The following is a 214652-nucleotide window of genomic DNA, read 5'->3' on the forward strand; positions in this document are numbered from 1 at the left end:
ATCCCGTACCATTCGTTTACCTCGGCGGCCAGCTCGGTCGGCAGCTCCGGCATACGCCACGCCGGGAGACCATACGATCCTCCACGGCTCCGCTCGACGATTCCCTCAATGTGTTTCTGCAATGACTCCATTTTCATCATCCATTCTGCGCTCGCTTGGCGCCTGTATTTTGACCACATTGACCACATGATGACCACAATGGCAAAGAAGAGGAAAGAGAGATAAGAGAAGAACGAGAATGCTTGTTCCTGTTTCTTGCGGTAATAAGGCTAAAAAGAGATAAAAGAATTATTAATTTCCCCGATCGGTCCCGTTGAGATATACTGGGTGTAACAGGGTTTCATGTGGTGAAACGGAGGTGGACCCGTTGGAAGAGGAAAAGAAAACCGTGCGCGCCGTCGAACGCGCGCTCGACATCCTGCTCGTCTTCACGACAGGGAGCGAGTGGAGCCTGACGGAGCTGGCGGCGAAGTGCGGGCTGCACAAGAGCACCGTGCATCGGCTGCTCGCGACGCTCGAGGAGAAGGGCTTCGTCATTCGGGACGACGCGACGGAAAAATACAGGCTCGGGCTGCGCGTCCTGGAGTTGTCCGCGCATTACGCGCGTTCGGACGATCCGACGGTCATGCTTATCGGCGAGATGGAGAAGCTGCGGGATCAGATGGGAGAGACGGTGAGCCTCTATATTCGCGACCGTCTCGAGCGGGTGCGGATCCAGGCGGTGCAGAGCAGGCAGGCAATCCGCCGGGTCGCGCAGGTCGGCATCCGTCTGCCGCTGTCCGTAGGCGCCTCCAGCAAGGTGCTGCTTGCGTTCGAGGAGAGCAATACGCGCGAGGCGTTGCTCGGCGATCCGGCTTGGCCCGCGGGGCTGCGTGGGCCGTCCTACGCGAAGCAGCTGGACGAGGTCATGGCCGCCGGCTACGCGACCAGCTTCGAGGAGCGGGAGCCGGGCGCTGCCGCCTTGGCGGCTCCGATCTTCAGCCGTACGGGCAAGCTGTTCGCTGCGCTCTCCGTCTCGGGCCCTTCCAACAGGCTGACGCCGGACGTCATGGAGGAGCGCGCACCCGCGATCATTGGCGCAGCTACGCGTATGGGAGCGCTGCTCGACTAGCGGCTGCTCGCGCTCACCGCTGAGTTTGCGGCTCGATTGGCCGTCTATCGCGATTGTCAGTCCGCGCCGCATACGGGAACGCTGCCGCTCAGCCGCTCCGCTCGGATTCTGCTAGTTGGAGGTACGAAGCGGCGGCAGACACAGAAGACGCTATTTTGCGAAAAGGCGACCCATCGACGATGGTTTCGGACCGGAGGACGCTATTTGGCGGAGTCGGGACCGAAGCTGTCGGAAATTCGGCTAATTACGGACGCTGTGTCCGTAAGCGAGGCAAAAAGCGATCCAAGCATAAATAGCGGATCTCGTGTTCACGCATAAGAAAGAGCCTTGCTCGCCGCTTCAACCGGCAATCAAGGCTCTTTTTTAACTTCATGAAGCTTTGGCGCTAGGCGACGGGCTCGCTGCGCTCTCGTCTTTTTTCGGCTCGAGGCTGTTCAGGAAATCCAGCGCGTCCTGCAGCGAGGCGACGGGCACGAGCTTCGGCTTCAGCTTGAGGTCGGCGACCGTTTGCTGCGCGAGACTCCAGTTGCCGAAGCCGTTAAGCACGGCGTTGATCGCGTCCTTCGGCGCGATTTTTTCGTTGTCCTGCCAATGGTCGGCGGCTACGCGGGTGTACGGGACGAGGAAGTAGTCCACTTTTTCCCGGTCAGCCGCCATGAGCTTGTACTGAATGCCGCCGATCAGTCCGACGCTGCCGTCGGCCGCGATCGTCCCCGTGCCGGCAATGCGATAGCCCTTGGTCAGGTCCTTGTCCTGCAGCTGGGAGATGATCTCCAGGGTCATCATCAGACCGGCGGAAGGGCCGCCCGTATCCTCGAAGTCGAACTTGACCTTGTCCGGCGGGGTTACCTTGAGCACGGTCTGGTTGGTGAAGCCGACGCCAGGCTTGCCCGTGCCCGGCATCTCGATGAGCGGCACGTTCGCGGTAAAAGCCTTCCCTCCGCGGGTACCCGTCAGCTTGACCGTATCCCCCGCCTTTTTGGAAGAGAGGTATTTGCTGAGCTCCTCCGCGTTGTTCGCTTTGACGCCGTCCACCGAGGTGATGATATCCCCCTCCTGCAGACCGTGCTCCCGCGCCTTGGTTTCCTTGATGAACGAATTGACGATGATGCCTTGCTCCTTCACATCGATCTTCTTGTCCATCGCCGTATAGGCCGCGAGCAGGGCATTGGCCTCGGAGCTGTCTCTCATCCAGGCCATCAGGTTGCGGTAGGCGCTAAGGCTGACCGTGCCGCCCGTTGCCGTTGCTTGTGACTGAATGTCCATTTTCGGATTCAGCCAGGCGTATATGATGGAGAAAACGTTCGGTTTGGAGTAGGACGATACGGTCGTGAAAAGCAGCTCGCCTTTCTGAACGACCTTGTGGTCCGTCTCGACGCGCGGATGTACGGGCTCTGCCGAACCCGGTCCGTACAGCACATACGGCAGGGACCAGTTGCTGGCGACGATCACGACGACGATGAGCGCCGCGAGGATGATCGCCGGTCTGTAACGCCGGATAAAACCTTTATTCTCGGTTGTCAATGCGATCGTCACCTCCGTCCCTCATTATAGCGCATCCCTATCCCGTTTCCCAAACCTAACAAAGCTTGCCCGCCGTTGCTGCATAAAAAAGCCGCATCGCCGGGAGCGACCCCGGGATACGGCTGGGTAGGATACGAATTATTGGTTCGCGATCATCTGCCGCAGAACGGTCTGCAGGATGCCGCTGTTGCGGTAGTAGTCGACGTCGACCATCGAGTCGAGACGGACGATGGCAGGGAAAGAGAACGTGGTGCCGTCTTCGCGCGTCGCGGTAACGGTAACCGTCTGGCCCGGCTGTACGTCGTTCGAAAGGCCCTCGATGTCGAACTTCTCGTGGCCGCTGATGCCGAGCGTTTTCCAGCCGTTACCCGGTTGGAACTGCAGCGGCAGCACGCCCATGCCTACAAGGTTCGAACGATGAATACGCTCGAAGCTCTCGGCGATGACCGCCTTGACGCCCAGCAGGAACGTGCCCTTGGCCGCCCAGTCGCGCGAGGAGCCTGTGCCGTATTCCTTGCCGGCGATGACGACGAGGTTTGTCTTGTTCTTCTGGTACTTCATCGATGCGTCGTAGATCGACATGACTTCGCCGGTCGGCAGATACGTCGTAACGCCGCCTTCGGTGCCCGGAGCGACTTGGTTGCGGATCCGGATGTTGGCGAACGTGCCGCGCATCATGACCTCGTGGTTGCCGCGACGGGAGCCGTACGAGTTGAAGTCCTTCTTGTCGACGCCGTGCTTGATCAGATACTCGCCGGCAGGGCTGTCGACCTTAATGTTGCCCGCAGGAGAGATATGGTCCGTCGTGACCGAATCGCTGAGCAGCGCCAGGACGTTGGCGCGCTTGATGTCGCCGATGTCGCCCGGTTGGTCGCCCAGGTCGGTGAAGAACGGCGGGTTGGCGATGTAGGTCGACTTGTCGTCCCACTCGTACAGCTCGCCTTCCGGCACAGGGATCTTGTTCCACTGCTCATTTTGCGTAAAGACGTTCTCGAACTTCTTGCGGAACATCTCCGGATCGAGCGACGCGGAGACAGCTTGCTGGATCTCTTCGTTGGTCGGCCAGATATCCTTCAGGTAGACCGGCACGTTGTTCGGGTCGTAGCCGATCGGATCGTTCGCAAGGTCGATGTTGACCGTGCCGGCCAGCGCGTATGCGATAACGAGCGGCGGCGAAGCGAGATAGTTCGCCTTGACCTGCGCGTGCACGCGGCCTTCGAAGTTCCGGTTGCCCGAGAGGACTGCGGCGACGGTCATGTCGTTGTCCGCGATCGCTTGGCTGACTTCGTCAGGCAGCGGACCGGAGTTGCCGATACAGGTTGCGCAGCCGTAGCCGGCGACGTAGAAGCCGAGCTTCTCCAGGTAAGGAAGCACGCCGGCCTTCACCAGGTAGTCGGTAACGACGAGCGAACCCGGGGTCAGCGAGCTCTTGACGTAAGCAGGCTTCGTCAAGCCGCGCTCGACGGCTTTCTTTGCGACGAGACCGGCGCCGATCATAACGCTCGGGTTGGACGTGTTCGTGCAGCTCGTGATCGCCGCGATGACGACGGCGCCCGTCGTAAGCGTGCTCGCCTGGCCGTTGCGGTGCTTGACCGGTGCGGTCTGCGCGATCTTCTCGTCGGAGAGGCCGTAGCCGCCCTTGTCGATCGGCGTGCGGATGATGTTGTTGAACTCTTCCTTCATCGCCGTCAGCTCGACGCGGTCTTGCGGACGCTTCGGACCTGCAAGGCTTGGCACGATGGTGGAAAGGTCAAGCTCGATGACGTCCGTGAACGTCGGATCCGGCGTGTCGTTGGTACGGAACATGCCTTGCGCTTTGTAGTAGGCTTCGACAAGCTCGATTTGCTTCTCGTCGCGGCCGGTGAGGCGCAGGTAGTTCAGCGTCTCGCTGTCGACCGGGAAGATGCCGATCGTCGCGCCGTATTCCGGCGCCATGTTGGCGACCGTCGCGCGGTCGGCCAGGCTGATGTTGGACAGGCCCGGACCGAAGAACTCGACGAACTTGCCGACGACGCCCTTCTTCCGCAGGATCTGAGTGACGGTCAGCGCGAGGTCGGTCGCCGTAGCGCCTTCGGCCAGGCTGCCGGTCAGGCGGAACCCGATGACTTCAGGCATGACGAAGTACAGCGGCTGGCCGAGCATGCCGGCTTCGGCTTCGATGCCGCCGACGCCCCAGCCCACAACGCCGAGACCGTTGATCATCGTCGTGTGGGAGTCCGTGCCCACGAGCGAATCCGGATACACTTCGATGACGCCGTCTTTGGTCTTGGTAGCTGCAACGGATGCCAGGTACTCCAGGTTGACCTGGTGGACGATGCCGGTAGCCGGAGGAACGGCTCTGAAGTTGTCGAATGCGGTCTGTGCCCAACGCAGGAAGCGATAACGCTCTTCGTTGCGCTCGAATTCGAGGTCCATGTTGGTCTGCAGCGCGTCCGCGGTGCCGAATGCGTCGACCATGACGGAGTGGTCGATGACCAGATCGACGGGCACGAGCGGGTTGATGCGCTTCGGGTCGCCGCCTGCTTGCTTCACGGTCTCGCGCATCGCGGCGAGATCGACGACGACCGGTACGCCGGTGAAGTCTTGCAGCACGATGCGGGCGGGGATAAATGGAACTTCCTTATCTTCGCGGCCGTTCGCCCAGTTGGCGATTTGCTTGACGTGCTCCAGCGTGATGGCGCGTCCGTCGAATTGGCGGATGGCGGCTTCAAGCAGGACTTTCATCGAGAAAGGCAGCTTGGACACGGGGCCCAGACCTTGCTCTTCCAAACCTTGCAGGTTGTAGTAGCGATACGAGTTGCCCGCTGCCTGCAGGTCGGCCTGTACGTTGTACGGAAGGGTAGACAAAATAATCGGCCTCCTAGATAAGATTGCACGGATTCCAGATAAAGCGGCGCGAGGATGAGAAGCATTCTCGTTTACGTTTCATTCTGTGAAACCCGATTTCAAAATTGAACCTTCCTCATTATTATAGCGTTATCCCGGCGCGCAGTAAAGAGAGATTGTGTCTACTTTGTTACCAATGAGGGGAAAAACGGCCGATGTTTGCATGAGGTTTAGCATGCCGCAAACGAAGGGGATCATCCGCGGAGGAAGCGTGCAAAGAAGAGGTGCGGGAGTGCGTTGGCCGGCATCGCATCGGTCATCCGCAAGCATGGAAACGCCGCGGCCGGCATACATTTGAACGGATGCAATCTGTGCCGTACGGGAGGGATGTCCGGTGCCGGAATTGGACGAACGGATAAAGAAGGCGCTGGTTGAATATGTGAATGCGGTGAACGAGGCGGATCTGAACCGTTCGCCAGAGGCGCTGGCGCAGGTCGGCGACGAGGCACACCGTTGGCGGCTGCAGCGCCGGACGCGCGCGCTTCGGCGGCGGGACGCCGCATCGGCGGCCCGGCCCCGGAGAGGCGAGATCCGCGCTCGCGTCCTGCGTTGGAGCGCCGGGGAAAAAGAAGCCTATGTCGATCTGCAGCTGCAGATCGCAAGAGCTTGCGGCACCGGTGCGGCAGCCTATGCCGAAGAGCGGATCGAGCGCGAGCGCATCCGGCTCGTGCCCTTCGGCGGCGAGTGGCGGCTGGACCGCGCGGAGCCGCTGGGCGACGAGCGGTCGTCCGCCGCGCTGCTGGGATCCGGCGCAGAGGGGGCGTTTGGCGCGGCCAGCGAATGGCCGGTGGCTCCGTCCGTTCCTTTTATCCCGGCACGGGACGGTTATGGCGCCTGGCAAGGGATCGCGAGCGGCGGCGTTCAGGCCGCACCTTGGGCCAATCCCTACGGGGGAACGCCTGCGCGCAGCGGGCCTTACGACCGGGAAGCTGTGGTCGCGTATGCCGAGGCATGGTGGGATAAGGCGAATCCGGCGTACGAGCTTTTCGAGGTAAATTGCACCAATTACGTCTCCCAGTGTCTCTTTGCAGGGGGCGCGCCCATGAACTATACTGGGAAAAGAGAATCGGGCTGGTGGTACCACGGGTTGTCGGGCGGCCAGGAACGCTGGAGCTACAGCTGGGCGGTCGCGAACAGCCTGCAGCATTTTTTGAGTCAGCCGAGGCCGGCCGGGCTGCGGGCTTTGCGCGTCGAGCGACCCGAGCAGTTGTCGCCGGGCGACGTCATTTGCTACGATTGGGACGGCAACGGCCAATTCAGGCACAATACGATCGTGACGGCGGCCGACGGCGACGGCATGCCGCTGGTCAACGCCAACACCGTGCCCAGCAGGCACAGATACTGGGACTATCGCGATTCCTACGCCTGGACGGAGAACACCCGGTATCGTTTTTATCATATCGAGGCGATTTTTTGATCTGCAGGGCGATTATACAAGGCAGTCGAACAAGGCGGAGGTCAAGCTGACAATGGGAACTGGACAGAAGATTCGCGTCGGGCTCGTCTACGGCGGCCGCTCGGGCGAGCATGAAGTATCGCTTCAGACCGCGCTGGCGGTTCTGAAGGCATTCGATTACGACAAATACGAACTTATTCCTTACTATATAACGAAGGAAGGCATATGGCGTTCGGGTTCGCTGCTTGCTGCGCCGCCCGCGGCCGTTGCGGAGCTGCAATTCGAGCGTACCGGCGAAGCGGGAGAGAGCGGTTCGTCGCTCATTCCTCTGATGCAAGGCATGGCGGAAACGGCTGTAGCCGAAGCCGGCAGCCACGAGGGCATCGGCTCGGTGGACGTCGTGTTCCCGCTGCTGCACGGCACCTTCGGCGAGGACGGGACGATCCAAGGCTTGTTCGAGATGGCGAACCTGCCCTATGTCGGTGCGGGCGTGCTCGCATCTTCGGTCGGCATGGACAAAGCGGCGATGAAAACGATGTTTGCCGCGGCGGGATTGCCGCAGGTCGGGTATCGAGCGTTTACGCGGTTTCACTGGAATAAAGAGCGGGAGGCGCTCCTCGACGGCATCGGGCAGGATATCGGCTATCCGAGTTTCGTGAAGCCCGCGAACCTCGGCTCCAGCGTCGGCGTATCCAAAGCGCGCAATCGCGAGGAGCTGGCCGCTGCCGTCGAAGAAGCGTTGCGATACGATCGCAAGGTGATCGTGGAGGAGTTCGTCGACGCGCGGGAGATCGAGGTCGCCGTCCTCGGCAACGACGAGCCGCGGGCATCGGTCGCCGGCGAGATCGTCAGCTCCAATGAATTCTACGATTATAAAGCCAAATATATCGACGGCAAATCCGCGATGATCATTCCGGCGGAGATCCCTGACGAGTCCGCGCAGGCGGTCCGCGAGATGGCGGTCCGCGCTTTTCTGGCGATTGACGGCTCGGGGCTGTGCCGCGCCGACTTTTTCCTGCGCAAGAGCGACGGCGCGCTGTTGATTAACGAGGTTAACACGCTGCCGGGCTTCACGCCTTTCAGCATGTATCCCCTTCTCTGGCAGGAGACGGGCGTCTCCTACCGCGAGCTGTTGGACACGCTGATCGAGCTGGCGCTCGCCCGTCATGCCGAGAAGCAGCTGATCGATTACGGCGGCTGATCGGGAAGCTCCTGTCATACAGGCCATCGGAGCGAGTTAGCGGGAAAAACCGTGCAATTACGGCGACGGCCAGTGCCCTAATCGAGAAGAGTGGCCTGCCGCGAACGAACAGCACAAGCCCCCAAACCAAAAAGCACCGCCGTCATCGTTGACGGCGGTGCTTTTTGGGTCTAAGTCTCAGTCCAGGAAATCCTTCAGCCTGCGGCTGCGGCTCGGATGGCGCAGCTTGCGCAGCGCCTTGGCTTCGATCTGCCGGATCCGTTCGCGGGTGACGCCGAACGCCTTGCCGACTTCTTCAAGCGTCCGCGTATGGCCGTCGTCGAGGCCGAACCGGAGGCGCAGCACGCTCTCTTCGCGCTCGGTGAGCGTATCGAGCACGTCCTCGAGCTGCTCGCGCATCAGCTCGAACGCCGCGGCGTCCGCGGGCTCCGGCGCATCCTGATCTTCGATGAACTCGCCGAGCCGGGAATCGTTCTCCTCGCCGATCGGCATCTCGAGCGACACGGGCTCCTGCGAGATCTTCATGATCTCGCGGACCTTGTCGACCGTAATGTCCATCGCCTGTGCGATCTCTTCGGGGGCCGGCTCGCGGCCGAGCTCCTGCAGAAGCTGCCGGGAGATGCGCACCAGCTTGTTGATCGTCTCGACCATATGAACGGGGATCCGGATCGTGCGGGCGTGGTCCGCGATGCTGCGGGTGATCGCCTGGCGGATCCACCACGTGGCGTACGTGCTGAAACGGAAGCCTTTGCGGTAATCGAACTTCTCGACGGCCTTAATCAGGCCCATGTTGCCCTCCTGAATCAAGTCCAGGAACAGCATGCCGCGTCCGACATACCGTCGTGCTATGCTGACGACCAGCCGAAGATTGGCTTCGGCCAGACGCTGCTTGGCTGTCTCGTCGCCTTCCTCGATCCGATGAGCGAGCGCGATTTCTTCATCGGCCGTGAGCAGAGGCACGCGGCCGATCTCCTTCAGATACATGCGGACCGGGTCGTCCATCCGAATGCCCGCGGGCACCTTCAGATCGTCGTCCATAAAGTCGACAACGGGAGAATCGGTATCCATCGTCAAAGCGCATCCCTCCATCCGGTAAAAGTGCTGGGGCGGAACGGTATAGAATAACGGGAATTGACATCCGATGAAGTATGTGCTATCCTGAAGTAGGAAGTTTATGCTTTGGATGTCTGATAAGTACCATTTCTCATTATATCACCAAGTAGGCATTTATACAACAAGTACTTTAAATAAATTTGGACCGGACCTTGCGCTTCGTTTTCGGACGAGCCGGGTGCCGGTCCTTTTTGGTTGGTTTCGGGCGCCGTTACTTTCATTGCAAGCGGTCTACGGTTTATAATAGCAGCAAGAGTCCAAGGGTCGGAGGGATGCAGATGGGATTCCAGACGGAATTCAATTCGGTGTGCAAATTCAAGTCCGAGCAAGAGCTGTACGAGCTGCTCGAATACGGACGGGGCAAGATGGTCAAGAAGCAGTTCCGCGTCTTCCCTACGGGACAGAAGGTTATCGCGTACGCGCCGGACAACCGGGCGGTCGCCATCGTCCGCATCGTCGCTTCGATCGCCGAGATCAACTTCCAGGGCGAAGAAGTGACGCAGGTCGAGATGGAGCTGATCCGCAAGCTCACGGATGAGGAGTCGCGCGTGCAGACCGCGCTCGCGCACGAGATGTTTTTCGGGGAGCAGCAAGCCTAGGCGCAGACCGGGAGGAGAATCGCGATGGGGCCGAAGTGGGAATACTGCACGTTGAAATACAAGACCGGCGGCTGGCTAGGCGGCAAGGTGGACGAGCAGGAGTTCCAGGATGAGCTTAACCGCTACGGCTACGAAGGCTGGGAGCTGGTGTCCTGCTTCGACACGAGCCAGGGTCAAGGCGCATCCCGGGACATTATCGTCGTCTTCAAGCGCCAATTATAGAAGCGAACATAGAGCGGCAGTCCCGCTCGACTTACATACGCATGCTGCCCTCGGCTAAGGCCGGGGGCTTTTTGTATCCTTAAAAAATGTAAAAATCCTTCGCAAAATACGTCAACTTCTTTCCGGACGAAGTTGCTATAGTAGAGGAAGAAAGCGTCAAGCGAAGGGAGCGGAGCGAGTGTTCACAAGCAGATTGGGCGTGCTGACGGATGAAGTGTCCGACCGCTACGAGGAAGCGCTGGACTGGGCGGCGGAGCAGGGGCTGTCGCACGTGGAGGTGCGCGTCGTCGATGGGCGGAATGCCGCGAGCCTGAGCGACGCGGAGGCAACGGAGGTTCGCCGTCAGGCGGAAACGAGGGGATTGTACATCTCCGCGATCGCCTCGCCGGTGTTCAAGTGCGCGCTGGATCCGGAGAGGCCGGTCGCATCGGGAGATACGTTCGGTCAGGACGAAGAGAGCGTGGACGCCCACTTCGCGAAGCTGGCGCGCGTCATCGAGCTGGCGAAGCTGATGGGGACGAAGCGGATCCGGATTTTCTCCTTCTGGCGCGAGCGGGAACCCGAGCGGTATGCGGAGGAGATCGCCGGACATTTGCGTCGAGCGGCAGATATTGCGCGGAGCGAGGGCGTCGAGCTGCTGTTGGAAAACGAGGCCTCGTGCAACGGCGGTTCGGCGCGAGAAGTCGCGGAGCTTGTGCGTACGGTGGATTCTCCGGCACTGCGCGCGTTATGGGATCCCGGCAACGAAGCGCATGCGGGCAAGGAGGCGTACCCGCTTGGCTACGAGACCATCAAGCCTTATGCGGCCCATGTTCATCTCAAGGACGCATGCTTCGGACCGGACGGCAAGGCGCGGTGCGTGCCGCTCGGCTCCGGAGACGTGCCGGTCATCGCGCAGTTGAGAGCGCTTGCGGCAGATGGTTATGAGGGGCTTTTTACCATCGAGACGCATTATGTGCCCAGAGACGGCAGCCTTATGACCGGGACCCGGATGACGCTGGATGCGCTGCGCGCGCTCGCAAAGGAGGTATAGGCGGATGGCGCAATGGAGATTCGGCCTTATCGGATGCGGCGACGTCGCGGAGCGGCACGCCGAGGCGATCGGTCAGATCGAGGAAGCAAGGCTTGTCGCCGTCTCCAGCCGGACCGAGAGCCGGGCGAGAACGTTCGCGGAGCGGGAAGGCTGCGACTGGGTCGCCGACTACCGGGACCTGCTGAGGCGCGAGGATATCGATATCGTCTGCGTGACGACCTCAAGCGGCAGCCATGCGTCCGTCGGGCTCGACGTACTTAACGCGGGCAAGCACCTCATCGTAGAAAAGCCGATGGCCATGAACGCGCGGGACGCGCGGCGAATGGCGGATACGGCCAGAGCGCGGGGGCTCGTCCTCTCGTCGATCGCCCAGCGCAGATTCGAGGCGAACAACCAGCTCATCAAGCGGGTGCTGGACGAAGGCGCGCTCGGCCGGCTGCTGCTTGCGGAGATGGCGCTCCCCTTTTACCGCAGCCAGACTTATTACGACAGCGCCGAATGGCGCGGGACGATCGCGGAGGATGGCGGGGCGCTCATGAATCAGGGCATACACGGGCTGGACCTGCTGCTGTGGTTCGCGGGGGATGCGCGCACGGTGTTCGGCAAAACGGCCACGCTTACGCACCGCATGGAGGCCGAGGATCTGGGACTGGCCATTGTGCAGTTCGAGAGCGGCGCCTACGGCACGGTCATGGCTTCGACCAGCGTCCAGCCCGGTTATCCCGCGACGATCACGCTCTATGGCGAGCAGGGAACGATCAAGCTCGAGGGCAGTTCGATCGTGCGCTGGAGCGTGCCAGGCTGGGAGCAGCCGAACTGGGCGCAGGAGCAAGCGTACGGCGGCGTGACCGATCCGAAGAGCATCGTCGCCGAATTTCACCAGAGTCAATTCCTCGACGTGATCGCGGCCATCGAGACGGGCATCGAACCGCTTAGCTCGGGCGAGGACGGCTGGAGGGCGGTCAGGCTGGTCGAAGCGATCTACGAGAGCGCGAGCCGCCGGGCGGAGATTGCGATCGGGAACCAACAAGAGGAGGAACGTTCCGAATGACGAATTTGCAGCAGCCGGTCAAAACATTGAAGGCCGACGCTTTGAAAGTGCGGGTGTATGGGAACCGCGGCGAACTGGGCGCGGCAGCGGGGGCGGACGCCGCGGCGAAGATCAAAGAGCTGCTCCGCGATAAGGGAAGCATTCGCATGATTTTCGCGGCGGCCCCTTCGCAGAACGAAATGCTGGATGCGCTGGCAGACGATCCGGAGATCGACTGGTCGCGGATCGTCGCTTTTCATATGGACGAATATCTGGGACTGCCTCCGGGCGCTCCACAAGCCTTCGGACGTTACCTGCAGAGCAGGCTGTTCGATCGGGTAAAGCCGGGCACGGTCCACCTGATCGACAGCGCGAACGGCGAGGCGGAGTGCAGCCGGTACGCGGCGCTGCTGGCGGAGGCGCCGATCGATATCGTCTGTCTCGGCATCGGCGAGAATGGGCATATCGCGTTCAACGATCCGCCGGTCGCCGACTTCGACGATTCGCTGCTGGTCAAGCCGGTCGAGCTCGACGAGGCTTGCAGGCGGCAGCAGGTGAACGACGGCTGCTTTCCGGAGATGGACGTCGTGCCGACCCATGCGCTGACGCTGACGGTGCCGGCGCTGTTCTCCGGCGCTCATTTGTTCTGCGTCGTGCCTGGCCCCACCAAGCGGGAGGCCGTCGGCCGGACGCTCGGCGAACGAATCGCGACGGCTTGTCCATCCACGATTCTGAGAAGGCATCCGGATTGCACGCTGTATGCCGATCTCGATTCGTACGGAGTCGAAGAACGATGATTCTCAAAGCGCTTCACTATCGCACGGGAGAGCCTGTCGAGATCGAAGTCCAAGCGGGCAGAATCGCCCGGATCGCGCCCGCAGAGGCCGACCCGGCCGAGCGGGATGCGCTGCCGTACGCAGCGCCGGGCTTGGTCGATCTGCAGATCAACGGATTCGCGGGGCATGACTTCAACCGGCCGACGCTATCCCCGGAACTGCCGGGCACGGTCGCGCGGGAGCTGCGGCGAGAGGGCGTGACCGCGTTCTATCCGACCGTCATCACGAACGGGCCGGAGACGATCGCTTCCCAGGTCGCGGCCATCGCCGCGGCTTGCGAGCGGGATACGGACGCAGCCGCTTGCATTGCGGGCATCCATCTGGAAGGGCCGTTCATCTCGCCCGAAGACGGCGCGAGGGGCGCCCATGCGCTGGAATACGTCAGGGCGCCGGATTGGGAGTTGTTCTGCAGATGGCAGGAGGCGGCGGGCGGACGGATCTCGATCGTTACGCTGTCGCCCGAATGGAAGGGCAGCAGCGCGTTTATCCGCCGCTGCACGGATAACGGCGTCACGGTCTCCGTCGGCCATACGGCCGCGACGGCGGACCAGATCAAGGAAGCGGTGGCGGCCGGCGCGCGCATGTCGACGCACTTCGGCAACGGCGCCCATCTGATGCTTCCCCGCCATCCGAACTATCTCTGGGAGCAGTTGGCCCAGGACGAATTGTGGAGCTGCCTGATCGCCGACGGGTTTCATCTGCCGGACCAGGTGCTGAAGGTCGTCCTCAAGGTGAAGGGGCCGAAGGCGATACTGGTCAGCGACGCCGTATACCTGAGCGGTATGCCGCCGGGCGAATACGAGACGCACATCGGGGGCCGCGTCGTTCTGACGCCGCAAGGCCGGCTTCATCTGGCCGAGCAGGAGCGGCTGCTGGCCGGATCCGCGCAAATGCTGCTCTGGGGCATCCGGCAGATGACGGAGCGCGGCATCGCGAGCCTGGCGGACGCTTGGGAGATGGCGTCGGTCAGGCCGGCGGGATTCATGAAGTTGCCTGCTGCGGCGGGGTTGTCAGTAGGCGCTCCGGCGGATATCGTGCTGTTCCGGCACGACGGCGGCAAGCTCCGCATCGAACAGACCTGCAAGGCCGGCGAGATCGTATATCGGGACGAGGACGAGGCAAGAGCGAATGGACGATAAGCCCTTCATTCGAGAACTGGGGGAACGCAAATGAAATTCGCGGCATTCAGCGGGGTGTTCATCGATCATAGCATTCAGGAAGCGATGCAGCTGGCGAAGCGGCTGGGCCTTGACGGCATCGAGATCGCGGCACGGGAGCCTCATATCTCCCCATCCAGCAGCATGACGAGGGTCAAAGAGGTCAAGGCGCTTTCCGACAGTCTGGCGCTCCCGATCCCCGTGCTGGCCAGCTATATCGGCGGCTTTTCCGATGCCGACGACAGCCAGGCGGAGAGTTACTTCGAGGAATTCAAGCGGCTGCTCGAGATCGCCGGCGTGCTGGGCACGCGCATGATCCGCGTTTTCCCCGGCGGTCCCAACGCCTTCAAGGCGCAGGACTATCACTATGCCAAAGCCGCCTACTGGATGAACCTGTGCGCCGAGGAAGCGCAGAAGCACCAAGTGAACGTCCTCATGGAGATTCACAACGACTCGCTGGTGGAAACGGTGGACAGCAGCCTGCGTCTGCTCGGCATGATCGAACGCGACAACGTCGGGATGATTCACGATGCGGGCAATATGTATATTACCGATACGGATTATGGACGCGATTCCGTCCTTCAGCTGGGGCGCTATTTGATGCACGTGCATGTGAAGGATGAGCTTCGCATCGCGGAGCTCGGCGCGCCGGGGACGTTCGCCAGTACGACGCGCCACGGCCGGGAGCTGTTTCTGCAGAGCCGGCTAGGCGAGGGCGGGGCCGACCACAAGCCCTTGTTCGACGCGCTGCGCGAGACGGGCTACTCGGATTGGGTGACGCTGGAGTGCCATGCGCCGTTTCCGGCGTACGAACGTTTGGAGCATGACCTAGAAGCGGTTCGCAGGCTGATCGCAACAGCGTAAAGACAGGCGGTGTCGTATGAACGAAGACTTGGATATGCCGCTTTTTCAAGGCCGGGATGAGCTGAACAGGGATTTTCCTTTCAAAATATTCAGTTACGACAGTCCGCATCTCAAGCAGAACCTCCACATGCACGATTATGTCCAGATTGCCTACGTCCGCCATGGCATGTGCAACCACCAGATGCTCGGCAAGTCGCTGACCGTCAGCCAGGGAGACCTGTTCATCATTACGCCCGGTACCGGACACAGCATCAGCGCGGTTGAGGATCGGACGTTCGAGCTGATCATGGCCGATTTTTTGCCTGAGCTGCTGGAGGGTCATCTGGGACCGATGGAGGATACGCTTAAGCGATATCTGACGCCTGGCCTTGCCTCCGCGCCATATTCCTGGCTGCATGTCGGCAAGCAAAGGCAGCCGCTCGTCCTGCAGCTGCTCCAGGACATGCAGGACGAGTACGATCACAAGGAGGTCGGCTACCAGTTCGCCATCCGGCTGAGCCTCTTGAAGCTGCTGATGGCAGCGGATCGCGAATACCGCGCCGTCCGGCGCAAACCGGGTCGGCAGACCGCCGCTGCCGAACGGGAACCGATCGAAGAGGCCCGGCGGTACGTCCACGACAACTACAGCCAGGATATTCCGCTTGAGCACGGCGCTTATATTGCGAATATGGCGCCGGCTTATTTCAGCCATATGTTCAAGCAGGTGACCGGGCAGTCGTTCATCGACTACGTGAACGAGATTCGGATCGAGCGGGCCAAGGAGCTGATCCGGCGCCAGTCGCTCACCGTTACACAGATCGGGTTCCAGGTCGGCTACCACCATCTGAGCCATTTCATTCGCACCTTTAAGAAGCGCACCGGCATCACGCCTACGGAATACAAAAAAACGTTCGGCGGCACCGCCGAGCCCATTGGAGAAAGAGGGACGAACAAATGACGGGAACCCCTTTGAAGGTCGGCATCATCGGACAAGGCCGCAGCGGCCGCGATATTCACGGCAAATTGCTCGTACAGCTTCCCGCGCAGTACCGCATTGCGGCGATCGCCGATTCGATACCGGAGCGCAGGTCGCTTGCCGAAGAAGAGTTCGGCTGCCGCGCTTACGGCACTTGGGAAGAAATGATTGCCCACGAGCAGCTCGATCTGATCGTCAACGCGTCGCCCAGCCATCAACATTTTCCGATCACGCTCGAGCTGCTGAACAAGGGCTTTAACGTCTTGTGCGAAAAACCGCTGGCGAAATCCCCCGAGGAGGTCGATCGGCTGATCGAGGCATCCAAGCGTTCGGGCAAGCTGCTCGCCGTTTTCCAGCAGTCGAGGTACCATCCCGCCTTCCAGCAAATCCGGCAGGTGATCGACTCCGGCGTGCTCGGCCGCATCGTGCAGGTAAGCATCGACATGAACGGCTTTGCGCGCCGCTGGGACTGGCAGACGCTTCAGAGCAACAACGGCGGCAACCTGATGAACACCGGTCCGCATCCGGTCGACCAGGCGCTGCAGTTGTTCGGCACCGACGCACTGCCGCAGATCACGTGCATCATGGACCGGGCGAATACGTTCGGCGATGCGGAAGACTACGTCAAGCTGATCATGCGTGGACCGGGTCGCCCGACGATCGATATCGAGATCTCGTCCTGCTGCGCTTATCCGCAGGATTCCTTCAATATACAGGGCACGAGCGGGGGCCTGCGCGGCAGCCCGGAACATCTGGAGTGGCAGTACTTCAAGCCCGAGGAAGCGCCGGTGCAACAGCTCGTGAAGGAACCGCTGTTCAATGCGGCGGGGCTGCCCGCTTACTGCAACGAGGAGCTGACCTGGTACAGCGACGACTGGTCCATGTCGCTGCCAGAGGGGCAGAGCCTGTTCGGCTACATGACCGAAAAGCTGTACCTGATGCTGCACCGCTCGCTGACGGAAGGCGTGCCGCTGGAGATCACGCCGGAGCAGGTGCGTCAGCAGATGTGGGTCATGGAGGAGTGCAGGCGGCAGAATCCGCTGATTTACAGCGCGTAGTTTGAGACATGGCGGCAGGCAAAAAACCGTCCTCGGGAAAATGGAAGCAGTACGCGACCATTTGCTCGGAGGGCGGTTTTTTTCGCGTTTACGGAAGCGGGGCAATATTCGCAAGAGACTCCCGTTGGAGCTACATGGCTCCGTCCGCCCGTCGCGTTGCCGCAAGAAGCTCCCGATAGAGCTACTTTGGTGCGGTGGGCAGGCGGAAGGGGCGAAGAAGCTCCGGAATCAAGAGCCGGCATATCTCAAAGCTCGACCCACGCCACCAGGCCGTCCGGCCGATCGGGGTCGACGCCCTTGCGCTCCGCGCGGGAGAGCGCGGCGATCTGCGGCAGAAAAAGAAAGGGGATGCCCTGCGCAGCAGGATCCAGCGCGAAGCCGGTGAACGCGGCGAAATCCGCGATCGCTTCGATCTCTGCGTCCGCCGCGTCGGCGTACGCGATCACGGTCGCGCCCCGGCGCTTCAGGTCGCGGAGCAGATTGAGCCGGTGCCGCTTGCCGCCGTCGTCGCCGGATACCGCGGCGATGACGATCGTGCCCGGCCCGACGACGACCATGGGCCCGTGGCGGACATCGAGCAGGTGATACGACTGGGCTTGCACGGCCGCGATCTCGGTCAAGGCAATCGCGCCCTCCGCCGCCAGGCCCTTCAACTCGCCGTCGGCCAGCACGACCGCCTGGGTCCAGTCGAATCCCGCCGCCTTGCGGATGCCCGTCTCGGTCCGCGCCATGAACGCTTCGCCGTCCCGGATTGCAGCGTCGATCGATGCGACGAGCGCTTCGTCGCCGCCGAGAAAGGCCGCGATCAGCAGGTTGGCCGCATACAGATTGATTACCGTGCGGGTCTGGCAGACGCTGGCGTCGAATGCCCAAGGAAGCTCCAGCGCCAAGTCGGCTTCGGCGGATAGTGGGGAGCCTGCGACGCAGGAGACGGCCAGCAGCGGGTCGCGCGACGCACTGCGCAGCAGCCGGACGGCCTCCACGATTTCCGTTGTGCTGCCCGACCGGGATGGCGCGACCAGCAGCGTACCCGACAATGCGGGGCGGTAGCGCTCCCCGCCAAGCAGCATATCGCCGCCGGCGAACGCCTGCGCCGCCATGCCCGCCCGCAGTCGGACGGAGAACGCGGCCGACTCGCAGAGGCAATAGCTGGAGCCGCAGCCGAGAAAGGTTAACGAAGAAGGCGCGACGCTTTTTACGAACGCTTCAATCCGTTCTCTCTCGCTCAGCATGTATTCATAGGTTTGACGCAATGCCGCGTATTGCTGCTGGGTCTCCCGGTAAGTCAGACTCATGGGACGGAACCTCCATAAAGTGATTTATACGATCATAATAATTTAATAAAATGATAAATACAATCATATAATGATTGAAATAATCAAAATAGTCCTCTATATTATAAACATAACGTCAGGGAGAAACTTTCCCGCGAATAATAATTAACCACTCAAGCAGGCCGGGAGGAACCAGTCATGCCTCTAACTTCGACGACGGCGGTGCTGCGGCACGCGAGAAAAAACGGCTACGCCGTAGCCGCATTTAATGTTCACACGCTTGAAATGATGCAGGCGGTCGTGGATGCGGCCATCGAGAGCGACGCCCCGCTCATACTTCAGACGACCGTAGGCACCGTCCAGCATCTGGGCGCCGACTACATCGCCGCCGCCGCGCAGGTGGCCGCGAGCCGCACGCGCCTGCCGATCGGTCTCCACCTCGATCACTGCACCGATTACAACATGATCGTCAGATGCATCCGGGCGGGTTATACCTCCGTTATGATCGATGCGTCCATGCACCCGTACGAGGAAAACGTGGAACGCACGGCCCGCGTCATTGCGGTAGCCGCGGCGGTTGGCGTCAATGTTGAAGCGGAGCTCGGCAAGGTGGGCGGGGTGGAGGACGACATCGTGGTCGATGCGCGCGACGCACTGCTGGCGGACCCGGAGGAGTGCGTGTCGTTCGTCGCGCGCACGGGCGTCGACACGCTGGCGCCGGCCATCGGCACCGCGCACGGCATTTACAAGGGAGACCCGGATATCGACTTCGACCGGATCGCGAGCATCGCCGGCCGCGTCGACGTCCCGCTGGTGCTGCACGGCGGCTCCGGCATTCCGGCCGGGCAGGTCAGGCGGGCCGTCGCACTCGGCATGGCCAAGATGAATATCGCCACCGAGCTGCGCATCGCGTTCTCGAATGCCATTAAGCAAGTGTTCGAGGAGCGGCCGGGGGAGAACGATCCCCGCAAGTACATGGTGCCGGCGAAGGAAGCCGTCAAGCGTCTGGCGCTGGAAAAAATCGCATTGTGCGGCTGCGCCGGGCGGGGCGGTGAGGCGGTGTGATCGCGACGGTCACCTTGAACGCCGCCGTCGACAAGACCTACTACGTGTCCGGGTTCGCGGCGGGCGCCGTGCAGCGGGTCAGGCGGCAGATCGCCGAGCCCGGAGGGAAGGGGAACAACGTCGCCAAGATCGTGCGGCTGCTCGGCGGCGATGCGACGGCGACCGGGTTCCTGGCAGGGAGTGCAGGCGCCTTCATCGAGGAGCGTCTCGCTGTCAAGGGCATCCGGACCTCCTTCGTGCGCATATCAGGCGAGTCCCGCACCTGCCTCAACATCGTCGACGAAGCAAGCGGCGCGTCGACGGAGCTGCTGGAGGAAGGGCCGACCGTCGGGGAAGCGGAGCTCGCGGAGATCAAGGACGCCGTCGGAAGGATCGGCGCCCAAGCGAGCGTCGTTGTCCTGTCGGGCAGCTTGCCCGCCGGTGCGCCGGCGGACCTCTACGCGGAGCTCGTCGGCATCGCGAGTTCCGCAGGCGCCCGCGTCTATCTGGACGCGAGCGGCGAAGCGCTGGCGCTCGGCATCGGCGCGGGGCCGGATTTGATCAAGCCGAACGAGGAGGAGCTCGCGAGGTTGGCCGGTCGCAGGCGTATGGATGCGTCGCAATTGGCCCAGACCGTGGCGAAGCTGCACAGTCAGGGCGTGCGTCAGGTGTGCGCGACGCTGGGGAGACAGGGCGCCGTCGCCTGTGTGGACGGCCGGTTGTATCGCGTCATCGCGCCGAGCGTCAGCGCGGTCAGTGCCGTCGGCTGCGGCGACGCGTTCGTGGCGGGCATGGCTTATGCCGACGAGCTGGGCCTGCCGGCAGCGGATCGGCTTCGCATGGCTGCGGCGGCTGCCGGGGCGGCGGCCATGACGGACAGGGCGGGCGAGCTGGACCCCGTCGTCTACGAACGGCTGCTGGTCCGGGTGGCCGTGTTGTCGCTGTAGCGCCGTGAGGCCGTCGCCAAGCGGCACCTTCCTTGCAATCCGGACGACTTCTCCTGCACAATGTAGAAAATAAGCGGTTGACGGGCGGAGGAGACGGGATATGGAAGCGACGTCGAAGGGCGAAGCGCGCAGGGCGAAGATGCTGGAGCTCATCAAGGCGAGCGGGAGATTGTCGATTCAGGAGATTACGAGCGCCCTGCAATGCTCGGAGGCGACGGCGAGGCGCGATCTCGACCTGCTGGAGCGGTCGGGGCCGATCATACGGACGATCGGCGGTGCCGTCTATGAGGGCGCGCAGGCGCAGCCGGCAGCGGAGCTGCCCTTTGCGGATAAGAGGCAGGCTCAGCTGCAGGAGAAGGAACGGATCGCGGAGGCGGCGGCAGGGCTCGTGTCCGAGGGAGACGTCATCTGCCTGACGGGCGGGACGACGACGTTCCTTATCGCGCGCGCACTCAAAGCCCGGCGCAACATCACGGTCGTGACCAACGCGGTGAATATCGCCTGCGAGCTGGCGGACGCGGAGGACGTTCAGGTTGTCGTAGTCGGCGGCGTCATGCGGGCCAAGAGCTACGAGCTGATCGGGCCGCTTGCCGAGATTGTTGCGGACCGCATCAATATAACTAAAATGTTCCTCGGCGTCGACGGTGTCTCGGAGACGCACGGCTGGACGATGCATGCGGAAATGGAAGTGCGCATCGCTCAAATTCTGATCCGGCGCTCGAGCGAGGTGTTCCCGGTATTCGACGACAGCAAGCTGGAGAAAACGGCCCTCTTCACGATCATGCCGCTGGCCGGCGCCGCCGGCATCATCACCAACCGTCAGCCGTCCGGCTGGCTGGCCCGCGCCTGCAAGGACAATCGGATCGCCGTTCACGTGCCTGAACAGCTTCCGTAGATCCTGTCAAAATTCAAGCAAGTCGATATTCGCGAGGGGGAAGGGGAAGCGACATGCCGTTACGCAGAGCAATGTTGATCGGCACCGGCGGCTTCGGCCGCATTCATCTCAATGAACTCGTCCGTCTAGCGGACGCAGGCTCCCTTGAGCTGGCTGCGGTCAGCGACGTGCGCCTGACGGAGAGCGCGGCAGCCCTGGTCGCGGAGCGGGGGATCCGGCACTATGCCGACTACCGCGACATGCTCTCGGCGGCGTCCGGCGCCGACTTCGTCGTCATCTCCACGCCGATCCCGCTCCATGCGCCGATGAGCATCGGCGCGATGGAGGCCGGCTACCACGTCCTCCTGGAGAAGCCGCCCGGCGCCCTGCTTCAGGATGTCGACCGGATCGCGGAGACCGCCGCCCGGACGGGCAGGCTGTGCGCCGTCAACTTCTACGCGCCGTCGCGCAAGGCGCAGTCGCTGATCGCGCATGCGATCGCTTCCGGGGAGATCGGCCGCGTCAAGTGCATCAAGGCGATCGCCCTGCTTCGGCGCACGGCCGCTTATTTCGGCCGTACGCCCTGGGCCGGCAAGCTGTCCGCCGCGGGCAGCGTCGTTCTCGACGGCGCGTTCCACAACCCGGCCGCGCATCTGCTGTACAGCGCGCTGAAGCTGGCGGAGACGGCGGCGGGCGCCGTCGGCCGCGAGTCGCAGCCGGTCAGCGTGGCGGCCGAGATGTATCGCGCCAATCCGATCGAGAGCGACGACACGACCGCGATGCGCATCGAGATGAGCGACGGCACGGCGCTTTTCTATTACGTGACGCTATGCGCCAGGGAGACCGAGACGCAGCGGATCCGAATCGAGGGCGCCGAAGGCGCGATCGAATGGAACTATGACGACCAGGTGAGAATCTGGCGATACGGTCTGGGGAAGTCGTATGACTGCGCGGAAGGCGGCTTCGTCGAGCGGCGGTACCTGAACCTGATCCGGACGCTCGACGGGCAGGACGCAGGTCTCGACGTCTCGCTGGCTTCCGCGCGGCGCTTCACGCTCGTGGCCAACGGCGCGTTCGAATCGGCCGGAGAGATCCGCAGAATTCCTTCCTCCTTCGTCCGCCTGTCGGATGCAGAGGATCTGCCCGGCGCTTATATCGCAGGGATCGAGACCGCCATGAAGAAGGCGTTCGCGGCGGGCAAGCTGCTGGCGGATACGGGCGTGCCGTGGGCCGTGCAGCCCGAAGCGTTCGACCTGCGCGCTTATCGCCGATTTCCCCAGCGCTTCCGTATGAGTCAAGCCTAGCAGAGGGAGGCCGCAGGCGTGAACAACCGGCGGCCGATTTGCAAATCAAGCGGCGCGGCTCCGGCCTGTCTCGGCGACGAGGCGGGCTTATTTGCGTTTCATACTTCCAAGGTGCAGAAAACGGCGCAAAACCGGCGTTTACAGGCTTCTGTTTATGCGAGACGGCAGTACGATCCGGGCCAACGATCCGCTGCGGCCGGCCTCCAAAACGTTCAATTCGATTGTAGATAAAAAATGACCAAGTATAAGACAATTTACCCTAATGGCGATTCTATCGGGACTATGGCAGGCTTAAGGAGAAGCGCTTTCAAGAAGGAAGGAGGGAAGACGGCCGACGTGCGCTTCGGACAGTCAATCAATCGGAAGAAAGGCGGAGGAATTAACGAACGCACTACACGATGTAAGATAAGCACGCTCTGTCGCAATGGAAATGCCATCCAACGGAGGGAGTGTAACAATGCTTACGATTGTCAAAAAATCAGGGGTGTCGCTCCTCATTGCCAGCTTCATGTCCACCTCGTTCCTGTATCCGTCCGACTCCAAAGTTTACGCGGATCCGACGGAGGCCAACGTCGCGCTCGGCCAGGCGACCGTGTCGACCAACGGAGTCGTCTCCAATGCCGCGTCTTTGAAGCTGCTTGTCGACGGCGACCGCACGACGAGCAATTACGCGATGATCGACGCCTCGGCCGGACCCAAGTGGGTGCAGTTGGATCTGGGCGAATCGTTTCCTGTCACGAAGGTGAACGTGTTGAACGATTACAACCCGGCGGCCACCAGAACCGGACGGGATATCATCATTCAGCTGTCCAACGACCCTACGTTCGCGAGCGGCGTATCCACCATTTTCAACAACGATTCGGACAATACGGCAGGTCAAGGAGCCGGGACCGACGCCGCTTATCTGGAACCGACGGACGGCAGCGGCAAAACGATCGCGCTTAGCACGCCGGTCTCCGCCCGCTACGTCCGCTCGTGGGCGAATGGCCATATACGCACGGCCGACGCTTCGATTCAGAAGGTCAATACGCCGGTCGAACTTGAAGTCTACACCGCGATCCCCGCAACAAACGCATCTCTCCCGATCAATGTCAATTTAACCGCAAGCAACGCTACCGTGAACAGCGCGACGCTCGGCTGGACCAGTCCGGGACCGTCGGCGGTGACCGGCTATGACATCCGCTATTCGACTGCTCCGATCACGAGCGCCAACTGGGACGACGGGGCGGTCGTGAAACGCGTCGTCGGCGAGCCGGCTCCGGCCGCGGCATCTTCCGCTCAGACCCTGACGGTGAAAGGCCTGCCGTCCGGGGCGACCGTGTATTTCGCGATGAAAACGATCGGATCCGGCGGGCAAGTATCCAATCTGTCGTCCGTCGCGAGCATCGCGATCAAGCCGGTCGTGAATGTCGCGATCGGCAAGTCGGTGTCGACGAACGCCGTTTCGCCCAGCGGTCAGCCAATCTCCGCGCTGACGGACGGCGTGAAGACGACGGACAAATACGTGCTCTATGGCGTATCGGACGGCCCCAAGTATGCGCAAGTCGATCTGGGTCAGGCGTACGACGTCGCCCGGGTCAACATCCGCAACGACTGGGGCGCCGCCGGGACGTACCGGACCGGCAAGGATCTGATCGTGCAGCTCTCGAACGATCCGACCTTCGCCAGCGGCGTGACCACCGTCTTCAACAATGACGGCGACAACAGCGCCGGACTTGGCGCCGGCACCGATGCGGAGTACGTCGAGCCGGGCGACGGCAGCGGCAAGGACATCCTGCTGGCCGACACGGTCAGCGCCCGTTATGTCCGCTACTGGGCGAACGGTCACGTACGGGTCAACGGCACGGTCAACTTGGTCGACACGCCGGTCGAGATCGAGGTGTACGCGGACCCGCAGGACAATGTGCCGCCGGCGGCCGTCGCGAACCTCGCGGTCACGAGGACGACCTGGAAAACCGTAGATCTCAGCTGGACGGCGCCGGGCGACAACGGCAACGTCGGCAAGGCGAGCGCCTATGAGTTCCGCCGGTCGACTTCGCCCATTACGGCGGCGAACTGGGCAAGCGCGACCGTCGTGACCGGAGCGCCTGCTCCGCTGACGGCCGGTACGGCACAATCGTTTACGGTCGGCGGGTTGAACCCCTCCACGACTTATTATTTCGCGATGAAGTCGAAGGACGTCATCAACGACTCGCCCTTGTCGAACGTCGTCAGCAGCACGACGCTCGCTGCCGATACGGAGGCGCCTGCCGCCATTGCCGACCTTCAGGTGTCGCAGGCGATCATCCATTCCGCGAAGCTAAGCTGGACGGCGCCGGGCGATGACGGCACGATCGGGACCGCAGCGGGCTTCGAGGTGCGCTACTCCACCTCCCCGATCACGGCCGCGAATTGGTCTTCGGCATCGCTTGTGGAAGACAAAATGCCGCAGAAGGCTTCCGGTTCGGCTATGGCCATGAAGGTGAAGGAGCTGACCGCAGGGACGACCTATTATTTTGCCGTAAGGACCAAGGACTCGGTCGGCAACTTGTCGGCATTGTCCAACGTGGTGAGCGCCACGATCGCCACGCCGACGGCGGACGCGGTTACAGTCAACTCCCTGAGCGCCCTCCAGCAGGCGATCAACAACGCGCCGGCGGGAGGCCGGGTCATCACGCTTGCGGCCGGCACGTATAACCAGACGACGACCATCCAGATCACCGGCAAAAACAACATCACGATCCAGGGCGCTACGTCGAACAGAGGCGATACGATCATTAAAGGGCCGGGCATGTCCAATTCTTCCATGGACATCAACATCAAGGTCAACAATTCGGATTACGCCACCATCAAGAACATGACCATTCAGGACAGCTACTACCACGCCATCCAGATTAACGACGGCTCCAACTATTTCCATGCCGACAATCTGAAGACATGGGACAACGGAGAAGGCGGCTTCAAAACGACCTTTGACGTGAACGGGATCAACGGCTACACCGATTACGGCTTGATCGAGAACTCTTTGATCGGTTATACCACCAACGGCATCCAGAGCGTCGTTGAAGGCATCGATATTATCGCCGGCAAAAGCTGGGTCGTTCGCGGCAATAAGTTCGAGAACGCCCAAGGGTGGAGCGGCGGCGTCGCCTATGCCGTCTTCGCCAAAGCGAACTCGCTGGACACGATTATCGAGAACAACGTGCTCACGAACAGCTTTATCGCCATTTCGTTCGGCGGCGGGGGCTCGGGTCCGGCGTTTTTCCGCAACCAGGACACCACGTACGAGCATCGCGGCGGCATCATTCGCAACAACGTGGTCTACGGCACGCTGGACACGGGCGTCTATCTGAATAAAGCGACCGGGTTCAAGGTGTATAACAACACGATTCTGAATACGCCCGGCAGCGTAGGTTCGATCGAGCCGCGCTTTGCCGAGACGAGCGGCGAGATTCGCAACAATCTGCTCAGCGTCGCAGTCAAGCTGCGCAACAGCGCGACAGCGGTCCAGAGCGACAACCTGATCGGCGCGAACGGAACCTGGCTTGCGAATCCGGCGCAAGGGGATTATCACCTCCATCCGTTCTTCGGCGCGGGCGCTCGCGATATCGGCGTTGCGCTGCCCGAGGTGCCTACCGATATGGATGGCCAGACCCGTCCTTACGGCAGCGCGCCGGATGTGGGCGCGGATGAATTCGTTCCGAACGAAACGACCCCGCCGGCGGCGATCGCAAACGTCGCGGCAAGCGCAGCGACCGCGCGCACGTTCAAGCTGACGTGGAGCGCGCCGGGTGACGACGGCAATACGGGCACGGCTTATCTGTACGATATCCGATATGCCAATGCGCCGATTACCGAGGCGAACTGGAGCAGCGCGCAGAAAGTCGAGACTTCCTTGCTTCCCGCGGCGTCCGGCACTTCGCAGTCGGTCACCGTGACCGGGCCGACCGCCGGGACGACTGTCTATGCGGCGATCAAAACGGTCGACGATCAAGGCAACGTCTCCGCGTTGTCGAACGTCGCGTCGATCGCGATGGCGGCTTCCTCCGCCACCGAGTTCAGCCCGAATGACGACGTACAGGATGCGGCAGGCGCCATTTACCCCAATCAGCAGACGCTTGGCATTCAGAACAACGGATTCAGCATCTACTGGGCCTATTTGCAGGGCAATTTCAGCGGCTACGCGGGAAGCTCGGCCGAGCGCGCAACGCTGAGACTATATACAGCCTATAATAAGCCCATTACGATGAAGCTTACGATTACCGGCCTTCAGGACAATTCCTGGACAGAAGGTTCCGTTACAAGCTCGAACTTGCCGAGCGAGACCGGAGCGGTCAATCTGGGTTTGCTTCCCGTCAGCGGGCCGGGCTGGCAAGATTTCGACATCACGGACTTCGTGAACAGCCACATGGGCGACAAGAAGGTTTCGTTCAAATTGAGCGATCCTCTCGTACAATCAAACCCTGTGTCGTTTAACAGTTCGGAGAACCCCTACAACAGACCGATTATCGTCATTGAGAATACGGATACGTTGGCGCCCGACGCGATCGCCGATCTGGCAGCCGGCGAACGCACGCTTAGCAGCGTGGCGCTGAAGTGGACGGCGCCGGGCGACGACGGCAACGTGCGTACGGCTAGCGAGTACGACGTGCGTTATTCGTCATCGCCGATAACGGCGGCAAACTGGAGCTCGGCTACGCCTGTCATCGGGGAGCCTACCCCGCAGGTTGCCGGCACGAAGCAGCAGTTCAGCGTCCTGGGGCTGACCCCGGGAGCGACCTACTACTTCGCCATGAAGACGCGCGACAACGCGAATAACTACTCGGGCCTCTCCAACGTGATCCAGGTCGTCATGGAGTCGACGATCAACGTGGCCAAGAACAAGTCGGTCACCTCGAACGGAACCGCATCGAACAACGTGCCGCTGTCGATTCTGACCGACGGCGTGACGGCTCGCGACCAATACGCGCTGATCGGCGTATCGACCGGTCCGAAGTGGGTTCAAGTCGACCTGGGTCAGGCCTTCGGCATCAAAAAGATCAACATCCGCAACGACTGGGGCGCAAGCGCCGATACGTACCGGACCGGGCGCGACCATGTCGTCCAAGTGTCGAACGATCCGAACTTCGCGACAGGCGTGACGACGGTGTTCAACAACGACCAGGACAACAGCTCCGGGCTCGGGGTCGGCACCGATGCGGAATATCAGGAGCCGGCGGACGGGTCGGGCAAGACGATCACGCTTTCTTCCGCCATCAATGCCCGCTACGTCCGCTTCTCGGCCAACGGGCACGTGCGGGTCAATCAGACTTACAATGCGGTCAATACGCCGGTCGAAATCGAAGTCTACGCCGATCCGGGCGATAGCGTCGCGCCTGCCGCGGTCACGAATCTGTCCGGCAGCCAGACGACCTGGAAGACGACGAAGCTGAGCTGGACCGCGCCGGGCGACGACGGGTCCACGGGAACGGCGGATGCCTACGATATCCGCTATCATACGGCGCCGATAACCGAAAACAACTGGAACGATGCGGTGAAGCTGACGAACGCGCCGGCCCCGCAAGTCGCAGGCACCGCTCAGTCGGTCGCGGTTACCGGACTGACGCCTGCGACCACTTACTATTTCGCCATGCGCGCCATCGACGAAGCGACCAACGTATCTGCCCTTTCGAACGTATGGTCGGTCACGACGCCGGCATCCGATCCGACGCCGCCTGCCGCGATTGCCGATCTGCAGGCCGTCGCGCCGAACATTCGCAGCGTCCAGCTGACCTGGACCGCGCCGGGCAATGACGGTACGGTGGGCAAGGCTGCGGGTTACGACGTTCGCTATTCGACGTCCCCGATCACCGAAGCCAACTGGGCGTCGGCAACGCAAGCCGAGGATGAGCTCGCGCAGAAGGATGCGGGCTCGGCGATGAAGTTCCAGGTCAATCAGCTGTCGACCGGGGTCTCGTACTACATCGCCGTCAAAACGTTCGATGATGCAGGCAACTATTCGGCGCTGTCGAACGTCGTGACGGCCACGACCAATACGCCTGTATCCGATGCGGTGACCGTCACCTCGCTCGCCCAGCTTCAGCAGGCGATCGACGGCGCGCCGGCCGGCGGACGGGTCATTACCCTCGCTGCAGGCACGTACAATCAGACGGCTACGATCTCGATCAACGGCAAAAACAACATTACGATTCAAGGGGCGACGACGAATTACAACGATACGGTCGTCGTCGGCATGGGCATCGACAACTCGTCGCTCGACATCAACTTCAAGGTGAACGATGCGGACTACGTCACCATCAAGAACATGACGATTCGCGATTCGTACTTCCACTCGGTTCAGGTGAACAGCGGCTCGGACTACTTCCGCGCCGACCATCTGAAGACGTGGGACAACGGCGAAGGCGGCTTCAAGTCGACTTCGGGCGGCAGTCCGGATCTGCCTTACGCGGATTTCGGGGTCATCGAGAATTCGGTGATCGGCTACACGACCTCCGGCAAACGAAGCGTCGTGGAAGGGATCGACCTGGTCGCATCGAAGGGGTGGATCATTCGCGGCAATACGTTCCAGAACGCCAAAGGCGTGGGCGACGGCGTAGCCTATGCGTTCTTCGCCAAGGGCAACTCGATGGACACGATCGTGGAGAACAACGTGTTCCTGAACAGCTTTATCGCCATGTCGTTCGGCGGCGGCGGCACCGGGGCGAACTTGTTCCGGAACGGCGACACGACTTACGAACACCGCGGCGGCATCATGCGCAACAACGTCGTGTACGGCACGTTGGACGCGGCTGTCTACATGAACAAGGCGAACGGGTTCAAGGTGTACAACAACACGATGCTTAACATCGCGCCGACCGCCAGCGTAGGCGGCGTCGAGTCGCGCTACGCAGGAAGCAGCGGCGACATCCGCAACAACCTGATGGACAAAAACGTCAAGCTTCGCGACGGCGGCGCGGCGACATCGGGCAACAACATTATTGACGGTACAGCAAGCATGCTGGTCAACGCGGCGGCAGGCGACTATCATCTCAATCCGGCCACCGCGCAGCGTGCGATCGATGCAGGCGCAACGCTTTCGACGGACGTCCCGACCGACATGGACGGCCAGCAGCGTCCGACCGGCTCCGCTTACGATATCGGGGCGGACGAAGTGAGCGCGGCGCCGCTAGCGCCGACGAGCGTCACGGGCAGCGTCTACGGCGGCGCCGTCCAGCTGAGCTGGAGCGTCTCGTCCGGCGCGACGAGCTACAACGTGAAGCGCGCGACGGTCAGCGGCGGCCCGTACACGTCCCTGGCGACGGGAGTCACCACGAACGCCTACACGGATAGCACCGTTGCGGCGGGCACGACTTATTATTATGTCGTCGCGGCGGTTAGCGCCGGCGGCACGAGCCCGGATTCGGCGACAGCGACCGTCATCGTGCCCAATCCCGTACCGACGGGCGTCACGGCGACAGGGGGCGGCGGCTCCGTGACCGTCAACTGGACGGCAGTGAGCGGCGCAACCGGCTACAACGTGAAGCGAGGCACGGTCAGCGGCGGTCCGTACACGACGATCGCGACGAGCGTCACGGCGGTCACGTACACGGATCAGACCGTAACGAACGGGACGACGTACTATTACGTGGTCAGCTCCCTTTATAACGGAGGCGAGAGCGCGAACTCCTCTCAAGCGTCCGCAGCGCCTCTTGCCAATCTGGCGCTAGGGAAGACCGTGACGGCAAGCAGCACTTACAACACGACCAATTGGGGCGTAGGGAAAGCGGTTGACGGCGAACGCAATTCCATAGCCGGTAAATTCGGGTGGACCAGCAACGACTCGCTTACTGCCGATCATACCGAATGGATCATGGTGGACTTGGGGGCGGCAGCGACGATTGGCCAAGTCGGCTTATACCCCCGCAATGATACGGGGACCGTGGGGTATGGCTTCCCTGTGGATTTTACGATACAAGTTTCCACCGACGGGACGACTTGGAGTACGGTCGTGAGCCGTACCGCCTATGCGTTGCCTGGCAACGCCGTGCAGTCCTTCAGCTTCGCTTCGGCCCAGGCCCGTTATGTCAAGGTGACGGGGACCAGCTTGCGCAAAAATCCGAGCGATTCCAATTATTACAGAATGCAGCTTGCAGAGCTGGAAGTGTACTGAGCGATTAGTGCTCGCCTTCTAAGACGATAGGAAAAAGAACCGCGGGAATCAGCCTCTACAGCTGATTTCGCGGTTCTTTCTTTTTCCCGACAGGAGCGATCGGACGGACGCGATCAGGCGAGGTGACGCCTCCAACGGTGCAAGCTCCAGGCCATCAGGCCGACCGTCACGCCGGCGAATAGGCAGATAGCGGGCAAGAGTCCAAGCCGCTGCGCGACAATGCCAAGACCGAGGATCGGGAGGCTGACGCCCAGATAAGTCACCCCGTAATAGATCGATACGGCCTGCGCGCGATATTCGTCCGGTACGGATTCGTTGACGTAGCGAAGGCTTCGGGCGTAGCAGGGACCATGGCCCAGGCCAAGCATGACGGCGGACAGCGCGAGCAGTGCCGGAGAGTGGGAAGCCGCGGCGCCGATCAGCCCGGCCAGCCCCGACGCAAGCAGCAGGTAGCCGACGGTCAGATTGACGAGCAGCGGGAAGCGATTGCTCCGGATCTGGGCCCATGCGGACAGTCCGAGAACAAGGGCGAGCCCGACGCCGGAAGCGATCAGGCTCGATTCGCCGACGATATCGGGGAGGTAAGCCGGGAGGATCGCGGTGACCAAGCTCATGATCGACCAGGAGATGAACGATGTCCCCGCGGCCATATACAGCGCGGGGCGAATCGCGCGCGGCACGGCCGGCAAGCGGATCCGCATCTTGCCGCTAGCGCGTACGCCTTTATTTCCGATCAGCCAGAGACCTACGATGCTCGGAAAGACCAGTATCGCGTGAAGCGCAAAGGGAAGGCGCGTCGGATGAGCGGAGAGTTCGCCCAGGAAGCCGGACACGACCGGACCGAGCGCATTGCCCGCGGTCACGGCCGCGGAGCCCGCGAGCGCGGCCCGGGTCCGCGCCTGCACGCCGCCGAGCTCCGTCATGGACGCAACCGCGACCCCGTTCATGATGCCGACCGACACCCCCTGCAGCATGCGGGACAGCGCCAGCATGACCGGCCCGTCGGCGATGAGGAAACAGACCGATCCGAGCAGGGCGAACAGGATGCCGGAGAGCAGCAGCTTGCCCCGTCCGATTCGATCCGACAACGGCCCGGCGACGAGAATGACGGGAATCACGACGAGGGCGTAGGCGGCGAACAGGAGCGTCATGACCGCCGGCGGCAGATGCCACTGCGCCCGGTACAGCGCGTAGAGCGGGGCCGGCAGATTCGTGCCGAACAGCGTAATAAACAAGCTGTAGGCGACAATCCAGAAGGCCGATGTCCGGCCGATCGCGACCGGCTCGCGCCAATGGCGCCTCGCCCTGGTCTTGACCTGGAGCACGTCGAGCAGCCCGGCCAGACGCGCGGTCACGCCGTCCAGGCTGCCGGCTTCGATCGAGACCGCCACCTTCATCCGCGCGATGGCCGGCGTCCTGGACGAACGGACCGACAGCCTCTCGATATTGCAGCCGATGCGACCGAACAGCTCCGAGACGCTCGCCAGCACGCCGGGCCGATTTTTTACCGTTAACGAAACGATATGGGTAGCCATTGATGACATGCGCTCCTTTCCCGCTTTGGCCGAAAACCTAAAAACGTCCATGCCAAAAATGCCATTCCGAAAATGCCCGTTTATTGTAGCATCCGCACCGGAAGGCTTCCTATAGGGCAGCTTTAATATTTAGGGGGTCAGATTAGACCCTCCTTTTCCCCCCTCGGAAGGATAGTTTCCGAAGTTTAAAAATCACCTAGTAAACAACAATTTTAAGAGATACTAAGCGGTTCGGGACGGGTGATAAAATAGGTCCAACAGAATGGAGGAATGGGAATGAGCATGAAGGCAGTTACGGATTTGAAAACGATTCCAATAAAACGCGAAAGGACTTTACGCGCTTCTCTGTTTTGGAAGAAAATCAAAAAACAGCATGTCCTCTTATGGATGTCCGTCCCGATCATGCTGCATCTGGCGCTGTTCCAGTTCGTGCCGCTGTGGGGCTGGCTCATGGCATTCAAGGATTATCATATCGGGCAAAGCTTGTGGGACGCCAAATGGGTCGGGTTTACGCATTTCAAAACGCTGCTCACGCACAGCGGCTTTCTCCAGGACTTGCGAAACAACATCGTCATGAATTCGATGCAGCTGATATTGGGCACGGTTTGCGCCATCGCGCTCGCCATCGTGCTCAGCGAGCTCCGAAGCAGAGGGTTCGTCCGCGTCGTTCAGACGATGACCTACCTGCCGCACTTTGTCTCCATGGTCGTCGTCGCGAATATCTTCGTCATGCTGCTCTCTCCGGACGGTGGACTGGTCAATGAGCTGATGATCAAGCTGGGCTGGATCGACGAAGGGATCTTTTTCTTCGGCAAAGCCAAATGGTTCTGGGTCCTGCACACGATCATCATGACGTGGAAAGGATTCGGGTGGGGCGCGATTATCTACCTGGCATCGATCTCCGGTATCGATCCGGGGCTTTACGATGCGGCGCAGGTGGACGGAGCGAGCCGCTGGCAGCGCGTGAAGTATATCGTCATCCCGTCTATCGTGCCTACGCTGGTGCTGTTGACCATCCTGGACATCGGCTACTTGATGACCGGAGGCTTCGAATCGCAGTTCCTGCTAGGAAACGTGATCAATGCCGAATATTCGGAAGTCATCTCGATTCTGGCACTCAGGATCGGTCTTAACGAAGGAGACTTCTCGTTCGGAACGGCTGTCGGCATCTTCAATTCCGTCGTCAGCATGACGCTCGTCCTGATCGTGAATGCCATTGCCAGAAGGTACAAATCCAACCTCTTTTAAATTCAAGGCTTGAATCTTTTAAAGATTGGAGAGAATCCGACCATGCTTCTTCATCGGACTACGGGCGAGCGAATCTTCGATGTCGTTCTCTACGCGCTGTTGGCGGTGGCTGCCCTATCGACCGTATACCCCTTCATTTATTTACTCATTATTTCGCTTAATGAGACCTCGGATGCCTTGAAGGGCGGCCTGTATCTGTTTCCCCGCAAGTTTACGCTCGATAACTACGCTTATGTCTTTCAGAACGGCAAGCTTGCGAGGGCGGCAGTCAATTCCGTGCTTCGTACGGTAATTCATACGGTCTTGACCGTTTTCTGCTGCGGGATGCTCGCATACGTGCTGAGCCGGCGAACGTTCGTATTCCGCAGGCTGTTCAGCTTCACCCTCATCATCACCATGTACGTCAGCGGAGGGCTCATTCCCACCTACCTGCTGATGAGGAACCTGGGGCTGATGAATACCTTTCTCGTTTATATCGTTCCGGGACTTGTGAGCGCTTTTTACGTCTTCGTCATGAGAACGTTTTTCGAGCAGCTGCCCGACGGACTCGTCGAGTCGGCGCATATCGACGGCGCGAACGATTTTCGGGTCTATACGCAGATCATTCTGTGGATCAGTCTTCCGGTCGTGGCCACGGTCGCGCTCTATGCCGCCGTCGGCGCATGGAATTCGTGGTTCGACAACTACCTGTACAACAGCCGCAACGAGAAGCTCGCCGTCCTGCAGTACGAGCTGCAAAAAATGATTCAGACCGTTGAAACCAGTAACTCGGAAGCTGGAGATGGCTTGGGAAGACGTATTATTTCGCCGCTCACCATCAAATCGACGTTAACCATACTCGTTACCGTACCGATCCTGCTCGTCTATCCGTTCCTGCAAAAATATTTCGTCAAAGGCATGACGCTCGGGGCGATGAAGGACTGATTTCACTGCCGTCTCCCGCAAGCAAGGAAGAGACGGTATGAAATAATAAATCGATTAAAAAATCGGAGGTCGCAACAATGTGGAAAAAGAGCAAGCTTAAATGGTTAAGCGTCGTATTGATGACCGCCAGCATGCTGGTGACCGCATGTTCCAAAAACAATACGGAATCGTCGCCGAGCCCAAGTCCAAGCCCGAGCGTCTCTGGAGCCGCTTCCGCGTCTGCGTCCGCCGACCCGTCGCCGTCTGCCCCGGCCGAGAAGAAACCGTTCACGTTCACGATGAACACCGACAATCCGAACATGAACTGGACCAGCGACGTGGCGAAGGAAATTACGAAGCGCACGGGCGCAACCATCAAGTGGGACATCATCACCGGCGACTTCCGGACGAAGATGAACGTGTGGCTCGCGGCAGGCGATTACCCCGAAGTCATCAACATTCACGACAACACGCTGCAGTCCTATATTCAAGCGAAGGCCGTAATCGATCTGACCGATCTCATCAAGGAACATGCGCCCAACATTATGAAAGCCTATAACAACGACTTATCCTTGCTTCAAGATCGTAATGACGGGAAAATTTACGGTCTGCTGCAGCCCCCGACCCAGAAGGTGAACGATCTGACGCAGAAGGGTTGGCTCGCCATTCAGTCGGCCGTCCTGAAGGACGCCGGATACCCGCAGATCAAGACGCTGGACGACGTCCATGCCATCGTCACGAACTATATCAAGAAAAATCCGGAGATCGGAGGCGGCAAAACGATCGGCTTCTCCAACTTCGGCGAGGCGAATCAGCTGTTCAACAACTTCGATAGCGCCGCACGCCAGTACGCCGGCTTCGCGAATACTTCGACCGTTTACGTTGACGAACAACTGAACGCAAGGGAGCGCTTCTTCGAGCCGGGCTATACCGATTTCTTTAAATTCCTGAACCAAATCAACAAGGAAGGGCTGTTCGACCCCGAGTCGCTGGTACAGACGCAAGACCAGTTCACGACGAAGTGCAATCAGGGCCGCGTACTTGTCATCTTCGGAGGCAATATGGACTGTAACGCTTCGCTGGAGAGCAACAACATGGCCGACCACGCCTATGTCTGGTTTGACGTCGTGGCGCCGGGGCGGACGAAAACGATCGCAACGCCAAGAAAAGAAGCGAACCGCGGTGGCGAAATGTGGCTGTCGATTACGAAAAACGCCAAGGATCCGGTTCGCATCATCGAGTTCTACGACGATATGTTCAAGCTTGAAAACCAACTGCTTGTCGGCTGGGGATTTGAAGGCAAATACTATACCGTCGAGAACGGGAAGCGGGTCGTGACGGATTGGCTCGTCGATCAATACAAGACGCACCCGGATACGTTCTGGGAAGACGTGGGCCTGGGCTATGCCCGTCAAATGTCGGCCAACTATGGTGCCGGATTTACGCTGTCGGACGGCGACTTTGCGATGTGGCAATCGTCGGAAAGCTGGATTTCAAAGACAACGAGCCCGGTCGTGGTTGAGACGCTGGCGAAATACGGGGCAAAAACGCAAGCAGATCTGCTCGTCAAAGGCGTAGAAATAGATTATGGACGTACGGCTGGCAAGGGTACGGACGAGATGAAAAAGTTTAATACGGAAGCCCTTGCCGAGTGGGGCAAAACCCTTCCGAAGTTTATTCTCGAGAAGGACCCGTCGAAGCTCGACGGCATCTGGCAAGGACTCGAGAAGACGCTTAAGGAAAAAGGACTCGACGCGTACAACCAAGCCGCAACGAAAATTTTCCAAGACGCTGCGAATGAAATCAAGAAGAAGTAAAGAAGAAGTAAGTTTATAGGGGACAGGGTCGTTCCGGGCAGCGCATCGCGCTGGCGGCACGGCCCTTTCGTCTGGGGGTGCGGAGGCGGATTCGTATGGAGATGACCAAGACGTGGCGGGCGAAATGGATTCAGGATGCCGATTTCTACGGTTTGGCGCCGCTGAACGTGCTGCATAAGGAGCTCGAGCCGGCCGATCTGCCGGATCATCCGGTCGAGCTGATGAACCGGCACATGCTGGTGCGCCGGGTTTTTACGCTCGGGGCAGATGAATGCGAAGGCCAACGGATGTGGCTCGACATTACGGCGGACGATTATTTCAAGCTGTACCTGAACGGCGCGTTCGTCGCGCAGGGCCCCGCGCAGGGGTATGCGTTTCATTACCCGTACATGCGTCTGGACGTCACGCAGTGGCTGCGTCCGGGCGACAACGCGATCGCCGTGCATGTGTATTACCAGGGCTTAATCAATCGCGCTTACAACAGCGGCGATCTCAGGCAGGGCATGATCGCCGAGCTGTTCGCGGAAGACCGGCTGCTGCTGGCGAGCGACCATACCTGGAAATATACGGTCGCCCGCCAGTACGGCGACGGCGCCGCGGAGACGGTCGGTTACCTGACGCAGTATCTCGAGCATATCGACAGCCGGCTGGAAGAGCGCGGCTGGCGGGAGCTCGCATACGACGACAGCGCCTGGACGGCTTGCCGTCCGGCGGACGAGGACGACCATCGTTTGACGCTGCAAACGACGCCACCGCTTGCCGTGTACCGGCGTCCTCCCGCCTCGGTGACCAACCCGGAGCCCGGGCGCTACGTGATCGATTTCGGCACGGAGCTGACCGGCCAGTTCGTCATGGAAGCGCGCGGTGCGCCCGGCGAGCGACTGGAGATCCGCTGCGGGGAGGAAATGGACGATACCGGCGAGCGCGTGCGGTACGACATGCGCTGCAACTGCAAGTACCGCGAATGGTGGACGCTGTCGGGCGGGCTTGACGTGCTGGAGCCTTTTGAATACAAGGCGTTCCGCTATGTCGAGGTGATCGGCTCGCCGGCAGCGATTCGCACCGACTCGTTCGCGGCAATCGTGCGTCACTATCCGTTCGACGGCGACGCCTGCCGGTTCGACGCGTCGGACGAGATGCTGCGTCGGGTGTTGACGATCTGCCGCAACGGCCTCGTCTACGGCACGCAGGAGCAGTACGTCGATTGCCCGAGCCGCGAGAAAGGCCAATACCTGGGCGACAACACGGTCATTATGCACGCCCATATGTATGCGACGGGCGATTTGCGGATGGTCAAGAAGGCGCTCTCCGATTTTGCGCTCGCCGCGAAGCATATTTGTCCGGGCGGCATGGCGGTGGCGCCGGGCAGCTTTATGCAGGAAATCGCCGATTTTTCCTTTCAATGGCCGCTGCAGCTGCTCGAATATTACCGCCACAGCGGGGACATCGATTTCCTGCGCGAGATGGAGCCGGTCGCAAGCGCGATGATTCGGCATTTCGATCGCTATCGCTTGGCGAACGGGCTGCTCGAGCGCGTCAGCGACAAGTGGAACCTCGTCGATTGGCCGGACGGGCTGCGCGACGGCTATGACTTCCCGCTCTCGCGCCCGGTCGGTCCCGGGTGCCACAACGTGGTCAACGCCTTCTATTACGGCGCGCGCAAAGCGCTTGCCGACATCCGCGCGGCATTAGGGATGGACCCGGATTCGGATGAATTAACGTCCGGGCTGGAGCGGTTTCGCGACGAATTTGCGCGGGCGTTCTACGACGCGGAAAATCGGCGATTCGTCGACGCGATCGGCTCGAAGCACGCTTCTTTGCACGCGAACGCGCTTCCGCTGCTGTTCGGGCTCGTGCCTGACGACGGGGTTTCGTCCGTCGTCTCCTGGCTCAAGGGCAGGAACATGAACTGCGGCGTTTATTTCGCCTACTTTCTGCTCAAGGCGCTGGCGGCGGCCGGCGAGACGGATTACGTATACGCCAGGTTGACGGCCGAGGACGCGCATTCTTGGGGGAATATGGTGAAGGAAGGCGCGACGACTTGCTTCGAGGCGTGGGGCAAGGAGCAGAAGTGGAACACCAGTCTGTGCCATCCGTGGGCCAGTGCGCCGATCCCGCTTTTTATAGAAGAAATCATCGGGCTAAAGCCTGCGGCTCCGGGGTGGGAAGCCATCAGGCTGGCGCCGCGGATCCCGGATGCGCTGGCGCGCTTCGACTTTGCGTGCCGCGTGCGTACGGGCACGATCCGTATCGCTTACGCGCATGGGGAACTGGAGATCGAGGCGCCGGAAGGCGTGCCGGTCGTCAGCGCATAAAAGCTGTCGCGAGTCATGGGAGGTAGAGCGTGACATGGAAATTTCAACCGCAATCGAACATTTGAACCGAATGGTACAACAAACGTTGTCGCTGAGCCAAAAATACGGCCAGGACGAGCACGACGATATCGAATGGCGCTGGGCGCGATGGGATTGGAGCATCGGCGTCGCCTTCTACGGCATCGCGGAGGCGTACGACATCGCCCCTCATGCCGGCTGGTACGAAGAAATGCGGCAATGGATCGACGCCAAGATCGACAGCGGGATGAATAACGTCTGCGTCAATTCGACGATGCCGCTAAATGCGGTGCTATCGCTGCGCGAACGCAAGAACGACCCCAAATACGAGGGAATTTGCGACCGGTACGACCGCTACCTCATGCGGGAACAAAAAAGAACGCCCAGCGGCGCGATCCCGCACTTTATGAGCAGCGGAGGCGCCGCTGCGGAGATATGGGCGGACACCCTGTTCGTGAGCGTCATCTATCTGGCCAGACGGGGCGCCGAGCTTGGCGAGAAAAACTACGTACGCGAAGCGGTGAAGCAGCTCGTCCTCCACATGACCAAATTAAAAGACGAGTCGAGCAAGCTGTATTTTCATGGATGGGACGATGTCGCTTCCAAGCCCCTCGGATTTCTCTGGGGCAGAGGCAACGCCTGGGTCACGGCCAGCGCGGTCGATATTTTGCAGTACGAGCCGGAGGACACGCAGGAGAAGAGACTGGCTGTCGGGATGTTGAACGATCAGTTGGAAGCTCTCGCAAAATGGCAGGATCCATCGGGCATGTGGCGAACCGTGCTGGATCGGCCGGACAGCTATCTGGAAACCTCGGTCACGGCAGGCGTCGCCTACGGCATCTTGAAAGGCATTCGTCTGCGTCTCGTAGACGAGAATTTCAAGCCGGCGGCGGAGCGGGCGATGGCGGCCGTCATGGCGAGCATCGACGGGGAAGGAAACGTCCGGGGCGGGTCTACGGGGACGGCGGTGCAAGCCGATCTCGAAGGTTACCGGTCAATTCCGCTCGCGGTAACCCCGTTCACGCAAGGGCTAGGGCTGTTGGCCGTCGGCGAATGGATACGCTCTCAGCGGACAAAAGCTTCTCAGTAAAAGCCAGCAATGTCTCGTTTATAAAGAACGGCGTCCTCTCTAACATGATAGATAGCTGCAAAACACAAGGCGGTTCGAGGCGAAGGCCGGGAAGGAATGGACGATGATACCGATCAAGACGAACGCTGTAGCGCTGGACCGCGATTGGAAAATACAAGGCTTCGACGGCAGGGAGAACATTCCGGAAGCCGTGCACGGTACGAGCTTCGACGATGCGGAATGGCTGGCTGCCGCGGTGCCGGGGGACGTGCATTCAACGCTGCTGGCGCACGGGCGCATCGAGGACCCGTACTACTCGACCAACGACCAGGCTTGCCTGTGGATCGAACGGAAAACGTGGGTGTACCGCACGGTATTCGACCGTCCGAACGCCGCGGAGACGGCCGGCTTGGTACTGGAGCTCGACGGCCTGGACACGCTCGCGGAGGTGTTCGTGAACGGCGAGTCCGTCGCCGTATCCGACAACATGTTCGTGCCCGTCGCGGCGGAGCTCGCCGGCAAGCTGAAGGCGCGGGACAACGTGCTCGTCGTCCGCTTCGATCCGGTCGTCGAATACGCGGCCAAGCAGGACGTCTCCCGCTTCTGGTCCAAGGTCAATTACGAACGGATCTGGCTGCGCAAGTGCGCATGCCATTTCTCTTGGGACTGGAGCCCGCGCATCGTGACCGTTGGCATATGGAAGGAAGCCCGCCTGAAGGTGATCCATGCGGCGCGGCTCGCGCACCTGAACTTCAAGACGCTGTCGATCGGTCCGGACCGCGCGGAGGTCGAGGTCGAGGCCGAAGTCAGGCGCCGCGGCGCAGACGCGCGACTGACGGCCGAGACGATCCTGCGCGGACGCGACGGCGAAGTCCGGTACGAGACGGATGTGACGGACGGCAAGATCGGCGTCCGGTTCGCGGTGGAGCAGCCTTCGCTCTGGTGGACGTTCGATCACGGCGAGCCCTTCCTGTACGACCTGACCGTCAATCTGAAGGCGGACGGCGAGCTCGTCGATACGCTGTCCGAGGAAGTCGGCATCCGCACGATCGAGGTCCAACTTCGTTCGGAGAACGGCAGCCCCCGTTTCCATTTCGTGCTGAACGGCAGGCCGATCTACGCGAAGGGCGCGAACTGGATTCCCGCCCACAATCTCATCGGCGCGATTCCCGACGAGCGCTACGAGGACCTCGTGACGCTCTCCCGCGAAGCGAATATGAACATGCTGCGCGTCTGGGGGGGCGGCGTCTATGAAAAGGCAGCTTTTTACCGGGCTTGCTCCCGCCAAGGCCTGCTGGTATGGCAGGACTTCATGTTCTCCTGCAGCGAGGTGCCCGACTATGACGCGGCGTTCATGGCCAGCGTACGCGCGGAGATCGTGGCGAACGTCAAGGCGCTGCGCAGCTATCCGTGCATCGCGATCTGGGCGGGCAACAACGAGAGCCAGGCGATCCACAGCGAAAAGATGCACTACCGGAGCGACACGCGCTTCTACGGCGCGAAAATTTTCCACGAGCTGATGCCCGAGCTGCTCGAGCGGCTCGATCCGACGCGGCTGTATTGGCCCAGCTCGCCTTGGGGCGGCAACGATCCGAACAGCTTCGACGAAGGGGATACGCACAACTGGGCCGTATGGGCAGGGGACGTCTACCCGCGGCATTACGGCGAAGCCTCCAAGATGGACGTCTCGCCGTACGGCATCTCCTACCGGAGATTCGCGGAGGACACCTCCAAATTCAGCAGCGAGTTCGGCATTCACGGAAGCACGGTGAAGGAGACGCTGCGGCGCAACATCCCGGAAGGCGAGCTGTATTACGGCAGCTACGAGGTCGATTACCGCAACAAGGACTATGAGCCGGAAAAGGCGTCCATCACGATGGCGGGGTATTCAGGACTGCCGCGCGATCTGGACGAGTATATCGACTTTTCGATGCTGTGCCAGGCAGAGGGGCTCAAGTTCGGCGTCGAGCACTTCCGCAGGCGCATGCCGGAGAACGGCGGCGCCCTGATCTGGCAGCTCAACGACTGCTGGCCGGGCATCAGCTGGAGCCTCATCGACTATTATTTGTTTCCGAAGGCCTCTTACTACTATGCCCGACGCTTCTATCACCCGCTGCTGCTGTCGTTCAAGGAAGACGAGGGACGGATCTCCGTCTGGATGACCAACGACGGCAGCGAGACGTACGACGATACGATCACGGTCGGCGTACGCAGCTGCTTCGGCCAGCCGATCTACGAGCAGTCTTTCGAGGTTCGCGTCGCAGCGGGTGCCTCCATGCGGATCGTCGAGTATACACCCGCCGAGGTCGAGTGGCGCCTGGGCGTCATCGACAAGCGTTCCCGGTTCATGTTCGCGCGCAGCGCCCGGGAAGACGTCTACGACAATCACTTCTTTTTCGCCGAGCACAAGGATCTTCGGTTCAGCCCCTGCCGGCTGCAGGTGACCATGGAAGAAGGACCGGATGGCGTGCGAATCGCGATCGAGACCGATACGTTCGCCCGGTTCGTCAAGCTGACGTGTCCGATCGATCATACGATGTTCTCGGACAACTACTTCAACCTGCTGCCCGGCGAGCGCAGGACGGTGCTGGCGACGAACCGCAAGGGAAAGCGCGTCCTCGAGTCGGACATCGTCGTCTCGGCGCTCAACGCCAAAAAAACGGAGCTGCAGGAGGTCAGGACATGAGACGGAGCTACCTGATCCACGATATGGTCCGCGTCTGTCCGCAGACCGGAGAGATACTGGAGGAGCAGGCCCGCACCCGGTCGCTGGAGGAGTTGGCCGAAGCTTCGCGCGATCTGACCGCTCCGCGCAATGCGTACTTATCGTTTCAGTTGATCGCGAGGCTCGATGCGGCGGGACCGTCCGCGATCCGCTTCGAGGCCGAGGCGCTGCGAAGCGAACAGGGCGCGATCGGCGCGGACGAATTCGTCTTTTACGCACAGTGGTATCATCGCCTGCAAGGGCGTTATTATCCCGACGCCTTGGTGCCGCTGGACGGCGGAGACAACGGGCTGCGCACCTTGGCTGCAATTTCGGCCGAGAACGAGATAGAGAAACAAGCGTATGCGGCCGTCTGGGTGGACCTGTTCGTCCCGGCCGGCGTTCCGGCGGGTGACTACCGCGGCGAGGTCCGTGTGACCGCGGGCGGGGAGTCCGATACGCACGAGATTCGGCTCCGCGTGCTGGATACGGCCGTGCCGGACGAATCGTTGATCATCGCCGACCTGAACAGCTACGCCGACAATCTGTCGCGCCGGATGGACAGCCTGAGGCGCAATCCGGACCGCTACGAAGACGGAACGTATTTCAGGACGGAGCAGGCCTTTTTCCGCATGGCCCACGAGCACCGCTGCTTGCTGCATTATTTGCCCTACGAGCACTCGGGCCGCATCCCCGCCGCTTTTATTCCGGAGCTGGAGGGCCGGGGCAAGGAGATGCATGTGAAGGACTGGTCGACGTTCGACGAGCACTACGGTCCCTATCTGGACGGCTCCGCCTTCGAAGGCACGAAGCGCGGCGCGATCCCGATTCCGTACATGTATTTGCCGTTCAACTTTCACTGGCCGGCCGATTACGCCAAGTTCGGAACGAAGGGCTATCGCACGGAGTTCGCCGGGATCATGGAGGAATTCCACCGCCACTTCACCGAGCGCGGCTGGCTGCGGACGAAGTTCGAGCTTTTCCTGAACCACAAAAAGCGGTATAAGCTGTTCCCTTACGACGGAGACGAGACGCGGTTCGTCTGGGACGAGAAGGTCAACGACATTTATTACGACCTGGCGAAGGCTGTGCTGGAAAAAGAGAGCGGCGCGCGGTTCATTTTCCGTACCGATGCCAGCTGGAGCTACGGGCTGCACTTCGAGAAGTACGCCAATCTCATCAAGCTGTGGGTGGTCAATCACCAGATGTTCTCCTGGTTTCCGGAGAGCCTGGACGTCCTGCGCGATGCCGGCTGCGAGGTGTGGACCTACGGCGCCGCGGAGCGCATCCCGCAGTCCCTGCTTGCCACCGCAATCTCGCCGCTGGCCGCAGTGGCGCGGGGCGTCGACGGCTTCGTGTATTGGGAAAACACGAAGTGGGGGAACGGCTGGCAAGCGTCCCCGGATGCGGAAGGCAGCGAAACGATGTTCTACCCCGGAGACGAGCTGTTCGGCCTCAAGGGACCGATCCCGTCCATTCGGCTCAAGGCGCTTCGCAATGCGATGCAGGTCGCGGACTGCATGGAGCGGTGGATCGCCGAGCAGCCTGCGGGGCGAGGCCGGGCGCGGATGGCCGAGGCGATCGCCGGGGCGTTTGATCTGTTACCGGGAGCCTGGTGGCCCGGCAAGCCGAATTTTCTCGACAAGCCGCCCTACGAGTGGGAAAACGCCATGTTTAGCGAGGCGCCCCAGGCGTCGCTGCATGAGGGCCGGCCGCCGGAAACGTTTAACGACCTGAAGCAAAGCTTGTGGGCGATGCTGGGATAAGGAGGGCGAAAGCCGCGATGAAGCCGAAATCGTACAGCTTGATGGAAATTGCAAGGCTGGGCGCGTTGTTTCTGCCGGGCGATTGTCTCGAAGACGTCATGCCGCCCGAGCGGCGCGAATACCCGCTGCGGGTCGCCGGCACCGACAGCGAGTTCGCGCTCGGCGACGAGATCGACTTCGTGGAAGACCACTTCAACGCATTGAAGCGGGTGCTTCTGCTGACGGAGCGGATCGATCCGCTCCGACGTCCGTATACGGCGCTGTGGATCCGGCGTCCGGAAAATCCCGCGCTCGGCGAGATCATGATCGCGGGCGGCGCGCTGCCGTCCGAGGGCAGCGGTATCATGCCGCTCTGGCCGGAGATCCTGCGCGCGTTTTCCGGGCGCCCTACGCGCCGGGACCGGGGGGCCGGACATACAATTTACTACCCGGTCCGCAATTCCGACGAGGACATCGTAGGCGTGCTGGAGCTGACCGAAAACGTCCCGCCACTATTTGTCTAAGGCGATGCCGGTATAACCGTTGCCGTCGCAAGCACCGATTCCGAACGAGTCCGCATCGTGTCGTGCGGATTTTGCCGGAATCGGTGTTTTTCTCTTATTTGGGAAGGAATGGATGCCGTCGGAGGAGAAATATTGAGCCGGGAGACCAAGCGGCGGCTTGGTCCCGCATCAGAGATAAAAATGCCCTGCATTCGTCTAAAATGGCTTATAGCGGCACCGGCAGCCCGTGCGCAAAATGGAGATCAAAGCCTCATTCGTTTATCGACGCCATTATAACAGTGAAAACTCGAGGAGGCGGCGCAATGGTCCGGATCTTGATAGTCGACGATGAAAGGGAAATTCGCAACGGTCTCGTTAAACAGATTCCCTGGTCGGCCTGGGGCGTGGACGAGGTGCTGGACGCCGACGACGGCGATACGGCGCTGGAGCTGGCGCTCGCGTGCCGGCCGGACCTGATCGTCACGGATATTCGCATGCCCCGCATGTCCGGCCTGAAGCTGATCGAGTCGCTTGCCCGGGAAAGATACGACGGAGATACGATCGTCGTTAGCGGCTTCGACGATTTTCATTATGCCAAGGAAGCCTTCAAGCTCGGCGTATCCGATTACCTGCTCAAGCCGCTGGACAAGAACGATCTGTTCAAGGCGGTAACGGTGGCGCTCCGGCGCCGGCGCGAGAAAAATGAAAGCGAGCTGAGCAGCAGCCTCATCCGGCAGGGCTATGAGTCTGCCGTCCCCAAGATCAGGGAAGAGCTCCTGCGCCAGCTGATCGGTCGTCCGTACCGCGAGGAGCCTGGCGCACGCACCGAGCACAAGCTGGGCCAGCTGGACCTCGCATGGCTGCTCGACGGGCAGCTTCAGTTCGCGGTATTTGGAGTTGACAGCTTGAAGGCGCTTACACTTGAACCGTCCGCGCCTGGCAAGGACGCGCTGCTAGCGGAGGTCGGCGGAGCGCTTGCGCAGACGATCGCCGCGCAGCATCCGGGCCGTCATGTGTTGTTCAGGTCCGAGCAGGACGAATGGATCGCGATCCTCGAGCAGGCGCGAGCGGATGGGGCTGAGTCGTGCGATGACTTGCTCGAAGCGGTTCGCGAGCGAGTCGGCAACGTGCTGCAGATCCGGCTTGACTTGGGCGAGGCTGCCGGGGAAGGCGGCTTGCATGAGCTATCCGATCTGTACCGCAGAGCGACGGACTCGCTCGTGAGCCGGAGAATTCAGGGGATCGAGGCGGCGGAGGAGACGTCCGGGCACGGTCTTGGCGAGCAGCCGGAATATCAGCTGGCCAACGCCAGGGAACTTGTGGAGATCATGAAGTACGGTACGGAGAAGGATATCCGCGAGACGATGGCCGCGTTCCCGAAGCTGGCCAAGTCCTGGGAGGTCAGGCACCCGAAGGACCTCCAGCAGCGCACGTTCGAATGGCTGCTCGACGTATTTCGGACGGCGCAGAAAACGGCGGGCTGGAAGGAAACGTCCTGGGAAAAGCATCCGATCGCGCTCTGGGAGCACCTCGAACGCTTTGACACGCTGGAGTCGCTCAGGCAGCAGGCGACGGAGCAGCTGCTGAAGGCGGCGGAGAGCATCAAGGCGCAATCCGGCTCGCGCAGCCAGATCGTCGATGAAGCGCAGCGCATTATTCACGAGCGATACCAGGAAAACCTGACGCTCCAGATGGTCGCCGAGCGCGTGCACGTGACGCCGGTATGGCTCAGCAAGCTGTTCAAGAAGGAAACGGACATGAATTTTCTGGAGTATCTGACCGACGTGCGCCTGAAGAACGCTGCGGACCGGCTCGGCGATCTCAGGTACAAGGTATATCAGATCAGCTACATGGTCGGTTACCAGGATCCGGTCCACTTCGCCAAGCTGTTCAAGCGGGCGTACGGCTGCACGCCGCAGGAGTACCGCAACAGCCGGAGTCTTCGGCATGAGTAGACCGGTCCGGGCGCAATTGGGGCGATTCTCGATCCGCCGCCAGGTGATTCTCCTGTTTTTTCTGATCGTCGTGCTCCCCTTCTTGTTCATCGGGTACTTTGCCTACTCCAAATCCGTCAAGGCCATTCAGGACGTAAGTTCGTTCGTGTCCATGGAGATGATGGTCAAGAACGCGAAGGTGCTGGACAATTATCTCGACCTGGTGGACAACGCCCAGAGCGAGATCATGTATTCCAGAGAGATGCAGGAGCTGCTCAGCCTGAGGCCGTCCGGGGAGCTGGAGGAGCTCGAGATCACGTCCAGGCTCGTGCAGTATACCAGCTTGCTGAACAGAAACACGCATGCGTACACGATCCGAATCTTCCCGATCGAGCCGTCGCGTTATCCGACTTTTACGCACACGATCTACCAGGACGAAGACATCGAGAGCCAGGCCTGGTTCCGTCTGGCCAGGGAGATGAAGTCGCCTTACTGGCAGCTGTTCCTGCCGAAGGACAACCCGATCCTTTACAAAGAGCCGATCCTGTCGAAAATCAAGCAATTGTACGGACTGAATCAATCCAAGCCTTTGGGCTTCGTCATCGCCGACATCAAGGCGAGCACGCTGAGCGAATATCTGGCGCCGGTCAAAATGGTAGACCGTCAGCAGGTCATGCTGCTGAACGAAAATAATACGATCGTTTACCATCAGGAAGCGGAACGGATCGGTACCCGACTCGATTCGCCCGAGCTGGATGCTTTCTTAAGGCAGTCCGCGGAGGCGGCGAGCCCGCTTACGATCGGGGGCGTGAAATATATGGCGACGTATGCGTCGCTAACCCACAACGATTGGAAGGTGCTCAGCCTTATTCCCGTATCGGTGCTGACAAGGCCGGTATCGGGCATCGAGCGGATCAGCTTTTTCTTTCTGCTGTTCTATCTCGCGATTTCCGTCTTTACGGTCGCCTTCTTCACTTACAGGTTCACCAATCCGATCCAGAAGCTGGTCAAAGCGATGCGCAAGGTGGAGCACGGGGAGACGGTGCATAACTGGCCGCAGCTGACGCGTTCGGACGAGATCGGCTGGCTCTATATGGGCTTCGACAATATGGTGCGGAAAATCGACGAGCTGGTCAGAAGCGCGGAGAAAGAAGCGAAGGATAAAAAAGAACTGGAATTTCAGGTGCTGACGCACCAGATCAATCCGCACTTTCTCTACAACACGCTCGAAGCGATACGCTGGAAGGCCGAAAGCAGGCAAGCGTCCGATATCAGCGAATTGGTACGGTCGCTTGGCAACCTGCTGCGGCTGAGCCTGAACGACGGACGGGAGCTGACGACGGTCGAGCGTGAGATCGAGCACGTCAAGGCGTATGTCGCCATCCAGTCCGCGCGCCAGGATACATCGATACGGGTCGTCTATATGATCGACGAGGACATCCTGCCGCTGCCCTGCATGCGGCTGATGCTCCAGCCGCTCGTGGAGAACGCGATCAAGCACGGCACGCGGCATGCCGGAGACGGGGAGGCCGTCAAGATTCTGATCCGGGGCAGCCTGGAGCCGAACCGGCTGCAGTTCGAGATCGTGGACAACGGCCCCGGTATTCCGGAGGTGCTCTTGGGGGGGCTGCTCACCGCAGATACGGACGTCCCCCATCAGCGGAAAGGGGTGGGCCTCCGCAACGTCCACGAACGGCTGGCGCTCTATTTTGGAGAAAGGTACGGACTTCGTATCGAGAACAGGGTAGAAGGGGGGACGGTCATCGGGATCTCGCACCCGGTCCTGGAAGGCGAGCCGGCGCAGCGGGACGCGATCTGAAGCGAACGTATGGCTGAGCAAAGATTGGCGGCGATTCGCGGACCGGTAAGCGCGCTTTCTGCGTGCCGAAGCTTATCGGATACAGGGTGGGCCCCAAGAAATGCATTGGCACATGTATTTTCGGCCGGCTTGCGACACTGATAAAATGCCTGCAAATAGGCAGGTAAATTCCAGGCGCGACCCGGAAATCCGGCTGACGATGGAAAATAAATGCGTTTTGGCATCTATTCTTTACAAAAGAGTCGATATCGTCAAAAAAAGATGTAAATTTACAGCCGTTCCGTGCGACTTAAGTTACGGATATCCGCTAACCTAAATGGACCGTCAGGATGATCTTCCCCTGACGGTTTTCTTCACTAACCATGCCGGCCGCCCGGCTCCCAGTAGTCGTGCGTCCGCAGCGCGCAGCCCGCGAATTTATTGTCTCCGAGCGTGATCCCCGACGTATGCGGCTCCAGGCAGATGCCGATCGTCCGCTCTTGCGGCGCTTTGGTAAAGGAAATCCGGTTCGAGACGAGCTCGACGTCGTGCGTGTACCCGCGCATGCGAATGCCGATATAGCCCATGTCGTCCGAGCCGTTGTCCTCCAGCGTGTTCCCTTCGACCCGGTTGTAGCTGGCCGACATCGGTTCGTTTTCGTTGCGGAAAAAAATGCCGTAATAGCGGTTGTCCGAAAAACGGTTGAAGCGGATGACGTTGCGAATATCCTTGTGGCCGATGGACAGGCCGCTCATCCCGTTGCCGATGGCGGCGCAGCCCTCAACGACGCTGTCCTGCACGCGCCAGCAGAGGAAGATGCCGTCGAGGGCGTTGCCGTTGAAGCGGCTGTTCACGATTCGCGTGCGCACCGTGCCGCTGCCGGGATGGACGCCTTTGCCGCGGTTGCCGACGGAATCGCAATCTTCGACGACGATGTCCGAGCAGTGCTGATAGCTGATACCGTCTCCGTTGTAGGCATGCACGGCGCAGCGGTCGATCCGGGCGTCCGCGACGCCGTACAGGTAGATGCCCGAGCTGCGGCAGCCCTCGGCTAAAGTAACCGTCGCTTCGCTGCCCCGGACGGTCAGGCCGTACAGCTCGATCCGTTCGCAGTCGTAGGCGGCGACGACAGGGGACTGCGTCGTTACGATGCCCTCCTCGTCCATCAGCACGGTAGCGTGCAGCTCGCGGTCGAGGTGCAGAATCTGTCCCTCCTTGCCGACGATGACCGCGACCGTGTCCCCGAACAGCATGCTCGTCGCGGCTTTGCGGATCGTAACGGTCTGTCCGACCTCGAAGCGGCCGGGATCCGCGACCGCGGCTTGACGCTCGTGCCGGTCGGCGTCGCAGGCGAGCGGGGAGAGCCGCTCTTCGCCCTGCTGCAGCACCGTCCGGCCGGGAATGCCCGCCAGCCGCACGCCCGATCGCAGGTGAACCGTGCCGTCCAGCGCGTAGACGCCTTCGGCGAGCTTGACCGTGCCGCCCCCGAGATTGGCCGCGTAATCGATCGCCGACTGTATGGCACGGGTGGCCCCGCCTGCCGCTGACGCGGGCTCGGGTGCGGGCGGGGGGCCGACTTCGATGACGATTTTCTCCATCTTTCACAGCTCCTTGTAGAGAATTCCTCATGGTCCAGTCCAGTCTACTCCAGGCGCAGCGTCGCAGCGATGGGGCGATCGCGCTTTTTACTGAGTTGATATTAATCACTCTGAGGCACGCAGGCCTTACGAGGCTGCTGCAGCTGCTCGGGGATTGAAGATAAAAGTTCCGCAGTATAAATTAAGATCGGCCCGTTTGCCCGAAGTCCGATTCGGTCTACGATGGAAGCTATACTAGGCGTTCGCGCGTCGGGGGTGGAAGGCATGGCGGAGGAGGGCATGGCGGGCAAAGCCTTTATCGGCGCGGATATCGGCGGGACCAACACGGTGATCGGCCTCTTCGACGAGCGAGGCCTGCCGCTTGGCGAGCGGCGGCTAGCGACGATGCGCGGGGATCCGCGGCGTCCGACATCCGATCCGGCCGAATTCATCGACCGGCTGGGCCTGGAGATCGAAGCGCTCGCGCTGACGCACGGGTACCGGGATATCGCCGCAGCCGGATTCGGCGTGCCCGGATGGGTCGATACCGCGAGCGGGATGGCGCTGGACGCCTCCAACATGGGCTGGAAAAACGTGCGCTTCGCGCAAGCAATGAGCCGCCGCCTGGGAGCGCCGGTCTATATTGACAACGACGTAAGGCTCTATACTTTGGGAGAAGCCGCGACGGGGGCGGGCGAAGGCTGCGCCGACCTGGTGTGCATCACGGTGGGGACGGGGCTGTCGGCGGGCATTATGATGCAGGGCATCTTGGTGCGGGGGAGCCGCCTGTTGGCAGGCGAGATCGGACATGACCGCGTGGACGGCCTGGATGCGATGTGCAACTGCGGCAAGCGGGGCTGCCTCGAGACGATCGCTTCGGCGCCGGGCATTGCGCGGCTGGCTACAGAGGCCGTGCGCGCTGGCAAGACTACGACGTTGGCGGCGTCCAAGCGTCCGATCACCGCGCTCGACGTTTTCCTGGCATGTCAGTCGGGGGACGCGGCTGCTGCGGATATTTTCCGGTTCGTGGGCCGCGCGCTTGGCCGCAAGCTGGCCGCGCTCGCCTTTGCCGTCGATCCGCAGCGGATCATCGTCGGGGGAGGCGTGGCCGCGGCGGGCGATTACCTGCTGCAGCCGATCCGCGACGAGCTGGCCGTGCACATCCCCGAAGCGGAGTGGAGGCCGGAAGTGGTGGCGGGCAAGCTGCGGGACAAAGCCGGCCTTGTCGGTGCCGTCCGGTTGGCCATCGAGAATTGGTCAAAGGAGAGGAGCGGCGTTCATGAAGAATAGCACGGGCCGCCGCCTGCTGGTAACGAACGGAACGATCTACGCAGGCGGCCGGAGAATCGACGACGGGCGCATGCTGATCGGCGCCGACGGACGGATCGAAGCCCTCGGCGGCGCGGAATCGGGCGCTCCGGGATCGGTGGCAGCGGGGGGAGTGGCTGCCGAGCTAGAGGACGCGGAGGCGCTGATCCTCGATTTGGGCGGGGGCATCGTAATCCCAGGGTTAATCGACCAGCATGTCCACGGCGGCGGCGGCTGGCAGGCGATGGATGCTACATGCGAGGGCTTGAACGGAATGAGTTTGTATCATGCGGCGCACGGCACGACTTCTTTTCTCGCGACGACGGAATCGGCTGCCAAGGCGGAGATCCTGGCTGCGCTTCGGAATGTCGCGCGGGGTGCCGCGGGACGGGGACTCGAGGGCGCGGAGCTGCTCGGCGTCCATCTGGAGGGACCGTTCCTGAACCCGATTCGCTGCGGAGCGCAGGACAAAGAGAATATTCGTCCGGCGGATCCGGACGAGCTGCACCGCTATCTGGAGGCGGCGGGCGGACTTATCCGCATCGTCACGCTCGCGCCCGAGATCGAAGGCGGCATGGAGGCGGCCGAGCGCTTGTCCCGGGCGGGCGTCGCCGTGTCCGTGGGCCATTCCGACGCGACGCTCGCGCAGGTGCGGGAGGCGATCCGGCGCGGGGCGACGCAGACGACGCATCACTTCAACGGCATGAGCCCGTTCCATCATCGCGAGCCGGGCGTGGCCGGGGCCGGACTGATCTGCCCGGCACTGACGACGGAGCTGATCGCCGACGGTATCCACGTTCATCCGGATGCGGTCAAGCTTTTGTACGACGTGAAGGGCGCGCGCGGCGTATGCGTCATCACCGACGCCGTCTCCTGTGCCGGCCTGCCCGACGGAGAATACGGGAATGCGATCATGAAGGACGGGCAGGTATGGCTGAAGGACGGCTCGAGCCTTGCGGGAAGCAGTCTCACGATGCTTCAGGCGCTGCGAAACGTCCTTCGGTTCACCGGCCGTCCGCTGGAGGAGGTGCTGCCTTCGCTGACGGAGGTTCCGGCCCGGCAGATCGGCGCATCGGGGCGCAAGGGGAAGCTGGAGGCGGGGATGGACGCCGATTTTCTCGTGCTGGACGGCGCACTGGAGCTGCAGGCGACCTATGTCCGTGGCCGCCAAGTCTATGCGAAGACGGCGGCGGACAGTCCGATCGAATGAGATCCCCGCGTTACAAGTTGCGGCATTCCTCTTCGGTTCGCGTCACCTCGTTCGAGCAGCGATGCTTGGCGATGTGACGTTTTTTTTGCATATAAAAGGGGCTTTTTGCGGAGGCATGGGTGGGCGGCGCCCGGACGGGGTACACTTCATGTAAAAAGGAGGCGGTCCCGTGCTCGTCAGGTTCGGCTTTGTCGCGATGTCCGTGCTGCTGGAGAACGCATCCCCGTCGCGCACGATGACCTATACGAACTTCAGCAAGCTGCCGGACCGCGAAGGCGCGCTGCTCCGGCTTGCCCGCATTGCGCAGGAGAATCTGCAGCATACGCAGCGCCTGCTCAGCCATTGCAAATACTCGGACATCCACCTCTACCGGCTGACGTCCAAGCTCATTCCGCTCGCGACGCACGATGCGCTCGCGGACTGGGACCCTTATACGATTCTAGCGGACGATTTCGCCGCGGTCGGCGCCTATATCCGCGAGACGGGCATCCGCGTTTCGTTTCACCCGGACCACTTCACCGTCTTCAGCACGCCGCGGCCGGAGGTGCTGCGCAATTCGGTCAAGGACCTGCACCATCACGTACGGATGTTTGAACGGATGGGACTGGACGAGCGGGCGACCTGCAACATCCACGTCGGCGGAACCTACGGCGACAAGGAGGCGGCCGGCAGGCGGTTTCTGGATCAGTTCGGCGCGCTCGAGCCCCGCATCGTCCGGCGGATGACGCTCGAGAACGACGACAAGACGTTTACGGCGTCCGAGACGCTCGCGATCAGCGAGCAGGCCGGCGTCCCGATGGTTCTCGACATCCATCATCATGCGGTCAACAACCCGGAGAGCATTGAGCCCGAGTCGCTCTGGGACCGGATTCAGCGCACGTGGCGCGACTACGGATGGAACGGACTTCAACGGGAAAGGGGCGCGGCAGCTGAGGAGACGCCGTCGTATGCGCCGCTTCCGCCCAAAATCCACGTTTCCACCCCGAAAAGCGCCGCCGATCCGCGGGGACATGCCGATCATGTGTCTTTGGAGCCGCTGCTCTCGTTCCTCCGCGCGATCTCCGGCTCGACCCCGGCCGTCGACGTGATGATCGAGGCGAAGCGCAAGGACGAGGCGCTGTTCAAGCTGATGGACGAGTTTCGCGCTGCCGCCGAAGCCGGGGCCGGGGATATCCGGATCGTGGACGGCGCCAGCGTGGAGATTGGTTGAGCGGCGTGCCTGACGCGGAGGGCGCGATGAGCGAGGCGAGAAGCCTCGGATTGCAGCGCCCTTATTTCATTCCGTTAAGCGTATATCCGCTATGCAGCGGACACCGGTTCCGTTAGTCCGCTTAAAAGCCGGAGAGTCGCCGTATTTACGTTAATAGCATCCTCTCTGTACGTAACCCGCCGCTTTTCCCCGTAAACGCGCCAATAGCGGCTGCTGTGTCCGAAGACGCAGGCCGCACCAACATCCATTTTCTGCGCGTCGCGAGCTGCGTCCGCCGCATGTAACGGACGTTTCGCTTCCCGCGCGGGATACAGGTATAATAAAGTGAATCCAACCACCATGACTCAGTAGGGAGAATCTCAGTTGTCTACGGCTATACTTGTACTGATCGGCGTCGTCGCGGCTTTATTCGGCAGCATCGTCGGACTCGGAGGCGGTATTATCATCGTGCCCTCGCTCGTGCTGCTGGGGCCGAGCCTGCTCGGCGAAGAAGTGTCGTCACAAACGGCTGTCGGCACCTCGCTCGCCGTGCTCATTTTCACGGCTTTGACGTCTACCTGGACGTACCGCAAGCAGGGCAAAGTCGACTTTCGCAGCGGATGGCTCTTCTTCGCTACGAGCGGACCTGCCGCCATGATCGGGGCGCTGGTGACGGACTACATCCCGCAGGGGCCGTTTCAGCTGGCATTCGGCTTGTTCATGCTCGCGATGTTCGGCTTAATGCTGGCCCGCGAGCGGATGAAGCCGCTGCGCATCGACTGGCCGATCAAGCGCGTGTTCACCGACGGCTCCGGTGCCGTCCACGAATACGGCTACAACCTGCCGCTGGCGCTGACGATCGGCTTCGCCGTCGGGCTCTGCTCGGGCTTGTTCGGGATCGGCGGCGGTTCGCTGTTCGTGCCGATCATGGTCATCTTGTTCAGGTTTCCGCCGCATGTGGCCACGGCAAGCTCGATGTTCGTCATTTTTCTGTCCTCGATATTGGGCAGCACCGTGCATCTGTGGAACGGGAACATCGATTGGCCGCTATTTCTGGCGCTCGCGCCGGGTGCGCTGATCGGCGGCCGTGCCGGCGCGATCATCGCTTCGAGGCTGTCGGGTCCGCAGTTGATGTGGCTGTTGCGGGTGACCTTGCTGATTATGGCCGGTTATCTCATCTTCAAGGGTGCGAGCGAGATATAGCGTTCGGCCCTTCCTGCGAAGGGCGCGGACATGCGCCGGAACGCTCTGCCGATCCGCCGCGTATAACTAGAGAGATTAACGGTAGACAAGCGGTCGAAGTCATACGAATTCATAATGTGTAATGAGGGATGAGGATATGAGCGATAATCCGAATACGATCGGGGGCAAGAGCTTTACAGCCGTCGCGATCAACTGCGCTTCCAAAGCGGGCGAGTGGATCAAGAGCAGGATCGGGCAGTTTGCGGCACCCGATCTTAAATTTTCAAAGCACGATCTCGTCACCGAAGTGGACAAAGGCTCCGAGCGCCTGATTCGCAATTTGCTGGCAACGCATTATCCGACGCACTCATTTCTGGGCGAAGAAGGCGTGGAGCCGGGGCCGGAGGCTTCCGCGCAGTCGATCGCCAAAATGGGCGGCAGCGAGTACCTGTGGATCGTGGACCCGGTGGACGGTACCACAAATTACGTGCACGGGTTTCCGTTCTACTCGGTCTCGATTGCGCTTGCCTATCGCGGAGAAGTGATCGTCGGCGTCATCTACGATCCGTCGCGAGACGAGCTGTTCGTCGCCGAAAAGGGCAAGGGCGCCTATGTTCACGGCAAACGCATGCAGGTGTCGGCCGAGCCCGGTCTCGCGCAGAGCCTGCTGGCCACCGGCTTCCCGGCGGACCATATCTCCGCGCTGCCGCGCAATCTCAAGCAGACGCTGGCGCTCGCGCCGCAGGTGCGCAACATCCGCAGCTCAGGCTCCGCCGCGCTTCACATGGCGTACGTTGCGGCGGGACGGCTCACCGGGTTCTGGGAGGTCGGCCTGAACGCCTGGGATTTGGCGGCCGGCGCGCTCATGATCGCGGAGTCCGGCGGCGTCGTCACCGACCAGAACGGCCAGCCTTACTCGCTGGGCGTTCGCGATATCGCCGCCAGCAACGGCGCGATTCACGACGAATTGTTGAAGGCGCTTGCGGAGGCTTAAGCGTCTTGGCGCGCTAACGATTCGACACTTAAGCATTTGTTCCCGCTTGGGGTACATGAGAGTATGGTTTACGGATCATGCTACCTATGAAAGGAGAGCGACTACGATGCGCGACGAACGAATGGACGGAAGATTCGACCAATCGCAGCCGCTGCCGGAGCGTCCGGAGGGACTGGCCGCGCGGGCGGCCGAGGAATACGTGGATGACGAAGCGGCCTTTATGTCCGGCGCGGAGGCCGAGCTCGTGAGGCAGTTGACCGAAGGGGAGCCGGCTGCCGGTGATCCGAACGAGGAAGCGCTTGCGCGTCTGTCCCCCCGCTGGGAGATCCGGATCCAGACGGAGCGGGATCCCGTCTCGGAAGAGACGGCGGCGTACCGCAAGCTGGCGAAGGAAGCGGACGGACGGTATGACGATCGTGTCAAGTCCGATTAAGCAGGCAAAGAAAAAGACGGCCCCGCGGGTCGTCTTTTTTTCTTTGCGCTTTGCGTTTTGTTGGGTTGGCGCACGGCGCGGAGCGGTACAAGACTTTCCGCACGACTGGCAGAGCTCGAGCGCGGGATTAGCACCAGCAGCCCCATGCTCTCCTGCCGCCAACTACCGAATCGCCTTAAAGCTCTCGTCCGCCGCTTCGAGCGTCCTGTCGATGTCCGCGTCCGTATGCGCGGTCGTCAGGAACCACGCCTCGTACTTGGACGGCGCCAGGTAAATGCCGCGCGACAGCATCTCGCGGAAAAACGTCGCGAAGCGTTCGCCGTCGGTATCCTGCGCCTCGTCGTAGTTCGTGACGGGATGGTCGCAGAAGTGGGTCGAGATTGCGCCTGCGATGCGGTTGACCGTCAGCGGCACGCCATTGCGTGCCGCGGATTCGCGCAAGCCGTCAGCGAGGCGCGAGCCGAGCGCCTCCATACGCGCGTAGACGCCCGGCTCGCGCAGCACCTCGAGGCAGGCGATGCCCGCTGCGATGGAGGCGGGGTTGCCTGCCATCGTGCCCGCCTGGTAGGCGGGGCCGAGCGGCGCGACCTGCGCCATGATCTCGGCGCGGCCGCCGTAGGCGCCGATCGGCAGTCCGCCGCCGATGATCTTGCCGAGCGCCGTCAGGTCCGGCTCGATGGCGGCAAGATCCGGGAACGCCGTCGCATACGTCTGCGTCGTGCCGTAGTGGAACCGGAACGCCGTGATGACTTCGTCGTAAATGACGAGCGCGCCGGCCGCGCGAGCCATGCGGCACACGTCCTCGAGGAAGCCTGGCTTCGGCATGACCATGCCGAAGTTGCCGACGATCGGCTCGATCATGACGGCCGCAACGTCTTCTCCCCAAGCCTCAAGCGCGAGCCGCAGCCCCTCGGTGTCGTTGAACGGCACCGTGATTACTTCGCTCGCGATGCTGACCGGGATGCCTGCGCTGTCGGGGATGCCGAGCGTCGAGGGACCCGAACCCGCGGCGACGAGCACGAGGTCGGAGTGGCCGTGATAACAGCCGGCGAACTTGACGATCTTGTTGCGTCCGGTGGCCGCGCGGGCGACGCGGATCGTCGTCATGACGGCTTCGGTGCCCGAGTTGACGAAGCGGACTTTGTCCAGCGACGGGATCGTTTCCTTCAGCATGCGGGCGAGCGTAACTTCGCCTTCGGTCGGCGTGCCGTACAGCGTGCCGTTCTGCGCGGCGCGCACGATGGCCGCGGTGATGTGCGGGTGTGCGTGGCCGGTTATAATCGGGCCGAAGGCGGCCAGGTAGTCGAGGTAGCGGTTGCCGTCCACGTCCCAGAAATAGGCGCCTTCAGCGCGCTGCATGAACACGGGCGCGCCGCCGCCGACGGCCTTGAAGGAACGGGAGGGGCTGTTGACGCCGCCGACGATATGGCGCTGCGCTTCCTCGTAGAGGCGCGCGGATTCGGGTCTTGGGTTCGAGGGTTGATTAAAATCGGACATCGAGGTGACCTCCTGAGCGAATGGGATAATGGGATAAGGGGCGGTTGCGGACGAACGTGAAGGGACCGCCGAATCGGCGGTCCCGGTAGGACGGTTATGGCGTAACGCTCGCGGACGCGGAGCCCGACGGCGACGGCGAAGCGACGGAAGAATCCGAGGCGAGCACTTCCTGAATGTACTCGCGCAGCTTATCCTCGTCGCGAATGCCGATCGTCGAGCCTCCGATATTCTGCTCAACCAGGTTATCCATCGGCGGCAGCTGCGCGGAGCCGGCCTGATGCGATTTGTAGCCGAGGCTGGCGAGCTTCCACATGTCGTTGACCGACATGTTGGTCTCGATATAAGGCACGACCTGGTTCAAAATGGTCGGCAGCTTGATCAGATTCCAGCCGGACTGCAGCTTGTCGGCGACCGCGCCGAGGAAGGCGCGCTGGCGCTCGGTGCGCGTATAGTCGCTGAGCTTGTCGTGGCGGAACCGGACGTACTGCAGCGCATGGTTGCCGTCGAGATGCTGCTGCCCTTTTTTAAGGTGAATGTCGAACAAATGCTTATCCGCGGCCGACTCGTAGTCCATGTCCTTCTCCACGTAGAAGTCCACGCCGCCGATCGCGTCCACCAGCTTAATGAAGCCCTGGAAGTCCGCGTACACATAATATTGGATATCAAGCCCGGTCAATTCGGAGATCGTCTTCATCGACAGGTTGGGGCCGCCGATCGAGAGCGCCGCGTTGAGCCGATCCGATCCGTGTCCCGGAATCTTTACATACGTATCGCGCAGGATCGAGAAGAGATGCACATTCTTCGTCGTCGGATCGAACGAGGCGATGAGCATCGAGTCCGATCGGGGCGTTTCCCCCTTGGACAGTCCCCGGTTGTCCCCGCCCATCAGCAGGACGTTGACGCGCTCGGAGCCGGTCCACTCAGGCGGCTTCTCCTCGGGCTTGTCAGGCACGTTGCTGAATATCGAGTCTTCCTTCGGTTTGTCGAGCTGCTCGAGCGCGTGGTAAGTATTGTAGAAGTACCAGGCAGCAAAGGCAATGACGACCACTAATATGGAGAGACCCGTGTACAGGGGCCATCTTCTTTTTTTTCGCGGCTGACTGCGCATTCTCATGTTCCCTTCGTTTTACGTTAAGATCAATCTCCTGTAAGATATCATATTGAATTATATAGTTCCCGCACGACTCGAATCAAGTTAAGTCGAATCACGGAGGAATATGGAATGTTAGCCATCGACGTACGCGATCTGCGCAAGCAGTTCAACGTTCAGAAAAACCGCGAAGGCATCGGCGGTGCGCTTCGCGACCTTTTTAAGCGCGAATATACGGAAGTGACCGCGGTCAAGGACATCAGCTTCCAGATCCCGCAGGGCGAGATATGCGGCTATATCGGGGAGAACGGCGCCGGCAAGTCGACGACAATCAAGATGCTGACCGGCATCCTCGTCCCGACGTCCGGGCATATCAAGGTCAATGGCTTCGTGCCGCATAAGGAAAGGGAAAAATTCGTCCAGGGCATCGGCGTCGTGTTCGGGCAGCGAAGCCAGCTGTGGTGGGACATCGGCGTCATCGAGTCGTTTCGGCTGCTGCGCAAGGTGTACGGCGTCGGCGAAAACGACTTCAAGCGTCTGCTCGACGAGCTCGTCGAGACGCTGTCGCTCGGCGAGCTGCTGAACCGTCCGGTGCGCAAGCTGAGTCTCGGGCAGCGGATGCGCTGCGAGCTGGCGGCGGCGCTGCTGCACAATCCGTCGATTTTGTTCCTGGACGAGCCGACGATCGGTCTGGACATTGTGGTCAAGACGGAGATCCGCGAGTTTCTGAAACGAATCAATCGCGAGCGCGGCACGACGATCCTGCTCACGACCCACGATCTGCAGGATATCGAAGCGCTCTGTTCGCGCGTCATCATGCTGGACGACGGCAGGATCATCTATGACGGCGGGCTGGAGGAGCTCAAGACGCGTTGGGGCAAAGGCCGCGAAGTCGTCTTCACGTTCGGCGACGCCGTGCGGGCCGATCGGCTGGCCGCGTTGACCGAGGGCATGGACGTTAGATGGAGCCTTGGCGACGCATATACCGCGACCGTGTGGATTCCGCTCGAGATCAACGTGTCGGAAGTGCTGTCGCGCGTCGTCGGCACGATGGAGATCAGCGACATCAAGATCATCGAGACGAACACCGAGGAGATCGTGCGCGAGATCTATCGGACGGGCAGCGCGCAGACGCCGGCAGAGGCGCTCGCGGCCGGCGGACCCGGCGGTCGGGACGATGGAACTGACGGCGCAGGGGAGAGGAACGGCGCTGAAGATGGTGAAGACAACGGTGCTGGGAGCAGCGCAGAGATAAGCGCGGACAACGGCACATCGGACGGCAGCGCAGGCACCGACAGTTCGCGGCCCACCGCACGGGCGGAGGCGACCAAGCCGTGAATGCCGCTTACTTCGAATTTATCCGCATCCGCTTTTTGACGATGCTCGCTTACCGCGTTAATTATTATAGCGGTATCATCGTTTATGCCATTAACATCGGCGCGTACTACTTCCTCTGGAAGGCGATCTACGGCGACGCAGAGACGTTGGCGGGGTTTACCGTCGAGCAGATGACGACCTATGTCGCCGTGTCCTGGATGGCGCGCGCGTTTTACTTCAACAACCTGGACCGCGAGATTTCGAACGAGATCCGCGACGGCAGCGTAGCGGTGCAGATGACGAGACCGATCAACTATTTAATGGTGAAAATGATGCAGGGCTTCGGCGAGGGCGTTTTTCGCCTGCTGCTGTTCATGGTGCCGGGCATGATTCTGGCGACACTGCTGTTCCACGTGACGCTCCCGTCGGACCCGATGCGCTGGATCGTGTTTTTCATCATGATTTGGTTCAGCTTCCTGATCAACACCCAGCTCAACATTTTGACCGGCTTGTTCGCCTTCTTCGTCGAAAACAACGAGGGGCTTATGCGCATGAAACGCGTACTCGTCGACCTGCTGTCCGGCGTCGTCGTGCCGATCGCCTTTTTCCCGGCTTGGGGACGGGCGGTTATGGATTGGCTGCCGTTTCAGGCGATTACGTATTTGCCGAGCTCGGTGTTCACGGGCAGGACAAGCGACGCGGAGACTTGGCACGCGCTGCTCATTCAGATCGGCTGGTTCGCAGTCCTCGTCGTCCCGATCTTGCTCATGTGGCGGTCGGCGCGTCGTCGTCTTTTCGTGCAAGGGGGCTAAAGTAAAGTGAGACTGTCTAGATTGGGCTACACGTTCGGCCTATTCAAGGAATATATCGCCAACTATGCCAAGGTGAAGCTGACCTACCGCGCCGACTTTTGGGTGGAGGTCGTGAGCGACCTGTTATTTTCGCTGACAAACCTGGTATTTATCTTTATCGTGTTCCAGCACACCCCGACGCTCGGGGACTGGAGCGAATCCGAGGTCATATTCGTCTACGGCTACTTCATGATCGCGCAAGGCGTGTTCAGCGCCTTCACGAATCTGTGGAACTTCGGCGACCGGTACATTATCAAAGGCGAGATGGACCGCGTGTTGACGCGGCCCGCCCACTCCCTGGCCCAGGTCATGCTGGAAAACGTAGATCCGCCGTCGCTCGTATCCTCGCTCGTAGGGCTCGCGATCATGGGCACGGCGTGGGGGAAACTCGGACTCGCGTTCAACTGGTACGACCCTTTCGTGCTCATCGTCATGGTGCTGGGCTCGGTGCTCATCTATACGGGAATCTACGTGACGCTGGCGGCGATCTCCTTCTACTCCGACGCGCCGACGGGTATCATTCCGCTCATGTACAACATTCAGAGCTACGGCCGCTATCCGGTCCAAATTTACAACCGGGGCATCCGCTTTCTGCTCACCTGGGTGCTGCCGTTCGCCTTCGTTGGCGTGTACCCTGCGATGTTCTTCCTCGAGGCGCACCGCGACGTGTTCATGGCGTGGATGACGCCCGTCGTCGGCCTCATCGCCGCCGGCATCGGCCTCGCGGTCTGGAACCGCGGCGTGAAGCGGTACCGGGGAGCAGGGAGTTGAGGGGGAGCTCCGCTATGGCACGCGAGTAAGCAACTCTGCTGGCCGATAGCGGAAGAAAGTTCCGCTGAGGCTCGTATGCACACCACTCTCCGGGCCAATAGCGGAAGAAAGTTCCGCTAAGGCTCGTATGCACACTACTCTCCGGGCCAATAGCGGAAGAAAGTTCCTCTAAGGCTCGTATGCACACTACTCTCTGGGCCAATAGCGGAAATATATTCCGCTAAGGCTCGTATGCACGCCACTCTCCGGGCCAATAGAGGAAATATATTCCGCTAAGGCAAGCAGACACACTACTCTCCAAGCCTTTAGCGGAAAAAAGCTCCGCTAAGGCGTGCACCATTCAAACCTCGTTGCCGCAAAGCGCTTGCTTCCGGTTCTCAAATCGACTTTCCTTTTTCTCCAAGCCGATACGTTCTTATCCGCTGGAGCCCGCCGGCTCGCTCGAGCCAGCCTTGCTCGGCCATCCCGTGCAGAATCGTTCGCGCATGCCGAGTGCTGATACCCAGCATATCGCTAGCCTCGACAGGCGAGAACGGCCGCTGCAGCTTGTTCGCGAATCGGACGAGCTCCCGCTGCTTAAGCGGAAGGGAGGTCTCCTTTTTCTCTCCGAAGTCGCCGTACAGTTTCCCAAGCGTGAGCAGGACGAACCGCCGACACTTGTTAGGCTGGTCGCGGATCATGTCCAGGGGGATGCGGAATACGATCCAGCCGTTCAGCACGAGGTGATTTTGCCGCTCGCGCTCGTATTCGAACGTGCGCCGGCTCGTGTGCTGTCCATGTGTCCTAAAATCGTCGATCTCCCAACCAATCATATACGGCGGCCGGAGATAAGCGTTGTCAATGTAGAACGATCCCTCTCCAAAACCGGGCACTTCATATTCGGCTTGTAGATAATTCAAATTCCCTACGCCTTTTAGCCATATTTCTTTCGTAAAAAGCGCTTCGTTAAAGGCATGTCCTTCAAGCAGTCTGCGTAAGGATTCGCCCATCCGACCTTGACGCTGTTGCTCAAGCCACTTCGCATTATGACTCGTCCATCCAGCACACCCCCTCCTTAAAAGCGGCAACAAAAAACACCGCCAGCTCCGGTAGGAGAGGCGGTGTTCTTCACGCGCTAAATGCTCACATCGCAAGTATACGCTTGCGGGGGCGCTGCAAGCAATAAAAATTTTGTCCAAGGCTTTCGGCATGAGAGGTGGGCATTGGAGCCGGAGGGGGAACAGAGACTCCGCGGTCCGCACACTGTCTAAATAAGGCCGATCAGAGCGGATAACGGATGCGGTGTCCTGGCTGTTGGCGAGCAGAGACGCACCTAAAACCACCAAAAAACAAAATCGACGCAAAGCGACAAAACTTGAAGAAAGTTCAAGTTTCGGGTTGACACGGACAAACGGTTTGTGATAATTTGATTAAGCAACAACTTAAACGATTAAGTCAACGAGAAGGAGTGGGATCGCTTGTCCAAAAACAAAATAAAAAAATCGCTCGTGCTGGCGTTGGCCCTTGTTGCGGCCGCGGGATGCGCGAATGCGAAGACGGAGCCCAACCGTCAGGAAAACGGCGGGACGGACGGGAGCAACGGCACTTCGCCTACTCAAACTGTAAGCGCTGACATCGCGCCGGAAAAGGGAGCCTCCTTGCTTGTCTGGGAGTCCGACGGCAACGAGCGCGCCTTTCTGCAGGAGGTAGGGAAGCAATTCGAAAGCGTCTACGGCGTCAAGGTGAAGGTGGAGGTCGTCCCATCCATCGATACGGTCGGCAAGCTGATGACGGACGGTCCAGCGGGCCTTGGCGCGGACGTCTTCTCGTCGCCGCACGATGCCATCGGCAAGGCGGTCAGCGCCGGCCTGCTCCTGCCGAACGACCGCACGCAAAAAGACATGGCGGACAATGTCATGCCCTCGGTCGCGCAGGCCATCACGTACAAGGATGTGCTCTACGGCTACCCGATGTCTGCAGATACTTACGCGCTCTACTACAACAGGAAGCTGATGCCCAAAGAGCCGACGACGTTCGACGAGCTGCTTGCATTCGGCCGCGAGTTCACCGACCCCGCCGCCAAGAAGTACGGTCTCGCATGGGATGTCGCCCAGATCTATCAGGCGCACGCATTCATCGCCGGCTATGGCGGCTACATATTCGGCGACGGCGGCACGAATCCGGACGATATCGGCCTGAACGGCGAAGGCGCGGTCGAGGGAATAAAGTTTGCGCGGAGCTTGAAGGCGCTGTTCCCGCTGAACACCGCGGACATTAATAACAACGTTATCTCCGGTCTGTTCCAGGAAGGACGCGCCGCGATGATGATCGACGGCACATGGCAGATGGCCAACCTGCGAAAAGCGGGCGTCGACTTCGGCGTCGTCCAGCTGCCGCTGCTGCCGAACGGCAAGCATCCGCAGAGCCTGATCAGCGTGCGGTCGCTGTTCGTCAATTCCTACACCAAGTATCCCAACGCCGCCAAGCTGTTCGCAGAGCTCGCGACGAGCCGTGACAACGCCAAGCTCCGCTATGAAATGACCGCGCAGCTGCCGACGCGGCGGGATCTGGTAAGCGATCCGTCGATCATGGCTGACCCGAACGTCTCTTCGTTCCTGGCCCAGCTGCAAAATGCGACCCCGCTGCCGGTCATCCCCGAGACCTCGACGCTGTGGGTGCCATCTTTCGCGGCATTGTCCGTGATCTGGAACGATGACCGCGCCGACATCAAGAAGACGCTGGACAACATGGTGAGTCAGATGCGCACCGCCATGAAGACAAGCGGATGAGCCGGGGAGATCGCGCGATCGCGTATCGTGCCGGTACGGCAAGCCCTGCCACGGCGGGGCTGCTGTCCGCGGTCTGCGCGGGGGGCGGGCAGCTGCTGAACCGCCAATATGCCAAAGGCGCGCTGTTCATGGGCACGTACGCTGCCGCGTTAATCGTTGCCTTACCGCGCATCGCCCTCGCACTTGAGGGGCTGGTCACGCTCGGCGAGACGCCGACGCGGATCGTGGACGGCGTGCTCGTGCGGGGAGATCACTCGATTTTTCTGCTGATCAACGGTCTGCTCGCTTTGTTCGCAGGCGTGGCGCTCCTGCTGCTCCATGCGCTGAACGTATCCGACGCCTACCGGAACCGCGCCGCCGCGATCGCTGACGGAGGGACCGTTCATCGGTCACGCCAGTCCGGCGGCGTGGCGGCGGCGACCCCGGCCCAGACCAAGCTGAGACATTCAGTCTTGATCAACCGCCGCTCCCGCGAAGGGCGGGTGGCGCTGCTGCTGCTCACGCCGGCGCTGCTTTTCGTCCTTTTCGTATCCGTCGTACCCATGCTCTTCAACGTGCTGATCGCCTTCACGAACTATTCATCGCCGAACCATATTCCCGACCGCTCGCTCGTGAGCTGGACCGGCTTGCAGACGTTCTCGCGCCTGCTGTCCGACCGTGCGTGGACGTCCACCTTCGGCGGCATCTTCGCCTGGAATGTCGTCTGGGCATTGCTGTCGACGCTTGTCGCCTACTTCGGCGGCCTCGCGGTCGCGCTGCTGATCGAGCATCGCAAAGTCCGGTTCAAAAAGCTGTGGCGGACGGCGTTCGTGCTGCCTTGGGCATTCCCTTCGTTCATCGCGATTCTCGTCTTCCGCGTGCTGTTCAACGGTGCGCTCGGGCCGGTCAACGGCCTGCTGGAGCGCATGGGACTGCCGGGCGTGCCCTGGCTATCCGATCCGACGGTCGCCAAGCTGACGGTGCTGCTCGTGCATTTCTGGATGTCGATGCCGTTCTTGATGGCATTGCTATCCGGCATCCTGACGACAATCCCGCGCGACCTGTACGAGGCGGCCGAGGTCGACGGCGCGGGCGGCGCTGCGAAGTTCAGGCGGATCACGATTCCGCACGTGCTGATGGCGACGTCGCCGATCCTGATCATGCAGTTCGCTTCGAACTTCAACAATTTCAACCTGATTTATCTGCTGACGGACGGCGGACCGCCGAACCCCAATTACTACTTCGCGGGTTCGACCGACATTCTGCTCTCCTGGATCTACAAGATAACGCTCGAGCAGAACCAGTTCAACATGGCTTCCGCCGTGTCCATCGTCATGTTCGTCGTCATCGCGCTCGTCTCCGTGCTGAATTACAGCCGCACCCATTCGTTTCGAGAAAAGGACTGAGCGACCATGAACCGTATCCGAGACCATCTCGTCGCTGCGGGGCTCTACGCGCTGCTGGCCGCCATCTTCGCCGCGACGGTCTATCCGCTCGTCTGGGTTGCAGGGACGGCGCTGAATCCGGGCGACACGCTGCTGATCAGCAGCATGCTGCCCGAGCATCCGACGCTTCGCCACTTCGGGCGCCTGCTGCGGGAGACGGACTTCGCGCTGTGGTACCGCAACACGATGTTTATTTCCGTTTCCAACATGCTGCTGTCTACGCTGCTCGTGACCGTGACGGCTTACGCATTTTCCCGCCTCCGCTTCAAGGGCCGGCAAGTCGGGCTTATGACGCTGCTGGTGCTGCAGATGTTTCCCGGCTTCCTGTCGATTATGGCAATTTTCGTGCTGCTGCTCCAGACGGGGCTGCTGAACACGCATCTGGGGCTGATCCTGATCTACGCGGGCGGCTCCGTCTCGTTCGGCGTGTGGGTGATGAAAGGGTATTTCGACACGATTCCCCGCAGTCTTGAAGAAGCGGCAATTATCGACGGCGCGGGACGGGCGGACGTTTTCTTCCGCATCCTGCTGCCGCTGTCCGTGCCCGCGCTCACCTTCGTCATGCTGACGGCGTTCATCGGTCCGGTCATGGACTTCATCCTGCCGCAGATCGTGCTTCGCTCCTCCGACAAGATGACCTTGGCGCAGGGACTGTACGGGATGGTGTCCGACAAAATGAACTCCAGCTTCAGCCTGTTCGCCGCCGGCTCCGTGCTGACCGCGCTGCCGATTACGGTGCTGTACATGTTTTTCCAGAAATACCTGATTCACGGCCTGGCCGCGGGAGCGGATAAAGGCTGAAAATTATGAGCGCCCCTGGCGCGAAGGAGGGCGTCATGCCGTCGAAGATCGTCACGTTGGCCGGTTTCCGGTCCGAATTTTTGAATAATGAGAGAGAGCTGTACGTCTACTTGCCCGACGGCTACGGGGATTCGGCGAACAAAGACGTCCGCTACCCGGTGCTGTACATGCAGGACGGACAGCATGTATTTGCCGCAGACAATCGCGGGGGCTCCTGGGAGGCCCACAAGATCGCGGACCGCCTGATCGCCGAAGGCCGGATCCGCCCGATCATCATCGTCGGCGTGGCTCATGTGACCGGCGCGCGGGTGGCCGAGTACATGCACCCGGTGCCTTGGCTCGAGGAGGTGTTCGGCCAAGGCGCGCAAGGCGACCTGTACGAGCGCTTCCTGGCGGAGGAGGTCAAGCCTTATGTCGACCATAAATATCGGACGCTGCCGGATGCCGCCCATACCGGTGTGCTCGGATCGTCGGCCGGCGGTCTGCTGGCTTACAATCTGGGATTCCGCCGTCCGGAGACGTTCGGACTTGTCGGGGCGCTGTGCCCGTTTTTTGTGCGGCCGGATCAGAGCCAGGAGCAGGAGCTGTGGTTAAGCGAAATTCACCGCTTCAAGCCTCCGATCCGCATCTGGATGGATGTGGGCGGCGCAGAAGGCTTCACCGTGATGGAAAGACATGTGCGGACCGTAATTCGCGCCATGATCGAAGCGGGCTTCCGCCCCGGAGTCGATCTGATGTACCACTTCATCCAGGAGTCGGGCCATTACCAAAAGGACTGGGCGGCCCGGCTTCACGAGCCGCTGATCTTCCTGTTCGGGCAGCCGGGACGCGTGATCCGCTCGCAGCTGCAAGGACCGGATGCGGTCGGACTGGTAGGGACGCCTGCATACTTTAATGCCGTCGACGTGTATGACAGCGGCTTCGCCGCAACCAATCTGGACGGGGCGTATGGCGTATCCGAACCGTCGGTGCTCTCGGTGCTGCCGGACGGGACGATCGAGCCCCGACAGGAAGGCATCGCGGAGGTGACGTACATGAATGCGGAGCAACAGACGTTCACGAAGGCGGTGGCAGTCGTTGCCGATCTTCCGCAGACGGTGCAGGTCAGCTTCCGCGTCGAGGTTCCTGCGGATACGCCGCATACTGACCGGATCTATGCGGGCATCGAGCTGCCGAAGATCGGTCCGCGGTTGTACGGCGGCACGTTTGCGCTGCCCCGCGGGTTCGCCGTCGAATTCCGCATCTCCCGCGGCATGGGCTGCGAGGAGGCCGACGAGCGCGGGCGGAAGGCGCCTTATCGGCTGCTCCGGGCCGAGGAGGGGCTACTCGTCGAGTACCAAGTGAAGGGCTGGATCGACATGCTGCCGCGCGGCAGCGACGAGGCCGCAGAAGAGGGGGAGACCGCATGACGCTGCTCCGCATCGACAAGTTCCGTTCCGAGCTGCTGGACAACGAACGCGACATCTACATTTATCTGCCGCCAAGCTATGGACGAAGCGGCGACCGGCGCTATCCCGTACTTTACTTGCACGACGGTCAAAATGTGTTCCACCCCGCATACAACGGGCAATCCTGGAACCTCCACCGGGCCGCCGACCGGCTGATAGAGGAGGGCCGGATCGAGGAGATCGTCATGGTCGGAGCTGCCAATATGGAAATGGCGCGCGCCGACGAGTATACGCATGCGCTCGACGGCGTCGATTACGCCCGCGACAAAATGGACATCACGCCGAAAGGCGAGCTATACGAGCGCTTCCTCATCGAGGAGCTCAAGCCTTATATCGACGCGGTGCTGCGGACGAAGACCGATCCGGCGCATACCGGTCTGCTCGGATCGTCGCGCGGCGGTCAGGTCACCTACCATATCGGAATGCGTCGGCCTGACGTATACGGCATGATCGGCATCATGTCGCCTTACCTGTACTACGTCAATCCCGAAAATCTCGCGGAGACGCGCGTGTACGCCAGGTTTGCCGGCAGGCCGCCGCTCCATAAGATTTGGATCGATACGGGGGGCCGGGAGGGGACGCTGATCCTCGAAAAGCATGTGCAGGGTCTCGTCGACGAGCTGCTCGCGGCCGGCTACGAGCCGAACCGGCAGCTGGCGTATTACTTCGATCCGGAGGCCGCGCATACGGAAGCGGATTGGGAGGCGCGCGTCGCGCTGCCGCTGCTGCACTTCTTCGGGCAGCCGGGCGAGCTCGCGGGCGTCAGCCTCAAGCCCGCGCCGGCGACCGCTCTGCACGGAACGGATGCGATCGGGCGTTTCGTGCCGGCGGCGTCGTACGCCGGCGGGCTGCGCCTGACGCCGCTCGGCGGGGGCTTTGCGGCTTGCGGCTCGGCGGGGAGCGTCACGCGCGTCGATGCCGGCGGCATCGTTCGGGGCGCCGGAGCGGATTCGGTCCAGGCGGCCTATTCTTTTGAAGGCCTAACGGCACAGGCGGTCTGGCCGCCGATAGATTGAGGCTGTCGCATAGCGGCGGCGGTGGGGAGCGAAGCGCTTCTGCACCGCCGCCGTTTTTTTAACATTATAGAAATAATAAGGAAACCGGTTTTCTTGCGTGGGTGATGTGAATTGTCCAAGACGGTTGAGATCCCTTCATGGATCAAACTTTAGATTCCAATAACTTTCAATTAATGGAAGTGAATTTGAATCGCCAGATCAGTGAGTGTTCGACAGTTTGCAGCTAGGACTTCCGGACGATTGGACTCCGAAATCCGCTTTGCAGCGCGCCTTGCAGCTTTTGTCGTATTTTTCCGAATGGCGAATGATGACAAAATAGGATATTGAAAAAGCAAAAATATAGTGCTACAATCTGGAAAAATTGAAGGCCATGTTACCGAAAGGTACAACCTCGAACGCTCGTCGGGGTTGTGCCTTTTTTCGTTTTCGGCCCGGGAGGGATCGCGCTCAGCAGGATGGCATGCATGCCTGGTATTCGATGCCCATGAATCAAGGAGGAGGACGGAGATGAACCGAGGAGCGCTCTATCATCGCCACAAGCAGAATTGGGCTTTTATGTACGACGACGCACATGTGCGAGTAAGGCTGCGGACGGCCCGCGGCGATATCGACGAAGCCGCCGTCTGCTATGGAGACAAATACGACTGGCACGGCAGTGAATGCCGCACGCCCATGACCATAAGACTTTCCGATGCGCTGTACGACTATTGGGAGGCCGATGTCGCGGTCGGTACGCGCAGGCTCAGCTATCGTTTTCTGCTGGCATCCGGTCGGGAACGGATCTACTTTGGCGAACGCTGGTTGGGAGAGCAGCCGCCGGAGGAGTCGTTCGGCAATTTCGAATACCCTTATATGAACCCGGACGACGCCATTCGCCCGCCTGAATGGGTGAGGGATGCCGTGTTCTATCAGATTTTCCCGGACCGCTTTGCCAAAGTCGGCGAGACGGCAGCGGTCGGGACATTCGAGCCTTGGGGAGCGATGCCGACCAAACAGAACGCGTTCGGCGGCAATCTCCCCGGCGTGCTGGACAAGCTCGATCATCTGACGGCGCTCGGCGTGAACGCGATTTACTTTACGCCGTTGTTCCAGGCGCCGTCGAGCCACAAGTACGATACGGAAAACTTCTATGCGGTCGACCCGCAGTTTGGGACGGTTGAGACGCTCAAAACGCTGGTGGAGGCCTGCCATGCGCGAGGCATCCGCGTGCTGCTCGACTTCGTGTTCAACCATACAGGCAGCCGGTTCCCGCCTTTCCTGGACGTGCTGGAGCATGGCGAGTCATCGCAGTATGCCGGCTGGTTCCGTGTGCTGCGCTGGCCGGATTCCGGGACGGGCGATAACCTCGTCTACGAGACGTTCGGCTATGAGGCCGATCTGCCCAAGCTGAACGTGTCCTATCCGGCGACGGCCGACTATCTGCTGCAAGTGGCGGCTTACTGGCTGCGCGAGGCCGATATCGACGGTTTCCGGCTCGACGTGGCCAACGAGGTCGACCATCGCTTCTGGCGCAGGCTGCGCGAGACGGTCAAGGCGGTGAAGCCCGACGCCTATCTGCTCGGCGAGATTTTCCACGACGCCATGGCTTGGCTCGGGGGCGACCAGCTCGACGCGGTGATGGATTATCCGGTGCGGGATCTGGCGATCAAGTTTTTCGCATCCCGCACGATCGACGCGGAGACGTTCGCGAACATCGTCTCGCAGCAGCTCGCCCTGTATCCGCAGCAGGTGTGCGAGGCTTCTTTTCAACTGCTCGGGAGCCACGATACGGCGCGTCTGCTGACGCTGTGCGGCGGGGACGAGGCGCGGATGAAGCTTGCGGCGCTGTTCCAGTTCACCTACATCGGCGCGCCCTGCATTTACTACGGGGACGAGATCGGCATGAGCGGGGAAAACGATCCCGACAACCGGCGCTGCATGGTCTGGGAGCCGGAGGCGCAAAACCGGGAGCTGTTCGCGTTCTACAGGGACATGATCGCGCTGCGCCGGACGCACGGTGCGCTCCGCGGAGGCGGCATCCGCTTCCTGCATGCGCCGGCCGGCGGCAGCACCCTGGCCTACGAGCGTTATGCCGAAGACGAGCGGATCATCGTGGCCTTCAACGTGGGCGACGGGCCGCAGACGATTCGTGTCGCCACGGGGCAGCCTGTCGCGTGCGATGAAGCCGGCTTCGAAGCCTGGGAGGAGCTTCGCACTGGCGAAGTCAGCCTTCCCCTCGATGGCGGGCTTGAGCTGCCGCTCGGACCCTGCGGCTGCGCGGTGCTAAGGCACCGTGTCAGGAAGGGGGCGCCGGTATGAACGCGCTCCAGTGGACGTCCGCAGGCAGGCTGGAGTTGACGACGGTCGCGGAGCCTGCCGTCACCGCGCCGACGCAGGTCAAAGTCCGTATTGAGTTGACTGGTATATGCGGCACGGACCTGGCCGTCATCGCCGGCAGGGAAGAAGGCGTGCCGAATGTGACACGCGGTCATGAGGCGGTCGGCACGATCGTCGACGCCGGGGGATCGGTCAGCCGGCTGCGGATCGGCGACCGCGTCGTCATCGACCCGAACTGGAGCTGCGGGAGCTGCAAATATTGCAAGCGGGAGATGCCGCATCTTTGCGTCGGCCATGGCGGCGGCATGGCGATTGCCGGGCTCAACGCGCCCGGGACGTTCGCCCGCTACTATGTGTCCGAGGAGCAGTTCGTACATCGCTTGCCTCACAGCATGTCCTGGGAGCGCGGCGTGCTCGTGGAGCCGCTCGCTTGCGTGCTCCACAATCTCCAGGAGGCGCAGGTCAAGCGCGACGACGCGGTGCTGGTCATCGGCTCGGGGCCGATGGGGCTGCTCTGCCAGATGGCGAGCAGGGCGACCGCTCGCCTGACGGTCGCGACCGAGCTGAACCCGGCGCGGCTGCAGGCAGCTCGGCGGATCGCGGATGCGGCCTGCCGTCCGGACGAGCTCGAAGCCGTTGTCGAGCGGATCGCCGGAGGCCGGCGGTTCGACGTCGTCATCGACGCGGTCGGCAACCAGCTGGAGACCGCGGAGCGTTGGATCGGGCGGGGCGGGCGCATCGTGCCCTTCGGCATCGACGCCACGTACCGCTACGCGATCTCGCCGGTCCGGCTCGTTCAGAACGGCATCAGCATCGTGGGCGCGGGCGAGTATCGATGCACGTTTCCGCTGGCTCTGCAGCTCGCCGAGACGATGCCGGAGCTCGATCGGCTGGTGACCGGCCGTTACGGCCTCGAGCAGCACGAGCAGGCCGTGCGCGAGCTGCTCGGCTACGATCCGGCAACGGGGGAGCGGGTCGCGTCGGAGGCGATCAAGACGGTGTTCGCGCCGTGGGGCGGAGGGGCAGCGGAAGAGGCGGGATGAGGCTCGGGCGGGAGATGGGGGGAAGGTTATCGGGCGCAGCAGGGCAAAACGCACATATCTTTCGCTTTGCAGTAACGGTGCGTATCGGAAATGCGAGGCATCGGGCATAGGGTCCGCAATGCGAGCCAACAAGGGGGACGAGGCGCATGAGCGCAGGCAGAACGGTTGACGAGCTGGTCATTTGGCACGAATTCGACGGACCCGGAGACACCTCGGTCGAGGTGCTGGAGGAGATCGGGCGGATGTACGAGGAACGGTACGGGATACGGGTGCGCGCAGAGGCGATGAGTATCGCGGATCTCGGCCGGCGGCTGACGCGGCTGCCGGAGGACGGTACGGGACCGGACATGGCGATGGTCCCTTCGGATATGGCGAATTACTGGGAAGCGGCGCGCTTGTCCGAGGTGGACGGCGCCATGCTGCAAGACTTCGTCGCGCCGTCCTCGCTCGACACGATGCGGATCGGCGGGCGACTGTACGGCGTCCCCGTGCTGACGGGCAATCATCTCGTCCTCTACGTCAACAAGACGCATTATCCCGAAGCGCCGCAGACGTGGGAGGAGCTAGAGGATGGCGCAGTCCGACTGCGGGAAGCCGGGATCATTCCGCTGGGGATCGATCTCGGACAAGCCTACAGCTTCATCCCGTTCCTCACCGCCTTCGGCGGCTGGCCGATCGCGGACGGCCGGATCTCGCTGAATACGGATGCCGCAGAGCAGGCGCTGGCTTTTTTGAGGCGCGGATTGGCATCGGGCAAAATCGCCAGCATGGACGGCGCGACGACGCTGCTCGAGCGGTTCGCCGAGGGCCGGATCGGGGCGATCGTGACGGGAGAGTGGATCTATAACTATTTGAGTCGTCGACTGGGGGACGAGCTGGAGGTAGTCGCCATTCCGGCCATCGGGGGACGGCCCGCCGTCTCGATGTGTTCTTCGATCGGACTCATTTTTCCGTGCAGATCGCTGTCGTCTCCGCGCGGTGCGGCTCTGCGCGCTTATGCCGCCTTTATGCTGAGCGACGAATGCCAGCGGCTGTGGGTCGAGCGCGTACAGCGGATTCCCGCCGCGAGCGCCGCGCTGGCACGGATTGAGTCAAGGGGCTCCGCGAACAAGCGGCAGCTGATCGCTCAGCTCAGGAGCAGCCGGCCGATGCCGGTCAGTCCTTATATGATCGCCGGCTGGGTCGGCATGGAGGAGGGGCTTCGGCGGCTGCCGGAGGACGGGGCGTCCCGGGCGCGCACCGCCATGCACGACCGGGCGAACGCCGTCATGGCTGAAGTGGACGATTATCTGGAGCAACTCAAAAAAGGAGCGAGTATCGGATGAGAGTGACCGTGTTCAGCCAAATCTCCATCGACGGCAAGCTGACGTTCGGCGAAGGGCAGTCGAGCAAGGAGCTGTTCCAGCTGTTCGACGAGGACGACATGACCTACATCCACCGGTTCCGCGGGCAAGTCGACGGGATTATGGTCGGCAAAAATACGATTTGTACGGACAATCCGTTTCTGACCAACCGCTATGAGAAAAACCGCAATCCCGTCCGGATCGTGCCCACCCGCACGCTCGACATTCCGCCCGCGAGCAACATTTTGTCGGACGGCGAACGCACGCTGATCGTCACGACCGAGCGCGGCATGAACGAGGATAAGCGACGGCAGATCGAGGATAAGGGCAAGGAAGTCATCGTGTGCGGCGACGAGCTGGTCGACTTTGCCGCGCTGTTCGAACGGCTCGAGACCGAGTACGGCTTCAAGCGGCTGATGGTCGAGGGCGGCGGCATGCTCAATTGGCACGTGTTCGACCGCAATCTGGTGGACGAGATCATCCTGATGCAGCTCCCGATCATCATCGGTGGCGGCACCAACATCACGCTGGTGGACGGGCAGGGCTACGACCGGATGTCGTTTACTAAACGATTCAGCGTCGTCGACGTCCAGCCCCGCAAAAATTACACGTTGATGCGTTACGCCAAATACCGCGATGTCGGGGAGGATGCGCTGCTTCATGGATGACCCCAAGGCCGGCTTCTACAAAAGCCTGTACAAAATCGCCGTGCCTATCGCGCTGCAAAGCCTGATCATGGCAGCCCTGTATATGACCGATCAGCTGATGGTGGGCCAGCTCGGCGACGTGGCGATCGCTTCGGTGGGCATGGCGAGCAAGATCTACAGCATTATCTCCGTCGTGCTCGCGGGTCTCGCGACCGGACTGTCGGTGTACGCCGCCCAGTATTGGGGCAGCAGAGACGTGCGCAGCATCACGGATTTGCTCGGCATGACGCTGCTTATCGGACTAATCTTGTCCGTGGCGTTCTCGGCGTTTGTCTTTTTCGAGCCGCAGTTCTGTCTGGGGTTGTTCACGACCGACGCGCGGGTGACCGGAGAAGGCTATGTTTTCCTGAAAATCGTGGCGCTCAGCTACGTGCCGACGATGCTGACAATGGTTTACTCCGCCATTATGCGCAGCACGGGCCACGTCAAGTATCCGATGTACGTCAGCCTGGCGGTCGTTATTGTGAACATCGCGCTGAATTACCTGCTCATCTTCGGCAACTGGGGATTCCCCGAGCTGGGATTGGCCGGCGCAGCGTACGCGACACTCACGGCGCGCATCGTCGAGTGCCTGCTGATTATCGGGGCGGTGTACCGGTTCAAGCTGCCCGGCGCTGCCGGATTCCGGCATCTTCTACGGTTTCGTGGGGATCTGGCGCGCAAGTTTTTGCTCACGACGTACCCGATCGTGCTGACCGAGCTGATCTGGGTGCTCGGCGAGGCGGCCTATGCCATCATTTACAGCCGGATGGGCACGACCGAGATGACGGCGATGACGGTCACGTTCCCTCTGCAGGGACTCAGCATCGGGCTGCTGTCGGGACTTGCTGGCGCGGCGGGCGTGCTGGTGGGCAACAGGCTCGGCGCCGACGAGCACGTGCTCGCGCTCGACTATGCCCGCCGGCTGATCCGCGCGGGCATCGGCTTGTCGCTGGCGCTGGGCGCGGGCATCGCGGCGCTGGCGCCGCTGTACGCGTCGGCGTTCTCGATCACAGGGGAGGCGCGCGACTTGTCCGTACATGTCCTGTGGGTGTTCGCGGCGTTCATGTGGGTCAAAGTGGCGAACATGATCATCGCGGGCGGCATCCTCCAGAGCGGCGGGGACAGTAAGTTCGTTTTCAAAATGGAGTCGGCAGCCACCTGGCTGATCGGCGTCCCGCTCGGGCTGCTGCTCTCGTTCGTCTGGAAGCAGCCGCTGTTCTGGGTGTATTTTTTTCTGTCGCTCGAGGAGCTCGTCCGCCTGGGAGCTGGGCTGCTCCGGTTCCGTTCGCGCAAATGGATTAAAAATCTGACCGGCCAAATCTCGGCTTGAGGAGGAAGAGGAAGGATGCGAGATACCGAGACCGGGCGCGGAGCCGATGTTTACGGGGCGGCGGATGTTCCCCTGTCGCACCCGCAAAAGCGGATCGGCTACGTCGAACAGCGCTACCCTAACACGTCCCTTCATGTCGTCGGCTGTACCTCCGTCATTCGCGGCAATGTCGACTTCGACCGGCTCGCGCGCGCGATACGCCGATTCTTGGACGAGCGCGATGCGTTCCGGCTCGCGTTTGTGGAGACGCCGGACGGTTTGATGCAAGGGCTGCGGACAGCTGTGCCGCCGTTCGAAATTCCGCTCGTCGACCTGTCGGGCGAATCGGATCCGGACGCCGAGCTGGAACGACTCGTTCGCCGGGGGGCCGCCGAGCCGATGCAGTTCACGGACGAGGCGCTGTTTCGATTCGCGATGTTCCGGCTGGACGGCGGGCGTACGGGGTACACGTACAGGTTTCATCACGCCATTGCGGACGGCTGGTCGGTGCAGCTGCTGTCGGAGCGAATTGCGGACCTGTATGAGGCGGACGGGACCGACAGGTCGGGAAGCGCTGAGGAGGCGGAAACCACAGGCTATTTCGCGCTGCTGGAGCGCGAGCGGCAGTATGCCGCTTCGCCGCGCTTCGAGCGGGACCGGCGCTTCTGGCAGGCACAATTCGCCGCCCTGCCCGAGCCGCCGTACCCGCTCGCCGAAGGCAGCCTGGCCGGAGAGCGGCATTCGTTTCGCATCGATCCGGAGCTGGGCGCAGCAGTCCGCAGTCACGTCGAAGCGCATGGACTTTCCGTCCACGCGATGTTTACGTCGCTGGTGCTGATGCTGCTGCATCGCGATACGGGCGCCGGCGACCTCGTTGTCGGCATGCCCGTCTACAACCGGACGACCCGGGAGGAGAAGCGGCTGTTCGGTATGTTCGCCAGCACGATGCCGCTCCGGATTCGAGTCCAAGGGGACGAACCGGCAAACGACTTTGTCATGCGGGTTCAAGACCGGCTGCGGGCCTGTTTGCCGCATCAGAAATACCCGTACGACCTGCTTGCGCAAGACTTGGAGCTGCGCAGGCAAGGGCTGGACGGACTGTTCCAGGTGACGGTCAATGTCTATAATACAAGGCCGCGCGATACGCTGGACGGTTACGTCGTGGAGACGAGGGAGCTGTACGCCGGCTGCCAAGCGAACCCGCTGGACGTCGTCGTTCACGAATGGGCGCCGGACGGCGGGTTTACGGTGGATCTCAAGTACCGCAAGTCCTGCTTTGACGCGCAGCGCATCGAGGCGATGGCGGAGTCGCTGCAGGCGCTGCTTGGCGGAATGCTCGCGGACGGCGGGCGCTGGCTGGCCGATCTGCCGATGGCGGCCGGCCGGACGCTTCGCTTGCTGGAGGCGTTTAACGATACGTATCGGCCGTATCCGGAGGATCGTACGCTGCACGGGTTGTTCGAGCTGCAGGCGGCGTTGACCCCCAAGCGGATTGCCGTCGAGTGCGGCGGCCGTACAGTGAGCTATGAGCAGTTGAACGAAAGCGCGGACCGGATCGCGGCGCAGTTGCGGGAGGCCGGCGCGGGGAAGGGCGCGGTCGTCGGGATTGTGTCGGAGCGGTCGCCGGCGCTGCTCGCGGGCATCTACGGCATTCTCAAGGCAGGTGCCGCCTATTTGCCGCTCGATCCGTCGCATCCGGAAGAGCGAATTGCGTACAGTTTGGCGGACAGCGGGGCCCGCTTGCTGCTGGTGTCGCCAGGCATGCGGGAACGGGCGGTTGGGTGGAAGATTACGACGGAAGGCGGGCTTGCGTTCGTCGAGCTTGAAGCGTGGCCGATAGCAGGGCATGACATTGACCGGGAGGCGGCATCGGCTGCAGCGGAACTAGCCTTATCTCCCGCTGTCAGGGCGGGATCGTCTGTCAGAAAAAGGGGAGCGGGGCCCGAAGACCTTGCCTATCTCATCTACACCTCGGGCTCCACCGGCAGGCCGAAGGGCGTTATGATTGAGCATAGCGCGGCAGTCAACTTCGTCGAAGCGATGGCCGAGGCGCTGCCCCTGCCCGACGCGCCGGTGGTGCTTGGCGTGACGACGGTGTCCTTCGACATCTTCGTCACCGAATCGCTGCTGCCGCTGTCCAAAGGGATGCGAGTCGTGCTCGCCACGGAGGCCGAGCTTCGGGACGGGGACGAGCTGCGCTCGCTAATCGCGCGCAGCGGGGCGAACGTCGTGCAGATGACGCCTTCCCGCATGCAGCTGCTGCTTGATGGCGACGATCCTGAAGCGCCGTTCCTTAGCGGCGTGCAGGTCGCGATGCTGGGCGGGGAGCCGCTGCCGCTCTTGCTGCTGTCGCAGCTCCGCCAGCGGACTGAAGCCCGGATTTTTAATATGTACGGGCCTACGGAGACGACCGTATGGTCGACGCTGCAAGAAGTGACCGCCGGACGGCGCATCACGATAGGCGGGCCGATCGCCAATACGCAGGTGCTTATTCTGGATAGGCGGGGCGAGCTGCTTCCGGTCGGCATGGCGGGCGAGCTGTGCATCGCCGGCGCGGGGCTCGCGCGGGGCTATCATGACCGGGACGAGCTGACGGATCGGGCGTTCGCGGCCCATCCGCTCGCTGGGGGCAAACTCTACCGGACCGGCGACCTTGCCCGCTGGCTGCCCGATGGCGAGCTCGAGCATCTGGGAAGGATCGACCGCCAGGTCAAGATCCGCGGCTACCGGATCGAGCCGGGCGAGATCGAGAGCTGCTTGCTCTCGCATGATGCGGTCCGGATGGCAGCGGTCGTCGACCGCGAGGACGCGCATGGCATCCGCGAGCTGTATGCGTACTATACGGCTTCGCGGCCGGTGACGCCGGCGGAGCTGAGAGCCTTTGCCGCGCGCTGGCTGCCGGCGTATATGATTCCGGCGGCGTTCGCGGCGCTCGCCGAGCTGCCGCTCACGCCAAGCGGCAAGATCGACCGGCGCGCGCTGGCTGATCTGCAGCCGAGCGCAGCGGACCCGTCTGCCGTCGCCGCTTCTGCCGCGGCCGCTTCAACAGTCGCCTCCGCCGCTTCTGCCATTTCTGCGGCAGCCGCAGCGCTCGCTCCCGCGGACCATGGGGCCCGATCGCCCGGCATCGTCCGCGCACCCGACGCCGCGTCCGAGGCCGCAGCCGCATCCGCGCGGCCAGCCCCGGACGCGACCGAATCGGACAACGCCGGCCCGCTTCTGTTCAGCGACGCCGAGGACGACCGCGCGCTGCCGCATACGATCGCAGCCTGCTTGTCGTCTCTGCTGCCCGGCGAACCGCTTGCGCCCGCCGATGATTTTTTCGCTTGCGGCGGCCATTCGCTCCATGTGCTTCGCGCCGTCGCGCTGCTTAAGGCACGCGGCATTCCCGCCAAAGCATCGGACTTATACGCCGAGCCTACGCCGGCCGGACTCGCTTCGCTGCTGCGGCTGCGCGAAGGACGATTCGCTTACCATGCCGTCACCACAACGAGCGCTTCGCGGATGCATGCGCCATCGCCGATCCGCGTGCTCGGCGGCGTCGTGCCGAACCGGGACGCTTTTACCTGGGAACAGATCAACTGCTTCACCAAACCGATGGCCATCCTGTTCGATTCGCTCGCGCCGGGGAGTTTCGAACCGTTTTTGTTTCATGTACAATTCGGTCTTACCTTTTTCCCGGACGGCTGGAAGGAGGATCTGTTCGAACGCGGCAGCGAGCCGCATGCCGACTTCTTCGAGCTGTATGAGAAGACGCTGAAACCGGTCTTCGGCATCGACCTCGCCCGTCGTTCTTACGCTAGCGAAGCGGAGATGCGTGAGATTCTGATCGAAGCGCTGGATCGGGGACAGCCGGCGCTCGTGCCGGGCGACCTGTACGGCCTGTATTATTCGCATCATTATCGCAGTGAACCGCATACGCACTATTTTATCGTCAAAGGTTACGACGCCAAGCGCGACTTGCTGTTCGTACTCGACAACATGCATATCGACGACGGCTCGCGCCCTGTCTATCGGGACTTCGTCGTTCCCTTCGCCGATCTGTTCGAGATGAACAGGCTTTACGCCGCCAATTGGTGCGCGGACGGGACCGCGCCTCATCTGTGGTCGCTCAGCCGTCCGACGGACGAGCCGGTCTCTGCGGCGGCGTCACTCGCCTATCATCGGGAGCAATTGGAGCGTTGGCGGCGCGGGGAATCGGCGCTGCGCTTCCTGGAGCGCGAGATCGCGATCGAGGTGGAGACGCGGCAGGATGCGGGGAGGTTCGCCAAGGCGATCCCGCTCGCGAACTACAAATCCGTCTACTACGAACTGCTGTTCAAGCTGCTCGAGGCGTCCGGGGGCGAGATGGACTCCGTCGGGGCGCTGCGGGCGCGCAGCGGGAATATTGCCGCGGCTTGGGAGCCGCTCCGGCTCGCGCTGTTCGACCGGATCGGCGAGCGGACGTACCGCTTTGCGGACCTGATGCCGGAGATTGATCGGATCGTGGCGCAGGAGCATGTTTTTTTCGAGGGGGCGCTGATGCTGTTGAATCAGGCCGCATTCGACGCTGCCGGAAGGCACGAATACGTAGATGCGCTCGAGCTTGATGGAGCCGGACGGCTGCAGGTCTTTAATCCGAATGGCACCGCGATCGAGCAGACTGGCGAACAGGTGCGCATCATGCATACGTCTGGCCGTATCGACGATACGTGGATCGTGAAGGACGAAGCGCCGCAGTTGCTGTTGGTCCCCGCTAAGTCCGGCTTCGTCTTCGAGGCGGCTACGATTAACGACGTGAAGTTCGGCGGCTGCTTCCATAACGGCATCGTCGTGAAATTCAAGAGCAAGGGGAAAATCATGTTCGGCTGCGCGCGGCGCAAGCTGCTGGGCGTGTTCTACCCGGAGCACACGGATAACTATGAGCTGTACGCGAGACCGGAGGTGGATGCCGTTCACGGACTCCGGGTCGAGGCGGAGGAAGCGGGTAAATTGCGCTTTTTGGCCCGGCACGCGGCAGGAGGAGCGTGGGAGTTGTTGCTTGAGCTGGACGCGCCGGACGAGATCGCCCGGATCGGACTGTTTTCGAAAACTTGGGAGCCGACCGACCATACGACGGTATTTTCAAACGTGAAATACACCGCAGGCGCGCGGGCCATTCGTTCCGCGGACACAGGGAGAGGGGACGGCTATGATGCGAATTGAGGCGCCGCTGAAGCGGATTGCGGAGTTTTTGACGGAACAGGGGGAAGGCAGGGCAAGAATCTGGGTGCCGGAAAAATGGAATACGTGCGGATACGGCAATATCGCGGAGCGCCGGGAGGGTGAGATTTTAGTCGATGCCTACCCGTTTTTGTCGGCGCATCTGAATAGGTTAACGGAGGTCGGTCGCCTCGGCGCTGCCGCCGAGGCCGCTTCTGCGCGCGAGGCGGCGGGAGACGGGGCGACTGCATTAGCAACCGCAGCCACAGCCGCGACAGCGCCCGAGGCCGATCTCAATAACAGCATCATCTACAGCACGCTTGTCCGTTACTCGACGGCTTGGGACTACGATCGCGACGGCAGGATCGAGTCGGGCACATTTCTGCGATTCATGCTCCTGCTCCCGCTGCTGAAAAGGATGGGCGTCAACATCGTCTACATGCTGCCGGTGACGCGTTACAGCACGCTGCATCTGAAGGGAAATATCGGTTCGCCATATGCGGTGCAGTCGCTCTTCGAGCTCGACCCGAATCTGCACGATCCGCTGCTGGACGGCATACCGGAGCTGACTTTGCACGATGAACTGTCCGCCCTGGTCGAAGCCTGCCATGTGCTGGGCATGCGGGTCGTCGTCGATTTCATTCCGCGGGTGACCGCGCGCAATAGCGACCTGCTGGCCGCGCACCCGGATTGGGTGTACTGGATTCGCAAGGAAGCGCTGGACGGGTTCCGGCTGCCGCATATTCCGGAGCTTGGCTTTTTTGAGGAGTGCACGCCGGATAAGCTGGAGACGGTATACCGCAGCGCCGAAACCGCGGACTTCCTCGCCAAGTTTTCCGAGCCGCCGAACGTACTGGACGAGACGCTGTGGAAAAAGCTCAAGCGGCGTGCGGCGGAGACCGGCGAGGAGCTGCTGGCGCTTGTCGAGGAACAGATGGGCATCACCACTTCGCCCGCCCACTCGGACTGGATCAACGACGTGCAGCCGATCTGGACGGACATCACGTTCTGGCGATTGTACCGCGATACGGCGCCTGCGGCCCGTCCTTACATTCGCGAGGATCAGCCGCCCTATGTGCTGTTCGACACGATCAAATGCAATTATTACCCGGGCGAGGAGCCTAATCGGGAACTGTGGGACCTGCTGGTGGCCGCCGCGAGATTTAATCTCGAGCGTTACGGCATCGACGGCTTTCGCATCGACATCGGCCATGTGCTCCCGGTTCCGCTGCTGGAGGAAATCTTCGACGCGATCCGTTCGATCCGGCCGGACGCGCTGCTCATCAGCGAGGATCTGTTCAACCGCAATCACCGCAAGGCAGCGGCCGTCGGCTACAATATTATGCTCGGCAGCGGCTGGAATGTGATGACCGATATCCGCAAGGACAACCTGCTCGCCTACATCCGGGAGCTGCCGGAACTGGACATCCACGTATTCGCCTGCGCCGAGACGGCCGACACGCCGCGCATTACGAGCCGGGGCGGGACGGCGCTCGCGCGGATGATCGCGGTGTTCAATCACTTTTTGCCGCGTGCCATCCCGTTCCTCGCGACGGGCTTCGAACTGAACGAGCAGCGGCCGATGAACTGCGGCCTTGGGGACAACACGGACGGCGCCGACATCCCGCGCGCGTTTTTCCACGAGATGACGATGGACTGGACGAATCCGCGGCCGATGATCGGTCTGCTCGAGCAGCTGTCCGAGACGCGGCGTAGCTTGCTGCCGCTTATGCGGCCGGAGCTCTTTTTCACGCCACATACGCCAGAAGACATTGTGGCTTACGGTTATCGCTCCGAAGCGGGGACGGTGCTCGCCTTGTTCAACCTGGGAACGGAAGTGTCGGTCTCTCTTTCGGTGAGCGAGCTATTGGGGGACGAGGCTTCCGGTGCAGGAGAGCGCGGCGAACTCGTGGTGTGTGTGGACAGCGCGGAAGATTCGACGATGAATGGACGCCGCGCGAGTCGCTTCGAGCTGGCACCGCGCCAAGCGATCGTGCTTTCGACGGACTAGTTGGCGCGGGGAGTTCGTGGGGAGTGAGGAGTTACACGAAAAAGCCGTGCAACTCCCGCAAAAACCATCGGCTCGGAGCGCCGTTGTACGGGAAAACCGTGCAACTCTGTGCCGATAAGCTCAAATAGACACTAAATTCGCCTCCGAGGCGCTCTGGGAGGTACAGATAAGTGCAAATAGGTATTAACTGCACGTCCTGGGCGCTCAGGAAGCTGCGGATAAGCGCAATTAGGCGCTAACGCCAACGGTGACGGCACTTTTTTGGCAGGCAAATTGGTTATCCTGGCGAGCTTGAACCGGATAAGGAGGGAGAGGCGATTTAACTGCATTGATTACTTACATACGAGATATTAGCTGCATAAATTGCGCCTCTTATCGTTTGCGACGTTAAAAAGCGGTATCAGCCGGCAAAGGCTGTACCGCTTTAGCTTCCGCTCGAAAGCACATCGCCCGCGAAGTCCCGCCGCCGCGTCAAAGTACTTTCGCTCGACAGCACATCGCACGCAAAGTCCCGCCGCCGCGTCAAAGTACTTTCGCTCGACAGCACATCGCACGCAAAGTCCCGCCGCCGCGTCAAAGTACTTTCGCTCGAAAGCACATCGCCCGCGAAATCCCGCCGCCGCGTCAAAGTACTTTCGCTCGAAAGCACATCGCCCGCGAAGTCCCGCCGCCGCGTCAAAGTACTTTCGCTCGAAAGCACATCGCCCGCGAAGTCCCGCCGCCGCGTCAAAGTACTTTCGCTCGAAAGCACATCGCCCGCGAAGTCCCGCCGCCGCGTCAAAGTACTTTCGCTCTGCAGCACACCATCCGGTCCACTGCCTCTGGCCGTGACCGCGACTTTGCGTGCCGCCTTACTCGGCCGCGCTCGCTTCGACCGCCAAGGCCGCGCGCGCACCTGCCGGCGTCCGCCATACGGCGTAGCCGTAGGCCGGCAGTTCCGCATGCAACGTGCCCGCCGCGCCTGCGGCGACCGCTTCGCCCGTGTCCGCGTCGCGCCACTCGCCACCTTGTTGCGAGGCAGGCACACCGAGCGAGACAGGCAAATCCTGATTGTTCAGCACAATCAGAAACCGCTCATCCGCGTCCCAGCGCTCGTAAGCGAGCACCTGGGGCTGCGTCTCGATCGGCACGAACGCAAGCCCGCTGCCGCGCAGCGCGGGGTGCGCCTTGCGCAGGGCGATGAGGCTGCGGAAGAAGTCGAAGAGATCGCGATCCTGCTTGGACGCATCCCATTCCATACACCGGCGGTTCAACGGGTCGTGCGCGCCGTCCATGCCGATCTCGTCGCCATAATAGACGCACGGTGTACCCTGGAAGGTCAACTGGAACAGCGTAGCCAGCTTCAAACGGCGTTTGTCGCCTTCGCACAGCGTCAGCAGGCGGTCCGTATCGTGGCTGCCCAGCAGGTTAAACGCGACTTCCATGATTTGTTGGGGGTAGCTTGCCAGCTGCGCGCCGATCGCCTGCGCGAACCGCGGCGCATCGGTCGTGCGGTGCGCGAAGAAGTTCAGCAAAATGTTCGTGAACGGATAGTTCATGACCGCGTCGAACTGGTCGCCCTGAAGCCAGGGCATCGCATCGTGCATGATCTCGCCCAGGATGTAAGCGGACGGATTAGCCTGCTTGACGACCCGGCGGAATTCCCGCCAGAACTCGTGATCGACTTCGTTGGCTACGTCGAGGCGCCAGCCGTCGAGACCGACCTCTTCGATCCAGTAGCGTCCGACGTTAAGCAGATAATCCTTGACCTCGGGATTCGCAGTGTTGAGCTTGGGCATGATCGGCTCGAAGCTGAAGGTCTCGTACGTCGGTACGCCGTCCACCACGCCGAGCGGCCACTGACGCACGCGGAACCAATCTACGTATCTCGAATTCGGGCCGTTCGCGAGCAAGTCCTGGAACGGAGCAAAGCTGCGCCCGCAGTGATTGAACACGCCATCCAGCAGCACGCGGATCCCTCTTGCGTGGCAGGCGTCGACGAGCTCCTTCAGCTTCTCGTTGGTGCCGAACTGCGGATCGACGCGCATGTAATCCGACGTATCGTATTTGTGGTTGGTCGTCGCGGCAAACAGCGGGTTGAAGTAGACGGCATTGACGCCGAGCTCGCTCAGGTGGTCAAGATGGTCGATGACGCCTTGCAGATCGCCGCCGAAAAAGTTGGTCGGCGTCGGTACCCCGCCCCACGGAAGCACGTTTTCCGGACTGATCGAAGGATCGCCGTTCGCGAACCGTTCCGGAAAGATCTGATAAAATACAGCTTCCTTGGCCCATGCCGGCGGCGTATGCACATCCAGAGGATTGAGATAGGGGAAGTCGAACAGGCCTTCGTACATCACGGTCGGGGGCTGCTCGAAAAAGCCCTTTTCCAGATAGTACACAGTCTCTTCGCCGTCGTGAAGCGCAAAGTAGTAGACCAGCCGGCGGTACTTGGGTCGCACTGCTGCCTGCCAATAGTCGAACAACGCGTCGGAGCACCAACGCTCCATAACGACCGTACCGTTCGCCTTGCTCCAATCGTACTTGTCTCCGCAGACCAGGTCGACAGTGGCAACGTTGCCGCGCTTGGTCCGCAAGCGGATGTGAAGCGTGGCGTCGTCGTAGGCGTAAGACCAGTTCTGTCCCATGCGGTGGTACACGGCTTCGAGTTGAATCATGGATAAGAGCCTCCTTAATCGGCAAGTAAACGCAAAAAGGGCACAACCTCAGATGAAGACGAGGTTGAACCCGAAAGTTTCATTGCCTTTAAATTTCCTACATCATATCATAGCGCTTGCAAGAGTTCAATAACCATTCGCGGGTATATCTGGATGTCTTTGTCGATGGGGACTCTGGCGAAGTGAATTGATGCTGCCATTCAGGTTGTCTGTCTTTTAAAAATTCTTGAAGAGGAGTTGACAAAGAAGCCGCCTCTCTACTAAGATGAGTACATAAGTTTCTTCTTCTCTTTTTGGGAACGTTCCCAAAAAACGAATCATTGGCAAGAAACGGCTGCTCTGGACCTAGCGCTTTTAGAACAGAAGTCGGAGGAACGTTTTTAACGTTTACCGGTAGCATGCAACCCGAGCGATCGGCGATTTCGAGGGAGTGATTGATTTACAGCATTTTTGGGAACGTTCCCAAAATTGGCGGTCAAAAAGTAAGCGCTTCAAATGTCGGCACAATAGTCGATTGCGGTGGAAAGCAAAAATGGCTTGCTGTCCTGCAGAGATGACTAACGGCGGTCAAGAGACGTCAAGCCAAGGGTCTACAGCCTGTTAATTAGGGAATGCATGGTTACGTTTACAATGGTTAATGCAGTTGAAATTCAGGCGGGTAAAGAAGATAGCCAACGCTTCGCGAATCTGATAATCTCATGTTATCGTTTCTTTTGGGAACGTTCCCGAAATTCGGGAGCCGGTGTGCTGACGCAACTGCCGAGCCCTTCGGGAATTACTTTATAGAAAGCGGGACGAAGCATGGGACCGACTATTCACGACGTAGCCAGACTGGCCAATACTTCCAAGAGCACGGTATCGCGTTATCTCAACGGACAAAAGGTCAAACGCGCCACGCAGGAGGCGCTGGACCGGGCGATTAACGAGCTTAATTTTCACCGCAATGCGAATGCCCGAAGACTGGTCATGGATAAGACCAACACGATCGGCGTCGTTGTCGACAATATCTCGAACGTATTCTACTCCGGCATTATCGGGGGCATCGAGAGCGTCGCCGGCCGCAGGGGATTTAATTGTATCTTCTACAGCTGGACGTCCAACTATGGCAGCGAGCGGGAGTTTTTGTCGCTGCTGTACGAAGGTCAGGTCGACGGGCTGATCCTCGTCAGCTTCCAGAAGCGGTCCGAGGAAGACTTGGCCGAATTCAGAGACTCGGCCTATCCGATCGCGCTCGTTGGAGACCATGGCGAGATGGAGGGCCTCATGTCGGTCGACGTCGACAACGCTGCGGGCCTTGAAGAAATTGTAAGTTACCTGCACGGTCTCGGCCACCGCGAGATCGCCTACATCGCGGGTCCGCCGCATGCCGGCGCGAGCAAGTACCGGCTCAAGGGTTTCCGCCAGTCGATGGAAGCGCTTGGTCTCGCCGCGAACCCGGCCTGGATCGCGGAGTCGGACTGGAGCAATCAGGGGGGCTACGAGGCGATGCGCCAGCTGCTCAAGGCAGGCGGCTTCACGGCCGTCGTCGCCTCGAATGACGAGACGGCGATCGGCGCGCTCCGGGCCATTCAGGAGCAAGGTCTAAGCGTGCCTTCGCGGCTGTCGCTCGTCGGCTTTGACGACATCTCGATTTCGGAGTGGGTGTTCCCCTCGCTCACAACCGTGCGGCAGCCGTTTCAGGAAATCGGCATGTTGGCGGCCGAGGGACTATTCCGTCGAATCGAGGGAGAATATGAGCGTGTGGACAGCCGTTTCTACAGTCTGCTCAAGCCGCATCTGATCGTCCGGGATTCTTGCGACAGACCGACTTCTATTTAATTAAAAGAGGGTTGATGCGCATGAACACGAAAATCAACAAGTCCTACTACGGTTACATTTTCATTGCGCCGTTTTTTATCGGGTTTCTGCTCATCGGCCTGGCGCCGATCTTGTACACTTTTTATCTCAGCCTGACAAAATGGGATGGCTTCAGCGATCCGGTATATGTCGGCGCCGCCAACTATACCCGGCTGATTCACGACAGCTTCTTCTACCAGACAATCGGCAGCACGCTGATCATCTGGGTGATGGCGATCATACCGCAGATCCTCCTGGCGCTAGGGCTCGCGCTTATCCTGAACGAGCGATTCATCCGGGGCAAGCATTTTTTCAGGGCCGTGTTCTACTTCCCCCACATCGTCACGCCGGTCACGCTCGGCGTCCTGTTCAGCCTCATGTTCGACTGGCAGACGGGCAGCATCAACAAAGTGCTCATGAACATCGGCCTTGTCGACGATCCGGTCAACTGGTTCAACAATCCATGGTGGTCGCGGATCATCGTCGCCGGCGTCATCTGCTGGCAATACTTCGGCTTTAATCTCATTATCTTTATCGCCGGCCTCCAGGGCATCTCCAAAGAAGTGTACGAGGCCGCCGAAGTGGACGGGGCGACAAAGCCAGTCATCATCCGCAATATCATCTTGCCGCTGCTGCGTCCGGTCATGCTGTTCACCTTTATTACCTCCGTTATCGGCGGGCTGCAGCTGTTCGATGCGCCGCTCATGCTGGGAGACGGTCCCGGCAACTCGACGCGAACGATGATTATGTACTTGTATGAGACCGCCTTCAAAAACTTCGATTACAGCTACGGGTCGGCTATCGCCTACGGCATCTTTATTGTCGTCATGTTCTTCACCGCGATAACGACGCTGGCTACGAGAACAAGGGAATAGGAGGCGCCGCGCATATGAGATCCGGATATACCCATACCAAAGCCGTGCTGTATCTCTTGCTGGCGGCCGTCGCTATCGTTTGTCTCGTTCCGTTTTACAGCATGATGATCACGTCGACCCACGCCAACTCCGATATCGCGAGCAGGCTGCTGCTATGGCCCGGCACCGAGCTGGCCAACAACTACGAGCGGCTCGTCGGCTCCGTCCACATCTGGCGCGGCTTTGCAAATACCGTATTCCTCGCCGTCACGGGAACGGCCCTTAGCGTCTACTTCGCGGCGGCGGCGGGCTTTGGCTTCTCCAAATATCGCTTCCGGTACCGCGGATTCCTGTTCTTGTTCGTGCTCGGCACGATGATGATTCCCGGGCAGCTCGGCATCATCGGCTTCTTCAAGGTCATGAGCATGCTGCACCTCACCGACACGTATTGGCCGATGCTGCTTCAAACGCTGTACGACGCGTTCGGCATCTTCCTGATGCGTCAGTTCGCGGACGCCTCGATTCCCGACGAGATCGTCGAGTCGGCGCGGATCGACGGCTGCGGAGAGTTCCGCATCTTTCACCGTATCGTGCTCCCGCTCATGGGGCCCGCCATCGCGACGCTCGCCATCTTCACCTTCATCGGCAAGTGGAACGACTTTCTGACCCCGATGATCATCCTGTTCGACAACGACAAGCAGACGCTTCCCGTCATGATCGCCAGCGTCAAGTCGGCGTTCTCCTCCGACTTCGGCGCCCAGTACGTCGGCATCGCGATCTCCGTCGTTCCGCTGCTCGTATTCTTCGCCGTCATGTCCAAGCAAATTATCAGCGGCGTAGCGGCAGGCGCGGTCAAGGGCTGATCGGAAAATGAACCGGATATACGGCAACGACACTCCGCGAAAGAGGTGATGCGGGTCCCGACGGACTGAACGAATGATGAAAGCGCAGTCAACCGCAAGGAACCCGTAGTACCACTAGCTTAGATTCTCACTATACGATCTAAAGGGGCGATTGTTTTGAAAAGAAAATCGTGGCTTCCCGTATCGCTGGCGCTCATCCTTATCCTCACGCTGTTGTCCGCTTGCGGCGGCAACAACAACGGGAATAACGCATCCCCATCTTCTTCCGCATCGGCATCCCCGTCGGCTTCCGAGCCGGCAGCATCTCCGTCCGCTTCGGCGTCGTCTTCTGAATCGGCTGCGCCTAGTGCGCTGTCCGGCAAGCTCGTCATCTGGACGTTCTTCGACCAGGTGAACGACATGGCGGCGAAGTTCATGGAAAAGAACCCGGGCGTGCAGGTTGAAGTCAAGATGTTCCCTGGCGACCAATACCAGACGAAGCTGCTGACGGCGCTGCAAAGCGGCAAGGACCTGCCGGACATCTTCGACCTGGAGCGCGGTTATATCGGCAAGTTCATTGATTCGAAGTTCCTTGCAGACCTGTCCGCATTGGGCGCCGAAGACCTCGTCAAGGACTACGTGCCTTACGTACAGGGCCTCGGACGTTCCTCCGACGGCAAGCTGAAGGCGATCTCCGACCATTCTTCCCCGGGCGGCTTCTGGTACCTGAAGGAAACGGCCAAAAAGTACCTGGGCACCGACGACGCTGCAGAGATCGGCGCCATGGTAAGCGACTGGGATAAGCTGATCGAGACCGGCAAAAAGGTATATGACCAAAGCGGCGGCAAGGTTCACCTGATCGAGAGCGCGAACGATCTGTTCGACATCATGGCGTACAACACGGATGCGTGGGTCAAGGACGGCGCGCTGAACATCGATCCGAAGTGGAAGGACACTTATGCGGTCCAACAAAAGATCCGCGAGAGCAACGTCGACGCCAAGCTCGACTTCATGTCGGCCGGCTGGGGCACGGCGCTGAACAGCGGCACGGTCGTACTGACCTCGATGCCCGCATGGGCCGGATTCATGATCGACAACAAGGACGACAAGGCTGTCGGCAAGTTCGGCGTCGCACCGGCTCCGCTCGGCTTCTACACGGGCGGCACGTACCGCGGCATCTACGACAAGTCGCCGAACAAGGAACTGGCTTACGAATTTATCAAGTATATCGCAAGCTCGGAATGGCAGACCTACAACCTCGGCAAGACGGGCAACATGCCGGGCCTCGCTACGGTATATCAAGATAACATGGATTCGTTCAAGTCGACGTTCTTCGGCGACCAGAACATCCTGAAGCCATACTACGACACCGTCGCGAAAATGCCGGCGCTGTCCGCCGACAAGTACGGCGAAGAGATTCTGAGCCTGTGGCGCAAGACGGCGGGCCAAGGGATCACGAACAAGACGGATTACGACAAGGTCGTCGCAAGCTTCAAGAAAGAAGTCAAGAACGCTTTCCCGGATCTGAAAGTCGACTAAGATCGTAAATTCGAAGGAGCGGGATGGGCAGGACCGGCAGCGGCCGCAGGCACGGCCTGCGGTTCGGCACCGGACCGGCGATGAACGGGAACGTCCCGCGCTTCGCCGGTTCCGCTGTCGGCCGGACCTCCGCATACCGCACGGGCTAGCGGAAGGAGAGACAGAAGAGATGCAAACCATACACGATCACATCCGGCAGCTCCGCATTATCGACGCGCACGAGCATCTGGCGACGCCCGAGATTCGCCGCAGGGAGAATCACGACCTGTTCTCGCTGCTTCACTACCTGGAATCAGACCTCATTACGGCCGGCATGAAGCGCGGCGCGCTCGACCGGAATCTCGGCTTGTCCGACGAAGAACGGGCATCGATTTTTCTGAAATATTGGCAGCGCACGTTCAACACGACCTATGCCCGCATGTTCAAGCAGGCGATGGAAGAGCTGCACGGCCTCCGAGAATGGAACGCGGAAGGCATCCTGAAAGCCAATGCGAGCGTGCTCGCGGCCAGCGCCGATCCGGGCTGGTACGACGACGTGCTCGGCGAGCGTTCGGGTATCGACCTGGCCTTCACGCTCATCCAGACGACGGATCTGGGTTACGATCGGTTCCGGCCGATCATGTTCCTCGATTTTACCTTCCGATTGAATACGACGGAGGACCTCCTCGATGTCTGGCGGATGATGGACAAGGACGCGATCGCGCGTCCGTTCCGCGCTTACCTCGACGCGACGGACGGCCTGCTGCAACGATACAAGCAAGAAGGCATGGTCGCCACCAAGCTGGGACACGCCTATTGGAGAACGCTGGCGTGCGGCAATCCGGCGCCTGGCGACGCGGAGCGGATTTACGATCGGCTGCTCGGCGGGGCCGCGATGACGGAAAGCGAGCTTCGGCCGCTGCAGGATTATATGATCCGGCACGTCATCGAGCGATCGACCGCGATCGACCTTCCCGTGCAGATCCATACCGGCCACCACGAGACAAGCGTCTCGGGCGACGGCAACATCATCGGACGCTCCAACGCCGAGCACCTCGTGCCGCTGCTGCTGGATTACCCGGATGCGCGCTTCGTGCTGCTGCACGTCGGTTTTCCTTATCATCAAGTGTACCTTAGCATGGTTAAAAATTTTCCGAACGCCTACATGGACTTCACCTGGGTGTACATCATCACGCCGACCGCCGCCAAGCAGACATTGCATCAGGCGATCGAGATGGTGCCGGCGAACAAGATCCAGGGCTTCGGCGGGGACTACAATCATATCGAAGGCACTTATGCGCATTTGAAATTGGCGAGGCGGATCGTGGCCGAGACGCTCAGCGAGAAAGTGGAAGCCGGCGCGCTCGGCGAGGCGGAGGCAATCGACTTCGCGAATCGCATTTTCCGCGGCAATATCATCGAGCTTTACGGGCTGGAAGGCTTGGATTGAGGCATGGCGGGAACGGATGACGTTGACGTGGCGGGGAACCGAAAGCTGCAGGATCGGGATCGGCGATGCGGCAGGAAAGGAGGATGGTGATGTCTGAAAACACGGAGAATGCTGCGGGGGAGACGACCGGGGCGGAGAGACGATACGCGATCGGGCTCGACATCGGCACGACCTCGCTCTGCGCGACGGCGGTCGATACGCGGGACGGCGGCGCGGTGCGGACGCTCGTCCGGATGAATGCGGCGGCCCTGCCCGCCGCGGCGCCGGACGAGCGGCTGCAGGAACCGGACCGGATCGCGGACGAGCTGCTCGCGATGCTCGAGGAATGGCGGGACCTGCTGCCCGAGACGGCGGCGATCGGCATCTCCGCGCAGATGCACGGCATCCTCTATGTCGACGAGCATGGCAGAGCCGTCAGCCCGCTTTATACGTGGCAGGACGGACGAGGCGAACGGCCGGTGCCAAGCGGGGAGTCCGCGGCAGTCGAAGCGGGCGCGGCCGGTGCCGGGCGGGCGCCTTCCGGCGCGCCGACCTACCGGCAGCAGCTCGAGGCTTTGAGCGGCTATCCCGTTCCGTCAGGCTATGGCCTGCTGACGCACCATGTGCTGCGTCGGACCTGCGAGGTGCCTGCTGATGCCGCCAAGCTGTGCACCGTCGGCGACTACGCCGCGATGCGGCTAACGGGCAGGCCGGCGCCGCTCATCGATGCCACGCAGGCGGCGGGTCTTGGTCTGTTCGACCTGCGGAGCCGGTCGTTTGACACGGACGCGGCAGCGTGCGCCGGCATCGACGCGGCCATGTTGCCGGAGCTGGCCCGTGAAGCCGGCGCGCTAGTCGGCAAGACGCCGGAGGGCATCCCGGTCGCCGTCGCCATCGGCGATAACCAGGCAAGCTACCTCGGCACCGTGCCGGCGCTCGCGGGCAGCCTGCTTCTTAATGTAGGAACGGGCGCGCAGCTATCGCTGTACGCGCCGGAGCCGGTCTTGCCTGCGGCGGGCCTGGAGCTGCGGCCGTTTCCGGACGGCGGCTGGCTGCTGGCCGGCGCCTCGCTCGGCGGCGGCAAGTCCTACGCGCTGCTCGCCTCGTTCTACCGCGAGATCGCGGAGTCGCTCGGCGGCGGCGAAGGCAGCGTGCCGAGCGAGCGCTTGTATGAAGCGATGAACCGCTGGGCGCTGTCGGCGCTCGACGAGGGGCGCCCGCTCCCGCGCGTCGACGCCGCGTTTTTCGGGACGCGCGCAGACCCGGAACGCACGGCCGAGATCGCGGCGCTGACGCCGGCGACGCTGACGCCGCAGGCGCTGACAGCGGGCCTGCTGACGGGCGTCGCGGACGAGCTGGCCGCATTTGCGGCGCTGCTGCCGGCAGCGCTGCTCGCCGGCGTACGGCAACGCGTCGGCGCGGGCAACGGCCTGCGCCGCAATCCGGCGCTGCGCCGGCTGCTGGAGCAACGAATCGGCGCGCCGCTGGAACTCGCCGGGGAGCGGGAGGAAGCCGCCTTTGGCGCGGCCGTGCACGCGGCGGTATGCGCGGGTATTTTCACGGATTACGACGAGGCGCTGACCCGCATGGGCGGCGCCCGCCTGACGGAAGGGGATATCGTTTAAATGAAGCACAGAAAGCTCTACATGATCGGCAACGCGCACCTTGACCCGGTATGGCTGTGGCAATGGCAGGAGGGTTTCCAGGAAGCCAAAGCAACGTTCCGCTCGGCGCTCGACCGCATGAAGGAGTACGACGACTTCGTATTCACGTCCAGCTCGGCTGCGATGTATGAATGGGTGGAAATTAACGCGCCGGACATGTTCGAGGAGATCCGGCAGCGGATCGCGGAGGGGCGCTGGAATATCGTCGGCGGCTGGTGGATCCAGCCCGATTGCAATATTCCGAGCGGCGAGTCGTTCGTGCGGCAGGGGTTGTACGGACAGCGATACTTTATGGAAAAGTTCGGCGTGACGGCTAAGGTCGGCTACAACGTCGACAGCTTCGGCCACAATGCCATGCTGCCGCAGATTCTGAAAAAGAGCGGCATGGACTATTACGTCATGATGCGGCCGATGCCGAACGAAAAAGGCTTGCCGAGCCGGCTGTTCTGGTGGCAGTCGGACGACGGTTCAAAGGTGCTGACGTTCCGCATTATGTTCGAGTACCTGTCGTGGGGCAAGGAGCTCAGCGGCCATGTGCGCCGCGCCTTGGGCGAGTTCAAGGACCCGCTGAACGACTTGCTGTTCTTCTACGGCGTAGGCAACCACGGCGGCGGTCCGACCAAGGAGAACATCGAGAGCATCCGTGCGCTGAACGACGATCCCGAGCTGCCGAAGCTCGTATTCGCGACGCCAGATCAATACTTTGCGGATATGGAAGCGTCCGGACTATCGTTTCCGGTCGTCCACGACGATCTTCAGCACCATGCGAGCGGCTGCTACAGCGCGCACTCCGGCATCAAGCAGTGGAACCGCCAGGCCGAGAATCGTCTTGCTGCGGCGGAGAAGTATTCGGCGTTCGCCTCCTGGGTCACGGGGCAGCCGTATCCGCTTGAAGCGTTCGGTCGCGCCTGGAAAAACGTATTGTTTAACCAGTTCCACGATATTCTGGCAGGCACGAGTCTGGAGTCGGCCTACGAGGATGCGCGTTACTTGTTCGGCGAGGCGATGGCGATCGCGGACCGCGCGCTGAACGATGCGGTGCAATCGATCTCCTGGCGCGTGGCTATCTGCCAGGACGAGGGCATGAAGCCGATTGTCGTCTTCAATCCGCATGCCTGGGCGAGCACGGTTAACGTGGAGCTGGAGGTAGGCGGCATCGGACCGAAAACCGTGCTGACGGACGAAAACGGTGTGCCGGTGCCGTTTCAAACGGTACAGTCGCAGGCGACCTCGGGCGGACGCTATCGCCTGAGCTTCATGGCGGAGCTGCCGCCGCTCGGTTACCGGACCTACAAGCTGGTCGCGGCGTCCGAGTCGCTGAGGCCCGTCGGAGCGCCGATCGCGGCAAGCGACCTGGTACTGGAAAACGAGCGATTCCGCCTCGAGTTCGACCGCGACAGCGGCGCGATCAAGAGCCTGCGCGACAAGAAGGCGGAGCATGACGTGTTTGCCGGTCCTGCGGCCCGTGCGGTCGTGATCGACGACAAGTCGGATACGTGGAGTCACGACGTGCTTCATTTCAACAAGGTAGCAGGCGAATTTAAGGCGGTTAAGGTGTCGCGCATCGAGCACGGCCCGGTCAAGTCGGTCATCCGCGTCGTCAGTCGGTACGGGAATTCGAAGCTGGTGCAGGATTTCGCCATGTCCCCGGGGCGGGATCTGATCGATGTCAACGTGACCGTGGACTGGCGCGAGAAGTTTAAGATGCTGAAGCTCATTTTTCCGATCAACGTCATCTTCAGTAAACATACGTACGAGACGCCTTACGGTACGATCCAGCGCGAGCACAACGGCGAAGAAGAGCCCGGCCAGAGCTGGGTCGACTATACGGGGCTGACGCGCCAGACGAACAAGATCTACGGCGTGAGCCTGCTGAACGACGCCAAGTACAGCTACAGCATCTCGGGCAAGGAACTTGCGCTTACCGTGCTGCGCAGCCCGATTTACGCGCATCACGATCCGCTCGTGCCGGAGCCGGACGGCGAGTACTCGTTCATCGATCAGGGCATCCAACGGTTTAATTATTCGCTGCTGCCGCATGAAGGCGGCTGGGAGCAGGCCGGCACGGCGCATCGCGCGGCGGAGCTGAACTGCCGGCCGACGGCGGTCATCGAGACGTACCATGAAGGCGACCTGCCGCTGAGTGATTCGTACGCGGCTTCGTCCGCGGACAATGTCGTCGTGAGCGCGGTGAAGATCGCGGAGGACGGCAGCGGGGATTTGATCTTGCGCGCGTACGAGACCGAAGGGCGCCGGACGCTGGCGGAGATCGCGCTGCCGCGCTTCGAGCGGACGATCCGCGCCGAGTTCGGGCAGAGCGAGATCAAGACGTTCCGCGTGCCGCGTGCCGCGGCGCAGCCGGTGGTGGAGACGGATCTGTTGGAGCGGGGCGTTTAGGCTGCAGCGAGAGCGGGAAGGTTGGCAGCGAGAGCGAGGCCGGCTGGTGTAGTAGCGGAAATGAGTTCCGCTATGGTGCGTGCGAGCGCGTCTGGCCGGTGCAATAGCGGAAATAAGTTCCGCTAAGGTGCGTGTGAGCGTAGGTGGATGGTGCGATAGCGGAAATAAGTTCCACTATTTTGCTCGGCCCGCCGGAATCATTAACGAGATGAAGCAATAAAACGGAGGTGCCGCGCATGAGCCGGACATTGGATGAGCTGATCGCGAAGTACCCGGAGCTGGCTGTCTGCCGCACGGATATCGAGGCGGCGTTCGAGGCTGCGCGCGACTCGTTCGCGCGGGGCGGCAAGATGCTGCTCGCCGGCAACGGCGGCAGCGCCGCGGACTGCGAGCATGTGGTGGGCGAGCTGATGAAGGGTTTCATGTCGCCCCGCCGGCTCGGCAAGGCGGCACGCGATAAATTCGCCGTCTGGGGCGAGGAAGGCGCGTATATGGCGGACAGGCTGCAAGGGGCGCTGCCGGCGATCTCGCTCGTCAGCCAGTCGGCGCTGGCGACGGCCTATATCAACGACGTGGCGGCCGACATGGTTTTCGCGCAGCAGGTGTACGGATACGGGAAGCCGAAGGACACGCTCGTCGTGTTCAGCACTTCCGGCAACTCGGTTAACGTCGTTCGCGCGGTTCAAGTCGCCAAGTCGCTGGGCCTCGCGACGATCGCTTTGACAGGCAGCGGAGGCGGCAAGCTCGTTTCCATGTGCGACGTCACCATCCGCGTGCCCTACGAGCGGACGCCGGACATCCAGGAGCGGCATCTGCCGATTTATCACGCGTTGTGCATCATGCTCGAGGAGGCGTTTTTCCCATGAGACGGCTGCTCGGGGGGCTGGATATCGGCGGCACGAAATGCGCGGCGGTCATTGGGGAGGCATCGGAGGATGGGATCGATATCGTTGGGAAAACGAGTTTTCCGACACCGGGAACGCCCGAGGAGACGATTGAGGCGCTGATGGCCGCGCTCGAAGCGCTGCTCGCGGAGCATAGAGGTAGCGTGAAAGAGTCGGCGGGGGATGCAGCGGCTATAGCGGCGGAAGTTGCGGCGAGCTCGTCGGGTCAGACCCGCGGCGGCTTGGCCGCAATCGGCGTCAGCTGCGGCGGCCCGCTGGACAGCGAGGCCGGACTGGTGCTGTCGCCGCCCAATCTGCCCGGCTGGGACGGCATCGACGTGCTTGCGCCGCTTCGCGAACGGTTTGGCGTACCGGTCGCCCTGCAAAACGACGCCAACGCCTGCGCGCTGGCGGAATGGCGCTGGGGTGCGGGGAGAGGCACTCGCCATATGGCGTTCCTCACCTTCGGCACCGGCATGGGCGCGGGATTAATTTTAAACGGCAGGCTGTACACCGGAGCGAACGACATGGCGGGCGAAGTCGGCCATATGCGCATGCAAGACGATGGCCCGGTCGGCTACGGCAAGGAAGGTTCCTTTGAAGGCTTCTGCAGCGGAGGCGGCATGGCGAGGCTGGGAATCGGCATGATCGAGGAATGGATGCAAGCGGGCAAAAAAACGCTGCTTCCGACCGGTGCCGACGCAGAACGATCGCTGACAGCCCGGCTGATCTTCGATGCGGCACGGCAAGGCGACGAGCTCGCCGCGCTCATCGTGCGCGTTACCGGCATCGAGCTGGGGCGCGGTCTCGCGATATTGGTCGACCTGCTCAACCCGGAAGCGATCGTCATCGGCAGCATTTACGCGCGGCAGGAGCCGCTGCTCGCGCCGGTCGTGCTCGAGACATTGCGCCAAGAGGCGCTGTCGCGCTCGCTTGCGGCTTGCCGAATCTTGCCTTCGCAGCTTCGGGAAAATGTCGGGGACGCGGCGAGCCTGTCGGTCGCGCTGCACGCGCTTGAAGCCTAGGCGTTCTGGGTTGGAAGCTTGAGCGAGCTGGGCTTGAGAAGTAAGGCGAAGGAGGGACGAAAGATGTTCGATTGGCTGCTCGCTTCGGGAACTAAAGAAGGAGGTCGCGGTGAAGCGTCTTGGGCGCGCTGTACGGTCCGACTGACCGAACCCGGCGGCGGGCCGGCGGAGTTGCGTGTGCCTTCGATCCCTGAAGCAACGACGAATAGCGACCAAAATACATTAAACGAAACCCGATATGCATTCGCGGACGAGACGGGAGGCATTCGCGTCACGTTGATCGTCCGGCGGACGGGCGATTGCGTGATGGGACATGTCGTGGCGGAGCTTGCGAACGTAAATGTTTTCGGGAGCCAGCGAACGTTCGCCCAGGCGAATGCGATCGAGATCCGGCTGGATGCTGGTGCTGCGCCGGGACGCTGGATGGCTGTCTATCAGCACAAGGACTGGTGGACGCGTCCGGCGTTTGGCGCAGAATGGAAGGCCGTCCCCGAGCGGACCCAGTCTCTGCTTTGCGGCGGCGTCGGCGGACGCTATCTGCAGGTGCTGCCGGTCAGCGGCGGTGCGACACGCGCAGATGTATCAGGCGGCGAAGAGGGAATCATTGTGCGGGTGACGCCGGGAGGAACCGGTCGGGCCCGACTTGACACGCTCGCGTTCGTGCTGGGATCCGGGGATGATCCGTACGAGATGATCGAGCGTCATGCGGCCGTTGCCGCGGAGGCGCTCGGCAGAACGGGCCTGCTTCGCTCGAACAAAACGTATCCGCCGCTGCTCGACCGTCTGGGCTGGTGCAGCTGGGACGCCTTTTACCATAAGGTGAGCGAGGAAGGTCTCTTGCAAAAAGCGGAGGAGCTGCAGCGTCTTGGCGTGCCGGCCGGCTGGTTCATGATCGACGACGGCTGGTCGGACGTGCGGGATGGGAAACTGGCGCGGTTCGAAGCGGATCCGGAGAAGTTCCCGCGCGGGCTCGGTCACACGGTCGGCCAGCTTAAAAACCGATTCGACATCCGCCATGTCGGCGTATGGCACACGATCGCGGGCTACTGGGGCGGCATCGATCCGCAGAGCGAGGAAGCGCGCGGCTTCGGCCGTTTTTTGCGCGCCAGTGCACGCGGGCAGCTGCTGCCGTCGCCCGAGCCTGGCGAAGCGTTCGGCTTCTGGCACGGCTGGCACGATTGGCTGTCGCGGCAGGGCGTCGACTTCGTCAAGGTCGACAGCCAGAGCGCCGTGTCGAATTTTTGGGCGGGCACGCACGCGGTCGGCGACGCCGTGTCGGCGTCGCATGCGTCGCTGGAAGCGTCGGTGGCGCTCCACTTTGACTCGACCGTAATCAACTGCATGGGGATGGCCGCCGAAAATGTCTGGCACCGTCCGAAATCGGCGGTCTCGCGCAGCAGCGACGACTTCGTGCCGCAAGACTTGCGCGGCTTCGCGGAACATGCGCTGCAGAACGCCTACAATTCGTATTGGCACGGCGCATTCTATTGGGGCGACTGGGACATGTTCTGGACCCGACACCAGGATGCGCGGGCCGGGGCGCTGCTCCGCGCGATCAGCGGAGGACCGGTCTACGTGAGCGATCCGCCTGAGCAGACCGATCCGGCGCTGCTGCAGCCGCTCGTATACCGCGACGGCTCGCTACTTCGCTGCGACAGAGTCGCGAGTCCGGCGCCGGACTGCCTGCTGCGGGATCCGACGCGGGAGGCGCTGCCGCTGAAGTTGTGGAATACGACGGGCGGCGCGGGTGTGATTGCGGTCTTTCGGATCGACGCGGAGCCAGGCGGGATGGAGGCCTTTATCGGACCGGGCGACGTGCCGGGTCTCAGCGGCGAACGCTTCGCGCTGCACGAGCACGGCTCGGACAAAGCGGAAATCGTGGGACGCGGGGAGACGATTACGCTGGATCTCGACGCAGGCGACAGCGCGATCTGGACAGCAGCGCCGCTCGCGGACGGCTTCGCGCCTCTGGGCAGGCTCGACAAGTTTGCCGGCTCGCACGCGGTGCTCGCTTGCGCGGCGGACAGCCGCGGCGGGATGCGCATTCGCGTCCGGGAAGGCGGCGGCCCGTTCGGCTTCGTTTCCGACAGACTGCCGAGATCCGCGCGCGTAGACGGCGAGGATGTCGAAGTCAGAAGCGCCGGCGCGCGCTTTTATACCGTCGAATTGCCGGAGGGCAAGGGAGAATGCTGCCTCGAAATTGAGCTTGCTGAAGCCGGGAGCCCATGAGCCGAGCGGACTCTCGCTCCATGACCGGATTCGCCAGACCCGCGAGGGGTGGCGAATCCGGTTGTTCTTTTCCCGGGAAATAACGTCAATTGCCGCGACGCCGCCGACAAGCTTTTACTCCGTCCCCGACATCTGCTACGCTATGGGGAGACCTGTAGATTGAAGGAGAGAAGCAAGTGGAAGCAGCGCTTCAAATTGGCTCGCCTGCGCCCGAATTCGAGCTGCAGAGCTCGGAAGGGCCGGTCACGCTTAGCCAATATCGCGGCCGCAAGGTCGTGCTTTACTTTTATCCGAAGGACAACACGCCGACATGCACGCAGGAGACATGCGATTTCCGCGACGCGCACCCGGCGTTCGACGATTCGGGAGCCGTCGTACTAGGCGTAAGCCCGGACGATCTGAAGGCGCACCGCAAGTTTGCGGACAAGTTCAGCCTGCCTTTTCTGCTGTTGTCGGACCCCGACCACCAGGTTGCGGAGCTGTATGGCGTTTGGCAGCTTAAGAAGCTGTATGGCAGGGAATATATGGGCATCGTTCGCTCTACGTTCCTGATCGACGAGGACGGCATCCTGCGCCGGGAATGGCGAAACGTGCGGGTAAAAGGCCACGCCGAAGCGGTGCTCGGCGCTGCGCGCGGAGAAGGCGCGTAGCAGCATCTGCGCCAGATCCGCGCCGCGCCGGGCCGAATAAGACTGTGCCATCGTCTTATTCCCGCCAGATCGCGCCATAACGGACAAATAAGACTGCGCCATCGTCTTATTCCCGCCAGATTGCGCCATAACGGACAAATAAGACTGCGCCATCGTCTTATTTCCCGTCCCGATTTTCTTCTCGCTCCGGCTTGCCTTCGCCCGCTGCCGCAAGGCCGAATCGCCTTGACGCTGTCGAAGCGGCGAAGCTATAATTACAGCAATCGATTTGTGTGTATCCGGCACAGGCGCGCCCGGCGACTCGTTTGTCGGCAGCGGCGCCTGCAGACCTATTAGGAGGCTCTGTTCATCCAGTGACTAAACATGAGCATGAAATGATCGTGGTTCTCGACTTCGGCGGCCAGTACAACCAGCTTATCGCCAGGCGGATCCGCGATCTCGGCGTATACAGCGAGCTGCTTCCCCACAACACCCCGGCGGACAAGCTCCGCGCGCTTAACCCCAAGGGCATCGTCTTCTCCGGCGGTCCGGCCAGCGTCTACGCGGAAGGCGCGCCTTCCGTCGACCCGGGCGTTTACGAGATCGGCGTTCCGATTCTCGGCATCTGCTACGGCATGCAGCTGATCACCCATCAGCAAGGCGGCAAGGTCGAGCCGGCTGCCAAGCGCGAATACGGCAAGTCGGACGTCGACTTCGTGGCCGACTCGCAACTGGTCCGCGATCTCGAGACGCGCCAGACCGTATGGATGAGCCACGGCGACCACGTCACCGAGCTGCCTGAGGGCTTCCGCGTCGACGCCAGCACGCCGCATGCGCCGGTCGCGGCCATGAGCCATCCGGAGCGCCGGCTGTACGCCGTGCAGTTCCACCCGGAGGTCCGTCACTCCGTGTATGGCAACGAGATGATTCGCAACTTCCTTTATAACATCTGCGATTGCAGGGGCGACTGGAGCATGGAGTCGTTTATCGAGGACATGATCGAGGAGATCAAGCGCGAAGTCGGCGATCAAAAAGTGCTCTGCGCACTGTCCGGCGGCGTAGATTCGTCCGTCGTAGCCGCGTTGATTCACCGTGCGATCGGCGACCAGCTGACTTGCATGTTCATCGACCACGGCCTGCTGCGCAAGGGCGAGGCCGAGAGCGTCATGGATACGTTTGTCGGCAAGTTTGAGATGAACGTCGTCAAGATCGACGCGAGCGAGCGTTTCCTGGGCAACCTGAAGGGCGTCAGCGATCCCGAGAAGAAGCGCAAGATCATCGGCGGCGACTTCATTCGCGTTTTCGAGGAAGAGTCCGCGAAGTTCGACGACTTCGCCTTCCTGGCGCAAGGCACGCTGTACACGGATATCGTCGAGAGCGGCACCGCGACGGCGCAGACGATCAAGTCCCACCACAACGTCGGCGGCCTGCCGGAAGATATGAAGTTCAAGCTCGTCGAGCCGCTGAAGGCGCTCTTCAAGGACGAAGTCCGCAAAGTCGGCGCTGAGCTGGGTCTGCCTGACGCAATCGTCATGCGCCAGCCGTTCCCGGGTCCGGGCCTTGCGATCCGCGTGCTGGGCGAAGTGACCGAAGACAAGCTCGAGATCGTCCGCGAATCCGACGCGATCCTGCGCGACGAGATCGCGAAGGCGGGCCTTGATCGCGAGATCTGGCAGTACTTCACGGCGCTGCCGGGCATGAAGAGCGTCGGCGTCATGGGCGACGGCCGCACGTACTCTTACACCGTCGGCATCCGCGCGGTTACCTCCATCGACGGCATGACCGCCGACTGGGCGCGCATTCCGTGGGACGTGCTGGAGAAGATTTCCGTGCGTATCGTCAACGAAGTGCGGGACGTCAACCGTATCGTTTACGATATCACTTCCAAGCCGCCGGCGACGATCGAGTGGGAATAGGCTGGATTGAATTCATGTCGTTAAAAGACGGGAATCCTTGATACATAAGGGTTCTCGGCGTTGACTGCATTGCGAATCCATGTAGACCTGCTACAATAGAGTGCAAAAATTACTCTCTTTTATTTGCGTTATTTAGCAAATAGAAGGGAGTATTTTTATGACCAAAATTCATGAGTTGATCGAGGATTTCAAGCTGAACCAGCAAATTTTGGGCCGGGTAAAGAAGTACGTTGATCTGTGTATGTTCCGTTTGTATAGGTGGGAGAGGTTTACGGTTAAGGAATTAGGTGTTTTAGAGGTTGAGGAAGTCACTCAACTTCATATCAAGAAATATATTCAGGAACGTCAGCGTGTCGGAAAAGAAGTCAACAGAACGATCAATAATAACATAGCCACATTAAAAGTGTTTTTTCAATACTTGGTGACTGAAGAGTTTATCGATGAGCAGAGTAACCCCATCCGGAGAATTAGGAACCTTAAGGAAGAGAAGACTGTCATTGTTACGTTCAATGATGAAGAAGTGTCGCGGATAATCAACGACATTAAAGAAGAAACGTATTCCAATGTTCGCGACAAACTTATTCTTATTATGCTCTTTGACACTGGTATTAGGGTTTCTGAGCTATGTAACATCAAAAATAATGATGTAGCAAGGCGACACATTCTGATTCACGGGAAAGGTTCTAAACAACGACTGGTGTATATCAGCAACATCATGCGAAAGTACATGAGACGCTATGAAGCATTAAGACAGAATAGATTCCAAAAAAAATTACAGGATGAAATTGAAAATTATTACTTCTTAGACCAATCGGCTGTAAAGTTATCCCGCTCCCGAATCAACAAAATTCTAAAAGAGCATTGCACGAACGCTGGCGTGAGAAAAGAAGTCAGATGCTCGCCTCATGATTGCAGGCATTATTTCGCCCAAAAACAATTAAAAAACGGGATTGATATCTACAGCTTAAGCAGGTTAATGGGGCATTTTGATACTCAAATTACTTCGAAGTATTTAAGAGGATTAGAGCAAGAGGATATTTTACAGGTTGGACGGTTGAATAGCCCTCTAAACGGTTTGAAAATCAAGCAAGGTTCGACGGAGGGGAGAAGATGACAAGACTTCTCAAACTTGAACTGGATGATATGACTACGAAAAGACTTCTGAACATGGCTAGGAGGCATTGTAAGCTTGTCTTTGAGTATGTTGAGGTAAATACCTCTCTCCTCAGACGTAAAGCCATACAAGGGGAAATAGAAGCCTTACGTGAGGCGCGTACAGCCCTTCTCATCGCTTGCCAAGGAAGGGAGCATGAATAGAGAGCTATGTTAAATGAATATGAAGCTAGAGCGGCCGCTTTCAAACGCGTAGTCACTATAGAGCGTGAATTAGCCAAAAAAGCAACTACATGTGAAATGATTATTGATCTGGTCATTAAGGAGCTATTAGCAAACGGAGCAACATACCATTTCTTTACGATGGAATCGTTATTGAATGTGATGCAAAATGTCCAAGAAGAGATTATCGTTGAATTGTCTCACGCGAGAATTCAGAAGGGACTACATGCCTTTTTAATGAAACAAGCGAGAATAAATGAGGGATAGTTTCTCAGCTGTCCAGAAACATAGCGGGAGTCTAACATTGAGACTCCCGCTTTATTTTTTGAATTTAATCATTAAATCGACCATTTCACTTACTGTAGACAAGTCTTTTATCGACAACGGTTGAATCTTGTTTACAATTCCTGAAATAATTTTCGCTTCTTTGGACACGCTAGCAGGTTGCGCTTGCTCGAACAACTCCTGAACAGTAATGCCGAGAGCCTTGCAGATTTTATTCAAATTTTCTAACGATGGGGACTTCTCGGCACGTTCGACTTCGCCTATGAAAGACACCGAAAACTCAGCAAGACCAGCTAGTTTTTCTTGCGATATACCGCGTCGTTTACGATAATTCCGAATCCTATCACCAATGATTTGTCCAATGCCTTGGCTCACGCTACCACTCCTTAAAACAAAGGTAGTCGAGCCAATATGTTGAACCAACAGTCATAAGAAGCTAATAATTTCACTTAGTAGCCTTAAGAGTGTTTTTGATGATATAATTCCATGTAAATCCAATTGTTTCTAGCCTAAGGTTATCTCAAAAAAACGGAAATGCAGGAGGGCAACATGAAGAAGATTCTTTTTTTTGTTCTAGGAGTAACAATTTTTTTGACAACTGCATGTTCGAATTCCAAGATCGAGTATACCGCTGATGAAGTAAATTACTTAGATACGATGAATGCGGCGATCAATCAACTGAACAATTATCTGCCTAAATTCCAGATTGCATTAGACGAAAGGAAATCGTCCAAGAAAACAGAAGACAATGCAAGAGACGTTTTTGCAGGCGGACTGGCATTGTCTACAATTAAAAGTGTACTAAGGACCGTAACACCTCCCGAGAGATTTCAAGAGGTTCATGAAGAGTTCCTTAAAGGACTTGGTCTAGTGGACGAAGTATCCGTAGCTCTATCAACAGAAACTGGAAATGAAGAAGAGCAAGCCAAGTTTGATGAAGGCAACAATCTTATTAATCAGTCTTCACAAAAGATTTTAGATGCGTATGAGGAAGCGGCTGATTCAAGCCGATAATCAATAAGTAAAAGGACTACTTTTTAATGTCAGAGTGGTCCGCTTATCGCTATGCTGGATCAATAAACTCTAAATAAAATATCAATTCTATTTAGTACCATATCTAAGCTTGAGAAAATAAAATTTGGAGATGGCAAGATGCAGCTCAGTCAACGTTTGCAATGGTATAAGAGAAAATACAAAAATAATAGTAGTAAAGATGCCTTTTCAGAATTTATTAAAAATGAAACTCCTGTTCACACATGGTTTTTAGAAAAGGGCATTTGCATAGATTTTTATCCTGATACCAAGGCAGACTGGATTATGAACTCGTTTAGTGTTTGTATTTCCCTTAAAGATGCTAAGCGGCAAATAGTTCAGTTCACTGAAGTTAGGTTCTATTTTGGCTATAATCGATTGATTTTCGGAAAGAAAGTTAAACAATGGTTGCCTAAAGCAATTAGTTATATTTGTGACCCAACTGGTAATTTTTTTAAACCAACAAATGCAACACCTTTTTTCAATGAATCAGAACTCATCGATCTGATTGAAAGATTCTTTGATGAATATCCTATATTTGATTTAAGGCTACCTTTGAAGTGCGAATATTTTCTTATTGAGGAAGAGTTTCTGGAGGAGCCTTCTTTTTTGTACTTAATAAAAGATAATGATAAAGGAGTAATAAAGATTGGGAGAGCAAGCAATCCAAGGCAAAGATATTTCCAAATAGATTCAGACACAGCGTCTTCCATTACGTTAGCTGCAACAATTAAGAGTATTCACGCTAAAGTACTAGATAGGCTAATGCAAAATCATTTTGCATACAAGCGTTTTAAGAAAGAGTGGTATTCTCTTAGCGAAAACGATATTAAACGAATTTTAAAAGGTCAGTTACCCTATCCAATGAAAGAATTACTCGGTGAGGTTACTATATATCCATAAGTGGCTTAGTAATAAATAAGACATTGAGGCAGTTTTATAAAGTTGATATCTTTTGCAGCCTTTCAGCAGTAAAATGTCAGATTAATCAAGGGTTGAAGATGACGCTTGGGGAAAATATTTCCTAAGTGTTATTTATATTTTATTTGTAATTTAAGATGGCAGGAAAATACTGAGAATTGTCGAATAGCCTAAATAATTAAAATGAGTGTAGGTGTGTAGAATGTACAAGGCAACTGAGACTAAGAAGCTCGTTATTGAGATAATTGCCACACTTGTACATATAAAAAGTACAATGTATGAAGAGATTCTGAGACCTGCACGAATAAATAAAGATTACTTTCAGAAATTGGTGAGAGAGAAGAATGCCTCTGGAAAACTCTTGAGTAAAAGAGAAATGGCTTCAAGGATTATGACTGAAATTGAAAATCTCGAAGACTACGAGAAGGTTATGCGTTCAATTATTTTTACTGCTTCTGAATGGGACAAATTCCATTTGGCCGACAATGAGTATGAAGCGCGTGCTACAGTTCAGAAAGCCAGAGAAGTCCTTGTGTTATTAGAAACAAATGAAAACTTTGAACTGATGAAAAAAAAGGTTGAAAGTGAAAAGAAGTCGTATAAGCAAGCTGAGTTTGATAGACAGTTACAATTATTGCTTTTGCATTATGATGATATTTCTGGAAAGGCAGTAAATCCCCAAGCAAGAGGAACTAAACTAGAAGATATCGTAAATAGGCTATTCAATATATATGATTTAAACGAAGAGTTAACTGTTATTCAAGCATTTAGACGTAATGAAAGCGGAGAACAAATTGATGGTGCTTTTAAATTGGATGGTTGGCATTATATTGTTGAAATGAAATGGACAAATCAAGTGACTGGTATTAGGGAGTTGGATTCATTGTTTGGGAAAGTATTGCGTTCAGGAAAACAGACTATGGGTGTTTTCCTATCGATAAATGGATGGTCCTCTCACGTCATTGATTTGTTGAAGCAAAATCCTGAAAAATCTATTCTTTTAATGAGCGGATATGATTTGAGAGTAGCACTAACACAAGAAGTTGATTTAATAAAGATGCTTCATAAGAAGTTGTCCAAGTTGAATTTAGAGGCCGAACCTTTTTTTGGAGCAGAGTCCATGCCTAAATTAATTTAGGATAACCGAGAGAGCTTCCTTTCTGTGAAGGAAGCTCTGTTTTTATGTCATTACAATCTAACAATAATTAACTCCTTTGAATTCGAAAGTAAGAGGGATCAATTTCCTTGAAAAGATTGTCAAAGAATAGCTCTATCGTTTTAATAAATTCAGGGCAAAAATCCTTTTGTAGTTTTATTTCATCGGTTTCATTATCGATGCTGCATTTTAGATTTTTAATTCCTTCTTGTACTTGTGCTAATTTGCTTTCGTAAATCTCCCCTTGACCATGGGCGAAGGCATTTCGAATTTCTCGATATACCTTATCAATGTAATTCCACTCGTTAGATTCGTTAAAAAATCGTTCCTTCACAATATCATGTTTAATTAAGAAGTCTCGACTATCATGAATTTTAACATGCTTTTTAGGTAGAGTATTTACAGTAATATTTAGTTTTTTTTGTAAATCAAGACACGATCGCTTCATGTTTAGTTCAAGGCACGTATAAATGGTCAATAATGTAGAAGAACGAAAAAGAGTTGGGTTTATCCTTGCTAATGTATGGTAATCATCAGAATGATGTTCGCCGAACTCATTTTTATCTTCATCAGTCATTCCCTTTGTTTTTTGCTCATACCATTCATTAAATCCATCAATTTGTTGTTGAAGCTGATCTTCCATTATCTCAGCATAATTTCTTAAGTTATCGAGTTCAATGGAAATTAAGAAATGACGGATATTACGTTTATGAAACAACGACATTGAATACTCACACCTTTAAATTACTTTGTAATAAGTTGAAACAGCTCTATTTGATCTGAGAGTTGGAACTTTATGCTGTCTTATTTGTTATTCTACTTTTTAAAGACTAAAAAATAAATCACCTTTTGATATCAGATGGATTTTCTTCTCTCTGTGTTTCATGGATGATTTCTCATTCTCAACAATTCTCCTCTTCATCCTGTGCTGCTCTCTGCGATGTTTTTTTGTATTCCTCTGACTGTAGATGCATCGGCTTGATTCGATCGTTTATCATTTGTCGTTTAATCAGAATCTCAAACTCTCTGATCGCTTCCAAATGTTTGCTGTTGTAGAACTCCTCCAGGCATTCTGGATTCGAACATTTAGCACCCTGGATATTCACAGAAATAATACCATGCATATTTACTGGAACTGTGACTGTTTTATTTGGAACATCATTACAACCACACATTGGGCATTCGAACATATTGATTCCATCCTCATGAAAATCGGGCTGCTCCATTCTTCTTTCATATAAGGCTTTTTGTCTTTCATACTCTTCTTTTCCAAACGCAAGCTCAAACAGTTCATCGATGTTTTTATCTTTAATATAGTTTTTGTAATCTTCGTCATACTCGTTATTTCTGCCCTCGAATAGAAACTCAAATGCTGTTGGTTTAGAGTGATTAGGACCATTTTTCTGGTCGTCATTTGCAACAACAAATGTGACTTTGTATTCTGATCCTGAAATTTCTGAAACCAAACTTTCAATTAGCCTAGTGTATCTAGTCTCAAGCAAATGCCTTTTAATCTCAGAATCAGTACCAAAGACGATATAGGAATTCTCTTCAAGCGATAAGATGCTTAAGTTGCTCATATAGTTATTAAAAGAAGTCTCTAGCACAGAGTGTTGCAGCGCTTCAAGTAGCTTACTAAGCAACTTTTCTTCATATTGAGCTTTTAATCTAGCCTCATTAACTCGTGCCTTTTCGTATAAGCTGGGTAGACTGGAATCAAAATTTTCAAGTATTCTTTTTCTTCTTTCCTCATTATCATTCTGAGTCATAGTCCCGCTCCTTCACTGGAAGTTATTCATTTGCTACGCTTCTACAGGTGCCAAAGAAAGTACTGGAATATATAAAAAGCCAGAATGGATAACTCCATTCTGGCTTGTATTGGATAACTATTATATGAGGATTAGACGGACAACAACACATCAAGATTCATCTCCAATGATCTAAGTTTGATGTATATTAGTATATCATTGCCTTTCCTGAATTACAAATTATACCAAGTGCCAAAGAAAGTACTGAGTTAGTTTATTGATTAAAGAGAGGATTTTCTGTTTTTACGGCGAATTTCATCAAAAAATGTACATGGAGAGATATGATGCAAATTTCCAATGCAATTCAATTTGTTATTGATGAAGTGGAACAACCAGCGTTAGATCACCCTCTCCTTGAAAAAAAGCTCAAGAATAAAGTGATTAATTCAAGAACAATAGTAAAGAACATGAGAAAAGTGGGGGATTTGCATAGGTATTTAAAACGTTTTGAAGTTATACCAACAATAAATTCAGAAGAGAGGACGTTATATGATCGTTTTAAATCATTGGGACTCAAGACATATGAAGATTTGTATTCAGAGTTTAGAAACCTTTTTATAAATGAACTAGATGACGTTACTGTTCTTGATGATTTTATAATTGGTCAGGAGTACACTTCGTGGGATATATGTATTTTTGCACAAACATATAGCGTTCGATCTGGAATCTATCTCATTGGAAGTCATACAGAAGTAAACAATGCTATTTTTATAAAAGCCACCTTTGAGGATGGGAAATACCCTAATAGGTGGGTAGTGCCTAATGAAGTTCTAAAATATTACTTGTATAGCGTGGAGGATGTTTTTAAACCAGAGTATAAAGTAAACTCTGCAATTATTAATTCAAATATCACAAACACGCCAATTTATGTTTTTAGTAAAGAAGGGACTGTACTAACATTAAAAGGCATTTACAGATACGATAATCACCATGAGCATGAGACTGACGGTTCGAAATGGTTCATATTAAATAAGGTGGATTCCCTCTCAACTAATAAGGTTTTAACGCCAAACGAGTACGAAGAATCAACATGGAAACAAGTGTACGAGTCGAAAAAGGACTCTAGAACAGATCGTCTGAAGAGGTTGAGGAACGCCCCTAAGAAACCTGATACAATCACTGTCGTTTCAGCGGCATTTAAACGAAATCCAGATGTTATCGTAGAGGTGTTAAGGCGAGCGAAAGGCATCTGCGAAGAGTGCGGTAAACCTGCTCCATTTTTACGTCAAATCGATCTTACACCCTATCTAGAAGTTCATCATGTCATTCCACTAGCTGATGGTGGGGAAGACACTGTGGAAAACGCAAAGGCGCTTTGTCCAAACTGCCATCGAAAAGCACATCATAGTGCGAATGTGATTACTGTAACTGCCGCTTTAATGATCGAGAATGGCAAGATATTGATAGCTAAGCGCGGAGGAAAGGGTGAGACTGCCGGAAAGTGGGAGTTCCCAGGCGGAAAGATTGAGCCAGGGGAAACTCCAGAACAATGTTTGCGACGAGAGATAAAGGAAGAGCTAGGTGTCAAAGTTAAGGTTGGCCAATATTTTGGTGAAAGTGTTTATGTATACGATCAAGGAATAATAAGGTTAATGGCATATAGAGCAAAGAGAGCCAGTGGCGAGATTACTCCAATAGTGCATGAGGAAATAAAGTGGGTTTCAAAGAAGGAACTTCTTGAATTTGAATTTTTACCAGCAGATATTCCAATTATAAAGATGATGGTTGAATAGCTTTTGTTAATAATGGTAGTCAATATGGATTACAGTTAATTTTGGAGGCTTCAACAGACGAAACGCACTGTAATCTACTCACTGACGGAAGCGAATTATAAAAACAGCACCAAGCTTACGCTTGGTGCTGGCTGCCGCGGACAACGCTTCGCTTTTGTCCTTGTCCGCAAGTCGAACGCTTCGCTTTTCGACTTGCAAGCGCGATCCGTCTTTTATACTATTTTGTTGTGCTGTCTCTTAAGGAGATGCTTCCAAAAACGTTGATTTAACAGCCTTTTTCTCACATACTTAGGTAGTACATCACCTAATATATTATACGTGCCAATCACTAGCGGGCTGGTCTATAGTCGCCGTATCTGTAAACGCCTCAAAGGAATCTGTAGTTAAATACCGTTCAAACAGCCCACGCATTCGAATACTTGGTATATAAATAGTAATTGACTCTCTATTCCTAATCCTGCTTCTCCATACCCACTGAATGAGTTCAGATAAGGCCCAAGCTTCTTGGTCAACTTCAACTCCATATTGTTCAAAGAATTTCTTTTCAATGGGATTCATAAATCTATTAATTATGTAGGCAAGATGATACTTTTGACTATAGTCATTGGTTGCTCTTGTGGTCATCGGAAGAAAACAACCAGCAAAATTCCTCGGCTGTAATTTTGATTTGATTTTATCATTGTTCCCCTTTACGGTAGTCCATAAAGCAGTCTCTTTGTTTGCTTTACATATATTTGTAAGGAAGTTGTAGGTATTCTTTCGTAAAGTAGCAATTAAGTCCTTGTTTTTTGGGTTCTCCAACCAGCTAGTGGAGAGAGCATACCGTTGATGACCGACCTCATTTAGATGCCCGCTATAAATGTGTATCAGTTGCTTTAGCTGAGTTTTGTCTTGGATTTGTCGAACTTGGTAAGGGACAAGGCTATACTTCCCCGACTTAGATATAACGGATAAATATCTATAATGTATTCCATGCAGATCATAGTAATAACGTTGAAGTTGTCCTTTAAATAGATAAGTCAGAATGAATACGTCTCTAAATATATAAAATAGATCACAAGGGAGGTTCCATATCACAGCCGAGTTGTTGCAGTACATGAGATTTCCCGAAAGAGCCATTTGTTTTAAATCATTGTATCTATTGTCCGAGTGTATCATCTCTTCACGCCATTTAATGAATTTTAAGCCCTTTTTGTCCTCCACGTACTCAATAGCTCCCGCATTGAATAGAACGTCTAAGTCGTTTTTACGCAAGGGAATTTGCTCAATTACATTCATTACTTCATCAAGAATGAGAGTGTAACCACCATCTTTTATGAGCTTGCGAGTCTCCGCATTCGCCATTTGAAAGAGTGCGTGGGTAGTAGCAATGTCACTTCTTTGTTTTAACAAGCGATGTAAGTCCTCGAGCTTGGTCAGACCCCTTATAGACTCTGGTTCAATAAAAGTTCTGTTTAGTACAGCAGCTTTGACTCTCTTTACTTCGTCCAAGAAAGGTGTCACATATATAAACCTATGGGAATCACGGTGCATCTCATTCATATACTGAATTGCCCAAGATGTTTTACCATAACCGCAAGGCGCATCAATTACGTTGATATTTCTCATTTGTCTATCCTGCCTCTTGTTGTTTTTAAGTTCTAAGGAATATGATCTTGATCAAGTAATAGTTATATTCATTTAATATGTTAGCTCCTACTACTGCTATCTAGCGCAAATAGCTTGTATAGTATAATCTATAAATATTATTGTGTAAATAGTTACCATGGTTACCAAAGTTACCAAGGTAACCAAGGTAACCAAGGTAACCAAGGTAAGCAAGGTAACCATTCCGATAGTTGTAAACAATGGTCAACCATTCTAAAACTCGCCCGGGTCTTCGGACTCGGCTCTTTTCATTTTTAGCAAGCTAAACCCTTAATCGTAATGTAAAAATTTGTCGATAAACAGACTTATAGTTCCTTAAATTCCCTTGTATGATTGTGGCATTACATATTGGGGAGTGGTTAGGTTGAAGAAGGTTTTGCTTATACTATTTGCACTGGTTTTGTTTTTGCCGTTTATAGGCGCTCAGGGAAAGGCAACAGCAGCGTATACCGGGGGATTGTTTCCACCTGGAAGTTCGTTAAATGACGATGACACATCAACGTATAAATTAGTAAGCAGTGGCGTGAGTACATACAACTTGGATACACCTCAAACAATTAAGTCTTTTAGAGTTTCGGCAAACTGGAATGTAGACGTGGTATTTTATGCTGGTACTACGAATCTGTATACTGCACATTTTACATGGAACAACAGCGAGGCTATACAGCACTTAAATCTCCCTCAGACGCTTAATGGTGTCACAAAGGTTGAGTTAGTCGCTTTTGCGAATATGCACCTTTATGAATTTGATGTTTTTAGCACCTTAGCTCCAGGCAGTGTCGTAACACCCGATGCTCCGCTGAGCCTTACAGCAACCGCGAGCAATGCGTCTGTCGCACTTAACTGGACAGCAGTAACCGGCGCTGTGAGCTACAACATCAAGAGATCAACGACTGCTGGCGGTCCATACACGTCGATCGCAAGTGCCGTAACTGGGAATACCTATAATGATACTGGCTTGTCAAACGGCACAAAGTATTACTATGTCGTCACAGCAGTTAATGCAAGCGGAGAGAGCGGAAATTCCAATGAAGCAAACGCAACACCAACAGCTGGCAATGGATCAGGCTCGGAAGGCGGATCACGCGCGCTCTTAACAATTCATCTGGTCGGTGGAGCTGAGAAGGAATACGATCTGTCGGCTGCTGAACTCGAAAGCTTCCTTGACTGGACTGATTCGGCGACACAGTCTTCCCGCTATAAATTCGTAAAGACATACAACAAAGGACCGTTCAAGGCACGCGCAGAGTACATCGTTTACGGTAAAATCGTGAACTTCGACGTCGATGAATACGAACCAGCGCAATAAGGGACAGCCCGGGAGCTTTGACTTCCGGGCATTTTTGTAACCCTCAATCGTAATGTAAAAATTTGTCGATAAACAGACTTATAGTTCCTGAAATTCCCTTGTATGATTATGGCATTACATATTGGGGAGTGGTTGGATTTGAAGAAAGTTTTGTTAATGCTGTTTGCACTGGTGTTATTTGTGCCGTTTATTGGGGCGCAGGAGAAAGCTTCTGCTGCAACTACAACTTGGGCAAATGGGTCAACTTCAATCGGCATTTCACAAGGAACTCATGGTTCTGAAGCGACCGTTGGTAAGGAAACAGGAAAGTGGTATTGGGAAGTGACGCCTAACAATAATTATCCAAATGGATGTGCCTGCGTAGTTGGAATTGTCTCTGAGCAGAAGAATACGTTAGATGATTCGATCATCTACATTAATCAAGTAGGTTACTATGGATGGAACGGCAACGTGTTAACAGGTTCAATGTATCACCCCGCCGGGCAAAATTACGGTGCCGCGTTTAATAACGATGGCGTTATTGGTGTTGCACTAGATGTAGATAACAAAAAAATTAAGTTTTACAAGAACGGTGTCTCTCAAGGAGAATTTGATTATTCAAGCTCAAATTTAAATGGCAGCAGGATTTATCCATCCGTTTTTTGGGCTTCAAGTGCAGGAGGTTCGCCAGCAGTTACTTTTGATGCTAATTTTGGAGCTTCAACATTTGCTTATACGGTTCCTTCGGGATATTTACCCTATAATCAAGAGTTATCGAACAATCCTTCTAATCCCGCGAATCTAACGGCAGTAGCAGGAAATGCATCTGTCACTCTGACCTGGAGCGCAGTAAACGGTGCCATGGGCTACAACGTCAAACGCTCTACAACTGCCGGTGGCCCTTATACGACGATCGGGACGGCAGTTACAGGCACAACCTATAATGACTCTGGCCTTACAAATGGAACGAAGTATTACTATGTCGTTACGGCAGTAAACGCCGATGGCGAGAGCAACAATTCCAATGAAGCAAATGCTACACCGACTGCGTCGGTATCTTCTGGACGCGCACTTCTTACAATCCATCTTGTCGGTGGCGGTGAGAAAGAGTACGATCTATCTGCAGTTGAACTGGATAGCTTCTTAGACTGGACCGATTCCGCGACGCAATCCTCTCGGTACAAGTTCGTAAAGACCTGGAACAATGGGCCGTTCAAGGCTCGTGCAGAATACATTGTTTATGGCAAGATCGTCAACTTCGATGTAGACGAATATGATCCTGCTGAATAACAAAATAGATAGACCGTCTGGCTTCGGCTGGGCGGTTTTTGTTAATATTGAATAGGAACGTGCGTTCGGTATATAATAAAAATTGAATTAGGATTAGGCTATACAAGAAAAGGGCATTAAATTTATAGCAGGATGGTTTGGGGCAATGAAGGAAGAAACTTATACACTATGCAGGTTAGAAGTTAATCAAAGAGGCGCCACTTAACAGCAAAGAAGGAGGATCGCTGTGCTTCCTGATAAAGAGCGCAAGCTGCTTCGCATACTCTCCTCGTACGTATTCAAGAACAAGCAGTTCCCGTCTATGTGGCTGCTTTGGAGAAAGACTGGCCTACGTGAAGGTGTCCTGCTTCGATCGCTTAATTCTCTGGCTGCTGGGGGATATATTGAATGGGATGCGAAACGGCACTCCGAGGCGCGGATTTTGAGTGAGTGGGAAGAGGGGAGTAATATTCGGCCTCGACTGGATTTGCGATCTATAGAGCCTTGGGAGATGGAGAGTTTTTAATTATAAAACCGCGTAGTTTGGCACCTTTGACTGAATCGCTGGTCTATGCGGCCACTTGAACACGACCTGAATTAATAATTAGGTTCCTACAATCCTCTTCGTATCGCAATTAATTCATAATGCCTTTCCACGCGAATGTGTTAACCCGCTTCCCTGAGTAAAGAATCAGCTTTAATCTGTAAACTATCCCCCCTCAAGGTTTGCGAGGCTGGTGAGTTAGTAAGCTTAGTGGGCGTTTTTAGGCTCATTAGTTAGTGAAGGCAGTGCGTCGTACCGCCCATACATTTCAGACGATTAAAAGCCGTTTAAAGGGGCCTTAAATGAGCCTGATCGTTCAAGATAACTGTGGGTTCGAGATGTGGTTTTGGTGATTTGAACAGTAAGGAAATTTACACAAAATGACGATATAAATACATAAACGATTTTAATTGCAAACAAACTAGAATGGCATTCATGCTTCGAGGTGATATGAATTTTGAATGGTGAAGGAAAGCAGTCTTTGCTTGATTTCTTTAAAGCAGCAAAAGATATTGCACTCATAATAACATTTCTAATCTATTTCTCTGGATTTTTATTTGTAAATGCAAAATACAGTGTATTTATAAATGATTTCAATACTCTTGATGTTATATCCTCAAGTATACCTACTGCATTAGATATTTTTCTAAAAAATGGAATATACATAAGCTTAGTTATAACAATTTGCTATGTGCTGGCCATATTTTGCTATAATCCTGTAACCTCGAAGAAGAGAAAATCAAAAAAAGCAAAATTCACTAAGTTAATGGGGCCAGGAAAACGAGGAATACAAAGTGCAATCGAGTTAGTACTTATTGTAGTTCTACCAATGCTATCATTACATTTCAGTAAGTATAATACAGCTACAGTGCATTGCACTTATTTCCTTGTCTTTTTTTTAATGTTTATTTGGTTATTTCGAGTGAGGGATAACATTCTAAACGCAATTTATTTTGAAAATACAATAATAAAAAATGTAATGCACAAAAATGCTATAAGTATTGATGCTGAAAATAGTTATAATAATGGGTCATTTCAAGAAGTCCACTCTTTACACCGCTTTAGAGACAGATTGTTTCGAGGTACTAGCGCATATTACTTTTTAGCGTTTTTTGTATTTATGAGTATATTTATATTAAGTTACGGCGCAAGTCTGGAGAAGGGAAGAATGCTGGATATTGCTCGTGGTCATGGCACTTTTAAAATGGCAAATATCTATTACGACAATTCACCTAACTATCAGTCACTTTTTGTGTTGGATATTTCTAAGGAACTACTTATTGGATTTCAAAATAAAAAAGCTATTGTTGTACCTCTAAGCAAAACAACAAAAGTTGATCTTTCGAATGTAAAATTGGAGGATGAGGTTGAGAAGCTAGAAAAAAATCAAAATCTCACCGCGGTAGAGAACGAGATTATAATCACTTTAAAAAAATATTACGATGATCGCTTAATCAACAAGGACTCAGAAAACTTACTCTCTTATATAACTGATAAATGGTATAAAGAAAACTACAATTCGCTAACGTTAAATTTATTAGCTAAGCGTTGGCGTTTACTAGACTCATATAACGGACATCCTTCCAAGGATTATATTGGTGTTGATTTTTCAAAACCGATAAAAACTGCATCAAATATATACGAAGTTTTTGCTGTTGAGGTTTGGAAAGGTCAGAATGATTATATTAAATTTTTAATGAAACTTGAGAATGGTTCTTGGAAAATAGATAGGATATACCTTAATCAGTATCTTTTTGATTTTAAATAGTCCTGCTTGGATGTAATTGTATTTTGTAGTATGATGTTTCTATCCAAACGCGAAGCACGCGTATCCAGTTGAGGCGAAGCCCTCTCTGTTTACGCGTGTTTTTTGCATTCAACTAAGGAGGAAATCCAATGTTAAAGCGCTACATACCTGTCACGTCAGATCAACAACTTGAATCGTGCATGCAGAATGGTATTGCGGTGGATGTATGGATACAAGGCGATTTGGAAGCATCAATGCATATCATAAGCTTTGATGAGCTGTCAATTGAAGTAGTTGGTGGTAGATACTTGCGGGTTTGTGTGGAGCTTAGAGTAAAAGAGAGTTTTTTGAGAATTGTGTAGGTGATCACGGAAACTAACGAACAACTCCTTTCGTATCGAAATAAATAATAAGAATGTTAAAGCAAGGCCAGAACTAGTAGCTAGATATTGGTCTATGTAACTAACTCCCTATAAACTATGAGAATTCGGTTACTATTTTGAACAATAGAGAGAGTCTTACCGTGTCGCGGAACTTAGATAAAAATGTGTATTAACTGGCTGTCAGACTGATAATATTTTTTGTGAGATATATCTTTATTATGGCTTGTTGTATTTTGTAGGAGTCGTATCGATTAAAGAAGAAAGTCAGATTCCATTTCGATTTGGGGGATCAGGGAGAACTGTTTAAAGTTCTGTTACTTAAGAGTGACGATAAAGCACATAAAAATTTAAGTTATGTGTGTGACAAATCAACGGAGCAAGATTTAAAGAAAATTTTGAAAGGAAATTGATAGCTAAATAAAGAATAAATAATAAGTCGAGAAGTTGGAGTATGAAATATTAGAAGGCGGTGATCGAACTAAATGACTGAGAATCAATATTATTTTAGTAACATTACTATTGAAGATAAAAATCAAATCATTTTCGATGAAATTCGAGACTTTGCAAATAGAGAAAAAAAGACTGTATATGTTATAAACAGTCCGCTTGCAGAAAAGAAATATGAATATGGTTATGAAAACGCATTTGCATTACTAATTCCAGGCCACATGATTACATTTGTTAATCTTGGAAAGAACGGAGACGAGTTTGCAGATTACTGTGAAGATTTTTTAGAGGATTTGGGACACATTTCGGATAAGTATGAATATAAGGAAGTATTAGGAAGGCCGCGGAAATGGAAGTCTGATTATTTTATACGGCTAGACCAAAATGATTTTGATGTAACTAATTTGGATAGTATTTTAACTAAATATAAGATTATAAACGATGAAGATAAACGGAAGACTGATCTTCTTATTTCTTTGTTGATCGGAAGTATAAATTCCATTGAAAAGGTAGGAAACGGTGTCCCCGAAAGTATTTTGGAAAAAGTAAAACGCAAAATCGTATTGTTTGATAGTGACCAAACAAGATTTATTTTCCATAAAGTAAATAGAAAAAGAGTTACTATTCAGGGGCTAGCGGGAACAGGGAAAACAGAACTTTTATTACATAAGTTAAAAGAATTATATACAGAAAACAATGAGAATAAAGTAGCTTTCACATGCTTTAACAAAGCCCTGGCTAATAAATTGAAAAGTAGAGTGCCTGAATTCTTTGATTTTATGAAAGTCGAAGAACAAATTAAATGGGAAGAAAGACTTTGGGTAATGCATAGCTGGGGTTCGAGAAATGATAAAAATAATGTTGGATTGTATAGTTACATTTGCAAACATTATGGATTGACATTTTATAGATCCAATGAAAAAAGTTTAGGTGATGCTTGTAAAGTAGCGTTAAGACAACTTGAAGAAGATGGAAACCCTGAACCGTGCTTTGACTATATTTTAATTGATGAAAGCCAAGATTTTGACGACTCTTTTTTTGAATTATGTGAAAAAGTAACACGCAAGACAGTTTATGTTGCAGGGGATATCTTTCAGAATATATTTAGGGATAGTATACCTGATGTAACTCCTAACTTTTTGTTGAATAAATGTTATAGAACAGAACCTAAAACATTAATGTTTGCTCATGCTCTTGGTCTTGGATTATTTGAGAGGCCAGTGCTTAGATGGCTAACAGATGATGAATGGTACGCATGTGGATATACGATTGAGAAAAAAGATCAAAAGTACTTGCTTTCAAGGAACCCTTTGAGAAGATTTGAGGATGTAAAGGACGAAAATATTCCAAGTATTGAATTAGTCGAAACTGACAATCACGATTGTAGAAATCAAATTATCAAAATTATGAAACAAATAATTATGGAGAATCCAACTGTAAAGCCAGACGATATTGCTATTGTTTTTGTTCAACAAACTAATTCTAATTTTGATTTAATGGATCAACTTTCTATAATAATTTCGAATGAATTTAATTGGAAATCCAACATTATTCATGAGACTAAAACAAATACTCCCGATAGAGTATTCATTAGCAATAAAAATAATATTAAAGGTCTTGAGTTTCCCTTTGTCATTTGTGTTGCAAATTACATCATTGGTGAGGACGTTAATAGTAGGAATACTCTTTATATGGCTCTCACTAGGTCTTTTATTACTTCATACCTAATAGTTTCTAAATCTGCTAACTCTAACTTACTTCCTTCTTTGAAAGAGGGACTTGTACAACTTAATAATAGCGAACAATTAGTAATCGAGAAACCAAAAGAAAATGAAATTTTGGATAGGAAGATTTTACTTAGAAGCCTTGAAAAGGAAATGAAATCCCAACGAGATATTGTTACGGAACTCTTTAAAAAACATAGAGTACCACAAAAGAAACATAACAAGTTAAGGGACATGGTTTCCTTAGTTTGTGAGGATAGTGTTGAGGAAAGGGCTATTGAACGGGTTATAATTGCGAATAAGGATTTCATGTATGAGTAAATTTCTTGAGTTTAATTTAACGTATAACTTGAGCGAATTAGCCACCAATGCCATTCGAGAGAAAAGCGACATTATAAAATTATTGTTGCATGCTATAAGAAGTATCAATACTAATATTGAAGTTCAAGATAAAGAACTTGGAAAAATGTATATTCATATAAGCAAAATGAGTAGAATAACTTTTTCGATCAATTTTATGGATGGACATTATCAGAAGAACTTTTCATTTGCATTTCCTTTCGCTATTAAGATTAACGAAGAGATAGAGGTATATTCTGTCGGCAATGATATCATTATTGATTCAACAATAATCAATGTATTACTGGAATTAGCAGAAGAAAATTGGTTTTACGAAAAAGAACAGCAACAAGAAGATATGTACGAGTTTCTTGGAATGATTGGAGAAACAAATAGGGCTTATGAGGTCGATGAACAATTAGAAAAAAAAATTTGGATTATTGCAAAAGAACTTTTTTTGTTTGAACCTGGTTATATTAGATATGACTATGACGCCGACCCAGAACGACTTAATCCAGACTCTCATCCGTTGCATCACATCGACTTGTTTTTCTCATCAAGAGCTACTTTTAAATTAGGAATTGAGGAAGCTATTATTTCGAATCGAATTTTTAGTGCAAATGAATTAATGGAACTTTTGGATAGTTCAACCGATTGTGGATTTATTAATTACAAAAAAGCGAGATAAAGTTATAAAAGTAATCCATATAGCCTAAAATTATCATCTTTCTCTTACAAGTGCTTTTTGTTGCGATAAAAGAAATTATAGAGGAGAGGGTACATTATTTTAAAGTTTTTTAGAAAGGGAGAATGATAAAGCAAAGACTCCACAGACACAAGGTGTGGAGTTCTTTGCTGACATAAAATTAAATATTTTCGTTGTAATTGTCGTTCATATTTCTCCAATCGAGCGTGAATAATAGTTTTTTATCATCGAGTTGAATGACTTTTTTCTCTAATAGTACTTTTTGTGCTTTCTTACTATAGACATTAATTAAGTCGAGTGCTATAAACACTTGTTTATCACTAGAGTCATATAACTTAATGATTTCCTCAATAGCTGGTTTTTCGATATTCTTAAATAAAAACGAATCATGAGAGATAAAAGGGATGCTGGTTAATAAAAAAATAGCAAGATCGAATATTATTAAATTTGCGTAAGCTTTTCCTGTACCAGTGTTATCGAAAAAAATATAAACGTAATCATTAGATTTCAATGTCAGTTCCGGGGCCATCCGATTTCCCTTGTAGATTTCTTTATTAACAAAGGCTAATTTCGTGTTAATGTTTTTTGATATCTCCTCAATTATTGTTCCCTTCAAAGTGTTTAAACTACTCTTCTGTACATCCACGTTATTATTGATTTCGTTCATCTTAGTATAGTAGTCATTCTCAAATTGTAAGGTTTTTAGTTTAGCCGAAGCTTCCAACAAAGCATCTAAGAAAACATTTGGCTTTTCATCAGGGTTTAATAGTTTCTCCATTCTATTGTTTATTTCTTGTGTTTCAATGTCTAAAACTTCAATGTTATTTTTTAATTCTTTTCTTGCAAGTTCCAATTCATCGCTCAGTATTGAAGAAATGTTATTATGGAATTTTTCTATGTCTTGTAACTTTTGAATGTTTACGTGAGGGAAAAACTCTAATAAGCTTTCAAATTCCACATTAATTGTCCTTGTTAATCTCTTATTCGTTCGATTTAATCTTAGTTTCAAATGTTCTTTTTCATTTAGTAGAATCCGTTTCCTTTCTCGCAAATCTATCAATTCATCTGAAATTAAATCAGATATATTTATACTTGGGCTATAATTACTTTTTCCCCAATCAAGAATTTCATTTTGAAGCCGCTCAATATGCTTCAAGTTAGTTTTGTATTTGGTCTTTGTTATTTTTGGAATATAATCTAGTTCGCTTGCTTTTCTGAATATCCGTTTTTCTTCGTTTGCTTTTTTCAATTCATAATCTTGAAGTTCTATTCTATGGTACTCGTTGAAGATTTTGATCAGCTTATTAACTGTTTCTAAATTTGCTTCTGAATGGTGCGCGTGTAAAGGTCTTTTTACATCATAATTATTTTTACCCCAAACTCGATTGAAAGGACTAACTGCAGATCGAAACGTGAGTTTTTCAGAGATTATGCCATATTGTGTCTTTAGAAATTCGCAATAGTCGTTCAAATCAATTTGAGTTAATTTTAAAAACTCACTATTACATTTGTATACCTTGTCGGAATTTTGAGTTCCACGTGAGAAGTAGTATTTCTTTTGATTAAATTCAAGAATAAAGAAGAACTCATGATGCCCCAATCTGACAACTACATCTTTATTGTGAGAGATATAAGAACTACCACCGAATATAAAATCAATTATCATCAATAGCGTTGATTTACCGATTGAGTTGGAACCCAAATTATCTCCAAGCACTACATTTAGCCCACTATGAAACCTAATTACCTTCTCTCGAAAAATGTCACACCTAATCTGCTTTAACATATTTAATAGCCCCTTTGCCAAAGTCCACTTCAATACTATCTAGAAGATATAAAACTTCTAATGAAAATATAAATTCATCTATTTCATCGAAATTATGAAAAGTTTGGTGATAAAGTTTTGAGATACTTTGCTCGCCGAGTTCTAGATGCCTTAAAATAACAATCATTTTTCCAATAATCGACTCATTAAAGCTAATTATTTTATTGGGAGTTAGCATCAAATACCTCACAATTCTGAATGAAAAAGGAAGTTATTATCTGACACGCGCCTATCGAATCAGTCTGCGTTTTTTTATACAACCACTCTGTTACAATTGAATAAATTTCATCCTGAGATTCTTCGATCCTATCTACTTGAGTAAAGAAAGATCTGACCTGTGAGGCGATTATTGCAAATGACTTAGGGTGATCTTTGTCGAGTTGTTTGAATTCTTCTTTAATAAATAGGTAATAATCAGTTATGTCGTTCCGTATTTTTCTCTTTGTGAACCCAGTCAAAGTTCCATTCGCCTTATCATCAAGTTTATGTGCTTCTAATTTAAGTTTAGTCAGACTAGACTCATTTATATCCCCCAATAACTTAATAAGTACTTCTCTAATCTGAGTTTCCATAGGATATTCATGAAATTTTTCTTTTGTAGCGTTTCTGGTAATGATATTCTTTTTAATCTTATATAGAATTTTGTATTCTTCTACAGTCCGAGGATGATCGAATACTTTATGACACTCTCTGCAAAGGGCAATAAAATTGTCTAAATCGTTTACGTCAGAGGTAAGTCTTTCTTCATTCTTTAGTAATTCTATTTCTTGTTCCGAAGGATTTAATGGATAAATATGCGCCGCTTCAAAAATTTTTACCTTTATTTTGTTTTTTGTACGCATAAGAGATTTGTTACATAAAGGACATAAGCCATCAACTTCATTAAAAAGAACAATACTTTCATTTGGGGTTGGTTCTCGCCTAACATTTTTCATCACGATGCATACACCTCAATTTGTAACCGCTCTTTCAATTAGTTAATACTTATGGTAAATAGCACCATTCGACATGAGAGTTAAAAATCCTCTTAAATCTAGGACTAAACGAGAATACGAACATCAATTGCGGTTGAATCACTACCCTTCACCCGCTACAGTTGATATACAAATTAATGTAATGATTGAATAGTAGTTTACACTAGTAGGCGCACGTATTCGTACACCGTCGGCATCCGCACGTTGACTTCCATCAAAACAGTCTGACCGCCGATCGCTGTCGGCGAAGATCGAGTGAGGATAAATAACAAATCCCTTTTACTGGAGCGTGGCGCGGGTAAAGGGATTTGTTTAAGAAATTTAGTGATTCACTTTCAGCAACTTCCCGAACAGAAGAAGACAATGCATCGAAGGAAACAATATACTTTAAGGGTACATAGATTTCTCTTTTTAAGGATAAGATAAGATGGGGACGGCGTTATCGGGCCTTAGATAAATGCGTTAAATGTGGTGTTTGTAAAGTGGTTGACTCCGTCTTCTGGTCATAATATATTAATTTAATCTAACGGTTAGGTACCAATTTAAACGTATTAACTCAGACCGCTGTAGCTGTTCAACAATAAAGTGCCATAAACTCAGTCATGACAAGGAATGGCGGGTTTTTATAACGAGGGGCGACTTGAAAACCGTTAGGGTGCAAGCCCACGTGGGAGCGAATCCCACTCTTTCCGCCACAAGTAAATAACAGGGCCGGTTCCCGGGAGGGGATCGGCCCTGTTTTGCATGATCAGAAAGTATAAATTGAGAGAAAACTTGTGGCAGGTAGGCGCACTTCCATCGTGTCGGAACTATTCAAGGCTTTGCGGGTCGCAACAACTGCATTTGTACATTTATTTCTGTCGACCAGCGACATTTAACAAAATACCTGCAAATGTGCAGGTAAATTAAAAGCGTAAGCCGGAAATGGAGCTGATGGAGGAAATTAACTGCACATTCTCCTAGGCCCCCTAATCGGAATTGGAGTCCCTCCCTACAATCATTTAAACTAGGGATAAGGGAGATGAGCGGGATGGGAAAAGGTTAAAGGAAGAAACACGGCTTAGAACCGTAAAGGAAGCATTGGCTGGCGTTAAGGTAGGGGGGCTTGCTCGCATGTACGACATTCATCCCGACACCATCCGTTTGTGGATACGCGAGCATCGCGACTTGATTCCACCGGAGGACATTCCTTCGGCAGACGGGCATCTGCAAGAAATCCAGCGGTTGCAGGAAGTCGAGCAGCGGTATGACCGAGCGGTTAAAGCGCTTGGTGAAAAGAACTCGAAATCGAAATTCTGCGTGAACTGCTAAGAAAAACAACCCCCGTTTATCGAGAAATTCGAAGTAGCAGAACCATTTATTAAACGGGGGGAGCCTGTTGTACGGGGGGGGGCTGCCTCCCTTGACCAGGAATTAGACGGAAGCTTTGGAAAATTTGGAGCTGGTAGGTGTAGCCTTCGCGAGGTAGCTCTTCCGGAGGCGGTCTTATTTTCTAACTGAGGAGTTGTAGCTGTGAGGGTGTTTATGTCGCCTAGTTGGATTTCCTTTTCTGGAGACGCATCTGCGTCCCTTGATGAGGAAAAGTGTGGGAAGTGGATGTATTTCTTCTCGGACAAGAAATTTGTCGGAAATCTCTGTGAAGATGCTATCCGTACAAACGTCGTTAGTGATTGTAAGCATAGCAATGCTGAATCTGGCGTTGCTTGTTTCTACCTCAATTTTGATGATGTCGAGGCGCATAAAAAGATTCTGTTGTACTTCTTAGAACATAAACTCATTCAGAGAACAAAAACCGGAAAGTTGTACAATATTTCGTTTAAGTTAGATAATCAAACCCGAGCTGGCGAGTATGGTTCTGAATTTAAATCTGACATCACACTATCAAAATTTGTTGATTTGAAAACAGGGGAGTGGTTACTACAATAATCTGTTTATAGTGGTCAAGAGTCTATTCGTAGGCAAACATGGTCGACTGTTCTGTGAAGCCTGTAACTTTGACTTTTAACAGATATATGGGGACATGGGCATTGACTTCATTGAGGGGCATCATAAGAAGATGGTGTCGGAGATCATAGAACGGGAAACGACAAGGGTTGAAGACATTGCAATGCTTTGTAGTAACCGTAACAGAATGGTACATAGAAAGCGAATTATAAGTGTTGAAGATTTAGGAGAGTTGTTAAAAAAGAAAAAATGAACCATAAGGTTAGTCTCCTTGTGGTTCATTTCATCCTTAGACGACAACATAATACTGAAGAGTCTTCTTGGCGCTTGTAACTGTTTTACCAAGTGTCAATAAGGGTTGCTTTCCATTCGTTATTGCATCGATAAGATCGGACTCAATAGTTCCCAAATGCTGAAATAACCTTCTAAAGTGCCTCCCGAGGATTTCCTTAAGAGTTAACTCGTCTCCAGCAACCTTAGATTTTATACATGTTTTTAGAATTGGCTCAAGTTCACCGTAATTCGCTAATACAGTTTCAAATACACCTTCCGCTTCTCTTTCCAGTATGTACAGACTATTTATCATATGTTCAATAATCCTTAGTGCAACACTTAACTGCTGATCTGAGGGGTTTTTAATTTCATGTGCGGCATCGTTGCCTAAAAATCTAATAGCATGCAGTAAGTCGGCATTCATTCTTGAAATAATACCATTATCGGCTAACTTTCCAATACGCTCTTGTAAGTTATCTCCGCTTATCGTTTGCTCGTTGCATATGGCTTCAATTATACCTCTAAATCCAAGTCCAGCTAGGATTTTTGCACCTTCTTTATAAGCGGAAATCGACTGCTGATACAACTCTTTTAACGTTTCGGGTACATAGTACATTTCTTGTATCGGTCTATGATTTTTTATTACATTAGGATAAGTTGATACAGTTGTCGGAACATACCATCCACCATCATCATTATCAGTAGGATAACCACCATCTATATCATGAAACTCATATCTAAAAGTTATATTTTCACAACCCATGCACTTGACAATATAGTAATATTCATCACATAAGTACTCATCTCTTTGGTTTCTCACGTGTTTCTCTAATATGTCATGATTAGTTTCATTATGACATTTCACACAATAGTTTTTCACTCAAGGATCACTCCCGATCCAGATTTTATTTCCTTTTTGCTGTTTCTTCCTTGGTACTTAACCCCCACCGATGGTGCCGATAAGATATTGCTAGCATATCTTACTGTATATTGGTAAATAAATGAAAGCAACTCTTCCCCTCTAGTTGAAATCATTGGTTTTACCAGCTACAATTGATTTACGAAAATAACGCAATAATTGAATAGTAATTTACTCTATTGAACTACACCGTCGGCATCCGCGCCGTCACCTCGATCGACGGCATGACCGCCGACTGGGCGCGCATTCCGTGGGACGTGCTGGAGAAGATTTCCGTGCGTATCGTCAACGAAGTGCGGGACGTCAACCGTATCGTTTACGATATCACTTCCAAGCCGCCGGCGACGATCGAGTGGGAATAACAAGCGAATCCCTTTTGTTTGCCATCGGCAAATAAAAGGGATTTTTCATGACCGGTCATGGGGAGGGCAACCAGCTGATTTATATCATTAAGTTCGTATACAGCTTCGTGCTGCCGCCGGGCATCTTTGTCCTGCTGCTGGCAGCTGCCTCGCTCTGGCTGTGGAGGAAATCGCGCAAGCAGGCGATGCTGATCGCAGGCATCACGCTCTTGTTCTATCTTTCGGTGATACCGATAACGAGCCGGCTGTTGATCGGCGCGCTCGAGCGTCAATACGACCAGCCGAGCACTGTTCAGGGCGACGTCATCGTCGTGCTGGGCGGCGGAGCCAGCCGCGGGACGCCCGATCTCGGCGGCGAGGGCAATCTGTTCGGAGGGGCGGCGAACCGGCTGTTGACGGCGGTCCGGCTGCACCGGACGACCGGATTGCCAATCTTGTTTTCGGGCGGACAAGTGTTCTCCGACAGCGGCAACGAAGCGGACATCGCGAAAAGGCAGCTGATCGGGCTGGGCGTGCCGGAGAGTGGCATTCTCGTGGAAAACCGCTCGCTGAATACGGAACAGAATGCAGTTTATACGGCTGCACTGCTTAAATCGTCCGGCTTGACGCAGCCCATTCTCGTTACATCCGCATTCCATCTGCCGCGGGCGGTACGGGAATTTCGTAAAGCCGGCCTCGAGCCAGAACCTTTCCCGACGGACTATCTTTCGAGCGGCGGACGCTTCTCCCTTTACCCCGGTCTGCTTGCGCCCAATAGCTCGTCCGCCGGTACGACGGGAACGGCCCTCAAGGAATATCTCGGCTTGCTGGCGCTTAAGCTCCGATAAGGCGATCACACTGCGTCAACCGTCCAATGTTCACTTTGATTCCGCTTTCAACATACATTTAAAGACGATTCTTTGATAATATTGCTAAATCATTAACGTAGACAAACGTTTTGTGCATGAACATTCATGTTTTTGTTGACATCCGACAAATTTCGGCCCTAGAATATGCATGGGACCATAATTAAAACAATTGCATATCGATTCGTATATTTCCGGGGATTGGCCCGGATGTCTCTACAAGGTCACCGCAAAGGACCTGGCTACGAAAAACGCGCGAGGCGGAGTCTCGATCCACGGATCGGCTCTGCGCATGAGAACGCGTTTTTATGCGGAACCTAGGAGAAGTATCTTCTGGGTTTTTTGGTTGTGGCGCCAACTTTTAAGAGGCGAAAGGGGAGCTTTGGAGACGATGGAACGTTTCTTTAAGCTGAAGGAATTCGGTTCAAACGTACGCACGGAGATCATGGCGGGCATTACGACGTTCATGACGATGGCGTACATCCTGGCGGTCAATCCGCTGGTGCTCGGAGGATCGGGGCTCGACACGTACGGCATCTTCCTCGCAACGGCGCTCGGCGCCGGTATTTTCACGCTTGCGATGGGCTTGTTCGTCAACTTCCCGGTCGCGCTGGCGCCTGGCATGGGGCTCAACGCCTACTTCGCGACGACAGTCGTAGCGTCCAGAGCGACAGGCCATGCAATATCGCCTTCGATGGCGCTGGCCGCGGTATTCATTTCGGGGATTATCTTCATTATCCTGACCGTCACCAAGATCCGTCAGATGCTGATCGTTGCGATCCCGGACAGCATCAAGTATGCGATCACGGTCGGCATCGGCCTTTTCATTACAATCATCGGCCTCAAAGGCAGCGGCTTGCTGACGATCTCGCTGAGTCCGTTCGCGGACTATGCGGCCGGCTCTTACAGCAACCTGAACAGCAACGAGACGATTTTCCACCTCGGCGACATCACGGAGCCGTCCGTATGGCTGACCGTGCTCGGACTGCTGATCATCAGCGCGCTTATGGTGCTCCGCGTTCGCGGCGCCATTCTGTACGGGATCCTGCTCACGACGCTCATCGGCGCCATCCCTGGCGTGGACGTCGTCAGCTTCGACTCGCTGAAGTCTGCGGACTGGGTGCCGAATTTCAGCAAGCTGAACTTCTGGGACTTCAACTTCGGCGACCTCCTGACGACCGGTCTTCTCTCGGCGATCGCGACATTCACTTTTGTCGAGCTGTTCGATACGTTCGGTACCATGGTTGGCACGGCCAACCGGGCCGGCTTCTTCAAGGATAAGGAGAAGGGACGCAAGCTCGTCGGCAAAGCGATGCTGGTCGACGCCGTAGCCGTCAGCGGCGGCGCTATGCTCGGCACAAGCACGATGACCGCTTTCGTCGAGAGCTCCGCCGGTATCGCCGAAGGCGGCCGCACGGGTCTGACCTCGTCGACGACGGGCGTACTGTTCCTGCTGTCGCTGTTCCTCGCGCCGATCGCGCTGCTCGTGCCGTCCCCCGCGACGAGCGCAGCGCTCATCATCGTCGGCGTGCTCATGATGCAATCCGTCAAGGAGATCGACTTCGAAGATCTCGTCGTCGGCATTCCGTCGTTCCTGACGGTCGCCATGATGCCGTTTACTTACAACATCGCCAACGGCATTTCCTTCGGCATCATCTCGTATGTGGTGCTGGCCGTCATCGCCAACCTGGCAGGCAAGAAGAAATACCAGGTTCACTGGCTGATGTGGGTGCTGTTCGTGCTCGTCATCGCGCGTTACGTGTTCATCGGCGCGGAAGGCTAAGCTTTCTTACCTCGCTCGCAATCCCCGCTTCCTTCTTGACTAGAAGGGGCGGGGATTTTTTATGTCTGATTACGGAGATGCGCGGAAAATCGCACAACGGCGCTCCCGGGCGACGACTCCGACAAGGATTGACACTTTTTAAAAAGGTAAGTTATGGTTGATCTATCAAGCGATCCATCGCTCGCGTCGGCAAGGGAGACCATATGCTGAAATATTTTACCGCCTACAGAGGGCTGCTCGTCCTGCTCCTGCTCTGCCTGCTGATCGAAGCCGCTTATGCGGTTGCCGCGCCGCTTAGCTTGAAGTATTTGGTCGACGAAGCATTTGTCCCGAAGGACGGGGGCGCGTTCGCGCTGATCCTGGGACTGCTGATCGGGACTGGGGTGCTGTCGATTGCGGCCTCTTTATCAGGCGACTACGCGCTTGGAAAATTAGTCGGCCAAGGCATCGCGAAGCTCCGTCTCGACCTGTTTGAGCGCCTTCAGCGTCAATCGATCTCTTTTTATGGGGAGTATGGCACGGGAGATCTGGTCGCGCGTTTTACGACGGACACCGCTTCGGTCGAGCGCACCGTAGGGGCGACGGTGCCGCTGCTGTTCGCGCAGACACTCAGCGCCTGTCTAGGGATCGGCATGCTGTTCGCGCTCGATTGGAGGCTGACGCTGATCATGATCGCGGGCGCTTCGCTCATGATCGCGGGCCCCAAGCTGCTGCAGCGCAAGGCGGAAGCCGGCCAGCAATTGCTGAAGTCGTCGCAGGAGCGCTTCATGAACGCAATCGACGAGACGGTGAAGGGGCACAAGACGATCCGCAGCCTTCATCAGCAGGAGCGGATGCGCCAACTGTCCGCTCGTCTCATCGGGGACATGCTGAAAAACGGCTTGCGGCTGCGCCTGATCACCTCTTGGATGGAGCGTCTGCCGCTGGTGTCGTTGATGGTGCTTAACGGTGCGATGATCGGCTTCGGCGGCTACCTGATTTTCCATGATCAGCTGACGATCGGCGGCTTCATGGCCTTCTTTACGCTGTTCATGACCGTCGGCCAGTCCGCGACCAATCTGACATATCTGATTCCCGGCATGATCGAGGCTAGGGTGAGCTTCGCCAGAATCGGCGAGCTGATGGCACGCGAGCCGGAAGTGCCGGAGCCTGCCGAGCCGCGCTCGCCCGCGGCTCCGATCCGGGAGATCGCGATGGAAGGCGTCACCTTCGGCTACGAAGAGGGCGCGGACCAGCTCCGCGGCGTATCGCTCGGCATCGCGGGCGGCAGCTACACGGCGTTCGTCGGCGCCAGCGGCTCGGGCAAGAGCACGGCATTGCAACTGCTCGCTCGGCTTTACGATCCGAGGCAGGGGTGTATCGCGATGGACGGCATCGATCTGCGCGAGATCGGAGAGCGGCGGCTTCGCGAGCTGACGCTGCTTGTCGGGCAGGACACGTTTTTGTTCAATGCGTCGGTTCGGGACAATCTGCTGCTGGACAAGCAAGGCTTGAGCGAGGCCAATATAAATGAAGCGGTGCGCAAAAGCGGGCTGCAAGAGGCGGTCGCGCGTTGGCCGAACGGACTCGATACGCTCGTCCGGCAGGAGGGCGGCAGCTTCTCAGGCGGGGAGCGTCAGCGCATCGCGTTGGCCCGAGCGCTGCTTCGCGATCCCGACGTGCTGCTGCTCGACGAAGTGACCTCGGCGCTCGATCCGGGATCGGAGACGGCGGTGAACGAGCTGGTTCTGTCGCTGCGCGGCCGCAAGACGGTCGTATCGGTGACGCACCGGCTGTCCGCGGTCGTGGAAGCCGATCGTATCTATGTGTTCGACAAGGGCGAAGTCGTCGAAAGCGGCACGCATGAGCAGCTCCTCGTCCTGGGCGGCGCTTATGCGCGGCTGTGGGAAAAGCAGCAGGGCTTCCGGCTGTCCGAGGACGGACTGCATGCGGACGTGAACACGGATTGGCTGGCGCGGCTGCCGTTTCTGGCGGGGATCGACGCGGGACTGCTGGATAGTCTGTCCGTCGCCTTTTCGACGCAAATGTGCCGGGAAGGCGAGGCGATTGTCCGCGAAGGCGAGGAAGGCCACACCTTCTACATTATCGTGCGCGGTAAATTCGAAGTGACCAAGCAGACGGAGGATGCGGGCGAACGACGCGTGGCGACGCTCCAGGACGGCGATTACTTTGGCGAGATCGCGCTCATGAGAGAGGTGCCGCGGACCGCCACCGTTCGCGCGCTTGGTCCTTCCGTGCTGCTGTCGATGCGCAGAGAGACGTTTCAAAGGCTGCTCAGCGGCTCGACGCAAATTCGCGACGAATTGAGACGCGCGCTCGAGTTAAGAGCTTGAGCGGCGGGCCGCGAGAGGAGAGGTTACAATGACGGCGCTACAATGCGCAGTATGCGAGACGGACGACGATTATGCGCAAGCCAGCCTGTTTCTGCTCGACCATATGCGCGACGTGCATCCTTCGTTTTCGGTGCTCGATACGGTTACGCTCGCCTATCAGTACATCACCGAAGGATCCATCGTGTTGGTGAGAGAAGGCGGAGATACGGTGGTGGGGTTGGGCGCTTACTACCATGGGACGAGAGAGGAAGCATTCAACGACAAAGATATCGCGTTGATCGACCTGGCGCTCGCGGTCCGCTCGCATCGGGGAACCCGCGTATTTTTGGACGGTTTCGGCTTTACGATCCGAGCGATCGCCGAGCGGCATCCCGAGGTGCGGGAAGTCCGGTTAACCGCGCAATCCGACAACAAATACTTGAACCGGTTGTACGCGAAGTTCGTCCGGCCTTACGGCGTGCGTGATGGCGTTCTGGGCGAAGAGACGCTTTACGCAAGCGATATCGAGCACATTTTGTCTATGCTGTGCAAATGGAATCGTGTATAGTTGAAATGGATATATATCCAATTTTTGTCGAAGGAGGTCGAGAGTGTGTTCCCGGTTCCCCCAACGATGGATCAGCCGACGAAGGGCAGCGGTTTCGGCAAAATCGTCATCGCGAACGACAATCTTCGCGCAAAGCCGCAGCAGTAAGAAGCTGGGCTGCTCCGCGAGAAATCAGGCGGAGCAGCTCCGCTGCACACTTATGAAAGAAGACCCGGGAGGTAAAAAACGGTGGGCAGGGCGATCATCCATGCGAACTGCATATTCAGGCGCTGCGAGCTGGAGATGGACCACGCCTCCTACCTCCGTTATTTAATATCGAGTCACGCCAGTCTTCATCTCCCTTATTCATTTGCAACCAAGCTCAGCTTCCTGGCGAGTCCGCTCGTGCTCGGCAGGGCGATGCTGATTCATTGCGAGGATACCTACGAAAATGTTGGCGCCTTCGGCTTCGCATACGGTACCGGACCGGGCGAATACGAGGACAGGGAGAATTGTCAGCTTGAAGTGTTCTATATGGAAGCGAAGCGGCGGACGCCGGATGTGCTTCTCGCCGCGGCAAGCCAGCTTGTAGACGATATCCGCGAAGGCTATGCAGAGGTCCGGTACATCCAGTTCTGGGTACCGTCGTCGTCGGACACACGCGAAGGGTGGCTGCTGCGACGAATCGCCTCTTTACCGGAAGCGTCACGGACCGTTAACGGGATGCTGGCGCTGTACAAGCTGCCGCTCGACGAGCTGGAGCGATGGGTTCGCGGGCTGGCGTCGCGGCGGGCGAATAGGCGGAAGGTTCGTTAATCGCAAGATACAAGGGGTGTCGAAGGCCTTGGGGCCGGAGGCATCCTTTTGCATGAAGGGCGGCGCAAGCGGGAGCCTGCTTTTGTTTAACCTCCATAATATTAAATTTACTGAAAATTTCTTAATCTAACCTCCGGCCTCGGAATTGTATGACCAAAATCCGAACATTCGTTTTTTCAGCAATCGCTAGCGTTCGCCTTTTCGTTTGACAGAGATGTAAGGTTTGGGTTAAACTAAAAACCGGCAAACAGAATCGGAATCGCTCGTATATTATCGGGAATAAGGCCCGATCGTCTCTACCCGGAGACCTTAAATTTCCGGACTACGAGCTCTCGGACGGACGATAGGCGGAATGCGGGACGATCCCTCGCGGGAAGGAACGCGTTGCGCCTTTGCAGCGCCTGGGAGCGAAGCCGGGAATATAGGGAGAGAGACGGGGTTAGACGGAGGGCCGACAGCGGCCTGAAGTCGCCCTTTTTTGCGCTTTTAACCGGACCCGTGCCTGGGGATCGCCGCAGCGCGCGGACGGATTCGCGGGCCGGACAAGTTGCGACGGAATTTGTGCAATAATGACAATGAGGAAAAGCTAACGGGGGAAAGGGTGGAACCATGTCGGCAATCGTCGGGGTCATCATGGGCAGCACGTCCGATTGGGAGACGATGAAGAAGGCGTGCGAGGTGCTGGACGAACTGAACGTCCCCTATGAGAAAAAAGTCGTATCGGCGCATCGTACGCCGGATCTGATGTTCGAATATGCGGCATCCGCTGCGGATCGCGGGCTCAAGGTCATCGTGGCCGGAGCCGGCGGCGCGGCTCATCTGCCCGGCATGGTCGCCGCGAAGACCGTCCTGCCCGTCATCGGCGTGCCCGTGAAGTCCGCCGCCCTGAACGGGCTGGATTCGTTGCTGTCGATCGTGCAGATGCCGGGGGGCATCCCGGTCGCGACGGTCGCGATCGGCGCGGCCGGCGCCACGAACGCCGGCCTGCTGGCGGCGCAGATCGTCGGCGCATTCGACGAGGACGTGCAGGCGCGCGTCGCCGCGCGGCGCGAGCGAACCACGCAGGACGTGCTGGACAACGCGGTGCTGCCATGAGCGGGCTGAATCGCGAGCTTGAAGGACTGCTGAGCGGCGAAGGCGAGGCTTGCGGCGCAGACGGCTGCGGGCCGGTCGGCGGCACGCAGGACGGAGCGGCACAGGGCGGTGCCGCCGTGCAAGGCGGAGCGGCGCAGGACGGCCAGGCGACCGTAGTTGGCACGAAGCCGGCCGCCCGGCCGATCCTGCCCGGCGCCACGATCGGCGTCCTGGGCGGCGGGCAGTTGGGCCGGATGCTCGCGCACGCGGGCAGCCGGATGGGCTACCGCTTCGTGGCGCTTGATCCGACGCCCGACGCGCCTTGCGGCCAGACGGCCGATCAGATCGTGGCCGGCTACGCCGACCGCGACGCGGCGCGCGAGCTGGCGCGGCGCAGCGACGTCATCACGTACGAGTTCGAGAACGTGGACGCGGACGTCGCGGCGATGCTGGAGGCGGAATCTTATGTGCCGCAGGGCAGCGCCCTGCTGCATACGACGCAGCATCGGCTGCGCGAGAAGCGCGCCATTGAGGCGGCGGGGGCGCGGGTCGCGCCTTACGCCGAGATCGCGAGCTTCGCCGATCTGCAGGAGGCGGCCGAGCGTCTCGGGCTGCCCGCCGTGCTGAAGACGGCGACCGGCGGCTACGACGGCAAGGGCCAATGGGTGCTGCGCGGCACGGACGAGCTCGCTCCCGCCTGGGACGAGGCGAGCCGCGCCGGCACCGAGCTCGTGCTCGAGAAGTTCATCGACTTCGAGCGGGAGATCTCGGTCATCGCCGCGCGCAGGCCGTCCGGAGAGATCCGAACGTTCCCCCCTGCCGAGAATATACACGTTCGCAATATATTGCATTTGTCCATCGTGCCCGCGCGGGTGCCGGACGCCGTCATCGCCGAGGCGGAGCGCCTTGCGGTATCGATTGCGGAGACGCTCGGCGCCGTCGGCCTGATCGCGGTCGAGATGTTCGTCGCGAAGGACGGCACGCTGTTCGTCAACGAGCTGGCGCCGCGGCCGCACAATTCCGGGCACTATACGATGGAGGCGTGCCGCACGTCCCAGTTCGAGCAGCATATCCGCGCGATCTGCGACCTGCCGCTCGGCGACACCTCGCTATTGTCGCCCGTCGTGATGGGCAATATCCTTGGCGAGCACGTCGAGCCGCTGCTGGATTGGGTGCAGGCGCGCGATCCGGAAGCCGACAGGCTTGGCGTCGCGCCGAAGATTCACCTGTACGGCAAGGCCGAGGCCAAGACCGGACGCAAGATGGGCCACGTCAACGTGCTGGCCGCGGATACCGCAGCAGCGCTCGCCTGGATCAACGAATCAACCATTTGGAGGGTCTAATCCATCATGATCGAACGTTACAGCCGCCCCGAGATGCGGGCTATCTGGACAGAAGAAAACAAATTCAAAGCATGGCTCGAAGTCGAGCTGTGCGCTTGCGAGGCTTGGGCGGAGCTCGGCCATATCCCGAAGGCGGACACCGTGCTGCTGCGCCAGAACGCCAAGTTCGACATCGACCGGATCAACGAGATCGAGCTGGAGACCCGCCACGACGTCATCGCGTTCACGCGCGCCGTCTCCGAGAGCCTTGGCGAGGAGCGCAAGTGGGTGCATTACGGCATGACGTCGACGGATGTCGTCGACACCGCCCTTGGCTACGTGCTTAAGCAAGCCAACGAGATTCTCGAGCGCGACCTCGTGAACTTCATCGCCATTCTTCGCGACCAGGCGATTCAATACAAGTCGACCCCGATGATGGGCCGCACGCACGGCGTGCACGCCGAGCCGACGACGTTCGGCCTGAAGCTCGCGCTGTGGCACGAAGAGATGAAGCGCAACCTGGAGCGTTTCCGCAGAGCGGCGGACGAAGTCCAGTACGGCAAAATGTCCGGCGCGGTAGGCACCTACGCCAACCTCGATCCGTTCGTCGAGCAGTACGTGTGCGACAAGCTGGGCATCAGCGCGGCGCCGATCTCCACCCAGACGCTGCAGCGCGACCGTCACGCTGAATATATGGCGACGCTGGCGCTTATCGGCTCTTCGCTCGACAAGTTCGCGACCGAGATCCGCGCGCTGCAGAAGAGCGAGTTCCGCGAAGTCGAGGAACCGTTCGCCAAAGGCCAGAAGGGCTCGTCGGCGATGCCGCACAAGCGCAATCCGATCGGCTGCGAGAACATCAGCGGCCTCTCCCGCGTCATCCGCGGCCACATGATCACCGCCTATGAGAACGTGGCGCTGTGGCACGAACGCGATATTTCCCACTCCTCCGCCGAGCGCATCATCCTGCCGGACGCGACGATGCTGCTGAACTACATGCTCAACCGCTTCGGCAACATCGTGAAAAACCTGCAGGTTTTCCCCGAGAACATGAAGCGCAACATGCGCAGCACCTACAACGTGCCGTTCTCGGGCCGCATCATGACGAAGCTGATCGACAAAGGCTTCTCCCGCGAGCAGGCGTACGACACCGTGCAGCCGCGCGCGATGCAAGCCTGGGAAGAGCAGCGGGACTTCAAGTCCATCGTCTCCGAGACGAAAGAGATCACCGACGCGCTGGGCGCGGAAGAGATCGAGGACGCGTTCAACCCTTCGTGGCACCTGAAGCACGTCGATACGATTTTCAAGCGGCTCGGTCTGGAATAATCTCTTCTATATAAAGAATGCAGGAGGCTGACATGTCTACAGAAGCGTTATCTACCGCGGAAGGGCTCGTCAAGGCGCCGCTCATCCACAAGGGCAAGGTCAGGGAGCTGTACGACCTCGGCGAGCATCTGCTCATCGTGGTCACCGACCGGATCTCGGCGTTCGACTACGTACTCGACCCCGCCGTTCCCGAGAAGGGCAAGGTGCTGAACGGCCTTAGCGCCTTCTGGTTCGAGAAGACCAAGGATCTCGTCCCGAACCACGTCGTCCATACGGACGTCCGCAAGCTGGGCGATCTCGTCTCCGAGCCGGACAAGCTGGCTGGACGGATCATGGTCACAAAAAAGGCGAAGCGGATCGACATCGAATGCGTCGTGCGCGGCTACATCACGGGCGGCGGCTGGCGACAGTACCAGAAGAACGGCGAAGTCAACGGCATCCCGCTTCCTGCCGGCCTGCACAAGAACGCCAAGCTGGAGGAGCCGATCTTCACCCCCGCGGGCAAAAACGATGTCGGTCACGACGAGGACATCTCCTACGAGGAGATGGAGCGCCGCATCGGCTCGGAGCTGGCCGCCGGCCTTCGCAAGCGCAGCCTCCTGCTGTACGATTATGCGCTCGCGGTATGCGAGCACAAGAGCATTATTCTCGCGGACTGCAAATTCGAGTTCGGTCTGCTGGGCGACGAGATCATCCTGATCGACGAACTGTTCACGCCGGATTCCTCACGCTTCTGGGCCGAAGAGAAGTACGAGCTCGATATCGAGATCGACAGCATGGACAAGGAGCCGGTTCGCACGTACCTGCTCGGCACGGACTGGGACCGCGACAGCACGCCGCCGCGTCTGCCGGACGATGTCGTAGACGCGACTACGGCGCGCTACCAGGAGATCTACCGCCGGCTGACGGAGCCGACGAGCTACGGCTTTACTGCGTTTCAGCCGATCAAGTACTAGCGGCTCGAGGTTCGCGGCGGGCATCATCGCAGCAGCATTGCGGCCGCCCTCGTAAGCAAGCAGCTCGTTGATCATGATCGTGACCGGCGCCATAGCAGCAGCATTTCAGTCGTCATCGTCAGCAAATCGCCGTCTCTCCAACGTCGCAAATAGCTGCAAAAATACATCTATTTTTCGTGAGCCGAGATGATGGAGCAGAATAGCTGCAAAAATACATTTATTTTCGAGTAATTTAGGCAATAGGCGCTGCTAAAGCTGAAATAACTGTATATATGAAGTTATTTCGCTCCGGGGTGGGCTTGGCAATGCGAATTCCTGCATATTTGCAGTTATTCTTCGCCGCGAAGCGGGCTGAAGCGGAAAGGTTGGCGCCATCGTCGCCCTTTCGTCCGCAGTCCCGTCCGCAGCTCGCCGATCCTTTGCCGCCGACGCTTTACTTTCGACCATACAGCCCATAACCCATGTCCCCATCCAGGAGGAGACCCGTCCCATGAAAGCAACGGTATATGTCACGATCAAGGAAAACGTGCTCGACCCGCAAGGCAACGCCGTTCAAGGCTCGCTGCAAACGCTCGGCTTCGACGAAGTCGCGAAGGTCCGCATCGGCAAGTATCTGGAGCTCACGCTCGACACGACCGACCGCGCCGTTGCCGAAGAGCGCGTGAAGGCCATGTGCGAAAAGCTGCTCGCCAACACCGTCATCGAAGACTACCGATTCGAACTGGAGGGCTGAGACCTCATGAAATTCGCGGTCATCGTATTCCCGGGCTCCAACTGCGACCTGGACATGTACAACGCGGTCGTCGACGTCCTGGGCGAGGATGTCGACTACGTCTGGCACACCGCTACCGACCTGTCCGCCTATGACGGCATTCTCGTGCCGGGCGGCTTCTCCTACGGCGACTACCTGCGCTGCGGCGCGATCGCCCAGCTCGCTCCGGTCATGAACGAAGTGCGCAAGGCCGCGGCCGAAGGCAAGTTCGTGCTCGGCGTGTGCAACGGCTTCCAGGTGCTCACCGAGGCGGGTCTGCTGCCCGGCGCGCTCATCCGCAACGACAGCCTCAAGTTCCGCTGCCACCCGGTGGGGCTGAGGGTCGAAAACGCGAACACCGCGTTCACCCGCGACTATGAGCAGGGCGAGGTCGTGACGATTCCGATCGCGCACGGCGAAGGCAACTACTACTGCGACGAAGAGACGCTGGCGAGCCTCAAGGCGAACGGCCAGATCGTCTTCACCTACGACGGCGTCAACCCGAACGGGTCGGTCGCGGGCATCGCCGGCATCTCGAACGAAGCGGGCAACGTCGTCGGCATGATGCCGCACCCGGAGCGCGCGGTCAGCGAGCTGCTCGGCTCGGCGGACGGCGCGAAAATGTTTACGTCAGTACTGAACGCTTGGAGGGAACGCAATGGCGCAGCAAGCACCCGCTAAAGAACCGACGGTCCAGCAGATCGCCGAGCAGAAAATCTACAAGCAATTCGGCGTCTCCGATTCCGAATTCGAACTCATCTGCGGTTTCCTCGGACGCCAGCCGAACTACACCGAGATCGGCGTATTCAGCGTCATGTGGTCCGAGCACTGCGCGTACAAGAACTCCAAGCCGCTGCTCCGCCGCTTCCCGACGACCGGCCCGCGCGTCCTGATGGGACCGGGCGAAGGCGCCGGCATCGTCGACATCGGCGACAAGCAAGCCGTCGTCTTCAAGATCGAGTCGCACAACCACCCGTCCGCGGTCGAGCCGTACCAAGGCGCCGCGACCGGCGTCGGCGGCATCATCCGCGACATCTTCTCGATGGGTTCGCGCCCGATCGCGCTGCTCAACTCGCTGCGCTTCGGCAAGCTCGAGAGCGACCGCGTCAAGTACCTGTTCGAGCACGTCGTCAGCGGCATCGCCGGCTACGGCAACTGCATCGGCATCCCGACCGTCGCGGGCGAGGTCATGTTCGACGAAGCCTATGAGGGCAACCCGCTCGTCAACGCGATGTGCGTCGGCCTCATCGACCACGACAAGATCCAGCGCGGCGTCGCCAAGGGCGTCGGCAATCCGGTATTCTACGTCGGCCCGGCTACCGGCCGCGACGGCATCCACGGCGCGACGTTCGCGTCCGAGGATCTGACCGCCGAGTCCGAAGCCAAGCGCTCGGCCGTCCAGGTCGGCGATCCGTTCATGGAGAAGCTCGTCATGGAAGCGACGCTCGAGCTGATCGACTCCGGCATCGTGCTCGGCATCCAGGACATGGGCGCAGCCGGCCTCACCTGCTCGAGCGCCGAGATGGCGTCCAAGGCCGGCAACGGCATGGAGCTGTACCTCGACGAGGTGCCGCAGCGCGAAGAAGGCATGACCGCGTACGAGATGATGCTGTCCGAGTCGCAGGAGCGCATGCTCTTCGTCACCGAACCGCATCATGAGGCACAGGCCAAGGCGATCTTCGAGCGCTGGGGCCTGCACTGCGCCAAGGTCGGCAAGGTGACGGACGACGGCCGTCTCCGCTTGTTCCACAAGGGCGAAGAGGTTGCCGACATGCCTGTTAAGGCGCTCGTCGACGACTGCCCGGTGTACAACAAGCCTTCCAAGGTGCCGGATTATTATCTGAAAAATGGCTCCATCGATACGAACCGCTACGAGCAAATGCTCGATCTGACGGATTCGCTCAAAAAGGTGCTCGGCTCTCCTTCGCTCGCGAGCAAGGAATGGGTTTATAGCCAGTACGACTACCAGGTCCGCACGTCGACCGCCGTCGTGCCGGGCTCGGATGCCGCAGTCGTTGCGATCCGCGGCACGCGCAAGGCGCTTGCGATGACGACGGACTGCAACGGCCGCTATGTATACCTCGATCCCGAGGTCGGCGGACGCATCGCGGTCGCCGAAGCGGCTCGCAACATCGTCTGCTCGGGCGGCGAGCCGCTCGCGATCACGGACAACCTCAACTTCGGTTCGCCGGAGAAGCCGGAAGTGTTCTGGCAAATGGAAAAGTCGGTGGACGGCATGGCCGAAGCCTGCCGCTTCCTCGAGACGCCGGTCATCGGCGGCAACGTGTCGCTGTATAACGAGAACGCCAAGGGTGCGATCTACCCAACGCCGGTCGTCGGCATGGTCGGTCTGATCACGGACATCGACCATATCACGACGCAAGAGTTCAAAGCCGAAGGCGACGTCATCTACCTGCTCGGCGAGACGAAAGCAGAGATCGGCGGCAGCGAGTTCCAGTACGCGGTACACGGACTGACCGAAGGCCGCCCGCCGGTCATCGACCTGGCTGTGGAAAAAGCGCTGCACGGCGCCGTGCTCGGCGCGATCCGCCAAGGCCTCGTCGCTTCGGCGCATGACCTGTCCGAAGGCGGACTGGCTGCGGCTGTTGCGGAGTCCACGTTCGGACGCGGTCTCGGCGCGAAGGTCGACTTCACGACCAATCTGCGTCCGGACCTGGCGCTGTTCAGCGAATCGCAATCGCGCATTCTGCTGTCGGCCAAGCCGGAATCCGCTGCTGCGCTTGAAGCTTTGCTCGCCGAGCAAGGCGTGCCGGCACAGAAGCTCGGCGTCGTAGGCGGGGAAGAGCTGGTCATCGCGGTCAATGGACATACGGCAATTCAGGCACCCGTGAACGAATTCCGCACAGAATGGAAGGAAGCGATCCCATGCCGGATGAAATAAACGCCGGAGCGGGCCGTGCGCTGCCTGTCGCCGAGGGAGCAAGCGCCTCGGCAGACATGTTGCCGCACGGTCCGGCCGCGAGCATCCTGCCTTACGACATGAGCGGTCGGACCGGCGAGCTGCCGTCTTCGCAGACGGAAGGGCTGCCGGCCGCCGAGGCGCGTTTCTGGACCGGGGATTATTATAATCAGGGCAACGATCAGGCCTCGGGCATGATGGACAAGCTGAAGGAAGAATGCGGCGTGTTCGGCGTGTTCGGCCACAAGGACGCGGCGGAGCTGTCTTACTACGGCTTGCACGCGCTGCAGCACCGCGGCGAAGAGAGCTGCGGCATCTGCACGTCGAATCTCGGCGGCGACTTCCACTATCACCGCGGCATGGGCCTGGTGAAGGAAGTGTTCGACCGCGATCGGCTGGATTCGCTCGTCGGCGCCAACGCGATCGGCCACGTCCGCTACTCGACGGCCGGCGCGAGCCGGCTAGCCAACGCACAGCCGCTCGTTTTTAAGTACAGGGGCGGCGACCTGGCCGTTTGCACCAACGGCAACCTCGTCAATGAGCCGATCATCCGGCGCGAGCTGGAGGAATCGGGCTCGATCTTCCAGACGACGAGCGACACCGAAGTCATCGCGCACATGATCGCGCGCTCGTCCAAGGATCTGGTCGATGCGGTCAAGGACGCGTTTTCGCGTCTGATCGGGGGCTTCGCGTTCTTGATCATGACCAAGGACGTGCTGATCGCAGCTTGCGATCCGAACGGACTGCGTCCGATGGTGATGGGCCGGCTCGGCGACGCCTACATTTTCGCCTCCGAGTCCTGCTCGTTCGAGGTCATCGGCGCCGAGTACGTTCGCGACGTGGAGCCTGGCGAGATCATCGTGCTGGATCGGCACGGTGTCCGCGAGGAACGCTACGCGGTGCTGCAACGGCGCTCCGTGTGCGCAATGGAGTACATTTACTTCGCGCGCCCCGACAGCGACATCGGCACGATCAACCTGCACAGCGCCCGCAAGCGCATGGGCCAGCAGCTCGCGCTGGAGTCGTTCGTCGACGCCGACATCGTGACGGGCGTTCCGGACTCGAGCATCTCGGCCGCGATCGGCTACGCGGAGCAGACGGGCATTCCTTATGAGCTTGGCCTTATCAAAAACAAATATACCGGACGCACCTTCATTCAGCCTTCCCAGGAGCTGCGCGAGAAGGGCGTCAAGATGAAGCTGTCCGCCGTCCGCAAGGTCGTGCAGGGAAAGCGCGTCGTCATGATCGACGATTCGATCGTGCGGGGCACCACCTCGCTGCGCATCGTCAACCTGCTTCGCGAGGCGGGCGCGCTCGAGGTGCACGTGCGCATCACGTCACCGCCTTTCGCGAATCCTTGCTACTACGGCATCGATACGCCGGATCGCCGCGATCTCATCGCGTCGAGCAAGACGGTCGAGGAGATCCGCCAGGCGATCAACGCGGACTCGCTGTATTTCCTCAGCAAGCCGGGCCTGCTCGAAGCGGTAGGCGGGGCGGAGAGCGAGTACGACCGGGGCCTGTGCCTCGGCTGCTTCACCAACGACTACCCGACGCCGGTGGAGTTCGAGGACGCCAAGGCGACGAGCTGCAGCTGCGACTAAACAGCTTGGGGGCGAAGCGACGTTGTGCATCGCATGGCGGGAGCGCGACATAGCGGCACTTGGTGCCGCTATGTGCGTGCGCCGAGGTGGCTGTGAAGCGGATAGCGGCATTTGCATTTGATGCCGCTAAGAGTCTGCGGCGAGGTGGTAGTGGCGCGAATAGCAGAAGTTAATTTCCGCTAAGTGCCTGCGCCGAGGTGGTAGTGGTGCGAATAGCGGAAGTTAGTTCCGCTAAGTGAACGCGCCGAGGTGGTAGTGGTGCGAATAGCGGAAGTTAATTCCGCTAAGTGCCCGTGCCGAGGTGGTAGTGGCGCGAATAGCGGAAGTTAATTCCGCTAAGTGCCCGTGCCGAGGTGGTAGTGGCGCGAATAGCGGAAGTTAGATCCGCTAAGTGCCCGTGCCGAGGTGGTAGCGGTGCGAATAGCGGAAGTTAATTCCGCTAAGTGAACGCGCCGAGGTAGCCAAAAGGCAATAGCAAAACGATGTGGTTTTACAATTACACCCAAGGGGGCTTAACCCAAGTGTCCGAAGCTTACAAACAAGCTGGCGTCGATATAGCCGCCGGCAACGAAGCGGTCGAACGAATGAAAAAGCACGTGAAGCGCACGATGCGTCCGGAGGTGCTGACGGGACTCGGCGGGTTCGGCGGTCTGTTCGGCCTGAACAAGGACAAGTACGAGGAGCCGGTGCTCGTCTCCGGCACGGACGGCGTCGGCACGAAGCTGAAGCTGGCGTTCGAGATGGACAAGCACGACACGATCGGTATCGACGCGGTGGCGATGTGCGTGAACGACGTGGTCGTGACGGGGGCGGAGCCTCTGTTTTTCCTTGATTACCTGGCTTGCGGAAAGCTGGTACCCGAGAAAATCGAAGCGATCGTCAAAGGTGTCGCGGACGGCTGCGAGCAAGCGGGCTGCGCGCTGATCGGCGGAGAGACTGCGGAAATGCCGGGTATGTACCAGGACGGCGAGTACGATATCGCAGGCTTCACCGTCGGCATCGTGGATAAGCCGAAGGCGATTGACGGCAGCGGCATCGCTGCTGGCGACGCTGTAATCGGTCTTGGCTCGAGCGGCGTTCACTCGAACGGCTTCTCGCTGGTACGCCGGTTGCTGCTGGACACCAAAGGCTACAAGTTCGAGGACAAGCTGCCCGAGCTCGAAGGCAAGACGCTGGGCGAAGTACTCATTGAGCCTACTCGCATCTACGTCAAGTCGGTACTGAAGCTGATCGAAAGCGTGCAAGTAAAAGGAATGGCGCATATTACCGGGGGCGGGTTCATCGAGAATATTCCGCGCGTGCTGCCGGAGGGCGTCAACGTCGATATCGACCTCGGCGCATGGCCGGTGCAGCCGGTGTTCGGACTTATGCAGCGCGATGGCGCGATTAGCGACCGCGATATGTATACGACGTTTAACATGGGCATAGGCATGGTGCTGGTCGTGCCGGCGGACCAAGCGGAGCAGGCTGTCGCACTGGCGAGCGAGCTCGGCGAGCAAGCTTATGTCATCGGTCGCGTGACCGAAGGCTCGCGCGTCGTGACGTTCGGAGGCGCCGAATTCGAATGAGCCGCGACAAGCTCCGCATCGCCGTATTCGCGTCCGGCAGCGGGAGCAACTTCCAGGCGCTGGCCGAAGCGGCCAAAGCCGGCGAGCTCGGCCCCGCCGAGATCGCGCTGCTCGTCTGCGACAAGCCGGAGGCCAAGGTCATGTCCCGTGCCAGCGAGCTTGGCGTCGAGACGTATGCCTTCAGGCCAAAGGAATATGCGTCTCGCGAGGCATATGAGACTGTGATCGCGGCCGAGTTGGCCGCTCGCGGGATTGGCTTGATCGTGCTGGCCGGTTATATGCGGATATTGACGGACGTGCTGGTCGGCGCCTACGAGGGTCGCATGATCAATGTGCATCCGTCGCTGCTGCCTTCGTTTCCCGGCATACGGGCGATCGAGCAGGCGCTCGACTACGGCGTCAAAGTCACCGGCGTAACTGTGCATTTCGTAGACGGCGGCCTCGACAGCGGTCCGATCATCGCGCAGCGAGTCATTGCGATCGAAACGGGCGACACGCCGGATACGCTCGCATCGCGTATCCACGCGGTTGAGCACGAACTCTTGCCGCGCACGGTCCGCCTGATTGCTGAGGGGCGAGTCTCGCTGGAGGGGCGCATCGTCACGGTAGAAGCATAGACAGTGCCAGGAATAACAATACGCTGTATCGGTGTTCGCCCGAAGCTCGCTTGAAGCTGCGACACGACCGTCGAATAACGTTGCGTCACATCGCTATTTGCCCGGAAACGCGCTGCCACTGCCGAATAACGATGTACCACATCGCTACTTGCCCGGAAACGAGCCGCCACCGCCGAATAACGATGTACCACATCGCTATTTGCCCGGAAACGCGCCGTTATCGTCGAATAACGATGTACCACATCGCTATTTGCCCGGAAACGCGCCGCCACCGCCGAATAACGATCTACCACATCGCTATTTGCCCGGAAACGCGCCGTTATCGTCGAATAACGATGTACCACATCGCTATTTGCCCGGAAACGCACTGCCACTGCCGAATAACGATGTACCACATCGCTATTTGCCGGGAAATGCGCCGTTAACTTTGCGAATAACGCTTAGTCATACCGCTAGTCACACCGGAAACGCACCTCATCCTCCATTTAACGATGCGCGGTATCCCTATTTATTTTTCCGACAAACGAGCTAGTCTTTCGCCGGCCTCAAGCGTCACCCCCAATTTATCGCACAACTGCCCCGGGGTGGGCTTATCCCGTTCGCTCAGGAACCAGCGCGCAGCCGCGGCTGAGTGAAGGGGATAACCCCACCCCTGGCGGCATTAATCAACCATACTTAGGAGTGGATGAACAGTCATGGCTATCAAAAGAGCGCTGGTCAGCGTATCCGACAAGACGGGCATCACCGAATTTTGCCGCGCGCTAGCCGCGCAAGGCGTGCAGATCATCTCGACGGGCGGCACCCATGCCCTGCTCGAGCGTGAAGGCGTGCCGGTCATCGGCATCTCCGACGTGACGGGTTTCCCGGAAATTCTCGACGGCCGCGTCAAGACGCTGCACCCTGCCGTGCACAGCGGACTGCTCGCGATCCGCGACAGCGCCGAGCACGTCGAAGCGATGGAGAAGCTGGGCCTTGACTATATCGACCTGGTCGTCGTGAACCTGTATCCGTTCAAGGAGACAATCTCCAAGCCCGATGTGAGCTACGAAGACGCCATCGAGAATATCGACATCGGCGGTCCGACAATGCTGCGCTCCGCGGCGAAAAACCATGCGTTCGTTTCGGTCGTCGTCGACGCAGGCGACTATGCCGATGTTCTCGCGCAAATTCAAGCCAGCGGCGACACGACGCTCGAGACGCGCAAGCGGCTGGCCGCCAAAGTTTTCCGTCACACGGCGGCATACGATGCGCTGATCTCGGAGTACTTCGCCGAACAGCTCGGCGATCCGCTTCCCGAGAGCCTGACGTTCACCTACGAAAAAGTGCAAGAGCTGCGTTATGGCGAAAATCCGCACCAGCAAGCCGCTTTCTACCGTAAGCCGCTCGCCAAGAAGGGCCCGAGCATCACGACGGCGAAGCAGCTGCACGGCAAGGAACTGTCCTACAACAATATTAACGACGCGAACGCGGCGCTCGCGATCGTCTCCGAGTTCGACGAGCCGGCTGTCGTGGCCATCAAGCATATGAATCCGTGCGGCGTCGGCATCGGCGCGGACATCGACGAAGCCTACGTCAAAGCTTACGAATCCGACCCGACGTCGATCTTCGGCGGTATCGTCGCGGCGAACCGCACGATCGACGTGCAGACGGCCGAACGTCTCGCGCAGATTTTCCTCGAGATCATCATCGCACCGGACTTCACGCCGGAAGCGCTTGAGATTTTGAGCCGCAAAAAGAACATTCGCCTGCTCTCCACCGGCACCGACAGCCAAGTACAGAGCGCGGCGGAGCGCAAGCCGGAATGGCTCGTGACGAGCGTCGACGGCGGCATGCTCGTGCAGCAGAGCGACGTCCACTCGCTGGACGAGGCCGACATCCAGGTCGTGACGGAGCGCGCGCCGACGGCCGAAGAACTGAAGCAGCTGCTTTTTGCATGGAAGGTCGTCAAGCATGTGAAATCGAACGCGATCCTGCTTGCGGCGGACAGCATGACGGTCGGCGTGGGCGCCGGTCAGATGAACCGCGTCGGCGCGGCCCGCATCGCTATCGAGCAAGCTGGCGACAAGTCCAAGGGTGCGGTGCTCGCATCGGATGCGTTTTTCCCGATGGGAGACACGGTTGAACTGGCGGCGCAAGCAGGCATTACGGCGATCATCCAACCGGGCGGCTCGGTGAAGGACGCGGAGTCCGTAGCTGCAGCTAACGCTGCCGGCATTGCGATGGTCGTCACGGGCGTTCGTCACTTCAAGCATTGATCGGCAGGGGGAGAACGAGAATATGCGAATATTAGTCGTAGGCCGCGGCGGCCGGGAGCACACGATCATCTGGGCGCTGCGCAAAAATCCGAAGGCCGAGCAAATCTTCTGCGCGCCGGGCAACGCGGGAATCGCGCAGCTCGCCGAGCTGGTGCCGATCGGAGAGCTGGAGTTCGACAAGCTGGTGCAGTTCGCAAAGGACCAGGCGATCGATCTTGTCGTCGTCGGACCGGACGATCCGCTGGCGGCGGGCATCGTTGACGCGTTTGAGGCGGCGTCCATACCGGTGTACGGGCCGAGTAAGGCTGCGGCGGAAATCGAAGGCAGCAAGATTTTCATGAAAAACTTGCTCAAAAAGTATGACATCCCGACCGCAAAATACGAGACGTTCACTGACTACGCAGCCGCGCGCGATTACCTGGCCGATCAGCCGGTACCGATCGTCATCAAGGCGGACGGTCTGGCTGCGGGCAAGGGCGTGACCGTCTGCTTCACCCGCGAGGAAGCGGAGCAGGCGCTCAAGGACACGATGGTCGACAAGTCGTTCGGCGCGGCCGGCGACAAGATCGTCATCGAGGAATTCATGACCGGGCAGGAGATGTCGATCCTCGCGTTCGTGGACGGCGAGACCGTCCGGGCGATGCCGGCGGCGCAAGATCACAAGCCTGCTTATGACGGCGACAATGGACCGAATACGGGCGGCATGGGCACCTACTCGCCGCTGCCGCATATTCCGCAGTCGATCATCGACGACGCGATCGAGAACATCGTGAAGCCGACCGCGCGCGCGATGGTATCCGAGGGACGCCCGTTCCGCGGCGTGCTGTTCGGCGGCTTCATGCTCACGCCGGAAGGACCCAAGACGGTTGAGTTCAATGCGCGCTTCGGCGATCCGGAGACGCAGGTCGTGCTGCCGCGCCTCAAGAGCGACTTGCTAGAGATCATTCTGGCTTCGCTCGAGGGACGTCTCGGAGACGTAGAGATCGAATGGAGCGACGAGGCGGCGGTATGCGTCGTGCTCGCGTCGGGCGGTTACCCAGGCTCTTATCCGAAAGGTCTGCCGATCGACGGTCTCGAAGCGGCCGATGAAGGACTCATTTTCCATGCCGGTACGGCGGAGCAGGATGGCCGGATCGTGACGGCGGGCGGCCGGGTGCTCGGCATCGTAGGTCTGGGCGCCGGCATCGCCGAAGCGCGTGAGGCAGCTTACCGGACTGCGTCCGGCATCACGTTCGAAGGCAAGCAGAACCGCACGGACATCGCCGCAAAGGCACTGGTTTAATCGTCTAAAATACAAGAGCCGCTTCAGCGCTATAGCAGCGCCTAAGCGGCTCTTTCCTTTTACTGTTTGTAAAACAGCGCTTTGCGGTTGGCGACGACAAAAACGACGGCGATAATCGATCCTACGATCAACATCGACGTGAGTACGTGCGCAGATACCCAGTCGGTGAATGCCTCCATCCGATTGCCTCCTCATTCTCGCTAGAATTTGCAATCCGGGATGGTTAGTCTTCCCCAGTCCCGCCTTTATTTCTCTCCGCCCCGTATTGACAGAAGGAGCGGCTGGCGTTATATTTAATACACAGTAAATTAATCGGAATTAATGGAAAAAGGGAGGACGTTCTCATGGAGCGCTCTTTAACGATACGATACGGCGATTTGTCGCTTGCGGCTACGATTCATTATCCTTCTCAGGAAGGGAAGACCGAATGCAATAAGCTGCCGCTTGTCATCATCAATCACGGCTTCGTCGGCAACCGTATCGGGGTCGACAGGCTCTTCGTTCAGGCGGCACGGGAATTCGCCGGACGGGGCAACTTGGTCATCCGCTTCGACTTCGCGGGGTGCGGAGAGAGCGAGGGCGCTTACGGAGATCATGGACTCGATTCAATGATCGAGCAGACGCGGGCGGTGCTCGACTACGGACTTAGCCTCGATATCGTTGACCCGACACGCGTGACGCTGCTCGGCCACAGCCTGGGGGGAGTGGTTGCCCTGTTGACGGGCGTGCGCGATCGTCGCGTCAAGTCGCTGGCGCTCTGGTCGCCGGTCGCTTATCCGTTCAACGATATTCTCCGGATCGTAGGACGCAAGGCATACGACGAAGCTGTAACCAAAGGCCAGGCGGATTACCTGGGGTATTCGATTAAGCCGGCATTTTTCGACTCGCTAATGAAGCATCAGCCGTTCCAGGAGACGCAAAAGTTCCCCGGCGACGTATTCCTCGTGCACGGGACGGGAGACGAGACGATTCCGGTAGACTACACGTTTCTGCTGGAGAAGACCTTCTGGCTCCGCGGCGAAGGCCGCTGCGAGAAGTCGATTATTTTTCAGGCCGATCATACGTATTCGAAAGGCGAACACAAAGAACAGCTGTTCAAGGCAACGGGCGATTGGCTCGGCGGCTATGAGCAACGTCAGCGGGAATGGCAGCACTGGAGTATTTAATTCCTATTGCGCAAAGCCTAAACTATTTGTATATGCATTATCACACTCAACGTTCGGATATCCGCCAAACCTAAGGACCGTCAGGGGCGTTCTGCCCCGACGGTTTTTCTAAAATTTTCTTGCGATTCTTGGGCAGGGTGAGCGCGTACTAAGCATGCCTGAGCCTTTCTGTCGCTTTGCGGGATGATAAACCTGCATTTATACAGGTGTTTTCTCCGGACCGACGACCCACCATGAAAAGGATGCAAATATGCAGGTAAATTTAAAGCACAAGCCGGAAATCGGTTTGATGGAGGAAAATAACTGCGGATTTGCAGGTATTCAGTCCAAAAGGGACGATCTCGGCAAAAATAGCTGTATATTTGCAGGCATTCTAGCGAAAGAACGTCGCGGACGACATTGGCTGAGCCACTGGAACGGCTTCGGCCGGCCCATCGGCATGGCTGCCGGATGAGCCGTCGATAAGTGCCGCGCGGCTTGAATTTCAGATACCCGCTAAAACTAGCCATAACCGTCAGGGCGCTTCCTGACGGTTATTTCATATGCATTCAAAAGTATATCAGTTCGTCGAAATCCGGCTCGGACATGGAGGCTTGACAAGTGATGGCTGGTGTTCTTAGCCTTCTCAGAATCGTCTTCGATAAAAAAGGGGAGCGTCGTCGTCTATAGGAAGGCAAAGCCGTTCGGTTTTTACTTGCGTGGCTCAACGTTTTGTACAAAATCAAATGGCGAAATTCGATTTTCTCCATTGCAGGGCAGGAGTAGATTGCGTAGTCTTAAGAAGAGAATGAGAATCATTCTCTATAAAAGCTTGGGGGACAGTAAAACATGAAAACATCAAAAAAGCTCTGGATCGCGCCGATCATCGCCGGCTTGCTGGGAGTCGCGCTCCTGGGCTGCTCCGCGAACGGAAACAATAACGCCGCGCCGGCGAGTACGGCAAGCGCGAGCGTCGCCGCAACGCAAGGCGCGTCTTCGGCTGCAGCAGCGACAGCATCCGCATCCGTTACCACGGCAACTGAACGTTCCTATACCGACTATAAAGGCCACACCGTACTAATTCCCACCGAGCCTCGGCGCGTCGTATTTGCCGGCGAGACGACCGGCGATTTAATTGAGCTCGATTTACCGCTCGTCGGTATTTTCGGCGAAGACCTTGAAGGCCGCGTGTACAAGGAAAAAGCGGAGAAAATTGAAGATGTCGGGTTCCCGATCAACCTGGAGAAGGTCACCTCGCTAACGCCCGACCTGATCATGGTGGCCGATACGGACGAGGAAGCTTACGAGCAGCTGTCCAAGATCGCGCCGACGATCATGTTCGACACTTTCGCCACCCTTGAAGTGCGGATGAAGGAACTTGGCGAAATTTTCGGAATCCAAGAGACTACGAATGCCTGGCTCGCCGACTACGAGACCAAAGCCGCAGCGATGTGGGACAAGCTCTATGCGACGGTATTAAAGCCAGGGGAGACCGCTTCCGTCCTCACTTACTATCCGGGTGACAGACTGTTCGCCATGGCGAGAGCCGGCTTGCCTCAGTTGCTATATAGCAAGGGAGGGTTGAAGCCGACGGCCCCGATTCAGGAAATTTTGGACGCAGGCGAAGGCTTCCGGCAGTTCTCGGCCGAAGCAATCGGCCAATACGCGGGCGATCTTATCTTTATCCTTGATCCGGTCGCCGACGAAGCGAAGAAATCGACCGAAACGCTGCTGAACAGCCCGGTCTGGAAGGCGCTTCCTGCCGTGAAAAACGGACGCGTATACCGCCTTTATATCCAAAGCTCGGACTCGGATGCGGCGACGCGCAAATGGATGTTGGAAGAATTGCCGCGCATGCTGCAAAAATAACAATCGCGCGGTGGGGTTGAGAGATAGCTGATTTTTCGATATCATAATAATGATAATCATTATCATCGGAAAAGAGGCGTCTCATGAAGACCCAACCGCATGATCAAGTCTGTTCCGCTGCCTCGATCGCGGACGGTCGGCTTCATTTTCATTTGCTGTCGGCGGACAAGCGGGAACTGGCGACAGGCGAAAAGGAAGCCATCGACGCCGGGACCGCACACCGTTTGATTGTTGTCGAGGAGGGCGAGGTGTCGCTCAAGCAAGGCGGTGTCAGTCGATTGATCGCAAGAGGCGCCGCAGCGCTGATCTCGCCGGACAGCGGGTTTGAGCTGCACAACGAATCGGAGGCTGCTGCGGCTTGTGCGTGTCTGGCGTTCGCGGCCATCGGGACAGACGGCTTGCAGGCACCTTATTCGCATACTGCCGACCTGTTATCCTTGCCGCGGGCCGAGACGGCGGCTTCGGCCGACAGAACGCTCAGAATGCTGAAGCGCCTTGACCGGGAGACCGAACCGGCATGGCGGCAGCTGAGGTTCCATGAGCTGATGCTTACGTTGTTCGCGGCCGACGACCGCGCGGACGCCGATGCGTTTGCGCGCGTCGAAGCCGTGATCGCCGCGATGCAAGAAAGCTACGCCGAGCCGACCGCCGTGCGCGATCTGGCTTCCGCCGCGGAATTGCCGCCTCACCGGTTCACCGCGATTTTTCGACAGCTGACGGGCAGCCGTCCGTTGGATTATTTAAACGAGCTCCGCATCGAGCGTGCCAAGGACAGGCTTATCCGCTCTGCGGAGCCGCTGCGCGAGATTGCCAGGCTGACCGGGTTTAAGGACGAGTATTATTTCAGCAGGCGATTCCGGCAGCAGACCGGCTTGACGCCGCGGCAATATGCCAGATCCGGTCGCATCCGAGTCACCGACGCGCTCGGCAGACTCGTTGACATCCCGGTGCGTCCCCGGCGGATCGTCTATCACGGGGAAACCTTCGGCGACCTGGTCGCGCTCGGCGCAGAAGCCGTCGGAGGCGCGGTATTCTGGGATCAGCGCACCATGCTGGGCGAGCATGTCGACCGCGTAGCGGATGTCGGCTGGCCGATCGATCCGGTCGCCGTGGCGCGGCTTGGTCCGGATCTGGTCATTCTCGCTTGCGACGAGAAAAAAACTTGCGAGAAAACGGCCCATGTCGCGCCGACGGTAGCGTTCAATACCTTTGCGCCGCTCGATAAGCGGCTGCTTAAGCTGGGTGAGCTGCTCGGCAAGCGGACGGAGGCCGAGAGCTGGCTCAAGTCCCACCGCGTTCGTACGGATGCGATGTGGCGCGAGCTCTCCGGCGAGCTTCAAGCGGGCGAGACCGCCACGGTATTCACGATTGTTCGCGGCGGGCGACTGTTCGTGATGGGGACGATCGGACTGCCTGCCACGTTGTACCATACGTCGGGCTTCCGGCCGCCTGCGGCCGTAGGAAGACTCCTGTCGGGACGCCGGGAGTTTGCGGAGATTGCGTGGAGCGAATTGTCCGTTTTTGCCGGGGATCGGGTCTTCCTCGCCGTCGACGAAGAAGAACAACAGTCGCGCGAAGCCGCCCTGGAGCTGGCTCATTCCGAAGCTTGGCGCAGTCTCGCTGCCGTTCAGGCAGGTAGAGCATACCGCGTGAGCGTCGTAGGCTGGAACTATGGGGATGCGCTGACGAGCAGTATGCTGCTGGACAAGCTGCCCGCGCTGCTGCGCCAGTCGTCATGAGCGTAGGAACGATGGCGGATAAAGATCGCGAGGAGGGCGCCGCGATCTGGAGTCTGGCGGCGGATTATCCATTGGCGCCCGGACGCCTTCGAACTATAGTATTAGTGATAGTGAGAATCATTATCACAAAAAGCATGAAGGCGGAGGGTTTATACAGATGGGAAGAAGTAAAATCGACGGCGCCACGGAAGCCTCCGGCGCGTTGGTCTCTCTGGAGGCACTGCCTGCGTACGTCGGCGATTTTCTGTTCCGTTCGGTATGGGACGGCGCTGACAATATGTCCGGCTCGAAGGTATGGAACAGCCTGCCGGCCGTCCAGGAAGGCAGACTGATCGAGATCGGCTTTGGCTTTTCCTACTATGGCGACATTTATTCGCTCGACAAGCAGCTGGACTTCGTGGTCGAGAAGATGCTGGCGGCGGGAGCGGCCAAGTAAGCTTGCCCGCAGGAAGCCCGTATCCGCAAGAACCGAGACTGCGCTCCGGCACTCATCAAGTAAACGCAGGGAGCTGTCATGACTAGCACAAGCAAAACAACCGGCTCGCCGCCGGAGCGCGCGCCCGAGGTTCGCATGCGTACGCGCCCGCGATTGGCGACATTCATACTGACTGCGGGCATGGCCGCGCTCGTCATGAGCATCGGCCTGTCCGTCTCGTTTGGCGCTGCCGACATTCGGATCGCGACCGTATGGCAAGCGATATTCAACTTTAATCCGGATATCACCGAGCATCAGATCATATGGGATCTCCGCCTGCCCCGCATCTTAGGCGCCTCGATGGTCGGCGCCTGCTTTGCGGTGGCCGGCGCCCTGATGCAGGGCATGACCCGCAATCCGCTGGCCGATTCCGGCTTGCTCGGTCTGAACGCGGGCTCGGGCTTCGCGCTCGCGCTTTGCTTTGCGTTTTTTCCCGGGCTTCCGTTCATGTATCTGATTTTATTTTCGTTTTTGGGTGCAGGCTTCGGCGCCGGCCTCGTATACGGTCTCGGCTCGCTGTCGCGCGGCGGACTCACACCGGCCAGAATGGTGCTCGCCGGCGCGGGTCTCAGCGCGCTGCTGGCTGCGCTTAGCGAAGGCGTCGCCCTGTACTACCGCATCGGGCAGCATCTCGCTTTCTGGTATGCCGGAGGCGTAGCGGGCATGACTTGGCTGCAGCTGAAAATCATGCTGCCCTGGCTGGCGGTCGCCCTGGCCGTGGCGATCGCGCTCTCGCGGCAGATCACGATGCTGAGTCTTGGCGAGGATATCGCGCGCGGTCTCGGCCAGCAATCGCAGCGCGTGAAGCTCTTTGCGACGCTTGCCGTGCTCGTACTGGCCGGCACGGCGGTCTCGGTCGCCGGTGCGGTCGGCTTCGTCGGCTTGCTCGTGCCCCACGTCACGCGCAAGCTCGTCGGCGTAGATTACAAATGGATCATACCTTGCTCGGCGGTGCTCGGCAGCTTGCTCGTCGTGCTGGCCGACCTCACCGGAAGGATGATCAATCAACCGCAAGAGGTACCGATCGGCGCGCTGATCGCGCTCATCGGCGTCCCGTTTTTCCTCTACTTGGCCAACCGGGAGAGGAGGGAGTTGTAGCGCATGGCAAATATGGCGCGTTCGACGGCGTCCCGCTTCAGGACCGGACGCAACGCAATCGTTATGCTTGTTTTAGGCGCGCTGATTTTGCTTGCTTTTCTGGTGAGCATGAACGCCGGCTATATCCGCCTTCCGCCGTCGGACGTCTTTCGGACGCTGTTCGGGTACGGGACGGCGAAGCAACATTTAATTCTGTTCGATTTCCGCCTTCCGCGTATCGTCATCTCCGTGCTGATCGGAGCCGGCCTAGCCGTGTCCGGCTGCGTCATGCAAGGCATCTCGCGCAACGCGCTGGCCGATCCCGGCATTCTCGGCATCAATGCCGGCGCGGGTCTGATGGTCATGCTATTCGTGTCCTTCTTTCCGGCTACCGCTGCGGCGCCGATCTACTTACTGCCGTTGCTTGCCTTTGCAGGCGCCGCGCTAACGGCGGCACTAATCTATGCGCTCGCGAACAGGCGGCATTCGGCGCTGTCCCAGACGCGACTCTTAATGACCGGCATCGCCGTGGCTGCGGGAATCAGCGCGGCTTCGATCGTGCTGACGCTGAAGCTGAGTCCGGAGCAATATCAATTTCTGGCGACATGGCTGGCCGGGAGCATCTGGGGGACGACCTGGAAGTTCGTGCTGTCACTGCTGCCATGGATGATGCTGCTGCTGCCTTACGTGTTCTACAAGGCGCGGGTGATGAACGTGCTTAACCTTGGCGAAGCGACCGCTACCGGCCTTGGCGCTCACGTGGGCCGCGAGCAGCTCAAGCTGCTCGCGGCTGCGGTCGGGCTTGCGGCTTCCTGCGTCGCCGTCAGCGGCGGCATCGGCTTCGTCGGCCTGATCGGGCCGCATCTCGCCCGCCGACTGGTCGGCCCGCGCCATCAGGCGCTGCTGCCGGTATCGGCGCTCGTGGGGGCGCTGCTCGTGATCGTGGCCGATACGATCGGCCGCACCCTACTCCAGCCCTCGGAGGTGCCGACCGGCATCGTCGTGGCGGTCGTGGGGGCGCCGTACTTTTTATACTTGCTCGCAAAGTCCAAATCCTGACGGGGCAAGTGGCGGGTCCATGCGTTGCATGCGGCCCGTCATGACGAGGAGGAAGACGATGCTGAGGTTGTTTTTGGCTTACTACCGCCCCTATCGGCGGCTGTTTATACTCGACTTTTCCTGCGCGATACTGGCAGCGCTGCTCGAGCTCATCTTTCCGCTGGCCGTCAACAAGGTCGTGGACGAGCTGCTGCCGGACGGCAATTGGTCCGTCATCGCGTGGGCGTGCGTCGGTCTGCTGGGCATTTACGCCGTCAGCGCGGGCCTTCATTTCGTGGTCACTTATTGGGGGCACAAGCTGGGCATCAGCATCGAATCCGATATGCGCAAAAAGCTGTTCGACCGCGTGCAGAAGCTCTCGTTCCGTTTTTTCGACGACAACAAGACCGGCCATCTCGTCTCGCGCATGACGAGCGATCTGATGGATATCGGCGAGATCGCGCACCATGGACCGGAGGATCTGTTCATCGCGGTCATGACGCTGGCAGGCGCGTTCGGCATCATGCTGTCCATTAACTGGCAGCTGGCCGTCCTGACCTTTATTATCGTGCCGCTCATGGTCTGCCTGTCCATGTATTTCGGCCGCAAGATGTCCCGGGCGTTCGGCACGATGTTCGCCGACATCGCGGACTACAACGCCCGCGTGGAAAACAACGTCAGCGGCATTCGCGTCGTTCAGGCGTTCGGCGGCGAGGATCATGAGATTGCGCGGTTTGCCGAAAACAACGAGCGCTTCAAACGGACGAAACTGGTTACTTACCGAATCATGGCCTGGAACTCCTCGATCAGCTTTATTTTAAAAAAGGTCGTGTCGCTGTTCGTGCTCGCCTGCGGGGCCTGGTTCGTGCTGCGCCAGCATATGTCGTACGGCGAGTTCATCGCCTTCGTGCTGTTGTCGAACGTGTTCCTCGGGCCGATCGAGCAGATCAATTCGGTTATCGAGACGTATCCGAAGGGCATGGCCGGCTTCAAGCGCTATCAGGAGCTGCTGGATACCGAGCCGGACGTGAAGGACGCGCCGGACGCGCGGCCTCTCGCCGGAACGCGTTGGAACATCACTTTCAAGGAAGTGACGTTCGGCTACGCGGATAAGGAGAAGGTGCTGCGAAACGTGAATCTCGACATCGCCGCAGGAGAAACGGTGGCGCTTGTGGGGCCTTCGGGCGGCGGCAAGTCGACGCTGTGCAGCTTGCTGCCTCGCTTCTACGACGCGGACGGGGGCGCCGTGCTCATCGGCGGACAGGATATCCGCGAGGTCACGCTCGAATCGCTGCGCGCAAGCATCGGCATCGTCCAGCAGGAGGTATTCCTGTTCGACGGCACGATCCGCGAGAACATCGCGTACGGCAGGCTCGGCTCGACCGAGGCGGAGATCTTGGAGGCGGCGCGGCGCGCGCAGCTCGAGTCGCTCGTCCGCGAGCTGCCGCAGGGGCTGGATACGCCGATCGGAGAGCGAGGCATCAAGCTGTCCGGCGGCCAGAAGCAGCGGCTGTCGATCGCGCGGATGTTCCTCAAAAATCCGCCGATTCTCATTCTGGACGAAGCGACGTCCACGCTCGACACGGAGACGGAAGCCGCGATTCAAAGCGCGCTTGCGGAGCTGGCCAAAGGGCGTACGACGCTGATCGTCGCGCACAGGCTCGCCACGATCCGGGATGCGGACCGCATCGTCGTCGTGGCCGGGCAAGGCATCGCCGAGCAGGGGCGCCACGAGGCGCTGGTGGAAGCGGGCGGCTTGTACAGCCGGCTGCATCGCGCGCAGTTCGGCGAGCCTGCGGTCTGAACTCGGCGGATGGACGGCTGCCGACGCTGGGGATAAACTATCATTAAGGTAGGCGAACGATACGGGGGCGTCGAGAGAGACGCATTCGACAAGGGGCGAGAGCGATGATTGTTTATCCTAAATTGCGGCAGCCGGCTACGATTGGGGTCACGGCGCCGTCTTCGGGCGTTTCCGAGGAGCGGCATTGGTTCGTACGCCAGGCGGTCGCGCAGTTCGAGCTGCAAGGCTACCTTGTCGCCGTGGGCGAGACGACATGGAGCCAGCACAAGGCCAAGTCGGCGCCGGCGCGGGTACGGGCCGCAGAGCTGAACGCTTTTTTGCAGGACGATCGTACCGATCTGGTCATACCCCCATGGGGAGGCGAGCTGCTGATCGAAGTTCTCGAGCATCTGGACTTTGGTGCCATCGGGCGCAAGTGGGTGATGGGCTATTCGGATATCAGCGTGCTGCTGCTCGCGGTGACGCTGCGGACCGGAATGGCGACGGCGCACGGCACGAACTTCGTAGATCTGCGCGACGAATATACCGATCCGACGACCGCGGCATGGGAGCAGGTGCTGCGGACAGGCGAAGGGGAGTCGGTCTTGCAAACTTCCTCCACGCATCATCAGGCGTCGTGGAGCGAAGCTGCTCCTTCGCAAGGCGTCTATCATTTGACGGAGCCGACCGTCTGGAAAGTTGTTGGCGGGGAGCGGATGGAGGCGAGCGGCCGGCTGCTGGGCGGCTGCATCGACGTCATCCGTCATCTGATCGGTACGCCCTATGGCGACGTGCCGGCATTCCGCGAGCGACATATCCAGGGTGAACCGATCCTGTGGTACCTGGAGAACTGCGAGCTGGCAACGGTGGATATGCGGCGTTCGCTCGTGCAGATGAAACTGGCGGGGTGGTTCGAAAATTGCTCGGGCATCCTGTTCGGCCGCAGCGGCGTGCATATCCCGAGGGAAGGCTATACCGAGCTCGACGTGTTCAAGGAGATCGCCGACGAGCTAGGCGTGCCTGTCGCATACGACATCGACTGCGGGCACAAGCCGCCGCAGCTGACGCTCATCAACGGTGCGTATGCCGAGGTTACCGTCGAAGCGGGACGCGGGACGTTGGTGCAGACGTTCCGGCCTTGAAGCGGCGGAGTGGTGAGTTAGCCGGAAAAACCGCGTAACTGACCGCAAGCCGCCGGCATACGCACATCATGTAAAAGAAAGAAGAACCGCCTCACAGCGGTTTTTTTTCCTTTTATTTTTTCGTCCAATAACCGGCCTCCGCGAGCATCGACACCGTCAGCACGAACATCGCGTGCGACCATGTGAGCGGCACGATCCAGGCCGGCTCGCCGGTGCTGCGGTCGACCTGCTCGGGGAGCAGGCCGGTCTCCGAGCGGTGCTCGCACGCCCAGCGCAGCAACTCGCCAGCTTCGGCCAGCTGGCCGTTCTGCACGCGGTACTGCGCCAGCCACAGCGTCGTCAAGATCCAGGGATTGCCGCCAATGTAGCCATCGTTCTCGTAGCGATTGATGCCGCCGACGCCCTCCACATACAGCTTGCTTGTGATTGTATCTGCCGTGCGCTGCATGTACGGATGATCCGCCGGCAGCACGCCGAACGGCACGGATACCCCGAGCAAGCTGATATCGACGATCGGGTCGTGCCGCAATTCGTAATGCTCGTAGCCTTTAGCCGTCCGGCTGGCGCTGCCCTCCAGCCCTTGGGCGGCCGCGTGCGCGTACACGTCGCCGTCTACCTTGAGCTTAAGCCCGCGGTAGAAGCTGCCGTCGGACTCGTTCCAGCAGAGCGACTCGATCGACGCGGCGATCCGGTCCGCGACGTCCCGCCAGCGGCCGGCCAGCTCGGCCTCGTTCATCAAGCCTGCAAACGAAGCCGCCGCCCGCAGCCCGCCGCAGACGGCTGCAGCGGAGTACGTATGCTCGGCCTTGCGTTCCTCCCATAGATCCATGCTGGGCAGCGGAAGTCCCGTTTCCTCGTCGATGTAGCCCGCGAGAAACGCCGCACCTTTGGCGACGGCCGGCCACATCCGCTCGGCGAACGCCGCATCGCGGTTCTGCTCGTACAGCTGCCACATGCCCCAGATGAGCGAGGCGCCCTCGTCAATCTGCAGCCCCCAGGAAGGCGCCAGGCTGCCGTCGTGATAATGACGCTGCTGCCAGGAACCGTCCGGCTCCTGGGCGCTCAATGCCCATTCGTAAAACTTCTCCGAGACCCCTGTCAGGCCCGACTTGTTGAGCGCGGTCGTGATGAACGCGGCGTCCCGTCCCCAGCAATAAGCATAGCCGCCGCATCGGGAGAATTGCTCGTCGGGCTCAGGAGCAGCCAGCAGGCTTCCCGTCCGCTCGTCCGCCATCAGCCTGAAGGTCAGGAGCGAGCGTTCGTAGGCCTCGGCGATCTCCGGACCGACGCCGGCCGGAGCGGGATTGGCGTTCTCAAGATACGCATGCCAATAGTCGGTCGTCCGCTCGCGCCACTCGGAGACGGAGCGGCTCTTGGCGTGCGCCAGCGCGCCGAGCGCTTCCGGACGATTATGGCCCGCCGCGATGTAGACCGGGAGCGTGAACGATTCCCCGGGCTGAAGGTCTTCGATGCGCCAGACGAGCGCGCCGTCCGGCTGCATGTCGATGTCGTTGCCGTCGAGCCAGGCATGCTCCGCTTGCGCTCTGGACGAGCCGCACTGGAAGCCCGCGCACTCGCGGTCGCTGCCCACGGCGAAAAAGTAGCGGTGACGGTAGTGGACCAGCGCATCGCCGGTCTCATCGAAAAGTGTCGTATTGTAAAGCGCGCTCTCTGCAATCCGAAACGAAGAATACCAGACGAAGGTAAAAGAAAGCGGCTCCGAGGAACGGTTCGAAAGCTTGTACTCCCTTACGAGAAACGCCTCGTCCGGCACCGCATAATCCGACTGTTGGACGGCGAGCGGAAAGTCCGGATGGTCGGCGAATACCCGGACGATGTTCGTTCGCGGCACATATTCGATACGGTGCTGCCAGCCGTCTTCGGGAGCGTCGAACCAGGTCGTGCCCGCCTCGTCGTGGTCCAGCTTCAGGCCGGTGCGAATCTCGTCCACGTGCTGGGGAAAGTCCACGTGCGGCCACCAGAGCCGATAGAGGCGTCCGGTGCGTCCCAGCGAGCCGAGCATGCGGCCGTTGCCGACGACGGCGTCGATCAAGTGAGGCTTATTAAGCGTAAAATCGTTCATTCGGTTCAACTCCAATTGCGTCTGAGATTAACGGAAGATTCGCGTACGATCAGCTTATGCGGCACGATCGTGCGCAGTTGCTGGGGCTTGTCTTCGTCGATATGGCGGATGAGCAGCTGCGAAGCCATGTAGCCAAGCTGATAGATGCCGATGTCGACGCTGGAGAGCGGCGGCGACGACAGCTCGGAAAGCGCGATATTGTTGAAGCTGACCAGACTCAGGTCGTCCGGTACCTTGTAGCCGAGCTCGGTAAGTCCCCGCAGGACGCCGAAGGTGACGATATCGTCGATAACGACCAAGGCGGTCGGCCGCTCCGGCAGATTCATGAAGAAGGCCATGGCCCGGTAGCCGCTCTCCTGGAGGAATTCGCCCTCTACGATCCAGTCGGGCTCCATCCGCAGGCCATGCTCGAACAATGCCTTTTTGTACCCCTTAAGCCGGTCCTCGGACACGGTTAGATTGGTCGGTCCGCTGACAAAGCCGATCCGCTCGTGACCCTGAGAGATAAGATGGACGGTGGCATCATAGGACGCCTGCTCATTGTCGTTGTCCACGCACAGGATATCCTCGCTTCCATAGTGGCCGATCAGAATAAAGGGGAACGCTTCCTTCTGCAAAAAAGAGATAATAGGATCGTTCTTGCGGGATTGCAGCAAAATGATGCCGTCGACGCGCCGCCCCTTGACCAGACGCGTGACGGCCTCCACTTCGTCCTGCTCCGAGCTTCCTGCGGTCATCAGCACGTCGTAGCCTTGGCGGGAAGCCTGGGTCGTGATGCCCCGAATGCTTTCGGAGAAGAAGTGATTCTGAAACAGCTCCTCTGCCGGGCGCGGCAGCACCATGCCTAGCGTGTACGTCTTATTGCTGATGAGCCCGCGGGCCATAATGTTCGAATGATAGCCGAGCTCCTCGACGATCTCCTTCACCTTCTGCGACGTTTCCTTGCTGATGCGCGGATGATTGGAGAGCACGCGGGAGACGGTAGACGGGGATACGCCCGCCTTCTTGGCGACGTCCTTAATCGTGACTGTCATGGCGACCTCCACTTATGCAAGCGTTTGAACTGATGAATAATTCTATGTTACATGAACGCTTCAGTATTGTAAACGGTACCTTGGACTGGAAAAAAGACATTTGGGGAAACCGGTACTATTTCTGCGCACCTGCTTTTATAAATGTAAGCAAAAAGAAATATAATTTTAGAATGAGTGAGAAATAAAGAGAATTAATGAGAAAATAGAAGTATGCAAGGAAATCAAATCTATTTTTGGCATGCGCAATCGTTTTTACATACCGGGAAAATGTTGTATATTATTGGTGCGGAACATAAAGCGCTTCCAAACGAACGACAGGGAAACGCGGGACAACTTAAACGGTTCTTAAATCGTTCAAAGTCGATGTTCCGCCATTTTTTTGCCCAGCAGTACAAACGTTTGCGCAGCGTGTCCGAGCTTGCACTCGATCTGAAGAGAGGGGAAAAAGCAGTGAAATTAAACAAATCCTTGGTTCTAGTATCCGCCCTGTCCTTGATGGCCGCATCGCTCGCCGCTTGCAGCGGCAACAAAGAGGGGGGAAACGCGTCGCCGTCGGCATCGTCCGCGTCGCCATCTTCTAGCGCGTCTTCTCCGGCGCCGTCCGAATCCGCATCGCCGGAAGCGACGGATATCGAGCCGGAAGCCGGTGCCAAGCTCGTCGTGTGGGCAGCCCAGGAGCAAAAAGATTTCCTGGAGACAATGGGCAAAGAATTCGAGGCGAAATACGGCATCAAAGTCGAATTCCAAAAAGTAGGTTCCGCGGACGCGCTCAACAAAATCGTAAAAGACGGCCCTGCTGGCGTCGGCGCAGATTTGTTCATGCTTGCGCACGACCAATTGAACCGCGCAGTTCAAGCGGGCGTCATTCTTCCTAACGACTTCTACGCCGAAGATACACAGGCCAACTTTGCCAAGACCGCCGTCGATGCGGTGACGGCAACCGACGGCATCCTGTACGGCTATCCTCGCAATATCGAAACCTATCTGCTCTTCTATAACAAAAACCTGGCAAAGGCCGAGGATCTCGCTTCCTGGGACGCGATCAAGACATTCTCGAAAGCCTATAACGTACCCGCCGAGAAAAAATTCGGCATCATGTGGAAGTTGGACGACTCCTACTTCAACTACGCATTCATGGGCGGCAACGGCGGCTACGTTTTCGGCAGCAACAACACGGATCCGAGCGACATCGGCCTGAACAACGAAGGTGCGGTCGAAGGTCTCAAGTTCATGCAGAGCATGAAGGAAGTCATGCCGTTCAAGGTCGCCGACGCGACGCCGGACGTCAAGACGGATTTATTCCAGAAGGGCAAGCTCGCCATCGATATGGACGGCATCTGGCAGCTGGGCTCATTCACGAAGGAGAAGCTCGGTTTCGACGTCGGTGCCGTACCGCTGCCTCCGATGCCGAACGGCAAGTCTCCCAAGCCGTTCGCCGGCGTCCAAGCGTACTTCGTCAGCCAATTCTCGCAATATCCGAACGCGGCCAAGCTGTTTGCCCACTACGTCTCCTCGCAGGACGCGGCGATCAAGATGTACCAGATGTCCGGCGTCGTTTCCGCCCGCAACGGGCTGGATCAGGACCCGGCGCTTGCAGACAACGAGCTGGTTGCCGCATTCGTCGAGCAATTTAAGAACGTGGAGGCGATGCCTTCGATCGCAGAGACCGCTTCGTTCTGGACTGCGATGGGAGCCGTCTATCCGCAAATCTGGGATAACAATGCGGACGTGAAGGCGACGCTCGACAAGGCCGTTTCCGACATGAAAACGCTGATCCAGCAAGCGAAGTAATCCGTTTACCGACGGGCAAGAAGTTCGATTAACCGACAATCACCCGTAAACTTCTGCGGGTGATTGTCCAATGAGAGGAGAGTCCGACATTGCGCCAGCATCGGATTACGGCAGCAGCGCTCTCGGCTGTTTTCATGGGCTTGGGCCAAATTTACAACCGACAATTCGTAAAGGGATCGGCTTTCATCGCTTTCTACGCGTTTGCGGTCTACTTTACGGTCACCAATTGGCATCATGCGATCTGGGGAATCACCACGCTCGGAGAGACGCAGCAGAAGCTTGTGCTGGTCGGCAAAATTTACAAGCCCATCAAAGGCGACCATTCGATCTTTTTGATGATTGAAGGGCTGATCATGCTCTTCATTTTCGCGCTTTTTGCCTATTTGTTCGTTATGAACGTAATCGACGCCTATCGCGGAGGCAAGCTGCGCGAAGAGGGGAAGACGCTTAACAACATTAAGCAGACGCTTCGATTTATTCCCGACAAAAAGTTTGCGCATCTGATCATTACCATTCCGCTGATCTTTGTCTTCTTTTTCAGCGTGCTGCCGATTATTTTCTCCGTCATGATCGCGTTTACGAATTATAACAATACGCACGAGCCGCCAGGCAAGCTGGTCGATTGGCAGGGTTTCCGCGCTTTCAAGGAGCTGTTCAGCCTGAGCCAGTGGGCGCACACGTTTTTCGGCGTGTTCACTTGGACGATGACCTGGGCGGTGCTTTCCACCTTCACCACCTTTTTCGGCGGGTTCGCCGTCGCGCTGCTCGTGCAGCAGAAGGGCATCCGCTTTAAATCGCTTTTTCGCGCCATCTACATGGTCCCGTTCGCGATTCCCGCCTTTCTGTCGCTGCTGATTATGCGCAATCTGTTCAACGCCCAATTCGGACCGATCAACTCGACGCTGCTCAAGTTCGGAATCGTCGGACCGGAGTGGCTGTCCGATCCGTTCTGGGCCAAGGCGACGATTGTCATCGTCAATCTGTGGCTTGGCTTCCCGCTCTCGATGCTCCTTATTATCGGCATCCTGACGACAATTCCTCGCGATCTGTACGAAGCCTCTGAAGTCGACGGAGCTTCCGCGCTTTATAAATTTCGGAAAATTACGTTCCCGAGCGTCATGTTCTCCCTGTCGCCGATCCTCATCGGACAATTCGCGGGCAATATCAACAATTTCAACGTAATCTTCCTCTTGTCCGGAGGCGGCCCGACGAACAGCGAGTACCAGTTCGCGGGACATACCGATATATTGATCACTTGGCTGTACAGCCTCTCGATTACGAACGGCAGGTACAACTTCGCGGCGGTCATCAGCATTTTCTTGTTTATCATCATCGCGATTTTCGCGCTGTTCAGTTTCAGGCGCACACGCTCGTTCAGGGAGGATGATTTGTTGCGATGAGCGGATATCGTTTTAGAAAAAGTGCCTGGCTGACGGTCAGCTACGTGCTGTTGATCTTGATTGCCGTCTTTACGATTTACCCGGCGCTATGGATCGTCTTGTCCTCGTTCCGCGCAGGCACCTCGCTGTTCAGCGAGACGCTCATTCCCGAGAAGTGGACGGTCATTCATTACAAGGAGTTGTTCGAGAAGTTCCAGTTCGGGCGCTGGTACGCGAACTCCCTTAAAATCTCGCTCACGACGATGGTGCTCAGCGTATTCTTCCAGCTGTTGACGGGCTACGCCTTCTCAAGGTTCCGTTTCAAATCACGCAAGTCGATTATGAGCGGCCTGTTCATCATCGGTCTGTTCCCGTCGTTTCTCAGCTTGACGGCGGTATACGTGCTGCTGCTGAACATGAAGCTGCTTAATACCCACACGGCGCTAATTATGGTGTCTTCTGCCGGCGCGGCGGTCGGCTACCTGCTCGTGAAGGGGTACTTCGATACGATTCCGAAAAGCCTCGAGGAAGCCGCCATCATCGACGGCGCGAGCAATTGGGGCGTGTTCGTCCGGATCTTGCTGCCGCTGTCCCGTCCGCTTGTCGTCTACATGGCGGTCACTTCGTTCGCCGGCACGTTCAGCGAGTTCATCTTCGCGCAGACGGTGCTCCGCACGGAGGCCAAGCAGACGTTGGCCGTCGGCTTGTTCAACATGGTCAATACGCAGACCTCGACGGAGTTCACCGTGTTCGCGGCAGGTTCCGTGCTCGTCTCGATCCCGGTCGTCGTCATCTTCATTATCTTCCAGCGGCTTCTGGTAGAAGGCCTAACGTCCGGCGCGGACAAAGGATGAGGTCTTGGCGGAGTTCGCGGCGGCATCGTCCGCTGGCGTTGGGCATGTTCGCAGGTATAGCGGGGACCGTTTGGCTTGCGGGCTGCGACGGGGCCGATGCGCCGACCGCGGGCTCGTCCGCTTCCGCAACGGTGTCTGCTTCAGCCTCAGCCTCGGTGTCAGCTCCGCCTTCCGCCTCTGCATCGGGCGCGGGGACGATCACGCTCGGCGAGGCGAACATACCGGCGATGGGCCGAAGCCGGGGCGTATTTTATGAAATATTCGTGCGCTCGTTCAGCGATTCCGACGGCGACGGGATCGGCGACCTGCAAGGCGTGACGGACAAGCTGGATTATTTGCAGCAGCTCGGAATCAAGGGGATCTGGCTGATGCCGGTCACCCCGTCTCCCTCGTACCACGGTTATGACGTGACAGATTATTATGCCATCGATCCCGATTACGGGACGGTCGACGACTTGAAAGGACTGCTCGCGAAGGCGCACGACCGAGACATTCAGGTCATCATGGATCTGGTATTGAACCATACGAGCAGCCGACATCCGTGGTTCGCCGATTCAGCCGGGGGCAAAGGGAGCGTCAAGCGGAATTGGTACAAGTGGACCGCGGACGGAGCGGACGCATCCGCACTCGGCCCGTGGGGACAGACCGTCTGGCATCCGGGGCCGTCCGGCGGCTCTTATCTCGGCGTATTCTCGGACGGGATGCCGGATCTGAACCTGGACAATCCGGATGTACGCGCGGAACTGACCCGAGTCGGACAGTACTGGCTCGGCCTGGGTCTGGACGGCTATCGTCTGGACGCGGCCAAGCATATCTACGAAGACTTTCAGTCGTCGTCCGCTGATCCCGCGACCTCCCGGATGAACGTCGCCTGGTGGCAGCAATTCCGTCAAGGCGTCTCGGAGAACGGCCGCCAGCCCTACCTTGTCGGCGAAGTATGGGACGCGACGGCGGTCGTCGGCCCTTTTCTGGACTGGGCGTTGGATTCGGCGCTGAACTTCGAGGCGGCGAAGCTCGTGCTCGATGCGGTGAAAACGGGCGACGCTTCCTCGTTCGCCTCGGTGTTGGCGCGACAGCTTGCCTACTATAGCAAAGTATCCGGGGGCCGGTTCGTAGACGCGCCGTTCCTGGGCAATCACGACCAGAACCGCGTCATGAGCGAGTTGGGCGGCGATGTCGAGCGGGCCAAGCTGGCTGCGGCGCTCTTGTTGACGTTGCCAGGCAATCCATTCCTGTATTACGGCGAAGAGATCGGGATGAAAGGCGCCAAGCCGGACGAACGCATCCGGGAGCCGATGATCTGGGTGAAGGACCGCAGCTCCGGCGGACAGACGTCGTGGGAGCCCGCTACCGACAATGCGGACACGCCGTCCGCGGAGGAGCAGCTTGCCGATCCGGACTCGCTGCTCGGCCGCTATAAGCTGCTGATCGGCTGGCGCAACCAGGAGCCGACGCTCGGAGACGGCGGCTTCGCGCCGTTCGAGGTCGAAGAGGACGGCATACTTGCCTTCGTACGGGCGAGTTCGTCAGCGGCATTGCTCGTGGTACACAATCTGACGGGCGAAGAGCGCATCGTCGATTTGAACGCCGGAGGCGCCGTCCCCGCCAGCGGCATACGCTTTGCCACGGACAGCGGCTCGACCGCGCTCACGGGCGGCAAGCTGCGGCTGCCGCCCTACGGCACCGCGATCCTGCAATGACAGACGAAGGCCGCATTCCGCAAGGAAGCGGCCTTTTGTACACCTATTTTATTGAAAAAGGAGACCTAGGCATGTCTGCCGCCACTCGTTCGTTCGGACAAGCATGGAGAGTAAAGCGCAAGTCGCTGGGGGTCCAGATGCTGGTCATTGTGTTCGCCAGCATCGTCGTCATCGTAACGGCGCTCGGTCTCAGTTCTTATCAGCTGGCGAAAAGCATTATCCGCGACAAAATGTCTCTCTCGTCCCAGCAGACGCTGCAGCAGTCGAGGGACAAGCTGGACTTCCTGCTGTCGATGTACGGCGGACTCAGCCGCCAGTTCATGGTCGATACTTCGCTGCGTCAGGACCTCGTCGTCTTTTCTAGGACGGATGCGCCCCTCGCGGAGAAGCAGGCTGCGCAGGATCGCATCGTCGACCGCTTCAACAGCATGCTATCAGCCGAACCCAACATGATGTCGATACGCATCGTGCCGAAGACGCTGGAAAATACGGGGGCGCTGTCCTCGACAGGCGCGAGCGCGCTCCAGATCTCCGACGGCAGCAGGTCATGGCTGAAGAAGATGGCGGAAGCCAAAGGTGAGATCGTGTACGTGCCTACGATGAGCAAGGGCTTGTTCGATTACTCCCCGGAGCCGTCAATTACGTTAGGCAGGCTGATGAAAAACCTGCAGCGTCCGGACGCCGAGTTCATCCTGCTGATCGAGCTGAAAAGCAAGCTGCTGGACGACGCCTTTGCCAATTTCAAGATCGGCGAGACCGGCGAGATGCGGGTCATGGCGGACGACGGCAAGGTCGTTTACGCCGCCGACACCTCACTTATTGAGCAGGTGCCTCCCGCATGGGGCGGCGATCGTCTGGTACTCGGCGAACCGTCCACGCTGGCATCTTGGGAGCTGATCGGCTCAGTGCCGCTCGGCGAGCTTGAGCGCGACTCCAAGACGATCCTCAGCTTGACCGTATGGATGATTGCCGCCGCGGCCGTCGCCGCGATTGCCATCGGCTACCTTCTGATACGTCTGGTGGGCAACCCGCTGGAGCGCTTGTGCGCGCTGATGGAGCGCGGAGAAAAGGGCGACCTTTCGGTTCGCATGGACTACGGGCGCGGCAACGAGATCGGACGACTCTCAAGCAATTTCAACCGGATGATGGAGCAGATTGGGGCGCTCGTCGGCCGCACGAACGAGTCGGCGCTGAGCCTCGTAAGATCCGCCAAGGCGCTGAAGGCGGTCTCGCAGGAGACGGCTGCGACGGCGGGGGATATCGCATCTGTGACCGAGCAGATCGCGCTCGGCGCGTCCAGTCTGGCGACGGAGGCCGAGCGCGGCATTCGGCAGACCGAGACGATCGGCGCCAAGCTTCGGATCGCGACCGATACGAATACGCGGCTGGGGTGTTCGGCCGGACGCGTGCAGCAGATCAGCGGACGCGGTACTGCCTATATGGCAGAGCTCATCGGGAAGACCGAGGAAACCGAGCGGTTGTCCGGCTCGTTGGCGGTGCGCGTCGGCAAGCTTAAGGAAGGCGCGGGCTCGATTCAGACCGTGCTTAACGTGATTAACGAAATGTCGCAGCAGACGAATATCCTGTCGCTGAATGCCTCGATCGAAGCTTCGCGCGCGGGCGCCTACGGCAGAAGCTTTGCCGTCGTGGCAGACGAGATCCGCCGCTTGGCGGCCGAATCCAAGGACTCGATCGCGGTCGTCTCCCGGATTATCCGCGATATCCGCCAGGAGATCGACGCGACGGTCTCCGAGCTGAGCGGGGTGTCCCCGGTGCTGCAGGAGCAAGGAACAGCCGTCAAGGAAGCTGCCGTTATTTTCGGCGGCGTCAAAAGGGAGATGGACGGTTTTGCTGATGAGCTCGCCCGATCGTCGGCGTCCATCGTCGAGCTGGACGGTTCGCAGCGGGCGCTTGTGGAGGCGATCGGTACGGTGAGCGCCGTCTCGGAGCAATCCGCCGCCTCGTCCGAAGCGGTCGCGAGGATGACCTCCGGCCAACTGGGCGTCAGCGCCAGCCTCGTATCGCTCTCGGACGAGCTGGAGTCGCTGTCCGAACAGCTGATTGCGCAGCTAGAAGTATTCGGCCAAAAAAAAGACTTAATCGATTAAGTTTTTATATTTACATTATAATACTTATATGGTAATTTATTAAATAAGACCGCTGTCATGTCGCTTAAGGGAGCACGGGCCGGCGGTCCGCCATATTCCGGGAGGAGGAGTCTTAATGTCTTATTTGTACAGCTGGTGCGATTACACGAAGAAGTGCAGCAACGGAACCAAGGTGCTCTGGTATCATTATTCCGACGGAAGCGACGTGTACGCCGGCTGCTGCTCGTCCTAGCAGAACGAGGGGATAGGGGAGACCCTATCCCTTTGTCGTTCCTTCGAGCATAGGACAGCGCGAACAAACTTGATGGAGAGAAAGGGGAATCGTGATATGCCCGAATTCGCCATCGTATTGCTTTGCTCCATTTTCGGATTATCGGCGGCGGCCAAGGCAACGGACCAGCGGGCGTTCCGTGCTACACTCGGAGAACTGGGCCTGACCGGGGCGATAGCCGCAACCGCTGCCGTCGCGGTGCCGGCGCTAGAATTCGCCGGAGCGGCGCTGCTGCTGCCTGCGGTCACGCGCCCTTTCGGCGCCTTTCTGCTGCTGGCGCTGCTCGCCGCATTCGGCGGTGCGGCGTGGCTGGCTAGAGGCCGTCATATCGACTGCGGCTGTTTCGGCAGCGTCCTGCAGGAGGAGCTCGGCGCCGGGACGTACGGTCGTATCGCTGTTTGCGCTGCGCTCGCCGTCTATGCGCTGCTGGAAGCGGACGGTCGGAGCCTGCTCGCCCTCGCGGCTTTGGACCTGGCGTGCCTGGCATTGGCATCCGCAGGCCTTCTGGCGGCGTATACGCTGCTCTCGTCGATCGCCAGACACCGTAAATCGGGCTTGACTCTGTAGACGGGGAGGGACGATATTGTCCGACTTTTTCTTCTTTTCATACTGGACGCTCTGGGGCGTAGTAGCGCTGCTGGCATACGCCGTCCTTGCCATGATGAAGCGCTTGTACCGCATCTCGCTGCCCGCATCCGATCGCGGGCTGCCGGTCGGCGCGCCGTTTCCGCTCGTTTCCCGCGCAGCAGGAATCGCAGGCGGCGAGCAGCCGCCTGCAGGGATCTTCGCCATCTTCACGGCTGCCGATTGCCACGCTTGCAAGCAGGCATATCCGGTTGTCGAGCAGTTCCGCAAACGTTATCCGAGGCATCGCTTCGAACTGTATATGCTCGCTTCGGAAGAAGAGGGCGCGCGGATCGTGCAGGCGCACGCGAGCACGCTTGTGACGACGTTCGTGGACGATCTGGAATCGTACGAGGTGCCTGGCGTGCCGTTCGCGTATTATTTGGCCGGGGACGGCACGGTGCTGTCCAAAGGCGTTTTTCATGAATCCGCCCATCTGGAGCATCTGATCGCGATAGGTAAAAAAGCGATGCGCAGATCGGCATGACGCGGTGCGGACGATAATGAACGCAGAGACGCCGCTGCCATCGCCGATGCTCAAAACTTTTTTGACCCGCGTGCTGCCGCTACTCTGGCGGCTGTCTCCGCGCCTGTTCGCGGCGTCCGTCGCCGTGCATTTGCTGCAGGCGGCCGTCCCTTCGCTGCAGTTGTACTGGACGCAGGCGCTCATCGACGCTGTCGCTTCCGCCGCACGGCAGGAGCCGGGCGGCTGGAGCCGGGCCGGCCTGCTGCTGGGGCTGCAGGGAGCGACCTACGCGCTGGAGCATGGGATCCGCTTCGGGGGGGCCTATATCTTGGCCGCGACCAAGCAGAAGGCGAACTTCGAGCTGAACCGCTCCGTCATCGAGAAGTGCGCAAAGCTTCCGCTCGTTTATTTTGACCAGTCGAGCTATTACGACAAGCTGCAGCGGGTGTCCAAAGGCGTGGAGTACCGCGGCGTCTCGATTCTGGAGCACGGCTTCCAACTGCTGCAAAGCGTGTTTACGATCGCCGGTTTTCTGGCCATACTGGCGAGCCTTCATTATTCGCTGGCGTTTGGCATGCTGCTGCTCGTGATTCCGATATTTCTGGTGAACATCCGGATCGGTCAGCAGAAGTACCGCCAGATCGTTCATCAGACGCCGGCCAGCCGCAAGGCCGAATATTTTGCCGAGCTGCTCAAGGGCCGCGAGTCGGCCAAGGAGATGCGGGTATTCAATCTGTTCGGCTACATGAAGGAGCAGTGGAGGGCGCTGTACTGGATCAATGCGGGAGAGCAGATCGCGCTGGAAAAAGGGTCGCTGCTCAAGCAGTTTTGGACCGAAACGTTCTCGATGGCCGCAACGACGGGGACGGCGTTCTATTTGCTGTTCCTGACCGTGCGCGGATCGCTGACGCTAGGTCACTTTGCGGCGCTGACCCAGGCGCTCGCCACGACGAGGCACCAGCTCATTATTGCGGTCGTCAACCTGTCCCGCATTCATGAGGAGATGCTGTTCATGAACGAGTGGCTGGCGTTTCTGGAGCTGCCGGAGGAGAGCGGCACGAACCAGCGCGAGGCGGGCGAGAGTGATACGGGACGCTGCAAGCCGGAGAAGGGCGAGGTGGGCGGGAGTGAAGCGAATCGTCACAAGACGGAGTCTCGCAAAGAAAAGCGGAGCGAGGCCGAACAGGGGGGAGTGGAGCTGCTCTTAGCGGAGCGGAGCGATCACTCCGGGAGCGGTCGGGCTCCCGGCCGTTCCCGCACCGGGCGAGCCTCGGCAGGGATATCCGTGCGGGGCTTGACCTTCGCCTACCCGGGGCAGCCCGAGCCTATACTACGCGATATCAGCTTCGACGCGCCCGCAGGCCGGACGATCGCGATCGTCGGCGGCAACGGCGCGGGCAAGAGTACGCTGGTCAAGTGCATCATGGGCTTGTACGAGCCGCAGGAGGGCGCCGTCTCCATCGGCGGGGAGCGAATCGGCGCAGGCCGGGAGCGGTACGGCAAGTTCGGGGCGGTATTCCAGGACTTCGTGCGCTTTCAGTTCCCCGTGCAGCAGAGTATCGGGCTGGGCGATCCACGGAGGTTGGAAGACTTGGCGCGTGCGGAGACCGCCGCGGACCGGGCGGGTGCCAGCGAGTTCATCGCCCGGCTGCCGCAGGGCTTCGCGACGCCGCTCGGCGCGATGTTTCAGGACGGCCGCGAGCTGTCTTACGGTCAATGGCAGAAAATCGCGCTCAGCCGCGCGTTCTTTAAGGATGCGGATTATATCGTGCTGGACGAGCCGACCTCCGCGATGGATCCGATCGCCGAGGCGCAGCTGTTCGAGCGGTTCGCACGGCTGACGGCCGGCAAGACGACGTTCATGGTATCCCACAGGCTGGGCAGCTGTCGCTTCGCCGACCTGATTCTTGTGCTGCGGGACGGCCGGCTTGTCGAGAAGGGGACGCACGACGAATTAATGATCGACAGCGGCGAGTATGCGCGGATGTACGCGACGCAAGCCAAATGGTATTTAAACAAGAACGAGTCCGCGCCTCTTGCGCCTTCCCGTCAAATTTAAGATTGCAAATTAAATAGCAAACAGAAGAGGAGAAACGGATGATTCCGCTTCTCCTCTTTCTTGTCCGTTCTGTGCAGGCTACCCTGCTACTGCCAGCTCACCGTCACGGTCGCCGTGCCGCTGGAAGGCGTCGTGAACGTGTGGTTCGAGCCGCCTTCCCACGTGACCGTCGCGCCGTTTTTCTTGAAAAACTTGAACTGCAGCGGCGTGTTCGCAGGCACGCTGACGTCGTAGTACCAATTCGGATATGCGGCGATGATCTGATTGAAGATTGGGCCGACCGCCGAAGCGGGCGTCCAGTTGCCGAGCTCGGATACGCTGCCGGTCAGGTAGACGTTCTCGCCGAGCGAGGTCGTCGCGTTCTGCACGATGAAGCGGATCGAGACCTGGTCGCCGCTCAAAATGTTGAAGCCGTTGTAGGCGTTGCTGTCGACTGCGCCGGAGCTGCGCACTTTGACGGTGTACTTGCCGGCCGCCACGGCCGGAACGATCGCCTTGATCTCGGTGTCTTCCCAAGACACGATGCTCGTGCCCGTCACTGCGTTGGTGCCGAAGTAGACGGTTCCCTTGGACGTGCCGAAGCCGCGGCCGTCGATCGTGACGGTGTTGCCCGCCTTGCCCATGACAGGGCCGACATGGCCGATGGCGGGCGTCGTCGTGGCCGGCGTCGACTGCCAGACCGCCACGCCGCCGGCTGCCAGCGTGAAGGTGCTCACGGCGCCGCCGCTGCCGGCCGTAATGCTGCCGCCGCCGAGCAGGCCGCCGAGCGCGTCGCTATAAGTGCCGGCAGGGAGCGACGTAATCAGCCCTGCGATCGAGGCGGAAGCGCTGGCGCTGCGGTTGATGGCGACGACCGCTACGCTGCTGCCGAACTTGCGCTCGTACACATACACGTCGTTGTTAATCCAGCGCTGCTGCGTCGTACCGTAGGCGATCGCCGGGTTGGACTTGCGAAGCGGCGCCAGCGCCTTAATGACGTTAAAGGCCGTCGTGGACGTCGAGAAGGAGGACATCATCGCGCGATTGTCCGGATCGGTGCCGCCCGTCATGTATTGCTCCGTGCCGTAGTAGATGGCGGGGACGCCGCGGGACGTCAGCGTGAAGGCGAGCGCCTGCTCGAGCCGGCGGTTGGTGACGGCGCTGCTCTTGAAGCGTTCCATGTCGTGGTTGTCGATAAAGGTGACCTGATCCGAGACTTGGGCGTAGTCGGTCGCCGTCGCCGAGAGCATGGAATCCAGGCCGTACATCGTATCCGTGTTGTCGCGGAAGACGTTGCGCACCTTCGCGTTGAACCGGAAATCGAGCAGGCTCATGCCGGATTCGTTGGCGAACTTGGTGTTGTCCGCGTCCGCCGCGGCCGATCCGAGGAACCACTCGCCGAAGACGAATACGGGCTGGTAGCCGTAGATGGAGGAGAGCCAGTTTTTTTGCCAGCCCATGGACATATGCTTGACCGCATCGACGCGAATGCCGTCCACGCCGAGGTCGAGCCATACCTTGATCGCGTCTTTGAAGTACGTATCCAGCGTGCTGTTCTGCTGCTCGATGTCGGCCAGGTCGTACAGATTCTTGTAGATGCCGTTCTCGAGGCTGGAGAAGTCGGAGCCGCCGTTGTGGTGGAAGTAACCGTTGGTGTCGCTCGTGTAACCGCCCAGCAGCGTGCCGTTGTTATACAGCTTGCCGTTCTCGGCGAACGTGGTGTCGGTCTCCATCGCGGGCGACGTATGGTTCGGGGCAAAGTCGATGACGATTTTGATGCCTTTGGCATGCGCGGCATTAATCAGGTTTTGCAGGTCCGTGAAGCTGCCGTAATAAGGATTCGTCTTTTTAAAGTCCCGGGCCCAGTAGCCGTGATAGGAAGCGTTGGTCACGCCGGTGTAGGTGACGGCGGCATAGATATTCTCGACCGGCTGGGAGATCCACAGCGCCGTGATGCCCATGTCGGTAAAATAGTTGGCGTTGATCTTGTCGGTAATGCCCTGCCAGTCTCCGCCGCAATATACGCGCTTGTTCGTGCAGCCGGAGCTGAAGGTCGAGCCCGAAGGGTTGTTGGACGTATTGCCGTCATTGAAACGGTCGGTGAAGATTTGATAGATGACGTCCGTGCTGAAATTCTGCTTGTTGGATACGGCGGTATCCGCCGCGGCCGAAGCCGTGCCGATCGGGGCGCCCGGCGCAGCGAGTCCCGCGACGAGCAGCGAGGCGATGGCTGCGGCGGTCAGGCTCTTTTTAAACCATGCGTACATGAGAAAATCCACCTTTCCTCGTATAAATGCTTTGGACATGCCTAAAGCGGTTACAACGTTACGAATGTTCCCGTCCGCGTTCTGTCGCGAACCGTACCGCGCCACCTCCTTTTTTGCAACGGCAAAAACCCCGGCAGCTCCGAGAGGAGTTACCGGGGTTGTTTTAAACCGTCAGGTTTAAAAGCAGTGCCCTCAAATTATGATTGGCGACCTAATAATAAGAAAATGTTGGTCATTTTGTCAATCAAAAAATAACGGCGCTATGACGTAAACGTTCTGAAGCGGAATTTGCGGACCTGTTCCTCGGGCTCGTAAGGCCGGTGAAGCAGCTGTTCCATCGTCGCGTAGGCGACCGAGGCCTTGGATTCCTCGAGGACAAGAAGGCGGATACCTTCCGGCAGATAACCGGGCGCTTCGGAGGCGCAGACGACGATCATGGCGGACGGATCGACGCGGCCGAGCAGCCGCATGGCAAGGAACTCGTTGAACACGACGAGCGGCAGCCCTTCGTTGCGCGCCAGAAAGGCGTCCAGGTCTCCGTCGGCGTCCAAGGCAAGCATCCGCTCCGGAGGGACAACGGCTGCGGCGGTCAATGACTCGGTCATAGACCGGTTGTGATAGCTCTCGCAGATGACGGCGTAGGGGCCGCCTGCGAGTGTCTCGCGGACAAGTCCGAACAGCTGGCCGAAATCGGGCATGAGCCTGCGGAACAGCGGATCCTCGATGTTGCCGTCCACCAGCACGAGGGGCGAACCGTAGGGGAATTTCTCGGAGACCGAATAGAACGAGCCTTCCCGTGCGTCGATCAGGAAGACGCCGTCCAGCTTGCGTTCGGCGATGATGGCGAAGTTGGGGTTCACCGGGTCGATCTGCGACGTCATGAGATGGTAGCCCTTCGGTTTACTCATCCGCTCCAGCTCGTCGATGAACTTGCCGTAGCTGATGTACTTGGAGACGAGATCGCGCTCGTCGCCGACCAGCAGGACGCCCAGCAGCTGCGTCCGGCCGGAGGACAGCGAGCGGGCGGCGAGATTTTGCACGTAATTCAGCTTGCCGACCGCCTCGAGGACGCGACGCTTGGTCTCATCGGGGATCGTCTGGTGCGCGACGTCGTTCAGAACGTAGCTCACCGTTGCGACGGAGACGCCGGCTTCCTTGGCGACGTCTTTAAGCGTCGGTTTTTTCATGGGCGGCAATACCTCGTTTCCGGTCCGATTCGAGTAATAGATCTATCATAGAGGGCTTCCCGAGAGCCTGTCAAACGTGCAAAACCCGGATTGACATTTTTAGGTTGACTCCTTATACTAAAGAAACTTAAACGATTAAGTTATTTCTGAATCGAAGCCATAGCAAAGGGGAAATGCGTATGCAAGCGCCGATTCAAGCCGCCGACGCCCACCGGCAGGCGGGACCGATGGCGGCCGCCGAGGCGTTGCCGGTATGGCGCAACGGCTCGTTCATGCGGCTGTTGACCGGCTATACGGTGTCCGTGTTCGGCGACAGCTTCAACGGCATCGCCATCAGCCTGTGGGTGCTGCAGACGACGGGAAGCGCGCAGCGAATGGCCGCCGTTCAGATCTGCTACCTGAGCGTCGGCTTCCTGTTCGGCTCGTTCGCGGGGACGATCGCGGACCGCTTCGACCGCAGGCGCCTGATGCTGTTCTCCGAGCTGTCGCGCAGCGCGATTGCGGCGATCCTCGCCGTCTCTCTGTTTGTCCTGCATGCGCCGTTTCCGACGCTGCTCATCCTCGCTTCTCTGTCCATGTTTTGCAGCTTGCTGCTCAGTCCCGCCTTCCACGCCTCGACGACGGCGATCGTCGGTCCGTCGCGCGTCCAGCAAGCCGCGAGCGCCATCCATATCGCCGACAATGCCGCGCGCATATCCGGCCTGGCCGTCGCGGGCATCGTCGTCTCCGCATTCGGCGGACTCGCCGCCATTTTGACGACCGCCGCCGCCTTTCTGTTCTCCGCCGTCTGCACGCTGCTGACCCGGGGATTTCCCCGCGTCGAGCGCGCAGCCGCCGAGCATAAGCCTTCGTTCCTGGAAGACTGGCGCGGCGGACTCGCGTATATACGGCAAGATAAGCTCATTCGCTCGATCGTTCTTCTCTCTCCGCTGCTGTCCGCTTTTTTTCTGAGCGCCATCATGCTCGTGCAGGTAATCGCCGTCGGCAAATGGCGGGCCAATCCAATAGAATTCGGCCTGCTTGAGATGTGCATTCCCCTTGGTTATCTGGCTGGAGCGGGGATCATCCTCAGCTTCGGGCGGCGGCTGGGAAGGCGGGGGCGCCTGGTGTTCGCCGGTCTGCTGCCGCTCGGCCCGCTTTACGCAGCCGTATCCTTCGTTTCGTCGCCGCTGCTTGCGCTGCCGCTGATCCTGCTCGGCGGTCTGCTGTTCGCCTTTTGCTCGATGATGATCCAGATCATTCTGAAGACGGAGGTTCGCGGCGAGCTGCAGGGGAGAATCTACGGCACGCTGGGCGCGATTACGAGCGTAGCCCCCACGCTGTCGCTCGCAGCCGTCTCTATGCTTGCCGACCGCTGGGGCGCGGGACACGTGCTCGTCGTTCTCGGGGGGGCACTGCTCGCGCTGGGCATCGTCGCCGCGATGCTGCTCAAGCCGATCCGCGCTTACCGTTAGCATGTCTTAAAAATAAATATTTACAAATTATCCAATTTGTATTAACTTGGAAGTGCATCATCCATGCACAATCTGAGGGCCATGACTTTTTAAAACATGGTTGTCATGTTTTAAAAACAACCCCGTTTTCCCGGTATCGCTTCGGGACAGCGGGGTTTTTTGGCGCAGCTTGATGCGGAATCGGAAGATGCGGAAGGAGGAGCGGAGTAGAGAAGCCAGGAAGATCAGCAGACGGGAGGGAGAGAATTGCCGCTTCAAGCTGCGATACTGACGGTAGAGGGATTTCGCGCCAGCCGTTTAGACAACGAAAGGAGGCTATTCGTATACTTGCCCCCGGGCTACGAAGGCGAGGCGGCCAAGCGTTATCCGGTGCTGTACATGCACGCGGGACAGCGCGCCTTCGATCCGGCCGCGCGAGGCACCGAGTCCTGGCGCATCCATCGCGCAGCCGACCGGTTGATCGGAGATGGGCTGATGGACGGGATCATCATTGTCGCCATCGCTCATGTCCGGCCGGCGGAGGCCAACGAATATTATCACTTCAAGGCGCCGGCCGAGGAAGCGGACGTCGTTCGGTGCGCGGGTCTCGATTACGAAGACTTCGTCGTCAACGAGGTTAAGCCGTATATCGACGCCCGGTTCCGCACGCTGCCGGACCCGGTCAACACAGGCTTGCTCGGCTCGTCCGCCGGAGGCTTGTGTACGTACCATATGGGTTTCCGCCATCCCGACGTATTCGGCAAGCTCATGATGCTGTCGCCGTATTTCGTCAAGGCGCAGCTGGACGACAGCACGCCGTCGGGGCTGCGCGAAGAGTGTCTATACAAGCCGTACCGAGGCAGATATCCCGTCAAAGTATGGATGGACATCGGCGATGCGGAAGGCTTGTTCCTTCCGAGGCATGTGCGCGATGTCGCCGTCGATCTGATCGGAGAAGGCTTCCGCTACGGCGAAGAGCTTGCTTTCCTGGAGCAGCCCGATGCCGCGCATCAGGAGACCGATTGGGGCGATCGGGCGCATATTCCCCTCTTGTTCATGTTCGGACGCACGGGCGCGCCCGCCTCGCTCGAGCTCCGCGGCCGGACCGAGATCGGCTTGACGGGCGGATGCCGGACGCATGTTAATGCCGTGCTCCGTTACGACAGCGGCTTCGCGCTCAGCGTGCTGAACGGCAAATACCGCGTCGGCGACCCTTCGGTGCTGAAGGCGCTGCCCGACGGGACGTTGATACCGCTGAGCCCGGGCACGACGACATTGACCCTGTCGACCGGCGGGCTCGTGGCGACCGGCGTCTATACGGTCGTTCCTGCGCTGTCCGATCGCGTCGTCGTCGAGATGACCGCCGACGTGCCGCCGGAGGCTTCGCCGCCCGCCGCCATCTATGGCGGGATGGGTATGCGGCTGGCCCATCGGGGCGGGAATCGCTATGCCGGACGATTCCGGGTGCCGAGGGATACGGGCTTTCGATTTCGTTTCACGAAGGGCTTCCGCAAGTTCGAGACGGACCCCGCCGGCGGCGTCATGCCGAACCGTACGTTCCGGGCGTCCGACGATCTTTCGCTGCACTACGAGGTCGCCCGCTGGGAAGACGCGCCGTCCCAAGCGGCGGAAGGGAGGGGCCATGCTGATTCGACCATTTGATCCGTTGATGGACATTCCCTATTACTATCCGTGCAATCTCCCGCTCGTCCGCGAGGTGCTGGGGCGGCAGGGCGTTCGGAGCGGTCTCGGGCTGCTCGCCGCCGCGCGGCTCTACGGCGTGCCGGCTTGCTCGGACACGGGGCTCGTGAAAACGTATTTCAACAAGCTGGATTACGCGGAGGCGATCTGGCGTCAGACGGGCAAGACGGAATACCCAAGCCTCGAGGAAGGCCTGCGGGAGGGACGCCGGCGCATTGGCGAAGGCGAGCTGTTCCTGGTCACCGGCACCAGCTATTACCTGCCTCATTGCGATGATTATCTGTCGCCCAAGTACATCGAGAAGCTCGTAGATCCCGGCTCCCGCCAGTATCTCGTCGATCATTGGCTCGCCGTATACGGCATCGAGGAGACGCGGCTGCACGTGTACGATCCGGTGCCGGCGCGCTATGCCGGTCCGCTGTCGCTGCAGGCGTTCGACGACTTCTGGAAGGGCAACAAGGCGATTCCCGAGCTGGCGAACGCGAAGCGCAAGGAGGAGCTGCATTCGTACTGCGCCATAGGCATCGCCGCGGCCGACGACGCGAAGTCTTCGGCCTATGAGGAGCAGCTGCTGCGGGCGGTAGCGACGCATGCCCACGAATTTTTGTCGGAACGGGAAGTCGTGGAAGGAGAGCGAACGTATTATTTCGGCTATGCGGTAACCAGACGCCTGCTCGGACAGCTGCACCGCAGCTTGGCCAACGGAGCGGCGGCGCTTGGCGCATTGTCGGCATTCGTGTTCGACATGCGGTGGAGCCGGTACTTTTTCCGCGATTTGCTGCGGGAAGCGGCGGAGGCGCTCGGCTCGCCGTTCGACGGCCATGCCGCAACATTCGACGCCGTTGTCGCGGATTGGGAGGATGCGCACAAACAGCTGCAAGGACGGGGGGCCGCCGAACGAACGGCACAGCTGGGCGTTACGCTGGAGGCGCTGGCCAAGCGCGAGCATCGGCTGCACGAGATGCTTTGGGCGGACGCGCGCGGCGCCGGGCTGTTCGCCAAGCGGCAGCGGTCCGACGCGCGCGATTCGGACGGTCGGCGCGAAGCGATCCTGCGGATCGTGCTCGACAGCTGCGAGGAACTGAACCGGTTCCAGGGCAGCACCGTTCCCGTCGAGCTCGGCGCCGCAGCGCCGCTCTACGGACGCAACGGGAACCTCGACTCGCTCGGGCTCGTCTCGCTGCTTGCATCCGTCGAGCAAGGCATCGAGGAAGCGCTCGGCTGCGGCATCGCGCTGTCCGACATCGCTGCGGCATCCGTGCCCGACAGCCCTTACCGCACGGTCGACACGCTTGTGGGATATTTGCTCGAGAGGCTGCCCGAGGCGGGCTGAGGAGGAGCGCTAAGCTATGCAAGAATACAGCATGCTGACGGAGCGTTTCCGGCGATTCGGCGACAGGCCGGCGCTGGTCTGGCGGGATCGGGCGTATTCGTACGCCTGGCTGCGCGCGCAAATCGAGGCAATGAGAGAACGGCTGCAGGACGAGGGGATCGAGCGCGCCGTCGTGTCGCTGGAGACCGTTTATTCTCCCTATGCGGCAGCCGCCGTATTCGCCCTGCTTGGGCAATCTTGCGTCGTGCTTCCGATCGACGGAAGCCTGGTGGCGGCGAAGGTCGAGGAATATCTGGACATCGGGGAGGCGCAGGCAAGGATCGGCTCGGACGAAGGGGGGCTGTCGATTCGCCGCAGAGCGGGCGTGGAAGTCCGCCACCCTTTGCTGCTTGGACTGCTCCTTCAGCGCGTGCCGGGATTTGTGCTCTTCTCCTCGGGCTCGTCGGGCAGGAGCAAGGCGGCGGTGCACCGTGCGGATCGGCTGTTGGCGAAGTTCCGGGCGGAAGGACGGGCCGCGAAGACGATCCCTTTTATGATGTTCGACCATATCGGCGGCATGAACACGATGCTGACCACGCTTGCCAACGGCGGCTGCCTGCATGTGCTGAAGGACCGGTCCCCGGAGGAAGTATGCCGGACGATCGAGCGGTACGGGATCGAGGCGCTGCCGGTCTCGCCCACCTTCATGAATCTGCTGCTCCTGAGCGGCGCGCATCGGACGTACGATCTCGGCAGCCTGAAGGTCGTCTCTTACGGCTCCGAGGTGATGCCGCCGCAGACGCTGGCCGCCTGGAACGCCGCCTTTCCGGGTATCCGCACCGTCCAGGCTTACGGCATGTCAGAGCTGGGGGTGCTCAAGACGAAGTCCAAGAGCTCGGACTCGCTGCTGTTCTCGCTGCAGGGAGACGGCGCTTCATATCGGATCGTCGACGGTCTGCTCGAGATCAAGGCGGAATCCGCCATGATCGGCTATCTGAACGCGCCCGACCCGTTCACCGAGGACGGCTGGTTGCGCACGGGCGACGAAGCCGTCGTAGAGGACGGCTATATCCGTATCCTCGGGCGGCGCTCAGAGATCATCAACGTCGGCGGGGAAAAGGTGTATCCGGCGGAGGTGGAGAGCGTGCTCCAGGAGCTGGCCGGCATCGAGGAGGTCGTCGTCAGCGCGGAGACGAGCGGCATTACGGGGCAGATGGTGATGGCGACCGTGAAGCTGCGCGAGGATATGGATCCGAGCCTCGGCGAACTGCGCAGGCGCATATGGACATTTTGCCGGGATAAGCTGCCTGCCCACAAGATTCCGCAGAAGATCGTCATTACCAGGGAATCGCTCACAAGCAACCGGCTCAAAAAAATTCGCAAGCCGCAGGCGCAGCAAGGCAAGCCCAATTTAAACGGATGAAGAGAGGCGGAATCAATATGACGACGATTGCGACGCACTTTGCCAAAGAGCTGGAACAGCTGCACAGGGACGGCTACGTATTGTTTAAGAACGTGCTGGATCGCGGACAGGCGGCCGCACTCAAGGAGGGCATCCGGGAGGCGTTCGAAGGCCAAGACGACAACGTCATGATGCAGGGGCCGATGTTCGAGCGGGGCGAGGTATTCGAGGCGCTCGTCGATCATCCCGTCATCAGCGCCTTTATCGAAGAGGTGCTCGGTCCCGACTGCCAGCTGAGCAGCATGAACGGCATGCGCACGACCCGAAACAACGGCGTCAGCAAATGGCACGTCGACGAGGCGTTGTTTTTCCCGCTGCCGGAGGGCGCGGAGATTGACGCGAGCATCCCGATGCCGGTTTTTCTGATGAACGCGCTGTATTATCTGGACGACGTTACCGAGGATCAGGGGCCGACCCAGGTCGTACCGGGCTCGCACCGCGCCGGTCAGGCCATCCGCCATGCCGAGGAGATCGGCGAATACAAGGGGCAGGGCGCGATCTCGATTCTGGCGGAAGCGGGCGACTGTCTCGTGTTCAACAGCCAGATCTGGCATCGGGGCGCGCGCAATCAGAGCGACGATCCGCGATACGTGCAGCAGATCATCTACCGCAAAAAGTTTATCGTGCCGCACATGACCTACGACATCAACGGCGCCTATCAAGTGCCGGAGGAGATCGCGCGACGCAGCAATTCGCGCAGGCGGCGGCTGATGGGCTACAGCGAGCAGGTATTCTAAGCAGAGCATGCGAAAAAACGTTTAGGCGGATCGCCGCTTCATAGGCAAGCGGCTAACGTCGACATGGCGCGGCAGGCGGTAAGCCTGCCGTTTCTTGTCGGGGCCGGTCTGATCGGCACGCCTGAAGATCGCATCTGGCCGATTGCCCTGAATAACTTCCAGGCGCGCAAGAGAGGATGTGTTTTTTCCGAGTCCATGCAAATGGATGCGCGGTCTGCCTCGTTCCGGTCTCAATCCTCGATACACGGCCATATCTGCGCGGCACCAGGATAAGCGAGCTGTCCCTCGCGGTCAATGGAGCTGTCTTTTTGCTTCCGGGAGTTCGGATTCAAGGATTGACAACTTTTGGCTGACGATTTATGTTGTTATTAGGGAAACCGGTTCCCCTAATTTGCGGGAGATTATGAGGCAGCCGAATGACGGGCCGAAAAGAAAGGAGCGCGACGGGAATAACGGGGCAAGTTGTTGTAAGCGCTTAATCATTCGAGGAGGTTGGACTTATTATGATTCGTAAGACAAGCATCCTTCGGCAACTCACGGTCCGCTGGCTGGCGGCCGTCCTGCTGCTCGCTATGGTCGCGCCCGCGCTGACGGCGGCGCCGAAGCCGGCGCAGGCGGCCAGCATCGGCACGATCGGCGAAGGCGACACCATCTACCAGATCATGGTTGACCGCTTCTACGACGGCGATCCGACGAACAACGCGACAGGCTCGGCGATTCGCTACGGCGAGACGGTCGAGGACGACTTCCGCTACATGAAGGGCGGCGACTGGCAGGGCGTCATCGACAAGATGCCTTATATCGCCAACATGGGCTATACGGCTATCTGGATCTCTCCGGTCGCCGAGCCGCAAATGACGAACCGCGAGAACGGCGGCACGGGCAAGAACACCGCTTACCACGGCTACAACGTCAAGGATCCGAACGCGGCCAATCCGTATTTTGGCACAAAGGAAAAGCTCAAGGAGCTCGTCGATACGGCCCATTCGTACGGCATCAAGGTCGTCATCGACGTCGTGCCGAACCATGTCGGCGACTACATGCTGGGTACGCAGGCGTACTACGACATTCCGAGCCTGCAGCCAGCGGCGCCTTTTAACAATCCCGCCTGGTATCACCACAACGGCGACATCAACTGGTCGCTCGTGGACGGCAACTACACCCAATGGGCGCAGGATTATATCGAGAACCACGACCTGGCCGGTCTGGACGACATCGATTTCGACGTGCCGGCGGCCAAGTCGGCCATTTTCAACTCGATCAAAGGCTGGTTCGACTACACGGGCGCGGACGGCGCACGGGTCGATGCTGCCAAGCTGATCAAGCCGACGGACGTTGGCGATCTGCAAAACCTGCTGGGCGTCAACACGTTCGGCGAAAACTTCGACGGCAACGCAGAGTTCGTCTCCCGCTGGGTCGGCACGAACAAAGAGTGGGGCATGCTCGACTTCCCGCTGTTTTTCTCCGTGCTGAACAGCTTCGCTTACGGGCAATCGTTCGATTCCAACATTAAGAGCACGCTGGCCCAGGACTCGCTCTATAACGGCAACGCGAACCACATGGTCACCTTCCTCGATAACCACGACCGCAACCGGTTCCTGACCGAAGCGGGCGGCAGCGTGTCGAAGCTGCAGAACGCGCTGACGTTCCTCTTCACCGTACGCGGCGTCCCCGTCGTCTTCCAGGGCACGGAACAGAACAAGGGCAACGGCAACGGCGCCATTATCGGCGGCGGCATTGCGGATACGTGGAATCGCTGGTCGATGGTGAAGCGCGACGCCAGCGGCAACATTATCACTAACTACTTCGACGAAAACGCGAGCACGTTCCAATACGTGGCCAAGCTGAACCAGATCCGCAAAAATTACGAGGCGCTCCGCAAGGGAACGCAGCGCGAGATGTGGTCCGCGCAAAACCTGTATGCCTTCTCCCGGCGCATGGACAGCGGCGCAAACGTCGGTCAAGAAGTCATCTCGGCGTTCAGCAACGCGACGAGCGGCACGCAGACCGTCACGATCCCGCTGCGCGCGGAGAGCACGCTGACGGTCGGCACGGTGCTGGTCAACCAACTGAACACGTCCGACACGGTGACGGTTCAATCCGGCGGCGCGACGGGCAAGCAGATCACCGTCTCGATCGGCGCGAACGGAGCCAAGGTATACGCCAAAGCGCTGTCCGATACGCAGGCGCCTACTGCGCCGACGAATCTGACCGCTACGGTGCAAGGCACGACCAGCATTCAGTTGAATTGGACAGCCTCGACCGACAACGTCGGCGTAACCGGCTATGAAGTGTACCGCGGCGGCACGCTCGTCGGCACGGCGACCGGCACGACGTACACGGATACGGGCCTGACGGCTAACACCGCCTACACCTATACCGTGAAGGCAAAGGATGCGGCGGGCAATGTGTCGGCGGCGTGCGCCTCGGCCTCGGCGACGACCGGCCAGCCGGACACGACGGCGCCAAGCGTGCCGCAGAACGTGGCTGCGACCGTGCAGAGCTCGTCCAGCATCCAGGTCACCTGGAGCGCCTCGACCGACAACGTCGGCGTTACGGGCTATGAGGTTTACCGCGGCGGCACGCTGGTCGGTACGGCCACAGGCACGACGTACACCGACACGGGCCTTGCGGCTGCCACCGCTTACAGCTACACGGTAAAGGCGAAGGACGCGGCAGGCAATCTGTCGGCATTCAGCGCGGCGGCTGCGGCGACGACGTCGGCGGGCAACAACGTGACGATATACTACAAGCAGGGCTTCACGACGCCTTACATCCATTATCGTCCGGCGGGCGGCACATGGACGACTTCGCCGGGCGTGGCGATGCCGGCTTCCGAGGTGTCCGGCTACAACAAGATTACGATTAACATCGGCACGGCGACCCAGCTGGAAGCGTGCTTTAACAACGGCAGCGGCACATGGGACAGCAACAACTCGCAGAACTATTTGTTCGGCGTGGGCACGTGGACGTACACGCCGACGGGCAACATCGCGGCGGGCGCGCCGAACGTGGACAGCCAGGCGCCGACCGTGCCGGGCAGCGTGACCGCGACGGCCTCGTCCGCAACGACGGTCAACGTGACGTGGACGGCGTCGACGGACAATGTCGGCGTGACGGCGTACGACATCTACCGCGGCGGCACGAAGATCGGCAGCGCGGCGGGCAATGCGACGTCGTACACGGACAGCACGGCTGCAGCGGGCACGACCTACAGCTATACGGTCAAGGCACTGGATGCGGCGGGCAACGCGTCGGCGGCGAGCACAGCGGCGACGGTTACGACGCCTGCGGGCAGCGGCAGCGTGACGATCTTCTACAAGAACACGGCTTACACCAACGCCTATATTCATTACAAGCTGGACAACTCGACCACCTGGACGACGTCTCCCGGCGTACAAATGACGGCATCGACGACCTATCCGGGCTACAAGTCGATCACGATTCCGCTGAACGGCGCGGCCGGCTTGACGGCGGCGTTTAACAACGGCAGCGGTACGTGGGACAACAACGGCGGCAGCAACTATCACTTCGACAGCGGCGTATGGACGCTGGTCGGCGGCACGAAGACGGCGGGCGAGCCGCAGGCGGACAGCGTGACGTTCCGCGTGACGGTGCCGTCGAACACGCCGGCGAGCGGACCGGTGTACCTGTCGGGCAGCTTTAACAGCTGGAACGCGGCCGATCCCGCCTATCAGCTGACGAAAGGCACGGACGGGGTGTACAGCATCACGCTGAGCTTGACGCCGGGCACGGCGTATACGTACAAGCTGACGCGCGGCACGTGGGCGTCGGTGGAAGCGACGTCGAGCGGTGCGGATATCGCCAACCGCACGCTGACGCCGAGCGGCGGCGCGCAGACGGTGAACGTGACCGTGGCGAAGTGGAAGGATCTTTAAGGGGCAGCGAAAAAAAGCCTGTCCGTTCCCGAATGGGAGCGGCAGGCTTTTGCACTGTGTGGGGAGGGCGGCGGATAACTGCTGAAAGGCAGTTAAATCGAACGAAAGAGGGTGTTGAAACGGCATTAACGGTCAAAAGGCATTTAATTTTGTTCAAAGCTGCTCGATGAAGCCCCGGGGCGCTGAATAACTGCCTTTTGACCGCTATCTTGGATGATTAAAGGATTTCTGCGAAAATAACTGCCTTTTAACCATTATCCGGGCTAGGAAAGACGGCTTCGCCACAGGGCTAGGAAAGACGGCTTTGGCATCCGGGCTAGGAAAGGCGGCTTCGCCACCGAGCTAGGAAAGACGGCTTCGCCACCGAGCTAGGAAAGCAGCTTGGGCATCCGGACTAGGAACAGGTGGCTTCGGCATCCGGGCTAGGCAAAGGCGGCTTCGTACTAAGACGATAAGCGAAAAAGCCTGTCCGTTCCCGTAAAGAGGGAGAAGGCAGGTTTTTCTACGAATGCGAAGTGGCAGCGATAATTGCTGAAAGGCAGCTAAATCGAACGAAAGAGGGTGTTGAAACGGCATTAACGGTCAAAAGGCATTTAATTTTGTTCAAAGCTGCTCGATGAAGCCCCGGGGCGCTGAATAACTGCCTTTTGACCGCTATCTTGGATGAGCAAGGGCATTTTGCGAAAATAACTGCCTTTTAACCATTATTCGGGCCAGGAAAGACGAATTCGTCATCGAGCTAGGAAAGACGGCTTCGCCACCGGGCTAGGAAAGACGGCTTTGGCATCCGGGCTAGAAAAGGTGGCTTCGGCATAAAGGAGAGTCGTTAAACCGGCCCGATTAAGATTCAGCAGCCTCAGAGCTCCGTTGCCGTAGATCAAACGGCCTGTCCGTCAGCCGCCGTCACCGAACGCGTGGACTCCCGCACGATCAGCTGCGGCTCGAGCAAGCGCTTTTGCAGCGGCATGTCGGGATCCCGCAGCTGCTCGAGAAGCAGCTCGCCGGCCGACACGCCCAGCTGGAACGTATCGATCTTGAGACATGTGAGCGGCGGCGTCGTGAACGGCGACATCGGATAATCGTCGAAGGCGGCGATGCCGAGATCGCCCGGCACGTCGACGCCGCGCTCGCGGGCCGCCTTGAGCAGGCCGAACGCGGCGTAGTTGCTCATGCAGACGACGGCATCGGGGCGCTCTTCGGCCGGCAGATCCAGCATGCGAAGGCCGAGCGCGTAGCCCGAGTCCGTGTCCGCGAGGCCGCGGAAGTCCGCTTCGTCCGGCGCCGGCAAGCCGGCCTCCGCGAGCGCGCGGGCGAAGCCGCCGAAGCGCCGCACGAAGAGCTTCTCGTCGCGCTCGCCGGCGAAGAAAGCTAGGCGCCGGTATCCGCGCTCCAGCAGATGCGCCGCAAGCATATGTCCGCCGGCCTCGTTGTCGAAGTCCACCCAGCTGACCGGCGACTGCACCTCGCCGATCGAGATGAACGGGAAGCGGTGCGCCAGCAGCTCCTCGCAGAGCGGCTCGGTCAGCACCGAATTGTTGGCGATCAGACCGTCCACACGCCGGTTCAGAACAAGACGCTTCATGAAGTGCTGTTCGGGACGGTCGGGCTGCTGGATGTTCGAGATCGTCAGCTCGTACTTGCGCTCGATGAGCGAACTCTCGATGCCGCCTATTATATTGAAGAAAAAATGATCGAGAAACTCATGCTCTCTGGATAAGTCGATCAACAAGCCGATATTCCCGCTGGTTTGCTTGGCCAGCTGCGTGGCAAGACTGCTGGGCGTATAATTCATCTCGCGGATGATGCCCCAGATCCGGCTCTTGGTTTGGTCCGATACTTTTGGCGAATCGTTAATGACCTTGGACACGGTCGACTTGGCCACTTGGGCGGCGTCGGCGATATCCTGTATAGTCACCTTCCGCGAGGTTCCCTCCGGCAACGAAATCCCTCTCCCTCAACGATCAATGGTTTGAAAAACCGGTTTCACCCATTATAACACAGTTGCTTTGCAACGCGACATACGCAAACGTTGCACACGCCGCAAAGCGACAGGATCCGCCCGGCCGCCCGCTTGCTCCTGGACCCCACGACCGAGACAAGCGGTGGCGGTTATGGTTTAATAGTAGAATCAAGTTCGGAACGTACCGACCGACGACATGGAGGATAACGGATGACTTTACGCTACCCCAGCCCCGTGCGCCGCGCCGCGCTCGCGCTGACCGCCGCATCGCTGCTGGCCGCGCTCGTTACCGGCTGCGGCGCCGCCAAGGACGAGCCCGCGCTGGCCCCGGTCGATAGCGCGACGGCTTCGCAGACGAGCTCGGCTTCCGCCGATCCGACCGCAACCGCTGCCGATCCGACCGCCGCATTCCTCGCGCCGCTCACCGGTCTGCCGACGGAGCAGGCCATTACCCGCAGGCCGCTCAGCGTCATGATCAACAACTTCAAGGCTGCGCGGCCCCAGTCCGGCCTGACGCATGCCGACACGGTGTGGGAGATTCTCGCCGAGGGCGGCATCACGCGGCTCGTCGCGATCTTCCAGAGCCAGACGTTCGACGATCCGATCGGTCCGATCCGCAGCATCCGTCCGTACCTGATCGATCTCGGGGAGACCTACGGCGGCGTCCTCGTCCACGCGGGCGCGAGCAACGACGCGCTCGCCATCCTGCAGCACTCGGGCAAGGCCGACATGGACGAGATCAACAATGCCGGCGCCTATTTTTACCGCAGCAAAGACCGTAAAGCGCCGCATAACCTATATTCCACGCAAGAAAAGCTGTATACGGGCGCGCAGAAGATGAAGTACGACGAGACGGCGAGCGTGCCGCTGGTACAGTTCGATCCGACGCCGGACGTGATCGGAGAGCCCGCCGCCACGGAGATCAACCTTAAGTTCCAATTGTCGGACTACAAGGTGTCTTACAAGTACGATGCCGCCACGCAGCTATACGCCCGCTCGATCAACGGCCAGCCGCATATCGACCTCAACAATTCGCGCCAGCTCACGGCCGCGAACCTCGTTGTCCTGTCGGCCAAGCATCATGCCTACGACGATTACGGCCGGCTCGAGATTGATCTGAAATCCGGCGGCGAGGCGATGCTGTTCCAGGAGGGGCGCGCGATCGCCTGCGAGTGGAAGCGGGCGCCGGGCGACATTATCCGCATCTACCGGGACGGCCGCGAGCTCAAGTTTCTGCCGGGAACGACCTACTACCACGTGGTGCCGACGGACGGCGGGTTCGAGAGCCATGTCTTGTACGAATAAACGTGCAAAATCCGCAATCGCAGCCAGAAGAAGGGGCGTAGAGGATGGGGTTCAAGCTTCTTAGAGAGAGAACGGGCGGCAGCCGGACCTGGTTTGGCAAGATGCTGCTGTCTTATTTGCCGGCGTTTTTCATCCTGACCGCTTTTCTGTTTTTTATTTTTTTTCAAATTCTGAACAGCCGCAATCAAGATGCCGCCCGCAAGACCAACGACTACGTGACCCGGCAGGCGCAGCTTGTCGTGGACGCGTCGCTGACGGCGATCGACCAGAAGATCACGCTGGAGATGCTGCGCAACCGCACCGTGCTGCGGTATTTTTCGGAGCCTACGGCAGCGAATCTGTCGCTTCAAGTCGATGTCATGAACGAGCTGTCCGAGCTCAAGATCGCCAATCCGCTCATCCATTCCATCTACATGGTCCGGGCCGACGACCGCATGGTCCTGAACATGAGCACGACCTATCCGCTCAGCCGCTACCCCGACGCACCTTTTATAGAATCCAGCCTGAAGTCGCCCAACAGCAAATGGTCCGATCTGCGGCTGTATAAGGAGCTGCCTTCGGAAACGGGGACGCCGGTCGTGACGCTGACGCGGAGCGTGTCCATCTTCTCGGGACGCTACGGGCTGATCGTCATCAACGTCAACGCGGCTTCCCTCCAGCAGCTCGTCCGGGATATGTACGACGCCTCGGTCACGCAGCTGCATCTGTACGACGGGGCCGGACAGGACCTGTTACACACGGACCCTGCGGACGTCGCGCCCAAAGCCAGCAAGACGCTCGCGTCCGCATCGGTGTCCGACTATACCGGCTGGCGCCTCGTCAGCGAGTGGAACGACGGCAAGTGGATCACGTTCCTGCTGTCTCTTTTCAACGTCTGGCTGGTGTTGGGCTTGCTCGTTTGCGTGCTGGCGCTCGGTTGGATCGTATGGATGACTCGGCAGAATTACCGTCCGATCCGCAATCTGGTCGCTCAGCTGGAGCGCTACTCGCCCGGCAGCGGACAGGTCAAGGACGGCGATGAGCGCTACGGCGGAGAATTTAGATATATCCATTCGATGATGGAAAACATGATCGATCAGAACAGCCGGTTCCAGCTGCAGCTCCAGCAGGACCTGGAGGTCAAGCGGAACTTCTACCTGTACGGTCTTCTCGAAGGCATTCGCCAGGTCGGACCGGAGGAGTGGGCGGGTACGGCGGATCAGCACGGCATGTATCCGGCGTTCGGCAAAGTGTTCGTCGTCGTCCTGGAGATCGACCGCAGCGCGGAGTGGCGGCGGACGTACGGCCAGGAGGAGCAGGACCGCTGGAAAAAGGCCGTCGAATCGGTCGTGGGCGGACTGACGGAACAGGCCGATGGCTGCCGGGTATGGATGCTCTGGACGATGGCGAACCAGCTCGCGGTCATGCTCATGTGCGAAGGGGACGAGCCGGACGAGGCGATGCCCGCGCTGATCGGGGCGTGGCATGCGCGCATCCGGGACGACATGCCGTTCGAGATGACGATCGGGCTGGGAGAACCGGCGCTGCGTCCGGAAAATATTCACGACGCCTACCAGGAAGCGCTAGCCGCTTTGCAATACAAGTCCATTGAAGGCAACAACCGGATTCTGAAGCATACGGGCGGGCCGACAGGCCGGGGCGAGGTGTTCCGCCACCTGCAGCGGATCGACGGCATCGTCGACCTGCTGCGTCTGTCGGACGCAAAGTGGCGGGCGGAGTTCCGTTCGCTGATCCGGCAGATGGAGCTCGACCGGGCGTCGCGCGAGGATATCGGGCAGGTGATGAACTACTTGATCTTTAACCTCGGCCGGGCCGTGGAGGGCATGAGCGCCGAGTACCGGCGGCTGTGGGGCACGGACGTCATGCCGGCGCTCGCCAAGACGCTGGCCGAGGTCGAGATGATGGGCGACATCGCGCACGCTTTTTTCGAGGCGCTCGAAGCTTTCGAGGAGCGGGTGGAGCAGTCCCGCGAATCGCGGAACCAGGGCGTGCTCATTAAGGAGGTCAAGGCGTATATCGAGAGCGACTTCGCGCGCCCCGAGCTGTCGCTCGACTATCTCAGCGACAAGTTCGGCATCAGCGGCAAATATTTGAGTCGGCTGTTCAAGGAAGAATTCGGCTTGAAGTTCGTCGATTTCCTGATCGACCTGCGCATTCGCCATGCCCAGCAGCTGCTCGTCGAGACGAGCCTGCCGATCCAGGAGATCTCCGAGCGGATCGGATACAGCAGTCCGATCTCGTTCGCCCGTACGTTCAAAAAAATCGTCGGCGTGCCGCCGATCGATTACCGCAAGGAAAAGCAGGGGTAAACGGCTCGCTGCAAATCGCAATCCGGTCACGCTTACATGCGCGGCCGGATTGTTCGTTTTTGTCGCCAAACCGCATGAGAACGTTGATATGACGGGCTTTTTTGCCATGGAGAAAAAAGTTGGCAGGTGGAATTAGGTTGGTTAAGGCGATAAAACGTATGATTGGTTCATGTCATTAAACGTACCATGGTAATAACGCTTACGATGACATGAAATTGTCCGATTGGTTGTGTCGGAGAAAATGGTTTGTTGTGCGGGCCCGTCGGCGATGATTTGATTAAGGCACGACTTGGCGGCAGGCTGGCCAGGTCGACAATCGATACGAAGAGGGAGAGGTCAATCGATGAAAAACAGATTCAAGAGGAGCCTGGCGCTGCTGACGGCGGCTAGCGCGGTCGGTACGGTCGCGCTGGCGGGATGCTCAAACGGGGGAGACGATGCGAACGCGGCGGGAAGCGGCTCGGCGGGCACGGAGAAAATCAAGCTTTCCTTCGAAACTTCCGTCTATGCGGAAGCGCCTCACAAGAAAGCGATCGACGCCTTGATCCAAAAGTACAACGAAGCGAACCCTAACGTCGAAATCACGGTGCACGGCACGGACTACGAAAACTTCTGGGACAAGCTGACCACCGAGATCATCGCGGGCACGCAGGGCGACATCGTCCAGGTCTACCCGGAGAACATCGCGACCTATAACGCGCTGCAAGGGGAAAAAGGCGCTTTCTTGAATCTGGACGACCGTATCAAAGGAACGGAGCTGGAGACGGATCTCGTCGGCCAGGAGCTCAGCAAGGTAAACGGCTCTTATTATGCGTTATCCGATTACGCTTGGGGTACGACCGGCATCTTTTACCGCAAGTCGCTGTTCCAGAAGGCGGGCATCGATCCCGCTTCGATCAAGACGCTGGAGGACTTCAAGCAGGCCGCGATCAAGCTGGGCGTCGATACGGACGGAGACGGCACGGTCGATCAATACGGATTTTCGAGCGTCGTAGGCTCGCACCCGTTCGTCGCTTCCGAATGGTATCGACTTGTAGCGAGGCCGGTATCGGGCGGCATTTTCTTCGGCGACGGCGAGTCCGGCCCTTATACGGCCGACCGGATCAACGTCAACTCGCCGGCCAACGTCTGGGCGGCCGAGTGGTGGCAGGATCTCATCAACAATCCGCAAGCGACGCCTCCGGGCACACGGGACAAGAAGGTCAGCCGCGAGATGTTCTGGAACGGCCAGGCCGCGATGATGATGGACGGCCCGTGGTTCATCGGCATGACAAGAGAGCGCGACGCGGCGCTGATGGACGATCTCGGCCTGATGCCGCAGCCTTCCGTCGAATACGAAGGCCAGACGTACAAGCCGAATCCGCATAACTATCCGCTCGTCGCCATGATCTCCGCGAACAGCAAGTATCCGGACGAGGCTTGGAACTTCCTAAAGTGGATGGCTTCCGCAGAGGCGCAGGAGATCGTCTCGCAATCCGGCATGATTCCGAGCAGCAAGGCTTACGCAGGTACGGAAGCGTATGCCCAGGCGAACCCGCTTGCCGCACAATTTTTCGACTTCCAGCAAAACGTGTACGCCCCGGCCGTCATGGATCCGCCGATCCCCGAGCTCGGCACGCTGAACCAGACGCTGATCAACTACGCGCAAAATATGTTCGTCGCCAAGCAAGACGCGAAGTCCTCGCTCGACAAGGCGGCAGAAGAGATGAAAAAAGCGATGAATTAATTCGTCAGGCGGTCCGGCGGCCCCCCGCCGCCGGATTCGACGCCTGCGAGGAGGAAGGAAATGAACAACGACAACGCGCTTCTCGGACAGCCCTCCTTGCCGACGCAGCAGACAGGCGCAGCGCCTAAGACGGGTTTTTGGCGCTCCGAATGGCGGAGACTGAAGCAGAACAGGGCCGCCTATTTATTTATCGCGCCGCTCGCGCTGGCGGTCGGCCTGGTGCTGCTGTACCCGATTCTGAAGGCGGCGCTGATGAGCTTTCAATATTGGAAGGTCGCGCGTCCGATTGCGGAGGGACACCCCTTCGTCGGATTGGACAATTATGCGGCGGTGATGGATTCAGGATATTTCTGGCAGTCGCTCGGCATTACGTTTCTGTACATTTTCGTCACGGTCGTCCTGCGCTTCGTGCTGGGCATCGGTACCGCCGTGCTGCTCAACACGCCATTCAAGGGCCGCGGACTCGTCCGGGCGCTGGTCATCATCCCGTGGGCCGTTCCCGAGGTCGTCACCTGCCTGGTCTTCATCCTCATTTTCGACTATCAATTCGGCGTCGTCAACGACGTGCTGCTCAAAATGAACATTCTGTCGAACCCTCTGGCCTTCCTGGGCGAATCCGACACGGCGCTGTGGGCCGCGATGTTCGTCAACGTGTGGAAGGGCTTCCCGTTCGCCGCGATCATGCTGCTCGCCGGTCTGCAGGGCATTCCTAAGGACCATTACGAAGCGGCGAGCATCGACGGCGCCTCGGCCTGGAAGCAGTTCACGAGCGTAACGCTGCCGGCGCTGAAGCCCGTATCCGTCATCGTGTTCCTGCTGCTGGTCATCTGGACGGTCAAGGACTTCGGCATCGTATACGTGCTGACGGGCGGCGGACCGAGCCGCGCGACGGAGCTATTGACGATTTTCATTTACCGCGCCGGCTTCAAGTCGTTCGACTTCGGTCTCGCAGCGGCAGCGGGCATGTTCCTGCTGCTCATCTCGGTCGTCTTCACCGTGCTCTACATGAAGGCTACGAAGGCGGGTGAATCGGCGTGAAAAAAAGAAACATGCCCATCGTCTATATCGCCGCCATCCTGATCTCCCTGTTCGCAATCGCGCCGTTCGTCTGGATGATCCTGACCTCGCTCAAGCCGCAGGCGGAGATCTACAGCAAGCCGCTGCAGTATTTGCCGCAGCATCTGAACGCCGAGGGCTACAAAGGCATGCTGAACGCGAAGGCGGACCCGAACGTGAACTTCATCTCCTGGTTCAAAAATACGGCGATTGTCTCGCTGCTTACGACGGTGCTGTCGCTGATCGTATCCGCGCTTGGCGGCTATGCGATGTCGCGGTTCCAATTCCGGGGCCGCATGAGCATCGGCTATATCATCCTGCTCACGCAGATGCTGCCAGGCTCGCTGCTTATTATCCCACTCTATCTCATCATGAAGGATTACCACCTGCTGAACTCCTATTTCGGCCTGGTGATCGCTTATGCGACGATCGCGATTCCGTTTTGCACGTGGATGCTCAAGGGCTACTTCGACAGCGTGTCGACGGCTATCGACGAGGCTGCTTCCATCGACGGCGCGGGGCGCTGGACGACGTTCGTCCGGGTGATCCTGCCGCTGACGCTGCCGGGGCTCGTGGTGACCGCCGTCTTCTCCTTCCTGACGAGCTGGAACGAATTCATGTTCGCGCAGACGTTCCTCAGCGACTACGACAAGTGGACGCTCTCGGTCGGCATCGCCAGCTTTCAGGGGCAGTATGTCGTCAACTGGGACTATCTCATGGCCGGTTCGGTCATGACGACATTGCCGATCGTCGTCGCGTTCTGGCTGCTGCAGAAGCATCTCGTAAGCGGCATGACGGCAGGCGCAGTTAAATAACGCAAGCAAATGCAAATGCAGCACTCATCCTACGTTCTCTAAGAGGAGCTATCAGCTATGGAAAAGGGAAAAATCAGATTCGGCATCGTCGGCATGGGCATCCGGGGCAGCTTGTTCGCGGACACGCTGCTGCAAAATCCGTACGCGGAGCTCGTCGCTGTAAGCGACGCCTTTGCCGCTACGCTGGAGAAGAGCAAGGCGCGCTATAACGTTCCCGGCTATGCGGACGTCCGCGACATGATCGCTGGCGAAAAGCTGGACGCGCTCGTTATCGCGACGCCTGACTTCCTCCATAAAGAGCCGGTCATGCTGGCGGCGGAGCACGGGCTGCATTTCATGGTCGAAAAGCCGTTCTCCACTTCGGTCGAGGAAGCGGAGGAAATGAAAGCGGCGGTCGACCGTGCCGGCGTCACGTGCATGGTGGCGTTCGAGAACCGGTGGAACACGCCGTTCGTCGCCGTCAAGGAAGCGGTCGAGCGCGGCGAGATCGGCGACATCCTCACGATCAACGCGCGTCTCAACGATACGATCTTCGTCCCGACGCAGATGCTCAAGTGGTCGAAAGGCTCGTCGCCGGGCTGGTTCCTGCTGCCGCACGCGACGGATATCGCGCTGTGGCTGAAAAAGACGGCGATGCCCGTCAGCGTCTACGCCGTCGGCACGAAAAAGAAGCTCGTCGGCATGGGCATCGACACGTACGATTCGATCCAGTCGGTCGTCAGCTTCGGCGACGGCACGCACGCAACGTTCACCACCAGCTGGGTGCTGCCCGAGTCGATGCCGCTGATCTACGACTTCAAGTACGAGATCATCGGGGACGACGGCGCGCTGTACGTGGACCTGTCCGATCAAATGGTGCGCAAGGCCGGAGGCGTCTACAGCCATATGCATACGCTCGGCACGCCGATCAACGGCCAGTTCACCTCCGCGCCGAGCTATATGCTGAACGCGTTCGTCGACCATGTCCGCCTCGGCACGACGCCGGAGTCGGGCGCGGCCGCGGGCCTGCTCAACACGAAGCTGGTGCATGCCATCCACCGGTCCGTCCTGAGCGGCTCGGTCGAGCGGATCTGACGCCGTGGGGCCGGACGATATTCATGGCGGCCGCGTCGTCGCCTGGCTGGGACGGCCGGGCGTCCTGATCGAGAACGAGCTTCTGCAGGCGACGATCGTCCCCGCCCTGGGCAGCCGCGTCGTCTCGCTACGCTGCAAGGCATCGGGACTGGAGCTGCTGCGGACGCCTGCGTCGGTCGAGGCGTACGAGTCCGCGCCGATGCTGTACGGTATTCCGGTGCTGTTTCCGCCGAACCGCATCGCCGGGGGTTCGTTCGAATACGCCGGCAGAACGTATCGGCTCGAAGTCAACGATCCGGCGACCGGCAGCCACGCGCACGGCTTCGTGCACGACAAGGCGTGGGAGGTCGTCTCCTGCGGCCGTGACGAAGAGAGCGCGCGGCTGGTCACGGCGTTCGATTCCGCGCATCATCCGTCAGTGACGGCGCAGTTCCCGCATCGCTTCCGGCTCGTCATGCGGGTCGAGCTGCTGGACAATGCGCTTATCCAGCGGATCGATGTGCACAACGAGAGCGATGCCGCGTTTCCGTGGGGGCTCGGCTATCACACGGCCTTCAACTTCCCGCTGGGCGCGGCTTTGTCGCCCGCGTCCTGTACGTTTGCGGCGCCGGTCGGGCGCAGATGGCGGCTGGACGCGCGCTTCTTGCCGACGGGCGAGCTGGCGGAGGATGCGCGGGGCGCGCAGCTTCGGCAGGGGATGCCGATCGGCGGCGCCGTATTGGACGACGTCTTCAAAGCCGCCGACGAAGGCGCCAACGAAGCGGTGCTGACCGATCCAGAGGCCGGCATCCGCGTGCGCTATCGCGCGGATCGCGCCTTCGGCACTTGGGTGCTGCACAATGGCGACGGCCGACAGGGCTTCGTTTGCCCAGAGCCTTACACCTGCGTGACCAATGCGTTTAATCTGGCGCTGCCGCCGGAGGAGACGGGCATGCGCGTGCTGGAGCCATACGGGTCGGATTGCGTCACCTGCAGCATCGTCGTTGAGTCGACATCCGTTTGAGATGGGACTGCGGCGATGCGTTGGGAATGAAGGCGTGCGGACGTTCGTGCGAACCGGGCATAAATGCAGCTTGAACGCCCGTTGAATGCGTTCTGCGCGTTTTCCGAGAGCGGGTCCGAAGTCATGGGCATTCATTGACCGTTACGATTGAATATAAGTAAATAATTTTCAAGCAGCCCCGCCTGCGGCCATCGTGTCGCGGAGCGGGGCTTGCTGCTTGGGATGAAGCAAACGTTTTAAAGGCAATTTTTTAAAAGAGCTAAATTCGAAGCTTCAGAGCCGCTGCCAGAGAGGTGGGGCAACCTGCACTAGCCGCTTCCGCGCAGGGAGCGACTAATGAAATGATGGTGCGGCTAATCGATTATTTCCAATTCACGCTCCCGCATGTCGTTCCATGTAAAGCACTGTGCTTCATTTCATACCTCACAGGGCGCGAGCTGAGGTGCTATGTACTGCGTGCCAGGCATGAGGGTTTTAGTCCACGCTCCCGCGCAGGGAGGCGAGGGTTTCTGGTGGCATTACAAGCCGATTTGCTGAAGGTTTTAACCCACACTCCCGCACGGGCATTACGCCGATTGAGGTCATCCGTGAAGTTTCAATCCAGCTCCCGCAAGGGGAGCGACGCGATGCGGTCGTCCGCACATCTTGATTCAATTGGTTTCAATCCACGCCCCCGCGCAGGGAGCGACATGTCGACTACGCCGCAATGGCTATCCAGATCTCGGTTTCAATCCACGCTCCCGCACGGGGAGCGACTTGAAGTCGGAAATTAGGACGTTGAAGCATATCTCGTTTCAATCCACGCTCCTGCACGGGGAGCGACAACGATGCCCGTTACGGTTATCTGCCGCTTGCCATGTTTCAATCCACGCTCCGCACGGGGAGCGACGGCTTCGTCCTGGAGCCGCGCGTTTTCTTTTCTATGTTTCAATCCACGCTCCTGCACGGGGAGCGACCCGGAGCGAATCAGAATGATCGTTATTAATGTTTGGTTTCAATCCACGCTCCCGCACGGGGAGCGACGTCGTTCATTGCCGCCGAGCTCTTCGTCAGCATTGATGTTTCAATCCACGCTCCCGCACGGGGAGCGACTCGATCAGCTCATGCGCGCGATCTGGGTCGAAGATGTTTCAATCCACGCTCCCGCACGGGGAGCGACGGTCTTGCTGGCGATCTCCGTTCCGCTTCCATTGAAGTTTCAATCCACTCTCCCGCACGGGGAGCGACGATCCGAAGGCGCGGACCATAGCACCCAGCCGAGGTTTCAATCCACGCTCCCGCACGGGGAGCGACGAATGTTGAGGTTGAGGCTCGCCGAGATCTGGATCGTTTCAATCCACGCTCCCGCACGGGGAGCGACCTTCAGCGAGTTCAGCCGCGCTATTCACGTCGTTGTTTCAATCCACGCTCCCGCACGGGGAGCGACCCACGACCTTTGATTCGTCCGCGACGGCGATGCTGTTTCAATCCACGCTCCCGCACGGGGAGCGACCCGTCTTCTTGCGCGTCTCTGTGACCCATTTAGCGTTGCAATCCACGCTCCCGCACGGGGAGCGACGAGTGTATGACAAAGTCAACAATAACTATTCATTGTTTCAATCCACGCTCCCGCACGGGGAGCGACCAGCTTGACGCCGCCGCCAAGGTTGATGCTTTTGCGGTTTCAATCCACGCTCCCGCACGGGGAGCGACCCGGAGATCCCTTTTCGCGATGACGAGACAGAGGTTTCAATCCACGCTCCCGCACGGGGAGCGACGTAGCAGCCGGGATCTACACGCCCCAACAATAAAGTTTCAATCCACGCTCCCGCACGGGGAGCGACACGGTCAAGTTGGCATTAGATGTACTTAAACGTCTGTTTCAATCCACGCTCCCGCACGGGGAGCGACGTGGATGACCTTGGTCGTTTCGTTATCCCGAAGGTTTCAATCCACGCTCCCGCACGGGGAGCGACACAAACCAAAGAAGCTATACAGCATGCTTGATGGTTTCAATCCACGCTCCCGCACGGGGAGCGACGACGACCGCCAGTCGGCCGCAGGGCGGGGCGGTGTTTCAATCCACGCTCCCGCACGGGGAGCGACGTCCCACAGCCGGGTCATCGTGTCGAGCATCTTCGTGTTTCAATTCACGCTCCCGCACGGGGAGCGACCGCATTAAGCGTCATCGCGTACGCCCCTGTCATGTTTCAATCCACGCTCCCACACGGGGAGCGACTGGATACGGTTAAAGGCAACATTGACGAGTTGTTGGTTTCAATCCACGCTCCCGCACGGGGAGCGACCTCGCCATCTGCGCCCTCATCGATGATCTCGAACGTTTCAATCCACGCTCCCGCACGGGGAGCGACGGCTTGGACAACCCGAAGAGCGTGCAGCAGCTGACGTTTCAATCCACGCTCCCGCACGGGGAGCGACGTCGTCGGCCGCTCCCGCACCGGACGGCGTGTCAAAGTTTCAATCCACGCTCCCGCACGGGGAGCGACGAGGTTGAATCGCACGCTAGGCGGTATGCATTGCTGGTTTCAATCCACGCTCCCGCACGGGGAGCGACATCCGGGAACGTAAACGCCGGCAGCAACAGAACGTGTTTCAATCCACGCTCCCGCACGGGGAGCGACGTCCAGCGTCCGCCAGCCGTGCCAGCTCCCGAATATGTTTTAATCCACGCTCCCGCACGGGGAGCGACCGCGCTGCCGGAAGAGTGGAAGGACCAGTTTAAAAAGTTTCAATCCACGCTCCCGCACGGGGAGCGACTTCCCACGTTAAGCCCTCCGCTCTATTCTAAGTGGTTTCAATCCACGCTCCCGCACGGGGAGCGACGGACGGCGGAATGATCTACGAAAGCATGAGCGCTGTTTCAATCCACGCTCCCGCACGGGGAGCGACGCAAACAGAGGGCTCTTATCCGGTCAGATAGATGGGTTTCAATCCACGCTCCCGCACGGGGAGCGACCAACCAATTCAATGACTTCGATCGGCACATATCCGTTTCAATCCACGCTCCCGCACGGGGAGCGACCACGGGGGCAAAGATGGAGTCGACGAAGTTAGTCAGTTTCAATCCACGCTCCCGCACGGGGAGCGACGTCGGGCAAGCTGCTCCCGTGGCGGACAGCAGCGGTTTCAATCCACGCTCCCGCACGGGGAGCGACCTTGACCGGCGCGCCTGCAACCACTTGAATGAGTGGTTTCAATCCACGCTCCCGCACGGGGAGCGACTAAACACCATGTGTTGAAACCTCATTTACATAGCAGTTTCAATCCACGCTCCCGCACGGGGAGCGACGCGGCCTACACGTCCTAACACAGATCACTTTGGACGTTTCAATCCACGCTCCCGCACGGGGAGCGACATCCTGGCCGAGCTGATCGACTCCAGGGGGAGTAGTTTCAATCCACGCTCCCGCACGGGGAGCGACATCCTGGCCGAGCTGATCGACTCCAGGGGGAGTAGTTTCAATCCACGCTCCCGCACGGGGAGCGACGCGCAGCATGTCCAGATTGATCGCACAACGCTTTCGTTTCAATCCACGCTCCCGCACGGGGAGCGACACATTCACCTGTTCATGCAGGTGTTCAGGGAGACGTTTCAATCCACGCTCCCGCACGGGGAGCGACCAACAAGTGGGCGTTCGGCGGTAACCGGACTGGGTTTCAATCCACGCTCCCGCACGGGGAGCGACGACATGGCGGTGGGCCGGCCGGCTCATCCAAGTGCAGTTTCAATCCACGTTCCCGCACGGGGAGCGACGGGCCTGGGTGATGCAAAACGCTCGCATTTTAAAAGTTTCAATCCACGCTCCCGCACGGGGAGCGACGGGCCTGGGTGATGCAAAACGATCGCATTTTAAAAGTTTCAATCCACGCTCCCGCACGGGGAGCGACGAGCTCGGGATAAAGCCGGAGCTTGTCCGCAAATGGTTTCAATCCACGCTCCCGCACGGGGAGCGACCAGGCATACGGAGTGATAAACGGTGAACGATGCGTTTCAATCCACGCTCCCGCACGGGGAGCGACCAGCATCGCTATAAGTGATGCTCGCCGGGTCTGGTTTCAATCCACGCTCCCGCACGGGGAGCGACGCAGAAGCATATCAAAAGCATACAAACAATAATGTTTCAATCCACGCTCCCGCACGGGGAGCGACTACGCAGTTAATGACGATCCACAACAAGCTGGAAGTTTCAATCCACGCTCCCGCACGGGGAGCGAAAATGCCGTATCTGCGATCAGGACAATAAATAAAAGTTTCAATCCACGCTCCCGCACGGGGAGCGACCATGGAGCACCGGCGCTTCGGCTATCAGCACATGTTTCAATCCACGCTCCCGCACGGGGAGCGACTGCCTCGGCGCGAGCCTTGTTCATGCGAGGCGGCAAGTTTCAATCCACGCTCCCGCACGGGGAGCGACTGTTCGAACGCAAGGGCTACCGGATCGACACGACGTTTCAATCCACGCTCCCGCACGGGGAGCGACTTCTGGTAGGTGATGAAGTGGACTACGTATGGAACGTTTCAATCCACGCTCCCGCACGGGGAGCGACTTCCGGGCCGTTTACACAAATGGCGCAACAGCACAAGGTTTCAATCCACGCTCCCGCACGGGGAGCGACCAACCACGATCCTGACGCAATCGCCATGCACGAGGCGTTTCAATCCACGCTCCCGCACGGGGAGCGACGCCGAACTTTACATGCTGCAGTCATGGCACAAGGGGTTTCAATCCACGCTCCCGCACGGGGAGCGACTGGCGAGCTACTGGATTGCGCGGAGATTACCGCCGTTTCAATCCACGCTCCCGCACGGGGAGCGACGACAGCAACAAAGCGAGCGTTCGGCGTTAAAGAGTTCCAATCCACGCTCCCGCACGGGGAGCGACCCGCAACGAGGGATTATCGAGATTGGAGATATGCGTTTCAATCCACGCTCCCGCACGGGGAGCGACAAGTGACGGAGTATCCAGCAGACGTGTCATACGCTGTTTCAATCCACGCTCCCGCATGGGGAGCGACCCGTGATCCAGATTGGATGTTTGGCTATCGTGTTGTTTCAATCCACGCTCCCGCACGGGGAGCGACAGACGCTCAAGCTCTACCAAAGTGAAGACGTTGGAGTTTCAATCCACGCTCCCGCACGGGGAGCGACGTTGCATCCCAGAATCAATACACCGTTTCTACGACGTTTCAATCCACGCTCCCGCACGGGGAGCGACTTTTAACTGTTACATTTGTCTTCGGCTGCAGCGTAACGTTTCAATCCACGCTCCCGCACGGGGAGCGACTGGCCGGCGGCGGCAGCAACCAAAAACGCATTGGCGTTTCAATCCACGCTCCCGCACGGGGAGCGACTCCGTAAGTGTTTCCTGTCCCCCCGTTACCGGTAGTTTCAATCCACGCTCCCGCACGGGGAGCGACGCAAAGTTCGAGTCCGTAAGATTGGGCACCATCGAGTTTCAATCCACGCTCCCGCACGGGGAGCGACCGTGGCGCTGGAGCCGCTGACGTCGGTAGAGTGGGTTTCAATCCACGCTCCCGCACGGGGAGCGACATTCGGTGGTCATGGCCTAAATAACGCCCATAGGGGTTTCAATCCACGCTCCCGCACGGGGAGCGACCTGGATGCGGCGGGGTTCGAATGCAGCTTCTATCAGTTTCAATCCACGCTCCCACACGGGGAGCGACGCACGATGGACGAGGAGGCCGTGGGGGCACTGGAGAGTTTCAATCCACGCTCCCGCACGGGGAGCGACGCGCGCTGCGGTAACTCCGTACCCCCACCATTTGCTGTTTCAATCCACGCTCCCGCACGGGGAGCGACAGCAAAGCTTTTCGTCCTTACACAGCAAGGGATTTAAGCGTTTTTTTGCGAACCTTATTAGATCAGGGGAAGGTTCTGCCCGTACAGGGAAAAAAACGCCGGAAAGCCTTGCAGCGCTTGAAGCGCGAACCTTCCGGGATTTTCATGTTCGCTTGGGGTTCGCGAAAGTATTTTAGGCTCGCCATTACAGTCTAACATAGTGAGGTTTTTCAATATCTCAATTTTAAAATTTTCCTTGAGGATGCCAGGGCCCCTCTCTACCATGAAGATACAAAAAGTATCCACAAAATGACAAGTAAAAAAGAGGATATTATATTAAAATATTGAATAATATTACTGTTTAATAGGCCAATAAGTCTACTTTTAAAACGAGATGGAGGACTTAGTATCCAGTATTATGCGCATCGAACCGATTCGGAAGATCCAGCTGGATGGCAACTCCTAACCAAGCATCTAGACGGTGTGGCGGACCGCGCTGGACGATATGCGGAGAAGTTCGGAGCAGGCGAGTGGGGCAGGCAGGCCGGCCTGCTGCATGATTTCGGGAAGTTCTCGAAAGAGTTTCAGCAGCGACTTAAGGGATCGGCTATAGCGGTAGATCACGCGACGGCCGGGGCGCAGTATATTACAAAACGGTGGGGGAACCTGTCGTCTCGGATTTTGTCATACGTGATTGCTGGCCATCATGCCGGTCTGACAGACTTCGGTTCGGAGACAGGAGATGAATCCTGCCTGGCACAGCGTCTGCAAAAGGTCATATATCCCTACGAGGCCGCTGCTTCCCTTCTTATGCCGGACGCCGCAGGCAGACCGTTGCCGGCACCTATTCAATGGGGAGGCCATAGCGGGCTGCAATTATCCATGTTCACCCGGATGTTATTCTCTTGTCTGGTCGATGCGGATTCGCTGGATACGGAGGAATATGCGGAACAGCGGAAGACCAGGCTTCGTGACAATCAAGCTGATTTCCCTGCGCTCTATGCGAAGTACAGGAACTACATGTCGTCCAAATTCGGAGAGCCGGATACGCCTATCAAGCATGAGCGAAGCGCTCTTTTCCATCTTTGCATGGAGAAGGCTGAACAGGAGCGCGGACTCTACACCCTAACGTTGCCGACAGGCAGCGGCAAGACTTTACTATCCTTGGGCTTTGCGCTGCGTCATGCTGTAAAACATGGTTTAAGAAGAATCGTTTTTGTCATTCCTTACACATCTATCATTGAGCAGAATGCGGCTGTGTATAGAGAGGTATTGGGTGCTGAATATGTGCTGGAGCATCATTCGAACGTTCAGCTCGAACGTACGCTCGCAGAGGAAGCGGCGGCAGAATGGTCTCCGGAATTAAAGTCTCGTCTGGAGCTGGCTGAGGAAAATTGGGATTTCCCAATCGTCGTCACGACGAATGTGCAATTGTTTGAGTCCCTCTATTCGAATCGGAGGTCGCGCTGTCGCAAGCTGCATAATTTGTCCCAAAGCGTAATTATCGTCGACGAGGCACAGATGATGAACGGAGAATTTTATAAACCGTCGGTCTTTGCTCTTGAAGAGCTGGTTCGCAACTACGGCTCGACTGTGGTGCTCAGTACGGCTACGCAGCCCGATTCGATTGCTTTGTTCAAGGATGCGAAGATGTCGCCTCTCCCTTTTCGAGAGATCGTCGACGATGTCGCCGCCCGCTTCGCTCCCTTTGAACGGGTCCAATTGCGGAGCATGGGAAGTACGGATTATGAGCAGCTGGCATCCAAGTTAACAGAAAACAGGCAGGCGCTCTGTATCGTCAACACGCGCAATGCGGCTCGTAAGATTTATGAACGAGTCCGCGTCCGCGTCGGATCTGAGGCGGCGTTTCACCTAAGCGCCAGAATGTGTCCGAAGCATCGACTCGCCAAGCTCAAGGTCATTCGACAACGTCTCATGGATGGTCTTCCTTGTCTGCTCATCAGTACGCAGCTTATCGAATGCGGGGTGGATGTGGACTTTCCCACTGTCTATCGAGAGCTGGCCGGTCTGGACTCGATCTCTCAAGCGGCAGGGCGTTGCAACCGGGAGGGATTGCTGAAGACCGGTTACACCTATGTGTTTGAGACGGACGAGACGCCCACGCGGGGATGGTTTGGACTGACGGCCCGCATCGCCCGCTCGGTCCTGGAGGAGCATTCGGATCGACCCTTGTCTCAAGACGCGATTCGAACCTATTTCAGAGAACTTTATTTTTATCAAGCGCTGGAAAAGCCGGTAGGCTCCTTGAAAGATGCGACGGATAAGTACGGTATTCTGGATCAACTGGATGAACGTCCACCAGGCCGGGTGGAGCTTCCATTTCGGTCTGTGGCCGAGCAGTTCCAGTTAATTAACACACCGACTCGCGCAGTCCTTATTCCTTGGGACAAGGCGGCCGAGGAACACCTTGATTCACTGCTGCATGCTCCTACGATCAATAGCCTATTGCGCAAGCTTCAGCCGTATGTGGTACAACTTTATCCGCAGGAATTCCAAGCTTTCCGGCAAGCGGGCCAGATCGTGGAGGTCCGATCGGATGTCTTCAAACTGAGCAATCCTGAGCATTGGTATGACGAGGAGATTGGCATTAAGCCGTTTACAGAGGAGCATCATCAGAATGAGTTGTATGTATTTTAGGTGGAGGAGGTCGGGAAGATGGGATACGGCATCCGCCTCCATGTCTGGGGCGATTACGGTTGCTTCACACGTCCGGAGATGAAGGCCGAAAGGGTCAGCTACGACGTGATGACGCCGTCGGCGGCGCGCGGCATTCTGGAGGCCATTCACTGGAAGCCTTCGATCCGATGGGTCGTGGATAAGATCCATGTGCTGAACGAGATTCGCTTTGAAAATATTCGGCGCAATGAAGTAGCAGGCAAGATCTCTGCCGCGAGCGCCAGGTCCGTGATGAACGGCAAAGAGGGAACGCTTGCCCAGGTCGTAACTGAGGAGCGACAGCAGCGGGCAACGATGCTGCTGCGCAATCCGGCATACATCATTGAAGCCCACTTCGAGATGACTGAAGATCGCGGGGAATCGGATCATCCGGAGAAGCATTACAACATCTTCCTGCGGCGCGCCCGGCAAGGGCAGTGTTTCCATCGTCCCTACCTTGGGTGTCGGGAGTTCGCGGCTCAATTTCGCCTTATTGAGGACGAGCTGCCGAATTCTTTCTATCACGCGGAAGCAGACCGGGATCTGGGATGGATGCTGCACGATATCGATTTTGGGGACGGCATGACGCCGAGATTTTACCGGGCATCCATGCGAAAGGGGATTATCACAATACCCGAATTCGAGTCTTCGTCCAGGGGGTGAGTACGTCTTGATTGTTCAAGCGCTGTATCAACGGTATCAGGATCTGGCTGCGGATCCGGATTCGGGCATTAGCGAGCTGTACTTCAGCAGAGGCAAAGTGTCCTATGTGCTGGAGCTGGAACGGGACGGCAGCCTCTCGGATGTGAAGAGCGTGAAGGTGCAGAACGGCAAGAAGTGGGTGCCGCTGCAGCTTCAAGTGCCCGAACAGCCGTCCCGTTCCAACGGGATTAACCCTTACTTTTTGACAGATAAGGCGGAGTACGTAATCGGCTATTATGCAGGAGGAGAAGGCGAGGCACTCACAGCGAAAAAGGCAGCGGACGCGTCCCGCAAGTTTGAAGCTTTTCGCGCGTTGACGCGGGAGGTGCTGGCTGATTCGCTGAGCGAAGCTACACTGGCCGTTCTGGCATTTCTTGATCGTTGGCAACCGGAGAATGTGCGCAATGAGCCCTTGCTTCAGACTTATATGGAAGATCTGGACAAAGGGATCGATACGGGGTTGGCTTTCCGGCTACGAGGCGCTGAAGAGGACGTCCTTATTCATAGCATAGAGGCCGTCAAGACAGCCTGGATCCGCTATCGGCAGAGCCGGGACGCTGTCTCCGAGTATGACGCGCAGTGTCTGGTGACCGGAATGCCGGGCAGCGCCATCGCCAAGACGCATGACAAGATTAAAGGCGTTCGCAATGCACAGCAGGCCGGGGCGTCGCTCGTCTCTTTTAACTTCCGCGCTGTAGAGTCCTATGGCAAAGAGGATCAGCAGAGCTATAACTCTCCCGTCAGCAAAATTGCGGCATTCGGCTATTCGACTGCTCTGAATCATTTGCTGTCATCGCCGCGCAATCGTATGTTCGTTGGCGATATGACGATTGTATTCTGGTCCGGCAGGTCGGCTGCAGCCATGGATATTGAAGAGTTCTTTTCAGGTATGGTTAACCCCTATCGGGATGAAGCGAACGAAGATACTTCTATCACGGCATCGCTGAAGGAAGCGGTCAAACGTCTGCGCCAAGGCAAAGAACTACGGGCTGAATCCGTTCCGCAAGGCGATACGCCATTCTACGTATTGGGACTTTCTCCGAACAATGCGCGTGTTGCCATTCGCTTTTTCTGGCAGGGGAATCTGGATCAGATGGTCTGCAGATTGGGACAGCATGCCGCGGATTACGCATTGACCGCGCCGGAAGGACAGCAGGACGGAACGCCATCGATCTATCGCATACTGGAGGAGACAAGGCGCGTCGGCAGCGACGGCAAAAAGGTCGGGGACGAACCGCCGAGCCGTTTGGGCGGCGAACTGCTCCGGGCTGTCATTCAAGGGTCAGCTTATCCCTACTCCCTGTATACCTCCATCATTAACCGAGTCCGAGCGGACGGGATCGTAGGCCCGCTTCGGGCGGCGATGTTGAAGGCCCAACTGACAAGGTATGTCCGCACACATGACAGTCAATTCGACAAGGAGGCATTATCCATGAGCTTGAATACGGAGACGACAGAGCCGGCATACCGTCTTGGACGGCTGTTCGCCGTACTGGAGCGTGCCCAACAGGAGGCTGCGGGAGGCGCCGGCCGGTTAAACGCGACCATTAAGGATCGCTACTTTAACTCCGCATCTTCCAATCCTGCGGCCGTATTTCCCATTCTGATCAAGCTGTCGCAGCATCACATGAGCAAGGCGAAATATGGCGACTTCCGCGACAGAGATATGCAGGAGATTCTGGATGGCGTAGACAAGTTTCCGCAACATCTGAGTTTGGAGGGGCAGGGGCTGTTCATCCTCGGTTACTATCATCAGAAACAGGCCTTCTCCGCGCAGATCAAGGCTGCATCGGAAGCCAAGCAGGAGGCTGCCGCGGCAGCTACGACTGAAGAATAATTCATTCCATTCCAATAAAGAGAGGCGAGATAAACGATGACCCTTATCGAAAAAGATCTGAATGCTGTCCAATCCGAAGCGCCCGTGCTTGCACGCAGAATTGACTTTTCCTTGTTTTTCGATGTGACCAACGGCAATCCGAACGGCGATCCCGATGCCGGCAATATGCCGCGTATCGATCCCGAGACTGGGCACGGCATCGTCACCGACGTCTGCCTAAAGCGAAAAATTCGCAATTATATCGAGCTGACAAGAGCCGGCGAACCGGGCTTCAACATCTATGTCACCGAAGGCGGCGTCTTGAACGAACAGCACCGCAAGGCATACCGTGCCGTCCGCGAAGACGACGCCGGAAGTAAGGAACTGAAACCCAAGGATGCCGCTGAAGCGATCAAGCTGACGCGATGGATGTGCGACAACTTCTTCGACATTCGTACCTTCGGCGCGGTCATGACGACCAAAGTCAATACCGGGCAGGTTCGGGGACCCGTTCAGTTCACATTTGCCAGGAGTATCGATCCGATCTTTTCCCAAGAAGTCACGATCACTCGTCAGGCCGTGACCCAGGAAGGCGCAGATAAAGACAGGGAAATGGGACGCAAGCACATTATCCCTTACGGACTCTATCGAATGGATGGCTATATTTCCGCGTATTTGGCCGCCAAGACGGGCTTTACCGAGAGCGATCTGGACGTACTGTGGGAAGCGCTATTGAATATGTTCGAGCATGATCGCTCCGCCTCGCGCGGGCAGATGGCCGTAAGGAAACTCGTGGGTTTCGAGCATTCTTCCAGTCTGGGGCAGGCTCCTGCGCATCAACTGTTCGAACGGGTAACGGCCAGACGGTTGACCGAAGGTCCGGTCCGCTCCTACGCTGACTATGAGATTGCCATCGACCGTGAAGGCCTGCCGGAAGGCGTGTCTTTGGTAGAGAGAGGCTGATCATGACCGGCGCGGCTGTCCGAATCTATAGTGAGGATGAGTTGCTGATGATCTCCGGTATTCAGCACTTTGCTTTTTGCCGGCGGCAATGGGGGCTCATCCATATCGAACAGCAATGGGAGGACAATATACTGACCTACGAAGGCGGTCAGATGCACCGCCGCGCCGACAATCCAATGCTTAGCGAGACCAGGGGGGATGTGCTCATATCCAGAGCCATGCCCCTTGTTTCTTATCGGCTTGGATTGTATGGCGTCTCAGATGTGGTCGAATTCCATGCAGTAGCGGACGAGAGCGCGGCCAACAAGACCAGGCTGAAGGGGAGACGAGGCTGGTGGCTTCCTTATCCTGTGGAATACAAACGCGGTAACCGCAAGGAAGATGACTGCGATGAGGTCCAACTCTGCGGCAGGCGATGGCGCTTGAAGAAATGCTGAACATACAGGTAGCTGAAGGTGCACTCTTCTACGGAGAAAGAGAACGCCGAGTCACGGTTCTATTCGACGACGAGCTCCGCGGGCGCACCGCAGCGCTTGCGTCAGCGATGCACGAGACGTTCGAATCCGCGATCACGCCGGCTGGACTATACGAGCCGAAGTGCGGTGGTTGCTCGCTGCTTGGCATCTGTAAACCGAAGCTCAAGCGGGGCTCGGTGTCTCGTTATTTGCAGAGTTATATGACCGATGACACGACCGGTTGAGGAGGAGCTTCTCGAATGCGCAAATTGCTAAATACGCTGTATGTCACATCGCCCGGCAGCTATTTGTCCCATGAAGGGGACAGCGTTGTTCTCAAGATAGAGGATCGACCGCCATTTAAGATTCCCATTCACAATCTGGAGAGTATCGTGACCTTCGGATACACCGGAGCGAGTCCGTCCTTCATGCATCTTTGTATGGAGCGCGGCGTGTCGCTGTCGTTCATGCGAGAGAGCGGCCAGTTCATGGGCAGCGTCGTCGGCCAAGCGCGGGGCAATGTACTGCTCCGACGCAGGCAGTACCGAATCGCGGATGGACCTGAGGCTGTACAGTATGCGTCACGCTTCGTTTTTGGCAAGATCGCGAACAGCCGAACAGCATTGTCTCGCGGCATCCGCGATCACGGAGAGCAGATCATGTCGGACAAGGTAGCCAAAGAGCTGGAGTTCATGAAGCGCTACATGCGGCGGACGCTAACCGTTGGGACGTTGGACGATTTGCGGGGGATCGAAGGGGAAGCAGCCAGACGTTACTTTTCTGCGATGAACGAGCTTATATTGGTCGATAAAGAGAGCTTCTATATGCGCGGACGCAACCGCAGACCTCCATTGGATCGAATTAATGCCATGTTGTCTTTTTTGTATGCGTTGCTTCGTAATGACGTACAGTCCGCCTTGGAGACAGTCGGCCTGGATCCTGCCGTCGGATTCTTGCATCGGGATCGACCGGGTCGTCAGAGCCTTGCCCTCGATATGATGGAGGAATTGCGTTGCTATATGGCCGACAGACTCGTGCTGTCGCTTATTAATCGCAAGCAGGTTGGTGCCAAAGATTTTTTAATCAAGGAGAACGGAGCCGTCCTACTGAAGCCTGAACTTCGAAAGGACATCATAGCTGCCTGGCAGAGCCGCAAGCGGGAGGAAATCAAGCATCCGTTTCTCGGCGAGAAGATCTCGTTGGGTCTGCTTCCTTACGCACAAGCTTTGTTGCTAGCGCGAGCGATTCGCGGGGATCTGGATGGATACCCGCCTTTTCTGTGGAGATAAAATCAAGACCTGGACATGGGCCTATTAGGATATGAAAGGAGGAGCGCCCGTATGATGGTGCTGGTCACGTACGATGTTGAAACCATGACACCGGACGGCAAACGTCGGCTGAGACAGGTGGCTAAATATTGTCTCAGCTACGGACAACGCGTACAAAACTCTGTATTTGAATGTTTAGTGGACCCAATGCAATTTAAGCAGCTTAAAGCTAAGCTTGAAGATACGATCGATCCGGATAAAGACAGCCTGCGTTACTACATGCTCGGGAGCAATTGGAAGCATCGGGTCGAGCATGTTGGTGCGAAAAAAAGCTACGATCCGGAGGGACTATTGCTGCTGTAAGATGCTCATTGATTGATTTAACGACCGATCCTAGTTTTCTTGTTTGATTGGCTAACTTTACATGAGGATAACTCCTTCACTTGTGGCGAATGACACTGATAGGTGCATCTGTCAACTCAATGCTCCCGCACGGGGAGCGACACCGAAGAGACGGCAGCCGAAAATTCGCTGCAGGAAAGTTCAATCCACGCTCCCGCGCGTGGAGCGACGTCAGCCACCGTGTCGTTTCGAGCCAATCGTAGTTTCAATCCACGCTCCAGCGCGTGGAGCGACCGAACCAAAACGGACATGTTCTTCGAAGAGGTATGGTTTCAATCCACGTTCCCGCGCGGGGAGCGACAGAAGATATGCGCGATTCGGCTGTACTCCATGGGGTTTCAATCCACGCTCCCGCACGGGCAGCGACAGGATAGGGCAGAGCAGGTAGAGGCGCTGAGAGGCGTTTCAATCCACGCTCCCGCACGGGGAGCGACTCTGCTGGCGCATCCCGCAAGCGCCGCGTACGGGCTGTTTCGATCCACGCTCCCGCACGGGGAGCGACATCGTACCAGGCAGCAACACATTCGATGTTTATGTGTTTCAATCCACGCTCCCGCGCGGGGAGCGACATAACTCCAATAACTGCATCGTACTGACCAGAGTTGTTTCAATCCACGCTCCCGCGCGGGGAGCGACGATGATTTGCAATGCGCCGTCGAGCATCCGGCTCGTGTTTCAATCTACGCTCCCGCGCGGGGAGCGACCAAAAAAAGTTGGTAGACATGCTAGACTTAGAGTTTCAATCCACGCTCCCGCGCCGGGAGCGACATACGACGGCAGTACGATCCCGGAGCTCAATCAGTTTCAATCCACGCTCCCGCACAAGGAGCGACCCGAATTAATCATCTTTAATTCCTCCTAAATAATGTTTCAATCCACGCTCCCGCGCGGGGAGCGACGCACACACGCCTAAAAATTCGAAATCGGATCGGAGGTTTCAATCCACGCTCCCGCGCGGGGAGCGACAAGATATGATATGCATTTTATATATCATTTATTACGTTTCAATCCACGCTCCCGCGCGGGGAGCGACATTCTTGGATCATTTACAGCAGGATCATTTGCAATGTTTCAATCCACGCTCCCGCGCGGGGAGCGACGCGGACGAAGAGCTCGTCGACGGACTGGATGACGTTTCAATCCACGCTCCCGCGCGGGGAGCGACTCGTCGACAAATACGGGCTGACGCCGGAGCAGATGTTTCAATCCACGCTCCCGCGCGGGGAGCGACGGTGGCCACTCTGTTCAACCGAGGATCATTTAACCGTTTCAATCCACGCTC

At 57.9% G+C, this 214652-nt stretch carries 151 protein-coding genes, 2 pseudogenes, 2 CRISPR repeat arrays and 2 riboswitches; of the genes and pseudogenes, 130 read left to right on the forward strand and 23 right to left on the reverse strand.

The window, feature by feature from the left end; translation table 11 throughout:
* Positions 1 to 367 precede the first annotated feature (367 nt).
* Positions 368 to 1111 (forward strand): IclR family transcriptional regulator, encoded by a 744-nt coding sequence (locus tag ACFSR7_RS34065; protein ID WP_378169086.1) that lies wholly within the window; start codon positions 368 to 370, stop codon positions 1109 to 1111.
* Positions 1112 to 1480: 369 nt separating this feature from the next.
* Here the strand turns inward: ACFSR7_RS34065 and ACFSR7_RS34070 are convergent, their stop codons facing one another.
* Both ACFSR7_RS34070 and acnA read right to left on the reverse strand, forming a co-directional pair.
* Complete coding sequence (locus ACFSR7_RS34070; RefSeq protein ID WP_378169087.1) at positions 1481 to 2647, reverse strand: SepM family pheromone-processing serine protease; 1167 nt, start codon at positions 2645 to 2647, stop codon at positions 1481 to 1483.
* A 126-nt stretch (positions 2648 to 2773) separates the two neighbouring features.
* Positions 2774 to 5488 (reverse strand): aconitate hydratase AcnA, encoded by a 2715-nt coding sequence (gene acnA, locus ACFSR7_RS34075; protein ID WP_378169428.1) that lies wholly within the window; start codon positions 5486 to 5488, stop codon positions 2774 to 2776.
* Between the two features lie 367 nt (positions 5489 to 5855).
* Here acnA and ACFSR7_RS34080 point away from each other — a divergent pair, with 367 nt between their 5' ends.
* On the forward strand, positions 5856 to 6938 hold the full coding sequence (locus ACFSR7_RS34080; protein WP_378169088.1) for an amidase domain-containing protein: 1083 nt from the start codon (positions 5856 to 5858) through the stop codon (positions 6936 to 6938).
* A 52-nt stretch (positions 6939 to 6990) separates the two neighbouring features.
* Positions 6991 to 8118: a D-alanine--D-alanine ligase gene (locus ACFSR7_RS34085; protein ID WP_378169089.1), complete on the forward strand. Its 1128-nt coding sequence runs from the start codon at positions 6991 to 6993 to the stop codon at positions 8116 to 8118.
* 177 nt (positions 8119 to 8295) lie between these two features.
* On the opposite strand, the gene rpoD is transcribed toward ACFSR7_RS34085, so the two are convergent.
* Positions 8296 to 9186: an RNA polymerase sigma factor RpoD gene (gene rpoD, locus ACFSR7_RS34090; protein ID WP_378169429.1), complete on the reverse strand. Its 891-nt coding sequence runs from the start codon at positions 9184 to 9186 to the stop codon at positions 8296 to 8298.
* Positions 9187 to 9509: 323 nt separating this feature from the next.
* On the opposite strand from rpoD, the gene ACFSR7_RS34095 reads away from it, so the two are divergent.
* The 9 genes from ACFSR7_RS34095 (at position 9510) to ACFSR7_RS34135 (ending at position 16985) form a co-directional block, all read left to right on the forward strand.
* Entirely contained in the window at positions 9510 to 9830 is a 321-nt protein-coding gene (locus tag ACFSR7_RS34095; RefSeq protein ID WP_282911003.1) for a hypothetical protein, read from the forward strand.
* Positions 9831 to 9854: 24 nt separating this feature from the next.
* Positions 9855 to 10052, forward strand: a complete 198-nt coding sequence (locus tag ACFSR7_RS34100) for a DUF4177 domain-containing protein (protein ID WP_282911002.1) — start codon at positions 9855 to 9857, stop codon at positions 10050 to 10052.
* Positions 10053 to 10230: 178 nt separating this feature from the next.
* Positions 10231 to 11085: a sugar phosphate isomerase/epimerase family protein gene (locus tag ACFSR7_RS34105; protein WP_378169090.1), complete on the forward strand. Its 855-nt coding sequence runs from the start codon at positions 10231 to 10233 to the stop codon at positions 11083 to 11085.
* Between the two features lie 4 nt (positions 11086 to 11089).
* Positions 11090 to 12136 (forward strand): Gfo/Idh/MocA family protein, encoded by a 1047-nt coding sequence (locus ACFSR7_RS34110; RefSeq protein ID WP_378169091.1) that lies wholly within the window; start codon positions 11090 to 11092, stop codon positions 12134 to 12136.
* A complete protein-coding gene (locus ACFSR7_RS34115; RefSeq protein WP_378169092.1) occupies positions 12133 to 12912 on the forward strand; it encodes a glucosamine-6-phosphate deaminase in 780 nt (259 codons plus the stop codon). The genes ACFSR7_RS34110 and ACFSR7_RS34115 overlap by 4 nt, the downstream gene beginning before the upstream one ends.
* Positions 12909 to 14090, forward strand: coding sequence for an N-acetylglucosamine-6-phosphate deacetylase (locus tag ACFSR7_RS34120; RefSeq protein ID WP_378169093.1), 1182 nt, complete (start codon positions 12909 to 12911; stop codon positions 14088 to 14090). The genes ACFSR7_RS34115 and ACFSR7_RS34120 overlap by 4 nt, the downstream gene beginning before the upstream one ends.
* Before the next feature lie 30 nt (positions 14091 to 14120).
* A complete protein-coding gene (locus ACFSR7_RS34125; protein WP_378169094.1) occupies positions 14121 to 14972 on the forward strand; it encodes a sugar phosphate isomerase/epimerase family protein in 852 nt (283 codons plus the stop codon).
* 16 nt (positions 14973 to 14988) lie between these two features.
* On the forward strand, positions 14989 to 15909 hold the full coding sequence (locus tag ACFSR7_RS34130) for a helix-turn-helix transcriptional regulator (protein ID WP_378169095.1): 921 nt from the start codon (positions 14989 to 14991) through the stop codon (positions 15907 to 15909).
* Positions 15906 to 16985 (forward strand): Gfo/Idh/MocA family protein, encoded by a 1080-nt coding sequence (locus tag ACFSR7_RS34135; RefSeq protein ID WP_378169096.1) that lies wholly within the window; start codon positions 15906 to 15908, stop codon positions 16983 to 16985. Before ACFSR7_RS34130 ends, ACFSR7_RS34135 begins: the two co-directional genes overlap by 4 nt.
* A 245-nt stretch (positions 16986 to 17230) precedes the next feature.
* Here the strand turns inward: ACFSR7_RS34135 and ACFSR7_RS34140 are convergent, their stop codons facing one another.
* Complete coding sequence (locus ACFSR7_RS34140; protein ID WP_378169097.1) at positions 17231 to 18280, reverse strand: SIS domain-containing protein; 1050 nt, start codon at positions 18278 to 18280, stop codon at positions 17231 to 17233.
* A gap of 177 nt (positions 18281 to 18457) precedes the next feature.
* On the opposite strand from ACFSR7_RS34140, the gene ACFSR7_RS34145 reads away from it, so the two are divergent.
* The 5 genes from ACFSR7_RS34145 to ACFSR7_RS34165 all read left to right on the forward strand — a co-directional run bounded on the left by ACFSR7_RS34145 (position 18458) and on the right by ACFSR7_RS34165 (position 30556).
* The gene (locus ACFSR7_RS34145) at positions 18458 to 19324 is read left to right on the forward strand and encodes a class II fructose-bisphosphate aldolase (protein WP_378169098.1); all 867 of its coding nucleotides are present in this window, start codon (positions 18458 to 18460) and stop codon (positions 19322 to 19324) included.
* Positions 19321 to 20250 (forward strand): 1-phosphofructokinase family hexose kinase, encoded by a 930-nt coding sequence (locus tag ACFSR7_RS34150; protein WP_378169099.1) that lies wholly within the window; start codon positions 19321 to 19323, stop codon positions 20248 to 20250. Before ACFSR7_RS34145 ends, ACFSR7_RS34150 begins: the two co-directional genes overlap by 4 nt.
* A 100-nt stretch (positions 20251 to 20350) precedes the next feature.
* On the forward strand, positions 20351 to 21145 hold the full coding sequence (locus ACFSR7_RS34155) for a DeoR/GlpR family DNA-binding transcription regulator (RefSeq protein WP_378169100.1): 795 nt from the start codon (positions 20351 to 20353) through the stop codon (positions 21143 to 21145).
* Positions 21146 to 21198: 53 nt separating this feature from the next.
* A complete protein-coding gene (locus ACFSR7_RS34160; RefSeq protein ID WP_378169101.1) occupies positions 21199 to 22428 on the forward strand; it encodes a Gfo/Idh/MocA family protein in 1230 nt (409 codons plus the stop codon).
* Positions 22429 to 22885: 457 nt separating this feature from the next.
* Positions 22886 to 30556 (forward strand): fibronectin type III domain-containing protein, encoded by a 7671-nt coding sequence (locus ACFSR7_RS34165; RefSeq protein ID WP_378169102.1) that lies wholly within the window; start codon positions 22886 to 22888, stop codon positions 30554 to 30556.
* A 113-nt stretch (positions 30557 to 30669) separates the two neighbouring features.
* Here the strand turns inward: ACFSR7_RS34165 and ACFSR7_RS34170 are convergent, their stop codons facing one another.
* Positions 30670 to 32091: an MFS transporter gene (locus ACFSR7_RS34170; protein ID WP_378169103.1), complete on the reverse strand. Its 1422-nt coding sequence runs from the start codon at positions 32089 to 32091 to the stop codon at positions 30670 to 30672.
* Between the two features lie 387 nt (positions 32092 to 32478).
* Here ACFSR7_RS34170 and ACFSR7_RS34175 point away from each other — a divergent pair, with 387 nt between their 5' ends.
* The 10 genes from ACFSR7_RS34175 (at position 32479) to ACFSR7_RS34220 (ending at position 48166) form a co-directional block, all read left to right on the forward strand.
* Positions 32479 to 33339, forward strand: a complete 861-nt coding sequence (locus ACFSR7_RS34175) for an ABC transporter permease (RefSeq protein ID WP_378169104.1) — start codon at positions 32479 to 32481, stop codon at positions 33337 to 33339.
* Between the two features lie 42 nt (positions 33340 to 33381).
* Positions 33382 to 34263 (forward strand): carbohydrate ABC transporter permease, encoded by an 882-nt coding sequence (locus ACFSR7_RS34180; protein WP_378169105.1) that lies wholly within the window; start codon positions 33382 to 33384, stop codon positions 34261 to 34263.
* Between the two features lie 77 nt (positions 34264 to 34340).
* Positions 34341 to 36059 carry a type 2 periplasmic-binding domain-containing protein gene (locus ACFSR7_RS34185; protein WP_378169106.1) on the forward strand — a complete coding sequence of 573 codons (1719 nt, stop codon included), beginning with the start codon at positions 34341 to 34343 and terminating at the stop codon, positions 36057 to 36059.
* Positions 36060 to 36154: 95 nt separating this feature from the next.
* Positions 36155 to 38374 carry a family 78 glycoside hydrolase catalytic domain gene (locus ACFSR7_RS34190; protein ID WP_378169107.1) on the forward strand — a complete coding sequence of 740 codons (2220 nt, stop codon included), beginning with the start codon at positions 36155 to 36157 and terminating at the stop codon, positions 38372 to 38374.
* Between the two features lie 34 nt (positions 38375 to 38408).
* Positions 38409 to 39482, forward strand: a complete 1074-nt coding sequence (locus ACFSR7_RS34195) for a glycoside hydrolase family 88/105 protein (protein WP_378169108.1) — start codon at positions 38409 to 38411, stop codon at positions 39480 to 39482.
* Between the two features lie 103 nt (positions 39483 to 39585).
* Positions 39586 to 42147 (forward strand): beta-mannosidase, encoded by a 2562-nt coding sequence (locus ACFSR7_RS34200; protein WP_378169109.1) that lies wholly within the window; start codon positions 39586 to 39588, stop codon positions 42145 to 42147.
* Positions 42144 to 43931 carry a hypothetical protein gene (locus ACFSR7_RS34205; protein ID WP_378169110.1) on the forward strand — a complete coding sequence of 596 codons (1788 nt, stop codon included), beginning with the start codon at positions 42144 to 42146 and terminating at the stop codon, positions 43929 to 43931. The genes ACFSR7_RS34200 and ACFSR7_RS34205 overlap by 4 nt, the downstream gene beginning before the upstream one ends.
* Before the next feature lie 17 nt (positions 43932 to 43948).
* On the forward strand, positions 43949 to 44434 hold the full coding sequence (locus tag ACFSR7_RS34210) for a hypothetical protein (protein WP_378169111.1): 486 nt from the start codon (positions 43949 to 43951) through the stop codon (positions 44432 to 44434).
* A gap of 302 nt (positions 44435 to 44736) precedes the next feature.
* On the forward strand, positions 44737 to 46368 hold the full coding sequence (locus ACFSR7_RS34215) for a response regulator (protein WP_378169112.1): 1632 nt from the start codon (positions 44737 to 44739) through the stop codon (positions 46366 to 46368).
* The gene (locus ACFSR7_RS34220; RefSeq protein WP_378169113.1) at positions 46361 to 48166 is read left to right on the forward strand and encodes a sensor histidine kinase; all 1806 of its coding nucleotides are present in this window, start codon (positions 46361 to 46363) and stop codon (positions 48164 to 48166) included. Before ACFSR7_RS34215 ends, ACFSR7_RS34220 begins: the two co-directional genes overlap by 8 nt.
* 356 nt (positions 48167 to 48522) lie before the next feature.
* On the opposite strand, the gene ACFSR7_RS34225 is transcribed toward ACFSR7_RS34220, so the two are convergent.
* Positions 48523 to 49743 carry a right-handed parallel beta-helix repeat-containing protein gene (locus ACFSR7_RS34225; RefSeq protein WP_378169114.1) on the reverse strand — a complete coding sequence of 407 codons (1221 nt, stop codon included), beginning with the start codon at positions 49741 to 49743 and terminating at the stop codon, positions 48523 to 48525.
* Between the two features lie 264 nt (positions 49744 to 50007).
* On the opposite strand from ACFSR7_RS34225, the gene ACFSR7_RS34230 reads away from it, so the two are divergent.
* From ACFSR7_RS34230 to ACFSR7_RS34255, 6 genes are all read left to right on the forward strand, one after another.
* The gene (locus tag ACFSR7_RS34230) at positions 50008 to 51012 is read left to right on the forward strand and encodes an ROK family protein (protein WP_378169115.1); all 1005 of its coding nucleotides are present in this window, start codon (positions 50008 to 50010) and stop codon (positions 51010 to 51012) included.
* Positions 51002 to 52240, forward strand: a complete 1239-nt coding sequence (nagA, locus tag ACFSR7_RS34235) for an N-acetylglucosamine-6-phosphate deacetylase (RefSeq protein ID WP_378169116.1) — start codon at positions 51002 to 51004, stop codon at positions 52238 to 52240. Before ACFSR7_RS34230 ends, nagA begins: the two co-directional genes overlap by 11 nt.
* Positions 52241 to 52409: 169 nt before the next feature.
* Positions 52410 to 53450 carry a UV DNA damage repair endonuclease UvsE gene (gene uvsE / locus ACFSR7_RS34240; RefSeq protein ID WP_378169117.1) on the forward strand — a complete coding sequence of 347 codons (1041 nt, stop codon included), beginning with the start codon at positions 52410 to 52412 and terminating at the stop codon, positions 53448 to 53450.
* Positions 53451 to 53813: 363 nt separating this feature from the next.
* Entirely contained in the window at positions 53814 to 54632 is an 819-nt protein-coding gene (locus ACFSR7_RS34245; protein WP_378169118.1) for a sulfite exporter TauE/SafE family protein, read from the forward strand.
* 136 nt (positions 54633 to 54768) lie between these two features.
* Positions 54769 to 55605 carry an inositol monophosphatase family protein gene (locus ACFSR7_RS34250; protein WP_378169119.1) on the forward strand — a complete coding sequence of 279 codons (837 nt, stop codon included), beginning with the start codon at positions 54769 to 54771 and terminating at the stop codon, positions 55603 to 55605.
* A 106-nt stretch (positions 55606 to 55711) separates the two neighbouring features.
* Positions 55712 to 56038 (forward strand): hypothetical protein, encoded by a 327-nt coding sequence (locus ACFSR7_RS34255; protein ID WP_378169120.1) that lies wholly within the window; start codon positions 55712 to 55714, stop codon positions 56036 to 56038.
* 162 nt (positions 56039 to 56200) lie between these two features.
* Here the strand turns inward: ACFSR7_RS34255 and ACFSR7_RS34260 are convergent, their stop codons facing one another.
* Both ACFSR7_RS34260 and ACFSR7_RS34265 read right to left on the reverse strand, forming a co-directional pair.
* A complete protein-coding gene (locus ACFSR7_RS34260; RefSeq protein WP_378169121.1) occupies positions 56201 to 57535 on the reverse strand; it encodes a glutamate-1-semialdehyde 2,1-aminomutase in 1335 nt (444 codons plus the stop codon).
* A gap of 94 nt (positions 57536 to 57629) precedes the next feature.
* Entirely contained in the window at positions 57630 to 58643 is a 1014-nt protein-coding gene (locus ACFSR7_RS34265; protein WP_378169122.1) for an LCP family protein, read from the reverse strand.
* 114 nt (positions 58644 to 58757) lie between these two features.
* Between ACFSR7_RS34265 and ACFSR7_RS34270 the strand changes: the two genes are divergently transcribed.
* From ACFSR7_RS34270 to ACFSR7_RS34280, 3 genes are read left to right on the forward strand one after another with little or no spacing between them, the layout of a single operon-like run.
* Complete coding sequence (locus ACFSR7_RS34270) at positions 58758 to 59963, forward strand: ABC transporter ATP-binding protein (protein WP_378169123.1); 1206 nt, start codon at positions 58758 to 58760, stop codon at positions 59961 to 59963.
* Entirely contained in the window at positions 59960 to 60754 is a 795-nt protein-coding gene (locus ACFSR7_RS34275; RefSeq protein WP_378123003.1) for an ABC transporter permease, read from the forward strand. Before ACFSR7_RS34270 ends, ACFSR7_RS34275 begins: the two co-directional genes overlap by 4 nt.
* A gap of 6 nt (positions 60755 to 60760) precedes the next feature.
* The gene (locus ACFSR7_RS34280) at positions 60761 to 61564 is read left to right on the forward strand and encodes an ABC transporter permease (protein ID WP_378169124.1); all 804 of its coding nucleotides are present in this window, start codon (positions 60761 to 60763) and stop codon (positions 61562 to 61564) included.
* 377 nt (positions 61565 to 61941) lie between these two features.
* On the opposite strand, the gene ACFSR7_RS34285 is transcribed toward ACFSR7_RS34280, so the two are convergent.
* Positions 61942 to 62463: a DNA-binding response regulator gene (locus tag ACFSR7_RS34285; RefSeq protein ID WP_378169125.1), complete on the reverse strand. Its 522-nt coding sequence runs from the start codon at positions 62461 to 62463 to the stop codon at positions 61942 to 61944.
* A gap of 558 nt (positions 62464 to 63021) precedes the next feature.
* On the opposite strand from ACFSR7_RS34285, the gene ACFSR7_RS34290 reads away from it, so the two are divergent.
* From ACFSR7_RS34290 to ACFSR7_RS34345, 12 genes are all read left to right on the forward strand, one after another.
* Entirely contained in the window at positions 63022 to 64332 is a 1311-nt protein-coding gene (locus ACFSR7_RS34290) for a sugar ABC transporter substrate-binding protein (RefSeq protein ID WP_378169126.1), read from the forward strand.
* Positions 64329 to 65717 carry a carbohydrate ABC transporter permease gene (locus tag ACFSR7_RS34295; protein WP_378169127.1) on the forward strand — a complete coding sequence of 463 codons (1389 nt, stop codon included), beginning with the start codon at positions 64329 to 64331 and terminating at the stop codon, positions 65715 to 65717. Before ACFSR7_RS34290 ends, ACFSR7_RS34295 begins: the two co-directional genes overlap by 4 nt.
* Before the next feature lie 6 nt (positions 65718 to 65723).
* The gene (locus ACFSR7_RS34300; RefSeq protein WP_282910959.1) at positions 65724 to 66557 is read left to right on the forward strand and encodes a sugar ABC transporter permease; all 834 of its coding nucleotides are present in this window, start codon (positions 65724 to 65726) and stop codon (positions 66555 to 66557) included.
* Between the two features lie 35 nt (positions 66558 to 66592).
* A complete protein-coding gene (locus ACFSR7_RS34305; protein WP_378169128.1) occupies positions 66593 to 67966 on the forward strand; it encodes an alpha/beta hydrolase in 1374 nt (457 codons plus the stop codon).
* The gene (locus ACFSR7_RS34310; protein WP_378169129.1) at positions 67963 to 69021 is read left to right on the forward strand and encodes an alpha/beta hydrolase; all 1059 of its coding nucleotides are present in this window, start codon (positions 67963 to 67965) and stop codon (positions 69019 to 69021) included. The genes ACFSR7_RS34305 and ACFSR7_RS34310 overlap by 4 nt, the downstream gene beginning before the upstream one ends.
* A gap of 507 nt (positions 69022 to 69528) precedes the next feature.
* Positions 69529 to 71319 carry a glycoside hydrolase family 13 protein gene (locus tag ACFSR7_RS34315; protein WP_378169130.1) on the forward strand — a complete coding sequence of 597 codons (1791 nt, stop codon included), beginning with the start codon at positions 69529 to 69531 and terminating at the stop codon, positions 71317 to 71319.
* Positions 71316 to 72380 carry a zinc-dependent alcohol dehydrogenase gene (locus ACFSR7_RS34320; protein WP_378169131.1) on the forward strand — a complete coding sequence of 355 codons (1065 nt, stop codon included), beginning with the start codon at positions 71316 to 71318 and terminating at the stop codon, positions 72378 to 72380. The genes ACFSR7_RS34315 and ACFSR7_RS34320 overlap by 4 nt, the downstream gene beginning before the upstream one ends.
* A gap of 146 nt (positions 72381 to 72526) precedes the next feature.
* Positions 72527 to 73705: a sugar ABC transporter substrate-binding protein gene (locus ACFSR7_RS34325; protein WP_378169132.1), complete on the forward strand. Its 1179-nt coding sequence runs from the start codon at positions 72527 to 72529 to the stop codon at positions 73703 to 73705.
* Positions 73702 to 74391 (forward strand): dihydrofolate reductase family protein, encoded by a 690-nt coding sequence (locus ACFSR7_RS34330; protein ID WP_378169133.1) that lies wholly within the window; start codon positions 73702 to 73704, stop codon positions 74389 to 74391. Before ACFSR7_RS34325 ends, ACFSR7_RS34330 begins: the two co-directional genes overlap by 4 nt.
* Entirely contained in the window at positions 74384 to 75742 is a 1359-nt protein-coding gene (locus ACFSR7_RS34335; protein WP_378169134.1) for an MATE family efflux transporter, read from the forward strand. Before ACFSR7_RS34330 ends, ACFSR7_RS34335 begins: the two co-directional genes overlap by 8 nt.
* A 15-nt stretch (positions 75743 to 75757) precedes the next feature.
* Positions 75758 to 80905, forward strand: coding sequence for an amino acid adenylation domain-containing protein (locus ACFSR7_RS34340; RefSeq protein WP_378169135.1), 5148 nt, complete (start codon positions 75758 to 75760; stop codon positions 80903 to 80905).
* Positions 80892 to 82913 carry an alpha-amylase family protein gene (locus ACFSR7_RS34345; protein ID WP_378169136.1) on the forward strand — a complete coding sequence of 674 codons (2022 nt, stop codon included), beginning with the start codon at positions 80892 to 80894 and terminating at the stop codon, positions 82911 to 82913. Before ACFSR7_RS34340 ends, ACFSR7_RS34345 begins: the two co-directional genes overlap by 14 nt.
* A gap of 851 nt (positions 82914 to 83764) precedes the next feature.
* Here ACFSR7_RS34345 and ACFSR7_RS34350 read toward each other — a convergent pair.
* Positions 83765 to 85567 (reverse strand): alpha-glycosidase, encoded by a 1803-nt coding sequence (locus ACFSR7_RS34350; RefSeq protein ID WP_378169137.1) that lies wholly within the window; start codon positions 85565 to 85567, stop codon positions 83765 to 83767.
* An 801-nt stretch (positions 85568 to 86368) separates the two neighbouring features.
* Between ACFSR7_RS34350 and ACFSR7_RS34355 the strand changes: the two genes are divergently transcribed.
* The 15 genes from ACFSR7_RS34355 (at position 86369) to ACFSR7_RS34425 (ending at position 104392) form a co-directional block, all read left to right on the forward strand.
* The gene (locus ACFSR7_RS34355; RefSeq protein WP_378169138.1) at positions 86369 to 87385 is read left to right on the forward strand and encodes a LacI family DNA-binding transcriptional regulator; all 1017 of its coding nucleotides are present in this window, start codon (positions 86369 to 86371) and stop codon (positions 87383 to 87385) included.
* Between the two features lie 20 nt (positions 87386 to 87405).
* Positions 87406 to 88278 carry a carbohydrate ABC transporter permease gene (locus ACFSR7_RS34360; protein WP_378169139.1) on the forward strand — a complete coding sequence of 291 codons (873 nt, stop codon included), beginning with the start codon at positions 87406 to 87408 and terminating at the stop codon, positions 88276 to 88278.
* A 14-nt stretch (positions 88279 to 88292) separates the two neighbouring features.
* Entirely contained in the window at positions 88293 to 89120 is an 828-nt protein-coding gene (locus tag ACFSR7_RS34365) for a carbohydrate ABC transporter permease (RefSeq protein WP_378169140.1), read from the forward strand.
* 156 nt (positions 89121 to 89276) lie between these two features.
* The gene (locus tag ACFSR7_RS34370) at positions 89277 to 90638 is read left to right on the forward strand and encodes an ABC transporter substrate-binding protein (protein ID WP_378169141.1); all 1362 of its coding nucleotides are present in this window, start codon (positions 89277 to 89279) and stop codon (positions 90636 to 90638) included.
* A 23-nt stretch (positions 90639 to 90661) separates the two neighbouring features.
* Positions 90662 to 90787 (forward strand): hypothetical protein, encoded by a 126-nt coding sequence (locus ACFSR7_RS34375; protein ID WP_378169142.1) that lies wholly within the window; start codon positions 90662 to 90664, stop codon positions 90785 to 90787.
* 20 nt (positions 90788 to 90807) lie between these two features.
* On the forward strand, positions 90808 to 92067 hold the full coding sequence (locus tag ACFSR7_RS34380; RefSeq protein WP_378169143.1) for an amidohydrolase family protein: 1260 nt from the start codon (positions 90808 to 90810) through the stop codon (positions 92065 to 92067).
* Between the two features lie 89 nt (positions 92068 to 92156).
* Positions 92157 to 93671, forward strand: a complete 1515-nt coding sequence (locus ACFSR7_RS34385; RefSeq protein WP_378169144.1) for a sedoheptulokinase — start codon at positions 92157 to 92159, stop codon at positions 93669 to 93671.
* Entirely contained in the window at positions 93672 to 96107 is a 2436-nt protein-coding gene (locus ACFSR7_RS34390; RefSeq protein ID WP_378169145.1) for an alpha-mannosidase, read from the forward strand. It begins immediately after the preceding gene.
* A gap of 236 nt (positions 96108 to 96343) precedes the next feature.
* On the forward strand, positions 96344 to 96973 hold the full coding sequence (locus ACFSR7_RS34395; protein ID WP_378169146.1) for a D-sedoheptulose-7-phosphate isomerase: 630 nt from the start codon (positions 96344 to 96346) through the stop codon (positions 96971 to 96973).
* Complete coding sequence (locus ACFSR7_RS34400; RefSeq protein WP_378169147.1) at positions 96970 to 98016, forward strand: ROK family protein; 1047 nt, start codon at positions 96970 to 96972, stop codon at positions 98014 to 98016. The genes ACFSR7_RS34395 and ACFSR7_RS34400 overlap by 4 nt, the downstream gene beginning before the upstream one ends.
* Before the next feature lie 63 nt (positions 98017 to 98079).
* Entirely contained in the window at positions 98080 to 100245 is a 2166-nt protein-coding gene (locus ACFSR7_RS34405) for a Sip1-related alpha-galactosidase (RefSeq protein WP_378169148.1), read from the forward strand.
* Between the two features lie 176 nt (positions 100246 to 100421).
* Complete coding sequence (gene bcp, locus ACFSR7_RS34410; RefSeq protein ID WP_378169149.1) at positions 100422 to 100895, forward strand: thioredoxin-dependent thiol peroxidase; 474 nt, start codon at positions 100422 to 100424, stop codon at positions 100893 to 100895.
* Positions 100896 to 101269: 374 nt separating this feature from the next.
* The gene (guaA, locus tag ACFSR7_RS34415) at positions 101270 to 102790 is read left to right on the forward strand and encodes a glutamine-hydrolyzing GMP synthase (RefSeq protein WP_378169431.1); all 1521 of its coding nucleotides are present in this window, start codon (positions 101270 to 101272) and stop codon (positions 102788 to 102790) included.
* Positions 102791 to 102947: 157 nt separating this feature from the next.
* A complete protein-coding gene (locus ACFSR7_RS34420) occupies positions 102948 to 103904 on the forward strand; it encodes a tyrosine-type recombinase/integrase (RefSeq protein WP_378169150.1) in 957 nt (318 codons plus the stop codon).
* Between the two features lie 209 nt (positions 103905 to 104113).
* Positions 104114 to 104392: a hypothetical protein gene (locus ACFSR7_RS34425; protein WP_378169151.1), complete on the forward strand. Its 279-nt coding sequence runs from the start codon at positions 104114 to 104116 to the stop codon at positions 104390 to 104392.
* Positions 104393 to 104443: 51 nt separating this feature from the next.
* Here ACFSR7_RS34425 and ACFSR7_RS34430 read toward each other — a convergent pair whose 3' ends face one another.
* Positions 104444 to 104785: a helix-turn-helix domain-containing protein gene (locus ACFSR7_RS34430; protein WP_378169152.1), complete on the reverse strand. Its 342-nt coding sequence runs from the start codon at positions 104783 to 104785 to the stop codon at positions 104444 to 104446.
* A gap of 174 nt (positions 104786 to 104959) precedes the next feature.
* Between ACFSR7_RS34430 and ACFSR7_RS34435 the strand changes: the two genes are divergently transcribed.
* The 3 genes from ACFSR7_RS34435 (at position 104960) to ACFSR7_RS34445 (ending at position 107501) form a co-directional block, all read left to right on the forward strand.
* Positions 104960 to 105424: a hypothetical protein gene (locus ACFSR7_RS34435; RefSeq protein ID WP_378169153.1), complete on the forward strand. Its 465-nt coding sequence runs from the start codon at positions 104960 to 104962 to the stop codon at positions 105422 to 105424.
* 138 nt (positions 105425 to 105562) lie between these two features.
* Positions 105563 to 106345: a GIY-YIG nuclease family protein gene (locus ACFSR7_RS34440; protein WP_378169154.1), complete on the forward strand. Its 783-nt coding sequence runs from the start codon at positions 105563 to 105565 to the stop codon at positions 106343 to 106345.
* A gap of 220 nt (positions 106346 to 106565) precedes the next feature.
* Entirely contained in the window at positions 106566 to 107501 is a 936-nt protein-coding gene (locus tag ACFSR7_RS34445; protein ID WP_378169155.1) for a hypothetical protein, read from the forward strand.
* 67 nt (positions 107502 to 107568) lie between these two features.
* On the opposite strand, the gene ACFSR7_RS34450 is transcribed toward ACFSR7_RS34445, so the two are convergent.
* Together ACFSR7_RS34450 and ACFSR7_RS34455 are read right to left on the reverse strand one after the other, a co-directional pair.
* Complete coding sequence (locus ACFSR7_RS34450) at positions 107569 to 108243, reverse strand: hypothetical protein (protein WP_378169156.1); 675 nt, start codon at positions 108241 to 108243, stop codon at positions 107569 to 107571.
* Positions 108244 to 108421: 178 nt separating this feature from the next.
* Positions 108422 to 109288 (reverse strand): hypothetical protein, encoded by an 867-nt coding sequence (locus tag ACFSR7_RS34455; protein WP_378169157.1) that lies wholly within the window; start codon positions 109286 to 109288, stop codon positions 108422 to 108424.
* A 323-nt stretch (positions 109289 to 109611) separates the two neighbouring features.
* Here ACFSR7_RS34455 and ACFSR7_RS34460 point away from each other — a divergent pair, with 323 nt between their 5' ends.
* Positions 109612 to 111060 (forward strand): NUDIX domain-containing protein, encoded by a 1449-nt coding sequence (locus tag ACFSR7_RS34460; RefSeq protein ID WP_378169158.1) that lies wholly within the window; start codon positions 109612 to 109614, stop codon positions 111058 to 111060.
* A 312-nt stretch (positions 111061 to 111372) separates the two neighbouring features.
* On the opposite strand, the gene ACFSR7_RS34465 is transcribed toward ACFSR7_RS34460, so the two are convergent.
* Positions 111373 to 112668: a DEAD/DEAH box helicase family protein gene (locus tag ACFSR7_RS34465; RefSeq protein WP_378169159.1), complete on the reverse strand. Its 1296-nt coding sequence runs from the start codon at positions 112666 to 112668 to the stop codon at positions 111373 to 111375.
* Positions 112669 to 113071: 403 nt separating this feature from the next.
* Between ACFSR7_RS34465 and ACFSR7_RS34470 the strand changes: the two genes are divergently transcribed.
* The 6 genes from ACFSR7_RS34470 to ACFSR7_RS34495 all read left to right on the forward strand — a co-directional run bounded on the left by ACFSR7_RS34470 (position 113072) and on the right by ACFSR7_RS34495 (position 121136).
* Complete coding sequence (locus ACFSR7_RS34470; RefSeq protein ID WP_378169160.1) at positions 113072 to 114016, forward strand: fibronectin type III domain-containing protein; 945 nt, start codon at positions 113072 to 113074, stop codon at positions 114014 to 114016.
* 138 nt (positions 114017 to 114154) lie between these two features.
* Positions 114155 to 115285, forward strand: coding sequence for an SPRY domain-containing protein (locus tag ACFSR7_RS34475; RefSeq protein ID WP_378169161.1), 1131 nt, complete (start codon positions 114155 to 114157; stop codon positions 115283 to 115285).
* Between the two features lie 980 nt (positions 115286 to 116265).
* Complete coding sequence (locus ACFSR7_RS34480) at positions 116266 to 117576, forward strand: hypothetical protein (RefSeq protein ID WP_378169162.1); 1311 nt, start codon at positions 116266 to 116268, stop codon at positions 117574 to 117576.
* Positions 117577 to 117704: 128 nt separating this feature from the next.
* Positions 117705 to 117917: a hypothetical protein gene (locus ACFSR7_RS34485; protein WP_378169163.1), complete on the forward strand. Its 213-nt coding sequence runs from the start codon at positions 117705 to 117707 to the stop codon at positions 117915 to 117917.
* Between the two features lie 503 nt (positions 117918 to 118420).
* Positions 118421 to 120430, forward strand: coding sequence for an STM2767 family DEAD/DEAH box helicase (locus tag ACFSR7_RS34490; RefSeq protein ID WP_378169164.1), 2010 nt, complete (start codon positions 118421 to 118423; stop codon positions 120428 to 120430).
* Positions 120423 to 121136, forward strand: coding sequence for an STM2766 family helicase-associated protein (locus ACFSR7_RS34495; protein ID WP_378169165.1), 714 nt, complete (start codon positions 120423 to 120425; stop codon positions 121134 to 121136). Before ACFSR7_RS34490 ends, ACFSR7_RS34495 begins: the two co-directional genes overlap by 8 nt.
* 178 nt (positions 121137 to 121314) lie before the next feature.
* On the opposite strand, the gene ACFSR7_RS34500 is transcribed toward ACFSR7_RS34495, so the two are convergent.
* The 3 genes from ACFSR7_RS34500 to ACFSR7_RS34510 are packed head-to-tail and all read right to left on the reverse strand — an operon-like array spanning position 121315 to position 123914.
* Positions 121315 to 122940 carry a DUF2326 domain-containing protein gene (locus ACFSR7_RS34500; RefSeq protein WP_378169166.1) on the reverse strand — a complete coding sequence of 542 codons (1626 nt, stop codon included), beginning with the start codon at positions 122938 to 122940 and terminating at the stop codon, positions 121315 to 121317.
* The gene (locus tag ACFSR7_RS34505) at positions 122924 to 123157 is read right to left on the reverse strand and encodes an ABC-three component system middle component 7 (RefSeq protein ID WP_378169167.1); all 234 of its coding nucleotides are present in this window, start codon (positions 123155 to 123157) and stop codon (positions 122924 to 122926) included. The genes ACFSR7_RS34500 and ACFSR7_RS34505 overlap by 17 nt, the downstream gene beginning before the upstream one ends.
* Positions 123141 to 123914, reverse strand: a complete 774-nt coding sequence (locus tag ACFSR7_RS34510; RefSeq protein ID WP_378169432.1) for an ABC-three component system protein — start codon at positions 123912 to 123914, stop codon at positions 123141 to 123143. Before ACFSR7_RS34510 ends, ACFSR7_RS34505 begins: the two co-directional genes overlap by 17 nt.
* A gap of 1089 nt (positions 123915 to 125003) precedes the next feature.
* On the opposite strand from ACFSR7_RS34510, the pseudogene ACFSR7_RS34515 reads away from it, so the two are divergent.
* Together ACFSR7_RS34515 and ACFSR7_RS34520 are read left to right on the forward strand one after the other, a co-directional pair.
* Positions 125004 to 125264: pseudogene (locus ACFSR7_RS34515) on the forward strand (helix-turn-helix domain-containing protein); the annotation flags it as partial.
* A 201-nt stretch (positions 125265 to 125465) separates the two neighbouring features.
* Positions 125466 to 125879 carry a hypothetical protein gene (locus ACFSR7_RS34520; protein WP_378169168.1) on the forward strand — a complete coding sequence of 138 codons (414 nt, stop codon included), beginning with the start codon at positions 125466 to 125468 and terminating at the stop codon, positions 125877 to 125879.
* A 307-nt stretch (positions 125880 to 126186) separates the two neighbouring features.
* Here the strand turns inward: ACFSR7_RS34520 and ACFSR7_RS34525 are convergent, their stop codons facing one another.
* Entirely contained in the window at positions 126187 to 127050 is an 864-nt protein-coding gene (locus tag ACFSR7_RS34525; protein ID WP_378169169.1) for a DUF4145 domain-containing protein, read from the reverse strand.
* A 221-nt stretch (positions 127051 to 127271) separates the two neighbouring features.
* Between ACFSR7_RS34525 and ACFSR7_RS34530 the strand changes: the two are divergent.
* From ACFSR7_RS34530 to ACFSR7_RS34655, 26 genes and pseudogenes are all read left to right on the forward strand, one after another.
* Positions 127272 to 127451, forward strand: a pseudogene (locus tag ACFSR7_RS34530) (GMP synthase (glutamine-hydrolyzing)); the annotation flags it as partial.
* A gap of 74 nt (positions 127452 to 127525) precedes the next feature.
* Positions 127526 to 128278, forward strand: coding sequence for a YdcF family protein (locus tag ACFSR7_RS34535; RefSeq protein WP_378169433.1), 753 nt, complete (start codon positions 127526 to 127528; stop codon positions 128276 to 128278).
* A 182-nt stretch (positions 128279 to 128460) separates the two neighbouring features.
* A riboswitch (purine riboswitch) is annotated at positions 128461 to 128561 on the forward strand.
* A 126-nt stretch (positions 128562 to 128687) separates the two neighbouring features.
* On the forward strand, positions 128688 to 130079 hold the full coding sequence (locus ACFSR7_RS34540; protein ID WP_378169170.1) for an NCS2 family permease: 1392 nt from the start codon (positions 128688 to 128690) through the stop codon (positions 130077 to 130079).
* Positions 130080 to 130282: 203 nt separating this feature from the next.
* Positions 130283 to 132412 (forward strand): ABC transporter transmembrane domain-containing protein, encoded by a 2130-nt coding sequence (locus ACFSR7_RS34545; RefSeq protein ID WP_378169171.1) that lies wholly within the window; start codon positions 130283 to 130285, stop codon positions 132410 to 132412.
* Between the two features lie 28 nt (positions 132413 to 132440).
* Positions 132441 to 132959 (forward strand): hypothetical protein, encoded by a 519-nt coding sequence (locus tag ACFSR7_RS34550; protein ID WP_378169172.1) that lies wholly within the window; start codon positions 132441 to 132443, stop codon positions 132957 to 132959.
* A gap of 228 nt (positions 132960 to 133187) precedes the next feature.
* Positions 133188 to 133754, forward strand: coding sequence for a hypothetical protein (locus ACFSR7_RS34555; protein ID WP_378169173.1), 567 nt, complete (start codon positions 133188 to 133190; stop codon positions 133752 to 133754).
* 243 nt (positions 133755 to 133997) lie between these two features.
* A riboswitch (purine riboswitch) is annotated at positions 133998 to 134099 on the forward strand.
* Positions 134100 to 134363: 264 nt separating this feature from the next.
* Positions 134364 to 134849 carry a 5-(carboxyamino)imidazole ribonucleotide mutase gene (purE, locus tag ACFSR7_RS34560; RefSeq protein WP_378169174.1) on the forward strand — a complete coding sequence of 162 codons (486 nt, stop codon included), beginning with the start codon at positions 134364 to 134366 and terminating at the stop codon, positions 134847 to 134849.
* Positions 134846 to 136171, forward strand: coding sequence for a 5-(carboxyamino)imidazole ribonucleotide synthase (gene purK, locus ACFSR7_RS34565; RefSeq protein ID WP_378169175.1), 1326 nt, complete (start codon positions 134846 to 134848; stop codon positions 136169 to 136171). Before purE ends, purK begins: the two co-directional genes overlap by 4 nt.
* Positions 136172 to 136177: 6 nt before the next feature.
* On the forward strand, positions 136178 to 137473 hold the full coding sequence (gene purB / locus ACFSR7_RS34570; protein ID WP_378169176.1) for an adenylosuccinate lyase: 1296 nt from the start codon (positions 136178 to 136180) through the stop codon (positions 137471 to 137473).
* A 32-nt stretch (positions 137474 to 137505) separates the two neighbouring features.
* A complete protein-coding gene (locus tag ACFSR7_RS34575) occupies positions 137506 to 138429 on the forward strand; it encodes a phosphoribosylaminoimidazolesuccinocarboxamide synthase (RefSeq protein WP_378169177.1) in 924 nt (307 codons plus the stop codon).
* Between the two features lie 490 nt (positions 138430 to 138919).
* Entirely contained in the window at positions 138920 to 139162 is a 243-nt protein-coding gene (gene purS / locus ACFSR7_RS34580) for a phosphoribosylformylglycinamidine synthase subunit PurS (RefSeq protein WP_277531880.1), read from the forward strand.
* A gap of 6 nt (positions 139163 to 139168) precedes the next feature.
* Entirely contained in the window at positions 139169 to 139861 is a 693-nt protein-coding gene (gene purQ, locus ACFSR7_RS34585; protein WP_378169178.1) for a phosphoribosylformylglycinamidine synthase subunit PurQ, read from the forward strand.
* Entirely contained in the window at positions 139839 to 142082 is a 2244-nt protein-coding gene (gene purL, locus ACFSR7_RS34590) for a phosphoribosylformylglycinamidine synthase subunit PurL (RefSeq protein ID WP_378169179.1), read from the forward strand. Before purQ ends, purL begins: the two co-directional genes overlap by 23 nt.
* Positions 142067 to 143704: an amidophosphoribosyltransferase gene (gene purF, locus ACFSR7_RS34595; RefSeq protein ID WP_378169180.1), complete on the forward strand. Its 1638-nt coding sequence runs from the start codon at positions 142067 to 142069 to the stop codon at positions 143702 to 143704. The genes purL and purF overlap by 16 nt, the downstream gene beginning before the upstream one ends.
* Positions 143705 to 144225: 521 nt before the next feature.
* Entirely contained in the window at positions 144226 to 145272 is a 1047-nt protein-coding gene (purM, locus tag ACFSR7_RS34600; protein ID WP_378169181.1) for a phosphoribosylformylglycinamidine cyclo-ligase, read from the forward strand.
* Entirely contained in the window at positions 145269 to 145889 is a 621-nt protein-coding gene (purN, locus tag ACFSR7_RS34605; RefSeq protein WP_378169182.1) for a phosphoribosylglycinamide formyltransferase, read from the forward strand. Before purM ends, purN begins: the two co-directional genes overlap by 4 nt.
* A 695-nt stretch (positions 145890 to 146584) precedes the next feature.
* Positions 146585 to 148144: a bifunctional phosphoribosylaminoimidazolecarboxamide formyltransferase/IMP cyclohydrolase gene (gene purH / locus ACFSR7_RS34610; protein WP_378169183.1), complete on the forward strand. Its 1560-nt coding sequence runs from the start codon at positions 146585 to 146587 to the stop codon at positions 148142 to 148144.
* Between the two features lie 22 nt (positions 148145 to 148166).
* The gene (gene purD / locus ACFSR7_RS34615) at positions 148167 to 149426 is read left to right on the forward strand and encodes a phosphoribosylamine--glycine ligase (RefSeq protein WP_378169184.1); all 1260 of its coding nucleotides are present in this window, start codon (positions 148167 to 148169) and stop codon (positions 149424 to 149426) included.
* Positions 149427 to 149770: 344 nt separating this feature from the next.
* Positions 149771 to 150592, forward strand: coding sequence for an alpha/beta hydrolase family protein (locus ACFSR7_RS34620; protein ID WP_378169185.1), 822 nt, complete (start codon positions 149771 to 149773; stop codon positions 150590 to 150592).
* Positions 150593 to 151420: 828 nt separating this feature from the next.
* Positions 151421 to 152440, forward strand: a complete 1020-nt coding sequence (locus ACFSR7_RS34625; RefSeq protein ID WP_378169186.1) for an ABC transporter substrate-binding protein — start codon at positions 151421 to 151423, stop codon at positions 152438 to 152440.
* An 83-nt stretch (positions 152441 to 152523) separates the two neighbouring features.
* Positions 152524 to 154179, forward strand: coding sequence for a helix-turn-helix domain-containing protein (locus ACFSR7_RS34630; protein WP_378169187.1), 1656 nt, complete (start codon positions 152524 to 152526; stop codon positions 154177 to 154179).
* Between the two features lie 157 nt (positions 154180 to 154336).
* Positions 154337 to 154615: a TroA family protein gene (locus tag ACFSR7_RS34635; RefSeq protein WP_378169188.1), complete on the forward strand. Its 279-nt coding sequence runs from the start codon at positions 154337 to 154339 to the stop codon at positions 154613 to 154615.
* A gap of 78 nt (positions 154616 to 154693) precedes the next feature.
* Positions 154694 to 155752, forward strand: a complete 1059-nt coding sequence (locus tag ACFSR7_RS34640; RefSeq protein ID WP_378169189.1) for a FecCD family ABC transporter permease — start codon at positions 154694 to 154696, stop codon at positions 155750 to 155752.
* Positions 155753 to 155764: 12 nt separating this feature from the next.
* On the forward strand, positions 155765 to 156790 hold the full coding sequence (locus ACFSR7_RS34645; RefSeq protein WP_378169435.1) for a FecCD family ABC transporter permease: 1026 nt from the start codon (positions 155765 to 155767) through the stop codon (positions 156788 to 156790).
* 58 nt (positions 156791 to 156848) lie between these two features.
* The gene (locus ACFSR7_RS34650; RefSeq protein WP_378169190.1) at positions 156849 to 158573 is read left to right on the forward strand and encodes an ABC transporter ATP-binding protein; all 1725 of its coding nucleotides are present in this window, start codon (positions 156849 to 156851) and stop codon (positions 158571 to 158573) included.
* A gap of 104 nt (positions 158574 to 158677) precedes the next feature.
* Positions 158678 to 159694 carry a S66 family peptidase gene (locus ACFSR7_RS34655; RefSeq protein ID WP_378169191.1) on the forward strand — a complete coding sequence of 339 codons (1017 nt, stop codon included), beginning with the start codon at positions 158678 to 158680 and terminating at the stop codon, positions 159692 to 159694.
* A gap of 112 nt (positions 159695 to 159806) precedes the next feature.
* Here ACFSR7_RS34655 and ACFSR7_RS34660 read toward each other — a convergent pair whose 3' ends face one another.
* Together ACFSR7_RS34660 and ACFSR7_RS34665 are read right to left on the reverse strand one after the other, a co-directional pair.
* Complete coding sequence (locus ACFSR7_RS34660; RefSeq protein ID WP_378169192.1) at positions 159807 to 161777, reverse strand: glycoside hydrolase family 15 protein; 1971 nt, start codon at positions 161775 to 161777, stop codon at positions 159807 to 159809.
* A 5-nt stretch (positions 161778 to 161782) separates the two neighbouring features.
* Positions 161783 to 162811: a LacI family DNA-binding transcriptional regulator gene (locus ACFSR7_RS34665; protein ID WP_378169193.1), complete on the reverse strand. Its 1029-nt coding sequence runs from the start codon at positions 162809 to 162811 to the stop codon at positions 161783 to 161785.
* A 450-nt stretch (positions 162812 to 163261) separates the two neighbouring features.
* Here ACFSR7_RS34665 and ACFSR7_RS34670 point away from each other — a divergent pair, with 450 nt between their 5' ends.
* The 8 genes from ACFSR7_RS34670 (at position 163262) to ACFSR7_RS34705 (ending at position 174063) form a co-directional block, all read left to right on the forward strand.
* Positions 163262 to 164602 (forward strand): sugar ABC transporter substrate-binding protein, encoded by a 1341-nt coding sequence (locus tag ACFSR7_RS34670; protein WP_378169194.1) that lies wholly within the window; start codon positions 163262 to 163264, stop codon positions 164600 to 164602.
* An 89-nt stretch (positions 164603 to 164691) separates the two neighbouring features.
* Positions 164692 to 166002: a carbohydrate ABC transporter permease gene (locus ACFSR7_RS34675; RefSeq protein ID WP_378169195.1), complete on the forward strand. Its 1311-nt coding sequence runs from the start codon at positions 164692 to 164694 to the stop codon at positions 166000 to 166002.
* Positions 165999 to 166835: a sugar ABC transporter permease gene (locus ACFSR7_RS34680; RefSeq protein ID WP_378169196.1), complete on the forward strand. Its 837-nt coding sequence runs from the start codon at positions 165999 to 166001 to the stop codon at positions 166833 to 166835. Before ACFSR7_RS34675 ends, ACFSR7_RS34680 begins: the two co-directional genes overlap by 4 nt.
* Before the next feature lie 44 nt (positions 166836 to 166879).
* Entirely contained in the window at positions 166880 to 168535 is a 1656-nt protein-coding gene (locus ACFSR7_RS34685) for an alpha-amylase family glycosyl hydrolase (protein WP_378169197.1), read from the forward strand.
* Between the two features lie 71 nt (positions 168536 to 168606).
* Complete coding sequence (locus ACFSR7_RS34690; RefSeq protein ID WP_378169198.1) at positions 168607 to 170643, forward strand: methyl-accepting chemotaxis protein; 2037 nt, start codon at positions 168607 to 168609, stop codon at positions 170641 to 170643.
* 328 nt (positions 170644 to 170971) lie between these two features.
* Positions 170972 to 171481, forward strand: a complete 510-nt coding sequence (locus ACFSR7_RS34695) for a MauE/DoxX family redox-associated membrane protein (RefSeq protein ID WP_378169199.1) — start codon at positions 170972 to 170974, stop codon at positions 171479 to 171481.
* Positions 171482 to 171497: 16 nt separating this feature from the next.
* A complete protein-coding gene (locus tag ACFSR7_RS34700; RefSeq protein ID WP_378169200.1) occupies positions 171498 to 172025 on the forward strand; it encodes a TlpA family protein disulfide reductase in 528 nt (175 codons plus the stop codon).
* Between the two features lie 16 nt (positions 172026 to 172041).
* On the forward strand, positions 172042 to 174063 hold the full coding sequence (locus ACFSR7_RS34705; protein ID WP_378169201.1) for an ABC transporter ATP-binding protein: 2022 nt from the start codon (positions 172042 to 172044) through the stop codon (positions 174061 to 174063).
* An 86-nt stretch (positions 174064 to 174149) separates the two neighbouring features.
* Here the strand turns inward: ACFSR7_RS34705 and ACFSR7_RS34710 are convergent, their stop codons facing one another.
* Together ACFSR7_RS34710 and ACFSR7_RS34715 are read right to left on the reverse strand one after the other, a co-directional pair.
* Positions 174150 to 176309 (reverse strand): alpha-amylase family glycosyl hydrolase, encoded by a 2160-nt coding sequence (locus ACFSR7_RS34710; RefSeq protein ID WP_378169202.1) that lies wholly within the window; start codon positions 176307 to 176309, stop codon positions 174150 to 174152.
* 260 nt (positions 176310 to 176569) lie between these two features.
* Entirely contained in the window at positions 176570 to 177496 is a 927-nt protein-coding gene (locus ACFSR7_RS34715) for a LacI family DNA-binding transcriptional regulator (protein ID WP_378169203.1), read from the reverse strand.
* A 179-nt stretch (positions 177497 to 177675) separates the two neighbouring features.
* Between ACFSR7_RS34715 and ACFSR7_RS34720 the strand changes: the two genes are divergently transcribed.
* The 6 genes from ACFSR7_RS34720 (at position 177676) to ACFSR7_RS34745 (ending at position 188040) form a co-directional block, all read left to right on the forward strand.
* Positions 177676 to 178950, forward strand: a complete 1275-nt coding sequence (locus tag ACFSR7_RS34720) for an MFS transporter (protein ID WP_378169204.1) — start codon at positions 177676 to 177678, stop codon at positions 178948 to 178950.
* A 246-nt stretch (positions 178951 to 179196) separates the two neighbouring features.
* On the forward strand, positions 179197 to 180591 hold the full coding sequence (locus ACFSR7_RS34725; protein WP_378169205.1) for an alpha/beta hydrolase: 1395 nt from the start codon (positions 179197 to 179199) through the stop codon (positions 180589 to 180591).
* Positions 180572 to 181963 carry a hypothetical protein gene (locus ACFSR7_RS34730; RefSeq protein ID WP_378169206.1) on the forward strand — a complete coding sequence of 464 codons (1392 nt, stop codon included), beginning with the start codon at positions 180572 to 180574 and terminating at the stop codon, positions 181961 to 181963. Before ACFSR7_RS34725 ends, ACFSR7_RS34730 begins: the two co-directional genes overlap by 20 nt.
* Positions 181964 to 181979: 16 nt before the next feature.
* Complete coding sequence (locus ACFSR7_RS34735) at positions 181980 to 183365, forward strand: class I adenylate-forming enzyme family protein (protein WP_378169207.1); 1386 nt, start codon at positions 181980 to 181982, stop codon at positions 183363 to 183365.
* A gap of 17 nt (positions 183366 to 183382) precedes the next feature.
* On the forward strand, positions 183383 to 184141 hold the full coding sequence (locus tag ACFSR7_RS34740) for a phytanoyl-CoA dioxygenase family protein (protein ID WP_378169208.1): 759 nt from the start codon (positions 183383 to 183385) through the stop codon (positions 184139 to 184141).
* A 503-nt stretch (positions 184142 to 184644) separates the two neighbouring features.
* The gene (locus ACFSR7_RS34745; RefSeq protein WP_378169209.1) at positions 184645 to 188040 is read left to right on the forward strand and encodes an alpha-amylase family glycosyl hydrolase; all 3396 of its coding nucleotides are present in this window, start codon (positions 184645 to 184647) and stop codon (positions 188038 to 188040) included.
* A gap of 877 nt (positions 188041 to 188917) precedes the next feature.
* Here ACFSR7_RS34745 and ACFSR7_RS34750 read toward each other — a convergent pair.
* Complete coding sequence (locus ACFSR7_RS34750) at positions 188918 to 189979, reverse strand: LacI family DNA-binding transcriptional regulator (protein ID WP_378169210.1); 1062 nt, start codon at positions 189977 to 189979, stop codon at positions 188918 to 188920.
* Positions 189980 to 190210: 231 nt separating this feature from the next.
* Between ACFSR7_RS34750 and ACFSR7_RS34755 the strand changes: the two genes are divergently transcribed.
* The 15 genes from ACFSR7_RS34755 to cas2 all read left to right on the forward strand — a co-directional run bounded on the left by ACFSR7_RS34755 (position 190211) and on the right by cas2 (position 213331).
* Complete coding sequence (locus tag ACFSR7_RS34755) at positions 190211 to 191305, forward strand: DUF3048 domain-containing protein (RefSeq protein ID WP_378169211.1); 1095 nt, start codon at positions 190211 to 190213, stop codon at positions 191303 to 191305.
* Positions 191306 to 191349: 44 nt separating this feature from the next.
* Positions 191350 to 193614, forward strand: a complete 2265-nt coding sequence (locus ACFSR7_RS34760; RefSeq protein WP_378169212.1) for a helix-turn-helix domain-containing protein — start codon at positions 191350 to 191352, stop codon at positions 193612 to 193614.
* Positions 193615 to 193957: 343 nt separating this feature from the next.
* Positions 193958 to 195340: an ABC transporter substrate-binding protein gene (locus tag ACFSR7_RS34765; RefSeq protein WP_378169213.1), complete on the forward strand. Its 1383-nt coding sequence runs from the start codon at positions 193958 to 193960 to the stop codon at positions 195338 to 195340.
* A 60-nt stretch (positions 195341 to 195400) separates the two neighbouring features.
* Positions 195401 to 196378: a carbohydrate ABC transporter permease gene (locus tag ACFSR7_RS34770; protein ID WP_378169214.1), complete on the forward strand. Its 978-nt coding sequence runs from the start codon at positions 195401 to 195403 to the stop codon at positions 196376 to 196378.
* Entirely contained in the window at positions 196375 to 197211 is an 837-nt protein-coding gene (locus tag ACFSR7_RS34775; protein ID WP_378169215.1) for a carbohydrate ABC transporter permease, read from the forward strand. The genes ACFSR7_RS34770 and ACFSR7_RS34775 overlap by 4 nt, the downstream gene beginning before the upstream one ends.
* Positions 197212 to 197268: 57 nt before the next feature.
* Positions 197269 to 198285 (forward strand): Gfo/Idh/MocA family protein, encoded by a 1017-nt coding sequence (locus ACFSR7_RS34780; RefSeq protein ID WP_378169216.1) that lies wholly within the window; start codon positions 197269 to 197271, stop codon positions 198283 to 198285.
* 4 nt (positions 198286 to 198289) lie between these two features.
* Positions 198290 to 199288 (forward strand): aldose 1-epimerase, encoded by a 999-nt coding sequence (locus ACFSR7_RS34785; protein WP_378169217.1) that lies wholly within the window; start codon positions 198290 to 198292, stop codon positions 199286 to 199288.
* 924 nt (positions 199289 to 200212) lie between these two features.
* Positions 200213 to 205109: a CRISPR direct-repeat array (repeat unit 32 nt; unit sequence GTTTCAATCCACGCTCCCGCACGGGGAGCGAC).
* Positions 205110 to 205496: 387 nt separating this feature from the next.
* Positions 205497 to 207746 (forward strand): CRISPR-associated helicase Cas3', encoded by a 2250-nt coding sequence (cas3, locus tag ACFSR7_RS34790; RefSeq protein ID WP_378169436.1) that lies wholly within the window; start codon positions 205497 to 205499, stop codon positions 207744 to 207746.
* 18 nt (positions 207747 to 207764) lie between these two features.
* Positions 207765 to 208427 carry a type I-C CRISPR-associated protein Cas5c gene (gene cas5c, locus ACFSR7_RS34795; protein WP_378169218.1) on the forward strand — a complete coding sequence of 221 codons (663 nt, stop codon included), beginning with the start codon at positions 207765 to 207767 and terminating at the stop codon, positions 208425 to 208427.
* 7 nt (positions 208428 to 208434) lie between these two features.
* A complete protein-coding gene (gene cas8c / locus ACFSR7_RS34800; RefSeq protein WP_378169219.1) occupies positions 208435 to 210303 on the forward strand; it encodes a type I-C CRISPR-associated protein Cas8c/Csd1 in 1869 nt (622 codons plus the stop codon).
* A gap of 36 nt (positions 210304 to 210339) precedes the next feature.
* On the forward strand, positions 210340 to 211245 hold the full coding sequence (gene cas7c / locus ACFSR7_RS34805) for a type I-C CRISPR-associated protein Cas7/Csd2 (RefSeq protein ID WP_378169220.1): 906 nt from the start codon (positions 210340 to 210342) through the stop codon (positions 211243 to 211245).
* Between the two features lie 2 nt (positions 211246 to 211247).
* Positions 211248 to 211682: a CRISPR-associated protein Cas4 gene (locus ACFSR7_RS34810; RefSeq protein WP_378169221.1), complete on the forward strand. Its 435-nt coding sequence runs from the start codon at positions 211248 to 211250 to the stop codon at positions 211680 to 211682.
* On the forward strand, positions 211676 to 211945 hold the full coding sequence (locus ACFSR7_RS34815; protein ID WP_378169222.1) for a CRISPR-associated protein Cas4: 270 nt from the start codon (positions 211676 to 211678) through the stop codon (positions 211943 to 211945). The genes ACFSR7_RS34810 and ACFSR7_RS34815 overlap by 7 nt, the downstream gene beginning before the upstream one ends.
* A gap of 15 nt (positions 211946 to 211960) precedes the next feature.
* A complete protein-coding gene (gene cas1c / locus ACFSR7_RS34820) occupies positions 211961 to 212989 on the forward strand; it encodes a type I-C CRISPR-associated endonuclease Cas1c (RefSeq protein WP_378169223.1) in 1029 nt (342 codons plus the stop codon).
* A 51-nt stretch (positions 212990 to 213040) separates the two neighbouring features.
* Positions 213041 to 213331 carry a CRISPR-associated endonuclease Cas2 gene (cas2, locus tag ACFSR7_RS34825; protein ID WP_378169224.1) on the forward strand — a complete coding sequence of 97 codons (291 nt, stop codon included), beginning with the start codon at positions 213041 to 213043 and terminating at the stop codon, positions 213329 to 213331.
* Positions 213332 to 213508: 177 nt separating this feature from the next.
* Positions 213509 to 214601: a CRISPR direct-repeat array (repeat unit 32 nt; unit sequence GTTTCAATCCACGCTCCCGCGCGGGGAGCGAC).
* Positions 214602 to 214652: the final 51 nt, after the last annotated feature.

Origin of the sequence: Cohnella sp. GCM10020058, from assembly GCF_042683485.1 — a bacterium.
Lineage (GTDB): Bacteria > Bacillota > Bacilli > Paenibacillales > Paenibacillaceae > Cohnella.

Bases quoted from the DNA above. Each gene is read 5' to 3' on its own strand.
- ACFSR7_RS34695 (WP_378169199.1), top strand. From the start codon at position 170,972: ATGCCCGAATTCGCCATCGTATTGCTTTGCTCCATTTTCGGATTATCG.
- ACFSR7_RS34380 (WP_378169143.1), top strand. From the start codon at position 90,808: ATGCAAACCATACACGATCACATCCGGCAGCTCCGCATTATCGACGCG.
- ACFSR7_RS34660 (WP_378169192.1), bottom strand. From the start codon at position 161,777: ATGAACGATTTTACGCTTAATAAGCCTCACTTGATCGACGCCGTCGTC.
- ACFSR7_RS34655 (WP_378169191.1), top strand. From the start codon at position 158,678: ATGATTGTTTATCCTAAATTGCGGCAGCCGGCTACGATTGGGGTCACG.
- ACFSR7_RS34680 (WP_378169196.1), top strand. From the start codon at position 165,999: ATGAGCGGATATCGTTTTAGAAAAAGTGCCTGGCTGACGGTCAGCTAC.
- ACFSR7_RS34635 (WP_378169188.1), top strand. From the start codon at position 154,337: ATGGGAAGAAGTAAAATCGACGGCGCCACGGAAGCCTCCGGCGCGTTG.
- ACFSR7_RS34665 (WP_378169193.1), bottom strand. From the start codon at position 162,811: ATGACAGTCACGATTAAGGACGTCGCCAAGAAGGCGGGCGTATCCCCG.
- ACFSR7_RS34465 (WP_378169159.1), bottom strand. From the start codon at position 112,668: ATGAGAAATATCAACGTAATTGATGCGCCTTGCGGTTATGGTAAAACA.
- ACFSR7_RS34550 (WP_378169172.1), top strand. From the start codon at position 132,441: ATGACGGCGCTACAATGCGCAGTATGCGAGACGGACGACGATTATGCG.
- cas1c (WP_378169223.1), top strand. From the start codon at position 211,961: ATGCGCAAATTGCTAAATACGCTGTATGTCACATCGCCCGGCAGCTAT.
- ACFSR7_RS34145 (WP_378169098.1), top strand. From the start codon at position 18,458: ATGCCTCTAACTTCGACGACGGCGGTGCTGCGGCACGCGAGAAAAAAC.
- ACFSR7_RS34705 (WP_378169201.1), top strand. From the start codon at position 172,042: ATGAACGCAGAGACGCCGCTGCCATCGCCGATGCTCAAAACTTTTTTG.
- ACFSR7_RS34505 (WP_378169167.1), bottom strand. From the start codon at position 123,157: ATGCTAACTCCCAATAAAATAATTAGCTTTAATGAGTCGATTATTGGA.
- ACFSR7_RS34735 (WP_378169207.1), top strand. From the start codon at position 181,980: ATGCAAGAATACAGCATGCTGACGGAGCGTTTCCGGCGATTCGGCGAC.
- purE (WP_378169174.1), top strand. From the start codon at position 134,364: ATGTCGGCAATCGTCGGGGTCATCATGGGCAGCACGTCCGATTGGGAG.
- ACFSR7_RS34425 (WP_378169151.1), top strand. From the start codon at position 104,114: ATGTTAAATGAATATGAAGCTAGAGCGGCCGCTTTCAAACGCGTAGTC.
- ACFSR7_RS34510 (WP_378169432.1), bottom strand. From the start codon at position 123,914: ATGAAAAATGTTAGGCGAGAACCAACCCCAAATGAAAGTATTGTTCTT.
- ACFSR7_RS34120 (WP_378169093.1), top strand. From the start codon at position 12,909: ATGATTCTCAAAGCGCTTCACTATCGCACGGGAGAGCCTGTCGAGATC.
- ACFSR7_RS34210 (WP_378169111.1), top strand. From the start codon at position 43,949: ATGAAGCCGAAATCGTACAGCTTGATGGAAATTGCAAGGCTGGGCGCG.
- ACFSR7_RS34575 (WP_378169177.1), top strand. From the start codon at position 137,506: ATGTCTACAGAAGCGTTATCTACCGCGGAAGGGCTCGTCAAGGCGCCG.
- ACFSR7_RS34220 (WP_378169113.1), top strand. From the start codon at position 46,361: ATGAGTAGACCGGTCCGGGCGCAATTGGGGCGATTCTCGATCCGCCGC.
- ACFSR7_RS34490 (WP_378169164.1), top strand. From the start codon at position 118,421: ATGACTGAGAATCAATATTATTTTAGTAACATTACTATTGAAGATAAA.
- ACFSR7_RS34640 (WP_378169189.1), top strand. From the start codon at position 154,694: ATGACTAGCACAAGCAAAACAACCGGCTCGCCGCCGGAGCGCGCGCCC.
- ACFSR7_RS34375 (WP_378169142.1), top strand. From the start codon at position 90,662: ATGGGCAGGACCGGCAGCGGCCGCAGGCACGGCCTGCGGTTCGGCACC.
- ACFSR7_RS34165 (WP_378169102.1), top strand. From the start codon at position 22,886: ATGCTTACGATTGTCAAAAAATCAGGGGTGTCGCTCCTCATTGCCAGC.
- ACFSR7_RS34170 (WP_378169103.1), bottom strand. From the start codon at position 32,091: ATGGCTACCCATATCGTTTCGTTAACGGTAAAAAATCGGCCCGGCGTG.
- ACFSR7_RS34225 (WP_378169114.1), bottom strand. From the start codon at position 49,743: ATGGAGAAAATCGTCATCGAAGTCGGCCCCCCGCCCGCACCCGAGCCC.
- guaA (WP_378169431.1), top strand. From the start codon at position 101,270: ATGATCGTGGTTCTCGACTTCGGCGGCCAGTACAACCAGCTTATCGCC.
- ACFSR7_RS34755 (WP_378169211.1), top strand. From the start codon at position 190,211: ATGACTTTACGCTACCCCAGCCCCGTGCGCCGCGCCGCGCTCGCGCTG.
- ACFSR7_RS34395 (WP_378169146.1), top strand. From the start codon at position 96,344: ATGAGCCGGACATTGGATGAGCTGATCGCGAAGTACCCGGAGCTGGCT.
- ACFSR7_RS34390 (WP_378169145.1), top strand. From the start codon at position 93,672: ATGAAGCACAGAAAGCTCTACATGATCGGCAACGCGCACCTTGACCCG.
- ACFSR7_RS34385 (WP_378169144.1), top strand. From the start codon at position 92,157: ATGTCTGAAAACACGGAGAATGCTGCGGGGGAGACGACCGGGGCGGAG.
- ACFSR7_RS34190 (WP_378169107.1), top strand. From the start codon at position 36,155: ATGGAGATGACCAAGACGTGGCGGGCGAAATGGATTCAGGATGCCGAT.
- purD (WP_378169184.1), top strand. From the start codon at position 148,167: ATGCGAATATTAGTCGTAGGCCGCGGCGGCCGGGAGCACACGATCATC.
- purQ (WP_378169178.1), top strand. From the start codon at position 139,169: ATGAAATTCGCGGTCATCGTATTCCCGGGCTCCAACTGCGACCTGGAC.
- ACFSR7_RS34200 (WP_378169109.1), top strand. From the start codon at position 39,586: ATGATACCGATCAAGACGAACGCTGTAGCGCTGGACCGCGATTGGAAA.
- purH (WP_378169183.1), top strand. From the start codon at position 146,585: ATGGCTATCAAAAGAGCGCTGGTCAGCGTATCCGACAAGACGGGCATC.
- ACFSR7_RS34780 (WP_378169216.1), top strand. From the start codon at position 197,269: ATGGAAAAGGGAAAAATCAGATTCGGCATCGTCGGCATGGGCATCCGG.
- ACFSR7_RS34265 (WP_378169122.1), bottom strand. From the start codon at position 58,643: ATGCGCAGTCAGCCGCGAAAAAAAAGAAGATGGCCCCTGTACACGGGT.
- ACFSR7_RS34305 (WP_378169128.1), top strand. From the start codon at position 66,593: ATGCCGTCGAAGATCGTCACGTTGGCCGGTTTCCGGTCCGAATTTTTG.
- purL (WP_378169179.1), top strand. From the start codon at position 139,839: ATGGCGCAGCAAGCACCCGCTAAAGAACCGACGGTCCAGCAGATCGCC.
- ACFSR7_RS34130 (WP_378169095.1), top strand. From the start codon at position 14,989: ATGAACGAAGACTTGGATATGCCGCTTTTTCAAGGCCGGGATGAGCTG.
- ACFSR7_RS34690 (WP_378169198.1), top strand. From the start codon at position 168,607: ATGTCTGCCGCCACTCGTTCGTTCGGACAAGCATGGAGAGTAAAGCGC.
- ACFSR7_RS34340 (WP_378169135.1), top strand. From the start codon at position 75,758: ATGCGAGATACCGAGACCGGGCGCGGAGCCGATGTTTACGGGGCGGCG.
- ACFSR7_RS34350 (WP_378169137.1), bottom strand. From the start codon at position 85,567: ATGATTCAACTCGAAGCCGTGTACCACCGCATGGGACAGAACTGGTCT.
- ACFSR7_RS34355 (WP_378169138.1), top strand. From the start codon at position 86,369: ATGGGACCGACTATTCACGACGTAGCCAGACTGGCCAATACTTCCAAG.
- ACFSR7_RS34335 (WP_378169134.1), top strand. From the start codon at position 74,384: ATGGATGACCCCAAGGCCGGCTTCTACAAAAGCCTGTACAAAATCGCC.
- cas7c (WP_378169220.1), top strand. From the start codon at position 210,340: ATGACCCTTATCGAAAAAGATCTGAATGCTGTCCAATCCGAAGCGCCC.
- ACFSR7_RS34435 (WP_378169153.1), top strand. From the start codon at position 104,960: ATGAAGAAGATTCTTTTTTTTGTTCTAGGAGTAACAATTTTTTTGACA.
- ACFSR7_RS34160 (WP_378169101.1), top strand. From the start codon at position 21,199: ATGCCGTTACGCAGAGCAATGTTGATCGGCACCGGCGGCTTCGGCCGC.
- ACFSR7_RS34345 (WP_378169136.1), top strand. From the start codon at position 80,892: ATGATGCGAATTGAGGCGCCGCTGAAGCGGATTGCGGAGTTTTTGACG.
- ACFSR7_RS34710 (WP_378169202.1), bottom strand. From the start codon at position 176,309: ATGTACGCATGGTTTAAAAAGAGCCTGACCGCCGCAGCCATCGCCTCG.
- ACFSR7_RS34730 (WP_378169206.1), top strand. From the start codon at position 180,572: ATGCTGATTCGACCATTTGATCCGTTGATGGACATTCCCTATTACTAT.
- ACFSR7_RS34545 (WP_378169171.1), top strand. From the start codon at position 130,283: ATGCTGAAATATTTTACCGCCTACAGAGGGCTGCTCGTCCTGCTCCTG.
- ACFSR7_RS34745 (WP_378169209.1), top strand. From the start codon at position 184,645: ATGATTCGTAAGACAAGCATCCTTCGGCAACTCACGGTCCGCTGGCTG.
- purS (WP_277531880.1), top strand. From the start codon at position 138,920: ATGAAAGCAACGGTATATGTCACGATCAAGGAAAACGTGCTCGACCCG.
- ACFSR7_RS34455 (WP_378169157.1), bottom strand. From the start codon at position 109,288: ATGACTCAGAATGATAATGAGGAAAGAAGAAAAAGAATACTTGAAAAT.
- ACFSR7_RS34650 (WP_378169190.1), top strand. From the start codon at position 156,849: ATGCTGAGGTTGTTTTTGGCTTACTACCGCCCCTATCGGCGGCTGTTT.
- ACFSR7_RS34300 (WP_282910959.1), top strand. From the start codon at position 65,724: ATGAACCGTATCCGAGACCATCTCGTCGCTGCGGGGCTCTACGCGCTG.
- ACFSR7_RS34495 (WP_378169165.1), top strand. From the start codon at position 120,423: ATGAGTAAATTTCTTGAGTTTAATTTAACGTATAACTTGAGCGAATTA.
- ACFSR7_RS34625 (WP_378169186.1), top strand. From the start codon at position 151,421: ATGAAAACATCAAAAAAGCTCTGGATCGCGCCGATCATCGCCGGCTTG.
- ACFSR7_RS34215 (WP_378169112.1), top strand. From the start codon at position 44,737: ATGGTCCGGATCTTGATAGTCGACGATGAAAGGGAAATTCGCAACGGT.
- ACFSR7_RS34115 (WP_378169092.1), top strand. From the start codon at position 12,133: ATGACGAATTTGCAGCAGCCGGTCAAAACATTGAAGGCCGACGCTTTG.
- ACFSR7_RS34230 (WP_378169115.1), top strand. From the start codon at position 50,008: ATGGCGGAGGAGGGCATGGCGGGCAAAGCCTTTATCGGCGCGGATATC.
- ACFSR7_RS34450 (WP_378169156.1), bottom strand. From the start codon at position 108,243: ATGTCGTTGTTTCATAAACGTAATATCCGTCATTTCTTAATTTCCATT.
- ACFSR7_RS34110 (WP_378169091.1), top strand. From the start codon at position 11,090: ATGGCGCAATGGAGATTCGGCCTTATCGGATGCGGCGACGTCGCGGAG.
- ACFSR7_RS34315 (WP_378169130.1), top strand. From the start codon at position 69,529: ATGAACCGAGGAGCGCTCTATCATCGCCACAAGCAGAATTGGGCTTTT.
- ACFSR7_RS34400 (WP_378169147.1), top strand. From the start codon at position 96,970: ATGAGACGGCTGCTCGGGGGGCTGGATATCGGCGGCACGAAATGCGCG.
- ACFSR7_RS34270 (WP_378169123.1), top strand. From the start codon at position 58,758: ATGTTAGCCATCGACGTACGCGATCTGCGCAAGCAGTTCAACGTTCAG.
- ACFSR7_RS34445 (WP_378169155.1), top strand. From the start codon at position 106,566: ATGTACAAGGCAACTGAGACTAAGAAGCTCGTTATTGAGATAATTGCC.
- ACFSR7_RS34175 (WP_378169104.1), top strand. From the start codon at position 32,479: ATGTCCGTCCCGATCATGCTGCATCTGGCGCTGTTCCAGTTCGTGCCG.
- ACFSR7_RS34330 (WP_378169133.1), top strand. From the start codon at position 73,702: ATGAGAGTGACCGTGTTCAGCCAAATCTCCATCGACGGCAAGCTGACG.
- ACFSR7_RS34255 (WP_378169120.1), top strand. From the start codon at position 55,712: ATGCGCGACGAACGAATGGACGGAAGATTCGACCAATCGCAGCCGCTG.
- ACFSR7_RS34320 (WP_378169131.1), top strand. From the start codon at position 71,316: ATGAACGCGCTCCAGTGGACGTCCGCAGGCAGGCTGGAGTTGACGACG.
- nagA (WP_378169116.1), top strand. From the start codon at position 51,002: ATGAAGAATAGCACGGGCCGCCGCCTGCTGGTAACGAACGGAACGATC.
- ACFSR7_RS34500 (WP_378169166.1), bottom strand. From the start codon at position 122,940: ATGTTAAAGCAGATTAGGTGTGACATTTTTCGAGAGAAGGTAATTAGG.
- ACFSR7_RS34140 (WP_378169097.1), bottom strand. From the start codon at position 18,280: ATGAGTCTGACTTACCGGGAGACCCAGCAGCAATACGCGGCATTGCGT.
- ACFSR7_RS34365 (WP_378169140.1), top strand. From the start codon at position 88,293: ATGAGATCCGGATATACCCATACCAAAGCCGTGCTGTATCTCTTGCTG.
- ACFSR7_RS34420 (WP_378169150.1), top strand. From the start codon at position 102,948: ATGACCAAAATTCATGAGTTGATCGAGGATTTCAAGCTGAACCAGCAA.
- ACFSR7_RS34685 (WP_378169197.1), top strand. From the start codon at position 166,880: ATGTTCGCAGGTATAGCGGGGACCGTTTGGCTTGCGGGCTGCGACGGG.
- ACFSR7_RS34180 (WP_378169105.1), top strand. From the start codon at position 33,382: ATGCTTCTTCATCGGACTACGGGCGAGCGAATCTTCGATGTCGTTCTC.
- ACFSR7_RS34765 (WP_378169213.1), top strand. From the start codon at position 193,958: ATGAAAAACAGATTCAAGAGGAGCCTGGCGCTGCTGACGGCGGCTAGC.
- ACFSR7_RS34740 (WP_378169208.1), top strand. From the start codon at position 183,383: ATGACGACGATTGCGACGCACTTTGCCAAAGAGCTGGAACAGCTGCAC.
- ACFSR7_RS34295 (WP_378169127.1), top strand. From the start codon at position 64,329: ATGAGCCGGGGAGATCGCGCGATCGCGTATCGTGCCGGTACGGCAAGC.
- ACFSR7_RS34720 (WP_378169204.1), top strand. From the start codon at position 177,676: ATGCAAGCGCCGATTCAAGCCGCCGACGCCCACCGGCAGGCGGGACCG.
- ACFSR7_RS34185 (WP_378169106.1), top strand. From the start codon at position 34,341: ATGTGGAAAAAGAGCAAGCTTAAATGGTTAAGCGTCGTATTGATGACC.
- ACFSR7_RS34770 (WP_378169214.1), top strand. From the start codon at position 195,401: ATGAACAACGACAACGCGCTTCTCGGACAGCCCTCCTTGCCGACGCAG.
- ACFSR7_RS34810 (WP_378169221.1), top strand. From the start codon at position 211,248: ATGACCGGCGCGGCTGTCCGAATCTATAGTGAGGATGAGTTGCTGATG.
- purF (WP_378169180.1), top strand. From the start codon at position 142,067: ATGCCGGATGAAATAAACGCCGGAGCGGGCCGTGCGCTGCCTGTCGCC.
- ACFSR7_RS34460 (WP_378169158.1), top strand. From the start codon at position 109,612: ATGCAAATTTCCAATGCAATTCAATTTGTTATTGATGAAGTGGAACAA.
- ACFSR7_RS34440 (WP_378169154.1), top strand. From the start codon at position 105,563: ATGCAGCTCAGTCAACGTTTGCAATGGTATAAGAGAAAATACAAAAAT.
- ACFSR7_RS34630 (WP_378169187.1), top strand. From the start codon at position 152,524: ATGAAGACCCAACCGCATGATCAAGTCTGTTCCGCTGCCTCGATCGCG.
- ACFSR7_RS34250 (WP_378169119.1), top strand. From the start codon at position 54,769: ATGAGCGATAATCCGAATACGATCGGGGGCAAGAGCTTTACAGCCGTC.
- ACFSR7_RS34085 (WP_378169089.1), top strand. From the start codon at position 6,991: ATGGGAACTGGACAGAAGATTCGCGTCGGGCTCGTCTACGGCGGCCGC.
- purN (WP_378169182.1), top strand. From the start codon at position 145,269: ATGAGCCGCGACAAGCTCCGCATCGCCGTATTCGCGTCCGGCAGCGGG.
- ACFSR7_RS34485 (WP_378169163.1), top strand. From the start codon at position 117,705: ATGTTAAAGCGCTACATACCTGTCACGTCAGATCAACAACTTGAATCG.
- ACFSR7_RS34310 (WP_378169129.1), top strand. From the start codon at position 67,963: ATGACGCTGCTCCGCATCGACAAGTTCCGTTCCGAGCTGCTGGACAAC.
- ACFSR7_RS34620 (WP_378169185.1), top strand. From the start codon at position 149,771: ATGGAGCGCTCTTTAACGATACGATACGGCGATTTGTCGCTTGCGGCT.
- ACFSR7_RS34405 (WP_378169148.1), top strand. From the start codon at position 98,080: ATGTTCGATTGGCTGCTCGCTTCGGGAACTAAAGAAGGAGGTCGCGGT.
- purB (WP_378169176.1), top strand. From the start codon at position 136,178: ATGATCGAACGTTACAGCCGCCCCGAGATGCGGGCTATCTGGACAGAA.
- ACFSR7_RS34760 (WP_378169212.1), top strand. From the start codon at position 191,350: ATGGGGTTCAAGCTTCTTAGAGAGAGAACGGGCGGCAGCCGGACCTGG.
- ACFSR7_RS34155 (WP_378169100.1), top strand. From the start codon at position 20,351: ATGGAAGCGACGTCGAAGGGCGAAGCGCGCAGGGCGAAGATGCTGGAG.
- rpoD (WP_378169429.1), bottom strand. From the start codon at position 9,186: ATGGATACCGATTCTCCCGTTGTCGACTTTATGGACGACGATCTGAAG.
- ACFSR7_RS34095 (WP_282911003.1), top strand. From the start codon at position 9,510: ATGGGATTCCAGACGGAATTCAATTCGGTGTGCAAATTCAAGTCCGAG.
- ACFSR7_RS34815 (WP_378169222.1), top strand. From the start codon at position 211,676: ATGCTGAACATACAGGTAGCTGAAGGTGCACTCTTCTACGGAGAAAGA.
- ACFSR7_RS34715 (WP_378169203.1), bottom strand. From the start codon at position 177,496: ATGAAAAAACCGACGCTTAAAGACGTCGCCAAGGAAGCCGGCGTCTCC.
- purK (WP_378169175.1), top strand. From the start codon at position 134,846: ATGAGCGGGCTGAATCGCGAGCTTGAAGGACTGCTGAGCGGCGAAGGC.
- ACFSR7_RS34205 (WP_378169110.1), top strand. From the start codon at position 42,144: ATGAGACGGAGCTACCTGATCCACGATATGGTCCGCGTCTGTCCGCAG.
- ACFSR7_RS34540 (WP_378169170.1), top strand. From the start codon at position 128,688: ATGGAACGTTTCTTTAAGCTGAAGGAATTCGGTTCAAACGTACGCACG.
- ACFSR7_RS34100 (WP_282911002.1), top strand. From the start codon at position 9,855: ATGGGGCCGAAGTGGGAATACTGCACGTTGAAATACAAGACCGGCGGC.
- ACFSR7_RS34645 (WP_378169435.1), top strand. From the start codon at position 155,765: ATGGCGCGTTCGACGGCGTCCCGCTTCAGGACCGGACGCAACGCAATC.
- cas5c (WP_378169218.1), top strand. From the start codon at position 207,765: ATGGGATACGGCATCCGCCTCCATGTCTGGGGCGATTACGGTTGCTTC.
- ACFSR7_RS34360 (WP_378169139.1), top strand. From the start codon at position 87,406: ATGAACACGAAAATCAACAAGTCCTACTACGGTTACATTTTCATTGCG.
- cas2 (WP_378169224.1), top strand. From the start codon at position 213,041: ATGATGGTGCTGGTCACGTACGATGTTGAAACCATGACACCGGACGGC.
- ACFSR7_RS34135 (WP_378169096.1), top strand. From the start codon at position 15,906: ATGACGGGAACCCCTTTGAAGGTCGGCATCATCGGACAAGGCCGCAGC.
- ACFSR7_RS34260 (WP_378169121.1), bottom strand. From the start codon at position 57,535: ATGTCCGATTTTAATCAACCCTCGAACCCAAGACCCGAATCCGCGCGC.
- ACFSR7_RS34125 (WP_378169094.1), top strand. From the start codon at position 14,121: ATGAAATTCGCGGCATTCAGCGGGGTGTTCATCGATCATAGCATTCAG.
- ACFSR7_RS34195 (WP_378169108.1), top strand. From the start codon at position 38,409: ATGGAAATTTCAACCGCAATCGAACATTTGAACCGAATGGTACAACAA.
- ACFSR7_RS34325 (WP_378169132.1), top strand. From the start codon at position 72,527: ATGAGCGCAGGCAGAACGGTTGACGAGCTGGTCATTTGGCACGAATTC.